At 64.7% G+C, this 172,983-nt stretch carries 135 protein-coding genes, 1 tRNA gene, 1 rRNA gene, 1 pseudogene and 2 riboswitches (1 of these 140 running past the window's edge); of the genes and pseudogenes, 66 read left to right on the forward strand and 72 right to left on the reverse strand.

From position 1 onward, the window contains the following. Positions 1-536 carry the 3' portion of a cobalt-precorrin-6A reductase gene (locus CH278_RS13975; protein ID WP_094622161.1) on the forward strand. It extends 211 nt beyond the left edge of the window, so only the last 536 of its 747 coding nucleotides appear in the window; its start codon lies beyond the left edge, outside the window; the stop codon is at positions 534-536. Here the strand turns inward: CH278_RS13975 and CH278_RS13980 are convergent. The 3 genes from CH278_RS13980 to cobG are packed head-to-tail and all read right to left on the reverse strand — an operon-like array spanning position 519 to position 3,820. Then, positions 519-2,012, reverse strand: coding sequence for a precorrin-2 C(20)-methyltransferase (locus tag CH278_RS13980; protein WP_094622162.1), 1,494 nt, complete (start codon positions 2,010-2,012; stop codon positions 519-521). The genes CH278_RS13975 and CH278_RS13980 overlap by 18 nt on opposite strands. After that, on the reverse strand, positions 2,009-2,635 hold the full coding sequence (locus tag CH278_RS13985; protein WP_027497104.1) for a precorrin-8X methylmutase: 627 nt from the start codon (positions 2,633-2,635) through the stop codon (positions 2,009-2,011). The genes CH278_RS13980 and CH278_RS13985 overlap by 4 nt, the downstream gene beginning before the upstream one ends. A gap of 54 nt (positions 2,636-2,689) precedes the next feature. Beyond that, entirely contained in the window at positions 2,690-3,820 is a 1,131-nt protein-coding gene (gene cobG, locus CH278_RS13990; protein ID WP_032365814.1) for a precorrin-3B synthase, read from the reverse strand. A gap of 281 nt (positions 3,821-4,101) precedes the next feature. On the opposite strand from cobG, the gene cobN reads away from it, so the two are divergent. The 3 genes from cobN (at position 4,102) to CH278_RS14005 (ending at position 8,620) form a co-directional block, all read left to right on the forward strand. Continuing rightward, complete coding sequence (gene cobN, locus CH278_RS13995) at positions 4,102-7,707, forward strand: cobaltochelatase subunit CobN (RefSeq protein WP_094622163.1); 3,606 nt, start codon at positions 4,102-4,104, stop codon at positions 7,705-7,707. A gap of 18 nt (positions 7,708-7,725) precedes the next feature. Further along, positions 7,726-8,106, forward strand: a complete 381-nt coding sequence (locus CH278_RS14000) for a PPOX class F420-dependent oxidoreductase (RefSeq protein WP_032365816.1) — start codon at positions 7,726-7,728, stop codon at positions 8,104-8,106. 88 nt (positions 8,107-8,194) lie between these two features. Further along, entirely contained in the window at positions 8,195-8,620 is a 426-nt protein-coding gene (locus tag CH278_RS14005) for a VOC family protein (protein WP_027497108.1), read from the forward strand. 39 nt (positions 8,621-8,659) lie between these two features. Here CH278_RS14005 and CH278_RS14010 read toward each other — a convergent pair whose 3' ends face one another. Genes CH278_RS14010 through CH278_RS14020 form a run of 3 tightly spaced genes read right to left on the reverse strand, consistent with a single transcriptional unit; the run spans position 8,660 to position 12,322 of the window. Further along, the gene (locus CH278_RS14010) at positions 8,660-10,021 is read right to left on the reverse strand and encodes a metallopeptidase TldD-related protein (RefSeq protein ID WP_027497109.1); all 1,362 of its coding nucleotides are present in this window, start codon (positions 10,019-10,021) and stop codon (positions 8,660-8,662) included. Continuing rightward, positions 10,018-11,544, reverse strand: coding sequence for a TldD/PmbA family protein (locus CH278_RS14015; RefSeq protein ID WP_032382028.1), 1,527 nt, complete (start codon positions 11,542-11,544; stop codon positions 10,018-10,020). Before CH278_RS14015 ends, CH278_RS14010 begins: the two co-directional genes overlap by 4 nt. 10 nt (positions 11,545-11,554) lie before the next feature. Continuing rightward, positions 11,555-12,322 carry a TSUP family transporter gene (locus CH278_RS14020; protein WP_032370548.1) on the reverse strand — a complete coding sequence of 256 codons (768 nt, stop codon included), beginning with the start codon at positions 12,320-12,322 and terminating at the stop codon, positions 11,555-11,557. 17 nt (positions 12,323-12,339) lie between these two features. Between CH278_RS14020 and CH278_RS14025 the strand changes: the two genes are divergently transcribed. The 7 genes from CH278_RS14025 (at position 12,340) to CH278_RS14055 (ending at position 46,057) form a co-directional block, all read left to right on the forward strand. Continuing rightward, positions 12,340-13,500 (forward strand): sensor histidine kinase, encoded by a 1,161-nt coding sequence (locus CH278_RS14025; RefSeq protein ID WP_032370549.1) that lies wholly within the window; start codon positions 12,340-12,342, stop codon positions 13,498-13,500. A 16-nt stretch (positions 13,501-13,516) separates the two neighbouring features. Continuing rightward, positions 13,517-14,173: a response regulator gene (locus CH278_RS14030; RefSeq protein WP_027497113.1), complete on the forward strand. Its 657-nt coding sequence runs from the start codon at positions 13,517-13,519 to the stop codon at positions 14,171-14,173. An 81-nt stretch (positions 14,174-14,254) separates the two neighbouring features. After that, positions 14,255-14,791 carry an FxsA family protein gene (locus CH278_RS14035; protein WP_094622164.1) on the forward strand — a complete coding sequence of 179 codons (537 nt, stop codon included), beginning with the start codon at positions 14,255-14,257 and terminating at the stop codon, positions 14,789-14,791. 17 nt (positions 14,792-14,808) lie between these two features. Next, on the forward strand, positions 14,809-16,404 hold the full coding sequence (locus tag CH278_RS14040) for an amidohydrolase (RefSeq protein WP_094622165.1): 1,596 nt from the start codon (positions 14,809-14,811) through the stop codon (positions 16,402-16,404). Next, positions 16,394-17,971, forward strand: coding sequence for an apolipoprotein N-acyltransferase (gene lnt / locus CH278_RS14045; protein WP_094622166.1), 1,578 nt, complete (start codon positions 16,394-16,396; stop codon positions 17,969-17,971). Before CH278_RS14040 ends, lnt begins: the two co-directional genes overlap by 11 nt. A 636-nt stretch (positions 17,972-18,607) precedes the next feature. After that, positions 18,608-45,361: a non-ribosomal peptide synthase/polyketide synthase gene (locus CH278_RS14050; protein ID WP_179274569.1), complete on the forward strand. Its 26,754-nt coding sequence runs from the start codon at positions 18,608-18,610 to the stop codon at positions 45,359-45,361. Between the two features lie 99 nt (positions 45,362-45,460). Beyond that, positions 45,461-46,057 carry a hypothetical protein gene (locus CH278_RS14055; protein WP_032365824.1) on the forward strand — a complete coding sequence of 199 codons (597 nt, stop codon included), beginning with the start codon at positions 45,461-45,463 and terminating at the stop codon, positions 46,055-46,057. 54 nt (positions 46,058-46,111) lie between these two features. On the opposite strand, the gene pabB is transcribed toward CH278_RS14055, so the two are convergent. The 3 genes from pabB to CH278_RS14070 form a co-directional block, all read right to left on the reverse strand. Beyond that, positions 46,112-48,187 carry an aminodeoxychorismate synthase component I gene (gene pabB, locus CH278_RS14060; RefSeq protein WP_032372412.1) on the reverse strand — a complete coding sequence of 692 codons (2,076 nt, stop codon included), beginning with the start codon at positions 48,185-48,187 and terminating at the stop codon, positions 46,112-46,114. Between the two features lie 10 nt (positions 48,188-48,197). Continuing rightward, complete coding sequence (locus CH278_RS14065; RefSeq protein WP_094622167.1) at positions 48,198-48,593, reverse strand: chorismate mutase family protein; 396 nt, start codon at positions 48,591-48,593, stop codon at positions 48,198-48,200. A gap of 275 nt (positions 48,594-48,868) precedes the next feature. After that, positions 48,869-49,207, reverse strand: a complete 339-nt coding sequence (locus tag CH278_RS14070; RefSeq protein ID WP_027497120.1) for an RNA polymerase-binding protein RbpA — start codon at positions 49,205-49,207, stop codon at positions 48,869-48,871. A 30-nt stretch (positions 49,208-49,237) separates the two neighbouring features. Between CH278_RS14070 and CH278_RS27595 the strand changes: the two genes are divergently transcribed. The 4 genes from CH278_RS27595 (at position 49,238) to CH278_RS14085 (ending at position 52,156) form a co-directional block, all read left to right on the forward strand. Continuing rightward, entirely contained in the window at positions 49,238-49,378 is a 141-nt protein-coding gene (locus CH278_RS27595; protein WP_155288453.1) for a hypothetical protein, read from the forward strand. Between the two features lie 6 nt (positions 49,379-49,384). Beyond that, entirely contained in the window at positions 49,385-49,717 is a 333-nt protein-coding gene (locus CH278_RS14075) for a hypothetical protein (RefSeq protein WP_027497121.1), read from the forward strand. Between the two features lie 142 nt (positions 49,718-49,859). After that, positions 49,860-50,315, forward strand: a complete 456-nt coding sequence (locus CH278_RS14080; protein WP_027497122.1) for a tellurite resistance TerB family protein — start codon at positions 49,860-49,862, stop codon at positions 50,313-50,315. A gap of 203 nt (positions 50,316-50,518) precedes the next feature. Then, positions 50,519-52,156 (forward strand): cation:proton antiporter family protein, encoded by a 1,638-nt coding sequence (locus CH278_RS14085; protein WP_032408252.1) that lies wholly within the window; start codon positions 50,519-50,521, stop codon positions 52,154-52,156. Positions 52,157-52,207: 51 nt separating this feature from the next. Here CH278_RS14085 and CH278_RS14090 read toward each other — a convergent pair whose 3' ends face one another. From CH278_RS14090 to CH278_RS28020, 7 genes are all read right to left on the reverse strand, one after another. Continuing rightward, a complete protein-coding gene (locus CH278_RS14090) occupies positions 52,208-53,806 on the reverse strand; it encodes a TPM domain-containing protein (protein WP_094622168.1) in 1,599 nt (532 codons plus the stop codon). Positions 53,807-54,249: 443 nt separating this feature from the next. Continuing rightward, positions 54,250-54,696 (reverse strand): VOC family protein, encoded by a 447-nt coding sequence (locus tag CH278_RS14095; RefSeq protein WP_032370557.1) that lies wholly within the window; start codon positions 54,694-54,696, stop codon positions 54,250-54,252. A 139-nt stretch (positions 54,697-54,835) separates the two neighbouring features. Next, positions 54,836-55,675 carry an SDR family NAD(P)-dependent oxidoreductase gene (locus CH278_RS14100; protein WP_094622169.1) on the reverse strand — a complete coding sequence of 280 codons (840 nt, stop codon included), beginning with the start codon at positions 55,673-55,675 and terminating at the stop codon, positions 54,836-54,838. Continuing rightward, positions 55,672-56,016: a nuclear transport factor 2 family protein gene (locus CH278_RS14105; RefSeq protein WP_032387419.1), complete on the reverse strand. Its 345-nt coding sequence runs from the start codon at positions 56,014-56,016 to the stop codon at positions 55,672-55,674. Before CH278_RS14105 ends, CH278_RS14100 begins: the two co-directional genes overlap by 4 nt. Positions 56,017-56,109: 93 nt before the next feature. Next, positions 56,110-57,348 carry a benzoate/H(+) symporter BenE family transporter gene (locus CH278_RS14110; protein WP_094622170.1) on the reverse strand — a complete coding sequence of 413 codons (1,239 nt, stop codon included), beginning with the start codon at positions 57,346-57,348 and terminating at the stop codon, positions 56,110-56,112. Positions 57,349-57,363: 15 nt separating this feature from the next. Further along, positions 57,364-57,451, reverse strand: a riboswitch (ZMP/ZTP riboswitch). A gap of 222 nt (positions 57,452-57,673) precedes the next feature. Further along, positions 57,674-58,771 (reverse strand): hypothetical protein, encoded by a 1,098-nt coding sequence (locus tag CH278_RS14115; protein ID WP_094622171.1) that lies wholly within the window; start codon positions 58,769-58,771, stop codon positions 57,674-57,676. A 384-nt stretch (positions 58,772-59,155) separates the two neighbouring features. Beyond that, positions 59,156-59,617, reverse strand: coding sequence for a hypothetical protein (locus CH278_RS28020; RefSeq protein WP_256991953.1), 462 nt, complete (start codon positions 59,615-59,617; stop codon positions 59,156-59,158). Positions 59,618-60,237: 620 nt separating this feature from the next. Between CH278_RS28020 and CH278_RS14125 the strand changes: the two genes are divergently transcribed. Continuing rightward, entirely contained in the window at positions 60,238-62,433 is a 2,196-nt protein-coding gene (locus CH278_RS14125; RefSeq protein ID WP_094622172.1) for a sensor domain-containing protein, read from the forward strand. A 217-nt stretch (positions 62,434-62,650) separates the two neighbouring features. Further along, the gene (locus tag CH278_RS14130; protein WP_032372764.1) at positions 62,651-63,058 is read left to right on the forward strand and encodes a hypothetical protein; all 408 of its coding nucleotides are present in this window, start codon (positions 62,651-62,653) and stop codon (positions 63,056-63,058) included. On the opposite strand, the gene CH278_RS14135 is transcribed toward CH278_RS14130, so the two are convergent. Beyond that, the gene (locus tag CH278_RS14135) at positions 63,031-63,540 is read right to left on the reverse strand and encodes a hypothetical protein (RefSeq protein ID WP_143536260.1); all 510 of its coding nucleotides are present in this window, start codon (positions 63,538-63,540) and stop codon (positions 63,031-63,033) included. The genes CH278_RS14130 and CH278_RS14135 overlap by 28 nt on opposite strands. Positions 63,541-63,634: 94 nt before the next feature. On the opposite strand from CH278_RS14135, the pseudogene helR reads away from it, so the two are divergent. Beyond that, positions 63,635-65,797 (forward strand): annotated as a pseudogene (helR, locus tag CH278_RS14140) (RNA polymerase recycling motor ATPase HelR). On the opposite strand, the gene CH278_RS14145 reads toward helR, so the two are convergent. Beyond that, positions 65,753-66,673 carry a LysR family transcriptional regulator gene (locus tag CH278_RS14145; RefSeq protein ID WP_094622174.1) on the reverse strand — a complete coding sequence of 307 codons (921 nt, stop codon included), beginning with the start codon at positions 66,671-66,673 and terminating at the stop codon, positions 65,753-65,755. The pseudogene helR and the gene CH278_RS14145 overlap by 45 nt on opposite strands. A 78-nt stretch (positions 66,674-66,751) precedes the next feature. On the opposite strand from CH278_RS14145, the gene dapA reads away from it, so the two are divergent. From dapA to CH278_RS14170, 5 genes are all read left to right on the forward strand, one after another. Further along, positions 66,752-67,690, forward strand: coding sequence for a 4-hydroxy-tetrahydrodipicolinate synthase (gene dapA, locus CH278_RS14150; protein ID WP_256993736.1), 939 nt, complete (start codon positions 66,752-66,754; stop codon positions 67,688-67,690). 71 nt (positions 67,691-67,761) lie between these two features. After that, on the forward strand, positions 67,762-70,143 hold the full coding sequence (locus CH278_RS14155; RefSeq protein WP_094622176.1) for an ATP-binding cassette domain-containing protein: 2,382 nt from the start codon (positions 67,762-67,764) through the stop codon (positions 70,141-70,143). A gap of 32 nt (positions 70,144-70,175) precedes the next feature. After that, entirely contained in the window at positions 70,176-70,736 is a 561-nt protein-coding gene (locus tag CH278_RS14160; protein WP_094622177.1) for an isochorismatase family protein, read from the forward strand. A gap of 99 nt (positions 70,737-70,835) precedes the next feature. Further along, the gene (locus CH278_RS14165; RefSeq protein ID WP_032366230.1) at positions 70,836-71,636 is read left to right on the forward strand and encodes a HugZ family pyridoxamine 5'-phosphate oxidase; all 801 of its coding nucleotides are present in this window, start codon (positions 70,836-70,838) and stop codon (positions 71,634-71,636) included. A 111-nt stretch (positions 71,637-71,747) separates the two neighbouring features. Further along, positions 71,748-73,151, forward strand: a complete 1,404-nt coding sequence (locus CH278_RS14170) for an NAD(P)/FAD-dependent oxidoreductase (RefSeq protein ID WP_032366182.1) — start codon at positions 71,748-71,750, stop codon at positions 73,149-73,151. Between the two features lie 91 nt (positions 73,152-73,242). On the opposite strand, the gene CH278_RS14175 is transcribed toward CH278_RS14170, so the two are convergent. The 8 genes from CH278_RS14175 to CH278_RS14210 form a co-directional block, all read right to left on the reverse strand. Next, positions 73,243-73,902: an urease accessory protein UreD gene (locus CH278_RS14175; protein WP_094622178.1), complete on the reverse strand. Its 660-nt coding sequence runs from the start codon at positions 73,900-73,902 to the stop codon at positions 73,243-73,245. 3 nt (positions 73,903-73,905) lie between these two features. Then, positions 73,906-74,610, reverse strand: coding sequence for an urease accessory protein UreG (gene ureG / locus CH278_RS14180; RefSeq protein WP_032370566.1), 705 nt, complete (start codon positions 74,608-74,610; stop codon positions 73,906-73,908). Between the two features lie 61 nt (positions 74,611-74,671). Next, complete coding sequence (locus tag CH278_RS14185; protein WP_052060889.1) at positions 74,672-75,361, reverse strand: urease accessory protein UreF; 690 nt, start codon at positions 75,359-75,361, stop codon at positions 74,672-74,674. Then, a complete protein-coding gene (locus tag CH278_RS14190; protein WP_027497140.1) occupies positions 75,361-77,082 on the reverse strand; it encodes an urease subunit alpha in 1,722 nt (573 codons plus the stop codon). The genes CH278_RS14185 and CH278_RS14190 overlap by 1 nt, the downstream gene beginning before the upstream one ends. Continuing rightward, entirely contained in the window at positions 77,082-77,714 is a 633-nt protein-coding gene (locus tag CH278_RS14195; protein WP_048320343.1) for an urease subunit gamma, read from the reverse strand. Before CH278_RS14195 ends, CH278_RS14190 begins: the two co-directional genes overlap by 1 nt. 50 nt (positions 77,715-77,764) lie before the next feature. After that, complete coding sequence (locus CH278_RS14200) at positions 77,765-79,036, reverse strand: DUF6986 family protein (protein WP_051365386.1); 1,272 nt, start codon at positions 79,034-79,036, stop codon at positions 77,765-77,767. Between the two features lie 5 nt (positions 79,037-79,041). Continuing rightward, positions 79,042-79,503, reverse strand: coding sequence for a PaaI family thioesterase (locus CH278_RS14205; protein ID WP_027497142.1), 462 nt, complete (start codon positions 79,501-79,503; stop codon positions 79,042-79,044). Between the two features lie 222 nt (positions 79,504-79,725). Continuing rightward, on the reverse strand, positions 79,726-80,448 hold the full coding sequence (locus CH278_RS14210; protein WP_228139410.1) for a hypothetical protein: 723 nt from the start codon (positions 80,446-80,448) through the stop codon (positions 79,726-79,728). 222 nt (positions 80,449-80,670) lie between these two features. Here CH278_RS14210 and CH278_RS14215 point away from each other — a divergent pair, with 222 nt between their 5' ends. The 3 genes from CH278_RS14215 to CH278_RS14225 are packed head-to-tail and all read left to right on the forward strand — an operon-like array spanning position 80,671 to position 84,112. Next, positions 80,671-82,146 (forward strand): iron chelate uptake ABC transporter family permease subunit, encoded by a 1,476-nt coding sequence (locus CH278_RS14215; protein WP_094622179.1) that lies wholly within the window; start codon positions 80,671-80,673, stop codon positions 82,144-82,146. Between the two features lie 47 nt (positions 82,147-82,193). Continuing rightward, positions 82,194-83,246, forward strand: coding sequence for a FecCD family ABC transporter permease (locus tag CH278_RS14220; RefSeq protein ID WP_179274571.1), 1,053 nt, complete (start codon positions 82,194-82,196; stop codon positions 83,244-83,246). After that, positions 83,243-84,112 carry an ABC transporter ATP-binding protein gene (locus tag CH278_RS14225; protein ID WP_027497146.1) on the forward strand — a complete coding sequence of 290 codons (870 nt, stop codon included), beginning with the start codon at positions 83,243-83,245 and terminating at the stop codon, positions 84,110-84,112. Before CH278_RS14220 ends, CH278_RS14225 begins: the two co-directional genes overlap by 4 nt. 9 nt (positions 84,113-84,121) lie before the next feature. On the opposite strand, the gene CH278_RS14230 is transcribed toward CH278_RS14225, so the two are convergent. Both CH278_RS14230 and CH278_RS14235 read right to left on the reverse strand, forming a co-directional pair. After that, the gene (locus tag CH278_RS14230) at positions 84,122-86,644 is read right to left on the reverse strand and encodes a bifunctional lysylphosphatidylglycerol flippase/synthetase MprF (RefSeq protein ID WP_094622228.1); all 2,523 of its coding nucleotides are present in this window, start codon (positions 86,642-86,644) and stop codon (positions 84,122-84,124) included. 101 nt (positions 86,645-86,745) lie between these two features. Next, a complete protein-coding gene (locus CH278_RS14235; protein WP_094622180.1) occupies positions 86,746-88,047 on the reverse strand; it encodes an alpha/beta hydrolase in 1,302 nt (433 codons plus the stop codon). A gap of 194 nt (positions 88,048-88,241) precedes the next feature. Here CH278_RS14235 and CH278_RS14240 point away from each other — a divergent pair, with 194 nt between their 5' ends. The 4 genes from CH278_RS14240 (at position 88,242) to gndA (ending at position 93,287) form a co-directional block, all read left to right on the forward strand. Beyond that, positions 88,242-88,658, forward strand: coding sequence for a BlaI/MecI/CopY family transcriptional regulator (locus CH278_RS14240; RefSeq protein ID WP_027497149.1), 417 nt, complete (start codon positions 88,242-88,244; stop codon positions 88,656-88,658). A 23-nt stretch (positions 88,659-88,681) separates the two neighbouring features. Next, positions 88,682-89,638 carry a M56 family metallopeptidase gene (locus CH278_RS14245; protein WP_027497150.1) on the forward strand — a complete coding sequence of 319 codons (957 nt, stop codon included), beginning with the start codon at positions 88,682-88,684 and terminating at the stop codon, positions 89,636-89,638. Positions 89,639-89,918: 280 nt separating this feature from the next. Beyond that, the gene (locus tag CH278_RS14250; protein WP_094622181.1) at positions 89,919-91,682 is read left to right on the forward strand and encodes a DEAD/DEAH box helicase; all 1,764 of its coding nucleotides are present in this window, start codon (positions 89,919-89,921) and stop codon (positions 91,680-91,682) included. A 153-nt stretch (positions 91,683-91,835) separates the two neighbouring features. Then, positions 91,836-93,287 carry an NADP-dependent phosphogluconate dehydrogenase gene (gndA, locus tag CH278_RS14255; RefSeq protein ID WP_094622182.1) on the forward strand — a complete coding sequence of 484 codons (1,452 nt, stop codon included), beginning with the start codon at positions 91,836-91,838 and terminating at the stop codon, positions 93,285-93,287. 71 nt (positions 93,288-93,358) lie between these two features. On the opposite strand, the gene CH278_RS14260 is transcribed toward gndA, so the two are convergent. After that, positions 93,359-93,886 carry a DUF4262 domain-containing protein gene (locus tag CH278_RS14260; protein WP_256993737.1) on the reverse strand — a complete coding sequence of 176 codons (528 nt, stop codon included), beginning with the start codon at positions 93,884-93,886 and terminating at the stop codon, positions 93,359-93,361. Positions 93,887-93,973: 87 nt separating this feature from the next. Between CH278_RS14260 and CH278_RS14265 the strand changes: the two genes are divergently transcribed. The 9 genes from CH278_RS14265 to CH278_RS14310 all read left to right on the forward strand — a co-directional run bounded on the left by CH278_RS14265 (position 93,974) and on the right by CH278_RS14310 (position 106,500). Further along, the gene (locus tag CH278_RS14265) at positions 93,974-95,302 is read left to right on the forward strand and encodes a DEAD/DEAH box helicase (RefSeq protein ID WP_094622183.1); all 1,329 of its coding nucleotides are present in this window, start codon (positions 93,974-93,976) and stop codon (positions 95,300-95,302) included. Next, positions 95,299-96,198: a DMT family transporter gene (locus CH278_RS14270; protein WP_094622184.1), complete on the forward strand. Its 900-nt coding sequence runs from the start codon at positions 95,299-95,301 to the stop codon at positions 96,196-96,198. The genes CH278_RS14265 and CH278_RS14270 overlap by 4 nt, the downstream gene beginning before the upstream one ends. Positions 96,199-96,209: 11 nt before the next feature. Continuing rightward, positions 96,210-97,646, forward strand: coding sequence for a GuaB1 family IMP dehydrogenase-related protein (locus CH278_RS14275; RefSeq protein WP_094622185.1), 1,437 nt, complete (start codon positions 96,210-96,212; stop codon positions 97,644-97,646). Between the two features lie 331 nt (positions 97,647-97,977). After that, complete coding sequence (locus tag CH278_RS14285) at positions 97,978-99,357, forward strand: hemolysin family protein (protein ID WP_027497158.1); 1,380 nt, start codon at positions 97,978-97,980, stop codon at positions 99,355-99,357. Further along, positions 99,350-100,471, forward strand: coding sequence for a hemolysin family protein (locus CH278_RS14290; protein ID WP_094622186.1), 1,122 nt, complete (start codon positions 99,350-99,352; stop codon positions 100,469-100,471). Before CH278_RS14285 ends, CH278_RS14290 begins: the two co-directional genes overlap by 8 nt. Further along, a complete protein-coding gene (locus CH278_RS14295; protein ID WP_094622187.1) occupies positions 100,472-101,386 on the forward strand; it encodes a 3-methyladenine DNA glycosylase in 915 nt (304 codons plus the stop codon). Positions 101,387-101,450: 64 nt separating this feature from the next. Then, on the forward strand, positions 101,451-103,625 hold the full coding sequence (locus CH278_RS14300) for a malate synthase G (protein WP_094622230.1): 2,175 nt from the start codon (positions 101,451-101,453) through the stop codon (positions 103,623-103,625). 67 nt (positions 103,626-103,692) lie between these two features. Beyond that, a complete protein-coding gene (locus CH278_RS14305) occupies positions 103,693-105,357 on the forward strand; it encodes a VWA domain-containing protein (protein ID WP_256991950.1) in 1,665 nt (554 codons plus the stop codon). 3 nt (positions 105,358-105,360) lie between these two features. Next, the gene (locus tag CH278_RS14310) at positions 105,361-106,500 is read left to right on the forward strand and encodes a metallophosphoesterase (protein WP_094622188.1); all 1,140 of its coding nucleotides are present in this window, start codon (positions 105,361-105,363) and stop codon (positions 106,498-106,500) included. 16 nt (positions 106,501-106,516) lie between these two features. Here the strand turns inward: CH278_RS14310 and gcvP are convergent, their stop codons facing one another. From gcvP to idi, 12 genes are all read right to left on the reverse strand, one after another. After that, positions 106,517-109,357: an aminomethyl-transferring glycine dehydrogenase gene (gcvP, locus tag CH278_RS14315; RefSeq protein ID WP_094622232.1), complete on the reverse strand. Its 2,841-nt coding sequence runs from the start codon at positions 109,355-109,357 to the stop codon at positions 106,517-106,519. 204 nt (positions 109,358-109,561) lie between these two features. Continuing rightward, positions 109,562-109,659: riboswitch (glycine riboswitch) on the reverse strand. 12 nt (positions 109,660-109,671) lie between these two features. Continuing rightward, entirely contained in the window at positions 109,672-110,211 is a 540-nt protein-coding gene (locus CH278_RS14320) for a MerR family transcriptional regulator (RefSeq protein ID WP_157226114.1), read from the reverse strand. A 413-nt stretch (positions 110,212-110,624) separates the two neighbouring features. Then, the gene (locus tag CH278_RS14325) at positions 110,625-111,098 is read right to left on the reverse strand and encodes a bifunctional nuclease family protein (RefSeq protein ID WP_027497166.1); all 474 of its coding nucleotides are present in this window, start codon (positions 111,096-111,098) and stop codon (positions 110,625-110,627) included. Between the two features lie 97 nt (positions 111,099-111,195). Beyond that, positions 111,196-111,933, reverse strand: a complete 738-nt coding sequence (ftsR, locus tag CH278_RS14330; protein ID WP_027497167.1) for a transcriptional regulator FtsR — start codon at positions 111,931-111,933, stop codon at positions 111,196-111,198. Further along, positions 111,930-112,427 carry a glycogen accumulation regulator GarA gene (gene garA, locus CH278_RS14335; RefSeq protein ID WP_027497168.1) on the reverse strand — a complete coding sequence of 166 codons (498 nt, stop codon included), beginning with the start codon at positions 112,425-112,427 and terminating at the stop codon, positions 111,930-111,932. The genes ftsR and garA overlap by 4 nt, the downstream gene beginning before the upstream one ends. Positions 112,428-112,656: 229 nt before the next feature. Beyond that, positions 112,657-113,061 carry a glycine cleavage system protein GcvH gene (gene gcvH / locus CH278_RS14340; RefSeq protein WP_094622233.1) on the reverse strand — a complete coding sequence of 135 codons (405 nt, stop codon included), beginning with the start codon at positions 113,059-113,061 and terminating at the stop codon, positions 112,657-112,659. Between the two features lie 41 nt (positions 113,062-113,102). Further along, positions 113,103-113,834 (reverse strand): DUF881 domain-containing protein, encoded by a 732-nt coding sequence (locus CH278_RS14345; RefSeq protein ID WP_027497170.1) that lies wholly within the window; start codon positions 113,832-113,834, stop codon positions 113,103-113,105. 3 nt (positions 113,835-113,837) lie between these two features. After that, entirely contained in the window at positions 113,838-114,161 is a 324-nt protein-coding gene (locus tag CH278_RS14350) for a DUF1290 domain-containing protein (protein ID WP_205912519.1), read from the reverse strand. Positions 114,162-114,274: 113 nt separating this feature from the next. Next, entirely contained in the window at positions 114,275-115,129 is an 855-nt protein-coding gene (locus tag CH278_RS14355; protein WP_032366220.1) for a DUF881 domain-containing protein, read from the reverse strand. A 2-nt stretch (positions 115,130-115,131) separates the two neighbouring features. Then, a complete protein-coding gene (locus CH278_RS14360) occupies positions 115,132-115,737 on the reverse strand; it encodes a CDP-alcohol phosphatidyltransferase family protein (protein ID WP_032366166.1) in 606 nt (201 codons plus the stop codon). Between the two features lie 67 nt (positions 115,738-115,804). Continuing rightward, positions 115,805-116,431, reverse strand: a complete 627-nt coding sequence (locus tag CH278_RS14365) for an NUDIX hydrolase (RefSeq protein ID WP_371831945.1) — start codon at positions 116,429-116,431, stop codon at positions 115,805-115,807. Between the two features lie 24 nt (positions 116,432-116,455). After that, a complete protein-coding gene (gene idi, locus CH278_RS14370) occupies positions 116,456-117,064 on the reverse strand; it encodes an isopentenyl-diphosphate Delta-isomerase (RefSeq protein ID WP_032366164.1) in 609 nt (202 codons plus the stop codon). A gap of 44 nt (positions 117,065-117,108) precedes the next feature. Between idi and CH278_RS27600 the strand changes: the two genes are divergently transcribed. The 3 genes from CH278_RS27600 (at position 117,109) to CH278_RS14380 (ending at position 118,888) form a co-directional block, all read left to right on the forward strand. Beyond that, positions 117,109-117,270, forward strand: a complete 162-nt coding sequence (locus CH278_RS27600; protein ID WP_167328012.1) for a hypothetical protein — start codon at positions 117,109-117,111, stop codon at positions 117,268-117,270. A gap of 104 nt (positions 117,271-117,374) precedes the next feature. Next, on the forward strand, positions 117,375-117,629 hold the full coding sequence (locus tag CH278_RS14375; protein WP_027497175.1) for a hypothetical protein: 255 nt from the start codon (positions 117,375-117,377) through the stop codon (positions 117,627-117,629). After that, a complete protein-coding gene (locus CH278_RS14380) occupies positions 117,626-118,888 on the forward strand; it encodes a cupin domain-containing protein (RefSeq protein WP_094622189.1) in 1,263 nt (420 codons plus the stop codon). Before CH278_RS14375 ends, CH278_RS14380 begins: the two co-directional genes overlap by 4 nt. 15 nt (positions 118,889-118,903) lie before the next feature. Here CH278_RS14380 and CH278_RS14385 read toward each other — a convergent pair whose 3' ends face one another. Both CH278_RS14385 and CH278_RS14390 read right to left on the reverse strand, forming a co-directional pair. Continuing rightward, positions 118,904-119,665, reverse strand: a complete 762-nt coding sequence (locus tag CH278_RS14385) for an SDR family NAD(P)-dependent oxidoreductase (protein WP_048320324.1) — start codon at positions 119,663-119,665, stop codon at positions 118,904-118,906. 34 nt (positions 119,666-119,699) lie between these two features. Continuing rightward, positions 119,700-121,496, reverse strand: coding sequence for an acyl-CoA dehydrogenase (locus CH278_RS14390; RefSeq protein ID WP_094622190.1), 1,797 nt, complete (start codon positions 121,494-121,496; stop codon positions 119,700-119,702). A gap of 332 nt (positions 121,497-121,828) precedes the next feature. Here CH278_RS14390 and car point away from each other — a divergent pair, with 332 nt between their 5' ends. Next, a complete protein-coding gene (gene car, locus CH278_RS14395; protein WP_179274568.1) occupies positions 121,829-125,374 on the forward strand; it encodes a carboxylic acid reductase in 3,546 nt (1,181 codons plus the stop codon). 72 nt (positions 125,375-125,446) lie between these two features. Beyond that, positions 125,447-125,743, forward strand: coding sequence for a DUF503 domain-containing protein (locus tag CH278_RS14400; RefSeq protein ID WP_032366161.1), 297 nt, complete (start codon positions 125,447-125,449; stop codon positions 125,741-125,743). 41 nt (positions 125,744-125,784) lie between these two features. Here CH278_RS14400 and CH278_RS14405 read toward each other — a convergent pair whose 3' ends face one another. Continuing rightward, on the reverse strand, positions 125,785-126,348 hold the full coding sequence (locus tag CH278_RS14405) for a dihydrofolate reductase family protein (protein ID WP_032366160.1): 564 nt from the start codon (positions 126,346-126,348) through the stop codon (positions 125,785-125,787). A gap of 103 nt (positions 126,349-126,451) precedes the next feature. Between CH278_RS14405 and CH278_RS14410 the strand changes: the two genes are divergently transcribed. From CH278_RS14410 to CH278_RS14425, 4 genes are all read left to right on the forward strand, one after another. Continuing rightward, positions 126,452-126,754 carry a hypothetical protein gene (locus tag CH278_RS14410; protein WP_032366159.1) on the forward strand — a complete coding sequence of 101 codons (303 nt, stop codon included), beginning with the start codon at positions 126,452-126,454 and terminating at the stop codon, positions 126,752-126,754. Positions 126,755-126,802: 48 nt separating this feature from the next. Continuing rightward, complete coding sequence (locus tag CH278_RS14415; RefSeq protein ID WP_094622192.1) at positions 126,803-127,231, forward strand: hypothetical protein; 429 nt, start codon at positions 126,803-126,805, stop codon at positions 127,229-127,231. Next, the gene (locus CH278_RS14420; protein ID WP_032366157.1) at positions 127,228-127,539 is read left to right on the forward strand and encodes a transcriptional regulator; all 312 of its coding nucleotides are present in this window, start codon (positions 127,228-127,230) and stop codon (positions 127,537-127,539) included. The genes CH278_RS14415 and CH278_RS14420 overlap by 4 nt, the downstream gene beginning before the upstream one ends. Before the next feature lie 87 nt (positions 127,540-127,626). After that, the gene (locus CH278_RS14425) at positions 127,627-128,046 is read left to right on the forward strand and encodes a VOC family protein (RefSeq protein ID WP_032366156.1); all 420 of its coding nucleotides are present in this window, start codon (positions 127,627-127,629) and stop codon (positions 128,044-128,046) included. A 24-nt stretch (positions 128,047-128,070) separates the two neighbouring features. On the opposite strand, the gene CH278_RS14430 is transcribed toward CH278_RS14425, so the two are convergent. From CH278_RS14430 to CH278_RS14440, 3 genes are all read right to left on the reverse strand, one after another. Beyond that, entirely contained in the window at positions 128,071-129,342 is a 1,272-nt protein-coding gene (locus tag CH278_RS14430; RefSeq protein WP_032366217.1) for an MFS transporter, read from the reverse strand. Positions 129,343-129,355: 13 nt separating this feature from the next. Continuing rightward, positions 129,356-129,988, reverse strand: a complete 633-nt coding sequence (locus tag CH278_RS14435; RefSeq protein WP_094622193.1) for a GyrI-like domain-containing protein — start codon at positions 129,986-129,988, stop codon at positions 129,356-129,358. 123 nt (positions 129,989-130,111) lie between these two features. Continuing rightward, the gene (locus CH278_RS14440) at positions 130,112-131,329 is read right to left on the reverse strand and encodes an EAL domain-containing protein (protein ID WP_256991949.1); all 1,218 of its coding nucleotides are present in this window, start codon (positions 131,327-131,329) and stop codon (positions 130,112-130,114) included. A 169-nt stretch (positions 131,330-131,498) separates the two neighbouring features. Between CH278_RS14440 and CH278_RS14445 the strand changes: the two genes are divergently transcribed. From CH278_RS14445 to CH278_RS14460, 4 genes are all read left to right on the forward strand, one after another. Then, positions 131,499-132,845 (forward strand): serine/threonine-protein kinase, encoded by a 1,347-nt coding sequence (locus CH278_RS14445; protein ID WP_094622195.1) that lies wholly within the window; start codon positions 131,499-131,501, stop codon positions 132,843-132,845. Further along, a complete protein-coding gene (locus CH278_RS14450; protein WP_373557328.1) occupies positions 132,835-134,220 on the forward strand; it encodes a flavin monoamine oxidase family protein in 1,386 nt (461 codons plus the stop codon). The genes CH278_RS14445 and CH278_RS14450 overlap by 11 nt, the downstream gene beginning before the upstream one ends. Before the next feature lie 157 nt (positions 134,221-134,377). Then, a complete protein-coding gene (locus CH278_RS14455; protein WP_032387390.1) occupies positions 134,378-136,441 on the forward strand; it encodes an AMP-binding protein in 2,064 nt (687 codons plus the stop codon). Positions 136,442-136,856: 415 nt separating this feature from the next. Next, positions 136,857-137,525 (forward strand): response regulator, encoded by a 669-nt coding sequence (locus tag CH278_RS14460; RefSeq protein ID WP_094622197.1) that lies wholly within the window; start codon positions 136,857-136,859, stop codon positions 137,523-137,525. A gap of 7 nt (positions 137,526-137,532) precedes the next feature. On the opposite strand, the gene CH278_RS14465 is transcribed toward CH278_RS14460, so the two are convergent. Next, a complete protein-coding gene (locus tag CH278_RS14465; protein WP_230073651.1) occupies positions 137,533-137,901 on the reverse strand; it encodes a LytR/AlgR family response regulator transcription factor in 369 nt (122 codons plus the stop codon). A 75-nt stretch (positions 137,902-137,976) separates the two neighbouring features. Between CH278_RS14465 and CH278_RS14470 the strand changes: the two genes are divergently transcribed. The 8 genes from CH278_RS14470 to CH278_RS14505 all read left to right on the forward strand — a co-directional run bounded on the left by CH278_RS14470 (position 137,977) and on the right by CH278_RS14505 (position 147,049). After that, positions 137,977-139,797, forward strand: a complete 1,821-nt coding sequence (locus tag CH278_RS14470; protein ID WP_094622198.1) for a sensor histidine kinase — start codon at positions 137,977-137,979, stop codon at positions 139,795-139,797. 117 nt (positions 139,798-139,914) lie between these two features. After that, complete coding sequence (locus tag CH278_RS14475; RefSeq protein WP_032366147.1) at positions 139,915-140,736, forward strand: alpha/beta fold hydrolase; 822 nt, start codon at positions 139,915-139,917, stop codon at positions 140,734-140,736. 40 nt (positions 140,737-140,776) lie between these two features. After that, entirely contained in the window at positions 140,777-141,610 is an 834-nt protein-coding gene (locus CH278_RS14480; protein ID WP_032408233.1) for an NmrA family NAD(P)-binding protein, read from the forward strand. Beyond that, positions 141,607-143,226, forward strand: a complete 1,620-nt coding sequence (locus CH278_RS14485; RefSeq protein WP_306436698.1) for an MFS transporter — start codon at positions 141,607-141,609, stop codon at positions 143,224-143,226. Before CH278_RS14480 ends, CH278_RS14485 begins: the two co-directional genes overlap by 4 nt. Further along, positions 143,226-143,606, forward strand: coding sequence for a VOC family protein (locus CH278_RS14490; protein WP_094622200.1), 381 nt, complete (start codon positions 143,226-143,228; stop codon positions 143,604-143,606). The genes CH278_RS14485 and CH278_RS14490 overlap by 1 nt, the downstream gene beginning before the upstream one ends. Positions 143,607-143,651: 45 nt before the next feature. Continuing rightward, entirely contained in the window at positions 143,652-144,470 is an 819-nt protein-coding gene (locus tag CH278_RS14495; protein ID WP_094622201.1) for an Fpg/Nei family DNA glycosylase, read from the forward strand. Positions 144,471-144,623: 153 nt separating this feature from the next. Beyond that, positions 144,624-146,477: a DEAD/DEAH box helicase gene (locus CH278_RS14500; RefSeq protein ID WP_179274567.1), complete on the forward strand. Its 1,854-nt coding sequence runs from the start codon at positions 144,624-144,626 to the stop codon at positions 146,475-146,477. Beyond that, positions 146,477-147,049 (forward strand): hypothetical protein, encoded by a 573-nt coding sequence (locus CH278_RS14505; protein WP_143536262.1) that lies wholly within the window; start codon positions 146,477-146,479, stop codon positions 147,047-147,049. The genes CH278_RS14500 and CH278_RS14505 overlap by 1 nt, the downstream gene beginning before the upstream one ends. 16 nt (positions 147,050-147,065) lie before the next feature. Here CH278_RS14505 and CH278_RS14510 read toward each other — a convergent pair whose 3' ends face one another. After that, positions 147,066-147,530, reverse strand: coding sequence for an SRPBCC family protein (locus tag CH278_RS14510; RefSeq protein ID WP_027497200.1), 465 nt, complete (start codon positions 147,528-147,530; stop codon positions 147,066-147,068). Between the two features lie 131 nt (positions 147,531-147,661). On the opposite strand from CH278_RS14510, the gene CH278_RS14515 reads away from it, so the two are divergent. Further along, on the forward strand, positions 147,662-147,892 hold the full coding sequence (locus CH278_RS14515; protein WP_143536263.1) for a hypothetical protein: 231 nt from the start codon (positions 147,662-147,664) through the stop codon (positions 147,890-147,892). Positions 147,893-148,176: 284 nt separating this feature from the next. On the opposite strand, the gene CH278_RS14520 is transcribed toward CH278_RS14515, so the two are convergent. Continuing rightward, positions 148,177-148,599: a phosphate acetyltransferase gene (locus CH278_RS14520; RefSeq protein ID WP_094622205.1), complete on the reverse strand. Its 423-nt coding sequence runs from the start codon at positions 148,597-148,599 to the stop codon at positions 148,177-148,179. Between the two features lie 700 nt (positions 148,600-149,299). Between CH278_RS14520 and CH278_RS14525 the strand changes: the two genes are divergently transcribed. From CH278_RS14525 to CH278_RS28025, 4 genes are all read left to right on the forward strand, one after another. Next, entirely contained in the window at positions 149,300-150,184 is an 885-nt protein-coding gene (locus CH278_RS14525; RefSeq protein ID WP_094622206.1) for a PD40 domain-containing protein, read from the forward strand. Positions 150,185-150,514: 330 nt separating this feature from the next. Then, positions 150,515-150,916 (forward strand): ester cyclase, encoded by a 402-nt coding sequence (locus tag CH278_RS14530; RefSeq protein WP_032387525.1) that lies wholly within the window; start codon positions 150,515-150,517, stop codon positions 150,914-150,916. A 251-nt stretch (positions 150,917-151,167) separates the two neighbouring features. After that, positions 151,168-151,563, forward strand: a complete 396-nt coding sequence (locus CH278_RS14535) for a hypothetical protein (protein WP_143536264.1) — start codon at positions 151,168-151,170, stop codon at positions 151,561-151,563. Between the two features lie 159 nt (positions 151,564-151,722). Further along, complete coding sequence (locus CH278_RS28025; protein ID WP_143536265.1) at positions 151,723-152,355, forward strand: hypothetical protein; 633 nt, start codon at positions 151,723-151,725, stop codon at positions 152,353-152,355. A gap of 43 nt (positions 152,356-152,398) precedes the next feature. On the opposite strand, the gene CH278_RS14545 is transcribed toward CH278_RS28025, so the two are convergent. The 3 genes from CH278_RS14545 to CH278_RS14555 all read right to left on the reverse strand — a co-directional run bounded on the left by CH278_RS14545 (position 152,399) and on the right by CH278_RS14555 (position 154,449). Next, positions 152,399-152,740, reverse strand: a complete 342-nt coding sequence (locus tag CH278_RS14545; protein ID WP_143536266.1) for a hypothetical protein — start codon at positions 152,738-152,740, stop codon at positions 152,399-152,401. A gap of 253 nt (positions 152,741-152,993) precedes the next feature. Beyond that, a complete protein-coding gene (locus tag CH278_RS14550) occupies positions 152,994-153,425 on the reverse strand; it encodes an ester cyclase (protein WP_094622209.1) in 432 nt (143 codons plus the stop codon). 43 nt (positions 153,426-153,468) lie between these two features. Then, the gene (locus tag CH278_RS14555; RefSeq protein ID WP_094622210.1) at positions 153,469-154,449 is read right to left on the reverse strand and encodes an NADPH:quinone reductase; all 981 of its coding nucleotides are present in this window, start codon (positions 154,447-154,449) and stop codon (positions 153,469-153,471) included. 185 nt (positions 154,450-154,634) lie between these two features. On the opposite strand from CH278_RS14555, the gene CH278_RS14560 reads away from it, so the two are divergent. After that, a complete protein-coding gene (locus CH278_RS14560) occupies positions 154,635-155,162 on the forward strand; it encodes a PadR family transcriptional regulator (protein WP_094622211.1) in 528 nt (175 codons plus the stop codon). 110 nt (positions 155,163-155,272) lie between these two features. Here the strand turns inward: CH278_RS14560 and CH278_RS14565 are convergent. From CH278_RS14565 to rrf, 19 genes are all read right to left on the reverse strand, one after another. Next, positions 155,273-155,346, reverse strand: a tRNA-Pro gene (locus CH278_RS14565). Positions 155,347-155,431: 85 nt separating this feature from the next. Further along, positions 155,432-156,880, reverse strand: coding sequence for a ribosome biogenesis GTPase Der (gene der / locus CH278_RS14570; protein ID WP_027497207.1), 1,449 nt, complete (start codon positions 156,878-156,880; stop codon positions 155,432-155,434). Beyond that, on the reverse strand, positions 156,877-157,560 hold the full coding sequence (cmk, locus tag CH278_RS14575; protein ID WP_032384284.1) for a (d)CMP kinase: 684 nt from the start codon (positions 157,558-157,560) through the stop codon (positions 156,877-156,879). The genes der and cmk overlap by 4 nt, the downstream gene beginning before the upstream one ends. Beyond that, positions 157,560-158,765 (reverse strand): pseudouridine synthase, encoded by a 1,206-nt coding sequence (locus tag CH278_RS14580; protein WP_094622212.1) that lies wholly within the window; start codon positions 158,763-158,765, stop codon positions 157,560-157,562. The genes cmk and CH278_RS14580 overlap by 1 nt, the downstream gene beginning before the upstream one ends. 12 nt (positions 158,766-158,777) lie before the next feature. Next, complete coding sequence (scpB, locus tag CH278_RS14585; RefSeq protein WP_057474926.1) at positions 158,778-159,461, reverse strand: SMC-Scp complex subunit ScpB; 684 nt, start codon at positions 159,459-159,461, stop codon at positions 158,778-158,780. Then, positions 159,458-160,288 carry a segregation and condensation protein A gene (locus tag CH278_RS14590; protein WP_162247570.1) on the reverse strand — a complete coding sequence of 277 codons (831 nt, stop codon included), beginning with the start codon at positions 160,286-160,288 and terminating at the stop codon, positions 159,458-159,460. Before CH278_RS14590 ends, scpB begins: the two co-directional genes overlap by 4 nt. Positions 160,289-160,290: 2 nt before the next feature. Continuing rightward, complete coding sequence (locus tag CH278_RS14595; protein ID WP_048320374.1) at positions 160,291-161,256, reverse strand: ParA family protein; 966 nt, start codon at positions 161,254-161,256, stop codon at positions 160,291-160,293. Positions 161,257-161,420: 164 nt separating this feature from the next. After that, positions 161,421-162,335: a site-specific tyrosine recombinase XerD gene (xerD, locus tag CH278_RS14600; protein WP_027497213.1), complete on the reverse strand. Its 915-nt coding sequence runs from the start codon at positions 162,333-162,335 to the stop codon at positions 161,421-161,423. Positions 162,336-162,340: 5 nt separating this feature from the next. Beyond that, a complete protein-coding gene (locus tag CH278_RS14605) occupies positions 162,341-162,976 on the reverse strand; it encodes an NUDIX domain-containing protein (RefSeq protein ID WP_057474924.1) in 636 nt (211 codons plus the stop codon). Beyond that, positions 162,973-164,706, reverse strand: coding sequence for a CTP synthase (locus CH278_RS14610; protein ID WP_027497215.1), 1,734 nt, complete (start codon positions 164,704-164,706; stop codon positions 162,973-162,975). Before CH278_RS14610 ends, CH278_RS14605 begins: the two co-directional genes overlap by 4 nt. 155 nt (positions 164,707-164,861) lie before the next feature. Further along, positions 164,862-165,809 carry a copper transporter gene (locus CH278_RS14615; protein ID WP_094622213.1) on the reverse strand — a complete coding sequence of 316 codons (948 nt, stop codon included), beginning with the start codon at positions 165,807-165,809 and terminating at the stop codon, positions 164,862-164,864. Continuing rightward, positions 165,806-166,990, reverse strand: a complete 1,185-nt coding sequence (steA, locus tag CH278_RS14620; protein ID WP_032366203.1) for a putative cytokinetic ring protein SteA — start codon at positions 166,988-166,990, stop codon at positions 165,806-165,808. The genes CH278_RS14615 and steA overlap by 4 nt, the downstream gene beginning before the upstream one ends. An 84-nt stretch (positions 166,991-167,074) precedes the next feature. After that, positions 167,075-168,844: a DNA repair protein RecN gene (gene recN / locus CH278_RS14625; protein ID WP_057474979.1), complete on the reverse strand. Its 1,770-nt coding sequence runs from the start codon at positions 168,842-168,844 to the stop codon at positions 167,075-167,077. A 2-nt stretch (positions 168,845-168,846) separates the two neighbouring features. Continuing rightward, on the reverse strand, positions 168,847-169,812 hold the full coding sequence (locus CH278_RS14630) for an NAD kinase (protein WP_027497219.1): 966 nt from the start codon (positions 169,810-169,812) through the stop codon (positions 168,847-168,849). After that, positions 169,809-170,636, reverse strand: coding sequence for a TlyA family RNA methyltransferase (locus CH278_RS14635; protein ID WP_032372367.1), 828 nt, complete (start codon positions 170,634-170,636; stop codon positions 169,809-169,811). Before CH278_RS14635 ends, CH278_RS14630 begins: the two co-directional genes overlap by 4 nt. A gap of 1 nt (position 170,637) precedes the next feature. Beyond that, complete coding sequence (locus CH278_RS14640; RefSeq protein WP_027497221.1) at positions 170,638-170,880, reverse strand: hypothetical protein; 243 nt, start codon at positions 170,878-170,880, stop codon at positions 170,638-170,640. Positions 170,881-170,944: 64 nt separating this feature from the next. Continuing rightward, positions 170,945-171,934, reverse strand: a complete 990-nt coding sequence (locus CH278_RS14645) for an HAD-IIA family hydrolase (RefSeq protein ID WP_094622214.1) — start codon at positions 171,932-171,934, stop codon at positions 170,945-170,947. Beyond that, entirely contained in the window at positions 171,931-172,812 is an 882-nt protein-coding gene (locus CH278_RS14650) for a tetratricopeptide repeat protein (RefSeq protein WP_080729252.1), read from the reverse strand. The genes CH278_RS14645 and CH278_RS14650 overlap by 4 nt, the downstream gene beginning before the upstream one ends. A 74-nt stretch (positions 172,813-172,886) precedes the next feature. Further along, positions 172,887-172,983 (reverse strand): 5S ribosomal RNA (rrf, locus tag CH278_RS14655); the annotation flags it as partial.

Genomic DNA, 172,983 nt, shown 5'->3' on the forward strand with positions numbered 1-172,983 from the left:
CGACGCATCCGTTTGCCGCCACCATCACCGCGCATGCCGACTACGCTGCTCGGACAACCGGTGTCGCTCATCTCGTGCTGACCCGGCCACCGTGGATCGCGTCGCCGGACGACCAGTGGACCACCGTGGCATCCCTACCCGAGGCGGCCGCATCGATAGAACCGGGTAGTCGGGTGTTCCTCACCATCGGCAGGCAAGGCGTTCACCATTTCGCCGGAGTCGCCGATGCGTGGTTCCTGATTCGTTCGATAGATCCACCGACCGGTGCCGTTCCCCCTCACGCCACCCTCGAGCTCGGCCGCGGGCCGTTCGACCTCGCGCACGAGTCGGCAATGCTCGCCGACAACCGAATAGACCTGCTGGTTACCAAGAACAGCGGCGGCACGATGACCCGCGCCAAGCTCGACGCGGCGCGATCGGCCTCGATTCCCGTTCTGATGATCTCGCGACCCACCGTCGACATCTCGGCATCGACGGTCGACGAGGTCGATGCCGCCGCTCGGTGGTTGATCGAACGCCTACGCGTCACTCACTGACGGGTAGCGCCGCGACGTGAACACTTTGGGACCGCTTCCGGTCTCCACCACCGTCGTCATCGAGGAGCCGATGATGAGCAGGCACCGCATGTCGATCGACTCGGGATCGAGTTCCCCGAGGGTCACGGTGCGCACCGATTCCTGCGCACTGCCTACCGCGCGCCCGATCACCACCGGCGTCGCCGGTGAACGATGTTCGAGCAGAACATCTTTCATGGCCGCGACCTGCCAGGTGCGAGTCTTGGACGCCGGGTTGTAGATCGCGATCGCCATGTCGGCTTCGGCCACTGCCGAGAGCCGTCGGGCCACCACGTCCCAGGGCTTGAGTCGATCGGAAAGGGAGATGACGGCGTAGTCGTGTCCGAGCGGCGCGCCGACGCGGCTGGCAACAGCATTGGCTGCCGTCATTCCCGGGACCACCCGTACCGGTACCGAATTCCACTGCTGTTCTGCTGCAACCTCGATGACCGCTGTCGCCATCGCGAACACGCCCGGATCACCCGAGGACACCACAGCGACGCGGCGACCCTGTTTGGCGAGGTCGAGGGCGAATGCCGCGCGCTCGGATTCGACCTTGTTGTCGCTCGCATGCCGAATCTGGCCGGGTCGCTGAGGAACTCGATCGATGTAGGTGATGTATCCGACCAGATCGGTCGCTGCTGCGAGTTCGGCTCGCACTTCGTCCGTCGTCCACACGTCGTCGCCCGGACCGAGACCGACCACGACCACTTCGCCCGTACTGGTGGGAAGTTCGGTTCGATTCGACGGACTCGGCACGACGATCATCGAGAAGTACGGCACGTTGTCCGCGTCGGCGGCATCGAGGACGCGTTGCTCGGCTGTACTGGCCCGCTCGACGTACCGCGCTTCGTCGAGCCTGCCGGATCGTTCCAGTGCATCGAGCACGGTCGGATAGGTTCGACCGAGTTTCATGATGACCGCGGCGTCGGTGCCGCGGAGTCGGCGAGTGAGTTCGTTCACCGGCAAGGTGCCGGGGAGGACGGTGAACACCTCGTCGCGCTCCACCAGTGGAGTCGCCAGCGCGGCCGATGCAGCACTCACCGAGGTCACGCCGGGAACCACCTCGACCTCGAACCGGTGTGCCAGGCGTTTGTGCATGTGCATGTACGAGCTGTAGAACAGTGGATCGCCCTCGGCCAGAAGCACAACCGATCGGCCGGCGTCGAGATGAGCGGCGAGCCGTGCGGCAGCGGACTCGTAGAACTCGTCGATGGCACCCTGATACCCACCGGGATGAGCCGTCGCCTCGGTGGTCACCGGATACACCAGGTGTTCCTCGATCTGCCCGTCGCGCATGTAACCGGCCGCGAGGGCACGCGAGATGCTGCGACCGTGCCGAGCACTGTGGAACGCGACGACATCGGCCTCGCCGATCACGCGAGCGGCCTTGACGGTCAACAACTCCGGGTCGCCCGGGCCGACGCCCACTCCCCACAACTTTCCGCTGGAGCTCATTCTTGTTCGCTCGCAATGGCATTGACCGCGGCGACGGTGATGGGGCTGCCACCGCGTCTGCCCCGGACGACCAGATATTCCACGCCGAGGTCGGCGGCTATCAGGTCTTCCTTCGACTCCGCAGCGCCGATGAATCCGACCGGGCCGCCGACGATGGCTGCGGGCTTCGGAGCTCCGGCCGCGAGCATTTCCATGAGGTGGAACAGGGCGGTCGGCGCGTTTCCGATCGCGACGACGGCACCGCCCAGCTTGTCACCCCACAACTCCAGCGCGGCAGCGGTTCTCGTGGTGCCCATACTCCGAGCCAAATCCGGCACCCGAGGATCGGACAGGGTGCACAGCACCTCGTTGTCGGCCGGCAGACGGCGACGAGTGATACCGGCGGCAACCATGTTGGCGTCGCACAACACGGGTGCCCCTGCGCGCAGGGCAGTTCGGGCGGACTCCACCACGTCGGGCGTGAAGCCGATCGTCTCGGTCAGGTCGATCTCACCGACAGCGTGAATCATGCGCACGACGACCTGGGCGACGTCCGGGGTGAACCGAGACAGATCCGCTTCGGCGCGGATGGTTGCGAAAGACTGGCGGTAGATCTCCGCGCCGTCACGGATGTAGTCGTGCATGCGTGTCACGATAGGGGAGAGGGACCCCTCAGCCGGAAGCCGGTCTCCAGGTGCTCAGGACACCTGGTAGCCGATTCCCGTCGCAATGACGTCGGTCACCTCGCCTTTGGGTCGGCCGCATCGACGCTCGCAACCGGACCAATGCTGCCGCTCGTCCCGTGGCGTCATCCGCGCATCGACCGCGGCCGCGAGGTCGGCTCGGACGTCGGCGAGGGACTTCTCGCAACCGGGCGATCCGGTGCAGGCACTGACTCGGATCCACGGTGACGCGGCGTCGAAGATCAGGCCCATGGGTGCGAGAACTCGAACGACCTGTTCGGCCGGTTCCTCGTCCAGATCACCCACGATCAGCGATCGCCACGGCGTCACGATCAGCGGACGATCGACGGCAGCGAGGAATTCGGCCAACCGCGCGCCGAGGACGCCGTTGGCCAGACCTGCGCCGAGCGCAACGTGGCCATCGTCCTGATCGAGCCAGCCGATCGGTGGCACCTCGACCGGCGCAGGCATGGCCAGTACCGGTCCGGCCTGCAACCCGAGCACGTCGACGATGCGCGCGGCACCGCCGTCCAGTTCCGCCAGTCGCCATTCCTTGTGGCGCAACCGGACGAAGGCATCCGCGCAGTCGAGCAGAGTCGAGACCACGTGCTCGCGGTCGACGCGTACACCGCTGTCGCGTCCTGCCAACAGCACTGCGAACGACCCGTCGGCCTGGGCGTACACCCCGAAGTCGGGTTCGAGTCCGCACAGATCCCCACGGCCGTCGTCCAGGGCGAACAATGTCCGGCCGGGCAGTCCGGCGAGCTCGGGGCGAGCGCACACGGCAGCGTCGAGCTCGCCGACGAGACTGCGGACGTCGTTGAGTCCGCCGACCCGGCCCGACAGCGGCGAGGCGAGAATGTTGCGCACGCGCTCGTGCGTCGGAGACGGCAGCAACCCGGCGGCGGCCAACCTGTTCGCGAGCTCGTCCGGGTCCGAGACCGCACGAACCTGAATGTTGCCCCTCGACGTGAGTTCGAGCGAGCCGTCGCCGAGCTCGGCCGCGGCCTCGGCCAGGACCTGCATCTGCTCCGGCAGCACGAGGCCGCCCGGGAGCCGGATTCTGGCCAACGGACCGTCCGCCGCGCGGTGCGTCGACAGAGCTCCGGGGCAGCCGTCGGGCACGGACCTACTGGGCGAACTCATGTTCACCAGGCTACAAGTGCGACGGGTGGCCCGATCTCGTCCCGGCACCGGTAGCATTCGATGTTCACGGCTCCGGCCGAGAGGAAACCGGTGAAATCCCGGTACGGTCGCGCCACCGTGACCGCCCTGTAGTTCGTCGAGAACAGCTCGTCGGGAATGGTTCTCGGGACCTGTTCTCGAGGATCGTGCCTTCGGGACGGGGCGGAAGTCGGACCCTCTCACCGACGAGCTAGGACGATTCACCGATCCAGGGGCGCGAAACCCCGAGGAGGGCGTTACCCGTGTTTCTGTTGCTGTCCACATCGGACACCGATCTGCTCAGTGCCCGCGCCAGTGGGGCCGATTTCACGTGGGGCAACCCGTCCCGCCTGCTGGCGGAAGACATCCCGTCGATGGCCGAATCGGCCGAGCTGATCATCGTCCGCATTCTCGGATCGCGTCGCTCGTGGGAGTCGGGAATCGAGGCCGTCCTGGCCACCGGTTTGCCCGTGGTCGTGCTGGGCGGCGAACAGGCCCCGGATGCGGATCTGATGGAAATCTCCACGGTGCCCGCCAACGTCGCCGCACAAGCGCACAACTATCTGGCCGAGGGCGGCTCGGGCAATTTGCGGCAGCTGTACAACTTTCTGTCCGACACGGTGCTCCTCACCGGTCACGGTTTCGATGCCCCTCGACACCTGCCGACGTGGGGCCACCTCGAGCGGAACTCCGACCAGCACTCCGACGGCCCGACGGTGGCGATTCTGTACTACCGCGCTCAGCATCTCGCCGGAAATACCACCTACATCGATGCCCTCGCCGCCGCAGTCGAGAACGCCGGGGCGAACGCACTGCCCATCTACTGTGCGTCACTGCGTACGGCGGAAGCCGACCTGCTGGAGACGCTGAAGTCGGCGGATGCCTTGATCGTGACCGTGCTGGCTGCGGGCGGCACCAAACCCGCCGGCGCTTCGGCAGGCGGCGACGACGAAGCCTGGGATGTCGCCGAGCTCGCCGCCCTCGACGTTCCGATCCTGCAGGGTCTGTGCCTGACGAGTTCCCGCGCGACGTGGTCCGAGAACGACGACGGACTCTCGCCCCTCGACGTGGCCACGCAGGTCGCTGTCCCGGAATTCGACGGCCGCCTCATCACGGTTCCGTTCTCGTTCAAGGAGATCGACGACGACGGCCTGACCACCTACGTTCCGGACCACGAGCGAGCAGCACGCGTTGCCGGCATCGCCGTCCGCCATGCGCGGCTCCGACACATCCCGGCCGCCGACCGCCGAATCGCCCTGATGTTCTCGGCGTATCCCACCAAACATGCCCGCATCGGCAATGCCGTCGGCCTCGACACTCCCGCCAGCGCGATCGCGTTGATGTCGGACATGCGTGAGGCCGGCTACGACCTCGGACCGCTCGAGGGCCCGGATTCGGTGCCCGGTCTGGCGGCCCGAGACGGCGACGCACTGATCCACGCCTTGATCGCCCGTGGCGGTCAGGACCCCAACTGGCTCACCGACGCCCAGCTCGAGGGCAATCCCATTCGCATTTCGGCGGCCCGGTACCGAACCTGGTTCGAGCAGCTTCCCGACGACCTTCGCGAGGGTGTGATCGAACATTGGGGACCGGCACCGGGTGATCTCTACGTCGATCGTTCCGCTGATCCCGACGGTGAGATCGTCATCGCAGCAATGCAATTCGGCAATGTGGTCATCATGGTTCAGCCGCCGCGCGGATTCGGTGAGAAGCCCGTTGCGATCTATCACGACCCGGATCTGCCGCCGAGTCATCACTATTTGGCCGCCTACCGGTGGATCTCCGCAGCCCGCGAGGACGGCGGCTTCGGGGCCGACGCGATGGTTCATCTCGGTAAGCACGGAAACCTGGAATGGCTCCCCGGCAAGACCCTCGGCATGTCCGCCTCCTGCGGCACCGACGCTGCACTGGGCGACTTGCCGCTGATCTACCCCTTCCTGGTCAACGATCCGGGGGAGGGCACACAGGCCAAGCGGCGAGCCCACGCCACGCTCGTCGATCACCTCATCCCGCCGATGGCGCGAGCGGAGAGCTACGGAGACATCTCTCGGCTCGAACAGCTGCTGGACGAACACGCGAACATTTCGGCTCTCGATCCGGCCAAGCTGCCGGCCATTCGCCAGCAGATCTGGACGCTGATGACCGCGGCACAGATGCACAAGGACCTCGGACTCGACGAGCGTCCCGACGAGGAAGTGTTCGACGACATGCTGCTGCACGTCGACGGATGGCTGTGCGAGATCAAGGACGTGCAGATCCGCGACGGGCTGCACATCCTGGGCCAGGAGCCCGTCGGCGATGCCGAGGTCGAGTTGGTGCTGGCGATGCTGCGCGCTCGGCAGATGTGGGGCGGCGAGCAGACGGTGCCCGGTCTACGCGAAGCTCTCGGGCTCAGCGAGGACGGCGACGAGGAACGCACGCGCGTGGACAGCATCGAGGCCGTCGCGCACGGACTGGTCGCGGCAATGCAAGCGACGCAGTGGAATCCGGCCGAGGCCGAGCGGGTTGCGGGCGAACACGGTGACGTGGTCGCAGAGATTCTGAGGTTCGCCGCCGCCGAGGTGGTACCGCGTCTACGCGGAACTTCCCGCGAGATCGAGCAGGTGTTGCACGCTCTCGACGGCGGGTTCATCGCGGCGGGTCCGAGCGGTTCACCGCTGCGCGGCCTGATCAACGTGCTTCCTACCGGCCGCAATTTCTACTCGGTCGACCCGAAGGCAGTGCCGTCGAAATTGGCGTGGGAGACCGGTCAGGCGATGGCAGAATCCCTGCTCGCTCGCTACCGCCAGGATCACGGAGAGTGGCCGAAGTCGGTCGGTCTCTCGGTGTGGGGCACCTCGGCCATGCGGACCTCGGGCGACGACATCGCCGAGGTGTTCGCTCTGCTCGGAGTCTCCCCGGTGTGGGACGAGGCCTCGCGCCGGGTGACGCGCCTCGAGGTGATCGACCTCGACGAGCTCGGCCGCCCCCGCATCGATGTGACGGTTCGGATCAGTGGATTTTTCCGTGACGCGTTTCCGCACGTGCTCGCCCTTCTCGACGACGCGGTTCGGATGGTGGCTGCGTTGGACGAGGAGCCCGAGCAGAACTACGTACGTGCACACGCGCAGGCCGATCTGGCCGAACACGGTGACGAACGACGTTCTACGACACGCATTTTCGGGTCGAAGCCAGGAACGTACGGTGCCGGGTTGCTTCAGCTGATCGACAGCAAGACGTGGCGCAGCGACGACGACCTTGCTCAGGTGTACACCACCTGGGGCGGCTTCGCCTACGGCCGCGGACTCGACGGAGTACCCGCGTCGGACGACATGCGCACTGCGTACAAGCGTATTGCCGTGGCCGCCAAGAACACCGATACACGTGAGCACGACATCGCCGATTCCGACGACTACTTCCAGTACCACGGCGGCATGGTCGCGACGGTGCGCGCGCTGACCGGAAAGTCGCCCGAGGCATACATCGGTGACAGCACGCGGCCGGAATCGGTTCGCACGCGCACACTCTCGGAAGAAACCGCCCGCGTCTTCCGCGCTCGGGTCGTCAACCCTCGGTGGCTCGAAGCCATGCGCAGGCACGGCTACAAGGGTGCGTTCGAGATGGCGGCGACCGTGGACTACCTGTTCGGTTACGACGCCACCACCGATGTGGTGCAGGACTGGATGTACGAGAAGTTGGCCGAGACCTATGTGCTCGACGAGCAGAACCAGAAGTTCATGCAACAGTCCAATCCCTGGGCACTGCACGGTATTGCCGAACGACTGCTCGAGGCCGCGGAGCGCAAGATGTGGGCCGAGCCGGACAAGCAGGTTCTCGACGGCTTGCGCCAGGTGTACCTGGAAACCGAAGGTGAGCTCGAGGGGGAGTAGCGACGTACCCTTCTCGGTATGACTGCCACCTTCGAGGACATTGCCAAGGGCAAGTACGTACTGCTGACGACGTTCAAGAAGGACGGCACCGCCGTACCGACCCCGCTCTGGGGTGCGCTCGACGGTGATCGTCTGCTCGTGTGGACGGTGTCGGATTCGTGGAAGGTCAAGCGCATTCGCCGTAACTCGAAGGTTCTGCTCGCACCGTGCGACATGCGCGGCAAACCCCAGGGCGACGCGGTCGACGCGACAGCCGAGATCCTCGATGCAGCCGGCACCGAGAAAGCGCGCGCGGCGATAGTGTCGAGGTACGGCATCCTGGGCTGGCTCACCGTGAAGGGCAGCGTTCTTCGAAGGGGCAAGAGCGGCTCGGTCGGGCTCGCGATCACTCCCGCGTAACCGGTCTGCACGACGACACCATCGTTGGTATGCGCAGTTCCGAATGCTTCATGAGGCGGCTTCCCCTGCTGCCGGAACGGAGCACCACGTGCCTATTGCAGTGACCGATTACAACCATGTCCGACTCACCGTCAGTGACATCGACCGATCCCGATCGTTCTACGACTCGGTGTTCGGCTTCGAGGTGGCCTACGCCTGGGATCCCGACGCGGACGAGGAGACCAAGAAAGCCCTGTGGTTCCTCTTCGGCGGCGTGATCTACAAGTTCGGCGGGGGTTTGCTCGGTCTGCGCCCGGTCGCGCCGAGCGACGACACCTTCGCCGAAGATCGTTGTGGGCTGGACCACCTCAGCTTCACCGTCGATACCCGTGCCGCGCTCGAGGATGCAGTCAAGACGCTCGATGAGCTCGGCATCGCGCACGAGGGCATCAAGGACGCAGGGCCCGGACTGTCCATCGTGGAGTTCCGCGACCCCGACAACATCGCTCTCGAGTTGTCCGGACCCGACAAGTAACGGTCGGACGCAGGGCCTGCGGGAACGACCCCGCAGACCCTATTGCGCGGCGCTGACCGAGGACATGTGAAAGTCCGGAATGCGCAGCGGCGGCATTGCCGTGCGAGTGAACCAGTCCTTCCACTCGCGCGGCAGTGTCGCCTCGGTCCGTCCGGCCTCGGTGACACGTCGCAACAGATCCAGAGGACTCTCGTTGAACCGGAAGTTGTTGACGGCTCCGATGATCCGGCCGTCCTCGATGGCGTAGACACCGTCGCGGGTGAGACCCGTGAGCAGCAACGAGGTCGGATCGACCTCTCGGATGTACCACAGTGTCGTCAGTAACAGCCCGCGCTCGGTCGACGCGACCATCGCGTCGATCCCGGTGTCGCTGCCGCCGGTGAGGATCAGATTCTCCCCGGGGACGGCAACGGGTACCTCGAACTTCCGGGCTCCGGCGCGTGTATAGGCCAGTGCTGCGATCGCGCCGTCCCGGATCCAATCGACCCGGTCGATGCCGAGACCGTTGTCGAACACCGACACCGCATCACTGGAGGAGCCCGCCGCGACGAACGGCGCGTACCCGAGACCGGGCTCGCGCGGGTCGGAGTGCAGCGTCAGCGGCAGCTCGGTGAGCTTCTCGCCGACTCGGGTGCCACCGGCCCGCGAGAGTGCGGTGCGCCCCTCCTGGGCCCCGCGCCCCTCCATGGTCCACATCAGGTAGATCATCAGATCGGCCACGGCGGAGGGCGGCAACACCGTGTCGTACCGACCGGCGGGACGCTCCACGGTGTTCTGCGCCCAGCCCAGCCTGGTGGACAATTCTCCGAGCATCGATGCCGCCGACACGTCGCGGAAATCGGCTGTACCTTTTCCCACCCAGGCACTCGCCCCGGACCGCTTTCCGTTGATCTCGATCGACCCGGTCGGCTGTGTGAACGTGCGTCGCACTCCGGTCGAGGTTCCGAGCCACACGTTGTCGACGCGATGCTCGGCGAATCCGTACAACGTGTCTCGGCCGTCGAATCCGACGTTCAGTTCCGTTGCCAGCGAACCGAACACGTCGATCGACGTGGCCTGCGCGTGTCGATCCCAGCCGTCCGGCTCGGAATCGGGGGTCAGCAGCGGCATCGCGTCGTCCGCAGGCTCGGCGGCGCGGGCCGCTGCTTCACTGGCACGCACGACGTCCGCGATCTCGCTCGGATCGACACTGGTGGACGACACCGAACCCACCCGCGCCACGTCCCCGTTCCGGACGATGGACACCACCACCCACTGCCTCGAAGTGGAGACGCCGTTCGTGGTCATCGAATTGCCCGCCCACCGAAGCGTCGCGTCGCTGGAGTCGGTGACGAGGACGACGGTGTCGTCGACGTTCGCACACGCCAACGCACGTTCGATCACCTGCTGCGGCTCGATCATCGACCTGCCTCCGATCGGGTGTTGAGGACGTTGACCCCGCGGAACAGTGCGACCGGGCAACCGTGACTGACCGCGGCGACCTGACCGGGTTGGGCCTTGCCGCAGTTGAATGCCCCACCGAGTTTCCAGGTGGAGCGACCTCCGAGCAGTTCCATCGAACCCCAGAAATCCGTCGTCGTCGCTTGATAGGCGACGTCGCGCACCTGGCCGTCGAGCACACCGTTTCGAATCCGGTAGAAGCGTTGTCCGGTGAACTGGAAGTTGTACCGCTGCATATCGATCGACCACGATTTGTCGCCGACCACGTAGATACCGTCCTCGACCGCGGCGATGACCTCCTCGGTCGACCGGTCGGTGTCGGGATCGGGCTGCAACGACACGTTCGCCATGCGTTGGATCGGAACGTGATGTGCGGAGTCGGCGTAGGAGCATCCGTTGGACCGTTCCAGTCCGAGCCTCGGGGCGAAGACCCGATCGAGTTGGTAGCCGACGAGTGTTCCGTCGCGAACCAGATCCCACTTCTGCGCGGCCACGCCGTCGTCGTCGTAGCCGATACTGGCGAGACCGTTCACCTCGGTCCGGTCTGCGGTGACGTGCATGATGGGTGAGCCGTAGCGCAAGGTTCCGAGCTGATCGGGTGTGGCGAAGGACGTCCCGGCGTAGGCGGCCTCGTACCCGATCGCTCGGTCGTATTCCGTTGCGTGTCCGATGGATTCGTGGATGGTGAGCCACAGGTTGGTGGGATCGATGACGAGATCCGTCGGACCTGCCACCACCGACGGGGCCTTGACCTTCTCGGCCAGCCACTCCGGGATGCGCGCGAGTTCGTCCGCCCAGTCCCACGTGCTGTGTTCACCGAGGTATTCCCAGCCGCGTCCGACGGGCGGTGCCAATGTCCGCATCGAATCGAACGCACCGGCCGCTCGGTCCACGGCAGTGGCCTCGAACTGAGGGTGTAGTCGTACCCGTTGCTGAGTGATCGAGCTGCCCGCCGAATCGGCATAGAACGACTGTTCCTTGACCTGCAGCACCGACGCCGTGACGTGGTCGACGCCGTCGGAGGCGGACAACCTGGCCGAGTACTCGGCCAGCAGCGCCACTTTGTCGGTGGTGGGAACGTCGAACGGGTCGATCTCGTACTGCGAGACCCAGACCGCGTCCGAGTACACCGGTTCGGGCGCGAGTTCGACCCGTTCGCGGTTGAGCACGCGTAACGCCGTCGCCACCTCGGCCGCACGCCGCGCCGTGGTGGCAGCCGCGTCGGTACTCAGCTCGGCGTGAGAGGCGAAACCCCAGGTGCCGTCGACGACCACGCGCACCGCCAACCCGATTTCCCCCGCGTCGACGGCGGATTGCACCGAGCCGTCGCGCAGTGAAATCGACTGGGTCGTCAGCCGCTGCACCCGGAAGTCCGCATGCGAGGCTCCGGCCGTGCGCGCCGCGCTCAGGGCCGCGTCGGCAAGTTCTCGCAGGGGGAGGGCGAGGAAATCGGCGTCGACCGACCGGTCCGATGGTGTCGTCACGACTGTGACGCTAGCCGAATTGTTGCCAGCCGAGGCGTAGGACCATGCCGATCACGACGACGAGCAACACGATCCTGACGAAGCCTGCGCCCCTGGCGACCGCCGTCCTCGAACCGAGTACCGCACCGACGACATTGCAGGCGGCCATCGCAGCACCGAGTTGCCAGTACACACTGCCGGTGAATGCGAAGTAGGTCAGCGCACCGACATTGGAGCCGACGTTGATCACCTTTGCCATCGCGGCGCTGCGGACGAATTCGGTGCCCAGCATCGTCGCGAAGACGATGATGAGGAAGGTGCCGGTGCCGGGTCCGAGAATGCCGTCGTAGAACCCGATGCCGGCTGCGGCGAGGCCGATCACGATCAGAACTTTGCGATGGGTCGGGGGCGACGGTGCCGCGGTACGACCGATGGTCGGTCGGCAGGTCACCAGTACCGCAACGCCGACCAGCACGACCATGATGATCGGCACGAAGAGGTCGCGGTCGATCAACGACACCGCGGCAGCGCCCGCCGCCGAGGTCGTCGCCGCGATCGCGCCGGCAGGAACGAGCACCTTCCAGTCGAGCGAGACCTTGCGGGCGAACGTGACGACGGCGGCGACTGTTCCGAAGACTGCGGTCGCCTTGTTGGTCGCGAGGGCTGCCTGCTGTGTCAGTTGCGGTGCCACGAGCAAGATCGCAGGCAACAGAATGAGACCACCGCCGCCGACCACGGCGTCGACCCATCCTGCTGCCGTCGCGGCGGCCATCAACAATCCCCAGTCCGCGACAGTCATACGGCAAACTCAATCACATGCGTCGATTCAGCCTGTGGCTCCGTGGCCAACCGTTCGTGGCCGACGCACTGCTCGCCGGTGGGCTTTTCGTCATCGAGATTCTCGTTTTCGTGAGTTCGGCCGACGGCCTGAACGGGCCGTTGTTTCTGGCCTTCTCGGTGGTCCTGACCGTTCCCGTCGCGTGGCGGCGTCGGTTCCCCAGGTCCGTGGCGGCCGTGGCGCTCGTGTCGACGTTCGTCGCCGACGTGTGGGGAGCCATGGTCGGGGATACCTCCAACGGCCATCCGGCCGCACTGGCGTTGCCGATCATGCTCTACACCCTGGTGGCCTACGTCGGCCGCGCACAGGGGGCCGTCTACGCCGCCGGTGTGGCCGCCTACTCGGTGTCGTCGTTGTTGCTCTTCCACCAGCCGTTGTTCACGACGCTGCTGTTCAGCGCTCTGCTGTACGCACTGTCGTGGGTCGCTGCCGAATTCCTCGGTGCCCGACGCGCATACGACGAGGCGATGGAGGCCCGACTGATCGTGGCCGAGTACGACCGGGATCGCCGCGCCGAGGAGGCCGTGCTCATGGAAAGAACACGCATCGCGCGCGAGCTGCACGATGTCGTCGCCCACGGGGTGAGCGTGATGGTGGTCCAGGCCGACGGGGCGTCGTATGCCATCCGGCGCAACCCCGAACGTGCCGAGCAGGCGGTGGCCAACATCTCGGCGACGGGCCGGCAGGCGCTGGCCGAACTGCGTAGAACGGTCGCACTGCTGCGAACGACCCCCGACGCGGACGACATGCCCGAGTACGGCACGGCCGGTCTCGCCCGCGTCGTGGAAATGATGAGTCGAGCGGGCCTGAACGTCGAGTTGGAACAGACGGGCAATCTCGACGACATCAGTCCGGCGATCAGTCTCGGCGTACACCGACTCGTCCAGGAATCGCTGACGAACGTTCTTCGGCACGCCGGCCATGCCCCACGAGCCGTCGTGCGGGTCGCACGCGAAGCAGACACCGTCACCGTCGAGATCTCCGACAACGGCACCGGCAGTGCGGCGCCACCGACCCGTGGCGGAGGACACGGACTGGTGGGGATGCGGGAGCGAGTCGCGGTGTTGCAGGGCACGTTGCAGGTCGGTCGAACACCCCAGGGCTCATGGCTCGTGCGGGCGAGACTGCCGATCGAGTAGGCGTTAGGTTGTGTCGGTGCCGATCACCGTTGTCGTCGTGGACGACCAGGAACTGATGCGAATGGGCCTGAACATGGTGCTCGAAGCCCAGGACGACATCGAAGTGATCGGTGAAGCGTCCGACGGCTCCGGTGCCATCGAAGCCGTGGCACGGCTGGCGCCCGCCGTGGTCTTGATGGACGTCCGCATGCCCGGGATCGACGGGGTCTCCGCCACTCGAGCGATCACCGAATCGGGATCGGACACCAGGGTTCTGGTCATGACGACGTTCGATCTCGACGAGCACGTACTCGGTGCGCTCAGGGCAGGAGCCAGTGGATTTCTGCTCAAGGACACACCGCCCGAGGATCTGGTATCCGCGATTCGGAGCGTGGCTGCGGGTGACGCCGTCGTATCACCGAAAGTCACGAAGAGGCTGTTGTCGCGGTTCGTCGAGCGCACCGAGCCGGCCGTCGACCCATCGGTACTGGACGGCCTAACCGGGCGTGAGCGAGAGGTCATGGCGCACCTGGCAACCGGGCTGTCCAATGCCGAGATCGCGACGGTGTTGCACCTGTCCGAGGCGACCATCAAGACCCACATCGGCCGAATACTGACCAAGCTGGGAGTACGTGACCGAGTGCAAGCCGTCGTACTCGCCTACGAATCCGGCCTCGTCAGACCTGGATCCTGAGAATCTCCCGGCAAACAGGACGCATCGGGAGAAAAACGACTGTGCCGGACGTTGTACGGACCAAGCGAAGAAAGGACCGTCATGCTCGCTCTGTTCGTGCTCTACGTCGTGGTCGAGGTCACAGCCCTGGTCGCTGTGGGCAGTGCACTCGGTGTGCTGTGGACCGTGGTGCTGCTCATCGCCGGATCGTTGGTCGGTTCGTTGCTGGTCCGTTCGCAAGGCCGGCGGGTACTGGACGGCCTGCGACGCGCATCGCAGGGTGAACGCTCGGCCGAGGGAACCGTGGCCGACGGCGCACTCTTCGCTGCAGGGTCGGTGGCCATGTTCGTGCCCGGCCTGGTGACCACGGTGGTAGGCCTGTTGCTGTTGATCCCACCGACTCGCTGGCTGCTCCGGCCTGCCGTGCTGTGGGCGGCCGCGCGGTGGCTGCCCCGAGTCGCGGCGTCCACTCGGCGCATGCGCCCCACGGTCATCGACGGTGAGGTACTCGACGACCGTACGGCCGGCGAGAATCGCGGACCACGAACCACCGGACCGTCGCTCGTTCTCGAGGGTGAGGTGATCGACCCGGGCCGCGTCGATCCCGCTGCCGGGGATTTCCCCAAGCCCCACCGGTAGGGGCAGACTGGTCGCTCGTGACCACCGAATTGTTCTGCGGCGGACGGATCTACAGTCCTTCGGCTCCCGATGCCACCGCCATGGCCGTGACCGACGGAATCATCAGCTGGATCGGTGAGGATCGCACCGGAAGAGCCTTGCACCCCGGCGTTCCCATCACCGATCTGGCCGGTTCTTTCGTCGCTCCGGCCTTCGTGGACACGCACGTTCACGTGACCGACCTCGGACTGTCGTTGATCGGCCTGGACCTGAGCCGGTCCACGTCGGTCGAGGACTGCGTACGCATGGTGCGAGAACATGCGGCATCCTCGGAAGACGACCTGATCTGGGGTCACGGTTGGGACGAGTCCACCTGGTCCGAACAACGTCCTCCCACCACCGCCGAACTCGATGCGGCTGCTCCCGGACGAGCGGTGTACCTCACCCGAGTCGACTCGCACTCGGCCGCCGTATCCACCCGCTTGCGGTTCGCCGCGTCCGCTGCCGACGCCACCTCCGGCTACTCCGAACAGTCTCCACTGACCGCAGACGCGCACCATCGTGCTCGGCAGACCGCTCGCTCGCTGCTCACCGCCGACACCCGACGCCGAGCAAGGGCTGCTGCGCTGGACGACGCCGCGGCGCACGGAATCGTCGCGGTCCACGAATGTGCAGGACCGGTGTTGTCGGGCATCGTCGATTTCCGCGAACTCATGAACACCGAGCACGGCGTCGAAGTACGCGGCTACTGGGGCGAGCTGGCAGATACCGCCGAACGCGCCCGCGAATTGCTCGAAGAGACCGGTGCCCACGGATTGGCAGGCGATATCTTCGTCGACGGATCCCTCGGGTCGCACACCGCATGGTTGAGCTCGCCGTACGCCGATGGTCCCGGAACCGGGGTGTCGTACGCAGATGTCGACGCGATAGCTGCACACATCGCCGCCTGCACGACGGCCGGAATTCAGGCCGGCTTCCACGTCATCGGCGACGCCGCGGTGTCGGCCGCCGTCACTGCATTCGGCCGGGTGGTCGCCGATCTGGGCACACCCGCCGTCGCGTCGTGCGGACACCGGCTCGAGCACGTGGCGATGGTGTCCGCGCAGCAAGCCGACCTGTTGGCGTCGTGGGGCGTCATCGCCAGCATGCAGCCGGCGTTCGACGCGGCGTGGGGCGGAGCCGACGGCCTCTACGCCGCGCGTCTGGGTGCCGAGCGCGCTGCCGAACTCCACCCGTTCGCACGCCTGGCGTCTGCGGGAGTCTCGCTGGCGTTCGGCTCCGATGCGCCGGTGACGTCCCTCGATCCGTGGGCGACGGTCCGGGCTGCGGCGAACCACCGCACTCCGGGGAGCTCGGTGTCGCCCCGTGCTGCGTTCTCGGCTGCGACGCGCGGTGCATGGCGGGCGGGGGGAGTGCGCGACGGTTTGGCCGGAACACTGGTGCCGGGCGCCCCCGCGTCCTTTGCGGTGTGGGACGTGGACGAGCTCGTCGTGCGAGCACCGAAGGACAGCGTTCAACGGTGGTCGACCGACCCCCGTGCGGGCGTGGCACCGCTGCCCAGCCTCGAGGCGTCGTCCGTCGGTCCCCGCTGCTCGATGACGGTGCACCGTGGACGGGTCGTTCATGAGCAGTGAGAACCCCTCGACCGCGCGACTGACCCGGCTGTACGGACCCGCGCTGTCGACCGTCCTGGCTGCCGTTGCCGGCGCGCTCGTCTTCGCCAGTTTTCCGCCGCGAACGCTTTGGTTTCTGGCACCCATCGGCGTCGCAGTACTGGCACTGGTTCTGACGGGGTTCGGCGGTCGCCGATCGGTGTCGCTGAAAGGCGGATTCGGATACGGCTACGTGGCCGGCCTCGCCTTCTTCGTTCCTCTGCTCCCGTGGATCGGCGTCTACGTCGGCCCGGTGCCGTGGCTCGCGCTGGCCGCAGCCGAATCGGTATTCCTCGGTCTGTTCGGTTTGACGGCCGTGCTGGTTGCGCGGAGCGCGTGGTGGCCGCTGTCGATGGCCCTGATGTGGAGCGCCGCCGAGTGGCTTCGGTCGAGCGTTCCTTTCGGAGGGTTTCCGTGGGGCCGGCTGGCGTTCGGACAACCCGAGGGCTGGTTGCTTCCGTTGGCGAGCATCGGAGGCGCACCGCTGCTCAGTTTCGGGGTCGCGCTCACCGGTACCGGACTGGCCGCGCTGGTGCTGACACTCACGCGTCGCGTCACCGCCCGATCGCTCGTCGGACCGGTCGTGACCACGGCGATCGCATCGATCACTGCGGTGTCGCTGATCCCGACTCTGCACACGAACGACACCGGGGACGGCGATCGCACGGCGACGATCGCTGCCATTCAGGGCAGTGTTCCTCGCCTGGGGCTGGACTTCAACGCGCAGCGACGCGCGGTACTGGACAACCATGTGCGCGAGACGATGGCGCTGGCCGCCGATGTCGACGCGGGCAGGCAACCCGCGCCGGATCTCGTCGTGTGGCCGGAGAACGCATCGGATATCGACCCGCTGCGCAACTCCGACGCTGCGACGCTCATCACGCAGGCGTCGGTTGCCGTCGGTGCCCCGATTCTTGTGGGCACCGTCCTGGTCAACGCGAACAACACGAACACCAATTCCGTCATCGCGTGGAACGGTGCCGACGGACCAGGGGAGCGGCACGACAAGAAGATCATTCAGCCCTTCGGTGAATACTTGCCGTACCGAAGTTTTTTTCGGCTGTTTTCGGAATACGCCGATCGAGCGGGCTATTTCGTTCCTGGAAATGGAAACGGTGTCGTACACGCTGCAGGAATAGCGGCCGGAATAGCCACGTGCTACGAAGTCGCATTCGATCGGGCCCTCGACGAGTCCGTTCGTTCGGGTGCGCAATTCATCGCGATCCCCACCAACAACGCCACGTTCGGCGATACGGAAATGACGTATCAACAGCTGGCGATGTCGCGGGTGCGAGCCGTCGAACACGGACGCACCGTCGTGGTTGCCGCGACGAGCGGCGTCAGTGCCGTAGTCGGACCCGAGGGGAACGTCCTGCAGCAAACCCCGCTGTTCGAGCCGGATGTACTGGTATCGACGGTCGAACTGCGGAGCTCGCTCACACCGGCAACACGCATCGGTTTCGGCGCGGAGCTGGCGCTGATTCTGGCCGCGGCAGTGGGGTTGATCGCGACGCTCGTCGGCGTCCGACGTCGACGGCTTCGGGAATGAAACAGTCGTCAAGTTCGTTCGGGTCGGTATTCGGCGCATCGACGGTCCGAATCACTATCATTCGTTCGATGTAAAAACGGCGGTCGGGTGGCGCACACAAGCGATCTTGTAACAAGCTTCCCCGAACAATCGATGCCCACTAGGACTACCGCACAAAAGAACTTCGCCGATGTTGTATCTTTGTAAGCCGCTGGAGGTGTTGGAGGTCCAGGATGCGGCCGCCGTCGTACCCCCGAACGCCGCCTCGGTCACGATGTCAGGGGAGCGAACAATCGGCATCGATGCCGCGTCCGGATCGAGCGCCTGACAGGGAGGGGGAACCGTGTTCCTGAGTTCACGGACACCGTCGATCGGCTCTACTTCGCGTGAGGTTCCCGCGATGCAGCCCGCCCGGTGAAAACGGGGTTCTTCCCTGTTTCAATCCGACAAGCTCCAGGCGACGAATCCAAACAGCCCCACAACCGCCATCGAGTGTGTGTGGACCGACACGAACGCAGACCAGAACGGACGCCAGAATTGCTCAATCGCGCGCAGACGCCGCCGCGGCCGGAGATCTCTCACCAGGCCGAAGGCTCCGATTCCACGGGTTCGACGTCGGCTTTTGCCGGTGCCTCCGTCCCGCCGAAAGGCAAGTGAATGCGCGCAGTGACCACCGGTGGCTCTCAGGTCCCGCCGACCGGAACAGGGTTCGACAATTCCTTCCCGCTGTCCTCGGCGCAGCGCGGAATGTGGTTTGCGCAACAACTCGCGCCTGACGTCGCTGTCTGTATCGCCCAATACGTCGATCTGCGCGGACCACTCGACATAGCGGTTCTCCAGGAGGCGTCGGCCCGCGCCGGCCACGAGTTCCAGTCTGCCTACCTGCGCCTGGCCCAGATCGACGGGGAGCCGGTTCAGACGGTCGACCACGGCATAGATCAGTCGGTGCACTACCTGGATCTTCGCGGCGAAGACGATCCGATGGCGTCGGCGCTGGCGTGGATAGACGAGAACTACGTCAAGCCGGTCGACATGGAGAACGATCCGCTCGTCGACAGCTGGATTCTTCAGGTCGAGGACGAACGCAACCTCTGGTACAGCAAGATCCACCACGTCGCCCTCGACGGCTACGGTGCCATGACACTGGTCCAGCGCACCGCTGCGCTCTACACCGCAGCGGTCGAGAATGTCGAACCCGAGCCGAACAAGGCAGCCGAACTTCGGCGACTGTACGACCTCGATCAGGAGTACCGGACGTCCACTCGTTTCGAGACGGACAAGGAGTACTGGACATCGAGGGCCGCGGGCATCCACGACGGTGCCACGCTGTCCAACACACCCGGTCGTACCATCGCGGCCAGCAAGCTGCGCAGTGTCGCACTGCCCGATGACGTCGTCACCGAACTCGAAGCGTCGGACTCGACGAAGGGCGGGACGGCCGCCGCGGTGTTCATCGCTGCATTCGGCTGTTACCTCTCGCGCATGACCGGGCGAGAAGACGTCCTGGTCAACATCCCCGTGTCCGCGCGCACCACGGCCCTCCTCCGTCGATCCGGCGGAATGTTGGTCAACGTCGCACCCATTCCGATGCGCGTCTCCGAGAAGGCCACCGTCGGTGAACTCGTACAGCAGGTACAGCTCGAGCTGATGGGTGCGTTGCGGCACCAGAGGTTCAGCATCGAAGACATCCGGCGCGAGTTGGCAGCCACGGGAAGCGACAAACAACTCGCCGGCCCGATGGTCAACATGATGCTGTTCCATCAGCAGATTCAGCTCGGCTCGATCGTCGGCGAATTCAACATCGTCACGTCCGGCCCGGTCGAGGACCTCCTCGTCAACGTTTACCAGAGTGGTACTCCTGCAAGAACGTTCGTCGATTTCCGGGCAAACCCCAACCGCTACGACGACAACGACCTGACGACGCATCACTCCAGTTTCGTCGACATGGTCACCGAATTCATCGCCTCCGGGCCGGACGTACCCGTCCTGCAAGTTCATCCGGACAGCGCCCTCGAAGGTCGCCGCCGCCGTCGCGCTGCGGCGCACGTAGCCCACTGGGTCGATCGACTGGCCGATGCACCGGACCTGCTCGCGCTGCCGACCGACCGCCCCCGGCCTTCGCGCATCGGGCATGTTCGCGCATCGCACGAGGTTGCCCTGGGGTCCGCAGCGTGGGATGCCGTGAGCCGACTCGCCGACGACAGCTCGACCACCCCGTTCGTCGTGCTCGAATCCGCTGTGGCCGTTCTTCTTTCGCGTCTCGCATCCACCGATGACGTCTCGATCGCAGTACCCTCCGGCCGCGGCGAGACGGTTGTTCTGCGCACTCGCCCCGACGGCCGCCAGTCGTTCTCGGACTTCGTCGGCACCACCGCGGCAGAGTTCGTCGATGCGTCCGCCCACGCCGATGCCACCTTCGCCGAGATAGCCCGAGCACTCGGCTCGGCCGAAACCGGCTCGCACAACCCCCTCGCCCAGGTCGCGCTCCGCTTCGGGGAGTCTCCGCTTCCGCGCGACGGAATAGATTTCGATCTCGTCGTCACGGTTCACGAGTCCGAATCTCCGCATGTCGTCATCGATTACGCCACAGAACTGTTCGATGCCGGCAGTGTTGCTCAGATCGGTCGTCGTCTGGTGCGCATCGTCGACGCACTGACGAATGACCCACAGCGTGCCGTCGGTGACGTGGAGTTGCTCTCTGCCGCCGAACGTGCGCGTCTCGCTCCGGTTCGTGGTCCGCGTTCTGTTGCGGGTGTGGTGTTGCCGGAGTTGTTGGCTGGTGCGGTCGGTGTTGCTGGTGTCGGTGGTGTTGCGGTGGTGTCGGGTTCGCGGGTGCTCTCGTATGGGGAGTTGGATGCGGCGTCGTCGCGTGTGGCGCGGGTGTTGATGTCGTGTGGTGTGGGTCCGGGGTCGTTCGTGGCGTTGGCGTTGTCGCGGTCGGTGGAGTCTGTGGTGGCGGTGTGGGCGGTGGCGAAGGCCGGTGGTGCGTTCTTGCCGGTGGATCCGAATTATCCGGTGGATCGGATCGAGCACATGTTGGTCGATTCCGGTGCTGTGGTGGGTGTGACGTTGGGTGCGCATCTGGATGCGGTTGCGGGTGTGGGTGGGGTGTCGTGGGTGGTGCTCGACGATGCCGATGTGGTGGCGGATCTGGCGTTCGCTTCGCCTGCTCCGGTGTTGGATGCCGAGCGTTCGGGTGTGTTGCGTCTCGATGATGCGGCGTATCTGATCTATACCTCGGGGTCCACTGGTGTGCCCAAGGGTGTGGTGGTCACTCATCGTGGTGTGGGGAACTTGGCTGCCGAGGAGCGGGTTCGGTTCGGTGTGGGGCCGTCGTCTCGGGTGTTGGCGTTCGCGTCGCCGAGTTTCGATGCGTCGATTCTCGAGTTCGTGTTGGCGTTCTCGGGTGGGGCGACGATGGTGATTGCGCCGGCGATGGTGTTCGGTGGGGTGGAGTTGGCGTCGTTGCTCGCCGAGGAGCGGGTCACGCATGCGTTCGTGACTCCTGCGGCGTTGGCGTCGGTGGATCCGGTGGGGTTGGATTCGGTGGAGGTCGTGGTCACCGGTGGTGATGTGTGTGCGCCGGAGTTGGTGGCGCGGTGGGCGCCGGGTCGGCGGATGTTCAATGCGTACGGTCCGACGGAGGCGACGATTTTCTCGTCGATTTCGTCGGCGTTGGTGGTGGGGGAGTCGGTCGATATCGGTTCGCCGACGATCGGTTTCGCGGAGGTGGTGTTGGATGCGCGGTTGAATCCGGTGCCCGTGGGTGTGGTGGGTGAGTTGTATCTGGCGGGTCCGGCGTTGGCTCGTGGGTATCACGCGCGGTCGGGGTTGTCGGCGGAGCGGTTCGTGGCCAATCCGTTCGGTGGTGCGGGTTCGCGGATGTATCGCACCGGTGATGTGGTGCGGTGGAATGCCTCGGGTGCGTTGGAGTATGTGGGGCGCAGCGATTTTCAGGTGAAGGTGCGTGGTTTCCGCATCGAGTTGGGTGAGATCGATTCGGTGTTGGCGTCGGTGTCGGGTGTCGATTTCGTGGTCACTGTCGGGCGTGAGTCCGCGGCGGGGTCGACGGTGTTGGTGTCGTATGTGTTGCCGGTGGCCGGTGCGTCGTTCGATGCCGGTGTGCTGCGGGATCATGCGGCGTCGGTGCTGCCTGCGCACATGGTGCCCTCGGCGTTCGTGATGTTGGAGTCGATCCCGTTGACTCCGGCCGGCAAACTCGACCGCAAAGCCCTCCCCGAACCCGAGCTCGGTTCGCAGAGCACCACGGAGTCGCCGGAAACCGAGTACGAGGCGGCTGTGGCTGCCGTGTTCTGCGACGTACTGGAGCTCGATCGTGTCGGCGTCACCGACAGCTTCTTCGATCTCGGCGGAAACTCCCTTGTCGCAACACGTTTGATCGCCCGCGTCAACGCAGCTCTGGGTACGGATCTGCGGGTCCTCGATCTGTTCGAGGCATCGACGGTTCGCACCCTCGCCGACCGTGCGGAGTCGACGGGCGCATCGCTGCACCGTCGCCCGGCACTGGTTCCCGCCGATCGGCCGGAGTCCGTTCCGCTGTCGCTGGCGCAGCAACGTATGTGGTTCATCAATCAGTTCGATGCATCCTCGCCTGCGTACAACATTCCTCTTCTCGTTCGCCTGTCGGGCCGGCTGGACGTCGATGCGATGTCCGCTGCCGTCGGCGACGTGCTGACTCGACACGAGTCGCTGCGCACGGTGTTCCCCACAGTGGGCGACCTGCCGAATCAGGTGATACTTCCGCCCGAGAACGTCACCGGACCGAACCTTCCGCTCCGCGTCGTCGACGTGGCTGCCGATGCCGTCGACGCGCTCGTACGTAGCTCCGCCACAACGGGATTCGACGTCACCGTCGATCTCCCTTTCCGGGCGGTTCTGTACCGCACCGGCCCGGAGAGCTTCGTGCTCTCGATCGTGGTCCATCACATCGCTGCCGACGGTGCCTCGATGGCACCGCTCGCCCGCGACGTCATGGTCGCCTACAGTGCTCGATCCGCGGGTTCGCAGCCGACGTGGCCGCCACTGCCGGTGCAGTACGCAGACTTCGCGCTGTGGCAGCACGACGTGCTCGGCGACGAGAACGACCCCACGTCCGTGGCAGCACGCCAGATCGAATTCTGGAAGTCCGCGCTGACCGACCTTCCCGACGTACTACCGATGCCGCTCGACCGACCGCGCCCCACCCGTCAGTCGATGCGCGGCAGCGTCACACCGTTCACCATTCCGGCCGATGTCGCAGCTCGCCTGTCTTCGGTTGCTGCCGAACACGAGTCGACTCTGTTCATGGTGGTGCACTCCGCTCTGGCCGTGCTCCTCGCGCGCCTGAGCGGCACCCAGGACATCGCCATCGGCACCCCGATCGCCGGCCGAGGGGACGCAGCACTCGACGATCTCGTCGGAATGTTCGTCGGAACCCTCGTTCTTCGCACGCAGGTCGAGCCACAGGCCAGCTTCGCCGAACTGCTCGCCGGCGCTCGTAGCTCCGACCTCGCGGCCTTCGACAACACCGACATTCCGTTCGAGCGGCTCGTGGACGTACTCGATCCCGCCAGGTCGACCGATCATTCACCCCTGTTCCAGGTGCTCCTCGAATTCCAGAACAACGCCACCGCAGTGCTCGAGCTACCCGAACTCGTCGTCGAGTTCGAGGAAATCGGTACCGACACTGCGAAATTCGACCTGCAGCTTCGCGTCGACCAGGAACCGGTCGACGAGTCCGGCGCCCTGTCGGCGTCGTTCACGTACGCAACGGATCTGTTCGATCCCGAGACCATCGACCGTTTCGTCGACCGGTTCCTGAGGATCGTCGCGACCATCGGCAGCTCGACGGACATTCGTACCGGCGACATCGACATTCTGTCCCCGGCCGAACGAGAACTCGTACTGTTCGAGTGGAACGACACCGCACGTCTCATCGAGGATCCGGTCCACCGGCAGCTCCACACCGGGGCCGTCGACATGACTCTGAGCAGTCTGTTCGACCGTCAGGTGCTGCGCAGTCCGTACTCGACCGCCCTCGTCTTCGAGGACGAGCACATCACCTACCTGGAGCTGGACGAGCGCGCCAATCAGCTTGCACGGCATCTCATTTCACTGGGTGTAGGGCCCGAGTCCCACGTCGGGCTCGCGATCCGACGTTCGATCGATCTGCTCGTGGGTATGTACGCGATCGTCAAGGCCGGCGGTGCCTATGTACCGATCGACCCCGATCACCCGGTCGAGCGATCGTCCTACGTGCTGTCGAGCGCTCAGCCGGTGTGCATTCTCACCACGAGCCGCGATTGGATCGACATCGCGGTCGCCACTCCTGTTCTCGCGGTGGATCTTCTCGACGTCTCCGATCGCGACCGCTCCGCGATCACCGACCAGGACCGCCTCGGAAGCCTGCACGGAGCCAACACCGCCTACGTGATCTACACCTCCGGCTCCACCGGCCGACCCAAGGGCGTCGCCGTCACGCACTCGGCCATCGTGAACCGACTGCTGTGGATGCAGGACGAGTACCACCTCGCGCCCGCCGACACGGTGTTGCAGAAGACCCCGGCCACGTTCGACGTATCGGTGTGGGAGTTCTTCTGGCCCCTACAGGTCGGTGCCAAGCTCGTCGTGGCGGAGCCCGACGGCCATCGCGACCCGGTGTACCTGTCGAAGATCATCGCGGCCGAACACATCACCACCGCGCACTTCGTGCCGTCGATGCTCGCGGTGTTCGCAGCCGGAGCTCGGGCTGCGGACTGTGTGTCACTACGGCTCGTCTTCTGCAGTGGCGAAGCACTTCCGCCCGCCACCGCCGCGCAGTTCGCGCAGTTCTCCCAGGCCGAGCTGCACAACCTCTACGGTCCTACCGAGGCCGCCGTCGACGTCAGCTACTACCACGTCACCGGCCACGACGGCGTGTCCATTCCCATCGGTTCGCCGGTCTGGAACACCCGTCTGTACGTGCTCGACGCGTCGCTTCGACCGGCCCCGATCGGTGCTCCCGGCGAGCTGTACCTGGCCGGAGTTCAGCTCGCTCGCGGCTATGTCGGCCGCGGCGATCTCACCGCCGATCGCTTCGTCGCCGATCCGTTCGGCGAGCCGGGTGAACGTCTCTACCGCACCGGCGACCTGGTTCGTTGGCGCGCCGACGGCGAACTCGAGTACATCGGCCGTACCGACTTCCAGGTGAAGCTGCGTGGTCTGCGTATCGAGCTTCCCGAGATCGAAGCGGTGCTGCTGCGCTCGGAGTCCGTCGCCCAGGCAATCGCTCTGGTGCACAAGGATCCGAACACCGGCGAGACGTTGGTGGCCTACGTGGTCTCCGCGTCCGGTCATGCGGTCGACTCGGCCGAGGTGATCGCCGAAGCCGGACGCCGGCTGCCGGGGTACATGGTGCCCTCGCATGTGGTCGTACTCGACTCACTTCCTCTCAATGCCAGCGGCAAGCTCGACCGAAAGGCACTGCCGGCCCCCGAGTTCACCGTTGCTGCGTCCGAATTCGTCGGACCGGAGAATCCGGTCGAAGAGATCGTCGCGGGCGTCTTCGCGGATCTGCTCGGCGTCGCACAGGTCAGCGCGACCTCGAGCTTCTTCGAGATCGGCGGCAACTCGCTGATCGCGATGCGCCTCGTCGCACGCGTCAATGCCGCCCTCGGAACCGACATCGGCATCCGAGATCTGTTCGATTCACCGACTGTTCGATCGCTGTCCGCGGGCATCGACGTCAGCACACAGGACTCCGCACCGACGCCTCGGTTGGTGCCTCAGGAACGACCCGCGGTGGTGCCGCTGTCGCTGGCACAGCAGCGGATGTGGTTCATCAATCAGTACGACACCGAGTCGGCTGCCTACAACGTCGCGTTCGCGATGCGCCTGAGCGGCCTCCTCGACGTCGACGCGATGCGCTCGGCCATAGCGGACGTGCTCACACGCCACGAGTCTCTTCGAACGATGTTCCCGCTCACCGACGACGGCCCTGTGCAGTCCGTCCTCGACGTGGCATCGGCCGTTCCGGACCTGACTCCGGTTCCCGCAGAGGACGACCGGCAGGTCGCCGAGCTCATCGGCGCCGTCGCCGGTGCCGGCTTCGACGTCGTGGCCGATGTTCCGTTGCGCGTCCGCCTGATCCGTCAGGACGAGAACGAACACGTACTCGTCATGGTGGTCCATCACATCTCGTCCGACGGCTTCTCCAGCGCGCCGCTCGCCCGCGACCTGATGGTGGCGTACAGCGCCCGCGCTGCAGGTCATGCGCCGAGCCAGGAACCGTTGCCGGTGCAGTACGCCGACTACGCGCTGTGGCAGCGCCGTTTCCTCGGCGAGGAATCCGATCCCGACTCCCTGATGGCGAAGCAGGTGACGTACTGGGTCGACGCGTTGGCGGGTAGCCCGGAAGTGCTGCCGTTGCCGACCGATCGTCCGCGTCCGGCAGTGGCGTCCTTGCGCGGCGACACCGTCTCGTTCGCGATCGATCCCGCCGTGCATGCTCGGCTCGTCGCCGTTGCCGCGCAGCACAATTCGAGCTCGTTCATGATCGTGCACGCCGCTCTGGCCGTGCTGCTGGCACGGCTGTCCGGTACCGAGGACATTTCGGTCGGCACACCGATCTCCGGTCGAGGCGATGCCGCACTCGACGAGCTCGTCGGCATGTTCGTCAACACGCTCGTCCTCCGCACCCAGGTGCCCGGGTCGACCCCGTTCGAGGATCTGTTGGCGGATGTGCGCACCGTCGACCTGGCGGCCTTCACCCACGCGGACGTGCCGTTCGAGCGGGTCGTCGACGCAGTCGACCCCGCCAGGTCCACCGCTCACGCCCCGTTGTTCCAGGTGATGCTCGAGTTCCAGCACACCGATCGACCGACGGTGACCTTGCCCGGGCTGTCGATCGAGGGCATCGAACTGCCCAACGACATCTCCAACTTCGACCTGCAGCTCACGGTCTCCGAGGAGTTCGACGCTTCCGGGAACCCGGTCGGCATCGAAGCCAGCTTCCGTTACGCCACAGAACTGTTCGATGCCGACACCGTGCGTGTCATGTCCGATCGTCTGGTGCGGATCCTCGACGCTGTGACGGCCACGCCGTCCGTTCGCGTCGGCGACATCGACATCCTCTCGAGCGACGAGTACTCAGCGTTGGCTCCGGTTCGTGGTCCGCGTTCTGTTGCGGGTGTGGTGTTGCCGGAGTTGTTGGCTGGTGCGGTCGGTGTTGCTGGTGTCGGTGGTGTTGCGGTGGTGTCGGGTTCGCGGGTGCTCTCGTATGGGGAGTTGGATGCGGCGTCGTCGCGTGTGGCGCGGGTGTTGATGTCGTGTGGTGTGGGTCCGGGGTCGTTCGTGGCGTTGGCGTTGTCGCGGTCGGTGGAGTCTGTGGTGGCGGTGTGGGCGGTGGCGAAGGCCGGTGGTGCGTTCTTGCCGGTGGATCCGAATTATCCGGTGGATCGGATCGAGCACATGTTGGTCGATTCCGGTGCTGTGGTGGGTGTGACGTTGGGTGCGCATCTGGATGCGGTTGCGGGTGTGGGTGGGGTGTCGTGGGTGGTGCTCGACGATGCCGATGTGGTGGCGGATCTGGCGTTCGCTTCGCCTGCTCCGGTGTTGGATGCCGAGCGTTCGGGTGTGTTGCGTCTCGATGATGCGGCGTATCTGATCTATACCTCGGGGTCCACTGGTGTGCCCAAGGGTGTGGTGGTCACTCATCGTGGTGTGGGGAACTTGGCTGCCGAGGAGCGGGTTCGGTTCGGTGTGGGGCCGTCGTCTCGGGTGTTGGCGTTCGCGTCGCCGAGTTTCGATGCGTCGATTCTCGAGTTCGTGTTGGCGTTCTCGGGTGGGGCGACGATGGTGATTGCGCCGGCGATGGTGTTCGGTGGGGTGGAGTTGGCGTCGTTGCTCGCCGAGGAGCGGGTCACGCATGCGTTCGTGACTCCTGCGGCGTTGGCGTCGGTGGATCCGGTGGGGTTGGATTCGGTGGAGGTCGTGGTCACCGGTGGTGATGTGTGTGCGCCGGAGTTGGTGGCGCGGTGGGCGCCGGGTCGGCGGATGTTCAATGCGTACGGTCCGACGGAGGCGACGATTTTCTCGTCGATTTCGTCGGCGTTGGTGGTGGGGGAGTCGGTCGATATCGGTTCGCCGACGATCGGTTTCGCGGAGGTGGTGTTGGATGCGCGGTTGAATCCGGTGCCCGTGGGTGTGGTGGGTGAGTTGTATCTGGCGGGTCCGGCGTTGGCTCGTGGGTATCACGCGCGGTCGGGGTTGTCGGCGGAGCGGTTCGTGGCCAATCCGTTCGGTGGTGCGGGTTCGCGGATGTATCGCACCGGTGATGTGGTGCGGTGGAATGCCTCGGGTGCGTTGGAGTATGTGGGGCGCAGCGATTTTCAGGTGAAGGTGCGTGGTTTCCGCATCGAGTTGGGTGAGATCGATTCGGTGTTGGCGTCGGTGTCGGGTGTCGATTTCGTGGTCACTGTCGGGCGTGAGTCCGCGGCGGGGTCGACGGTGTTGGTGTCGTATGTGTTGCCGGTGGCCGGTACGTCGTTCGATGCCGGTGTGCTGCGTGATCATGCGGCGTCGGTGCTGCCTGCGCACATGGTGCCCTCGGCGTTCGTGATGTTGGAGTCGATCCCGTTGACTCCGGCCGGCAAACTCGACCGCAAAGCCCTCCCCGAACCCGACTGGTCCGCTCAGGTCACCTCGGGACGCGACGCCGACAATGCCGTCGAGAAGACGCTCGCCGGTTTGTTCGCCGAGGTGCTCCGCCTCGATCGCGTCGGAGTCGACGACTCCTTCTTCGCGCTCGGCGGAGACAGCATCATGTCGATTCAGCTCGTCTCCCGCGCGAAAGCGGCAGGGCTGGCTCTGTCGCCGCGAGATGTGTTCGAGCACAAGACCGTTGCCGCACTGGCCGAGGTCGTCGCGGCCGGCGACGGGACCGTTCCGCTCGTGCTGGACGAGCTGCCCGGCGGCGGCGTCGGAGACGTCCCGCTCACCCCGATCGTGCACTGGATGCTCGACCGCACGTCGGTACTCGACAAGCACACACAGACTGCCGTGCTGACACTGCCGTCCGATATCGAGCTCGACGTTCTCGAAGCAACCGTTCAGACCGTCCTCGATCACCACGACATGCTCCGTGCAGTTCTGCACCGTACCGGAGAGCCGTCGATGGAGGTGCTCCCGATCGGTTCCGTCACGGCGCAGTCCGTCGTCCGCCGGGTGGAGTCGAACAGTGTTCGGGGACCGGAGTTCTCGGATCAGGCCAGGTCGGAAGCCGCTGCAGCAGTGGATCGTCTGGCACCCGATGCCGGTGTCATGATTCAGATGGTCTGGTTCGACGCCGGCTCCGAAGGCAGCCGACTGCTCGTCGTCGCGCACCACCTGGTGATCGACGGCGTCTCGTGGCGAATTCTCGTGCCCGACCTCGCGTCGGCGTGGGCTCAGATCATCGGCGGCAGCACACCGGAACTGGCCCCGGTCGGTACCTCGATGCGTCGCTGGGCGCACGGCCTGCGTGAGGTCACCGCAACGCGTTCGGACGAGCTCGCAATATGGCGCGACGCGCTCGCCGATCCCGATCCGCTCATCGGTTCACGCGCACTCGACCGCGAGATCGACGTCTATCGAACGGTGGACAAGGTCGAGGTCACTCTGTCGACCGATGTCACCGAGGGCCTGTTGACGGCTCTGCCCGAGGCGTTCCACGGCAGCGTCAACGACGGTCTACTGGCCGCTCTGGCCCTGGCGACCGCCGTGTGGCGAAGAAACCGCGGTGTCGTCGTGTCCGACGCACTCATCTCCCTGGAGGGCCACGGCCGTGAGGACCATGTGGTTCCGGGAGCCGATCTCAGCCGCACCATCGGTTGGTTCACCACCATCTACCCACTTCGACTGACCCTCGACGGGATCGACCTCGACGACGCTCTCGCCGGCGGGGACGCGGCAGCAGCGCTGGTCAAGTCCGTCAAGGAGCAGCTGCTCGCCGTTGCCGATCACGGCATCGGGTACGGCATGCTCCGCTACCTGGACGAGGAGGCCGGTGCGACACTGCGTGACTTCCCGGCACCCCAGGTCAGTTTCAACTACCTCGGTCGATACAGCACCGACGTTCCGGACGAGCTCCGCGGACACGGGTGGCTGCCGGTCGACGACTCCGGCGTCGGTGATTCCCAGGACGAGGACCTGCCGGTCGCCGCTGCACTCGACATCAACGCGGTCACCACGGCCACACCGACCGGACCGCGGTTGGAGGCGACCTTCGCATTCCCGACGGGCGTGCTCGACGCCGACGAGGTCACCGAACTCGCCCAGTTGTGGAAGCAGGCTCTCACCGCGCTGACGCAGCTCGCTCAGCGACCGGGCACCGGCGGGTTCACCCCGTCCGATCTCGATCTGGTGAGCCTCGACCAGAAGTCCATCGACGATCTCGAGCGGGTGTACCCGACTCTCGACGACATCTGGTCGATGACGCCTCTGCAGGCCGGTTTGCTCTTCCATGCCGAACTGTCGGATCAGTCCGTCGACGCCTACATCGTGCAGCTGGTGCTCGACCTCCGCGGGGACGTCGACGAGGCTCGCTTCCGCCGCGCTGCCCAGGCTCTACTGCGGCGCCACGCGAACCTGCGCACGGCGTTCGTGCACAACAACGACGGCGAATCCATCCAGATCGTGCATCACGACGTCGTTGTGCCGTGGACCTCGGTCGATCTGTCGTCGCTGAGCATCGACGATCGCGCAGCCGAGCTCGAGCGAATCGAACACGACGACCGCGCAACGCGATTCAACATGGCACAGGCGCCGTTGTTGCGCTTCATGCTCGTGACGCTGGCCCCGGGCGAGTGGCGTCTGGTGATGACCAACCACCACATCCTGCTCGACGGATGGTCGACGCCGCTGCTCCTGAAGGACCTGCTCACGCTCTACGTCGTGGACGGCGACGACGCCGTTCTTCCGCGCGTACCTGCGTACCGCGACTACCTGTCGTGGTTGTCGCGGCGTGATCACTCGGCAGCTCGTGCGGCATGGACGGAAGCCCTCGCGGGTCTCGCCGAACCCACCCTGCTGACGCCGGTCGAGAGCCGTCGCCAGGAGTCGACATTGGCCGGCCGCGCGTTGGTTTCCCTGGACACCGAGCAGACCGAACGCCTGCGCAGTCTCGCCCGGGCACGCGGCATCACGATGAACTCGATGGTGCAGGCTTCGTGGGCGATGGTGCTGGGCACGTTGACCGGTCGCACGGACGTCGTGTTCGGTGCCACCGTCTCGGGACGTCCGCCGGAGGTCTCGGATATCGAGTCCATGGTCGGTCTGTTCATCAACACGCTGCCGGTGCGCATCGTGCTGGATCCAGCCGAGACACTTGGCCAGTACCTCGATCGGGTGCAGGCCGAACAGGCTTCGCTGCTCGATCACCACTACCTGGGCCTGACCGATATCCAGCGTGCCGTCGGTCCCGCGGTCGCGTTCGACACGCTCACCGTGTTCGAGTCGTATCCGATGGACCGTGCGGGTCTGTCGGCCGAGACCGATCTCGCCGGCATGCGGGTGCACGACGTACACGACGGCAGCGACACCGCACAGTATCCGCTGACCCTGGTCGCGATGGTCGACGACCGATTGCACATCGAAGCCAAGTACCTGCCCGAGCTGTTCGAGCACAGTGTCGTCGTCGCCACCGTCGATCGAATCGTGCGTGTTCTCGAGGCGATCGCGACCGACACCGACCAACGGGTCGCATCGCTGTCGCTGCTGTCCTCGGAGGAATCGAACAGGCTGGCCCCGGTACGTGGTCCCGCTTCCACGACCGAACGACTCCTGCCGGACATCCTCACCGATGCTGCTGCCCGCAACCCCGGTGGTACGGCAGTGTGGAGCGCAGGTCGGACACTGACCTACACCGAATTGGACACTCGGTCGTCCGCGCTCGCGCGTGCGTTGATCGCCCGCGGAGCAGGTCCGGAAACCGTTGTGGCACTTGCTTTGCCGCGCTCCATCGAATCGGTTCTCGCAATCTGGGCCGTGGCCAAGACCGGTGCGGCCTTCCTGCCGATCGATCCGAGTTACCCCCGTGATCGAGTCGAGCACATGCTGGTCGACTCCGGCGCGTCCATCGGCGTCACGTCGACCGAGCACGTCGGTGCCGTCGAGGGTCTGGGCTCGGCTGCGTGGTCCGTCCTCGACCACGACGACACTCGCCGCGATCTCGCGAACCGTTCGACCGCACCGGTTCTCGACTCCGACCGCACTCGACCGGTACACATCGATCAGGTCGCGTACCTGATCTACACCTCCGGCTCCACCGGAGTTCCCAAGGGCGTCACCGTCACTCATCGCGGCCTGGCCAACCTGGCCGAGGAAGAACGGTCTCGTTTCGAGGTGACTCCGAACGCTCGGGTTCTCGCATTCGCGTCACCGAGCTTCGATGCATCCATTCTCGAGCTGGCCATGGTGATCTCGGGTGCCGCCACGATGGTGATCGCACCCACCTCCGTCTACGGCGGCGTGGAGCTCGGCGAGCTCCTGGCGCAGCAGCACGTCACGCATGCGTTCGTGACTCCCGCGGCCCTCGCATCGGTGGACCCCGATGGTCTGACCGAACTGAGCGTCGTTGCAACCGGCGGCGACGTGTGTCCGCCCGAGCTCGTCGCACGGTGGGCACCGGGCCGGCGCATGTTCAATGCGTACGGCCCCACGGAGGCCACCATCTTCTCCTCCGTCAGTGACCAGCTGCACGTGGGCTCGCCCATCGATATCGGCTCGCCGACAATCGGTTTCGGCGAAGTAGTGCTGGATTCGCGTCTGCATCCGGTACCGGTCGGTGTCGCAGGAGAGCTCTACCTCGCCGGCCCCGCCCTGGCGCGTGGCTACCATTCGCGATTCGGTCTGACGGCAGAGCGGTTCGTCGCGAACCCGTTCGGCGAGCCCGGCGAGCGTATGTACCGAACCGGCGACGTCGTGCGGTGGACCGAGTCGGGCACCCTCGAGTACGTCGGACGCAGCGACTTCCAGGTCAAGGTGCGCGGTTTCCGTATCGAGCTCGGCGAGATCGACGCGGTGCTGACCGATGATCCGACAGTCGAATTCGCTACGACGATCGGTGTCGACGGACCTGCCGGAAACACGATCCTGGTCGCCTACGTTCTTCCGCGGCCCGGCCACGAAATCGATGTGACGACGCTGCGCACTCGGGCGTCGAGTTCGCTTCCGACACACATGATTCCGACGGCGTTCGTTGCCCTGCAGTCGATCCCGCTCACGCCCGCGGGCAAGCTCGATCGACAGGCGCTGCCCGCCCCGGATCTGCACCTCGGCAGCGACTCGCGCGCTCCTCGCAACGAGACCGAGCGGATCATCGCCGAAATCTTCGGCGAGGTTCTCGGCGTGGGCAGCGTCGGCATCGACTCGAGCTTCTTCGATCTCGGTGGAGACTCGCTGAGCGCCACCCGCCTCACCGCTCGGGTGAATGCAGCCCTCGACACCGCTGTCAGCGTTCGTGCGTTGTTCGAGGCACCCACGGTCGAGTCGTTGGCGGTGCGAGTGCACAGCAACCCGGCCGGTGCCGCGCGCCGTCCGGCGCTCACTGCGAAGCCTCGCCCGAGCTCGATTCCATTGTCGATGGCTCAGCAGAGAATGTGGTTCATCAACCAGTTCGACGTCGACTCGGCCGCCTACAACATCCCGCTCGCGGTTCGATTGACAGGCCGTCTCGACATCGAGGCAATGAACGCTGCGATCGGTGACGTGCTGGCGCGGCACGAGTCGCTGCGCACCGTGTTCCCCTCGCACGGCGATCGCCCCGAGCAGCACATTCTCGGCACCGACGCGGCAACGACCGATCTGCACGTCGTCGACGTCGATGCCAACGAGATCGTCACCGCGATCTCGTCCGCTGCCGCCCGCGGATTCGACGTGTCGAAGGACCTGCCCTTCCGGGCCGTTCTGTACCGGACGGCACCCGAGGATTTCGTGCTGTCGATCATCGTGCATCACATTGCCGCCGACGGCGCGTCCATGGCACCGTTGGCTCGAGACGTCATGGTGGCGTACGGATCTCGCGTGTCGGGAGTAGCTCCGATGTGGGCACCGCTCGACGTTCAGTACGCCGATTTCGCGATGTGGCAACGCTCGGTTCTCGGCGACGAGTCCGACCCGAGCTCGGTGGCAGCACAGCAGCTCGAGTTCTGGAAGTCCACTCTCGCGGATCTACCCGAGCTGCTGCCGCTTCCGCTCGACCATCCTCGCCCGGCACGGCAGTCGATGCGCGGCAACAGTGTTCGGTTCGAGATCGAGCCAGACGTCCACGCCGGCCTGGTGGACCTCGCCCGCGCGAACGACGCGACCGTGTTCATGGCCATGCATGCAGCATGGTCGATCCTCATGGCTCGCCTCAGCGGGACCGAGGACATCGCAGTCGGCACGCCCATCGCCGGGCGTGGCGACGCGGCGCTCGACGATTTGGTCGGCATGTTCGTCGGGACTCTGGTTCTGCGCACCGAGGTAGCGCCCGATCTCTCGTTCACCGAGCTGCTCCGCCGGACCCGTACCGCGGACCTGGCGGCGTTCGACAACACCGACGTGCCGTTCGAGCGCCTCGTCGACGTCCTCGATCCGGCCCGGTCCACCGATCACTCGCCGTTGTTCCAGGTACTGCTCGAATTCCAGAACAACACCTCGGCGGCACTGGAGCTACCCGAACTCACCGTCGAGGCCGTCGACATCGACGCCCACGTCGCGAAGTTCGACCTCCAGCTGACCGTTGCGGAACGGTTCGACGACTCCGGTGCTCCGGCAGGTATGACCGCTGCGATCACCTATGCGGTCGACCTGTTCGACGAGATCTCCGTGGACGAGTTCTCGACTCGATTCGGTGCCGTCCTCGTCGGCGTGACCGCCGATCCCGATCGTGCTGTCGGCGACATCGACATCCTGTTGCCGGGTGAACTCGACGCCATGGCCCGGCAGTGGAACCACGACGGCCACACGGCGACCGATGCGACACTGGCCGACCGCTTCGCCGCTGCCGCTGCGCAGTTCCCCGAAGCACAGGCAGTCGTGTTCGGCGATCGCTCGCTGACCTACGCCGAGCTGGACGACCGCTCGAACCGACTTGCGCGAATCCTCGTGGCTCGGGGTGTGACGTCGGAGTCCCTGGTGGCGGTTGCGATGCCGCGCACCGAGGAGCTGATCGTTGCTCTGCTGGCGGTCGTCAAATCCGGCGGCGGCTACCTCCCGATCGACGTCGGCTATCCGGCCGACCGGCTCGCCTTCATGCTCGACGACGCGTCACCGGTCTGTGTGATCTCCACCGTCGCCGACAGTGCATCGGTGCCTGCTTCCGATGTCGAGATGCTGCTGCTCGATGCACCCGAAGCGGTCGCCGAGCTGGCAAGCGTGTCCGGAGCCCCGCTGACCGACGCCGACCGCATCGGCACCACCGATGCCGATTCGATCGCCTACGTCATCTACACCTCGGGTAGTACCGGACGTCCCAAGGGTGTGCAGATCGCGCACCGTAACGTGGCGACACTGTTCGCGAACACCACGGATCTGTTCCACTTCGACGACCGCGACGTGTGGACCATGTTCCACTCCTACGCGTTCGACTTCTCGGTGTGGGAACTGTGGGGACCACTGCTGCACGGCGGCACTCTCGTGGTCGTCGACTATTACACCGCACGCTCGCCGGAACTGTTCCGCGAGTTGCTGATTCGTGAGAAGGTCACGGTTCTCAACCAGACGCCGACGGCGTTCTACCAGTTCGCCGAAGCCGATCGTGTGGCAACCGCGGCCGGTGGATCCGCCGACGGATCGGACGCACTGTCGCTGCGGTACGTCATCTTCGGTGGAGAAGCACTCGATCTCGGGCAGCTCGGTCGCTGGTACGCACGGCACGAGGAGACCTCGCCGACCCTGGTCAACATGTACGGCATCACCGAGACGACGGTCCACGTGAGCCACCTGGCTCTGACCGAGCAGTTCGCGGCGTCCGCTTCGGCCAGCGTCATCGGCCAGGCGATCCCGGCGCTGCGTGTCGCCGTTCTCGACACCCGCCTCAATCCTGTTCCGCCCGGCGTCGTCGGGGAGATGTACGTGTCCGGGGCACAGCTCTCTCGCGGATACCTCGGCCGAGCAGGGCTGTCCGCAACGCGTTTCGTTGCCGACCCCTCCGGCGATGCGGGTGCGCGTATGTACCGCACCGGTGACACCGCCAGGTGGAATCGCGATGGGGCTCTCGAATACCTGGGTCGAAGCGACATGCAGGTCCAATTGCACGGCTTCCGTATCGAACTGGGCGAAATCGAAAGCGCGCTACTGGCATTCGATGGGGTAGCGGCTTCCGTGGTCGCCGTCCGCGACGACGGTTTCGGTGATCGGCTGATCGGCTACGTCGTGGCCGAGGCCGGTCGCGCGCTCGACCATGCGGCCGTTCTCGACTTCGTGGGCAACTCGTTGACCTCGTACATGGTGCCCGCAGCGTTGATCGTCCTGGACGAGCTGCCGCTGACCGCCAACGGCAAACTCGATCGCCGTGCACTCCCGGCACCGGACTTCTCGGCAAACGTCACCGAAAGCCGTTTGCCTGCAACCGAAGTCGAGTCGATCCTGGCCGGTCTCTTCGCGGACGTTCTCGGGCTCGATACCGTCGGCGTCGACGATTCGTTCTTCGCACTCGGCGGCGACAGCATCATGTCGATCCAGTTGGTCTCGCGCGCCAAGGCCGCCGGGCTGGTGCTGGCTCCCCGCGACATCTTCGAGCGCAAGACCGTGGCCGCTCTCGCCGAGGTCGCTGTTCTCGGCGGCGACGCCGTGGTGCTCGAAGAACTCGACGGTGGGGGAGTCGGCCCGATGCCGCTCACCCCGGTCGTGCGGTGGATGTTGGACCGCAGCACCGAATTCGGCCGTTACACACAAACAGCGCTGCTTCAGCTTCCGGTCGGCATCGAGCGCGAGACGCTCGAACGCACGGTGGCAGCGGTGCTCGATCGTCACGACATGCTGCGTGCGCGCCTCTACCAGGACGCGGACGGGGAGTGGCACGAGGAAGTGTCTCCGGTCGGAACAGTCTCGGCTGCGAGCGTCCTTCACGCGGTCTCGGTCGAATCCGTCGACGGCCCCGAATTCTCCGTCGTCGCCGCGGCCGAGCTCGACGCCGCTGCCGATCGTCTGGTTCCGGCCGACGGCGTCATGGTGCAGATGGTGTGGTTCCAGAGCCCCAGTGGCTCGGGTCGACTGCTCGTGGTCGCGCACCACCTCGTGATCGACGGCGTGTCCTGGCGCATTCTGGTTCCCGACCTCGCCACGGCATGGAGTCGGATCGTCTCCGGCCAGGAGTCTGAACTGGCTCCGATCGGTACGTCGATGCGTCGGTGGTCCACCGGACTCACCGAGGTCACGGCCGCCCGAACCGACGAGCTCGGACTGTGGCGTCGGATCCTCGACGGAGCCGACCCGACGATCGGTTCTCGCCCGCTCGACAAGAGAATCGACGTCGACGCCACCGTGCAGCGTGTCCGCACGTCCCTGCCGGTCGAGGTCACCGAGCGCCTGTTGACCACTGTCCCGGACGTGTTCCGCGGCAGCGTCAACGACGGCCTGCTGGCCGGTTTGGCTCTGGCCCTGACGGCGTGGCGTCGCGAACGCGGCGACGCGGTGCGGGACGCTCTCGTGACTCTCGAGGGCCACGGCCGCGAGGACGCGGTGGTGCCCGGTGCCGATCTCGGTCGGACCGTCGGCTGGTTCACCACCATCTTCCCCGTGCGTCTCGATCTCGGATCGCTCGACGTCGCCGACGCTCTGGCGGGCGGCGCGTCGGCCGGTGCCCTGGTCAAGACCATCAAGGAACAGCTGCTCGAGATCCCCGATCACGGCATCGGCTACGGCATGCTGCGGTACCTCGATTCCGCTGCAGCCGAGGCTCTGTCCGGCTTCGCCGCACCACAGGTCAGCTTCAACTACCTCGGCCGGTTCTCCACCGGATCCACCGAAGGCATGGACGACGTGGGTTGGATCCCGGTGGCCGACGCAGAGCTCGGCGACGCGCAGAATCCGGATATGCCGGTGCCTGCGGCGCTGGACATCAACGCTGTCACCACCTCGACCCCCGACGGCCCGCAGCTCGACGCGACGTTCGCCTTCCCCGCGGGCGTTCTCGACACCGACGAGGTCGGCAGGTTGATCGAACTGTGGACGCAGGCCCTCATCTCGATCACCGAGCACGCCTCGGCCGACGGTGCGGGCGGCTTCACGCCGTCGGATCTCGAGCTGGTCGACATCGATCAGACATCCATCGATGCTCTGGAAGAGCAGTTCCCGAATCTCGACGACGTGTGGTCGTTGTCGCCTCTGCAGGCCGGCTTGCTGTTCCACGCTCGCCTGGCCGGCGAGATCGGCAGTGCCGGTTCGGGTGTCGATGCGTACATGGTTCAGCTGGGGCTCGAGCTCCGGGGGACTGTCGATGCGACGCGGATGCATGCTGCCGTCGACAAACTGGTCTCTCGCCATCCCAACCTGCGAGCAGCGTTCGTACACAACAGCAACGGCGAGTCACTGCAGATCGTGCAGAGTTCGGTCACTGTTCCGTGGTCCGAGATCGACCTTCGGGGGGAGCCCGATGTCGAGGTGGCCCTCGAGGCAGTTCTCGAGGCCGACCGTGCGGTGCGCTTCGAGATGGACCGGGCACCGCTGCTGCGGTTCACGCTCATCACCCTGGCCGACGATCACTGGCGTCTGCTGCTGACCAACCACCACATCCTGTTGGACGGATGGTCGACGCCGCTGGTCGTCAAGGAACTCATCACGCTCTACGTCACCGAGTCCGACGACTCGATGCTGCCGCGTATTCCTGCCTACCGGGATTACCTGGCCTGGATGCGCCAACGCGACGTGGCGATCTCCACCGCGCAATGGGTCAGTGCGATGGCCGGCGTGGAAGAACCCACGCTGTTGGTCACCGACGATCGTGGCCGGCAACTGTCCACCGTGTCGCAGGAGACCGAGCGGTCGTTGTCGGTCGAGACCACCGCGGCACTGCGTGACTTCGCTGCTCGCCGTGGATCGACCCTCAACACCCTCGTCCAGACCGCATGGGGCGTCGTGCTGGCCACCCTCACCGGACGCGAGGACGTCGTGTTCGGTGCGACGGTGTCGGGTCGTCCGCCGGAGGTTCCGGGTATCGAGGGCATGATCGGGCTGTTCATCAACACCCTGCCCGTCCGGGTCACGCTCGACCGGAGCGAAACGCTGGGTGCACTGGTCGATCGGGTTCAGGCCGAGCAGGCATCGCTGTTGGATCACCACTACCTCGGCCTGACCGATATCCAACGCGCAGCGGGTGCAGGCGTGGCTTTCGACACCTTGACGGTGTTCGAGTCGTACCCCGTCGACCGGGCCGGCGCTTCTGCGGCAACCGATTTCGCCGGTATGCAGGTCACCGACATTCTCGGAACCGACGCAGCGCACTACCCGCTGACTCTGGTTTCGTCGGTCGACGAGCGCCTCAACCTGAAGGCGAAGTACCTGCCGGAACTGTTCGACGTCGATTCCGTGCACGCCATCGTCGATCGCGTCGAGCGTGTCCTCGACGCCGTGCTCGAGGACGAACAGCAGCCACTGGGACGGCTGCGACTCCTCGGTGACGCCGAGTTCGCCTCGCTGGCACCGGTGTTCGGACCCGATGGACGCTCGGCCCGGCTGCTGCCGGAGATCTTCTCCGACGCTGCCGCGGTGAACCCGGACGCTATCGCACTGCGCAGCACCGACGGCGAAATGACGTACCGGGAGTTGGACCGTCGGTCCAACCGACTCGCTCGAATTCTGCTGGGCCACGGCGTGCGCACCGAGACCTTCGTGGCACTCGGCATCGCACGATCGATCGAATCGGTGCTGACGGTCTGGGCCGTCGCAAAATCCGGCGCGGCATTCGTACCGGTGGATCCCAACTACCCGGCCGATCGCATCGAGCACATGTTGGCCGACTCCGGTGCCACGTTCGGCGTCACCACCCGCGCCCATCTCGACGACCTGCCGTCGACCGTGCCCTGGATCGTCCTCGACGATCTGGCGACGGACGGCCCGAACGCAGTGAGCGACGAGCCGATCGGCGCCACCGAGCGGAACGGACGCATCGCCTTCGACAGCGCGGCGTACACCATCTACACCTCGGGTTCGACGGGTGTGCCCAAGGGTGTCGTCGTCACGCACTCCGGTCTCGACAACTTCGCAACCGAGCAGCGCGAGCGATACCGAATCACCAAAGACTCACGCACACTGCACGTCTCGTCCCCGAGCTTCGATGCATCCGTGCTCGAGTACCTACTCGCCTTCGGCGTCGGCGCGACGATGATCATCGTGCCGCCCACCGTGTACGGCGGCAACGAACTCGCGGCACTGTTGGCAGCGGAGTCGGTCACCCACGGCTTCATCACCCCGTCGGCTCTGGCGTCGGTCGACCCGAGCGGGCTCGACACGTTCGCCGACGTCGTCGTCGGTGGCGAGGCCGTACCGGCCGAGTTGGTCGCGAAGTGGGCACCGGGCCGGAATCTCTACAACGGTTACGGTCCGACCGAGGCCACGATCATGTCCAACATCAGCACGCCGATGACTGCAGGTGACACCGTCTCGATCGGTGGTCCTGTTCGCGGCGTGTACGAGGTGGTGCTCGATTCACGGCTGCAGCCCGTTCCTGTCGGCGTGGCAGGTGAGCTCTATCTCGCGGGTGTCGGACTCGCCCGCGGTTACCACGATCGATTGGGCCTGACGGCGGAGCGATTCGTCGCCGACCCGTTCGGCGCACCCGGCGCGCGGATGTACCGCACCGGAGACGTGGTGCGGTGGTCGCCGGATCTGACGATCGAATACGTCGGTCGAAGTGATTCGCAGGTCAAGGTTCGCGGCTTCCGCATCGAACTCGGCGAGATCGACGCGGCGCTCGCATCGCATCCGTCCGTGGACTTCGCCGCGACCTTCGGCACTCCGGGCCCGTCGGGAGCGACCGTCCTGGTGTCGTACGTACGAACCACCGAGGGCGCGGCGGACGCGTTCGATACCGGTGTCCTGCGTGACCACCTGGCCGGCATGTTGCCGTCGCACATGGTTCCCGCAGCCATCGTCGTGCTCGACGCCATTCCGCTCACACCGGTCGGAAAACTCGATCGGTCCGCGTTGCCGGTGCCCGAGTTCGGGTCGGCGACGTCGTACCGCGAGCCGAGCACGCCGGCCGAGCTCACCGTGGCCGCCGTGTTCGCCGAGATTCTCGACGTCGATCGGGTCGGTGCCGACGACAGCTTCTTCGAGCTCGGTGGAGACTCGCTCAGCGCCACGCGCGTCATCGCCCGCGTCAACGCCGAACTCGGCACCACGATCGGCGTGCGCACGATCTTCGAGATGCCGACCGTCGCCGGATTGGCGAGCGCGGTCGGCGCAACGTCCACACGGGCGCAGCGTCCGAATCTCGTTGCGACACAGCGTCCTGATCACATCCCGCTGTCTCTCGCACAGCAACGCATGTGGTTCATCAACCAGTTCGACACCACCTCGGCGGCGTACAACGTGCCACTGGTCGTCAAGTTGACCGGGCAGCTCGATACTGCGGCCCTCGCCGCGGCAGTCGTCGACGTCCTCGAGCGGCACGAATCGCTGCGGACGACGTTCCCGGACGGACCGGACTTCCCGGTCCAGCTCGTACATCCGGCCGTCGAGGTGGCTCCGGTGGTCGAGCCGGAATCGATCGATGCCGGTGTGCTGACCGACCGGGTGGCGCACCTGGCGGGTCGTGGATTCGACGTGACCACCGAGATTCCGGTGCACGTCGAGCTGTTCCACGTCGTCGGTGCCGATACCGATGCCGAGCCCGTCTTCGTACTGGCGATGGTGGTGCATCACATCGCGGCCGACGGAGCCTCGATGGCACCGCTGGCACGAGACGTGGTGCTCGCGTACTCGGCGCGCACCACGGGAGCAGCGCCGGGCTGGGAGCCCTTGCCGGTGCAGTACGCCGACTACACGCTGTGGCAGCGTTCGTTGCTCGGCGACGAGAAGGACGAGTCGAGCGTGGCCGCGGCCCAGCTCGAGTACTGGTCGACGGCGCTCGCAGGTCTACCCGATCTGCTGCCGTTGCCCACCGATCGCCCGCGGCCCACCACGCAGGATTTCCGGGGTGGCCGGGTTCGCTTCACCGTCGACGCCGAGATCCATCGGGCACTCGTCGAGATCACCCGCGAGCAGAACGTCAGTATGTTCATGGTGTTGCACGCCGCGTTCGCGGTGGTGCTGGCGCGCCTGAGCGGTACCGACGACATCGCGATCACCACTCCGGTGGCAGGGCGCGGCGACGCGGCACTGGACGATCTCGTCGGCATGTTCGTCAACACCTTGGTGTTGCGCAGCCGGATCGACGACTCCGCCTCGTTCGTGGATCTGCTCACGCAGGTGAAAGCACACGACCTCGACGCCTTCGATCACACCGAGATGCCGTTCGAGCGCATCGTCGAGGTGCTCAATCCCACGCGATCGACGGCGTATGCACCGCTGTCGCAGGTGGCGTTGTCGTTCCAGAACAACGAGAAGGCGTCACTCGAGCTACCGGATCTGCGCGTGGAGGGCTTCGACTTCGACGTTCCCGTGGCCAAGCAGGATCTGCAACTCCTGGTGTCCGAGACCTTCGACGATGACGGGCGACCGACCGGATTCGAGGCAGCGTTCGATTACGCCACCTCGCTGTTCGACGCGTCCACCGTCGATGCGATCGCGGCGCGACTGGTTCGCGTACTCGACGCCGTCGGCAACGATCGACTCACCGCGGTGGGGGATATCGACATTCTCGGTGCCGACGAGAAGCAGGCTCTGGCACCGGCTCGCGGGTCCGCCGACGTCGCGTTGCGAACGTGGCCGGAAATGCTCGCCGCCTCGGTGGCGCTCGACCCGTACGCGGTCGCCGTCACGTATCGGGGCGTGAGCCTGTCCTACGCCGACCTCGACAGTTGGTCGAACCGAATCGCGCGAATGCTCATCGACTACGGCGTCGGACCGGAAACGTTCGTCGCCTTGGCCCTGCCTCGATCCATCGAGTCGGTTCTGTCGGTGTGGGCGGTCGCCAAGACCGGTGCGGCATTCCTGCCGGTCGACCCGAACTACCCGGCCGACCGCATTGCGCACATGCTCGAAGATTCGCGTGCGGCAATGGGATTGACCGACGTCGACAGTCGGCAGTCGCTGCCCGACACCGTGCCGTGGCTCGTCCTGGACGATCCCGAGACATCATCGGAGCTCTCTCGCTATCCCGTGGCCGCAGTCACCGATGCCGAGCGCACCGCGACGCTGCACCTCGACCACCCGGCGTACCTGATCTACACCTCGGGTTCGACCGGTCGCCCGAAGGGCGTCGCAGTGCGGCACCGGGGCCTGGCCAACCTGCAGGCCGAGGTGATCGATCGATTCCGTCCCACCCGGGATTCGCGGGTGTCGCACATCGCCTCGCCGAGTTTCGACGCCTCGGTGTACGAGCTCACGATGGCGTTCGGCGTCGGCGCCACCGTGGTGATCGTGCCGCCGGGAACGTTCGGTGGCAGCGAACTCGCCGACCTGCTCGAATCGGAACATGTCACACACGCGTTCCTGACTCCGGCGGCGTTGTCCTCGATCGACGAGACGCGTTTGGGCACGGTCCGCGTCCTCGCCGTCGGCGGCGAGGCCTGCACTCCGGAGCTGGTGGCGAAGTGGGCACCGGGCCGCAAGATGTTCAACGGCTACGGTCCGACCGAGACGACCATTCAGGCGAGTGTCGGCGGTCCGTTGATGCCAGGCGGCACGGTGGACGTAGGCCGGCCGGGTACCGGATTCCGGTTCCTCGTGCTCGACGCACGTCTGCGGCCGGTCCCGGCCGGGGTGTCGGGCGAGCTGTACATCGCAGGCCCCGGTACGGCACGCGGTTACCTGCGACGGTTCGGGCTCACGTCCGAACGCTTCGTCGCAGACCCGTTCGGTACCGCCGGTGAGCGGATGTACCGAACCGGTGACGTCGTGCGCTGGGGGAGTACCGGTGTGCTCGAGTTCGTCGGACGCAGCGACTTCCAGGTCAAGGTCCGCGGATTCCGTATCGAGCTCGGCGAGATCGACTCCGCGCTCACCGATCACGACGAGGTCGGCTTCGCGGCGACCATCGGTCACAATGCGGCGTCGGGAGATACGGTTCTCGTGTCCTACGTGCTGCCGGCCGAGGGTGCATCGGTGGACGTCGAGGCGTTGCGCGACAGTGTCGCGACCGTTCTTCCGCGCCACATGGTCCCGTCGACGATCATCGAACTCGCCGACATCCCACTCACTCCGGTGGGCAAGCTGGATCGACGCGCGCTCCCGGTGCCGGAACTGACGGTGTCGACGACGCCGTATCGGGCACCGAGTACCGATCTCGAAGCAGCCATCGCCGACGCGTTCGCCGAGGTATTGGGTGTCGAACGAGTCGGCATGGACGACAACTTCTTCGAGCTCGGTGGCACGTCGCTGGTGGCAACCAAGATCGGCCCGGCCATCGAGAACGCGGTCGGAGTTCGCGTCCCGCTGCAGGCATTGTTCGTCGATCCGACCCCGGCAGGGCTCGCGGCTCGGGTCGCGTCGGACGTCGATTCGTCCGGTGCACAACTGGATTCGGTGTTCGGAGTGGTCATCCCACTGCGCAGCACAGGTTCCAAGGAACCGCTGTTCTGCGTCCATCCCGGAATCGGGTTGTCGTGGGGATATGCGGGCCTGGTGTCCCAGATCGGTGACGACCGTCCCGTGTACGGCCTGCAGTTGCCCAGCATCGTGGAAGGCACGCCGTTCGGCTCGATTCGAGACCTCGCGCACCGGTACGCCGACGAGATTCGGGCTGTCCAGCCGGTCGGTCCGTACCACCTGCTCGGGTGGTCGCTCGGTGGTTCGCTCGCCCATGCGATCGCCGTGGAACTACGCAGCACCGGCAGCGAAGTGCAGACTCTCGCGTTGCTGGACAGCTACGTCGACGGCCATGACGAGACGGCCGACGGTGAGCTGAGCGTCGAGAACCTGCTCGCGGGTCTGGGGCTGGATCTGACTGCTCAGGCGTCGTCCGAGCCGTTGACCTACGAACGTGGTGTCGAACTGCTCGACGAATCCCTGGGGCAGACCACCGGTGTCACGGCGGATCATTTGCGCAGAATCAATGCAGGATTCGAGAACTCGACGCGAATCATGGCCGAGTTCATCCCGGACGTGTTCGACGGAAATGTTTTGTTCTTTTCTGCAACGAAAGGCGCGAGTGACGGAATTGTTCGGTCACCACAGGAATGGCGACCGTACGTGTCAGGAGATATCGTCATCCACGGTGTGGACGTTTTCCACAACGAAATGACCAATCCCGATGCTGTCTCGGTGATCGGTCCGGTTGTCGACGCACATCTGGGCAATACATATCCATAACGTTTGCGAGTGTTCTTCCGTGAAAGAGCACTCGCTCGAATACCATCGGCTTTCGATACTCGAGTGGTCGAATGCGAATCACTACTACCAGGGGACACAGTGAAACTGATCAGAACAGCAACGGTCGCGGTGGCGTTGACCGCAGCCGTAGCCACCGGCGCAGGCCAGGCCGTCGCGGATCCGACGTCGGAGTCGATGAACTACCAGACGTCGGTCAACCCGGATGGAACCGTCAAGACCATCCTCGACGCCGGTCTCTTCCGCGTCGATGCGACGAGCGAGACGGTGTCGATTGTCGACCAGGCCGGCTCCACGGTGGCGTCGATCCCGCTGGAGTACTCCATCAATGGAACCGTCTACTCCATTGCGCCCCTGATCGGTGCCGAAGGTCGGGAGCTCACTCTCACCCCGCAGACCGTTCCTGTCGCTGAGGTCGCAGGCGCGAAGACCAAGCAGCAGGCCTTCGACAACATGGTCAACCAGCTCGCCATCGGATGGAACAACGGCGGCGGCGTCGGCACGGCCATCGGTGCAGGCCTCGGCTTCGCCATCGGCTGCGTCTCGATCTTCCCGAACTTCATCTCGGGCTGCATCATCGGAACCGTGATCGGTACGGTCGCCGGCACGGTCATCGGAATCAACAACGCCAACCCCGAAGCTCAGCCTGCGGTGTTCGAGTACTTCACCACTGCGTAGAGCACGACGGCCACTGGCCGAGAGATGTGGAACAGCGGGTAGAGCGCGTGCGCTCTACCCGCTGTTCGCTGTCCGGCCCGTGAGGGCTCGACGCATCGACACCGCTTTGACCATCGTCTCCTCAAACTCCTCGTCGGGGTCCGAGAGCGCGACGATCGCGCCTCCAACGCCGTACGTGACCTCGTGCTCGGTCGCCACGATCGTGCGAATGACGATCGAGAAATCTGCCGTACCCGTGATCGAGAAGTAGCCGATGGCACCGGAATACACTCCGCGCGGCCCATCTTCGAGCTTGTCGATGATTGCCATCGTGCGAATCTTCGGAGCGCCGGTCATCGAGCCGCCGGGGAACGCCGCTCTGATGCAGTCGGCAGCCGACGCGTCGTCACGCAGCCGGCCACGAACCGTGGAGACCAATTGGTGCACGGGAGCATAGGTTTCGACGTCGAACAGCTTCGGCACGTGTACCGAACCAGGAACGCACACCTGAGCCAGGTCGTTACGCACCAAATCGACGATCATCAGATTCTCGGCCTTGTCCTTCTCGTTCGCGACGAGGTCGGCCTTGAGTGCGTTGTCCTCTTCGGGGGTGGCCCCGCGCGGCCGAGTTCCCTTGATGGGCTTGGACTCCACGATGCGGTCGGCGTCGATACGCAGGAATCGCTCGGGGGAGGCGCTCAGGACCGAGACGTCGGGAAAATTCAAGAAGGCACTGTACGGGGTGGGATTGATTTCCCGCATGTAGGAGTACGTCGCCGCGGGGTCGATGGAACCGGCCACGGTGGCAGTGTTCGTCAGGCAGACCTCGTAGGTTTCACCGGAACGGATTTCGGCGAGGCACTGAGAGATGAGGTCGAGGTAATGCGTGCGATCGTGCCTGAGCCGTGGCTCCAGGGACAGCTCTGCGCCGAGCAACGGAGCACCGGACGCAGGTATCCCACTGGGCGCGCTCACGGTCTGCGCCTTCTCGGACAGTCCACTCAGCGTTGCGGTGACCGAGTCGAACCACTGCGCGAGGACCGGATCCCCGGGGGTATCGGCCAACCCCATCAAGTACAGGGTGCCGGCCTCGTGGTCGAACACCAACGCCCGATCGGAGAACACCATCGAGGCGTCGGGGGTCGCCGAGGTGTGCACCAGCTGCCCGCCCGTATCGGCCTTGAGTTCGTACCCGAGGTAGCCGACGTAGCCCAGTCCGAATGCAAAGGGAAGATCGTGCCGCGGGGGAGTAGCTCGGCGACGTAGTTGGGCGTCGATGTAGTCGAAGAACGTCGAGTGGATGTGTTCTTTCGTGCCGTCGGAGCCCTCGACGGTCACCATCGTCTCGGCTACCGAGTACGTCACGTATTCGGCGTGCGGCCCGGAGCAATCGCCCATGACGGTGAATCGGCACTCGGGCTCGAGTGCGGCGCTTCCGTCCAGCCAGAAACTCTTGGTGTCGTGCGCGAACAGCGTCTGGAACACGCGCTCGGAGTCGAAATCGCTGTCGATAGTGCGGGTTTCGATGGTGAACATCGAATCGTGGGTCCCCGCTGCGTTCGCTGCGCTCGACCGCGCTAGCGTCAGATCGCGGAAATTCGCCAGCAGCTCACGCCCGTATTCGGTGCTGATCGACTCGGGGTGGAACTGCACTCCCCACAACGGCTTGCTGTGATGACGAACCGCCATCACCAGACCGTCCGGGGTCCAGGCGACTTCCTCGAAGTCGGCGGGAGTCCGGGTGACGACCAGAGAGTGGTAGCGCACCACGGAATACGGCGAGGGAATCCCCTCGAACAGATCCACCCCGGTGTGCGTGATGTCGGTGATGCGGCCGTGCATCGGTGCGGGGGCCAGATCGACCTCGCCCCCGAAGAGGTGGCACATCCCCTGATGGCCGAGGCAGACACCCAGAATCGGGAGACCGGATTCGCTTATCACTCGACCACTGATACCGAAGTCCTGCTCGACGTCCGGGCGGCCGGGACCGGGCGAGATCACGACGTTGTCGAACGCGGCGAAGTCGAGGGAAGACCACGCGACGTCGTTCTTGACCACGGTCGGTGGTCGGCCGTTGACCTCGGCGAGGAGGCTGTACAGGTTGTAGGTGAACGAGTCGTAATTGTCCACCAGGAGGGTTCTGATCGTCATCGACGTACCTCTATCGTTCGCCCTCGAGGCCAGATTCTGGCCCCGGAGAATCGATGATGAGATCCTCGACGCGACACGCCTCGGCAATCATCGACTTGTACAACTCTTCGAGAAAGTCGGGCGACAATCCGTTCGCGGACGCGAACTCACGAGCCCGTTCGGTCACCACGCCCACCCGGCCCGGCTGCATCATGGGAATACCGAATTCGCGTTTGACGTGGGCCACCCGTACACACACATCGATTCGGTCGCGTACGGCTGCGCGCAAGACCTCGTCGATACCGTCCAATTCGCGGCGCAATTCCGCCAACTTCTGTTCGCCGACCGCAACGCGTCCGTCCGATTCCGAGTCGGACGCCGCCGTCCGCGGATCGTCGTGCAGACACTGATCGGAACCCTGGCTCACGAGTTGATGCCCCCTGTTTTCGACGACTACGGTGCTGATGATTATCGGTCGCAGCCGACATTTGTTACCGCGATCATCACAGACTCGGTAACCGACTACATGCGATGTTCGATGGTGTCATCCCGAGCCGTTTTCGCGCCACTCAAACTCGAAGAAAACGGACGCTGAACGACAATAATCACACAAGTCACCCGAAAAAAATCTCCGAGTTTCCAACCCATCGAAAAAATGCACCGCCGGATTGTTTCCAATCGGGCGGCGCATCGCTCAGGGGATCAGGCTCCGCGTCGCTTGACCTTCAGTAGATCGAGGCGCTCCTTCAGCAACTCTTCCAGTTCATCCACCGAACGGCGCTCGAGGAGCATGTCCCAGTGGGTACGAGGAGGCTTGACCTTCTTCGCCTCGGGCGCGGTGCCCTCGATCAGAGAACCCTCGAGTCCGTTACGGCACGCCCACGTACCGGGAATCTCGGCGTCGTCGGCGAACGGGACGTCGAATTCCTCACCGTTGTCGCAGCGATAGCGAGCCACGCGGCGGGGTGCCAAATCGTGATCACGATCGGTCTCGTAGCTGACGGCTCCCAGTCGACTACCTCGAAGTACACGATCTGCCATAGTGAAGTCCTCTCCATCGATAGTAGGTATGTGCGCCGATTCCACCGGCCGGTTTCGGCGCGGCCGAGCTTCGTCGTCCACCCACTGATCTACAACGTCGTCGAGCGTCCGTTCGTTCCCGGCTCGCCCGCGCAGATCAAGGCATCTTACCTCGCCGGCAAAGTAGGCTGAGCGACCATGTCCGTGAAAACCCGTCGCAACCAGACGTGCGAGTGGTGCGGACGTCCCATCGACGATGTCGGCACCGGCCGCAAACGACGGTACTGCCGACAATCGTGCAGACAACGCGCGTACGAGCAGCGCAGTGCCGTCAAGGGGACGTCCATTCCCGTCGACGCCGTCGTGCTGACCGCCGAGGAGGCATCGGCCGTTGCAGATCGCGCATTCGAACTGCGCTGCGCGGCCGAGGATGTCAGCACCGCAGTGGCAGAAGGTGCCGCCGCCGACGAACTGCAGCGCCTGTGTATCGAGCTCGTGGCGAAAGCACACGATGCCGAGCGACTGCGCTGAGTATTTCCGAGGCTCCTCGCTGGTCGTCCTTCGTGCGGCGCGACGGTCGACGACATCGCTCCCGTCGTTGTTCACCGACTCCGTGGACAATGGGCGACGCACGCGCGTCTTGCGCGGACGCAAAGACACACAGAGGAGCTCCATGGCGTTCTGGGATCAACTCAAGTCCAAAGCACAGGAATTGAACGGGCAGCTGCAAACCAAGACCAGCCAGTTCAAGAACAAGGAGTTCGCCAACGGCAGCATGGCGATGTGCGCTCTCATCGCCGCCGCGGACGGCACGATCGATCCGGCCGAGCGGCAGAAGACGGCAGCGCTGATCGCCGGAAACGAAGCCCTCCGCGTCTTCGAGTCCGATGAGCTCCGCCAGAAGTTCGACTGGTACTGCGACAAGCTGCAGGGTGACTTCGACTTCGGAAAGGTCGAGGCCACCGCGACGATCGGCAAGTTGAAGTCCAAGCCGGACCAGGCCCGTGCCGTGATCCAGATCGGCATCATCATCGGCGGTGCCGACGGGCATTTCGACGACCACGAAAAGGCCGCCGTTCGCAACGCATGCTTCGCAGTGGGAATCGACCCGGCCGAGTTCGAGCTCTGACCCGCTCCGACGTGGGCATCGAGACCGTGTGAGGTCTGCGGCGACCGACGACGCTTCGACGTCGTCGGTCGCCGTTGTCGTCCCTGGATTCCATCTGTCCTGCAATTTCCTACTCCGCGGGTTACTTTGCTCGTTCCGGCTGGGTGCACAGACGTCGTCGACGCGGCAGCGGACCGATCGATCCGTGACCGAGGAGACCGAGCATGACTGTTGCCGCGATTTATCTCGTCATCGCATTCGGGCTCGGCGGACTCGCGATGGCGGTGCGACTTCCTCCGTTGGTCGGCTTTCTGGCGGCTGGGTTCGTCATCAACGCTCTCGATGTCGGTGAGGTGCCGCAGCTGGACCTGCTCGCCGACTTGGGGGTGACGCTGCTGTTGTTCGCCATCGGCCTCAAGCTCGATCTCCGCATTCTGTTGCGCCGCGAGGTCTGGCTCACCACGTCGGTCCATCTCGCGATCAGCGTCGCGCTCGGAACCACGGTGTTGTGGTTGGCCGCCGTGGCCGGCCTGGCCATGCTGTCCGGGCAAAGCCTGACGACCATCGCACTCCTGGCCTTCGCCATGTCGTTCTCGAGCACCGTGTTCGTCGTCAAGGTACTCGAGGAGCGGGGGGAGTCGCATGCGCTCTACGGCCGCGTCGCCATCGGCGTCCTCGTCATGCAGGACATCGTTGCCGTCGTCTTCCTGACGGTCACCAGCGGCACTCTGCCCAGCCCATGGGCCTTCACCCTCGTCCTGCTGTGGCCGCTCACGCGAATTCTTCGGAGAATCTGGAGCGGGCTGGGGCACGGCGAGATGCAGTCGCTGTTCGGCATCGTGATGGCTCTGGTTCCGGGGTACGCATTGTTCTCCACGCTGGGCCTCAAAGGTGACCTCGGTGCCTTGATCATCGGTGTCCTGTTGGCTTCGCATTCCGCGTCGTCCGAACTCGCACGGTCTCTGTTCCACCTCAAGGAACTTCTGTTGGTGGGCTTCTTCGTCTCGATAGGCCTGTCCGGACTACCCGATGTGCCCAGTCTCGTTGTCGCTCTGCTGATGATGCTCGTTCTGCCGCTCAAATCCGTGCTCTACGTAGCGCTGTTCGCCGCGATGAAACTTCGGTATCGAACGGCCCTGCTCGCAGGACTGAGTCTGATGAACTACTCGGAGTTCGGTCTGATCGTCGTCTCCGTCGGAGTGACGACCGGGCTGCTGGAACCCACGTGGCTGGTCGAGATGTCGATCGCGGTGGCTCTGAGTTTTGTGGTGTCCGCGCTGGTCAATGGCCGCGGCCACCTGATGGTCGAGAAGATGGCGAGCCGGCTGCCCGTCCAGGACGAGCAGAGCCTCCACCCCGAGGAACGCCCCGGTGATGCCGGCGACGCCGAAGTCGTCGTCATCGGCATGGGGCGTGTGGGGTTCGCGGCCTACCAGCGACTGAACGAGCACTACCGATTGGACGTCGTCGGAGTCGACTACGACGGCCCGCGCATCCGTCGACTGGCCGAGCAGGGACTGCGTGTCATCGAGGGTGATGCCACCGACCTCGACTTCTGGCACCGACTACGCAGATCGGATTCCGTCCGGATCGCGGTGCTCGCCATGCCGCGGCACGGTGCGAACGTCACTGCACTGGCGTGTCTGCGAGAGTCCGGCTTCGGCGGAACAGTGGCGGCGGTCGCACGGTACGACGACGAGGTGCAGTGGGCAAAAGACCAGGGCGTCGATATCGCCTTCAACGTCTACGCCGGCGCGGGATTGGAACTGGCCGACCAAGTGGGGCATTCGACCCCGGAATACATCGATGATCGCACCGACTCCGAGACCGACGAGCCGCGTACACCGGACAACACCGGATAGGTCGGCGGTGCGAGTGATGGAGGCGCTCGCCGGAAGCGAATGGGGGAGTCGTCAGGTACTGCCTGCCGCTCCGCCTCCTCCACCTGCACCTCCACCGGACGCAACGGATCCGCTACTGCTGGAGACGAACACACCGGAGAACGCAGACCAGGGGAGGACCACCGGAACACCCGCCGCATAGTCGGCATCCGCGGGTGATGTGAAGGCTCGTAGCGGCGTGTCACTCCCGGGGTCGGTTGCGGCCTCGAGTCGTTTCCGAAAGAACGGGGCCAAGCCGAACGCAACGATGTCCGGCAGAGCTACGTTCAGATCGACCGACTCGTCGTTGTCCTTGGCGGCCTGCTTCAGTCCGTCGCGGTACGCCTCCCAGGGGCGAGAGGCGTCCAGGCCCGCGACCGAGAAGCGTGAGTAGGCGATCGCCGTCCACAGTCCTGCAACGAAGAGAAGCCCTGACAACACCACCGCGAGCCACATCGTCGGTGCACCCGACGTCGCGACGGCAATTCCTCCGATCGCGAGAGCCCCGCCGAGTACGCCCAGACCGGCCAACGCTGTCCGGCGTCGACCTGAGCCGTCGGCAACGAATCCGCTGTCCCGCAGTGTGTTCTCCACGAGTTCTTTGGTTGCACCGGGGCCTCGAGCGATCTTCTTCAACTCGTCGCCGGGTACGACATCGTCCTCGGCTCGTTCGGCGAGCATCGACCAGACCGCCTGTTGAACCTCGCCGCGGGCACGGGTTCGGTCGACAAGCCTGATCTTGACTGTCCCTTTGTCGACCTTTCCCGGCTTCTTGTCCTGCTCGAAGGTGAGCGCATCGGCGGTGGCAAGCGCCAGTACGGTCCCCGGTACGCCGCTGGGCTGCGCGCTGCGGTGCACCAGGGCGGTCGCGTACGCTGCATCGGTGACCTGGTCCGGTCGAACCGTCGTCGGATATTGTTGGGAGACAGTCGGTTTCGCTCGTCCCCGAAACACCGTTCCCACCAGAAGCAGCCCGAGAAGCGCGAACACCGAACCGGCCCACGGCAGCCAGGTCGAGCCTGGACCGTCGGCGAATCTGTCCAGGGCAGTCACCGGCGGACCGTTGCGAATGTCGGACGCCAAGCGATCTATGCCCGCGGTCAGGCTTCCTGTGACGTCACCATCTCGCAGCGGCGGAATCAGTGCGTCCTCGATGATGGCCTCTTGTTCGTCCCGCGGAACGTTACCGTCGTCGTACGTGGAGCCGACGAAGATGCCCGCGCGAGCCTCGTCGACCTTTCCCGGCTCCCGGTTGATCAGTATTGCGCCTGCAGTGTCCTGGTCGACGCCCGTCAGGGACACCCATCTCTGCTGCAGGTCTTCTACTTGATCCAACGTGTCGTCGGGGTCCGCATCGAGCTCACGCACGTACGCGATCACGTCCGCACCGGTGTCGGACTTCAAGTTCTCCAACTGACGTTGGATGTCCGCGGTCTGCGCCGGATTCAGGGAAAAACCCGTTCGGTCGTAGACACGCTGACCCGAGGTCAAACCCTCGAAGCCGGCGTCTCCGCCGGACGAATCGTCGGAGCAGCCGACGAGGCCGAACGATGCAATGAGGGCCATCAGTACGGCTGCAGCAACTCGGCGGTGGAAGTTCCGGCGACGGGATGTCTCGAGAAAGGCGTCCATCGAACGAACTCTAACCAGAGTTCGTATACGGTAGCCAGCACATTCGGCCGACGCGGCAGTGGATATCCAGACTGGTCTTCCTCACCGTTGTTTCGTCACTGTGACGAAACAACGGTGAGGAAAGAGCAGAGAGGGAGAGGGTGCCGTCCGGTCCGCAGTGCGCCGATCTCATGACAGCGGGCAGTCAGCGGGCCGGCTGCGATAGCTGTCGACCGGAAGCCCGTCACATCTCCCGCAGGCATTTCGATACCACCGGGACGCGTCGCGTCTACGCAGACTTCGGACAACGAAGTGCTTCGGCCGAATCGACTGCGTCGAGGAAAGTTGTTGGGCAGCAGCGAACTACGAGTCGATCTCAGCGAATTGCAGGTCGACAGTTTGCCGATAATCAACATTATGTCAGGTAATGTTCTGAACGTTCGATCGACCTGGGTAATCGGTTGTCACTGCGGCGGCTCCATGAATTCGATCGTCTCTCCGTGTGGACCCACCGCGTACATCACGCGGGTGCCCACCTTTGCCCCGCCGGCAATAGGTTGAGGAGTTCCCTGCGCCGTCCACCCGAAGTTCGCGATTCGCGTCAGGACCGCGTCGATGTTGTCGACCTCGAAGGCAAGATGCGCGAAACCAGGATCGTGTGGTCGAGAGGATCCCTGCTCTCCCTGGACGTTGCGATATTCCAGCAGTTCGATCGTCTGACCCGCAACGGATACCACCGCCATCCGGACTGTAGCCCCGTGCGCTCCGGTGACCTCTCCCAGAAACTCTCCACCCATCTCACCGGTACGTTCGAGGACCGCGCCGAGACCATCGATCCAGAACCGAAGGGCGTCATCGAGGGAACCGACGGCGAAGCCGACGTGGTCGGAGCGAAGGATTCTGAACGACATGCCAGGAGCCTACGCCTGGCATGTTTCACGAATTGCGCTTCTGTTCGGCTCTCATCAGTCCGCCTCCGACGATCAACCGCTGGATCTCACCGGTCCCCTCGTGCAGCCGCGGCAGAATCAGCGAGCTCCACCAACTCGGTTACTCCGGAAAATCCGCGCTCCGAGACAGCCTTTCGTTCGACCGGATGTCGCCCAAGCTTTGTTCCAGCGCACCGATCACGGCGTCGTACCCGCTGTTGCCCAGGATCAGTCGGCGTGGCGGCGGGTCCTGAGCCATCGCTTCGATCACCGCACGGGCACCACGATACGGATCGCCCGGCTGCACCCCGTTCATGTCGACGAAATCGGCACGAACCTGTTCCAGCATGTCGTGGTAATCCGGAATCGCTTCCGCGACAGGCTCGTCGGCGAATCCAGCGTAGGCGTTGGTGCGGAAAGCCCCTGGTTCGACCGCCAACACGGAGATGCCGTGCTTGGCAACCTCCTGGCGCAGAGCGTCGGTGACGGCTTCGATCGCGTATTTCGTAGCGCTGTAGTAGCCGAATCCGACCGCCGCCAGAAGTCCGGCCACTGAGGATACGTTGACGATCCACCCACTTCTGCGGGTGCGCATTCCTGGTAGCACGGCTCGCGTAACGGATAGTACTGCAAAGAAATTCAGCTCGAACATTGCCCGGATCGAGGCTTCGTCCATTCCCTCGATCGATCCGAACCAGCCGCGACCGGCGTTGTTGACCAGCACGTCGATACCGCCGAAATGCTCTTCGGCCGTTCGTACCGCCTGCAGTACCTGTGCCGCGTCCGTGACATCCATGGGCACGACGAGAACGCGGTCACCGTACCGATCGGCCCACGACGCCAGTTCCCCTGGACGCCGCGCGGTGAGTACCACGCGGTCCCCCGCGCCCAAAGCCACCTCGGCGTACGCCATGCCGAAGCCGCCTGGTGTGCCACCGGTGATGAACCATCGCTTGCTCATGGCTCGATCACCAACCGGTTGATCAGCGCGCCGTCCAGAGTGAAACGGTAGTGCAGGTCGACGACTCCCCCGGGAAAATTGCCTTCCAGGTGCTGCGTGACGTCGGCGGTCGTGCCGGTCGCGGTCGCTCCCGTGAACTCCGATGTGTAGGTGTACTCACTCTCATTGACCGAGGCGGTCAGCCAGGCCTCGATCTCGTCGCGGCCAGAGTGGTCATGACCCTCATCGGTCACGACGGCATCTGCGGTGAACACGGTGATCGCGCGAGCGCCCTGTCGGGCGTCGAGGGCGGTCATGAACTTCTTCACGTTGTCCGGGAGTGCATCCCATTCTGTGGTCATGACACCACGGTGATGCCTCCCCCAGGGGGAAGGTCAATACCGGATCGGCACACCGGTGTTCATAACCGACACTCGCCCCGGCGCCCCGTCGACTCACGCTGTTACCGAGGACGTCAAGCGGCGGACCGGTGGCTTGCCCAGCAGCAAGCGTGCAGCCAGCCCGGCCAGGAGCGCCCAGAAGGCAGCGCTGACACCGACGATGACTGTGCCGGACGCGGCGGTCACAAAAGTGATGACGACGGGGATTCGCTCTACCGGGTCAGCGAACGCGGCGGTCAACGACGCGGCGAGTGTCCCGAGTAGGGCGAGTCCGGCGACCGCGGCAATGACACCGACGGGGGCAAGTGCAACGAGTGTGCCGAACGACGCTGACGCCACGCGGAGCAACATCAGGACGATTCCCGCAGTCAGACTTGCAATCCATCGGCGAGTGCGATCCACACCCGCGTCCGGCCCGGCAGCCAAGGCGGCGCTGATAGCCGCCAGGTTGATCGCATGCCCGCCGGCGGTCGCACCGAGCAGGGTGCCTGCGCCGGTCACAACCATCGATCGCCGCCACGGAACCTGGTAGCCGAGACCGGCCATGACCGCTACACCCGGGACGTTCTGAGAAGCCATGGTCACGAGGTACAGCGGAAGTGCAATCCCGACGAGAGCCGCGACAGTGAACGTCGGCGACGTGAAATGGACCCGAGGTAGCAGGTCCGCCGGGCCCACCGTGGTATCGCCGGCTGCCACCGTGATGCCGATGACGACTGCGGCAGCGAGAAAGGCGAGGGGCGCGGCCCAACGGGGCGAGAACCGAAGTGCAACAAGCCAAGTCAGGACAACCGGGGCGACAGCGATCGGGTTCACAGCCAACCCGGTGACCGGGCCGAGACAGAGCTGCAGGAGGACCCCGGCGAGCATGGCTTGGGCAAGCGAGGTGGGGATGCGGGTGACCAGCGCCGCGAGCTGGGGTACCAAACCGGTGAGGACGATCAGCACCCCCGTGACCAAAAACGCCCCCACCGCGGCGGGCCAACCGCCATCGACGGTGCCGGTGGTCGCGAGCAGGGCCGCGCCGGGGGTGGACCAGGCGGCGGTGATCGGCAGCCGAGTCTGCCAGGAAAGGACGATGCAGGCCAGACCCATGACGACGGTGACAGCGAGCAGGCCGCTGGCGGCCTGCTCGTGGTTCGCTCCTACCGCTGTCAGGCCGCTCAGGACTACCACGAACGAACTGGTGAACCCGACCAAGGCCGAGACCACGCCTGCCGTGATCGGTGGCGCCAGTCCACCCGTCTTACGTGCATCAGAATCGGCGGTATCACGCGGTGGGGTGTGGCTCATGGTTCTCCTCGGCTCGGTGGGAGCCCAGGCGCGCGGCAGACGTCAACAGACGAGGCCGCTTCCCGATGGTGATCCATCCACAGCGCCAGTCACGGCCCGACCACAGGGTAGACCGAAACTGCGGACCATCGGTACCGGAACAACCGTGACCGCTTCATCCCATGGAGCAACCCGACGCGCACCACCCGAACCATCTTGGGTGCCATTGATGCTTTCGCCCGGTATCGAAAAGACTGTGCGCGTTGCGAACCCGGGCAGTCCCCGATGGTCGGCCGACGAATCCGTGCCGCCGCCGAAGAGGGCCACGATTCTATCGGTCGCAGTGTCATTCCGGGTCGTTCGAGCGTGCCTGCGTCTCTTCGATCCGTTGCCTCTGCCGCACACCGTATGCGGCTTCGGTGACTGCGCGATCGTCTTCGAGGCCCGAACCGAGCGCCCCACCGATGGTCGCAATGGACGCGAGTAGCCAAGCGAGACTGAGGTAATCGGAAAAGCCGACCGCGTGTCCGAGGGTGCTGGACAGCAGTCCCGGAGGAAGTGTGAGACACGCGGTCCCCAGCAGCATGCAGAACAGGGCTATGTGGAGGACGACAACGCCGATCACCAACGTCACGGCTGTCGCTGCGTTGTACAGCACAGATCTGTCTCGCTCTTCGGGTGATTTCGGCCGCTCCCACAATTCGTGATCGAGAATCAGCCACAGAACCATCGCCGCAATGGAGAGAATCGTCGCCGCGCACATTCGCCATGGGCCCATTGTGTCGGCGAACAACCAAATCGTGCTGGTAGCCAGCGCGAACGCTCCGGTGGCAAAAGCTCCGACCAGCACTTTCGACAGCCCTGTCACGAGCCGCCACGGCCGGTTCGCCCGCACCATCCCCGACAACAGCCGCAACCGTCGAAGTCCCGAGGGTGCGAAGAAGCGTGTTCCGCCCTCGATGTTCTCGCTGGGAAACCGCGATGGTGCGCCGGGTGGGGCTAGTTCCGGTTCACCCACGGCACAGGCAATTGCCAGTTCGGTCACCGTGCGGACGCGGTCCTCGATACGCACACCACCCACCGCTGCAACGGAGATGAGTGCGAACAATCGTTCGGCGCTGACGTCGGCCACCACCGGCATGGTGACTTCTCGCCGTGGCAGATCGGTGAGGTACACGACGATCTCTGCGTCTTCCGAAGACGGATCGACAGCGTCGATAACGTCCGCCAAGTCCGCTTGCTCTCCAGAGAGGTACGGCTTACTGCGTACTCGCGACGTCCATCTGCGCTCGCGGTGGTCTCTGCTTCGTAAGTGTTGCGGTAGGTGCGCAGCCACCCGGTGTGCGAGCGCAGTGGGTTTGCCGGGATCAGCGATCAATAACACCGAAGCCGGTTCGCCTGCGGAACCCGCTCGATCCACCTGGTTGTGGTCGATCCCCGACACCGCTCTATTTTAACCAGTCAGGTCCGATCCGGGAACCCTCTGGCTCGAGAATTCCTGAGGCTCGGCGAATTCGGCATCGGTTCACCGAACCGATCTCCACACAGAGGTTTTCGCTGCTCGCTCGGTCGCCGGCTCACACGCGGATTGTCACGATGTCTCCACTCCGGACCATCTCATGATTCGCAGGGCGCGCAGGGTATTCCACCTATTCGGACGCCCATCGCCATTCTCGATCGGAAAGTGGACCGCACCGGCGTGAGTTCTGTCCAGCAGCCAAGTGCCGTCGTCACACTGTCTCGACCGGATGTGTTCGATTGCCGCCGTCAATCTCGGGTCGACGAAAGATCCAGCGGTTCGGAAGTAGTCGACTCCACGAAGCAGGTTTTAATGCCACCAGGTCGGAAAGGAGAAAAGCAACCAGTTCGGTTCGACGAGCTCCCCCGTGCTCACCCTCCTGGCCAGCCGGCGTTCCAGAAGGTACTCCTCGCCTCGGTGGCGTGCGGCACTCGACGCGGGAGTGCCGCCCGTGGCTCGTTCGTGCTCGAGCAACCCTTCGAGCACACAGATCGTCGAGTGAAAAGACCCGCGAGTCGATCCGTACTCCGCCTCGCAGTTCCAGCCACCGTCGGCGAGCTGATCTTTCACCAATCTGGTGACGATCGCGTCGACGTCGACTCCGGAGTATGCACCCACGGCGACAGTCCTCCCGTTGATGCAGGGCTCGACTTCACCGTCGAAGAACCGTTGGCCTGCGTGTTCCCACCGGCAATTCCGGCGCACCGCCTCGATGGCGGTCCGTACTTCACCGGCGTACGGGTCGACACCCATCTCGCGCATCAACGTCAACGAATGAAGCGTCGAAGTCCATGGCTGCCCTCCTGAGAAATCGCCGTCGAAACCCGATGGGAAGCAAGCACCTCCGGCCCACAGGCCGTTCGGGTCGCGCGCGGCAAGTAAACGCGCGCCCCAGCCTTCGTACACAATTCGATTGGCGCTCACTCGCCACATCAGCAGGGGGCGCGTCGTGCAGATCGCGCAGTACCTGCCATCGAATCGCTGGATCCGAATCGAGCAGCCACTCGTCCATGACCATGAAGGCGAGGCTAGCAATGAAACCGACCTTTTCGGCGCTGTGTGCGGACGGGTCATCGGGCATTCTCTACGTTCCGAATTTCTGCAAAATTGCCGAGACAATTGGTGAAGACATCCGACTCGCCTGCACGTGATTCTCGGGGAGGGTCCGAGTCGGAAAATGTATTGCTGGCCCAGTTGTTTTTCGGCCCCATCGAAGCTCGCGTTCTCCGTGGCGGAGAAGTCTCTGACCGCAACCGTTGTCGACTGTCCGAAGGCGGCGTGCTTCTGACAATTGGGTTACTGCCCGCTCGTGTTCGAACCCATCGAACTCGGTGGCCGAATAACATTGGCCCGAGCCGCTCGAACACCGAGCGACGCAGATCGGAGGGCCGATGTTCGATGCTGCCGACGATGTGATGTCGCTTCGGCATTTTCTGGAGCGATCGCCGGACTTCGTCGCACTCGCCGACCTGACGGGCACAGTTCTCCACATCAACCCAGCAGGCTTGGAACTCATCGGCGTGTCCGACTGGGCCGAGGCATCGACACTGCCGGCTTTGGATTTTCTCACTGCGGACGGCCGTGAGCGCGCCGAGGAGATCGGTACGGCGCTGCGTTCCGAGGGAAGGTGGGACGGCTACTGCGAACTACGCCATCACGGGACCGGTGCAGGTATTCCGGTCGTGGTCTCGGCATACGTCGTTCACACCCCGGACGGCCGACCTGACGTCGTCGCCTCGATCATCCGGCATCGGCATACCGTCGAACAACGTAGTGCCCGGATGGCGGCCGATGCCGTAACCGCCAGCCGACACGCACAGGAGCAAAAAGCCCTGGCCGACCTCAGTCGGTTCGCAGTCGTCGCCGAGCTGTCGGAACTGTTGACTGCAGCCACCGACACTGCCGCCACGTTGATGGGTGTGGGAAATTCCGCCATCGCGCACCTCGAGAATTCCACCGATCCTTACTTGACCATGGATGCCGCGAGCGGTTCGCTCGGTATTCGTCGGGACGTTCCTTCCGGCGACGGCTCCATGACCGGGTACGCACTCGCTCACGAACAGCCAGTGATTTGCAGCAACCGCGGCGACGAAAGCCGGTTTCGTACAGACACGATGGCGGAGCTCGGACTGCGCAGCGGTGTGGCAGTACCGATCATGACTGCGGTTGGAGACGCCTGGGGAGTCCTCTCGATCCACAGTGTGGAAGCACGGCTGTATCGCGAACAGGAAGTCTCGTTCCTCAGCTCCGTCGCGGGTATCGTCTCCGCGGCACTTCGACGAATGGAACTGGAAAGCCAACTCCGACGGCGCAGCACCCACGACGCACTCACCGGGTTGCCCAATCGCACTTTCGCCTACGACGTCCTCGACACCGCTCTGGCTCGGGCACGCTTTCAGTCCGATACTTTGGCCCTCCTTCTGCTGGATATCGACGACTTCAAAATCATCAACGACAGCCTGGGCCACGACGCCGGAGACAGGGCGCTGGTGAAATTCGTGGAGCGACTGGTGTCCGCAACGAGCGCGACCGACACCATTGCTCGTCTCGGCGGGGACGAATTCCTGATCATCTGCGAAGGGGTGCGCACTGTGGAACGAGCGGAGGAGATCGCGCGACACATCGCCCGCACCATCGCGAAACCATTCGCTGCCGAGGACGTCCCCATCCCCCTCAGTGCCAGCATCGGTGTCGCTGTCTCCGACTCGAATTCGACAAGGCATGAGCTGATTCACCGGGCAGATCTGGCAATGTACCGCGCCAAGGACAGCGGAACCGGTGGCCATGCAGTTTTCGACCCGGGAGACCTGTACGACGCCGACCGGATCAGATCGTTGTCGGTCGACCTGCGCGCGGCATTGAGCTCGAACGAACTCACCATGGCATACCAACCTCTGGTGGACATCTCGACGCGTGAGGTCGTTGCAGTCGAGGCGCTCGCCCGCTGGAATCATCATGATCTAGGGCCTGTCGAGCCGACCGAATTCGTCGCAGTCGCCGAAAGAACAGGTCTCGCAACACCATTGGGCGCATGGGCGCTCCGCGTCGCGTGCAGCGACGCAGTGCGGTGGCGCGCATTCTCCGACGTCGTGGTGCGCGTCAATGTCAGTGCGCTCCAACTGCGAGACCACGAGTTTCCGGCGCAGGTCGCCACTGTCCTGGCTGACACCGGCCTACCACCGAACGCATTGGGTCTGGAAGTGACCGAAACAGTATGGGTCGCAGACACCGAACGAGTGGCGAATACCGTTGCTGCGCTGCACGCAATGGGTGTGTCCTTGCTCCTCGACGATATGGGCAAAGGGCACAGTTCCATGTCGTATCTGGACCGGTACCCGATGTTCGAGAGCTTCAAGATCGACAAGTCATACGTGGCCCGGTTGCCCGCCGTCCGCGCCAGGGCAATAATCTCGGCGATCGTTGCACTCGCCCGCGCGTTCGACGTCACAGTCGTCGGCGAAGGCGTCGAAACCGAAGAACAACTCGAAGCACTCGCCGCAACAGGATGCGACGTAGCTCAGGGATTCCTGCTCGGACGTCCGATGAGCGCCGCAGCAATCACCGATCTGCTGCTCTCTTCTGAGTGAACCCCCGTCACTTCGCTTCGTGATAGCGTGCCGAATCAGAGCTACTCGCATAGCCACCCCAGCTGCAGAAGGCACCCGCGCCGCCTCCGACAGCGCTTCAGGGGCAAGGTCCGCCCGGATCTGCGATGAAGAACGTTCAGTTACGTCACGCCGTGTTCATGATTTCCGACCGGTGCAACGGCGCGCGGGGCTGGTGCACAATGCGATTGGAACTCTCATGACCAGGAACCACGTCGAAAAGCACGCAGCTCGGGCTTACGCCGCGGCTCACGGAGTCACGTATCGGCAGGGCCTTGCGGCGGTGCGCGCGAACTGCACCATCGTGCTGCCCTACGCGCAGCGACTGTTGATCGAAGCGATCGAGGGCTGCGGAATCCGCCACTGGTCCAACGTCCACGATTGGGACGGCTGCGGCCGAGCGAGCATCACCGACCTCGGTGGTGAGCGATTCGTGCTCACGCCCGATGTTGTCGTACCGGTCATTCGTGAACACCTCGACGCGCACCCCAATCTCGAACCCCTGCACATCGACAGCTACTTCGCCGACGAAGCAGTACAACGAAGCCTGTTCGGCGGCGTCATCTACCGACTCGAGCTTCACCGCGGTGGTGGGCTGACCGTCTGATCGTTTGTTACGCGTCGTGCACGCCGATCCGTGAGTACGAGAAGCAGACCGGGGATCCCGGCGACGGTCCATGGCACTACCGCCCCGACAGTCGGAACCACCTGAAGCACTCCCAGTCCGCAGAAGTCCGATGAGTGTCCGCACACGATCGCGTCGTAGGGCGTTGCCACGAAGGAAATGGTCAGCGCCGTGGTGAGGAACGCCAGGACCCCGGTCGAGATGGCCGCCGCGAGCGCCTTCCGGGACGCACACAATCCGGTCCAACCCCACGCGAGAAGCGCTGCGCAACATGTCAGGCCGATCAGAGCGACAGCAGCGCCGACCTCACCGCCGTGACCGTCGACCCGTACGCCGGTCACAAAACCGAGCTGAACGGCTCCGCCGGCCAATACGCCCGTGCCGATCAAGGGAAGTAATCCACGCAGAACACGCAACGGGCGTCTGCGGCGTGATGCGGAGAAGAAGATTCGCTCTCTTTCCACTTTCAATGTATAGCGCACCCGGGGTCTTGCGGCAAGACCCCGTCGAGGGTTCAGAATGGCTCGCTGCACACCCGCACCATCGGATCGGAGTCCCGTGAAATCAGTGCCGCCCCATGTCTTCGACCTCCCCGACAGGCTCGCACCGAAGCGCCAATCCACGCTCATCGGTCATGACCGACAGCACTTTTCGGCGATCACCGCCAGCATCGAGAAGTCACGTTCCGACACGATCGCTCGATTGAACGCCATCCAGAAGTCATCCGGGCGGATGGGACAGGAGGTGATGGAACGTGATTTCGAGATTCACCGATTGAACGGGCGGCTGCGCCAACTGCGTCGTTACGGTGCCGATCTGTGTCTGGGGAGGTTCGTCCCCATCGACTCGGACCAACCGGTGTACGTGGGGCGTACCGGCTTGCTCGGGGATGCGGGCGAGCAACTGCTCGTCGACTGGCGCTCCCCCGCCGCCGAGCCGTTCTTCGGTGCAACCCATGCCAACCCGATGGGGCTGAAAAGCCGTCGCCGCTATCGGTGGACGAACGGCAGCATCACCGACTACTGGGAAGAGGTGTTCGATCCCACGTCTCTGGACGACAACGCCGCGCTGGACGATCAGTCCGCATTCATCGCCAGTCTGGGTGCCGAGCGCTCACCTCGGATGCGTGACGTACTGGGCACGATCCAGGCGGATCAGGATGCGATCATTCGAGCCGACGCGCACGGGGCACTGGTGGTCGACGGCGGACCGGGAACCGGGAAAACTGTTGTTGCCCTTCACCGCACCGCGTACCTGCTGTACGCAGACTCACGAATAGGACACAACCGCGGCGGAGTACTGTTCATCGGTCCGCATCAGCCCTACCTCGCGTACGTCTCGGGCGTACTCCCCAGTCTCGGCGAGGAGGGAGTACAAACATGCACCCTGCGAGACCTCGTCGCAGAGTGAAAACATGCGCTCGACGACACCGATCCTGTTGCGGCGCGGCTCAAGGAAGACCTCGACGTCGACGCGGTCATCGAGGCGGCTGTTGCCTTCTACGAACAACCACCGAACCACGACGTCACAGTCGAAACAGACTGGGGCACTTTTATATTGCCGCCGAACGACTGGGTGGAGGCATTCGGTGCGCCAGATCCCGGTACGCCGCACAACGAGGCTCGCGACCAGATCTGGGATCTACTGACGACCATCGTGGCCGATCGCTGTGCCGCAACAGGATCGCACGAAGAGTTCCGGCAGTCGCTGCAGCTGAACGAGGATCTGCGTGACGTCCTGGAACGCTCGTGGACGATCGTCGATGCCGCAGACCTCGTGGCGGACCTGTGGAGCGTTCCGGCATACCTGCGCACATGCGCACCCTGGCTCGACGCGGACGACATTCGAGCACTTCGACGCGCTGATGCGACACGCTGGACTGTGGCCGACCTACCGCTGCTCGACGCGGCACGGGCGCGACTCGGCGATCCGAAACATGCTCTACGACAACGACGCCGATCACTGGCTGCTGCGATCGAACGCTCGCGAATGGACAGTGCCGTCGACGAGTTGATGGCGGTCGACGACGACGAGATGATGGCCGCGCAATTCCGTCAGGAGATAATTCGGGATGCACTCGTCGATTCGTCCGGCTTCGAGGACCATCCGACGGATCCGCTGGCGGGTCCCTTCGCGCACATCGTGATCGACGAGGCTCAGGAGTTGACCGATGCGCAGTGGCAGATGGTGATTCGGCGATGCCCTGCTGGGAGTTTCACCATCGTCGGAGACCGAGCGCAGTCTCGTCGGGGCTTTACCGAGACGTGGCCGGATCGGCTCGAACGAGTAGGTATCGACGAGGTGACCGTCGCCGCTCTCGGCGTGAATTACCGGACGCCGCAGGAAATTATGGACGTGGCCGAGCCGGTGATCCGGGCGGCGCTGCCCGACGCCAACGTTCCCACGTCGATACGCAGTACCGGCGTGCCGGTCGAATACGGTGACGTCGCATCGCTTTCGACGGTTCTCGCCGATTGGCTCGGTTCGACGACCGGCGGAACCGCATGCGTGATCGGTGATCCTACTTTTCCGCAGTCCGATCGAATCAGCTCGCTGACACCGCAGCTCGCCAAAGGTCTGGAATTCGATCTGGTCGTTCTGATCGACCCGGATTTGTTCGGCTCCGGCGTCGCAGGTGCTGTCGACACGTATGTGGCGATGACACGAGCCACAGGTCTACTCGTCATCTTGACCTCGTCGCAGCGCGAGCGAATCGAGTAGATCCAGCACGGCGTGGATCGCCGGACTCGCATCGGCGCTGCGCCTCCACGCGGCATGCACTTCTCGCTTGGGGGCGCGCGCCAGCGGGACCGCCACGAGCGCCGGGCCGAGAGGCGGTCTTGCGAGACGGGGAATCAGTGCCAGCACATCGTCTGCCTCCACCAGGGAAAGCTGAGTGGAGAAGTCGTCGACGAGGTGCCGAACGTCGATCTCGCTCGACGTGTCCGCGAACAGTCGACGAAACCACTGGTGGCACAACGTGCCCGCCGGGCTCGTCACCCACGGGTACGTCGCGAGGCCTGCCGGTGTCAGGGGCGACTTCCCTGCGGCGAGGGGGTGGGTTCGATTCATGACGACATCGCCGTGGTCGGTGTGAATGGATCGCCGAACGATCGAGCGAGGAGCCACTGCGGGAACTCCGTCGGCGTCGTGCACCAGCGCCAGGTCGGCTGCCCCCGAATGCACACTGTGCAGCGCCTTATCCGGGTCCTCCTCCCCGATCTGCACGGTGAGGTCGGGATGGCGAGCGCTCAGGGTCGCGAGTGCAGGGGCGAGCAGACCGCGGATCGCAGTGGAGAATCCGACCACTCGTACCACCCCGCGCGCGGCACCCTCGTCTGCCGATCTCGCCGACTCCAGACACCGCTCGAGAGCGTGGAACACCTCGTCCGTGGATTCGACCACTGCCCGTCCGGCCGGCGTGAGGACAACACCTCTGCCCGCCTGCGCAAGTACCGGCGTTCCGACCTGGCGTTCGAGCCGTTTGATCTGCTGGGAGACGGCCGACGCGGTGTAGCCGAGCTCGTCGGCCGCTTTCGTCAGCGTGCCCAGGGCGGCAACTGCACGCAGCGCGTGGAGTGCATTGACATCGATCATGAAGCAACGGTACGCAATACTGCCGAAATTACATCGCTGGACCGAGACGATCATGGGGCTCACACTCGGACAATGAACATGTCCACTTCTTCGGCCACGTCGACGTTCGGCACCAACCTGGTTGCCATGTGCACACCGATGAACGCCGATGGGCAGGTGAGCCGCACCGGCACCGACGCCTTGCTGGCCCACTTGCTCGCGACCGGTTGCGACGGCGTCGTTGTCGCCGGCACCACCGGGGAGGCACCGACTCTCACGCCGCGTGAGCAGGCCGATCTGATCACGGCGACGCGCGAATTCTCGGGCCACGCCCTGCGCGTGATCGCGGGTGTCGGCACCAACGACACCTCCGCCGGGATCGAGTCGGCGCGACGTGCCGCCGATGCAGGGGCCGACGCGTTGCTCGTCACCGCCCCCTACTATTCGCGCCCCACGCAGGCCGGCATCGCCGATCACATCGTTGCCATCGCCGACGCCGGAGCGCTCCCGGTCATGGTGTACGACGTCCCGGCTCGGACAGGTGTGCCGATCGACGCCTCGACGCTGATCGAACTCTCGCGGCACACCTCGATCACGGCGGTCAAGGACGCGAAAGGCGACCTGTACGAGGCGATGAACGTCATGGCTGAAACCGACCTGGCCTATTACTGCGGTATCGACGAATTGACACTGCCCTATCTGTGCTGCGGTACAACGGGTTCGGTGAGTGTGGTCGGCAATGTCGTCGCCAACCGCTACGCCGACCTCTTCGACGCGGTCCGTGCCGGAGATCTGACTCGCGCGAACGCGGTACAGCGATCGCTGCTACCTCTCGTCGAGGCCGTCATGCGCACCACGCAGGGAGCAATCATGGCCAAGGCGGCCTTGGTCGCCATCGGTGTGCTGGCCGACGCCACGGTGCGGCGCCCGTTGCTCGAATCGTCCGCCGCAGATCTGCAGCGTCTGACCCACGCATTGGCGGTGACAGGAATCGATCAGGAATCGAGAAGCATGCGCGTTCCGATACGACTACCGTGATCGCACACATACCTCGGTGCAATCGACCTTCTCGGTTTCGGTTGCCGTGACGATCAGGAGACACCGCGAGCATGGCGACGACCAAGGTCACGCAGAAATCGGCAGCGCACGCCGCCGACAGTCACGATCTGATTCGAGTACAGGGCGCGCGGCAGAACAATCTCGCCGACATCAGCGTCGAACTTCCCAAGCGACGCCTCACGGTGTTCACCGGTGTCTCCGGGTCCGGAAAGAGCTCCCTCGTCTTCAGCACCATCGCGGCCGAATCCCAGCGCATGATCAACGAGACCTACAGCGCCTTCGTTCAAGGCTTCATGCCGACTCTCGCGCGGCCCGACGTCGATGTGATGGACGGGCTCACGACGGCCATCATCGTCGATCAACAGCGAATGGGTGCCAATCCCCACTCCACCGTCGGAACCGCCACCGACGCCTATGCCATGCTTCGCATTCTATTCAGCAGAGTGGGGAAGCCGTATATCGGCTCTGCACAGGCTTTTTCGTTCAACGTGGCATCGGTCTCCGGTGTAGGTGCTTACAAGGTGGACAAGGGAGGTCGTCAGACCACCGAAAAGAAGTCCTTCTCCGTCACCGGTGGAATGTGCCCGCGCTGCGAGGGACGCGGCTCGATCAGCGACTTCGACTTGAATGCCCTGTACGACGCGAGCAAGTCCCTCAACGAGAGCGCCATCACGATTCCCGGCTACAGCATGGAAGGCTGGTACGGCAGAATCTTTCGCGGCTGCGGTTACTTCGACCCCGACAAACCCATCGCGAAATACACGAAGAAAGAGCTCGACGATTTGCTGTATCGAGAGCCCACGAAGATCAAGGTCGAGGGCATCAATCTGACCTATTCGGGCCTGATCCCTCAGATCCAGAAGTCGTTCCTCTCTAAGGACGTCGACGCGATGCAGCCGCATATCCGGGCGTTCGTGGAGCGTGCGATCACGTTCACCACGTGTCCCGAATGCGACGGAACGCGGCTCAACGAGGGTGCACGATCGTCGAAGATCAAGGGCATCAACATCGCCGACGCCTGCTCGATGCAGATCAGCGATCTGGCCACGTGGGTCGCAGGCCTGAAGGAACCGTCGGTCGCACCGCTGCTGACGACGCTGGGCGAGACCCTGGACTCGTTCGTGGAGATCGGCCTCGGCTACCTGAGCCTGAATCGGCCGTCGGGCACACTGTCGGGCGGAGAAGCGCAGCGCACGAAGATGATTCGACATCTCGGCTCTTCGTTGACCGACGTCACCTACGTGTTCGACGAGCCGACGACGGGTCTTCACCCCCACGACATCGAACGGATGAACAACCTTCTTCTGCAGTTGCGGGACAAGGGAAACACCGTTCTCGTCGTGGAGCACAAGCCGGAAACGATCGCCATCGCCGACCATGTCGTCGACCTGGGGCCCGGTGCCGGCAGTGCGGGTGGGCACGTCTGCTTCGAGGGCACCGTCGACCAACTGAGGCAGAGCGATACGGTCACCGGCCGCCATTTCGACGACCGCGCGAGTCTCAAGGATTCGGTTCGCGAGTTCTCGGAGGTGCTCGAGATTCGAGGGGCGGATTCGCACAATCTGCGAGACGTGGACGTCGACGTTCCACTCGGCGTGCTGGTCGTTGTCACCGGAGTGGCGGGCTCCGGTAAGAGCTCGCTGATTCACGGGTCGCTTTCGGGCACCGACGATGTGGTCTCGGTCGATCAAGGTGCCATCCGCGGATCGAGGCGAAGCAACCCCGCGACCTACACGGGTCTGCTCGAACCCATCCGCAAAGCCTTCGCGAAGGAGAATGCGGTCAAACCCGCTCTGTTCAGCTCCAATTCGGAGGGTGCCTGCCCGACGTGCAATGGGGCGGGAGTCATCTACAGCGACCTCGCCATGATGGCCGGCGTTGCTACGACGTGTGAGGTGTGCGAGGGCAAACGGTTTCAAGCTTCGGTACTCGAGTACCATTTCGGCGGCCGAAACATCGACGAGGTGCTGTCCATGTCGGTGGCCGAGGCCGAGGATTTCTTCTCCGACGGACAGGCGAAACTGCTTGCAGCACAAAAGATTCTGCAACGGCTGAATGACGTCGGACTCGGCTACCTGAAGATCGGCCAGCCGCTGACGACTCTCTCGGGCGGCGAACGGCAACGACTCAAGCTCGCGACACACATGGCCGAGAAGGGTGGGGTGTACGTACTCGACGAGCCGACCACCGGGCTACACCTCGCCGATGTGGACAAACTGCTCGGGTTGCTCGACCGCCTGGTCGATTCGGGTAAGTCGGTGATCGTCATCGAGCACCATCAGGCCGTCATGGCCCACGCCGACTGGATCATCGACCTCGGCCCAGGAGCCGGGCACGACGGCGGCCTCGTGGTCTTCGAGGGCACCCCCGCAGATCTGGTGGCGGACGGATCCACCCTGACCGCGAAGCACCTGGCCGCGTACGTCGGATAGCTGACCAGAACCGAATACTCGATGGAGACGACGTGACCACCCTGCCCGACCGCCCTGCAACTGCGCTGTTGATCGTCGACGTCCAGAACGACGTCATGGCCGCCGCCCACGATCGCACTCGCGTCGTCGACAACATGGTGCGACTGGTCTCACGAGCGCGAAAGACCGACACACCGGTGATCTGGGTGCAGCATTCCTCGGACCACGAGCTCGTGTCCGGCAGCCCGGGCTGGCAACTCGTGGAGGAACTTCCGATCGACGCCGGAGACGCATTGGTGCACAAGAAGCATGGAGACGCCTTCGAGGACACGTCCTTGGAGGAGGTGCTCGCCGGTGCCAGCGTCGGTCGTGTGGTGGTTGCCGGCGCGCAAACGGACTTCTGTGTGCGATCGACTCTGCACGGAGCTCTGATTCGTGGGTACGACGTGACCTTGGTCAGCGACGCCCACACGACGGAGAACCTGCCGGACCCCGCCCTGCCTACAGCGCAGCAGGTCATCGCGCACACGAACATGTACTGGGACAACCAGACCGCACCCGGTCGAACCGCATCGGCCGTCGCCACAGAGGACGTCACGTTCGTCGGCCGCTAGCCTGACGCTCCTATTGTTGCTCTGTTCGACTCGTGCTGATCGGCAACCCGGTCACGCACGCACACCATCTCGTTCCGGGACGAACGTAGACTGCCGCCCATGGCACTCGATCACGGCGATCCCGGCGACGCCCCGTCCGTTCCCCCTCCCCTGTCTCCGGTGGTCGCGGACCGTCGTCCCTCGGCGGCCGAGGAGGCGCGCACGATCGCTGCGTCCACCAATATCGCGACGCTGGCCAGTTTGACCGCCGACGGCGATCCATGGGCGTCGTTCGTGACATACGGCTTGCTCGACGGAGCACCCGTGCTGTGCGTGTCGCGGATGGCGGAGCATGGTCGAAATCTCGACGGTGATCCACGAGCGAGTCTGTCGATCGTTGCACCTCAGTCACAGACGGACCCGCTGGCCTCGGGCCGCATCACGCTGGCCGGGGTGGTCGAGCGACCGGCAGGAGCCGAGCTCACTGCCGCACGACAAGCGCATCTCGACGCGGTGCCGGCCGCCAAGTACTACGTGGATTACAGCGACTTCACGCTTTGGGTCATGCGAGTGCATCGGGTGCGATGGGTCGGCGGGTACGGCCGAATGGATTCGGCGACGGCCGACGCGTACTCCGAGGCGTCCCCGGATCCCGTGTCTCCGTCCTCGGCCTACGCCGTCGAGCACCTCAACGCGGACCATGCGACGTCACTGTTGGCGATGGCCCGTCAGCTGGGTGGATACCCGGACGCGACCTCGGCGACGTGTACGGCCGCAGATCGATACGGCCTCGATCTGAACGTCCACACACCGCGCGGTGTGGCCTACACCAGAGTCGGTTACTCCGAGCCCATCGATTCCGCGGACGAGCTGCGCGCTGCAACGGTGGAACTGGCCAGGAGGTCGGCGACCGCCCCGTAGTCCTCGTGACAGTGAGAGCTGCACCTCGACCGATAGCTGGGCCCTTGGCGAGACGCTCCGCCCCGGGGCGACTACCGTTGTGGCTACATCGCAACGTCTAGGGAGCAGGTAATGAGCATCCAACCGGTCGAATCGAAGCGTCACCGTGTCGTCGTCATCGGTTCCGGGTTCGGAGGTCTGTTCGGCGTCAAGGCGCTCAAGAAGGCCGACGTCGACATCACCCTCGTCGCAAAGACGACCCACCACCTATTCCAGCCGCTGCTCTACCAGGTGGCCACAGGCATTCTGTCCGTCGGTGAGATCGCTCCCACTACCCGCGTCATTCTGCGCAAGCAGAAGAACGCCGAGGTGTTGCTGGGCGACGTGCTGAACATCGACCTCGAGGCCAAGACGGTCACGTCCAAGTTGCTCGAGCGCGTCACCGTCACCCCGTTCGACAGCCTGATCGTGGCCGCCGGCGCCCAGCAGTCGTACTTCGGTAACGACCATTTCGCCGAGTTCGCGCCCGGCATGAAGACAATCGACGATGCACTCGAACTGCGCGGACGCATCCTTGGAGCCTTCGAGCAGGCGGAACTCTCCGACGACCAGGAGGAGAAGGACCGCCTGATGACGTTCGTCGTCGTCGGAGCAGGTCCGACGGGTGTCGAACTCGCAGGGCAGATCGCAGAACTCGCCGACCGCACCCTCGACGGAGCGTTCCGCAACATCGATCCCCGCGACGCGCGCGTCATCCTGCTGGACGCCGCACCGGCCGTCCTTCCCCCGATGGGCGAGAAACTCGGCCGCAAGGCAGCCGAACGGCTCGAGAAGCTCGGTGTCGAGATCCAGCTCAACGCGATGGTCACCGACGTCGACAACGACGGCCTGACCGTCAAGGAAAAAGACGGAACGACGCGTCGTATCGAGGCTCAGTGCAAGGTCTGGTCCGCGGGCGTGCAGGGCAGCCCGCTCGGCAAGCAGCTGGCCGACCAGTCGGGTTCGGAGACGGACCGCGCCGGCCGAGTTCTGGTGGAACCGGATCTGACTGTCAAGGGTCATCCGAACGTCTTCGTCATCGGCGACTTGATGTCGGTCAAGGACGTTCCCGGCATGGCACAGGGTGCGATCCAGGGTGCCACCTACGCAGCCAAGCTGATCAAGGCGTCGGTCAAGGGGCAGGACGACCCCACCCAGCGAGCACCCTTCAAGTACTTCGACAAGGGCTCCATGGCCACGGTGTCGCGTTTCAATGCGGTGGCGAAGGTCGGCAAGCTGGAGTTCGGTGGCTTCATCGCATGGCTCATGTGGCTCGCCCTGCACCTGTACTACCTGGTGGGGTACCGCAGCCGTATCACCACGGTCATTTCCTGGTTCGTCACGTTCCTCGGTAGAGGCCGTGCTCAGATGGCATCGACGGAGCAGCAGGTGTTCGCACGGCTTGCCATCGAACAACTGAACTCTCTCGAGAAAGCGGGCGACGTGAACAAGCGGACGGCCGAGGTCGAAGAGGAACGCGAAAAAGCAGCGGGTTGATCCACGCAGCACCCGCAAGGTAAGCGAAGCAGAATGGGCTCCGTCCGACGCACATCGTCGGACGGAGCCCTTTCTTTCTGCCCTGCCCGATCTATCGGGTCGGCTGAAGGCGATGACCGACGGAGGTACTCAGCGAGCCACCCCCGGCCAAGGCCAAGCGCACGGTGCCGCCCGCCAGATCGACCTCGGAATCCCGACTGTCCGGATAGCGAAGCGTGCTGGACATCGACATCGGTGCCGACAACCCGTCGTGCGCCACCGTCCCCTCCCCCAGTTCCACCCGGTGCCGCAACAGCGGCCGGCCTCCCACATCGCAGTGCATCGAACTCGCCCACTGTCCCGCCACCTCGTCGAGCCTGCCGATCTGTACGCGCTCACGCAGCCACAGATCCGAGTCTTGTTCCAGTTCGATGACATTGAGCACCGTATGAGAGGCATCGGAGACGACGACCATCGGCTCGGGGTCGAAGACGAGTGACGCCCCCGCTCCCAGCTCAACGTGCCAATGCGCCGACGAATGACGTTGTGCTGCACCGGGCATCGCCAACGACGCCGCCACACTGCGCACATCCAGACGAGCGCCGGCAGCCACCGAGATCTTGACGCTGATGGTGTCTCCGCCGAGAGGCGTGGCCGCAGTGCCGATCAAGTGGACGGTGTCGGGCCCCGTCTGCCTACCTGCGAGTCCGCCGACCGACGTGATGCGGGGACTGCGTCGACGACTCGCGTCGATGCGGAGCTCGGTGTGCATCGTTCAGTGCGCGTGGTCGTGTGCGTCGGCGTCGGCGATGACCTTCAATTGCTCACGCACCCAGCCGAGCACCGTCGTTGCGGCGGGATCGTCCGTGAGAGAGATCAGGGCCGTGGGACGACCCTCGCGCACCTGCGCGGCGTCGCGCTCCATGACACCCAGATCCGCACCGACGTACGGCGCGAGATCGGTCTTGTTGACGACGAGCAGGTCGGAGAACGTCACGCCGGGACCACCCTTACGAGGCACCTTGTCTCCTCCCGCGACGTCGACGACAAAAATCTGGACGTCGATCAAACCGGACGAAAACGTGGCGGTGAGATTGTCGCCACCGGACTCCACCAGAATCAGGTCGAGAGGGGGGTTGTTCTCGATCAGGTCGTCGATCGCGTCGAGATTGGCGGTGATGTCGTCGCGTATCGCGGTATGCGGACAGCCGCCGGTCTGCACGGCCGTGATGCGCTCGTCCGGCAACACTGCGTGCCGCCGCAGGAAGTCGGCATCCTCGGTGGTGTAGATATCGTTGGTGAGCACGGCCAGAGACAGCTCGTCGCGGAGCTGGCGGCACAAGGCGGCCACCAAGGCGGTCTTGCCCGACCCGACGGGTCCGCCGATTCCCACACGCAAAGCATCGCCTGCGACCCGTGTGCGCTTGGGTCGGTCCAACCCGTGGTCGTGGGGCTCACCATCGATCAGGTGCGGGGGCATGACATCTCCTTCGGTCGAGAAAACGGTACTGCGGTCGAGAACCGTGTCAGCGGTCGTGAGTTCAGGATACGAACAATGGGCGATCGCGGACGGCGTGGGCTTCGGCGAACATGTCCAGCAGCGGATCGGACAGCTCCATCAGAACCGGGAGCGATGCGCACGCGGCGTCGGCCACCTCGTCGCAGAAGTCCCCCAACCGAATGGTGCACGAGGCAACCTCGGCGGGGTCGAGCGCAAGCAGACGTTGCGCCGCGATCGCCGAGCCGGTCATGGTGATGTACACCTGCACAGCCGCGGTGTCGGCGACGGACAGGTCGGCTGCGAGTCCCACGTGCCCGGCCGCGACGGCCAGATGCGGCCGGCGGCCGATGGACTGCCAATCGTGATGCGGCCATGCTGATTTGGCCAATCTGAGCAGCCCCCGACCCTGAGCTCGCGACGCAGCTCGCACTGCCGGCGACGGCGTCCGGGCATCGCACTCGGCGTCCGCCGCATCCGTGTCCAACGAGCCGAGAACAACCGCACCCGCGATGGACGCCGCCGTGGCTCCCGACGTCCGAATTCGCCGACGCAGAAATGCTTCGAGGGTATCGATGTCGCGCACGAAACCTGATGCGATCGCTTCTTCGACTCCCCCGGAATGGACGTGCCCACCGGTGGGAAGTCGCGAATCTGCTAGCGAGAGAAGAGTTGTGACCTGTCGACGTGCAGCGTACGACGACGCAGTCGACGAGAGGGATCCAAGCGCCATCAGAAGAGGAAATACCGTTGCGCCATCGGCAATTCGGACGCCGGTTGTTCCTTCCACACCTCGCCGTCGATACGCACGGTGAAGGTGTCCGGATCGACTTCGATCTCCGGAAGCGAATCGTTGAGCGGCATATCGGCTTTCCTGATCCCGCGCACGTTCGCAACCGGAACGAGACGGCGATCGCACGCAAGGCGATCGGCCAGACCGTCCTCGATCGCTTGTGGCGCAACGAAATGCAGCGACGTCGCAGCGGCTGCCTTGGGTGACGCTCCGAACATCGGCCGCGGCAGCTCGGGTTGCGGCGTAGGAATGGATGCATTGGCGTCGCCCATCGCGGCCCACGCGATCATGCCGCCCTTGATGACCATGTGCGGACGCACACCGAAGAAGGCAGGATCCCACAACACCAGATCGGCGAGCTTGCCCGTTTCGATCGACCCGATCTCCGCATCGAGACCGTGGGCCACGGCCGGACAGATCGTGTACTTCGCGACGTATCGCCTGACGCGATTGTTGTCGGCACCGTTGTCCCCGGGCAGGTATCCGCGCCGCGCCTTCATGACATGAGCCGTCTGCCAGGTTCGCAGTACCACCTCACCGATACGTCCCATGGCCTGAGCGTCGCTGCCGATCATCGAGATCGCTCCCATGTCGTGCAGCAAGTCCTCGGCCGCGATGGTCGACGGCCGAATGCGGCTCTCGGCGAACGCCAGATCCTCCGGAATGCTCGGACTGAGGTGATGGCACACCATCAACATGTCGAGATGCTCGTCCAACGTGTTCACGGTGTGCGGACGCGTCGGATTGGTCGAGCTGGGCAGCACGTGTGCTTGCGCGGCAACGGTGATGATGTCGGGAGCGTGCCCGCCGCCTGCACCTTCGGTGTGATAAGCGTGTATTCCACGGCCGTTGATCGCAGCGAGGGTGGTCTCGACGAATCCAGCCTCGTTGAGGGTGTCGGAGTGAAGAGCCGCTTGAACCCCCGCCTCGTCGCACACTCGCAGGCACGCGTCGATCGCGGCGGGAGTCGACCCCCAATCCTCGTGCAACTTGAATCCCGAAGCGCCGCCGCGCAACTGCTCCCACATCGAATCGGGATTGACCGTATTGCCTTTGCCGAGCAGCACGATGTTCATCGGCCAGTCGTCGAGAGATTCGAGCATTCTGGACAGATGCCAGGCACCCGGGGTGACGGTGGTTGCCTTGCTTCCTTCGGCAGGCCCGGTACCACCTGCGATCACCGTGGTGATGCCGCCGCCGAGGGCTTCTTCCTTGATCTGCGGGCAGATGAGGTGCACATGGCAATCGATGCCGCCGGCCGTGACGATCTTTCCGTTGCCCGCGATGATCTCGGTCGATGGTCCGATCACGAGATCCGGATGAACGCCGGTCATGGTGTCGGGATTGCCGGCCTTTCCGAGCGCAACGATCCGACCGTCGCGAATACCGAGGTCTGCCTTGATGATTCCCCAGTAATCGACGACGACCACTCCGGTGATGACGGTATCCGGGGCACCGTCTGCCCGGGTGGCACGTGACTGGCCCATCGACTCACGGATCACTTTGCCGCCGCCGAACACCGCTTCCTCGCCGGCCTTGCCCGGACCACCACTTCTGTCCTCGGTGATCTCGATCAGAAGGTCGGTGTCGGCCAACCGAATCCGATCACCCGTCGTGGGGCCGAACAACTGGGCGTATCGACTGCGACTCATACGCGCCATCAGCTGTCCAACTTTCCTGGAGGTGTCATGCTCAAGCCGTATACCTCGCGGGTCCCACCGAGGGGCACGAGTTGCACCGTCTGCTCGATGCCCGGCTCGAAGCGCACGGCAGTGCCGGCCGGAATGTCGAGCCGACACCCGTAGGCGCGATCGCGATCGAACTGCAGGGCGGCGTTCGCTTGAGGAAGATGCACGTGACTTCCCACCTGCACCGGTCGATCGCCGCCGTTCACCACCGTCAAGGTGATCGATTCGGCGCCATCGTTGATCTCGATATCTCCTGCGACGGTGAAGATCTCACCCGGAACCAGATGGCCGTCTCCGCGCTCGGGCGAGATCGGCTCGTGCACAGTGATCAGCTTCGTTCCGTCGGGAAACGTCGCTTCCACCATCACCTCGGGAAGCAGTTCGGGCACACCACTCAGTACGTCGTCGGCCGTGAGCACTTCCCGGCCCGACGCCATCAGCTCGGCCACGGACTTTCCGTCACGAGCACCCTCGAGGAGGTGATCGGTGATGACCGCGATCGCCTCGGGGTGATTGAGTTTCAGGCCGCGAGCACGGCGCCGCCGCGCGAGTTCGGCGGCGTAGCTGACGAGCAGTCGATCCTGCTCGTGCGGAGACAACCGCATGTAGGTTCTCCGTCCGATCGGTGATGATGCTCGGCAATTCTGACACGCAGTCAGCCCAAGGGCACGGTGACCGACCGATCGAGCAGACCCCGCAGGACATTTCGGTCGACAGAAGGGGCCACGTCCTGCAGTTCGGTGACCCCGAACGCGCCCGCGTCCAGGCCGCGTACCAATACGCCCGCGAGAGCCTGCGCCGTCGCCGGCTCGTCCATCACATCTCCGCCGCGACGATCGAGGTAGTTGCCCAGCCGAGCTGCGGCGACGGGCATCGCGTGACGAAAGAACTCGAACGTGGCCAACCACCGCGTCACCAGATGACCGGGGTGCATGTCCCACCCCTGGTAGAAGCCCCGCTCGAGGGATCTGGTCACCAGATCGAAGTGGCGCCGCGCCGACGCTGCCACTTGTTCGGAGCTACCGGTCGGAACCACCTGGGTGGACCCGTCGCACACCCACACGCCTGTCTGCGCTGCCGCAACCAACATGACGTTCTTGGCATGGTCTGCCACCGGATGAGCCAGAGATTGCTGCGCCGACGTGATTCCACACGCCGCGCTGTAGTCGTAGGTGCCGTAGTGGAGCGACGTGCAGCGACCATCCGCGCGGGCTATCGCACGCGCCAACGTCGTCGTACCGTCGGCACCGATCACGGCCTGTGGGCTTTCGATCTGCAACTCGAAACGGAGTGCCCGATCGGGAAGACCGTGAGCCCGCTCGAGTTCTTCGCACAACGCGACCACGGCCGAAACCTGCTCGACCGCGCGGAGTTTGGGCACTGTGAACACGAACCCGTCGGGCACTCCCCCGGCCCCGTCCAGGACGAGTTCCAGGGTTCGAATGCCACGCCGACGCTCATGAGCGGCAAGGCCTTTCGCACGGATGCCCAGCCACGACGGGCCCGCCGTGTCGCGTGCCAGCGCAGCCAACGCTGCACCTGCTGCCGCGGCGTGACGATCCTCGACGGCGTCGGAGCGCCACCCGTAGCCGTCCTCGAAATCGAACCTGAGGTCCTGGATCGGTGCTGCGTTCAGCCGGTCCCGTACCACCGGTAGAGCATCGGTGGTGCCGAGGCCGGCGAAGACCTCGGGATGCGCATCGAGCAGGCCGAGGGCTGCGGTTCCCCATGCGGCCGGGATGTTCTCGGACGCCTCGGAGGCCGGGACGTAGACAGTGTGGGAGGGCTGCCCGCCTATTCGGTCTCCCGGATAGTGCTGCGCCAGATCGGCATCGATGGGCTCGAAGAGTGCTTCGATGCGGGCGAACGCGTCGTCGTTCAGCGCACCGCCGGCGGAAGGGGGAACGACATCGTCGTGTCCGGTCATGGGCTTCACTGTCCCAGACGTGCTGTGTTTTCGATATTCGCCAGCCGCACTTTGCCCTGTGCCACCAGGCGGCCGCCCTCGTCGGAGATGTCGACCTGCCAGAGTTGTTGGGTGCGGCCTCGATGGATCGGATGTCCGTGCGCGGCAAGAGAGCCCGAGCGCGTTGCTCGCAGGAAGTCCGTGCTGTTGTTCACCCCGACGACATGACCGCGCGAACCGAACCAGGCCGATCCACCGATGCTGGCAACCGATTCCACCACGGCGCACAGAACACCACCGTGCATGATCCCGGCCGGCTGGTGCAGTTGCGGGGTGACATCCCACTCTGCGCGAACGACGTCGCCGGTCACTTCTCGGTAGGTCAGTCCGACCACGCCGTCGAATCCGCGTCCGCAGAGTTCGGTCAACTGTTCCGGGGTGAGGGTCTCGAAGGGGCTCGCTTCGGTGGTGCCGTTCGAATCGGTCATTGCTCCGCTTCCGGTCGCGTACTGAGAATGTTCGCCGACTGCAGTCGACCCATGACCAGAAATACACGACACTCCGCCCGAGAAAATCGGTGGGCCTCTCGTTCGAGTCGAACGAGAGGCCCACCGTGGCAAGGACCGGGAGACACTGCAGCCCTCAGGTCTCCGGCGCGGTCCGTTGGTATGAAATTAGCATAGGCATACCTCAGTTCCGACGCAAGACCTTCATGACGCGCGTAGCCGCTGCCGGCCCGGGACTCCGACTCGCGATCGCACGGGCGCGCCGGCAGCGACCATCGCGTCGAGCAGTAACTGGCCGCGCCGCGTTCCGGCGGAGGGGCCGGTCCCGGCCAAGATCGGGACGTACGTCGACGCACCGAGGATCGCGTCACCCACCAGCGCCCAGAAAACGCGAGCATCCAGAGGAGCCCGCTCACTGATCGCGCGATAGACAGACCCGAGAGACGTCAGGCACCGATGCGCGGTCCAGACGAGAAGAGCCTGTTCGCAGGGCAACGTCACGGTTCCGGGCTCGCCCGCAGCCGGATCCTCCGGCAGCACTCGCAAGATGGGCGACGCAACACCCGCCCAATCGATTCCCCCGTCGCTGTCCATATGGATCCACAAGTTCTCGATGCCCGGATCCCAGGCACGCGCTTCGAGCACGAGCAGTGCTGCAACCCGCCCGACCACCGCATGAATCAGCGCAGTCGCCACCTGCACCGCCGCAGCGTGCGGTACTTCGAGATCCTCGAGCGAACGGCGGTACATCTGCTCGACGCGACCGTCGTCGAGGCCGACCGACAGCTGCCACCAACGCCGCTTGCCCTCGTCGGCCATGGCGGCCACCGCGTACATCCTCGGATAGTCGGGATTGAGCGCGCGCAGAGTGGAACACGACTCGGCCAACAGCGCGTGCCCACCGGATCGGTCCGAGAATCGGTGCACATCGGCCCAGCCCGTGAATGCCGCAGTTGCAACTGACACCTGAACGCTCCTTCTGTTCGTGATCGGTGAACTCGCCCCACCGTCGACCAATAGATGTAGGTTAGCCTAACCAGATACGGCTGCCGAGTCAGGCACCGCTACCCTTACCTCGTGTCGCACGGCGAGCAAGGGTTCCGTAACCTAAACCGTGTCCCTTCGATCCAGCGAGGAGTCACGACCCCAGTGACCACAGCTCCGCTACTCGGCCCTCACGGCTCGCGTCGCTCGTCCGACGAGCGATACGGGACCGAGGACGTGCCCACCGGGCCCGCACCGTGGAGTACACGCATCGCAGCCGCGGGGATCGACGCGCTGATCGTGCTCGTGCCGTTGTTCATCGGGTGGTCGATCGTCGACGCCCTTCGCGACGACAACGGCGGTGGCCAGGCCGACCGTGTCGTGTTCGGAGCCATTTCTCTCTCGGTGGCCGTCGCCTTGTTCGTCTGGAACCGCGGCTACCGCGATGGCAACGAGGGGCAGAGCACAGGTAGACGGTGGATGAGTCTGACGCTCCGCGACACCGACACCACCGGCCCGGTCGGTGTCCGTCGAGCTCTCCGTCGCCAGTTCGGTCTCGGCCGGTCCACTTCGGAGGTCGTGCGCGAGAAGACAGCTGCAGCGGATGATTTCGAGCCCATTCCCAAGGATGGTTCGGTTGCCGCCATTCGCCGACGCAGATTGCTCGGCCTGGCAGTGCTGGTCGTCGCTCTGGCCGCCGGCATCTTTGCGAGCATCGCCATCGGTGCCCGACCACTGACGTTCGCCGAGATCGCCCATGCATTGATCGATTCGAACGGCACGGACACCGACATCATCGTGCGGACCTTGCGGGTCCCCCGAACGGTGCTGGCGTTGGTGGTCGGCATCGCGCTCGGTATCGCAGGTGCCCTCATCCAGGGACATACGCGCAACCCGCTGGCCGATGCCAGCTTGCTCGGCCTCAATTCCGGGGCTGCGTTCTTCGTCGTCATGGCCATCTACCTGTTCCGGTTCACCTCTCCGAGCCAGTACCTGTGGTTCGCGTTCGCGGGTTCGGCAGTGGCGAGCGTCGTGGTGTTCGGTCTGTCGTCCATCGGGTCGGGCAGATCGAGTCCGATCAACCTCGCCCTGGCGGGCGCGGGTGTCGCGTTCTTCCTCTCCGCGATGACGAATGCCGTCGTGTTGCTCGACCAAACGAGCCTCGACGGCTACCGCTTCTGGGTGGTGGGATCGGTCGCCGGTCGGGGGCTCGACGTGCTGTGGCAGGTTCTCCCCTTCCTGATTCTCGGTGTGCTGATCGCACTCGCCAGCACCCCGGGCCTGAACGTCATGAGCCTGGGCGAGGACGTAGCGCGATCCCTCGGAACCAACATCGCGGTCACCCGAACCGTCGGAATCCTGGCCATCACTCTGCTGACCGGAGCGGCAACGGCCGCGTGCGGGCCCATTGCCTTCGTCGGCCTCGTCGTTCCGCACATCGCCCGAGCGGTGACCGGACCCGACTACCGCTGGCTCGTGCCCTACGCGGGCCTCATGGGCGGCGTGATGCTGATGATCGCCGACGTCATCGGACGCGTCGTGGTGCGCCCGGGCGAGTTGCAGGTGGGCATCGTCCTCGCACTCTTCGGCGCGCCGTTCTTCATCGCACTGGTACGCCGTAGAAAGTTGGCGAGCCTGTGACCGCCGAGATCCGGTCCCCCGAACCCTCCACGGCCGGTCCCGGCACCGTGCCCGCACGGCCCGCCGTTCGCCTGGGGCGGGTGTCCCTTGTCCGCCGTCCACTGATGGTCGTCACCACCGTCCTCGTGGCTGCCGCCTTGATTCTGGTCATGTGTGTCAACATCGGCCGCGGCGACTTTCCGCTGTCGATCCCCCAGGTGCTCGACGTCCTGCTCGGCGGCGGAACGCGGATCGAACGGTTCATCGTCATGGACCTGCGCCTGCCCCGGTCGTTGACGGGCTTGCTCGTCGGAGCGGCCCTGGGAATTTCCGGTGCGATCACGCAATCCATCTCTCGAAACGCACTCGCCAGTCCCGATATTCTCGGCATCACCGCCGGTGCCAGTGCTGCAGCCGTCGCGCTGATCGTCCTGGGCGGCGGCGGTACCTTCAGCGGTCTGCTCGCCACCCTCGGGCTGCCACTGGCAGCGCTGATCGGCGGAGTACTCACCGCAATAGCGATCTACTCACTCGCCTGGCGGAAAGGCGTCGACGGCTTTCGCTTCATTCTGGTGGGAATCGCCGTCAACGCCATGCTCACGGCCGTCATCGGGTGGTTGCTGATCAGCGCCGACATCAACGACGTGTCGCGCGCGCAGGTCTGGCTCAACGGTTCTCTCAACGGAGCCAACTGGTCGACGGTGTGGCCGGTCGCAGTCGCCGTCGTCATCGTCGGGGGCGCAACCATCGTGTCGACGTTCACGCTGGGAGCACTGCGTCTGGGTGACGACAATGCACGATCGCTCGGAGTGCGGTTGCAGCACAGCCAGGCCGTGATGTTGCTCGCCGCCGTCGCACTCGCTGCCGTTGCCACAGCTGCGGCCGGACCGATCGCGTTCGTCGCACTGGCAGCCCCGCAGATCGCGGTACGGCTCCTTCGAACCCCGGGACCGCCGATCATCGCCTCGGCATTGCTGGGCGGACTGCTGGTAGTGGCGAGTGATCTCATCGCGCGGACGATCCTGCCGGTGGAACTGCCGGTCGGCATCGTCACCTCGGCACTCGGTGGACCGTTCCTTCTGTACCTTCTCGTGCGCAGTAATCGAAAGGCTTCCCTATGACAATCAGCCACGCCTCGCGTTTGGTCGCAGACGATCTCAGCCTCGGTTACGGCGACCGGACCATCATCGAGCACCTCGACCTCGCGATTCACACCGGAGTGATCACCACCGTCATCGGCCCGAACGGCTGCGGCAAGTCGACCCTGTTGCGATCGCTCGGACGCCTGCTCAAGCCCAAGGCCGGAAGCGTGATGCTCGACGGCCGGGCGATCTCTTCGATGAAGACCAAAGAGGTTGCCCGGACCCTGGGCATGCTGCCGCAGGCACCTACTGCTCCGGAAGGACTGACCGTCGCCGATCTGGTCTCGCGCGGTCGTCACCCCCATCAGTCGTGGATCAGGCAGTGGAGCTCGGACGACGAGGCAGAAGTGGCCAACGCACTCGAACTCACCGGCGTCGGCGACCTCGCCGACCGTCCCGTCGACGAGCTGTCCGGTGGTCAACGGCAACGCGCCTGGATTTCGATGGCACTGGCGCAAGGCACCGACATCCTGCTGTTGGACGAGCCGACCACCTACCTCGACCTCGCCCACTCGATCGAGGTACTCGACCTCGTCGATCGCCTGCACGAGGAGCTCGGCCGCACCATCGTCATGGTGTTGCACGATCTCAACCTCGCACTGCGATACAGCGACCAGTTGATCGTCATGAAGCAAGGAACCATCGTCACGTCCGGTCGCCCTCAGGACGTCATCTCGGAGGAACTACTGCTCGACGTGTTCGGACTCGAGGCAGCCGTGATCGACGATCCCATGTCGGATCGCCCGCTCATCGTTCCGATCGGAACTCGCCACGTGTACGGGTCGGTCGGTGGTCCGGTGAAGTCGGACAGGCGTTCCGGGACACCGGACTCGCGGGCCGTCTAGCGCAGAGCGTCACCGCTCGATCATCGTTCGGACGAGCTTGAAGCCCTGACCGATGGACACGTCGGGCAGGTAGGCCCGGCCGATTGCGTTGCCGATACTGGGCAGGGCGGCCGGATCGGCGAACGTCATGTGCATCGGCTCGTAGCGCGGCTGGAATTTGGATTTGAATGCCAGCAGAGACCGGAACCCGTATACAGGTTCGAGGGTGCGCCCGAGTACATCGAGCAACCGTTCGAGCAAGCCGGACAGCGTCGACTGCTCGGCGCTGGACACGTGCTCGGGCTGCTTCTCGTCGACTTTGGCCAGAGGTGCACCGGACAGGCTCAGGAACCTGGCTCCCTCCTGCTCGAGGAGCAGGGCGGCAGAGGCGATGAGAAACTCCATTGTCGGCCGAAAACCTTCCGATCGTCTCCGCATGAAATCGAGCGTCCACCCGACGATGACGCCGTCCTCGTAGACGGGCATCCACGACGTGACCCCGTGCACGGTTCGATGTTCGTCGACGGCAATCAGGCATCGCACGTTCTCGTCGTCGACCTCCTCGAGACCGCCGAGGGTGAAGCCCATCTCCGGCATCCCCTTGTCTGCCACCCACTCCTCGGAGATCGCGGTGATCTGATCGGTGATGGCCAGAGGAGCGGTGGGAAACCGAATCCACTCCGCGACGACGCCTGCCTTCTTCGCTCGATTGAGCGCAGTACGAACATCCTGGAACCGCTTGCCGGTGAACGCGATCCCGTCCAGATCGAGCACGGTCTCCTCACCGACCTGGATACCGCCCCATCCCAGAGAATCGGTGATGCGCCGGACGGCCGGCGTGACAGAGTAGAAACACGGAATCCACCCGTTCTTCGACGCGAACTCGGCGAACTCGACCACGTTGTCTCGCAATGATTCTCGCGGCCCGACAGGGTCACCGGTGGTCAAAGCCACGCCGGAAATCACGCGATACGCCACGTAGCTGCGGCCGTCGGCGCTGAACCAGTACTTGTTCCCGCGCCAGGTCGTCATCCACGACAGCGCCGAGCCGCTGCTCGACATCAGCACGCTGCGAGCCCGTTCGGTGGCATCGGTCTCCGAGCCGTACACCGGTGTGAGGAAGGTGCTGATCGTGAGCACGCACACCACGACCCAGAACACGACGCCGGTCCACTCGAACAGCAAGGTGGTCGGGATGCTCTGGGGTAGAAGGGCGGGCTCGAGCCACTGCAGATAGACCGGCGGAACCAGCCTCTGCGGGAAATCGATCAGCAGTCCGCCGAAGGACGGCGAGTCGGCGAAACCGCCGCGACCGAGATAGCCGCCGATCGCGTAGATCAGGCCGAGTCCTACTACGGCGGCCACGACGGACGCGGCCCAGCGTCGGTACGTGCCAGCCGGTGCCGACACGTCGAAGAACTTCCGAGTGACGATCAGGACCAGCAGGACGATCAGGGGCAGAAGGAAGGGCACGGCAGTGCGGTAGGCAGTGGGAGATTCCAGCCCGTAGAACAACGATTCGTCGTCACCGGCTTCGAGGAATCGGATGGCGTAGTTCGCCACCGACAGCGCGAGCAGAACCACCTGCGAGATCACTGCCATCGCCCACGCGAACCGTCGACCGCGGCGCAAACCGTCACTGACCACCAACAGGAACAGCGACGGCATGATGCTCAGGATCGTCGGTCCGACTCCGCCCAGCCTGAGGTCGAGCAGCCCGCGGCGGCATTCCACCGGATCGGTCGTGGTATCGGCGCAGATCTCACGAACCTCGGCAGCTGTGTACGGCACACCGCGAACCACGTCGCGAAGCACCGCGAACGGCCCCACAGCATTGGGGCTCAAGGCCGCCAGCACCGGACCCAGGGCACTGGCGGCGACGATCAGCGCGACCAGGACACGTCCTTCACGCTGCGTTCCCGCCAATCTCGGACCGCGCGCCGACCGGCCGACGATCCACGGGCCCACGATCAGACCGATCACCGCTGCCGCCAACCGAACGACGTCCTGCAGATGACCGCCGAACAAGGCCAGGGTCACCAGAAGGGTCAGCAGTCCGACGCGAATCCGCCTGCGCCACAGCGTGTCCATCCGCGACGTGGCAACCAGCACAACGCCACAGACCCATGTCGTCGGGCCCACGGCCGTACCTACGTGGAGGCGGAAACCCCAATCCTCGTCGACGGTCTTCGCCAGCACGGCCAGGCCCAGCCCGAACAACGACCCCGCAACCTGCGTCACGAATGCGGCTACCGCGAACCGACGGGAACCGATACGACGTTCGATCGGGGCAGCAGCGAGGAGCACCGCAACGGTCGCCACCACGCAGCCCGCGATATTCGGCGCTGCCAGACCAGATGTCAGCGGCGTCCAGAGATGCCAGTGCTCGAACGGGACGATGCCGACCGCGAAGTACCTGTCGACCTGACCACGGCCGTCCGACACGACGGCATATATCCCCGAAAGCCAGACCACGGCGAGCAGGGTGAAGCTGACCGGGGCACCCACGGCACCGAACAGGATCAGCGACCACAATCGCCGCGACTGCCGCATCGTCGCCGAGGCGGCGGATCTCACGACGGCCACCTTCTCGGACATCCACGTCGGTGCCGCAGCATCGATCGCTTCCGTCGGACTCCCCGACTCGTCGGTGTTCACGCCGTCAGTCCTGTTCTCGTAGCCAGCCACGGCAGTTCTCGACGTAAGCCTTCGGACCACACCGCGAAGGTGTGTCCCCCTGGTACCTCCACGTACTGCACATCCATTCCAGCGGCCTTCGCCGCGTCGTACATCTCCTGCTGGCCCGGTTGGTAATCCTTGTCCTCGGACCCCACGACGAAAATACCGGCAGAGTCCGGGTATCGACGCGATTTGAGCAGGTCGAGAGGGTTGATCGCGGTGAACGCTGCGGCGTTGCCGCCGAACGCCTGCTGCACGGTTCGATCTCGATCGCCGAGGGTCGGCTCGCGCTGACCCGACAGGTCGAGAAACGTGGGATAGACCTCGGGATGATTGGTGGCCATCTGTATCGAGCACGTTCCGCCGTAGGACAATCCGCCGATCGCCCAATGAGCACGGTTGCGATCCACCTGCAGGGAGTTGTCGATCCAATCGGGAACGTCACGTGCGAGGTAGGTGGCCGCGTTGCCGAGTGTCGAATCCACGCAGAGCGGATTGGCGATCGACGAGCCGGTGCCGTCGGCCACGACCACCACCGGTGCCAGACCGGCATGATCACGCGCGAAGTTGTCCATGGTCTCGGCGAGCTTGCCCCCGTTGAACCAGTCTTCGGGTGCGCCGGGCTGGCCGGCGAGTAGTACGAGGACAGGAAGGAGCGGACGGGGATCGGCGAAGTAGGCCGGCGGTAGGTAGATCTGGGCGTCTCGCGCCGTGAAGTTCGACGCGGTGGCAGGAATGGTGGCGGAGGTGACGCGGCCGGCGGAAGGCAGGTCGGCAGGTGCGGACCAGGCAGATTCCAGGGGCGTGCCGGTGACGGTGTCGGAGACCGGAGGCGGCACGTCCGAGAACGCTATGCGCTCGGCCGACTCGACACCGAGCGCATTACCCACGGTCGGATACGCATCGAATTCGAGGTTGACGTGCAGAGCAGACGTTGCCACCACGAGGACCGCCGCCAGCACCGACACCACTGTGCCGACCACGCCGCGGGCTGCGATCGACCGTGGTACGAGTGCGAACAGGGCAGCCACACCCACCCCGATCCACACGTAGATCGAGATGTCGATCGGATCGGGGAACGGACGCCATACTTTTTCGACCAGTACGTAACCGATGGCCGTGACGACGATCGCCGCGGTGGCAGCGATCGGCAGCGCACGCCTGGCGTATCGACGCGACCTCGAGACCAGCAACCACAGTCCGCCGGCGGCGCCGAGCACGGACACGATCACCGGCAGTGGCCCATCGAGCAACGACAGTGAATCGAACCACTTCACGCGAGGTCTCCACTCATCTTTCCGACTCGGCCCAGCGGCACCAACTCTCGACAGAGTATGCCCACCGACCCGCTCACGGTCACGACCCGCCGACGCCACTCGACCGCGGCTATGACCGAGACCACAGCACTCGGACGGTAGTTACTACTACGAGTAGTACGCATCCGCGTCGGACTGGCCGTAGACTCGGAGGAATGGCTGGCCTTGGTGAATTGGAACGCGCAGTAATGGACCATCTGTGGGAAGCGACGGAGCCGCAGACCGTTCGTCAGGTACACGAGGCCCTTGCGACTCATCGTGAACTCGCGTACACGACCGTGATGACGGTCCTGCAGCGTCTGGCGAAGAAGAGTTTGGTCGTCCAGCAGCGCGACGACCGAGCTCACCGCTACGCCCCGGTCCATGGTCGCGACGAGTTGGTCGCGAGCCTGATGGTCGACGCGTTGTCCCAGGCCCCCGCCTCCGGCGGTCGTGCAGCTGCCCTCGTGCACTTCGTCGGGCAGGTCGGAGCAGATGAGGCCGCCGCCCTCCGTGAAGCACTCGCGGCGCTGGAAGTGGCACAATCGACGACAGAGTCACCTTCTGCTGCAGAAGGCCGTCCGACGGACTGAGGCTCCTCGTAGTAAGTGAGGACATGAACTCCACCACTGCGCTGGTATTCGCGATACTCGCGCTGATCCTGGCTGGACCTGTGCCGGCGATGCTCGCCCGTGCGAGCTGGCCGTACCGGTCGCCTCGCGCTGCTCTGGTGCTGTGGCAGGCCATCGCCCTCGCGGCCGTGTTGTCGGCCTTCAGTTCCGGCCTGGCAATCGGCGGATTGCTGCTCGTGCCGGGCCCCGACGGCCGTCCGACCACGGCTCCGACCGACGAGATCGACGCCTTGGGCCTGCCTCTGTGGACCTTGTACGTGGTGGTGCTCGCGATCACTCTGGGCATCGGAGCGAAACTGATGTTCTCGGTGGCTCAGGTGGCGGTGCGTACCCGCCGTCGCCGCTCCCGTCATCGCATGTTGGTCGATCTACTCGACCGGACCGACAAGAGCGACAATCCGTTCAGGAGCCTGCGTGATGCAGACATCCGGGTTCTGGACGCGGCGGAACCGATTGCGTATTGCCTGCCCGGACTACGGCAGCGGGTGGTGCTGAGCCGCGGAACGCTTGCCAGCCTCTCCGAAGCGGAGGTGACCGCGATCCTCAGTCACGAGCGATCACACCTACGATCCCGTCACGACCTCGTGCTGGAAGCGTTCACCGCGGTCAACGAGGCGTTCCCCAGAATCGTTCGTAGCAAGTCCGCCCTGAGCAGCGTTCAGTTGTTGGTCGAGCTGCTGGCCGATGACACGGCGGTCAAGGTCACCGGACCCACCCCTCTCGCGCGCGCACTCGTGACGTGTGCCGGATCCACCGCACCGCGGGGTGCCATGGCAGCCGGCGGACCGCACACACTCATTCGCGTCCAGCGGTTGAGCGGGCCGGGCAGCGACGTCCGGATCGCCGCTGTGGCATATCTGGCCGCCGTCGTCATACTCGTGCTGCCGACCATCTACGTCGCGATGCCGTGGCTCGAAGAACTGAGCAAACTCCTCGGCTGATCGAGCGCCGCCACACCGAGGGGTCACGCAGGTCACACCCATCCGGGTGAACAAATGGCGGTACGTCCCGTACAGTAGAACTCGGTCGCCATCGCGACCAAGCAATCGAAATGGCACAAACAGCCCCACTTTATGCAGGTTCGACCTGCGTACCGATGGCCAGGTGACAGTGCCCTGGCTCGTATCAATGTGTTCTGGCTGTTTTTCGTGTTTCCCTTCTCGTCGGGTCTCTCAGCTTCGGGCTTATTGGCGTGCCCGCAATCCGGAGAGGCTTTACTGCGTGACCAACGCTGTTTCCAATACCACCGTTTCCCCCGAGTCCGACTCGACGGCCGTACCGACGCCCGCAGCGGCACCGGCGTTCACCTTCGCCGAGCTCGGTCTGCCCGAGGCAGTCGTCGCGGCTCTCGCTCGTAACTCGATCACCGTGCCGTCCCCCATCCAGGAAAAGGCGCTTCCCGACGCCATCGCCGGCAAGAACGTCCTCGGTCGCGCGCAGACAGGTTCGGGCAAGACCCTCGCCTTCGGCCTGCCGATTCTGCAGCGCCTGTCGCTGCACACCGATCGACCGGCCGCCAAGCGCCCGCGTTCGCTCGTACTGGTTCCCACCCGCGAACTCGCGTTCCAGGTAGTCGAGTCGCTCGCTCCCTACGCCAACGCACAGGGCCTCCGGGTCATGCCTGCCGTCGGCGGCACCCCGTTCAACAAGCAGGTCGAGCAGCTTCGCCGCGGAGTCGACGTACTGGTCGCCACTCCGGGACGACTGGCAGATCACCTGCGTCAGGGCACCTGCATCCTCGACTCCATCGAGATCACCGCGCTCGACGAGGCCGATCAGATGGCCGATATGGGCTTCCTGCCCGAGGTGCGCGCCGTACTCGCCGATACACCCGCAGACGGACAGCGGATGCTGTTCTCGGCCACCCTCGACCGCGAGGTCCAGTCACTGGTTCGCCAGTTCCTGCCCGACCACGTCGAGCACTCCACCCAGGACGGCAAGGCCAGCGTCCGAACCATGGACCACTACGTCCTCATGGTCGACCGCGGCCAGAAGGATCTGGTGCTCTCGGAGATCGGTGCCCGTGAAGGCGGCCGCACCATCATGTTCGCGCGCACCAAGCTGGGCTGCGACGGCATCACCGATCGCCTGCGCGCCCTCGGCATCGCTGCAGAGTCGCTGCACGGCGGCAAGGCACAGAACCAGCGCACCCGAGTGCTCGAGCGATTCAAGAACGGTCGCACCCCTGTGCTCGTGGCCACCGACGTCGCGGCCCGCGGAATTCACGTCGACGGAATCGACCTGGTCGTACACGTCGATCCGCCCGCCGACCACAAGGACTACCTGCACCGCGCCGGCCGCACGGCACGCGCTGGAGAAAAGGGCACCGTCGTCGCGATCGTGCTCCCCAATCAGCGTCGTCAGGTTCTGCGTTTGACCGGGATGGCCGGCGTCAAGGCCACCGCGGTCAACGTCTCCCCCGGTTCGGCCGAACTCAACAGCATCACCGGAGCCAAGAAGCCGACCGGTGAGCCGTTGCGTGCCGAATCCACCCCGCGTGATCGCAACAGCCGCCCGCGCACCGGTGGCTACCAGGGGTCCAACCCCCGCAGCGGTGGCTACCAGGGTTCCAACCCGCGCAGCGAAGGCGGCTACCAGGGTGACCGTCCCCGCACGGGATACCAGGGATCGAGCCCTCGCACCGGCGGCTACCAGGGATCCAACCCGCGCAGCGAAGGCGGCTACCAGGGTGACCGTCCCCGCACGGGATACCAGGGATCGAGCCCTCGCACCGGCGGCTACCATGGATCCAACCCGCGCAGCGAAGGCGGCTACCAAGGTGACCGCCCGCGTCGCTCCGACTCGAGCTCGTACCGCGGCTCAGAGGGTCGCGGTTACGAAGGTCGCGGCTCGGACAACCGTGGCTCGGACAACCGTCGTCCCGCATCCGCCCCGCGCCAGGACGAGAACCGGTCGGGTGGGTTCCGTAGCCGCACCGAGCGTCGTTCGTACGACGGTTTCGACGGGCCTGCACGCAGCCACTGATCGATCGTTCGAGGCGAAGCCCTGATTCGACGGGCTTCGCCGCTCGAACCCCGAGGTGCCGCATTCTTCGCGAATGCGGCACCTTTTTCGTCGTGTCGGCCGGACCCAGGGGGTTGGCTCGCGCGAAATCGCGCGGCAAGGAAAGCTGTCTGTATGACCTCAGCAGCAAAAGAGACAGAACTGGCTCAGATCGGAGTCACCGGACTCGCCGTCATGGGCTCCAACATCGCGCGTAACTTCGCCCACCACGGGCACACTGTCGCGTTGCACAACCGCAGTATCGCGAAAACCGACGCGTTGATCGCCGAGCACGGTACCGAGGGCAACTTCCTCCGTACCGAGACCATCGAGGAGTTCGTGGCCGCGCTGGCGAAGCCGCGGCGCGTGCTCATCATGGTGAAGGCAGGCGACCCGACAGATGCGGTGATCGAGGAACTCGCCGGTGTGATGGAGGAAGGCGACATCATCATCGACGGCGGCAACGCGCTCTACACCGATACGATCCGCCGCGAGGCGGCCATGAAGGACCGCGGTCTGCTCTTCGTCGGTGCCGGTATTTCCGGCGGCGAAGAGGGCGCGCTCAACGGCCCGTCGATCATGCCGGGTGGCCCGGCCGAGTCCTACAAGGCATTGGGACCGTTGCTCGAGTCCATCGCTGCGCAGGTGGACGGCACGCCATGCTGCACGCATATCGGCCCAGACGGCTCCGGCCACTTCGTCAAGATGGTGCACAACGGCATCGAATACGCCGATATGCAGCTCATCGGCGAGGCGTACAACCTCTTTCGCGACGCGCTCGGGTACTCGCCTGCGCAGGTTGCAGACGTCTTCACCGAGTGGAACAAGGGCGATCTGGAGAGCTACCTCGTCGAGATCACTGCGGAGGTCCTTCGCCAGGTCGACGCGAAGACCGGGCAGCCACTGGTCGATGTGATCGTCGATGCTGCCGAGCAGAAGGGCACCGGTCGATGGACCGTCAAGGCGGCACTCGATCTCGGAGTGCCCGTGACCGGCATCGCCGAGGCAGTGTTCGCACGGGCTCTGTCGGGATCGCGGGCCCAGCGCAAGGCCGCTGTCGGCCTCGCATCGGGAACATTGGCCGACAAGCCGACCGATGCCGAGCAGTTCACCCACGACATCAGCCGGGCGCTGTACGCGTCGAAGATCGTCGCCTACGCACAGGGCTTCGATCAGATCGCGGCGGGTAGCGCCGAATACGATTGGAATCTGCATCCGGGCGATCTCGCCACGATCTGGCGTGGTGGCTGCATCATTCGGGCGCGATTCCTGAACCGCATCAAGGACGCGTACGACGACAACGCCGAACTACCGAGCCTCATCCTGGCGCCGTACTTCCGTGACGCCATCGAGAACGCGATCGACAGTTGGCGGCGCGTCGTCATCACGGCTGCGTCGCTCGGCATCCCGGTGCCTGCGTTCGCATCCTCGCTCTCGTACTACGACGCGCTGCGCGCCGAGCGTCTGCCTGCGGCCCTGACACAGGGACAGCGCGACTTCTTCGGTGCGCACACCTACGAGCGCACCGATTCCGAGGGCAAGTTCCACACTCTGTGGAGTGGAGATCGCTCCGAGATCGAAGCCTGACATCGGTCCCTCGCCGGTGGCACCGCGCGTACTTTCGTGCGGTGCCACCGGTGTGATCGGTCTTCGCTCGCTCAGAAGGGCACCGGCCCGAGTATCGGTTGCACCACCGTCGACGGAATTCCCTCCCACGGCAGTGCACCTTCGAGGTCCCTCCAGACGGCTTGTACGGCGCTGAAGCGTCCCGTGCCGTACACGTCGGAGGCGACGTACAGGATGTCCGCACAATCCGGTACGTCGATGGCCAGAAGATCGAACCCTGCTGCTGCACAACCGATTCCGGATTCGATCTCCAACATCCCCGACGCCACCGAAGTCCCCAGCGCGTTCAGGATCATCGAGGATTCACGTGGCCCGCGTCCCGTCACGACGATTTCGGGACTGCCCAGGTCGGTGAGACCGACCGTGTAGCAGAACGCGGGATGAATGCCGTCTCGATCGACCTCCGATTCCACATACTGCAGCGCCCACCCGAATGACTCGATCGTTGCCCTCACGTCATCGATGTAATTGTCGACACCGAACCCTCGGCACATCTTGCACATGACTCCCCCACCTTCGCCGTGCAACCGCCCCTGCGGAGATTGCGTCTCGAACGCCATTCGAACTCACGTTCTAGGACAAGTATTGCGTGCGGTACCGACAAGAACGGTCGAACGCGTCGTCGATCCGGCGGTAAGGTCAGCTCCATGCCGGGTCAATCCACTCGATCGTTCGCAGACCTCGGTCTCCCCGTCGTTCTGGTGCACTCCCTCAGGAATGCAGGTGCTCGCGACCCGTTTCCCATTCAGGTCGCGGCGATCCCCGATGCCCTTGCCGGACGGGACGTCCTCGGGCGCGCACCCACGGGCTCGGGTAAGACCCTGGCGTTCTCACTGCCGATTCTCGTCCACCTCGCCGGCAAGCGAAGCGCACCTGCGGCACCGCGCGGGTTGATCCTCGCCCCCACTCGGGAACTGGCACTGCAGATTCGTGAAGTACTCGACATCCACGGTGCCACCTTCGGACTTCGTACCGTCTGCGTCGTCGGAGGTGTTCCGCTCGAACGCAACGTCCGAGATATTCAGCGCGGAGTCGACATCGTGGTCGCGACTCCCGGCCGGCTCATCGATCTCCTCCAGCGACGCTCGATCACACTCGAGCATGTCGAGGTCACCGTCATCGACGAGGCAGATCGCATGGTGGACATGGGTTTCCTGCCTCAGGTCGAGTCACTGCTGGCCGCCACCCCGGCACACGGTCAGAGGATGCTGTTCTCCGCGACGCTGGACGGTGAGGTCGACGGGCTGGTCGAGAAGTTTCTGAAAGACCCCGCTGTGCACTCCACTGCGGCAGCCGTCAGCGAACCCGACATGACCCATTTCGTCTTCCGAATCGACGCGGCCCGAAAGACCGAAGTCGCTGCCGCACTTGCCAACCGCGACGGTAAGACACTTCTGTTCCTACGGACAACCCATGCCGTCGATCGACTCACCGACGAGTGCCTCGCACTGGGTGTGCCGGTATCGTCGTTGCACGGCAACAAGACTCAGGCGCACCGCACCCGATCGCTCGCGGCCTTCGGCGAGGGCACGTCCGTGGCTCTCATCGCAACCGACGTGGCAGCCCGCGGTGTTCATGTCGACGACGTGACTCTCGTCGTTCACGTCGATCCCCCCGTCGATTTCAAGGATTACCTGCACCGCGCCGGACGCACTGCACGTGCCGGTGCCCGCGGAACCGTCGTGACGCTGGCAACGGACGACCAGTTGGATCGCGTCCGATCGATGGCCGACGAGGCCGGCGTTGCCGCCACGGTCATCGATACCGATCTGGACCAGTCCGCGTGGCGTCGACCGACGGGCGCACGCACCCCGATCGGTCGACCGCTCCCTGCCCCGGTACCGACGACGAGCGGTGCTGGGGCCGACCCCCGAACTGCGCGTGGTGCGGGCCGGACGGGTACTCCGGGCAGGCGTGGGCGGAACGATGGCACCGGGAGTCGGCGGGGTGGCGGTAGCAGAGGACGACGCGGGTGACCGCGTCCTGGCCGGCGGTCGTACTCGCGCTGATTTCGGCGTTCCTGTTCGCCTGCGCGTCGGTCGCGCAACAGAGCGCGGCCGCGTCCGTCCCCGAAGGTGAATCCCTCGTTTCGGCACTGGTGCGCAGCCCGCGGTGGTGGGTAGGGGTACTCGGAGACGGCGGTGGCTATGCGGTGCAGATCGCCGCGCTGTGGGTCGGCTCGGTACTGATCGTCCAACCTCTGCTGGTGACAGCACTGCTGTTCGCTCTCCCGATGTCGGCAAAGCTGGTCGGGAGAACACTGCCTGCCACCACCTGGGCGCTCGCCGTGGCGATGGCCGCGGCACTCGCCGTCTTCATCGTGGTGGGCGACCCGAGCGAGGGCAATACCGACGCCCCTTTCGTGCAATGGCTCGTTCCACTGATCGCGGTGGCCGTCGTGGTCGGCTGCGCCGCCGCGGGCGGATTGCTGCTCACCTCGCCGGGAGTTCGGGCACTACTGCTCGGTGCGGCGGGAGGATTGCTGTTCGGCCTGGCGGCTGCGCTGACCAAGAACGTCACCGACCTCGTCGACGGTAACCCGGTCGAGGCGCTGACGGCCTGGCAGACCTACACGCTGATCGGATCCGGCGTCGTCGGCTTCTACCTGCAGCAGCGTGCATTCCAGGTGGGTCCGCTGTCGGCGTCGATGCCGGCCGTGACGATCTGTGAACCACTCGGCGCGGCGTTCGTCGGAGTCACTGTCCTGAACGAGCGAATCAGAACCGAGGGCGCAGCCCTGACGGTCATCGTCGTGGCCGTGGCCGTCATGGTCGTCACGACGGTCCTGCTGTCGCGTACGCAGGCTGCGAACGCGTCCGAACCGACCGCTCGGGACGGGGCGTCGAACCCAGGAAGTCCATCCGACCGGTAGTCTCGATCAACGTGCAGTTCCTCGATGGTCACCAGCCGCCCTACGATCTCACCTACGACGACGTCTTCCTCGTCCCGAACCGGACCGATGTCACTTCTCGTTTCGACGTGGACCTCAGCACGGTCGACGGGTCGGGAACGACCATTCCGATCGTGGTGTCGAACATGACCGCAGTATCGGGTCGGCGGATGGCCGAGACCGTCGCACGACGCGGTGCCATTGCCGTCATTCCGCAGGACCTGCCCACCGAGGCCGTCGCCGAAACGGTCGCATTCGTCAAGAGCAGAGATCTCGTTGCCGACACACCGGTCGTTCTCGGCCCCAACGCCTCGGTCTCCGATGCGCTCGCCCTGGTGCACAAGCGCGCTCATGGATCCGTCGTGATCGTCGAGCACGGCAAGCCCGTCGGTGTCGTCACCGAGAGCGCCTGCGCGGACGTCGATCGCTTCGCTCGGCTCAGCTCGGTGGCCGCGACCGACTTCGTGCGGGTGGCCCGCAACGACTCACCCAAAGAGGTCTTCGAGCTGATGGAGGCCGCCCACGCCCAGCTCGCGATCGTCGTCGAGGACGACGGTTCGTTGGCCGGTGTGGTGACGAACACCGGTGCCGTCCGCACCGGCATCTACGCCCCTGCCGTCGACGCGTCGGGACGGCTGCGGATCGCTGCCGCGGTCGGCATCAACGGCGACGTGGCGAAGAAGGCGACGGCACTGGTCGAGGCCGGTGCGGACGTCCTGGTGATGGATACCGCCCACGGGCACCAACAGAAGATGCTCGAAGCGTTGGCCGAAGTGCGTTCGCTCGATCTCGGCGTACCGCTCGCCGCCGGCAACGTCGTCTCCGCTCAGGGCACCCGTGACCTGGTGGCGGCGGGTGCGGACATCGTCAAGGTCGGTGTCGGCCCCGGGGCCATGTGCACCACTCGCATGATGACCGGCGTGGGTCGGCCGCAGTTCTCCGCCGTGGCCGACTGTTCGGCTGCCGCAGCCGAACTCGGTGCGTCGGTCTGGGCCGACGGCGGTGTTCGCCATCCTCGCGACGTCGCGCTCGCGCTCGCGGCCGGTGCCGCCAACGTCATGATCGGATCCTGGTTCGCGGGCACCTACGAATCTCCCGGAGACCTTCGCGTCGACGCGGCGGGCAACCGATACAAGGAAAGCTTCGGCATGGCGTCCAAGCGTGCCGTCGCGGCGCGCACTGCCACCGACGGGGCCTTCGACCGCGCCCGCAAGGCGTTGTTCGAGGAAGGGATCTCCAGTTCCCGGATGCGACTGGATCCGGATCGTCCCGGCGTCGAAGACCTCATCGATCACATCTGCGCAGGTGTGCGCAGCACATGCACTTATGCCGGGGCACGTTCCCTGCCCGAATTGGCCGAACGAGCCGTCCTCGGGGTCCAGTCGGCCGCAGGATTTGCCGAAGGGCGCCCCCTGCCGTCCGGGTGGTAACGCACCGAGACGGTTAGACTCACCCACTACGAGTTCGACGACGTTCGCTGTCGTTGCCCGCGCCGAGACGAGAACGTCGACTCGGCGCGGTGCGACGACGCGTCGGCCACCACCGGTGTGCCGCAACGCGAACCAGACAGAAGGGAATCAGGTGCCCGAGGCACCCACTATTTCGGTTGCCGGTTCGGCAACTGCGGAGCAGCACGACGACGGTTCCACATCGGAGGGATCCTCTATCGAGCCGGGAGAGAAACCCGGCGACACCGATTTCGACAGGTCCCCGCAGACGAGCGGAGCGGTACTGCTCTCTCAACTTCGGCGGCGTTGACCTGTGGCCACTCTCGTCACCATCGTCAGCCTGATCGGCTTCGTGGCGCTAACGGCAGGTACTGCCCTCTTCGTCGCGGCCGAGTTCTCCCTCACGGCTCTCGAACGCAGTGCGGTCGAGTCTCAGGCCGAGAACGGCGACCTACGCTCGCGCCAAGTTCTGCATGCTCACAAGACGCTGTCTTTTCAGTTGTCGGGCGCGCAGCTGGGCATCACGATCACCACCCTCATCACGGGTTATCTCGCGGAGCCGGTCCTGGCAGGATTCATCAGGCCGGTGACCACCGCGCTGGGTGCCTCGGACTCTCTTGCGTCGGGCATCTCCCTCGCGGTGGCTCTGATCTTGGCCACGTCGTTCTCGATGATTTTCGGTGAACTGGTCCCCAAGAACATCGCCATCGCGAAACCGATGTCGACCGCGCGGGTCACAGCCGGAGCGATGGCCGGGTTCTCCCTGATCTTCAAATGGGCGATCAACGGACTCAACGGCTCGGCCAACTGGCTCGTGCGACGGCTCGGCATCGAACCGGCCGAGGAACTGCGTTCGGCAAGATCACCGCAGGAGCTCGGTTCACTGGTCCGAACGTCGGCCCAGCAGGGCTCGATCGACGAGAACACCGCACGTCTGGTCGACCGGTCGTTGCAGTTCGGCGACCGCACCGCCGAGGAACTGATGACTCCGCGGGTCAAGATCGAGACTCTCGCCACCGACGCGACCGTCGCCGACCTGATCGAAACCGCTGCGCGAACGGGCTTCTCTCGGTTCCCGGTGGTCGACGGCGACCTGGACGACACCGTCGGTGTCGTACACATCAAGCATGCGTTCACGGTGGCCGGAGCGGACCGCCGGTCCACCACTGTCGAGTCCCTGGCGCGCGACGTTCCGGTCGTTCCGTCGAGCCTGGACGGCGACGCTGTGATGGAACGCGTGCGAGCCGACGGAATGCAGGTGGCCCTCGTGGTGGACGAGTACGGCGGCACCGCAGGCATGGTGACCATGGAAGATCTGATCGAGGAGATCGTCGGCGACGTGCGCGACGAACACGACGAGCCGGAACTGGACGTCGCTCGTTCGGGCGACGGCTGGGACTGCGCGGGGCTGCTTCGCATCGACGAGGTTGCGTCGGCGACGGGCTATTCGGCCCCGGAAGGCGAATACGAAACCATCGGGGGCCTGGTACTGATGCAACTCGGCCGAATTCCATCAGAGGGAGACGCGGTGCTTCTACCGTCCCCGGCGACGGAGGACGTCCCCGACGGCGACGGCGGGTGGATGGCGCGCGTGATCCGCATGGACGGCCGCCGTATCGATCGTGTGCTGATCCTGCCGGTCGACGCCGAAGCAGTGGCGCGTCTGCGATCGGACGGTGAGGTCGATGGGTGACTTTCTCGGGGTAGGTCTGGCAGTTCTGCTGCTGGCCGGAAACGCCTTCTTCGTCGGTGCCGAGTTCGCACTGATCTCAGCTCGCCGTGATCGTCTCGAAGCATTGCTGGCGCAGGGCAAGAAGCGCGCGCAGAGCGTCATCGAGGCCGGTCAGAATCTGTCGCAGATGCTCGCCGCGGCACAACTCGGCATCACGATCTGCTCGATTCTGCTCGGCCGCGTCGCCGAGCCCGCGGTCGCGCACTTGATCGAGGTGCCCCTGGAGCTGGTCGGCATCCCCGGCTCGTTCCTGCACCCGATCGCCTTCGCCATCGCGCTGACACTCGTCGTCGTCCTGCACATCCTCGTCGGCGAGATGGTCCCGAAGAACATCGCCATCGCCGGCCCGGAGAGCACCGCCATGGTGCTCGTGCCCATCCACCTGATGTTCATCAAGGTGGCGTTGCCCCTGATCTCGTTCTACAACCTGTGCGCCAACCTGACGCTGCGCATGCTTCGCATCGAGCCCAAGGACGAACTGAGTTCGTCCGTCTCGGCGGTAGAGCTGTCGCAGATGATCGGCGAATCGCGCTCGGAGGGACTGATCGACGCCGAGGAACACCGCAGATTGCGCCAGGCTCTCGAGACCTCGGGCCGAACCGTGGCCGAGGTTCTGATTCCCTCGCATCAGGTTCGGAGTATCGAGCTGTCCGGGCCGGACCACACTTTCGGTCCGACCCTCGGTTCGGTGGAACGCGCAGTCATTGAAACCGGGTTCTCTCGGTACCCGGTGCGTGATGCGAGCGGTTCCCTGGTGGGCTATCTGCACCTGAAGGACGTGCTCGACGACATGGCCGACGATTCCGCCGGCCCGGAGACCGTCATTCCCCGCAGCGACGTCAGGGCCCTGCCCGTGGTGTCCATAGACACCGTGCTCGACGACGCGCTGACGAAGCTGCGGCGCGCCAGCAGCCACCTCGGTGCCGTGCACGATGCGACCGGTGCCACGGTCGGCATCGTCGCGTTGGAGGATCTGGTGGAGGAGTTCGTGGGCACGGTTCGAGACGGGACTCACCGTGTCGCCGGTCCCCGACCGGGTCAGTCCGCACCTACCGGTAACCCGCGGAACGTCTGAATGGGCGGATCGGAAACGCTGACCGAGGCGGAGTGGACTGCTCGGCGAGACGCGCACTCGGCGCGGGTGGAGAGTCTCGTCGGCAGCTATCTGGTCGATCGCGGACACGGCAATGTGCATCCGGTGGTGGATTTCTTGTTCACCTACTACAGCCACCGCCCGGGTCAGTTGCGGCGATGGAACCCCGGCCACGGCAGGGTTCTGACGGGCGATCGGGCGCGTGACTTCGCCGAGTTCGCCTCGTACGAGCAGGTCGAGACTGCGGACGGTCCAGGATTCCGGGTGCGGTCGGATCTGCTCGAGCGACGCCGGCCCAGCATCGAGTTCGTTCTAGGTCTGCTGTCGGCGACGCGGGAGCGACCGCCCCTGCTCGGCTGCTTCGGTCTGCACGAATGGGCGATGGTCTACCGCGGCGGCGACTCGGCAGTCCGGCACAGCCAGGTCCCATTGCGACTCGGTCATGAGGGAACCGACGCCGTGGTCGACTCGATGACGTTACGGTGCACTCATTACGACGCCTACCGCTTCTTCACCGAGGACGCGGTACCGCGTAACGCCCTCGCGTTGTCCCCCGAGTCGCGCCTGGGGTCCGAGCAGCCCGGTTGCATCCACGCGTCGATGGATCTGTACAAGTGGTGCTACAAATTGGGTCCGTTGATCGACTCCGAGTTCGTGACCGACTGTTTCGAGTTGGCGTTGGAGGCTCGAACGATCGATATGCGCGCAAGTCCGTACGACCTGAGCGAGTACCATCTCGATCCCATCCGAATCGAAACTGCGGCTGGACGGGCAGAGTACGTTCGCGCACAGGGAGAGCTGTCGGAAAAGGCAGCTCCCCTACGCTCGGCACTGGTGGATCGGTGTCGAAATCTGCTCACCGGCGGCGGGTTCGGCGTCGGACCTACCGCCGAGTAACATCGACAGCGTTGTCGTGGGGACACCGTCACCGGTGTCCGTGACCGGAAAGAGTGAGGAATTCATGACCGATCGTGTGCAGGCTGGTGGACTTCAGGTCGCCAAGGTCCTATTCGATTTCGTCGAGAAGGAGGCGCTGCCGGGTACCGACGTAGATTCGCAGGCCTTCTGGGCCGGTGCCGCGTCGGTGATCGCCGATCTCGCTCCCAAGAACAAAGCGTTGCTTGCCGTCCGTGACGAGATCCAGGGCAAGGTCGACGCGTGGCACGGCGAACATGCCGGTGCCGATTACGACCGCGCAGCGTACAAGACCTTCCTGAAAGAGATCGGCTACCTGCTCGACGAGCCTGCCGACTTCCAGATCACCACCTCCGGCGTGGACACCGAGATCACCACCACGGCCGGGCCGCAGCTGGTGGTTCCTGTGCTCAATGCACGCTTTGCGATCAATGCCTCCAACGCACGATGGGGCTCGCTCTACGACGCCCTCTACGGAACGGACGCCATTCCCGAGACCGACGGAGCCGAGAAGGGCTCGAGCTACAACAAGGTCCGCGGAGACAAGGTCATCGCGTTCGCGCGTGACTTCCTCGACGAGGCATTGCCGCTGAGCTCCGGCTCGCACGTCGGGACCACCGGATACGTCGTCGACGCCGCGTCGCTGACAGTGACGTTGGCCGATGGCAGCACCGTGGGCCTGAAGGATCCGGCACAGCTGTTGGGATACCAGGGCACACCCGATGCGCCGACGGCCATCCTGTTCGTGCACAACGGTTTGCACTTCGAGATCCAGATCGACCCCGAGAGCCCGATCGGCAAGACCGACGGAGCAGGCGTCAAGGACGTGCTGCTCGAGTCGGCTGTCACCACGATCATGGACTTCGAGGATTCGGTCGCCGCAGTCGATGCCGACGACAAGGTTCTGGGCTACCGCAACTGGCTCGGCCTGATGAAGGGCGATCTCACCGAGGAGGTCTCCAAGGGCGGCAAGACGTTCACTCGTGCGATGAACAAGGACCGCACCTACACCTCGGTCGACGGTTCCGAGTTGACGCTGCACGGCCGTTCGCTGCTGTTCGTCCGCAACGTCGGCCACCTGATGACCTCCGACGCGATCCTCGACGCCGAGGGCAACGAGGTTCCCGAGGGCATCCTCGATGCACTGTTCACCTCGCTCGCCGGTCTGCACTCGCTGACTCCGGACAACGTGCTCTCGAACTCGCGCACGGGCTCGCTCTACATCGTCAAGCCGAAGATGCACGGACCGGACGAGGTCGCCTTCACCGCCGAACTGTTCGGCCGGGTCGAGCAGGTTCTCGGCCTGCCCACCAACACGCTCAAGGTCGGCATCATGGACGAGGAGCGCCGCACTACGGTCAACCTCAAGGCCTGCATCCAGGCCGCGTCCGAGCGGGTCGTCTTCATCAACACCGGCTTCCTCGACCGCACCGGCGACGAGATTCACACGTCGATGGAGGCAGGGCCCGTCGTTCGTAAGGGAGCGATGAAGGGCGAGAAGTGGATTGCCGCCTACGAGGACTTCAATGTCGACACCGGCCTGGCGGCCGGCCTGCAGGGCAAGGCGCAGATCGGCAAGGGCATGTGGGCCATGCCCGATCTGATGCACGACATGCTCGAGCAGAAGATCGGCCACCCCAAGGCCGGCGCGAACACTGCGTGGGTTCCCTCCCCCACCGCAGCGACCCTGCACGCCTTGCACTATCACAAGGTCGACGTGTTCGCCCGTCAACACGAGATCGCGAAAGCCAAGCGCGCCACCGTCGACGAGATCCTCGAGATCCCTCTCGCGCCGTCCACCGACTGGACCGACGAGGAGAAGCAGAACGAACTCGACAACAATTCGCAGTCCATCCTCGGATACGTCGTGCGCTGGATCGACCACGGCGTCGGATGCTCCAAGGTGCCCGACATCAACGACATCGCACTGATGGAAGACCGTGCGACGCTGCGCATTTCGAGCCAATTCATCGCGAACTGGTTGCGGCACGGCATCGTCACCGAGGAGCAGGTGCGCGAATCGCTGAAGCGAATGGCACCGGTGGTCGACCGGCAGAACGCGTCCGATCCGACGTACAAGCCGTTGGCACCCGATTTCGACACCAACATCGCCTTCCAGGCTGCGAGTGATCTGATCTTCCAGGGCACGAGCCAGCCCAACGGGTACACCGAGCCGATCCTGCATCGTCGCCGACGGGAGTACAAGGCCGTCAACGCCTGACGGACTTGTCGACCACGTGGGTGAACACCGGAACTCAGGGCGCGGACGTTCCATAGCCGCCGGGCCCGTGATCGTCGTACTGACGATCGCGGTCCTGGTGGCAGCCGTGTTCGGATGGTTTGCGCTGCGTGATCGAATTTCGGATCAGGGGATCGAGGCAGCCGACACCTGCGTGGAGGGACCGGCCGTCCTCACCGTGGCGGCCGACCCCGACATCTCCGCCGCGATCGAACAGCTGGCAACACGATTCGACGCGACCGCCCCGGTAATTCGCGATCACTGTGTGACAGTAGAGGTTCGAGCCATCGCGTCCGATGCGGTGCGGGCGGCACTGAACTCCGGCGCCGACAACTGGGATGTCGGTGCGCTCGGCGCTCGTCCGGGTCTGTGGATACCCCAGTCCTCGGCAGACGTCGAGGCCGTCGTCGACCGTGGAGCCATCGACGGTACGCCGCGGCCCGTCGCATCGAGTCCGATCGTCCTCGCTGCACCGAGCGCGGTGGCCGACGCCGTCGTCGCTGCAGGCTCTAGCTGGGCAGATCTGATACGACTGCAACGCAACCCGCAGGCTCTCGGACTCCCCGAGTGGGGTGGGCTTCGACTCGCCGTGCCGTCCGGCTCCGACACCGGCGCGAGCACTCTTGCGGTCACGGCCATCGCGGCAGGCGTACGCGGTGACCCGACCACCGCACTCACCGTCGATGAGGCCTCCTCGACGCCACTGGTGTCGGCGATGTCGGAGTTGGCGGTGACCGATACCGGCGCTGCCGCAACCTCGGCCTCCACCACGTACGACGCCCTCGCGGCGCTCGAGAATGCCGCAGGCCCCGACGCCGCCGTCCACGCGGTCCCGGTCACCGAACAGCAACTCGCGTCGACCGATTCCTCGACGCTGACCGCCGTTCGCCCACAGGGTGCAACGCCTGTCGCCGATCATCCGGCGGTCGTGCTCTCCGGTGACGAGACCTCCACCCGAGCAGCCGCGGCATTCGTGGATTTCGTTCGTCAGCCCGACGGTACGCAGACACTCCTGGACGCGGGATTCAGCGTGGACGAGCCCCAGGACGCGGGCATCGTCGCCCCACCATCGGGGCCGGTTGCCGACGCTCTGCTCGCTGTGCTTCGCAATCCGGTTCTGCCCCGCCGTGCCACTGTGCTGCTCGACGTGTCCGAGTCGATGCGCACCACCGAAGGCGGTGCGACGCGGCTGCAGAACACCGTTCGCGCACTGAGCGAGCAGTTCCGACGAGTCCCCGACGCCACCGAACTCGGTCTGTGGAGTTTCAGCGAAGACCTGAACAACTCGCTGCCCTTCCGGGTGGATGTCCCGACCGGACCGATGACAGTTCCCGTCGGGACCACTCCGAGGCGCTCCGCCCTCGATGCGACCGTTGAGGCGTTGACGCCGGCAACCGGCTCGTTCACGTACGCGTCCGTACTCGTCGCGTATCTCGACGCCGTGGCCGGTTACGTCCCCGGCCGCGTCAATTCGGTCGTGCTGATCACGGACGGCCCGGACGACTCACCCTTGTCGGCGGACGAGCTACTCACCGAACTGACATCGGCGTCCGATCCGGCGCGGCCGGTCGCGGTGAACGTCGTGCGCATCGGCGACGGCAGCCCTGCCCCCGTGTTCACCGACATCGCAGCTCGCACCGGCGGCACCGTGGACACGGTCCCGACATCGGATTCCCCAGACCTCCTCGATCGACTCGGAAAGTTGCTGTACTAGAACATGTCTCGTGTACTTTTTGTCGGCGTCTTCCTACTCCTCGTCACGCTCTTCCTGCACTGGCGGTTTCTCTCCGTAACGAGGGCACCGGCACGTGTCGGACGCCCGGCAGATCTGTTGCTGATACTTCTGTGGTTGTGCGCGGTGGTCGGCTTCGGCAGCGGCGTCGAGTTCGATCCGTCCTGGGCCCGTGGCCCGGCTTTCCTCGGCCTGACCTGGTTGGCGGTGGTGTTGTATCTGTTCCTCGGCACGGTCCTCGTTGCTCTTATCTGCACCGTCGTGCGGGTGATGTTCGCACTGTCGCATCGTGATTCGACTGCTGTTCGGCTGCGCATATCGCGGGTCGGCTCCGTCGTCGTGGCTCTCGTCAGCGTCGTCGCAGTGGGGTACGGCCTCGTCGAAGCCGCCTCGCCTCGTGTCACACGCACCCAGGTTGCGCTCGACCGGTTGCCGGCCGAATTCGACGGTCTGCGAGTGGCATTGGTGTCCGATATTCACGCCGGACCGTCTCGCGGTGCGGGCTTCCTGCGCACGGTCGTGGATTCGGTCAACGCGCAGCAGCCTGATGTCGTGCTGCTCGACGGCGATCTCATCGACGGGACAGTGGAGTTGGTCGGAGAAGACCTCGAGCCGCTGCGCGACCTCGAAGCCCCTCTCGGGGTCTTCGCTGTCAGCGGCAACCACGAGTTCTACGCGGGCGACGGCGGAGAGTGGCTCGACTTCTGGTCGACCCTCGACATCGACGTGTTGCGCAACGAGCGCAGGACGATCACCCGTGATGGCGCTGCCATCGATATCGCCGGCATCAACGACGCCACTGCCCCGGAACCGTACGAACCGAATCTCGGCGCTGCGCTCGACGGCATCGACCCGGATCGCTTCGTGCTGTTGATGGCTCATCAGCCCAAGCAGGCTGTGGAGGCCTCCGAGCTGGGCGTGGACATGCAGGTATCCGGACACACTCATGGCGGGCAGATCTGGCCGATCCGCTATCTGGTGCCGCTCCAGCAGCCCAGTGTCGAGGGGCTGGACACGATCGGTGACACCACGCTCTACACCACCCGCGGTGCAGGCGCGTGGGGTCCGCCGGTGCGCGTGGCAGCCCCGCCCGAGATCGCGATGCTCGAACTCACGCGGGGCTGACCATCTGCCCGTCCAGTCAGGCGAACGCCTCGATCGGCGGGCAGGAACACACCAGGTTGCGGTCGCCGTGCGCGCCGTCGATCCGCCGGACCGCGGGCCACACCTTCGGTCGGTCGTAGCCTGCGGGGTACGCCGCGAGTTCCCGCGAGTACGGGTGGTCCCAGTCGGCGACGAGGCATTGCGCCGTATGCGGAGCGCCGCGCAACGGGTTGTCCTCTACGGTCCACTCGCCGGAGCCGACGCGGTCGATTTCCCTGCGGATGGAGATCATCGCGTCGCAGAATGCGTCGATCTCCTCCAGATTCTCGCTCTCGGTCGGCTCGACCATCAGGGTCCCCGGCACCGGGAAGCTCATCGTCGGCGCATGGAAGCCGTAGTCCGCCAGTCTCTTCGCCACGTCGTCGACGGTGACGCCGGTGTCCTTGGTCAGACCTCGCAGATCGAGGATGCACTCGTGCGCCACCATGCCGTTGTCGCCGGTGTAGAGCACGGGGAAGTACTCGTCGAGGCGGCGCGCGATGTAGTTGGCCGACGCGATGGCGGTCAAGGTCGCCCGGCGCAGCCCCTGCGCACCCATCATCGCGATGTATGCCCACGTGATCGTCAGGATCGACGCGCTTCCGTACGGTGCGCCCGCAACGGTCGGACCGTCGCCCAGTTGCGGTGCCAGCGGGTGGCCGGGCAGGTACGGCTGCAGATGCGAACGGACGCCGATGGGTCCGACGCCGGGACCGCCACCGCCGTGCGGGATGCAGAAGGTCTTGTGCAGGTTCAGGTGACTGACATCTCCGCCGAAACGACCCGGCCGAGCCAACCCGACCAGAGCGTTGAGGTTGGCACCGTCGACGTACACCTGTCCACCCGCGTCGTGCACCGCGGCACAGATATCGGATATCTCGTGCTCGTACACACCGTGGGTGGAGGGGTAGGTGATCATGATGGCGGCGAGGGTGTCGGCGTGCTCGGCGATCTTGGCCCGCAGGTCGTCGACGTCGACGTCTCCGTTCGGTCGGCACGCCACCACGACGACGCGCATCCCGACCATCACCGCGGAGGCGGCGTTGGTGCCGTGCGCGCTCGACGGGATCAAGCAGACCGTGCGATCGGTGTCGCCGTTGGCCTGGTGGTATCGGCGGATCGCGAGCAGTCCCGCGTACTCGCCCTGGCTTCCCGCATTCGGCTGCAGGCTGACCGCGTCGTAGCCGGTGATGTCGACGAGCCATTGTTCGAGGTCGGCGATCACCCGGAGTAGTCCGGGGACGTCGGTCGACGGCGCGAACGGGTGTTGGCGCGCGAACTGAGGCCAGGTGATCGACTCCATTTCAGCGGTCGCGTTCAACTTCATCGTGCACGATCCCAGCGGGATCATGCTGCGGTCGAGGGCGATGTCCTTGTCCGACAGCGCCCGAAGGTAGCGCAGCATGGCTGTCTCGGTGCGGTAGCGCGTGAAGGCGGGATGCGTCAGGTACTCGGACGTGCGGGCACAATCGGCCGGGACGGACTCGGCTCCCGGGCCGGCGGGCTCGGCACCGAATGCAGCGAGCACATCGACGATGTGAGCCTCCGTGGTTGCCTCGTCACAGGCGATCGCGACGTGATCGTCGTCGACCGGTCGGAGGTTGATACCGCGTTGTTTGGCGGCATCGACGACGGTGTGGGCCGCGCCGGGGACCGCGGCGAGCACGGTATCGAAGAACTCGGCATGCACCACGTCGACGCCCGCAGCCTGCAACCCTGCTGCGACGGTTCGAGCACGGGTGTTGACGCGACGTGCGATCGCGCGCAGCCCATCCGCGCCGTGGTAGCTGGCGTACATCGCGGCCACGATGGCCAACAGCACCTGGGCGGTGCAGATGTTGGAGGTCGCCTTCTCACGGCGAATGTGCTGCTCGCGCGTCTGCAGGGCCAAGCGGTAGGCCCGATGTCCGTCTGCATCGACGGACACTCCCACCAACCGCCCTGGCAGCTGGCGCGAGTGACCGGAGCGCACTGCGAGATAACCGGCATGCGGACCGCCGTACCCCATCGGAACCCCGAAGCGCTGGGTGGTTCCGAAGCAGACGTCGGCACCGATTTCGCCGGGCGCGGTCACCAGGGTGGCGGCCAGCAGATCGACCCCGACTGCAACCAGCGCACCGCGCTCGTGTGCAGCCTCGATCGTGGCGGTGTGGTCCACCAGACGGCCTGATGCTCCCGGCAGCTGCGCCAGCACTCCGAAGAAGTCGCCTTCGGGCAGGCCGTCGGCGAGGTCGGCGTACACCAGCTCGATCCCGAGGGGTTCGGCGCGCGTAGCGAGGACGGCTTTGGTCTGCGGGAAAATATCCGAATCGACGACGAGGCGGGGTGACTTCGAGCCTCGGTTAGCGCGACGCATGAGCGTCATGGATTCGGCTGCGGCAGTGGACTCGTCGAGCATGGAGGCATTCGCGACATCCATACCGGTCAGGTCCGACACCATCGTCTGGAAATTGAGCAGTGCCTCGAGTCGGCCCTGACTGATCTCGGGCTGATAGGGGGTGTAGGCGGTGTACCAGGCCGGATTCTCCAGGATGCCGCGCGTGAGCACTGGAGGCGTCAGGGTGTCGTAGTAGCCCAGGCCGATCATCGAGGTGGCCACCGTGTTGCGGCCGGCGAGATCGGCCAGCGCGGCCAGCGCATCGTGCTCGCTCAGAGCAGGCGGCAATGTCGCCAGGCCATCGGGAACCCCGTCGACGACGGTATCGAGAATGGACTCGGGAACAGCCTTGCGGGCCAGCTCGTCGAGGCTGTCGACACCGATTGCATCGAGAATGCGGGCCAGTTCGGTGGTGTCGGGGCCGATGTGTCTGTCGACGAAAGCCGATGCGGTCGAAGTCATTCGGTCGGTCACGGTCTACTCCCAGGGGTCCCAAGACAAGGCGTCGGACGGCCGGGGCATACGCGCCGACCGCTCCTCCCCCTCTGTCGTGTGCTCGCTGACGCGTGCGCCTGAGAGATTCGGTAGAACACGCGCGCTGACGTGCGCGCACCGGCACCTTTCCCCTTGGGCGGGTGGGTGCTCCCACCACTTTCCAGAGTTGTCGAAGCCCACACGGTCCGTGTGCCTGAGAGATTGACGGGGAGGTATTGCTCCTTCGGCGTCCGAGACTGGATGCCTCGGAACTCTCCCGCGCAGGCGCGACGGTGAGAAGTCTAGCCGGTCTTACGACTCGCGCGATTCTTGCGGCGGGACGCCAGTTCGTCTTCGGGGCTCGGCTGGCTCTCTCCGCCGTCTGCTCGCTCGGCCGGGAAGTCGGCGATGGTGCCGGTGAGCTCGCGCATCGCGCCGTTGACGGCGATACCGAAGACGCCCTGCCCGCCCTGCAGCAGGTCGACTACTTCCTCGGCCGACGTGCACTCGTAGACGGTGGTGCCGTCGGAGAACAGGGTGATGTTGGCGAGGTCGCCGACACCACGCTGGCGCAGGTGATCCACCGCGACGCGGATGTTCTGCAACGAGATTCCGGTGTCGAGTAGGCGCTTGACGATCTTGAGGACCAGCATGTCCTTGAACGAGTACAGCCGCTGGCTGCCCGAACCTGCTGCGCCTCGGATGGACGGTACGACCAGGCCCGTACGCGCCCAGTAGTCGAGTTGCCGATAGGTGATGCCGGCAATCTGGCACGCGCTGGGTACGCGGTATCCGACGAGTTCGTCGGGCACCGAATCGTCGGGGAACAGGCCGGGTTGAATGTCCTGCGACTGTGCGACAGGGCGATTCGACGCCTCGTCGGGGGTCTCGACCCGAGCATCGGCTGCGGACGCGTCCTCTGTCCGGCTTGCGGCGTCGGATTCTCGACTGCCGTGATGCTGCTGCGGCTGATCTCCCACTGACTGCTCCCTCTCGGATGTCTCACTGCGTTCGGATCCAGTCAGTACTGGGATCCGTCCGAGGCGCGCCTGAACGCCTCGGTGTACTCGCGTGAAGTCATACCGTGTACCAGGGCCAGACTACGCCTCGGCGGCAACCGAAGAGGCGTGAACTGCGTCGGTCCGAACTGCGCCGGCGATGAACTTCACTGGCACGAACGTTATGGGGGCAATCGACCAGATTCAACGCAACGCGCCGTAAACCTGAACCTAAAGTTGAGGTTGAGACTATTCCGTTACCCGTCGGTGGCCTTGAAGTCGTCCGGCGACACCGATTCGAGGAATTCCTTGAACTTCTCCACCTCGTCCTCACGCTCGTCCGGCATCAGCAGGCCGGCCTCGGCGAGCACAGGCTCCTCCGCATAGATCGGGACTCCGGCGCGGAGCGCGATGGCAACCGAATCCGACGGCCTCGCCGACACGCGGATGTCCTTGTCGAATACGAGATCGGCGTAGAAGGTGCCTTCCTGGAGGTCCACGATGCGCACCTCCTTGAGCTCGTGCCCCAACGCAGAGATCAGGTTCTTCACCAGATCGTGCGTCAGCGGCCGAGCCGGCTGCACACCTTGCTGCTCCAAAGCTATTGCGGCAGCTTCGGTTTGGCCGATCCAAATCGGGAGGTACCTATCTCCGTCGGATTCACGCAGCAGCAACACGGGCTGGTTCTGCGGCTGTTCGACACGAATACCGACCACACGCATTTCACTCATCGTGTCCACCTCACACCTCGAGAAATCTTCGCTGGTCGTCGCTGGTCCAGCTCACCAGAACCGAGTCTATTGGAATCCGAACCGGCGCGAGCGATCCTCACCGGTCGAGCGCACCACGCACCGCTGCTTTGACCAGACACGTATGCAAGGTCAACGACAGAGCTGCCAATTCCCGGATCATCTCTTCGGCACGATCACGTGCACCGGCATCGCGCCCCTTGGCGACCGGCCCGGCGATCTGAGCGACCAGACCCGCTTCGCGGTCCGCCGCGAGCTTGAACGCACGGAGGTGACGAACCTCGAGCCCGAACTGCAACATCGCGTGCGCGGTACGAGCGAGCGTGACGGCACCGTCGTCGTAGAACCCGGCCTGCCCGGGAGTGATCAGACCGCTGCGTAGCAACTCGGTCAGGAAGGCGTCATCGATGCCGGCCTGGGCCAGTAGATCTGCCTTGCTGATGCGGACCTCGCGATCGGGTAGGAACTCCTCCGGCGAGACCTCACCGGCCGCGATCGTCAGCGAACGCGGGCGCTTGACCGAGGCGTCTGCTCTCTCGACGGTTGCAACGCCGTGGTCGATCGCTTCGAGTTGTTCCTTGATCACCTTCAGCGGCAGGTACTGATCACGCTGAGCGGTGAGCACGAACCGCAGCCGTTCGCAGTCCGCGATCGAGAAACGCCGATAGCCCGACGGAGTGCGCTCCGGAGAGATCAGACCCTCGGCTTCGAGGAATCTGATCTTCGAGATGGTCACGTCGGGAAAGTCGGGCCGGAGTCGATCGAGGACGGAGCCAATCGACATCCCCCCGCTGGACTGCTGCCCGACGGCGGTCACTGGCTTCCTGCACCCGCAGACGACTCGCCGACTGCAGATCCGTTGCCGCCACGCGGCCCGGTGAGGAAGACCAGACGGAACTTGCCGATCTGCACCTCGTCACCGTTGGCCAGCACGGCGGAGTCGACCGGCTCGCGGTTGACGTAGGTGCCGTTGAGGCTGCCCACGTCGACGACCTGGAAGTCGTCCTCGTCCTGGCGGAACTCTGCATGTCGACGGCTCACGGTGACGTCGTCGAGGAAGATGTCGCTGTCGGGGTGACGACCGGCCGACGTGGTCGGCTGGTCGAGCAGGAATCGGGATCCGGCGTTGGGACCACGCTTGACGACGAGCAGGGCAGCTCCGACAGGCAAGCCCTCGACACCCGATACCGGAGCTTCGGTGCTCTGGGCGGTAGCGGAGTTGTCCAGCTCCTGGAGGAAATCGGCGCGGAAGACCGAGGTGGTCTCGGCCGGCGACTCCCCGTAGTTGCTGTCGTTGTCGTTCTGGCTCACCGTTACTCCTTCTCAGTCCGTTGACCCGGGCAACGATCACCTCGGGTAACGCAGTACATGGTCTTCACTTCTGGTTCTGCTGGCGTTCGGTGGTGCGTTTCGGTTCCTCGGTGCGTGGCGGACCACTCACCATGCGCGACCTTCGCCCCGACAGGCTGTTCGCTCGGTGTCGACCGTACCCTGCGCGCCGAGGACCTGTGGTCGGTTGGCCGGTGTGTACGGCCCTTCGTCACTCAGCTGTGATGAGAGCATATCCGGCGGCATCGAGCATCGGTGCCAGCGCCGCGTCCAATGCCTCCGAGGATGCGACCTCGAGCTCGATCAGCCACCCGCCGGTGTACGGTCCGGAGTTCACCTTCTCGGGTTCGGAATCCAGATCTTCGTTCACGTCAACGACTTTGGCCGTGAGAGGACTGAACACGTCGGACACGCTCTTGGTCGATTCCACTTCACCGAGAGACTCGCCCGCGGTGACGCTGTCACCGATCGCCGGAAGCTGAACGAACACGACGTCGCCCAACTGAGTCTGGGCGTAGTCGGTGATACCGATTCGAACCGTCGCAGGCCCCGTCCGCTGCACCCACTCGTGCTCGGGGGTGTAAAGCAGATCAGCTGGTGTGTCGATGTCGCTCAACGCGGCATTCCCTTCCATCGTGGCCCGGGGCGAGCGGGCGATCAGTTTCCGGGCTGAGCGTATTGACGTGGGCGCGGATCTCGCAAGGCGGAGACCGTGACCTGGTCCGATCGCTCGACTCGCGAGCTCGCCCCGTTGCGGGCGACCGTGTCGATCACCCCTCCCGGAATGTTCAGTGCAGCTTCCAGAGTCGCCGGATCTCCGATGGCAGTGAAGGTGTAGGGAGCGCGTAGTTCTCGGCCGTCCACCACGACTCGGCCGGCCGGTCCGGCCATCCACGAATCCACACCGATGCGGACCGCGACCCCACCACCGTCGATCTGCAACGCCTCGGCACCGGCGGCCCGCAGCTCCTGCAACGCGTCGAGCAGAACCTCTGCTCCGACGCCGGCGTCGGTGTCGTCGATCGTCAACGTGACGCCGGGTCCTCGGGCCGCCACGGTGCCGATCTGAATGGACAACGCGGACAGTCGTTCCTGGGCTTCCGCCACCGCGGCGTCCGACCCGGAACCGGACTGCCGGAGGGTGGCGAGCGTGCCCTGAAGCGCGCTGATCTCGTCGCGGATCGACGCCTCGCGTCGCGTCAGGGAGTCCAACACCACCAACAGGTCCTCGGGCCGCGAATTCTCCAGATTGCCCGACGTGCTCGTTTCGCGCACCTGTGTCGCGATTCCGATTCCGAGGGCACACATCAACACGAGAGCGAGAATGCCGAACCACGTGCGCTGTCCACGTCGGGTGCGCCGACCGTGCCGTCCGGGGCCTGCGTTCATCGGTCAGGCACCGAAAAGCCGTCGGCGCAACGCAGCGGCGTTGCCGAAGATACGTATTCCGAGCACGACGACGATGGCGGTGGACAGTTGCGTTCCGACTCCGAGCTGATCGCCGAGCCACACGATGAGCGCCGCGACGAGGACGTTGAAGACGAAGGACACGACGAACACCTTGGCGTCGAAAATGCCGTCGAGAAAGGCGCGCACGCCGCCGAACACTGCATCGATAGCGGCCACGACGGCGATCGGCAGGTATGGGGCGACGACTGCTGGAACTCGAGGCCCGGCGACGAGACCGATCACGACTCCGACGACGAGCGCGACCAATGCTGCGAGCGCGAATCCGGCGCGGCCGGTCGCGGCGGGCTCGGTGCCGCCGGGCACCTCGGGACCGGGGCTGCCGGAGTCGGATGGCTCGACGTCCGGGACGTCACTCGCCGTCATCGTGGGGCCACCTCCTTCGCCTCGAACGACTCCCTGGCGACGGCCGGCCCGAACTCGAGATCGGTGGCCGGCCGTACCGAGAAACCGACACCGTAGAGCTGAGCGACCGTGCTCATGCGCAGGTACGCGTCGCTGACGGCGAACTGCACCTGAATGCGCTGCGGTGGACCGATCGCATCGATGTCGTAGGGCGAGGTGATCGGGCGATTGTCGAGCAGCATCGCGCCGCCTGCCTGTCTGATCGTCACGTTCGGCCCGACTCGATTGCCGTCGACGGACACCGCCTCGGCACCGCTGGCCCACAGGGAGTTGACGACGGCAGCGATGTCGCGGTCGAGAACGGTTGCGCCGGAACCGGTACGGACCGATCTGTTGGATGCACCGCCTGCGGCAGGTTCTGTCACGACGACCGACAAGCCGGGACCGGTCACCGAGTCGATACCGGCCGCCGACTCGACCGCATCGAGACGGTCCAGGAGCTCGCTCCCGGCAGCATCGGACTGGAGCGCGCGATCACGCTCGGTCGATACCTGGGCTGCGAGTTCGTCCCTCGTGACGTCCAGTTCGGCCTCACGCTCCTGGGCAGCACGCACTGCAGCAGAGGCGTCGGCACTGGCCCGGTCGATCTCCGCCGCGTCGGAGGCCAGCTGCGACATCGCGACCCCGAAGACCACTCCGACAGCGACGGCACCGGTGATCAGCCAGAGGACAGGCGGCACCCTAGGGGTACGCACGTGGTGCGCCGACCGTTCGACGGCAGCGGCTGCGTAACCCGGATCGAGGTGATCCGTCAACAGCGATGTGAGCAGTGACGGAGTCGGGTTCCTCTTCGGTCGTGCTGGTGGCTGCACCGTCACCTGCCCGGTGCGGAGGTGGGCGCGATCGCTCGCGCGACGGCCACTGCCTTGCCGAGGTACAACGCACCGGTCCACGTGTACAGCACCGTCCCCCAGATCAGGAGCGCGTAACCGAGGGGCCCAGCGGCGTCGGCCACGGAACCGGTGCCCACGGAGACCAACAGCACCGGCAGCGCGATCATGACCACGAACGTGGCTGCCTTCCCGAGATAGATCACGTCCGGAGGCGGGAGGGAGCGACGTCGGTAGACGAACATGGTCAGGCCGAGAACCGCGTCTCGCCCGATCAGGATGGCAGCGACCCACCACGGGATGATGCCGCGCACCACGAATGCGACCAGCGTGCTGACGACGTACAAGCGATCGACGAGCGGGTCGAGAATCGCCCCCAGCCGCGACGACTGCCCGAGCAAACGTGCGAGTTTTCCGTCGAGCCAGTCGGTGCCGCCGCTGACGAGCAGAATGACCAGCGCCCAGCCGTCTGCCTGGGGGCCGAGAAGAAGAAACAAGAACAGCGGAACGCCGGCGAGTCGCACGGCACTGAGCAGGTTGGGAACAGTTGCGATCCGATCCGTTACCTCGAGTTCGCTCTTGTCCGTCACCGCTCACCTCCTGTCGCCTCGGGCGTCGTGGCAGCCGGCGCGAGCACACCGGCGGTTCGAGGCCACGTTAGCGCCACGCGAACACCGGCTGCTCGAAGTCCGCGACCCGGGTGTGTCGACCGCGAAGGACCACTTCACGAAACTGGTGCACGATGGCACCCGTGGGAGCATGGATGGCACCGGTTCGGAACGGCCACCGAATCACGGGTCGGGGCGACTCGGGGATCGTGACGAATTCCGCATCGACATCGAGTTCGGCCTCGGTCACCTCGAACACTTCGGCCACCTCGTCGGCACTGGGCTGCAGCGACGACGAATACTCGCCCACCCACACCACGAACGGTGTGATGACGTAACCCGAACGGGTGACGTAATCGTCGAGGCGCCCGAGTACCTCCCCCGGGTCGGTACGAATGCCCAACTCTTCCTGGAGTTCACGCAGGCAGGCCTGTGCCGGGGTTTCGCCCGGATCGACTCCGCCACCAGGTAGCGCGTACTGACCCGGGTGAGCGCGCAATCGGCTCGGCCGTCTGGTCAACAGCAGGCGATGGTCTCCGCGCTCCCCGCCGACCGCCAGAGCCACACCTGCGTGGCGCAGACCGTCGGCATCTGCTGTCCGAAACTCGAAGTGGCCGAGTGCGCGCTCCATCGAGTCGCGGCCGAGGCAGTCGCTCGACTCGTCGCTACGCGCCATGAGTACCCACCGATTCGATTGCCGTCACGCGGAATCCGCGAGACGCGCGGCCGGAGGAAGGAGTTCGTCGGCGGACGCGGGCCAGGCCAGTGCGTGCTCGGCCAACCCGGCGAGTTGCTCCACTTGTGTTCGACACCAGGGCGATACATCGATTCGGTCTGCGAGCACGTCGGCCGAAAATTCGGACCAGGACACCCATCGCGTTTCGTCGACCTCGTCAGGATCCGGGTCGAGTGTTGCGTCGTCGCCGACCGTCACTCGGTAGACGGGGCAGATCTCGTTCTCGACTATCCCGTTGTCCATCACAGCGCGGTACCGAAAATGCGGCAGCACCAGTTCCGCGGACCGGGCCTGCAGACCCAGCTCCTCGCCGATGCGCCGGAGCACTGCCGACTCCAGGTCCTCGCCGGGTGCTGGATGTCCACAACAACTGTTCGTCAACACGCCGGGCCATGTCGTCTTGCTCGACGCCCGTCGCGTGAGCAACACGGCACCGTCCTCACGCACCACGTAGCTGGAGAACGCCAGGTGCAGCGGGGTCTGTTCGGTGTGCACCGTGGTCTTGTCCTGGGTGCCGACGGCGCGGCCTTCGTCGTCGAGCAGCACCACGTGCTGCGCAGGGGATCGATCCATCGTTCCATGCTCCCACGGACGGACGGCCGGTCTAGTGTCGAACCATGGGACAGGACGACAAGGACAAGACAGACGGCGGCACCTCGACCGAACACGACACGGCGGACTCCCCCAAGGGCGGCCGCCCCGGACCGGTGGACGGCGGAGGCGGCGGTGGGATGGCGACACGAGAGAACGCCCCGGAGATCGCCGACGATCAGGAGTGATATTTCCCGGTGCCGTCGCTGTTTGAATCACAGAGATTGCGTCAATACCCCCGATGTTCCCGCGCTGCGCGAGAGCACGAACCTCCATCAACGGAAGGACCTCGATGAGCATCAACGACGACGACATCACCACCTCAGGCGGATCTGCAGGCGAAGGACCCGCTGACGGCGGATCCAATCCCGGCGGACACGACGGCGGAGCCGACGGCCCGGCCGGAGCAGGCGAAGGACCCGCTGACGGCGGATCGAATCCTGACGGACACGACGGCGGAGCCGACGGCCCAGCGGGTGGAGAAGGCCCGGCCGACGGCGGATCCAACCCCGGCGGACACGACGGCGGTGCGGACGGTTCCGCTTGATCATCGAGTCGAACGACGAGCGCGGACCGGGCAACCGGTCCGCGCTTCGTCGTCTCACCGGAATCGACGCCGCCACTTTCGCGGAGCGTCACTGGGGCATAGCACCCAAGTTCACCCGATCTGCCGAACTGTCCGGATCGTTCGAGGATGTGATGACGGTCGACGCGGTCGACGAGTTGATCGCCGAGCGCGGCGTACGCACCCCGTTCGTGCGGATGGCCAAGGACGGCCGCCTGCTGGAGAAGAACAAGTTCACGGGGTCCGGAGGGTTCGGCGCCGAGATCACCGACCAGGTCGATTCCGCGGCGGTTCTGTCGGCCTTCGCGGCCGGCAACACTCTGGTGCTGCAGGGCCTGCATCGCCTGTGGCCGCCCTTGATTGCTTTCACCGGCGAGCTCGTTCGCGAACTCGGCCACCCGGTACAGGTCAATTCCTACGTCACTCCGGCTGCGTCCCAGGGCTTTTCGCCGCATTACGATGTTCACGACGTGTTCGTCGTGCAGATCGCCGGTAGTAAGCGGTGGACGATTCACTCGCCGGTGCATCGCCATCCACTGAACAATCAGCCGTGGTCGGACCGACGAGCAGCAGTGGAACGTCACGCCGACGACTCCCCGGAGTTGGACATGGTGCTCGAGCCCGGTGACGTTCTGTATCTCCCGCGCGGCTGGATCCATTCGGCGCAGGCCCTGGGCGAGACGACGGTGCATCTGACGATAGGCGTCGCGTCGTTCAACGATTACGACATCGCCCATCACACCCTCGGTGCTCTTCAGGACGTCGAGAGACTGCGCGCACCGTTGCCGGCCGGATGGGACCCGACCGACTCCGAGTCCGTTCTCCCCCACGTACGCCGCGTGCTCGGCGACATGCGCCGAGCACTCGACGAGTTGGATCGAGATCCCGAGGCGCTGCATCGGATCACCGAGCGTATTGCGAGTCGGTACGACGAGCTGGTTCGACCCGAACCGGTGCGCCCCGTTCGCAGTGTTGCCCAGATGGGCGCGCTGCGGGGTCAGGACTCGATTCGACTCAGGGCCGGGGTGATCGCGCGAGTGGTGCGAACCCCCGAGTCCGCGGCTGTCGTGCTGCGCGACAAAACCGTGTCGATGCCGCCTCAGTGCGCCGATGCCCTCGAATTGTTGCTCGAAGGAGCGCCGTGCCGGCTGGATTCTCTGCCCGGCCTCGACACCGACGATGCTGTCGTGGTCGGTCGCAGGCTCGTGCGCGAAGGCATCGCAGTCACCGCCATCGAGTGATGGTGACCCCGACCATCAGGTGATGGTCACGCCGCCGTCCACTGCGATGGTCTGGCCCGTCACGTATCCCCCTGCGTCGGACGCGAGCCAGACCGCGGTGGCGGCCAGTTCTTCGGGGTCGCCCTTGCGTCCGAGGATCATTCGGGGAGCCAATGCCTCGAGGTATCCCGGCTGGTAGGAATCGGTCATCTCGCTCTCGAAGAAACCAGGCGCAATAGCGTTGACGCGGATGCCTTTTCGAGCGCCCCACTGTTGCGCGAGGTCACGAGTGAGACCGACGATGGCCGCCTTGCTGGCACTGTAGGCAGCCTGAGGCAGACCGGCGGTGGTGAGCCCCAGAATGCTGGATATGTTCACGATCGAGCTTCCGGGCTGCATCACCCGTCCACACGCCTGAGCGGCCCAGTAGGAGCCGTTCAGGTTGATGTCGATGACGGAGCGGAACTGCTCGGGAGTCTCGCGGGTGGCGGGGTACGCCGTGCCGACGCCGGCGTTGTTGATCAGCACGTCCACCTTGCCGAACTCGGCGACGGCGGCCTCGACCATGGCCGTGCACTGGTCTGGATCGACCACATCGGTTGCCACGCTCAGCGAACGCCCACCGACGCTGTCGATCAGTGCGGCAGTCTGTGCCAACTTTTCGACGCGACGGGCGGCCAGCACCACGTCGGCTCCGGCCTCGGCCGCCGCTTTCGCGAAAGACACTCCCAAACCGGACGATGCGCCCGTGACGATGACGACGCGGCCGTCGAGGCGGAATTTGTCCAAGATCGACATGTTCTGAAATCTCCTTGTATCGGGTGTCTCGTGCTCAGAACCAGGCGGGTGACATATCGAGGGTCGTGCGATCGAGAAGCGCCAGCAGATCGAGCTGTGCATCGACCTTCGGTAGCTCGTAGACGAAGAAGTACCGTGCAGCAGAGCGCTTTCCGTCGTAGAAGTCTCCGATTCGGTCTCCCACGGCAAGCAGCTGCTCGAGCCACATCCATGCGATGACCGTGTGGCCCATTGCCTCGAGGTAGGCCGTGGAATTCGCCAACGCCACGGCGGCGTCACCGGTACCCCAGACTGCGGCGGTGACCTCGACGATCCTCGAGAACCTGTTGTTCAGCTCGGTGCCGTACTGCTCGGCCGCTCCCCCGTGAGTCGATGCTCGCGTCACGGTCTCGGCGATTCGCTCGGAGAGCAGCGCCAACCCGGCACCGTTCTGCATGACGACCTTGCGGCCGAGTAGGTCCAAGCCCTGAATGCCGTGTGTACCTTCGTGAATGGGGTTGAGCCGGTTGTCGCGGTAGTGCTGTTCCACGTCGTAGTCGCGGGTGTAGCCGTAACCCCCGTGCACCTGAATGGCAAGACTGTTGGCCTCGAGACACCACTGCGAGGGCCAACTCTTGGCGATCGGTGTCAGTACGTCGAGCAACAGTGTCGATCGAGCTGCGTCGGCGGCGTCCGATGCCGAATCCTGGTGGTCCACCAAACGCGAGCAGTAGAGCCCGAGGGCCAATGCCCCCTCGACATACGACTTCTGCGCCAACAACATTCGGCGCACGTCGGCGTGCTCGATCAATGCGACCGGAGGCGCGGCCGGATCCTTGGCTCCCAGTGGCCGTCCCTGGGTGCGCGTCTTCGCGTACTCGACGGACTTCAGGTAGCCGACGTAGCCGAGTGCGATCGCCAGGAATCCGACGCCGATCCGGGCCTCGTTCATCATGTGGAACATGTACGACAGACCACGGTTCTCCTCCGCGACGAGATAGCCGACTGCCCCGGCTTTCCCACCGGGAGAATGGGTTCCGTCGCCGAACGCGAGCAGGGTGTTGGTGGTACCGCGGTTGCCCATCTTGTGATTGAGCCCGGTCAGCACGATGTCGTTACGTTCGGCGATGCCGCCCTCACCGTTCGGCAGGAACTTGGGAACGATGAACAGCGAGATCCCTTTGACGCCGGGAGGTCCACCCGGCGTCTTCGCCAGAACCAGGTGCACGATGTTCTCGGTCAGTTCGTGATCTCCACCGGAGATCCACATCTTGGTTCCGGTGAGACGGTAGCTGCCGTCGTCCTGCGGCACAGCCTTCGTGGTGATGTCTGCCAGCGACGACCCGGCCTGCGGTTCGGACAAGCACATGGTGCCGAACCAACGCCCGTCGATCATGGGCCGCACGTAGTCGCGCACCTGCTCCGGAGTGCCGTAGGTGGCGATCAGATTGGCGTTGGCCATCGTCAGGAACGGATACGAGGACGTTCCAGCATTTGCAGCCTGGAAGAACGCCATCGCAGCACGAGAGACGGCGGCGGGCAACTGCATACCGCCGATCGATTCGTCGAACTGCCCGGCGATCAACCCCGCGGCGCGGTACACGTCGAGAGCGGCCTTGACCTCGGGGATCAGCTCCACCGAACCGTCCCTGTTCATGGTGGGCTCGTGTGCATCGGCCTTCTTGTTGTGCGGGGCGAAATGCTTGTGGGCGATGTCTGCGCTCAGGTCCAGTACCGCATCGAACGTTTCGCGCGAGTGTTCCGCAAAACGTGGCCGCTCCGTCAACGCAACCACATCGAGCCATTCGTACAACAGAAAATCCAGGTCGCGGCGTGAGAGAACGTCCGACATTTCGCTGCTCCGATCGAGAGGGGTGACGCGTGAGCCGACGGCGTGAGCTCTACGAGGGAGCGGCAACCGCGTCGCACGTGACGTGCAACTCACCATACAAGTCGAGTTCGGTCGTCCACATCGAGTACCTAGGCCGCCCGGATACGCGACGGTTGCCCGGCGTAGCAGTACGCGAGAAAGGTTGAAACACAGACATTTCCGGCCAACTGGACTATGAGCAGCGTCACGATTACCTACTCGGCCACGGGCATATACTTACCTTTGATAACGATATTCGACGTACGAGCACGATGATCCGGCGTCGTCCGGTGCATCGTGGAGGGGAGCGAAGCATGACCCGAACAATTGCCATGAAAAGCACAGGGGCCGTCGACAGCGAACACGATCGAGACATCCGCCAACGAGACCGTTTCCAGCATCTGCACGACAGCGATCCGGAGTTCCGGGCTGCCGAGCCGGATCGGTCGGTTGCCGACGCGGCTCGTGAACTGGCACCCAACCTCGCTCGCGTGGTTGCCGAGATCATGACCAGGTACGCCGACCGCCCCGCCCTGGGACGCCGCGCGCGCATGATCGAGGACACCGACGGCAGCACTACCGCTCGCTTGCTCCCCCGATTCGACACGGTGACCTACGGGCAGGCCTGGGCCGACGCGGGAGCCTTGGCGTCCGCCCTCGGTTACGACGACGGCGGCATCGCTGCAGGCGACTTCGTGGCCACGCTCGGTTTCGCCGGCATCGACTACGTGATCACCGAACTGGCCACCATCCGTGTGGGCGCAGTCGCAGTTCCACTGCAGGCCGGAGCCACCGCGGGTCAACTGAGGGCCATCGTCGACGAGGTCGAGCCGGTGGTCCTGGCCTCCGACGTGGACAACCTCGCCGTCGCGATGGAGGTCGCCGGTCACTGCCGGTCGATCCGCACAGTGGTCGTACTCGACTACGACGACCGAATCGATGCCGACACCCGCGCGCTGACATCCGCGCGCGAGGGTGTCCACGGGTCCGGCATTGCTGTTCGACCGCTCACCGAACTTCTTGACGAGGGTTCCCGACTCCCCCAGGTGCCGTTGTTCGACGTCGAGGATCCCGAGCGCCTCGCCGCACTGATCTACACCTCCGGCAGCACCGGTACTCCCAAAGGGGCGATGTATACCGAGCAGATCGTGTCCGGTGCGTGGACCGGGGCCTGGCATCGGACGGGTGCCTCGTCCGAGGGTGTCGACGAGCCGGCTTTTCCCGTCATCACTCTCGACTACCTACCGATGAGCCACCTTGCGGGCCGCGGGCTCGTTTTCTCGACTCTGGCGGCGGGCGGCACGGTTCATTTCGCCGGCTCCAGCGACCTGTCCACGTTGTTCGAGGACTTCGCTCTCGCGCGCCCTACGCTGGCGTTGTTGATTCCGCGGGTGTGCGAGATGATTCGCCACACCGTGCTCGCCGAAATCGATCGTGCGGTCGACGGTACCGATGCGGGCGAACACGAGCAGATTTCGCGAGGCGTGCTCGAGCGCGTGCGGTCCGAGCAGTTCGGTGGACGAATCCTGGCTGCAATGGTGGGCACCGCACCCATCGCCGCCGAGGTCAAGGATTTCGTGACCGACTTGCTCGACGTTCGGGTGCGCGACAATTACGGCTCGACCGAAGCCGGAATGGTACTTCTCGACGGGATCGTCGCCCGGCCACCGGTTCTCGAATACAAGTTGGACGACGTGCCCGAACTCGGCTATTTCTCCACCGACACTCCCCATCCACGTGGTGAGCTCCTGCTCAAGACGACGTCGATCATCCCCGGCTACTACAAGCGGCCCGATGTGACCGCAGACGTCTTCGATTCGGACGGGTTCTACCGCACCGGCGATGTCGTGGCCGAGCTGGAACCGGACCGGCTCGCATACGTGGATCGTCGCAAGAACGTACTGAAGTTGGCCCAGGGCGAATTCGTCGCGTTGGCGCGCCTGGAAGCGGTGTTCGGTACGAGCGAGCTGGTGGACCAGATCTTCCTGTACGGCAACAGCCAGCGGTCGTATCTGTTGGCGATCGTCGTTCCTGCCCACGCGAACTCGACTGCGGGCGCGATCATGGAGTCGTTACAGCGGATCGCTCGCACGGAGTCGTTGAATTCGTACGAGATACCTCGCGAGGTCGTGCTCGAACGCGAGCCCTTCACTCAGGACAACGGTCTGCTGTCGGGTGCCGGAAAGCAGTTGCGTCCCAAACTCGTCGAGCGGTACGGCGACGAACTCGAGCGTCGCTACGCAGAACTCGAATCGGGGCAGACCGATCGACTGCGTGAGCTCCGGCGTTCCGGTGCCCAGGCACCCGTGCTCGCCACGGTCGGGGACGCCGCCCAGGCTCTGCTCGGCTGTTCGGGCGCGGACATCCGGCCCGATGCCCACTTCACCGATCTCGGTGGTGACTCGTTGTCGGCGTTGACGTTTTCCACATTGCTGCGCGACATCTACGACGTCGACGTCCCGGTCGGGGTGATCACCGGACCCGCAATGGACTTGGCGGCTCTTGCCGACTACATCACGTCCGCAATCGACAACGATTCCGACACAGCGACATTCGCGTCGGTTCACGGACGCGACGCTTCCGTCGCGCACGCATCGGATCTGACCCTGTCGGTATTTCTGGACGCCTCACTGCTCGATGCCGCTCATCGAATTCCAGGCCCTCGGACGGTAACGAACACCGTGCTGCTGACGGGAGCGAATGGCTACCTGGGCAGGTTTCTGTGCCTCGAATGGCTCGAGAAGATGGCAGCCGCCGGCGGAAGAGTCATCTGCCTGGTGCGCGGACGCTCCGATGCCGATGCCCGCGCTCGGCTCGACGCCGCCTTCGACAGCGGGGACGCGACGTTGTCCGATCGATACCGCGCCTTGGCCGACGCCGCACTCGACGTGATTGCAGGCGATCTGGGCACTCCCCGGTTCGGGTTGACCGACGACGTCTGGGAAGAGCTTTCCCGCCGCGTGGACCGCGTCGTGCACCCGGCAGCACTGGTCAATCACGCGCTGCCGTACGAGCACCTCTTCGGACCGAACGTCGTCGGAACGGCCGAGGTGATTCGGTTGGCCTTGACCGACCACATCAAGCCGGTGACCTACCTGTCGACGGTCGCGGTTGCCGTCGGTGTCGACGACTTCCACGAGAACGGTGACATTCGGGTGGACAGTCCGCAACGAGTAGTAGACGAGTCGTACGCCAACGGTTACGGAAACTCCAAGTGGGCAGGCGAAGTGTTGTTGCGCAATGCTTTCGACGAGTACTCGCTTCCCGTCTCGGTCTTCCGGTCCGACATGATCCTCGCCCACAGCACCTGGTCCGGTCAGCTGAACGTCCCCGACGTATTCACGCGACTGATCCTGTCGGTGGTCGCAACCGGGCTGGCACCGAGAAGCTTCTATGCCACCGACACCGGAGCGCCCACCGACGAGCAGGGCAGGCCACTGGCTCATTACGACGGATTGCCTGCGGACTTCAGTGCAGCGGCCATCACCTCGATCGCGGGCGACGACGTGGCAGGCTACCGAACCTTCGACATCCTGAACCCCCACGACGACGACATATCGCTTGATACGTTCGTCGATTGGCTACGTGACGCGGGCTGCACCATCGAGATCGTCGACGACTACGACGAATGGTTCGAAAGGTTCAGCGCGGCAGTTCAGGAACTACCGGAGAAACAACGGTCACACTCGTTGTTGCCGCTGATCCACTCCTACGCGCATCCCCAGCACCCGTCGTCGGGAGCAATCCTGCCGGCAGACGAATTCGCGTCGGCTGTCGGCGATATCCCACACCTCGGGCGAGAACTGATCGAGAAGTATCTGGCCGATCTGGTAGCACTCGGCCTGGTGGCCAAGAGCTGACCGTTACCTGGTGCGGGCCCTTCGGCTCGCACCAGGTAGCCCCGCCCACTACCGCGGTACAGTCGAAAGCCTATGTGGATCGGATGGATAGAACTGGATTTTTTGTTGGGCGACGTGCACTCCCTGAAGGAGAAGCGCTCGGTGATTCGGCCCGTGATCTCGGAGCTGCATCGAAAATTCGCGGTGTCGGTCGCCGAAACCGACCATCGCGACCTGCACAGACGGGCCGAAATCGGAGCGTCGGTGGTAGCCGGCGACCTCGAGCACGTGACCGACATCCTCGACCGGGTCGAGCGGATGGCGGCGTCCCGACCCGAGCTTCATCTCGTAGCCGTTCGGCGGCGCACCCTGAAGAGCGACGACATCTGAATCGCGCGCTGTCGACGAATCCGGGTCTTCGACGATTACGGTTATCGACGGACGTCGAACACCTGCTTCTGGATGCCGTTGCCGTACACCTCGTGCTCCACCAGATCCAGGTGGGTCGTGGCCTTGTCACTGGAGCTGAACAGCCGCTTGCCCGCGCCGAGCAGCATCGGGAAGACCAACAGGTGGTAGCGGTCGACGAGACCGGCGTCGGCGAGGCTGCGACCCAGCGTCGCGCTGCCGTGCACCGAGATCGGCCCGCCTTCGGTCTCCCGGAGTTCGGCGACGTCGTCGATGCTGCGCAGTATGGTTGCCGGCCAACGGTCGTCGCTGCGCTCCAACGTCGTCGACACCACGTATCTGGGCATCGAGTTGTACCCGGAGAAGTCGTCCATTGTGGGCCAGATCGGGGCAAATGCCTCGTAGGAGGTTCGGCCCAGCAGCATGGCCGTGGCCTCGTCCTGCTCACGGCCCTTGATTTCGTACGCCGCAGGATCGAATTCGATGTCCTTGAACGTCCACCCTGCGTTGCGGTAGCCGACTTCCCCACCCGGTCCCTCCATGACGCCGTCGAGCGAAACGAACGCGGTCACGATCACGGTGCGCATGGGCAATCCTCAGTTCGGTTCAAGGAGAAAGCGGAGCAGGTGCCGGAATCGTAAACCACGCGTCGAACCGACCACAGACGTTGCTGGGTGGCAAGGTGGTCTCATGGCCGAGCAAGTGGAACGCACCGAAGACGGTCACTATGTCGTCATCAAGGGTCGACGGTGGCGCGCTACCGATCCCGATATTCCCGAGGATCGCAACGCCGAATTGCGCTCGATCCTCATGGCGTGGCGCAGAGACGTCAAACGCACCTCCGGTGCCACAGAGTCTCGCGCGGGCGTTCAAGCCGCCAAAGTCGCTCTGGGAGAACGAGGTACACCGTGGTGGGAACAGTCCCCGGACGAGCGACGGGCTCGATGGGAGGCCGATGTGCCACGGCCGACCGACACCGGTCCCGAGAACTGATCACACGAATCGTTGCCATATCGGAAACTATCCGATATGGTTTCCGATATGGAAAGCATCGATACGCCCACCTCGTCCGAAGCTCGAACGACTCTCGACGACATCGACCGAGTGCAACGCGCCGTGCGCGACACTCCGTGGCCGGTCTGGTTGTACGCCGTCAACGCAGTGCTCATCGGTGCGTTGGCACTCACGCCGCTGCTCACCGACTCCCACCACACTGTCGCCCTGCTGATTCTGGCCGCGGCCATTGTGGCAACGAACGTGATCACCGGGTACCGAATGGGCACACCGTGGGCGCTGCCTACCAGCCGTGGATTTTTGGCGTCGGTCGCACTGTCCGTTGCTTTCGTGGTGGTAGCACTCGCATTCGCACAGCCATCCCTGCCGAGCTGGGCGTTGGTGCTCCTCGCTGCAGCAGCGACGGCGACCTACTCGTTCGGTTCGATCGCTCACTACCGGAGCACACACCGATGACGGACGATCTGGATCCGATCATTCATCCGGCGAACCGGCTGCGGATCTGCGCGCTGCTGGCGGCCGGTACGACGCTCGAGCTCGCCGTCGTCAAGGAACACAGTGGATTGAGCGCATCCGCGCTGAGCAAGCAGGTGGCGGCTCTGGTCGACGCCGGCTACGTGGACCAGCAGAGATCACGCACCGACTCGCGGCGGATGTGGCTATCGCTGACGAGGGAGGGAAAAAACGCCTACCGCCGCCATGTGGCTGCCCTCCGCGCCATTCTCGCGGAGGCCGACGCGAGCCCATCCGAGCCCGGGCGGTGAGTTCTCCCCCAGCTCCGTGTCTATCTTTCGACGGATGCAGTCGATGCAGCCCGCACCGGTCGTTCGATTCGAGAAGGAGTCCCTGCCATGCCCACACTCAGTCCGTACCTGTCGTTCCGTGACAATGCGCGCAACGCTATGGAGTTCTACCGCACGGTCTTCGGTGGAGAACTCACCATGACAACGTTCGGCGAGGGCCAGGCCACCGACGATCCATCCGAGAAGGACCTGATCATGCACGGCCAGTTGACAACTCCCAGCGGATTCACACTGATGGGGGCCGACACCCCGCCGTCGATGGAACACACACCCGGAAACACGATGAGCGTCTCGCTCTTCGGTACCGAGCACGAGGAATTGACGGGCTACTGGAACGCGCTGGCCGTCGACGCACAATTCACGATGGGTCTCGACGCAGCACCGTGGGGTGACGTATTCGGCATGCTCACCGACAAGTTCGGTGTGCAGTGGATGGTGAACATCTCCGGCTCGGTCGTCGAAAGCTGAGCGACGGAGGAGCAGTGGGCACCTTCAGTGGGTGCGCGATTCGACAGAGATGACCTCGTGCAGCCCTGTCGGCCCCCAGCCCCTGTCGAGCGCCACGATCAGCACCGCGCAACCGACTGCGGACAGCACCAGTGCGGAACCGAACAATGCGGTGTAACCGAACACGTCGCCGATCACGCCCGCCGTCAGTCCGGACGCACCCTGCGCAAAGACGATTGCACAGGCCATCAGTGTGTAATCGCTTCCTGCATAACGTTTTTCCGATGCGTCCATCATCAGCGCGAAAACGGCAACGGTTGCCGCGCCGCCCAGCACGTGTTCGGTGACGTTGGCCGCGACCAGAAGCGGAAACCCGCCGATGCCGAACGATGCCGCTACATACAACGCAAGACTGAGGGTTTGGGCGATTCCGCCGACCAGCAGAGCCTGACGACGTCCGAAGCGAAAGGACAACCACGCGCCGAGCGCAGCACCTCCGAGTGCTGCCACCGACGACAGGCCGCCCTCGACCAGCGCGATCTGAGTCAAGGTCAGTCCGTTGTCCGAGAGGAACGGGCCGACCAGCGCCGAGCCCATCGAGTTTCCGAATTTGAAGCCGACGATGAGAAGAATGAACGCGACCATGCCAGGCCTGCGCAATCGGGACCACCAGGCCACAGCAAGTCGCGCCGGGCTCTCGGACTCGGGCTGCCGGTCGGTGTCCACGTCTGCCGCGGCCAGTTGCCTGTTCATGAACCAGACCGGGGCCGTCGCCAACAGGATCAGCAATGCCATCGCAACGAAGAGCACCTGCCATCCGGCAAAGGTGAACAGCCACAACAGCACTCCCCCGCCGCACACCATACCTATCCGGTACGCGCCCACCTGCAGACCGTTGCCCAGGCCGCGTTGCGACACCGTCAACGTGCGGACCGCTATCCCATCCGTTGCGATGTCCTGGGTGGCCGACAGCGCGTTGATGACGAAAATCCCGACGAAGAGCCAGCGCAGCGTCGAAGACAGATCGAGCAACGACAGTGCAAGCGCCACCAGCGCGGCGGACACCTGCAACGTCAGGAGCCACCGCCGCCTGGAACCGTAACGATCGACGTACGGTGCCCACAGAAATTTCAGCGCCCACGGCAGAAACAACACCCCGGTTGCACTGATCTTCACCAGCGAGAAACCCGACTCTCGAAGCACGACGGGCAGGGCCTGCGTGAAGAAGCCGAACGGCAGACCCTGTGCGAAGTACAGGGCCCCGAGCAACGTGAGGGTGCCGACGGTGAACGACGCCGGACGCACCGCATTGGTCATGCCGGTCATCGTGTCAGAGCGAGGCCTCGTCCGCCGAGTACCGCACCGGTTGCCGAAGAATGGTGCGCAGCTTCGCCGGTTCGACCCGTCGTGGGTCACTGAGGTAGATCTCGTGATGACGACCGGTCATCGTCAGCCCGGCCTGCGGGATGTAGTGGTCGTGCATCTCGTCGAGCACCGCGGCCTCGTCATCGTAGGAACCGATGTGCAGAGTTTGCACGCACAGGCCCTCGTCGAGAGTGTCGAAGCGCATTCGGGCACGTCGGTCCGAACGGTTCTCGGATGCGTCGACCCCTACGGCGTGCTCGAACATCGTGTGGTCGATCCAGTCGGGCACCATGATCATCACAGTCCAGAGCCAGTTCGACTTGTCCCGGCGCGTGGTGAAGGCCGCCATGTCCGGCGCCCACCACAAGGCTTCGAGCGGTGGGACGACGTAGTCGCGCTCCAGGTCGTTCTTACTGATGAATTTCAGCCGATTCGCAACGGGGAACAGCATGGATACGGCATCGGCATATTCCGGCGCGGTGTTCGGATCCCCGTGGCCGTCGATCATCAAATATCTCGTCGGTGGCACGGTCAGAACTCGAAACACGTTGCGCCGTGCCGAATACGAGTCGAGGGTCTTCTTGAAATCCGTCTTCATGCCCTCACCTCCTGCCGACTGCGGGTCAGTGTACCGAGTGCGCCGGGCTGGGGTCCCGTGGTCGGCGTAGCCCCGTTCGGACGCACCCGGCTCAACGGAGACCTCGTCCCGACTCGAACCGGCTCACGCATGGGTCCGAGCGGGCAATCGGCGGAGCAGAAGCGTCGCCGCATCGAGGACCATGTGTCGGTCGTAGGTCAGGCAGTAGTCGTACAACACGCTTCCGTCGTGGGCAGTTCCGCTCTCCACCGCGATGAGAGCAACGCTGGACATCGGTGCCACGATGACAACCGAGCGCTCCGACGCCAGTGGTTCGTCCTCACCGACCGCAACGGTCCGAAACCGATGCTCACCCGGCATCGGCCGCGAGTCGAAGACAGCCAGGAGAGCCGTGCGCACAGCGAGGTCGTCGAACAACGCGACACGCTCGGCGGTCGTCCCGGCCGACGCGTTCGTCGTCGCCAATACGACGGTCGACGCACCGGTGCCGTAGACACTGCGAAGCAGACCGTTCTCGATGTCGTCGAGAAGCCGTGCGTCAGCGCGTCGACGGGTTCCGAATCGATGGACCAGACCGTACGGCGTCACGGCAACAGGGGCCCGGACGGTTATTGCCGGCTCCAACTCGAGTGTGTTGGCCGTCCCGCCGGTGGCTCCGAAGGTGGGTAGACGAGTCGGAGCGCCGTACAGGTAGCCCTGGCCGAGAACCGCACCCATGTCGTGCGCAGTAGCTTCGTGCTGCTCCGTTTCGATTCCCTCGGCGAGCACCAGTGCACCGCTGCGTTCGGCCTCTGCGGCGACCGCGGACACCACGGACGCCGTGGCATAGCTCGAACGGCCCTGCACGAGCGACATATCCAGCTTGATGACGTCGGGCCGGAGGAGCGGAATCAGTGCCAGACTCGACGAGTCTGCACCCACATCGTCGAGCGCGACCCGCCATCCCAGGTCGCGGGCATGCTCTACCGCACGCAGCAGCCCGGCGGGGTCACCCATCAGATCTCGCTCGGTGATCTCGACGATGATCGACAACCGAGATGCCTCGGCCATCAATGGCAGGCACTCTCTCGGAGGTGGCGCGTCCAGGGCGGTGGGTTCCGCGTTGACGAACAACGCGAGTCCTTCGGGGAAACCGGCTTCGACAGCCCCGCTCAGGGCGCTGAGTCTGCACCGCCAGTCGAACTCGGCCGACTCGCCTCGATCGGCCGCCTCGCGCAGCAGCTGCGGCGGCGAGATGGCCTGCGCGTCGCCGCAGGTCCGCACCAGGGCTTCGTAACCCACGACAGCTCGGCCGTCCAACGCGACGATCGGCTGGTAAGTCGACGTGATATCGATCGTCATCGGCGAAAATTGCGCGTGCGAGGCGTCACGATGCACAGGCGGACCTCCCTCGGTACCCCTCGACGGTCCCCACCCGGGGAACCATCATGCCCGATGGTCGCCGGCCGCGCCCTCTTCCCTCGCCGACGGGCTATAGGGTGCTCGGAAGACTTCGGATCGGCGGTGAACAATGGTGGGTGCGAACTCCGACGATCACCTGTTCGCGGGCAGATATCGTCTGGGCAACGTCGTGGGGCGCGGCGGAATGGCAGATGTCGTTCGAGCCGACGACGACGTCCTCGGTAGGCCCGTTGCCGTGAAGATATTCCGTCAGGGTGAACCCGCACATACCGATGCACGGATCGATGCCGAGATCAGGACGCTCGCGTCGCTGTCGCATCCTGGCCTGGTGACGCTGTACGACGCGGGTACCGCCCCCGACACCGGCGGTATCCGAGTGCCGTTTCTGGTGATGGAGTTCGTCGACGGCCCCACTCTGAACGGCTACCGCGCAGGCCGCGCACTACCGGGCGATCTCGTCGCCCGGATGGGACACGAGATCGCTCGAGCCCTTGCCTATATCCACCACCGCGGCGTCATCCACCGCGACATCAAACCGGCCAACATCCTGGTCGCCCGAGAGCCGGCGTCGGGCACGGGACACTGCGTGAAGCTCACCGATTTCGGTATCGCTCGCATCGTCGACGCCGACCGCCTCACCGAGCACGGCACCACCGTCGGCACCGCTCACTATCTCAGCCCGGAACAGGCGACGGGCACCTCTGCGGGGCCTGCAACCGACATCTACAGCCTCGGATTGGTTCTCATCGAATGTCTGACCGGCGCAATGGTGTTCGACGGCAGCGCGGTAGCCGCAGCCGTGGCGCGCTTGCACCGCGACCCCGAGGTACCCGAGCAACTCGGGCCCCAGTGGCATTCGCTGCTGACGACGATGACGGCCAGACATCCCGAAAACAGGCCGACGGCGGACACCGTGGCCGACGCCTTACACAGTCTCTCCAGCGAACCACCACCACCGCCGGCCACTGCGGTCCTGCCCGTCGCGAATGCGACAACGTTTGTCGCCGAGCAGGATTCGGCCCCTCGGCCAACGGAGGGTTCACGACGTCGCGGTCTTGTCCCTCTGGCTGCGGCCGCACTGTTCGTCGCCGTCGCGTCGGTAATTGCCTGGATGGCAACCGGAACAGGCGACGCGCCGATCGAGACATCGCCGTCCACATCGGTCACCGCTCCGACCAGTCCGGCACCCGTGACGACTGCATCCGAGTCCTCGATGCCGGTTGTCTCGAACCTCCCCCAGGACGTGCCCGCCCCCGCCGTCGATCAGGTGCCCGCCGAGCCACCACAACCTGCGGCTCCACCGCGAAACGGGAACAACGGCAACGGTAATGCGGGCAACGGTAATGCGGGCAACGGCAACTCCGGCAACGGGAGTCCAGGCAACAGCAACAGCAACGGCAACGGCAATTCAGGCAACGGGAACTCCGGCAACGGCAACCCCGGCCGTGGGAACTGAGCATGTCGGCAACCAAGGGAACGGACAGAGCATGACGCACGTCGACACCGTGGTGGTGGGAGCCGGCATTTCCGGCCTCACCGCAGCACGCATTCTGCACCGTGCGGGTCACCGTGTGGTCGTTCTCGAAGCCCGCGACCGCATCGGCGGACGAGTGCACACCCTGCGGACGGACGGACAGATTCTCGATGTCGGTGCGTCCTGGGTTCATGGAATCGACAACAATCCGCTGGCCGACGCGGTACAGGCTTTCGGCATTCCGACCAGCGAGTTCACGGTGGGGAGTTTTCAGCCGGACGGACGGCCCATCGCGTACTACTCACCGAACGGACGGCGTCTGAGCGAGGACGAGGTTACGAGCTTCGCGTCGGACGTACACGTCGTCGATGAGCTACTGGCGGCGACCATAGCGACATCGACCCTGGGCACGTCGTACGGGGATGCCGTGAACAGCACCGTGAAACGGCTCGCATGGGATCCTGATCGAATCGAACGGGTCCGGGAGTTCCTGGGTCACCGGGCCGAGGAACAGCTGGGTGTCGACCAGGGGATGCTCGATGCGCACGGGTTGGACGACGACGCGATCGAGGGTGACGAGGTCGTCTTCCCCGAGGGGTACGACCGGCTCGCGGTCTGTCTGGCCGACGGGCTGGATGTACGACTCGGCCATGAAGTGACACGCATCGCGTGGGGATCGAACAGCTCCTCCGTCGAGACTCTCACCGAGACGTTCTCGGCCGACCACATCGTGGTGACGGTTCCGATCGGCGTCCTGAAGTCACCGACCTTGCTTATCGAACCGCCGTTTCCCCATCCGGTGTCGACTGCGCTGGACGGACTCGAGATGAACGCGTTCGAGAAGGTGTTCCTACAGTTCCCGCATGCATTCTGGGACGAGGACGTCTACGCGATTCGGCAGCAAGGGGAGGCCGGGCGTTGGTGGCACTCGTGGTATGACGTGACCGTGCCGCAGGGGTTGCCCACGCTGCTCACGTTTGCGGCGGGGCCGTGTGCGCAGACGATCCGGCAGTGGTCCGACGCACGTATTGCCGAGTCGGTGCTCGACGCGCTTCGTGGCCTCTACGGCAAACGCGTGATCTCTCCGCAGCGGGTGCATGTCACGCGATGGCAGGACGACCCGTTCTCCCGCGGTGCTTACTCTTACCCGGCGGTCGGCTCGCGACCGAGCGACCACGACGATCTGTCGACCCCGGTCGGCGGAGTTCTACACCTGGCCGGCGAGGCAACGTGGACGGACGATCCGTCGACGGTGACCGCGGCATTCCTGTCGGGACACCGAGCGGCGGAGCGAATCCTGGCCCGCACGGTTCCGTTCGACGAGATCTGGGGCGGCGGCGAACTTCGTCCCAATTAGACGGAGATTCGCGTTTCCTTCCCGAAACCGCGCACCGGGATTACTATGACGACTTCATCCAGGCGGATGACCCGTTACCGATGTGCGCTGCCATTCTTCTGGTCGGTGCCGATGTGGCAGCGGCGCTGTTCGACACGGCAAGGCACAGGGGTGGACCATGGTTTCCGACGTCATCGACTGCAGCACGGTCTTCGCACACGACGTCGAGCAAGTGTGCGGGGTGCTCAGTGCGGTCGAACTGTACCCGCGATATTTCCCCGGGCTCGGGTACTGCCTTCTCAGCGAGTCGGCGAACCGCTACACGTGCGGCGTCGGTGGGGTCGAACACGCACTCGAAGTCGTGGTGAACAGACGTAACCGGCCGATCATCACCGTCGAGCACGTCGAATCCGGCGGTTTCATCAGATTCACCCTCAGCGCGCGTTCACCGAGCGAGACCAAAATCGATGTGACGATCTTCAGAGCCGGCCTGGCCGGAACCTACTCGCCGCAACCCGAACACAATCGGGCAGTGGTCGACTGGGTCATGGGTGGCCTGAACAGGTTGGCCGAGTCCCTCTCCGGCGCAACGACATCGATCGTGTCCAACGCCGGCGATTCCCGGTCGCTACAGCTTGCGGTCCTCAAAACGATGATCGGTACCGGCGTCGTTCGTGCCGCGCGTCCTGATCGCGCATACCGGCAGCTGAACTCGCTGGCGAAATGGGGCTTCACCCTCGGCGGTGGCTTCGCGGCCGCCGCCGCCAAGTCACCGGACGAAATTGCCGTGATCGACGATCGCGGTACTCGCACGTTCGCAGAGATCCACCTGCGATCGCATCGGATAGCAGCAGGGTTCGCCGCATCCGGAATTCGCCCGGGAAGCACGGTAGGAGTTCTGGCCCGCAATCACACTGCCATGATCGAATGCGTCGTCGCCTGCGGCATGCTCGGTGTCGAGGTCGTACTTCTCAACACCGGCCTCGCGGCCCGCCAGATCGAGACCATCTCGAGTCGTCACCAGCTGCAAGCGCTGTTCGTCGACGACGAATTCGACAAGATGGTTCGCTACCTCCCCAACGACGTCCTCCGCGTCAGCTTGTCGGCTCATACCGTCGTCGCGGGCCGTCGCACTCTGGAGCATTTCGTCGCGGCTCCGTCCGCCACGTTCGACAGACCGCAACGGCCCGGATCCGTTGTCGTGCTGACCTCGGGCACCAGCGGGTCTCCCAAAGGTGCACTTCGCCCGACCCCACGCGGCTTCGGGACCGTCGCGGCCATGTTGTCCCGCATGCCACTTCGTATGAACGAGCGCATGCTGATCGCTGCGCCGATGTTCCACAGTTGGGGGCTGGCGGCGTTGCAGATCAGTACACCGCTGCGGGCAACAGTGGTTCTGCAGGATCGATTCGATCCGGAAGAGTGCTTGCGGGCAATCCAGACTCATCGGTGCACGTCGCTGATCGCCGTCCCGATCATGTTGCAGCGCATACTCGATCTACCCGAGTCCGTGCGATCACGCTACGACACGTCCAGCTTGAAAGTCGTCGCGTGCAGCGGTTCGGCGTTGACGGGGTCGACCGTCTCGCGGTTCATGGATGCGTTCGGAGATGTTCTGTACAACTTCTACGGTTCCACCGAGGTCTCGTGGGCGACCATCGCCACACCGCAGGATCTGCGTGCAGCTCCCACTACCGCGGGTCGGCCGCCGCTCGGCACGACGATCGCCGTACTCGACGCCGACGGCGCAGTGGTTCCGACCGGCACTCTGGGCCGGATATTCGTAGGTAACGACATGCTCTTCGACGGCTACACGAACGCCGAGCCTCCGTCGACTGCTTCGGCTCGCGGTGCAGCACTCATGGATACCGGCGACCTCGGGTACATCGATTGCAACGGGCGGCTCTTCGTGTGCGGGCGGGACGACGAGATGATCATCTCCGGCGGCGAGAACGTGTTTCCCGGGCCGGTGGAGGACGCCATCGCCAACCTTCCTCAGGTCGGCGAGGTAGCGGTGGTCGGCGTACCCGACAACGAATACGGTCAGCGCCTCGCGGCGTTCGTCGTCGGTCGGGGTGCTGCAGGCCTCGACGCAGATATGGTGCGGGCCTACATCCGAAATCGACTGAGCCGGTTCTCGGTGCCGCGAGACATCACGTTCCTCGAAGAACTCCCCCGAACCGCGACCGGCAAAGTGATCAAGAGGATGCTGATCGAACCTCCCACGGCCGCCGGTATGTAAGCCGGTACGTCGACTTCCTCACCACCCCGCCTCCCGGTTCCACCCTGAGAACTCTCAGTTGTTTGACTGTTCAGAATCTGAGACTATTTGGGGAGGAAGCGACACCCGTTCCGCGGGTGAGGGACGGAAGGGACGGAATGGCGATGTCGAGGTCATCGGATGAACCCCGTCAGGCTCGCGCCGCCCAGCCCGGGGATGCGTCGTCGTCCTTCCTGCAGTTGTTTTTCGAGGCAACCCGTGAGAACGACCTCTCCCCCGGGCCGACTCCGAACCGTGGAATCCACGACGACCGATCGAGCGACTGAAGAATCGCGAAACCGAGTCGACACTCGAAGCGCGCAATAGAGTCGAATGACTGATGACAGCTCACGACGCCGCAGCCGATACTTCGAACCCGACGGGTTCGAGGAGCGTGATGTCCCAGATACGAGTAGTCATCGCCGATGACGACGTGTTGCTGCGAGAAGGCCTGGCCAGTCTGCTCACCCAGGCGGGCCTCGATGTCGTGGGCCGGGCCAGTGACGCCGAGGAGTTACTGGCGTTGCTCGAGAAAGATCCACCGGACCTGGCGATCATCGACATCAGGATGCCGCCGACCTACACCGCCGAGGGGCTCGACGCGGCCGTGAAGATCCGCGACCGTTTCCCCGACGTCTCTCTGCTGCTCCTGTCTGCTCACGTCGAAGTCGATCACGCACTCGAACTGCTCGACAGCGCGAACAACACCGCCAAGGGTATGGGTTACCTGCTCAAGAGCCGTGTGACCGACATCGCCGACTTCGTCTCGACGATAGATCGGATCGCGGCAGGATCGTCGGTCATCGATCCTGCTCTTGTCTACGAACTGGTTGCGGCCAAGCGCCGAGGTGATCCCCTCGGCGCGTTGAGTTCTCGCGAACGGGACGTCTTGACCTTGATGGCCGAAGGGCTCTCCAACGCGGGCATAGGCAGACGCTTGTGGATCACCGAAGGAACCGTCGAGAAGCACGTCCGAAGCATCCTCACCAAATTGGACCTGTCGGAAACGGCCGACGATCACCGTCGTGTGCGAGCGGTGATCCTGTATCTGGACACCGTCGGGTGACCCGCCATCAGGTGCCCAGCAGGGCTTCGATCGCGTTCGCCGACAGCTCGAATTTCGACAGGAAACCCAGGGCAGAACTGTTGTTCACCAGGTCTGCAAAGTCCTCCTCGTCGTGTGTCGACACGAGAATGACGGCAGGCGGAGGCGTCAGATCCTGGGCGTCGATCGCTTCGACCACGTCGAACCCACTGTCAGCACCCAAGTCGATATCGACCAGCACGAGATCGGGGTGGGTGGACAGCACTGCATCGATCGCCGAGGCGAGTGAGGTCGCCGTGCCGACCACCGACATCCCTGCCGATTCCAACAGTCGGCGTGCAGCGACACAGAAAGCGTCGCTGTCGTCGACGATCAGGCACTGCAGGCGGGAGGGCATCACTCTGTCGAGAGTGTCAGAGACTGCTCGGGTCGGCATTACCGCTAGCGGTAAATCGAGCAGTCGGATGTGCCGATGACGTCGGACACCGCCCTCCGCGACCGGATCGTCACTTTGATACTCCGGCCGAGTGCGCCGCCGGTCGCCTGCGGAATCGCAGTGGCCGCAGCCGCCATCGCCGTCGAGATACTCGTTGTGCTGACGCTCAAACGGGTGTCACCCGAGAATGCTTTCGGTGCGATATTCCTGTTCGGAGTGCTGATCGTGTCTGCGGGGTGGGGCTTTCGTCTGTCGATCGCGACATCGGTCGCCAGTGCCGGCGCGTACGCCTACATCCATGTACTCGAAAGCAGTGAGAGCCTCGTCCCTGCACTGATCGTGTTTCTGGCACTGGCGCTTCTGACCAACGTACTGGTTGGCCAATCACGTTTGCGCGCAACCGAATCCGATCAACGTCGACGAGAAGCAGATATGCTGGCGGCGTTCGCCAAGACCATCTTGCGCTCGGACCACACCCCGACAATGCTCGATGTTGCCAGCACCCGCCTGGCTGCGGTCCTCGACCTGCCCTTCGCGGTGTTGAAGCAAGGGAATGCCGACGCGTCCGTGGGGCAGGAGAAAATCCTGCTTCGGGACGGGGACGTCGTCACCGCGTCGCTGCTGGTTCCCGCCGATCTCGATAGCGTCGATGCCCGCCGTATCCGCCGTGTCGCGCCTTCGTTGGAGGCTCTTCTTGCCGCCGCCCGCGACCGTCAGGACATGCACCTCCGTACCGTCGCGCTGGCACGCCAGCAAGCGTCACTGCGGAAGGTCGCAACATTGGTGGCGCTGCGGGCCGATCCGGATGACGTGTACCTCGCAGTCGCACACGAACTCACCGTCGGGTTGGACAACGAACATGTTTCGGTGATCCGCTACGGCGACGGGTATTACACGATTCTGGCGATCCGCGACGACTCCGCCGGTGAGCGCGTGCAAGCCGGTGATCGACTGCCGATCGGTGGGCAGAACGTGGCCACGATCGTCGCCGACACCGGCCGCGCCGCTGCCGTCGACTTCACCGAAGCGACCGGCGGTATCGCTGAGCGACTGGAGGGCAGGGGTATTCGCTGGGTCGAAGGTGTACCGATCACTGTCGACGGCAATACCTGGGGTGCCGTCATCATTGGCACGACAGCTACGCAGTATGCGGCCGGCGGTGAGACCCGAGATCGACTGGCCGACTTCGCCGACCTCGTTGCCACTGCGGTCTACAACCACGACACACGAGTTCAGCTGACGCGGTCCCGGTCCCGCGTGGTCGCCGCAGCCGACCAAGCCCGCCGAGGTATCGAGCGTGACCTGCACGACGGTGCCCAACAGCGAATCGTCTCTCTCGGAATGGAATTGCGCGGCGCCCAAGCCGCTGCCCCGGAGAATCTGACCGAGCTCCGCGCGATGTTGGACCGCAGCGTCGAGACGCTGTCGCAGGTGCACACCGACCTCCGCGAACTCAGTCGCGGCATCCATCCCGCAATCCTCTCGCGCGGAGGACTCGCACCGGCACTCAAGACGTTGGCCAGACGCAGTCCGATTCCCGTTGCCCTCACCGCCGACATTTCCTCCCGGATGGACGAATCGGTGGAAGTGGCTGCGTACTACGTGGTCGCCGAGGCGCTGACGAACACGGCCAAATATGCCGAGGCCACCGAAGTCGACATCACCGCGCACCTGACCGAGGACAGCTTGGAACTGACCGTGACCGACAACGGCCGCGGAGGTGCCGATCCGAGCACAGGGTCGGGTTTGATCGGATTACAGGATCGGGTGGCCGCAGTCGGCGGCGAACTGACCATCGCCAGCCCACCCGGGGGTGGCACGACACTGTCGGTCCACATCGGTCTGTCTACCGGCTAGCAGGTAGCGGCGCCACCGGAATCTCCTCCCCCGCGTTGGATGGCAGCGGCGACGCTTTCGACCCGGGAACGGACGAATGTTGTCGGTACCCAATCGAACCGAACCAAGGAGCAGGCCATGCCGTACATCACCACCACCGACGGAACCGAGATCTACTACACCGAGCAGGGCACCGGAAAGCCAGTTCTGCTCAGTCATGGCTGGCCACTGTCCTCGGATGCCTGGCAGCTCGAACTGAAGCTTCTCGCAGACGCCGGCTACCGCGCCATCGCACATGATCGCCGCGGCCACGGCCGGTCCTCGCAGACTGCCGTCGGCCACGACATGGACACCTACGCCAAGGATCTGGCCGAACTGGTCGAGGCCCTCGACTTGCAGGAACTCACCCTCATCGGACACTCGACCGGTGGCGGCGAGGTCGTGCGGTACGCCGCGCAGCACGGTGGCAGCCGCGTCGCTCGGGTGATCACTGCCGGTGCCGTTCCCCCGGTCATGCTGAAGTCCGAGGCCAACCCCGAGGGCACGCCGATCGAAGCACTCGACGACATCCGCAACGGCGTTCTCTACGATCGATCGCAGTTCTACAAGGACTTGTCCGAGCCGTTCTTCGGTGCCAACCGTGAGGGCTCCGCCATCTCCCAGGGCGCCAAGGACGACTTCTGGCGACAGGGGATGCTGGTCAATCTGACTGCTGCATACGACTGCGTGAAGGCGTTTTCCGAGACCGACTTCACCGAGGATCTCAAAGCGCTGACCGTCCCGATCTTCATCGCCCACGGTGACGACGACCAGATCGTGCCGATCGCCGCGGCGGCACTGAAAACCGCAGAACTCGTCCAGCACGGCACCCTCAAGGTCTACCCCGGTGCACCGCACGGAATCTACGGCGATTACCAGAAGGCCTTGGACGCAGACATTCTCGCCTTCATCGCCCAGTAGCAGCCCCGCTCTCGCCCTCCGGAACAAAGGTGACAACACGATGATCAGACCGTACGCAGTCGTCGGAGCAACCGGAGGGCAGGGCGGCGCGGTGGTGGATGCCCTGCTGGCGCGGGGGCTACCGGTGCGCGCAGTGGTGCGGCGTCATTCGGCCCGCGCGGATCGGCTACGTGAGCGAGGTGCCGAGATCGTCGTCGCGGACATCACCGATCGGGAATCGTCCGCGGCTGCACTGAGAGACAGTGCCGGTGCGTTCGTGATGACGACGCCGTTCGAGGACGGTCCCGCGGCCGAATTGGCTCAGGGCGCAGCCCTCGTCGATGCGGCGATCGCCGCGGAGGTTCCGCACGTGGTGTTCTCCTCGGTTGCGAGCGCTGACCGCCGCACCGGCATACCGCATTTCGAGACGAAGGCCGAAACCGAGGCACTGCTGCGTCGAGCTGGGCTGTCGTACACGATCGTCGGCCCCACCTACTTCTACGACAACCTTCTCGGCGGACTGGACGACGTCATGGCCGGCCGCCTCGATCTGCCCTTGCCGCTCCACACTCCATTACAGCAGCTGTCGCGGCGGGATCTGGGGCGGTTCGTCACCCTCGTGTTGACCGAACCCGCGCACTTTCGCGAGATGCGAATCGATCTCGCGTCGGACGATCCGAGCTTGGAGGCCATGGCGAACACTCTCGGCGACGTTCTCGGAACCTCGGTGCAGCCGTATTCGAGCCGGGCACGGGACATAGGTTCCGAGGACATGAGAGCGATGTTCCAATTCTTGACCGACGTCGGATACGACGCGGACATCGACGGCTTGCGCACCCGATATCCCGAGGTCGAATGGCAGACATTCGCGCAATGGTCGGCGGGACTGGCGTGAGCGCCACCGACACCACGCCGGCAGCACCGTCCGCGTGGTCACCGCTACGGAATACCGTCTACCGCAGCCTCTTCATCGCACAGCTGGTGTCGAACATCGGCGGCTGGATGCAGACCGTCGGTGCGCAGTGGTTCCTGGTCGAACGTGAGGCGTCGACCACCATCATCGCCGCCGTGCAGACAGCAAGTCTGTTACCCACCCTGTTGCTGGCCCTGCTGGCAGGCGCGCTCGCCGACGCGCTCGATCGCCGCGTTCTGCTCATCGCGGTCGGTGCCGGTTCGATGCTGACCGGAATTATGTTGACCGCACTGGCATGGACCGACACCTTGTCTCCGTGGGGATTGCTCGCCTGCACATTCGTATTGGGTTGCTGGACATCACTGTCCGCTCCCGCCTGGCAGGCCATTCAGCCCGAGCTGGTGAGCCGTGAAGAAATCCCGGCCGCCTCGGCGCTGGGCAGCGTGACCGTCAACGGGGCGCGGGCCGTCGGACCGGCGCTTGCCGGGGTACTGGTGGCGTTGGCCGGGCCGACCTTCGTGTTCGCCATCAACGCCGCCTCCTTTCTCGCAACGTTGAGCGTGCTGATTGCATGGAAACGCCCGAAACATCCACAAACGGATCGAGAAGGCCTTGCCGAGTCGATCCTGTCCGGGGTCCGCTACATCCGGTCCGGCCCGATCGTTCGACGAATCATTCTGCGCTCGGCGTTGTTCGCCTTCCCCGCCTCTGCATTGTGGGCGCTACTGCCATCGGCTTCGTCGTCGGTACTGAAATTGGGCTCGGTGGGATACGGCGTGTTGTTGGGCGTACTCGGGGTCGGAGCCGTGATCGGCGTTGCCGCCACACCGATGCTCCGAAAACATTGCGGCGCAAACACCTTGCTCGTCGGCTCTGCTGTCGGGTACGGCGTGGGAATGGCAGCGCTCGCGTGGCTTCCGCTGTGGGCGGTGGTCCCGGCGCTGTTGTTGTCCGGCATTGCCTGGATCACGACGTTGACCGCACTGAATGCGTCTATCCAGCTTTCGCTCGCCACCTGGGTTCGAGCGCGCGGGATGTCGGTCTACCTTCTGGTCTTCATGGGTTCTCAGGCCATCGGCTCGCTCGTGTGGGGATGGTTGGCGTCGAAGATCGGCATCGTCGACGCACTCGCGGTCGCGGTAGCCGCCTTGGCATTCGTCGCTGCGAGTGTCGCAGTCCTCCCCCTGCGACCCGAGACCGGCGTGCTCGACCGTGCGGTGTCCATGGCGTGGCCGACCCCGACCGTGATGTTCGAACCCGATCCGGACGACGGGCCGGTGCGGATCACCGTTACGTACCGAGTGGTCGACGACGCTCTGGAGCAGTTTCTGACGTCGATGGCTCCGGTCGGGATCGCGCGGAAGCGAACGGGGGCGTACGCCTGGAACCTGTACCGGAGTCTGGACGTCGAGGACACCGTGGTCGAGCAGTTCACTGTGCCGTCGTGGAGCCAGTATCGACGTCAGCGAGAAGAAAGGTGGACCGGCTCCGACCACGACGTGGTGCAGAAAGCCCTGACCCACACCGTCGACGGCACTACCCGAACCGAAACCCACGACATCGCGCTGTCTGCGCGAACGAACCCGAACGGACAATGATGGACAACGCACTCTCGGGCGTGGGGAACGTCTTCTACTTCGCAGACGACCTCGCCGCCGCCGTCGACTGGTACCGACCGCTCCTGGGCACCGACCCCGTCGACGTACACGAGCAACTCGCCGCGTTCGACGTCTCCGGTACGCGACTCACCGTCCACGTCACCGATTCGTACAACCGCCCCGCGGGAACCGCAGGGTCGGTCTCGTACTGGAACGTTGACGACGTGGACGCAGTGGTCGCCGGCTGCGTCGATCGCGGAGGCGTCGTGCATCGAGGTCCGAAATCGGTGTTCACCGGTGAACGTCTGTGCCAGATTCTCGATCCGTTCGGCAACCTGATCGGCTTCAGACAGTTCGACGCCGGTAGTACGCGCGCCTGACGACACAGACGCGCATAGAGCCGGCGAATTGGGTACACCCGCTCCATGCCCGAACTACCCGAAGTCGAAAACGCTCGACAGGTCGTCGAGAAAGCCCTCGGACGCGTCATCGTCGATATCGATGACACCGACTCGTTCGAGTGCCGCCCACACATGCCGGGCGATATCGCCCACGCCTTGAAGGGTGGCAAGCTCACCGAGGCATGTCGACGTGGCAAGGCGATGTGGTGCGAAACCGTCACCGCCGACGGGTCCAGTGGTCCGACGCTGGGAATCCATCTCGGTATGGGCGGTCGCGTCATCGTCACCGCTCCCGACGGCGATCGCACGTCGCAGTACGGAGGCGGCGATCCACACGTGGGCGAGCGCGACACCGACAAGCCCGAGTGGACACGCTTTGCCATGACATTCGAAGACGGGGGTCAGCTCCGACTTTTCGACAAACGCCGGCTCGGCCGAGTGCGGCTCGAACCCGATATCGATGCGTTGGGGCCGGATGCTGCGGAGATCACGCGCGACGACTTCCGGCACCGAATCGGTTCCAGCGGAGCACCTCTGAAGGCACGTTTGCTGGACCAAGCAGCAATCGCAGGCGTCGGCAATCTGTTGGCCGACGAGGTGCTGTGGCAGAGCGAGCAATCTCCATCCAGACGGGCAAAGACTCTCACCACCGAGGAACTCGACGAGATCCGCGTTGTTCTGCGTCGCGCCATCAGGTCGGCAATCAAGAAGGGTGGCGTGCACACCGGTGAGATCATCCCGTTCCGCAAGGCGGACGCGGCGTGCCCACGCTGCGGTGCTCCGATGACTCGCGGAACGGTGGGCGGCCGCACCACGTGGTGGTGTTCGCGCGAGCAATCCTGATCGGTTCCCACGCCGCTGCGTGCTGCTCGATAGCGCTGTAGGACAGCAATTTTCGGAATTGTCAAACGCTGTTGAATGCGGCGCAATTCGGTTCGGGCACGTACCGTGTGGGCAGCTTCGGGTCTACCGAGGCGCTCATCGGCTGGAGGTTGCATGCTCTCGACGACCGACACGGGCCTCGCTCCGCAGGTCACCTACCTGCCCCGTCGACACTGTTTCGCTGTCTGGCAACCTGATTCCACAAGGACGGCCACCGCAGCGACGACGCCGATCGACCTAGCGATACCCGATACGGGCGGCTCCGTGACCGTACGGACCGTCGAAGCACAGCTCGTCGATCCGCGTCGCGTCGAACTCGAAGCGGCACTGGCACCATCGGCAGGCCTCCCGGAAAGCGCGTCGGCCCGGGGGTGGCTGGCGGTTCTGGACCACCTGGAACATCGGCCCCACTACGCCGAGATTCCTGCATCGCTGCTGGAGTCACTCCCCCCGGCCGCGTACGCGGTACCCAACACGGGTGGGTCCAGCGTGTCGACCGCGCACGGTGCCGTCGACGCCCTACGCACCAGCCTGCACATGCAGGCCAATCTGGGCGACAGTGCGTCCACCTTCACCCCGCGGCCGTATCAGGTGCACGGTGCGTCCTGGATTCCGACCGTCGGAGAAGCCGGGGGTGGAGGAATTCTGGCCGACGAGATGGGGTTGGGCAAGACTCTGCAAGCCATCTCGCACATGATTGTGGGAGCCTCGCGGGGTGAAGGCAATTTTCTGGTGGTGTGCCCGACATCCCTGATCAGCAATTGGCGACGCGAGATCGAGAAGTTCTCCGCCGGCGACCTGACGGTCAATGTCTACCGGGGACCGAACCGCTCGCTCGGTGGATGTGGCGAGGTCGGCTGCGTGACCGTGACCGGATATCCGACATTGCGCTCCGACACCGACCGTCTGGCCGAGATCAGTTGGAACACGGTCTTCTTCGACGAAGCGCACGTCATGAAGAACTCGCGCACGCAGGTTTCCCGTGCCGCGCGACGACTGAGCTCGACAACTCGCATCGCACTGACCGGCACCCCGGTCGAGAACCGCATGGACGAACTGTGGGCCCTGATCGACCTCACCAACCCGGGTCTGCTCGGGACCAGAGCACGCTTCACTCGGCGATTTTCCGCACCCATCGAGAACGCAGGTTCGGCGGCTGCGCTTGCGCACTTGTCCCATTCCATAGCTCCGGTCTTCCTCCGACGGACGAAAGACGAAGTGGCGACCGACCTTCCACCCAAACAGCAGATAGACGTACTGTGCCCGATCACGAACGAGCAAGCGATGCTGTACAACTCGACGGTCGAGGCTGCATTCGACACCGGTTTCGGTTCTACACAACGCCGAGGGACTGCGGTGCTCGCTTTGCTGACCTCTCTGAAACTGATCTGCAACCACCCGGGTCTCGTGAACGGCAACATGTCTTCGTCGCCCGACCGTTCCGGGAAACTGGACAGGCTCACCGACATCATCGAGGAGCTCGCCGAATCGTCGCAGACCGCATTGGTTTTCACCCAGTACCGCAAGACCGGCGAGTTTCTCGCCGACCATCTCGCGCGTGTCACTGGAGCCGCCATACCCTTCTTCCACGGCGGACTCGACGTGGACCAGCGCGAGAAAATGGTGGACGAGTTTCAGGGCGGTAGCTGTCCCGTGATGGTGCTGAGCCTCAAAGCAGCCGGCTATGGGTTGAACCTCACCCGTGCGAGCACCGTCATCCATTACGACCGGTGGTGGAATCCGGCGGTGGAATCGCAGGCAACCGACCGGGTACATCGAATCGGACAGACCTCACCTGTGACAGTCATGGCGCTCACCACCGAAGGAACATTGGAGGAGTACATTGCGTCGCTGCACGCCCGGAAGAAAGCAATTGCAGGGTTGACCGAGGGGAACAACGAGACAGCGCTTGCCGCACTGGATGATTCGACACTCAGACAGACGTTGTCGCTGTCGGTGGCACGGTGATGGCATCCACTCCCCAGCCCCCGCCGTTCGGTGCGACTCCATGGGGCAAGGAATGGTTGCGTCGAGTCGAGCCGATCACCGCTACCCGACCCAATCCCATGCTTCCTCGAGCGCGGAGCCTGGCTCGTAGCGAGTCGGCCATCGTGGATACCAACACGATCGGTTCTATTCGCTGCGTGGTCTCAGCAGGAAAGAAAATGGAGACCGCGACATTCACGGTGCCGCGCTATTCGGCGGCTCACAAAAGGGCGGCTCTGCGCATCGTCGCCAGTCATCCGACTCACGGCAGAGGGAGCGGGGATCTGCCCGACGCGCTTCACGCGGAGCTGGTATCGGGGGGTCTGGCACCGGTTCCCATGGACGTCGACACGGCATGCACCTGTTCCAGCAGAACTGATCCTTGCGTTCACGTCACCGCAGCAACGTACGCGATCAGTCTGATCGTGGACCAGTCACCCACGACGGCGTTGGCTATACGTGGCCTGGACCTCGCCGAAGCCGCTGCGTCGAAGGACTTTCCAGCTCGATGGATGCACATCGAGAGCGTCGACGCAGCGGCGTTCTACGGCTGAACGTATGCCCGAAAGATCAGGACGTTGCCTCGACAGCGAGGCGTGCAAGTGTGTCGTTCAGCTGATCCTCGGTGACCAGGGGAAACCCGATCTGCTGGAGAAGCTTCTTGTCCGTGACCTTCGACCAGTCGTAGGTGTGCCGCACCAATGTCTCGTTGGGTCCCTGAGACTCCAGTTCCCACAACCATTCCCATCCGGGAGGCTCGTTGCCGGCCGGCGCGGTCTTCCATGCCAGTAGCTTGTCCTTGGCGTACCCGGTGACGACATTGTCGGTCTGGTATTCCCCACCCATGTGATCGCCCTGCATGTTCATCGTGAACTTCTCGCCGACCTTCTGAATTCGGTCTGCGTGGTCAACGCCGCGTACGAATCCCGAGCCGTCGAGTGCCTGATGCCGCTCGGGGTTGGACAGGACGTCGAAAATTGCGTCCACGGGCGCTTCGATGGTGCGTTCCACTGTCAGCTTTGCGTTCTCTGTCATATCTGCACGATGCCCAATACGCCGGATCCTCAATCATGGATACAGCCGAAAACAGGTGGACCGCGAAGGCTGCCTGGTGAGATGCTCGGCCGACACCGGGATTGCGGCACCCAGCGCAGCGGGACGGAGGCATGACGAGAATGTCCACCGATCTTGCTTCTTCCACTGCCACCTGGGTTCTCGAACACCTCGAACCCGGCGAACGTGTGACGGCCGTGGACTCGATGACCGGAGGCATCACGGCCGAGGTGCGTCGGCTCACTGTGGCAGATGATCAGCACGCCGTTCGCGTGCTCGTGTTGAAGAGCTACACAGCCGTGTCCGTCTCGGCTAACTGTCGTTGCCGAAGAACCACCAAGTGAGGACAATCGCTACGACTGCGGCAACAGTAAAAAGGACGGCGTTGAGCCAATGTGGGTTGCCAGTATCGAGATCTGCCAGTGCCATGAGTACTCGCCCATCCGTCCGCCCTAGTGGACAAAACCGACTTCTGCAGTCGAGCCTATACACAATGGAACGGATAAGCCCTCATCGTTCGACATCTATCCGATTAGTCAATCGCGCGCCATCTTGGTCATTGGAATCGAGCAGATTTCGGGAATCCTTATTCCAAGGCTGGGCCGACTCGCCGTACCAATGCGTGGGTCTACTTTTCGGCCAGACCTGTTGCCGTCGCCAAGTATTCGCGTGAGTCTCGAAGCGTCTGCGCTACACCGCGTCCTGCGATCGCGTGATACCGACTGATTTGGTCGTCATCGAGAGCATCGAGAACAGTGCTGGAATCTGCGTGCATCCAACCACCATCTTGGACCAGTTCATGGGCGCGTTTGCCGTGCAGGGCAGAAATTCCCTCGACTCTGATCCCCTGGGGATCGGTCGACGCCGCAAGGTAGTAGGCCTTCTTGCCGGGGTAACCGGACTTGACCTTCTCACGCAACCGGAAGACGGCGGCGGCTGCGTCGTCGATGGCCGACGCCTGCTCGTCGGACCCGGATTCGGAGGCCGAAACTCGCGCGATCTCCGCATCCAGCGCAGCGAGCAAGGTGGCGAGGTACTCGAGATCACTCATAGGCCCATGATGCCCTAGTGCAGTGTGCTCTCGAACCAGCACCTGACGGAAAGAAATCGAAGATGCCCCCGTCTCGGGGTCCGCGACGCGACGTACTGACACGCCGACCGTCTACAACTCCGTGACAGCGCCGGGGTTTGTCCCTCGCAGTTCGGGGGTCAAAAGGGTCCTGTCGGAAGTCCCGATACCCGACGATAGGGTCATGAGCCGCCGACGACGCGGAGCTGTCCGGACGGTTCGTTGCACCACCTGCAGCTCCCGTCGATGTAGTCGTGGCCGTCTTCACGTTCGCACTCATCCACCGCGCATCCGCTGCCGCAAGACAGCATCTGTCCACGTTTGCACCGCTCGCCGTCGCACCCTGGGTGGTGAAGCGTTCGCGGCGGGGCACCGCAGTCGTGGCATTTGCTCCTGCCGTTGGGTATTCGACTGGGCCGCCACGTGCAACCCACTGAATCGAGCATTTCCAGATCACACGCCATGCAGATCGCCATGCCGTGCAGAGTCGCACAGAGCACCGACAGAAAATCTTCGGTCGAACTCCATGACGCAACACCCCTGTCCGCGGGCACCGCCGTGGATAGGCACAGCCCTGAGAATCGACAAACGAGGCAAGTCGAACGACAGTTTCACGACCTCGACAAGAGGCCACGCCGCGTAGAAGGGTTCTGCACGTTGGCAGTTCTGAGATGATTTCCCGATGCACCGGATCCGGCTGATCTCCGCACTCGTCGTGCTGACACTGCTCGCCACAGGATGCGCCGACGAGCCCGCACCCGAGCCGACACCGGTGGTCGTGGCATTCGACGACGGATGGGGCCAACTGTTCGCCATGAACCTCGACGGTTCCGGCTTGCGTCAGGTCACCCCGACCGTGGGCGAAGACAGCCGCGACCCGAACTATGGGAACGGCGCTGCCCTCTCCCCCGATGGCGAGCATCTCGCGTACGCCCGAGGCCGATTCATCGAGATCCTCGACCTCGAGTCGGGTGAATCGAAATCGGTATTCGAAGGTGGCTACCAACCGGCTTTCTCACCCGACGGATCCAAGATCGCGTTCACCGCGAACGGCGGCATCAACATCATGAACGTCGACGGGTCCGACGCACACGTCATCGCGCAAGAAGAGTCGGCGTTCGGAGCGACATTCTCGCCCGACAGCTCACGGGTTGTCTACGGCACCGGCGGCTACCTGAACGAAGTACCTGCCGACGGCGGTGAATCGACAGTGCTTCTGCGCGACCAGTTCTGGAACTCCGACCCGGCCTTTTCGCCTGACGGGTCGACGCTCGTCTTCTCCAGTAACCGAGGCGGCAACAACGGCTCGGAGATCTACACAATGCCCTCCGCCGGAGGGGAGATCACGCCTCTCACCGATACCTACTCGGCACATCCGAAGTTCACGCCCGACGGCTCGCGCATCCTCTACGACCGAGCGGTCACACAGACGGGTGAACTGGTGACCGATGTCGCTACCGGCTCTCAGGCCGAGATTGCGTCGATGAACCCCGACGGGTCCGACCAGAAGCGGCTGACTCCACGCTCTCTGAGCGGTCAGATGCCGACCGTAGGCGGGGGACGTTGACCCGCCAGCTATTTGGCATATTCGGGGTTCGCTCCGCCTCGCCCCGCGTTCAATCTGCAAGATCGACTACGCTCAAGGGCCGAGAACCGGGTCAGTCCATGCACCGAGTTTTCCGCTACTGGCTATGTAGACCGCCGCAGGCGACAATTGCTCGTGAGCACAGTCCGGTCAAGACGTAACCGATACAGGCATGGGGTGTCCGCCGTAACGGTGACTCGAACGGGCTCGTTGACAACAGCCATTAGGCAGTGACGACGGTGAAATGCTGTTCGTGCAGCTGATCCGCTGTCGTCCTGGCCAGGACTACGCGGGGCCTTTACCGTGGATGGTATGGCGATTTTCGCAGACGATCCGCGCGGTACCTACGCTCGTTACATCACCGCCTGCAACGAACGGCGTTTCGGCGACCTCGACGAATTCATCACCACCGATGTCGAAGGTGTCCGCAGCGGCATCGACGGCTACCGCGACGGCCTTCGAGACATCACAGTCGCGTTCCCCGACTTCAGCTGGTGCATGGAGGACTTGGTCGTCGAGGGCCGGTTGATGGCGGCTCGCCTGACGGATACCGGCACCCACCACGGTGAGTTCGATGGGATCGCGGCGACCGGCCGGTATGTGCAGATCCAAGAACTAGCGATGTACCGGCTCGATGACGACGGCAAGATCGCGCGCTGCTGGGGAGATCTCGAGGCTTCATTGCGCTGTGAACTGCTGGGCCGCGGAGAATAGCTGGCTGCGATCAGCGAAGAGACATACGAGGAGTTAGCGAGCGCGGTTGAGCGGCAGTAGCGCAAGTCGTCAGATCTACGCTTTTGCAGCGTCACGTCCGGCGTCAACGGGTCCACGTGTAAACGTGAGCGGTCAGACAGCGGCTTCGAGACCGAAGCGCATTTCCGCCGTGTTCTAGTGGAACAGTGGACTGGGTCGAGAAAGAACTAAGGGTCGCTGGTCTTACCGGTACCTGCACAGCGGTGGGTGTCATGCTCCCCTGGGCCCTCGAAGGGACCTTGCTCCGGTTGGCGCTGCTGGTGTTTCCTGCGTTCTGCGGTGCCGTCGCCGGACTGTTGGTCGGTGTGATCGCAGTCGGTGGTGGACGCTTCGCCTTGTGGTCGAACCGGATGTGGGCCGCACGATCTCACCGCGCCTGGCGACACCGATTCGCCGCGTGCACCGCAGCAGCCGTCACGCTGACGACCTCTCTTGCATTGAGCTGGCTGGTCGTCGCTGGCAGTGAAATCCTTACTAACACAGATGTATTCCCGTCCTGGTGGATCGCACTGGCAGCGATAACGGCGGCGAGTTACCTATTCGCCTACCTTCTCGCTCCCACGACAGACTGCGCCGCCCGAACACAGGACGGCTTCGGAGAGGTCTAGGTTCCAGCCCCGGTCCTTGCTCGGCCTCATCCTGGCGTGCGTGAGCCGCTGAGCACCGTCGATCTGTTGCGAACAGACGAGATGAGGCGGGGTAATACTGCCGGACAGTCCGTGCTCGACAACACTATTCCACTTTGCGGTATCGGCCATACTGAACACATGGCAAGTCGTGGAGTGGTCCGCACCTGGAATCTGCGCGAGATGCACGGTGTGATCGATTCGGACGACACTCCAGGGGGATGCTGGACATTCGGGGCGACGGTCGCGATTGCGGGATTCCCCAGCCTGGACGAAGGCCAAGTTGTCGAATTCGAGTGGCGACCAACCGACGAGCTCGACGAGAGCTACAACTTCATCACACTTCGCGCGTGGCCGGCAGGTGTCGAGCCGGTGGATCGCCCGTCCGGCTCATCAGCGTGGAACATCGACGCCGATGGCACCGTCACCGAAGAGACGGACTTGGATTTCCTCGAAGAGCCGCGGATCGGGACCGCGGCGAGTGGCATCGTGTCCGCCTGGCACGGCGACGAAGGCTGGGGCGTAATCGATTCCGCGGGTACCCCTGGCGGATGTTGGACTTACTGGAGTGCCCTGCACCCTGACGAGGTGATCGATTCGCAGGGCATGGGTCAGTTCAACATACGAGGAGGCATCCACGACCTCATCGTTGGCGAGAAGGTCGACTTCGAGTGGGAGTCCGTCACAGATCAGGATGGGTACAAGTTTCGCGCGATCAAAGTGCGACCGCGGAGGAAGATTCCGCCGTGGCAGATCGAGTGGATCCCGTCGTAACAGGGACCTGGAGGTTGCCGTGCGTCCGACGACCGTGGCTGCGTCAGGTCACGGTGAAGCGCACAGTGTTGCCGGCCGGATCGAGCAAAGTCGTATTCAGCGGTGCGTCAGTTGTCACCGTCAAACCCGCTCTACCGGAACCGATATCGATCGCTATCTGCTTGCTCCATTCGCCGCCTTCCGGGGGCACGGATCCGATTGCGGCGGAGTTCAGGGGCACCATCCACGAGCCCCCGGTCGGTTTGGCATCGCTATACGGATCGGCCCAGGGTGCATCGAAGTTGTTCATGTTCACGAACACGGTGAGTGGACAGTCGCTGGTGAAGAATGTCCGCCAGGTCAGCGTGACCACCGCGATGCCCGGCCGATCGTGCGGTGTGTACACGTCGCCGCCCACCTCGCCTGCGCACGGTAAAGACATCTCTCTGCCGAGCGAAATGTTGCATGGGAATGGGGTGAACTCCTGATGGTGGGCTGACGCCACCCCCGGCATGCCAAGCAGCGCAACCCCGAGGGCAGCGCCGACAACTGTGGTTCGCACGGTCCAAGTTCGAGTCACGAAATGGACATTACGGTAAGGGCCCTTCGTTGGTGCCGGGTATCAGTCTCGTCCAGTTTTCTGACCGGCAACCCCTCATCTACGGGCAAGCAGGTGATGGGTTGACGGTGTCGGTATCCCAGGCGAGTCTATGTGTGACAGCTACGGCCAGCGCCTCGAGCTCGACGTTCGTGAGTATTGCGTCGATGCACGAGGTCGACGCACCGACGTAGGTCGTCATCAGGTCGATGTCTGTTGCCGTACACCACGCCTTATCATCCGGCCACCACAGGTGGGCGCTCATTCCAAAGGGAAACTGAGCGCTGGCACTGGTCCACTGGATGTCGGAAAAGCCGCTGCGCAACATCGCGAGTAATTCAAGGTAGCCCGAGGGGCCACGCAGTGGTTCGGGATGGGTCGGGGCATGAAAGAGGGCCTCCGGCGCGATCACTTCGTCGGCGAGCTGCTCGTCGGCGGTGTTGATGAACTCGACGAATCGCGTCATCACCTCTTCGGGGGATTTCATGATCATGTTGTTCCTTTCTGTTTTCCGAGGCGAGGCGTCTGTGTGCCGATCACTCAGGTATCTGGAGGAGGACTCGCGTCCGAGTCCCTGCGTCGACGCGATCGTGGCCGTCCGCTATTCGATCCAGGGGCAGCGGATCACCGACGGCGATGGACAGCGCACCTGTGGAAGCAGCCTCGGTCAAGTCCACCGCGGCAGCCGACTTTGCCCCTCGCGAGAAATCGTCGCTGCCCAGTAGGCGAATGGTGATGTTGTCGAACAGCATCGGCCAGAACGGCAGACTCGGACGATCCTCGCGGGTGCCGTAGGCGGCAATCACTGTGTTGTTCTTGGCAATTGCGGCGTCGAATTCGACGTTGTCCGAGAACGACACTTCGACAATGCGGTCGACGCCATCTACCGCAAGATCCTGCACGTGGGTCTCCGCGTCGTCGTCGCTCAGCACCACGACGTGGTCGGCACCGTGGGCACGCGCGAGATCCGCGTCCGCTTCGGTGCGAACAGTTCCGATCACCGTCGCCCCGTTCCACCGAGCCAACTGCGCAGCCAGTGATCCCACGCCGCCCAACACGCCGTGCACCAGGACCGTCTGCCCGGCGACCTCGCCGTCACCGAACACTGCCCGGTGTGCCGTGATGCCTGGAATACCCAGGCAAGCCGCGAGTTTCGACTCCACAGAATCCGGCAGCTCGACTGCCTGCCAGTCGGGTACGACGGTGTATTGCGCCGCGGTACCGAATGCACGATTGGACTGCGCACCGAAAACCCACACTCGCTCGCCCACTCGTGTTCGCTCGACGCCCTCCCCCACCGCGTCGATGTACCCTGCTCCGTCGCTGTGCGGGACGACCCGCGGGTACGGCATCGACGAGCCGAGCCATCCTCGTCGTTTCTTGGTGTCGCCCGGGTTGACCGAGGACAGCGACAGTCGCACTCGAACATCGCCTGGCCCTGGGTCGGGTGTCGGAATCTCTCCGATTCGGAGAACGTCCCGGGCGTTCCCCTGCGAGTCGTACCAGGCGGCGATCATTGCGTTGCGACCACAGCAACGCGGGCCCTCAGCGCGTACTCGGACAGAAGGAGCATGGTGCGTTCGAGGTGGAAGGTTGTCATGTACTCCCTTTCGGAGAGGAGGGCACCGTTCGTCGACCTTCTATCGTACTACCTCGATTCGATGTACACATCGAAGCGAGGTACACCTGGCACACTTAACACATGTTGGAACTGGCAATTCTCGGGTTTCTCTCCGACGGCCCCTTGCACGGATACGAACTCAAACGACGAGTAACTCAGCTCACCGGCTACGCCAAGCCGGTGAGTGACGGAACCTTGTATCCCGCAATCAAACGCCTGGACCGAAGCGGTCTACTGATGCGGCGCTCCGAACCCGGTGCGGGACCGGCTCGCTACGTGCTCACCATTACCGACGAAGGACGCGACGAGCTGACGGCTCGTCTGCGAGATCCCCAGCACAACGACGTCTCGGACTTCTCGCGATTCGTTGTGGTGCTGACCTTCCTGTCCCTCGTACCTTCGGTGGAAGAGCAGCACGCAGTACTGCGTCGTAGGCTTCAGTTCTTGGAGCAACCAGCCAGCTTCTTCTACGACGGCGACCGGGCTGTGAAAGCGGAAGAGGTCACCGACATCTACAGGCGGGGACTACTGCTCGTCGCGCGTGAAACGAGTCGCGCAGAACGGGCTTGGCTCACATCGGTACTCGAGGGTTCTGCCCCACGTCGGTGATCTGTCGGAGTTCGACCGTGTAAGCATTGAGTAGTGACACTCCCGCGGCACGCACACAAAAAAGACGGCTTCGGATTTCTCCGAAACCGCCTCTGAACTGCATCTACGTGTCGGGCTGACAGGATTTGAACCTGCGACCACTTGACCCCCAGTCAAGTGCGCTACCAAGCTGCGCCACAGCCCGCCGCACCTCGAAAGGCGCTTGCTGAGATTACCCCAGCCCTACCCCTGAGAGGAAATCGCCTGCTCAGGGGCCGGGTCGGACTAGGTCAGCGGTTGTTGCCCTTGCCTGGCCGTTCCCGCTTCTCGCGGATACGTACCGAGACGCGAACGGGGCTGCCGTCGAAGTTGAACTCTTCACGCAGACGCCGCTCAATGAATCGGCGGTAGCCGGCCTCGAGGAAGCCGGTGGTGAACAGCACGAACGTCGGCGGGCGTGTGCTGGCCTGCGTCGCGAACATGATGCGCGGCAGGCGTCCGCCACGCATCGGCGGCGGAGTGGCTGCCACGACCTCTTTGAGCCACGTGTTGAGGCGTCCGGTGGGGACACGCTTGTCCCACGACTCCAGAGCCGTCTCCAGTGCGGGAACCAGCTTCTGCACGGCGCGGCCGGTGTGCGCCGAAATGTTCACCCGCTGGGCCCACGGCACGCGCGCGAGATCGCGGTCGATTTCCTTCTCGAGCTGCTGACGACGATCGTCGTCCACCAGATCCCACTTGTTGAATGCCAACACCAGCGCACGGCCGGCATCGGAGACCATGCTCAGCACGCGCAGATCCTGCTCCGAGATCACCTGTGAGGCATCGAGAAGCAGAATCGCGACCTCGGCTGCCTCGATCGCGGACTTGGTGCGCAGCGACGCATAGAACTCGGCACCGCTGGCATGACTGACGCGCTTGCGCAGTCCTGCGGTATCGACGAATCGCCATGTCTTGCCGCCCAATTCGACCAACGAGTCGACCGGGTCGACGGTGGTGCCGGCAACATCGTGCACCACCGAACGCTCGTCACCCGAGAGCTTGTTGATCAGCGACGACTTGCCGACGTTCGGCTTACCGACCAGAGCGACACGCCTCGGTCCCCCACCGGGGATACCTTCGCGCGGAGTCTCCGGCAGGGCCTCGAGCACACGGTCGAGCAGATCACCGGTACCGCGGCCGTGGGTGGCGGACACCGACAACGGCTCCCCCAGACCCAGAGACCACAGTGCAGCGACCTCGGACTCGGTGCGACCGTCGTCGACCTTGTTGGCCACCAACAGAACCGGAGTCTTCGACCGACGCAACACTCGTGCCACTGCCTCGTCCGTCGTCGTCGAACCAACGCGGGCATCGACGACCAGCAGGATCGCGTCGGCGGTGTTCATAGCCAACTCGGCCTGGCGCGCAACGGACTGTTGCAGCCCCTTGGCGTCGGGCTCCCAACCGCCGGTGTCCTGCACCAGGAAGCGTCGACCACTCCAGTTCGCCTCGTACGACACACGATCGCGAGTGACGCCCGGGACGTCCTCGACCACTGCTTCGCGGCGGCCGATGATGCGGTTGACGAGCGTCGACTTGCCGACGTTCGGTCGGCCCACCACGGCGAGAGTAGGTACGGCAACGGCATCTTCACCGTCTTCACCCTCGTTGAGGTCGACGTACTCCCACTCGCCCTCGTCGCTCCACGTTCCGTCGCCCGCGGTTTCCGCTGCGCCGGAGAAGAATTCTTCACTCACTGGACTGCTCCACTTCTGTCGTTCACCACGAGCAGCAAACGCTCGATCACGCCGTCGAGATCCAGCTCGCTGGTATCGACGATCACCGAATCCTCAGCGGGACGAAGCGGTGACACTGCCCTCGTCGAATCTGCATGATCGCGGCGTTGTACATCCGCGAGCACGGATTCGTAGTCGTCGCCGCGACCTTGTTCGATGTTCTGTTTGTTGCGTCGTTCCGCACGCGCCTCCGGTGACGCCGTCAGGAACACCTTCACGTCGGCGTCGGGAAGCACGACGGTGCCGATGTCGCGACCCTCCACCACAATTCGCGTCGACGAGCTGGCGAGGTCGCGCTGCATCTGCACCAAGAGCTCACGCACCGCAGGCACCGCGGACACAGCCGAGACGGCTTTGGTCACTGCGTCGCCGCGGATTTCGCCGCTGACGTCCTCTCCGTCGAGCAAGACGGTCTCCGACAGTGGATCCTTCCCGATCTCGAGGGGAAGGGCTGCAACAACTTTCGCGACTGCGTCTGCATCGGTGGGCTCGACGCCCGAACGCAGCACCCATACCGTTGCGACGCGGTACATCGCACCGGTGTCGAGGTAGCTTGCTTCGAGTGCCGATGCGAGCCGACGCGATACCGACGACTTACCGGTGCCCGAAGGCCCGTCCATCGCCACGACGAGCGCACTCATCACAGGCCTACGGATTCGTAGAGCTTGCCGATCTCGCCGCGGCCGAGAACACGCAGTGTTCCGGGACGCTGATCGCCGAGCACGATGTTGCCGACGTCGGTACGCACGAGGCGTCCCACCGGGAATCCGACCTTGTCGAACAACCGACGCACGATGTGCTTGCGGCCCTCGTGCAACGTCACCTTGACGAGCGATTTGCCGTCCGAGATATCGAGCAGCTGGAAGCCGTCGACCTTCACCGGGCCGTCGTCGAGAGTGACGCCTTCGCGCAACTGCTTGCCGAGCGTGCGGGGAATCGTGCCGAACAGCGTCGCGAGATATGTCTTGGACACCTCGTACGACGGGTGCATCAGCCGGTGAGCAAGGTCACCGTCGTTGGTGAACAACAACAGTCCCTCGGTGTCGGCATCGAGCCGACCGACGTGGAACAGACGCTGGCCCGCCTGCACGCGCTCGGCGACGATGTCGCCGACGCACGGACGACCCAGATCGTCCGACATGGTGCACTGCCATCCGCGCGGCTTGTTCATCGCGAGATGAACCAGTTCTTCCTTCACGACGACACGAGTGCCGTCGACGCGAACGACGGCGATGTTCGGATCGATGCGGATGCCCTGCTCGGTGACGATGCGTCCGTCCACCTCGACGCGACCGTCGGCGATCAGCTCTTCCGCGGCCCGACGCGACGCGACACCGGCCTGCGCGAGCACCTTCTGCAACCGAACACCCTCACCGGCAGGCACGTGCTTGCGCGGGGACGAATCGGTGTACTGATGCTTCGCCGGCTTGGCGTTGCTGATGGTGGTTGCCGGAGCCTGCTTCTTCTGCGGCTTCTGCGGCTTCGGCGGCTTGGGGCGCGACGGCTTCTTGCGGGGCACCGCGTCGTTGCTGCGATCGTTGATGCCCGTCTCGACGGGCTTGTTCTCGAACGATTCCCCCTGCTCGACGCCTCTGCGCGGGGCCGGTCGGCCACCGGTGCGAGGAGCTCCGGTACGGGGTGCGCCTGCGCGAGGTCCCCCGGTGCGCGGGGCCCCAGCGCGAGGTGCTCCGGTACGGGGAGCCCCGTCACGGGGTGCAGCGTCGCGGGTGCGATCTCCGCGGCGCGCGTCACGCGGAGTGTCCGACCTACCTGCGGTCGGCTTCCTGCGTGGGTCTTGTCTCTTGTTACGGTCCGGTGTGCCATCACGGCGAGCGGGCTTGTTCACTTGTGTTACCTATCAGTCGTCCGAGTCGAGCTCGGCTGCCGGATCGGGTTTCGATCCGCGGTTCTTGGTGGAGCGGGTCGTTCTCGGGTCGGTGTCCATGCTGTCACTGATCTCGTCGATCAGGTCCACACCCGGTAACAGCGGTGCCAGTTCGGGTAGATCACCGAGCGATGCGAGCCCGAGCCGTTCGAGGAACAGCTCGGTGGTGCAGTACATCGTGCCGTTGGTCTCCGGGTCCGTTCCTGCTTCGGAGATCAGTCCACGGGCGAGCAACGTACGCATCACTCCATCGACATTGACTCCACGTACGGCGCTGACTCGTGCGCGGGTCAACGGTTGACGATAGGCGATCACGGCCAGGGTTTCCAATGCTGCACGTGTGAGCTTGGACCGAGCGCCGTCGAGAAGCAGCCGTTCGACGTACGGCGCATAGGCGGTTCGGGTGTAGAAACGCCACCCGTCGCCGGCGTAGCGGAGGTCGATTCCGCTGCGGCGTTCTGTCAGTTCCGCGGCCATCCGGTTCAGTGCGGCACGTACGCGGGCCACCGAAGATCCGACGGCCGATGCCAGTTGTTCGTCGGAGGCGGGAGTATCGACGATGAGCAGAACCGCCTCGAGTGCCGACGCGAGCGTGTTGTCGTCGAGTTCGCCTGACTCGTCGACATCCTCGAGCTCGAGTTCCGGGTCGGCATTCATGCGTAGTCCTCTTCCGTGACCACGATGGGTCCTTCGTCCTTGCCGGTCCAGCTCACTCGAAGATCGCCGAGCGGTTCGGGTTGCTCGAAGGCGATCACTTGTTGCCGGAACAGTTCCAGCAACGCGAGGAAGCGCGCGATTATTTCGACCTGCACTTCGCAGTCCTGCACCAGCTCCGAGAACGATGCCCACTCGTTGAGTCCCCGGCCCTGCAGGTTCTCGAGCAACCACTCTGCCTGCTCGGGGATCGAGACCGCATGCTGATGAATGTGGTCGAGGCCCACTTGCGGGATCGGCTTGGGCCGAAACGCTGCGGCTGCGATGTCTGCGAACCTGGCTGGATCGACCCCCAGCAACACCTCGGGAATCAGATCGGCGAATCGATCTTCCACCGACACCGAGCGCGGATAACGCCGCAGCGCAGCGGCTTCCAGCTCACCGAACAGCAGCGCGACCTGCTTGTAGGCGCGGTACTGAAGCAACCGGGCGAACAGGAGATCGCGCACCTCGAGCAACGCGAGATCCTCGGCGTCCTCCACATCACCCGACGGCAGCAGACGAGCCGCCTTCAGATCGAGCAACGTCGCCGCGACGACGAGGAACTCCGTTGTCTGATCGAGTCCGACATCGGCACCGAGCGATTTGGTGAACGAGATGAAATCGTCGGTGACGGTGTGCAGCGCCACCTCGGTGACATCCATGCGGTGCTGACTGATCAGCGACAGCAGCAGATCGAACGGGCCCTCGAAGTTGAGCAACCGAACCCGAAATTTCGACGTGTCCGCGTCGGCGGGAACCTCGATCGGGGCCCCGTCGGCAGCGTCGATCGTCACGGACCCGACCGGTAGATCACCTCGCGCGCAAGAGCGCGGTACGCCTGCGCGCCGCCGGATTTGGGAGCCCATGTAGTGATCGGCTCACCGGCAACGCTGGTCTCGGGGAACCGGACCGTGCGAGTGATCACGGTGTCGTAGACGACGTCGCCGAACACCTCGACCACCCGCGTCATCACCTCGCGCGAGTGCAGCGTCCGGGCGTCGAACATCGTGACCACGATGCCCGCCAGCTTCAGTCGCGGGTTCAGCCGATCGCGCACCTTCTCGACGGTGTCGTTGAGGAGAGCCAGGCCGCGAAGACTGAAGTACTCGCACTCCATCGGAATGAGGACCTCGTCGGCACAGGTCAGCGCATTGACCGTCAACAGGCCGAGCGAGGGCTGGCAGTCGATGAGCACGTAGTCGTAGCGGTCGAGAATGGGGTGCAGTACCCGTCCGAGCGTTTGCTCACGCCCCACCTCGGTGACCAGCTGGATCTCGGCGGCAGAAAGATCGATGTTGCTCGGCATCAGATCGAGATTGTCGACGCGAGTCCGCATGATGATGTCGTCGGCCGACACCTTCGCCTCTACGAGGAGGTTGTAGACCGTCAGATCGAGTTCGTGATGTGCGACGCCCAAGCCCGCGGACAGTGCGCCCTGCGGGTCGAGGTCGACAAGCAGCACGCGACGGCCGTAACCGGCCAGCGAGGCACCGAGATTGATGGTCGACGTCGTCTTGCCGACGCCGCCCTTCTGGTTGCACATCGCGATGATCTTGGCCGGGCCGTGACTGGCCAGCGGCTGCGGATCGGGAACCGGCCTCGTCTTGCGACCGGTGGGTCCGAGCTCGTTCGGAGCAGGAATGATGTCGCGTGTCTCCCGACTGGATTCCGGTTGACGTGTATGGAAAAGAGCGCCATCGCTGTGCGGATGAGACGGATGCGTTTCGCCGGTATCGGGGGTGACGGCGGGCTGCACGCCCCACGACGGTTCCGAGGCTGACTCCGCCGCTGGCGGCTGCGGTGTCGACACGTTCCAGCGCTCCCCTGTCCCGTTCGTCTTCGAGTAGTTCACGCAAACGCTACCGCTTGACGCCACGGCATTGTCATCGGACACGCTGACACACGATTGCCGACCGCGTGCTAGCGCGCTCGCGGGTGCGCACCCGCCCACACTTCACGCAACGTCGTGACGGTGACGAGGGTGTAGATCTGTGTCGTGGTCACCGACGCATGGCCGAGCAATTCCTGCACGACACGGACGTCGGCACCGCCGTCGAGCAGGTGCGTCGCAAACGAGTGCCGGAGCACGTGCGGCGATACCCCGGCCGTGATTCCGGCCCGCTGCGCGGAGTCCTGCAGCACTTGCCAGGCGCTCTGCCGCGACAGTCGACCACCGCGCACATTGAGAAACAGCGCCGGATTCGAGCGGGCGACGAGCCCTGGCCGCCCGCGCACCAGGTACGCGTCGACCGCCTCGATGGCCGGCCGCCCCACCGGGACGACTCGGTGTTTCCCGCCCTTACCGCGCAGGAGCACCGAGCGAGCCTCGGTGTCGATGTCGTCCACATCCAGACCGACGGCCTCGGAGATGCGCGCACCGGTGGAGTACAGCAGTTCGAGCAGTGCGCGATCTCGCAGACCACGCGGTGCGTCGGGACCGGCAATGGAAGCCGATTCGAGCAGCGCCACGACCTGGTCGACGGGCAGCGACTTCGGTAGTCGTTTGGCCGGCTGCGGCGGCTTCACCTCGCTCGCGACGTTGCGCTCCACCATGCCCTCGGCCAGGGCGAAGCGGTGCAGACCACGCACGGCGATCAGCGTTCGAGCCGCCGAACTGGCTGCGAGAGCCGGGAATTCGTCGTCGCCGCGCCGGAGGTAGAGCACGAACTCGGTGATGTCGTTCTCGGTCACCTTGGCCAGATCGGAAATTCCGTACCCACTTAGAAACCGCTCGTACCGCACCAGATCGCGACGGTACGACGACACCGTGTTCGGTGCCGACCCGCGCTCGACCACCAGATGATCGAGATACGTCGCAATCTGATCGCCGATCACGGTGGCTACTTTCGTGAACTCTTCCGAGACTCGAATGCCGTGGGTCGATCCGCCCACGGGGCGTCGGCCGGACGCAACTCGGTGCCGGTGGCACGAGCTGCCGCCAACGCGAGCACTCCCGACACGGCCGAGGCGTTGACGATCTCCCCTGCCAACGCACGACGCACGGCCTCGTCCATCGGCACGAAGGACAGCTCGATGTCTGCCTCCTCGTCGTGTGCCTCCGGGCGATCGACCTCACTCAGATCCTCGGCGAGAAAGATGCGTACCGCTTCGTCGGTGAATCCGGGCGAGGCCAACACGTCCACCAACACCGACCACTTCCCGGCCGCGAGACCAGTCTCCTCGGCCAGTTCGCGCTGCGCCGCCAGCACGGGCTCCTCCCCCGGCTCGTCGAGCAGGCCCGCGGGCAGCTCCCAGAGACGACGCCCGATGGGGTGCCGGTACTGCTCGATCATCGCAACGCGGTCCTGATCATCGACGGCAAGAATGCCGACTGCGCCGTGATGCTCGATCACTTCTCGCTCGGCGCGACGCCCGTTCGGCATCGCCACCTGATCGAGCCGCAGCGCGAGGATTGCGCCGGAGTACGGAACCGTCGAACCGAGCGTCGTGAATTCGTGTCTGGAGTTCTCGCTCATCCGACGGTCTCGGCCTCGGCGTCCGACTTCTCAGCCGCAGCGGTGTCACCGTGAATGTCGACCGGCAGCCGCTCGGCAGCCTTGTACTTCAGTGCCGCGTTGATCAGCGATGCGAACAGCGGATGCGGACGGGTCGGCCGGCTCTTGAGCTCGGGATGCGCCTGGGTAGCAACGAAGAACGGGTGCACCGATGCCGGCAACTCCACGAACTCCACCAGATGACCGTCCGGGGACGTACCGCTGAAGACCAAGCCACTCTTCGCAATTCGATCACGGTAGACATTGTTGACCTCGTAACGGTGACGATGCCGCTCCGAGACGTTCTCGGTGCCGTACGACGCAGCGACGACCGAACCCTTCTGCAGTGTCGCGGGATAGGCACCGAGGCGCATCGTGCCCCCGAGGTCGGCGTCACCGGCGACGGCGTCTTCCTGATCGGCCATGGTGGAGATCACCGGATCCTTAGTGTCCGGATCGAACTCGGCGGAATTGGCATCGGTCAGGCCGACCGAACGAGCCGCCTCGATGACGACGCACTGCAAACCGAGGCACAACCCCAACAGTGGAATCTTGCGGGTACGAGCGAACTCGATGGCACCGAGCTTGCCCTCGATACCGCGAATGCCGAATCCGCCGGGAATGAGCACGGCATCGACATCACCCAACGCAGCCTGAGCCCCCGCAGGCGTCGAGCACTCGTCGGACGGAACCCACTTGATCTCGACCTTGGCGCGATGAGCGAATCCACCGGCACGCAACGCCTCGGTGACCGAGAGGTAGGCGTCGGGCAGGTCGACGTACTTGCCGACGAGGCCGACGCGCACGGTTTCGCGGGGCTGGTGGACGCGCTCGAGCAGTCCGCCCCAGATGGTCCAGTCGACGTCACGGAACGGCAGACCGAGCTGCCGGACGACGTAGGCGTCGAGGCCTTCCTTGTGCAGCACCTTGGGGATGTCGTAGATCGACGGGGCGTCGGGTGTGGAGATGCAGCCGTCGACGTCGACGTCGCACATCAGCGCAATCTTGTTCTTGAGCCCCGGCGGCACGTCGCGGTCGCACCGCAGGATCAACGCGTCGGGCTGAATGCCGATGCTGCGCAGTGCTGCGACGGAGTGCTGGGTGGGCTTGGTCTTGAGTTCACCGGACGGTGCCAGGAACGGGACCAGGGACACATGCAGGAAGAACACGTTGTTGCGGCCGACGTCGTGACGGACCTGCCGCGCCGCTTCGAGGAACGGCTGCGATTCGATATCGCCGACGGTGCCGCCGATTTCGGTGATGACGACGTCCGGCTGATGGCCCTGGAGGTCGGGACCGTTCATGGCCAGGATGCGACGTTTGATCTCGTCGGTGATGTGCGGAATGACCTGAACGGTGTCGCCGAGGTATTCGCCGCGACGCTCCTTGGCGATGACCGTCGAATAGACCTGGCCGGTGGTCACATTGGCGAATCCGGACAGATCACGGTCGAGGAAGCGCTCGTAATGGCCGACGTCGAGGTCCGTCTCCGAGCCGTCCTCGGTGACGAAGACTTCACCGTGTTGGAACGGGTTCATCGTGCCGGGATCGACGTTGAGATACGGATCGAGCTTCTGCATGGTCACGCGCAAGCCGCGTGCGGTCAGTAGCTGGCCGAGGCTGGACGCCGTCAGACCTTTTCCGAGCGAAGACGCGACGCCTCCGCTGACGAAGATGTGCTTGGTGTCGGAACGCGACTGAAGGCGTGACAATGAGGCTCCCGTGACGAGTCTGCAGGGCTTGCTCCTATCAGGGGGCTGATAAGAGAGGTAAGGCGTGAAAATTGGGCCTGCTACCCACGGGACTTCACGGTAACACCAGTACGTACCTCACCGCCAACGACACGCGGATTCGACGCGAGCGCCGATCAACTCACCGGCGCTCCCACGGTGACGGCGTTCGCATTCGCTCCGGTGCCGTAGCGGCCCGAAGCACCGTCCAGTTGCTCCGCCAGGGCGAGAACTGTGGTGATTCGGCCTGCTTCACGATCCGCGTTGTCCACCGTGCTGAGCGCAGACGACAAAGCCGAGTCGGCTCGCACTACCGCGATCGAGCCGTTGCCCTCGGCCGCACCGGAACGACCTGCCAGTACCGCACCTGCTCCGCGTGAATCGAGAGCTCCTGCGAAGCGAGCGACGATGGCACCGCGGTTGCCGTCCTCGACATCCGAGGCACCAGAACCGGTGACCACCACGGCCAGCTGCGCAGGTGCGACCGCACCGTTGTCGTAAGCGATGAACCCGCCGCTACGCAACGTCTCGAGAGCGAGAGACAGCTCCTCGGGGGTCGATTGCGGCTGCGCCGTCTGCGCATTGAGCAGCAACACCGAACCCAGCAGGTCGCCCGCCAGACTTCCCTGGTCGACCGCCCCGGTACGCAACTGCACACCGGCCGGAATGACGTTGGTCAGTCGGGTGCGCAGATCGTCGCCGTTCGCCGCGGACACGAACGAATCCGTCAGCGACACCCGGCCCGTGACCGTGGCACCGGACGCCCCGATCGAACGCGTGACGCCGTCGACATCGCCGGGATCTGCATCGGGCGTGGTGATGACCACAACGCTGCGATCGGCGAGGGAGTCTCGGAGTACTCGACCCGAGACCGCCGCATCGAAACCGTCGGCCGAGTTCAGCTGCTCGCCGAGCTGATTGTTGGTCGACTGCAGATCGTCGACCTGATTCTCGAGACCCGTCTTGTCGTCTCGCAGACCCGAGACCAGTCCGCTGGACAGCAGACCCGAGCCGAGGACGATGCCGATGGCCAACGCAACGAACACGGCAGCCAGCGAAATGGCATGTTGGCGAAGCGAAATCACGAAAGCAACCCCTGGAACCACAGTGCGAATCGGTTCCACAGATCGATCGCCCAATCCAAGGATTCGCCGCCGATGTTGGAGACGGCCAACGCCACGATCACCGCAACGAGCGCAGCGAGAATGAGCAGGGCAATTGCGCCGCCCGACACGCGGCTTCGGTACAGCGTGGCCACCGCCTTGGCGTCGACCAGCTTGGCACCGACCTTCAGACGCGTCATGAACGCGGCCGGGTTGGTGTTGCGTCGTCCGCGATCGAAGAATTCGTCCAGGCTGGCCGGGCTACCGACCGACACGATCAGCGACGCACCGTGGTGGTCGGCCAACAGCAGTGCGAGGTCCGCAGCAGCACCGGTCGCCGGGAAGGTCATGGCACCGATACCGAGATCCTGGATGCGTTCGAGACCTTGCGCGTGTCCGTCCGAATCGGCCGGAAGTACCACTTCTGCACCACATTTGAGTGTCTGCGCAGTGACGTCCTCAGGATCGCCGACGATCAGATCCGGGCGGTGTCCCGCTTTCATCGCGGTGTCCGCGCCCGCACCGACGCCGATGATGACGGGCGAGTACTCCTTGATGAACGGCTTCAGATTCTTCAGGTCCTCCGCGTGCCCCGGCCCGTCGGCAACGATCACGACGTGACGACCCTTGAGGTCGATGTCGATGTCCGGAACCCCGACGCCGTCAATCAGCAACGGACTCTCGGTCCGAATGAACTCGATCGTGTTGCCCGAGAACGCTTCCAGATGGTCGACCAGCCCGGTCTTGGCCTCGATCATCTTGTCCGAGATCTCGGCTTCGCTCTGCTCCTCACCCTTGGCGAGGCGGCGATCGCCGGTGTAGACGCCACCGTCGTTGAGCCGGATCTTGGTGCCGTCCTTGATCTTCTTGAAGATCTCGGTGCCGGCCGAGTCGATCAAGGTGATCCCGTTGGCGACGATGACCTCGGGGCCGAGGTTGGGATAGCGGCCGGAGATCGACGGCGACGCGTTGACGACCGCGAGCACCCCGGCCTCGACGAGCGCATCTGCGGTCAACCGGTCCAGATCGAGCTCGTCCAGAACGACGATGTCGCCGGGGCCGACCCGCTTGAGCAGCTTGGCCGTGTTGCGATCGACTCGCGCGATCCCGGTGATTCCGGGCAGCGAATCCTGACTACGTGACAGCAGTGCCGGCATCTTCATGCCCACCATGATGACCCGATCGACACGCCCGGCCATGGAGGCGCGCCGAAACAACTACCACACTGATCACATCAGCACCAAAAGTTACAGGGCAGCTCGATCCGCGTTTGCGGTGGCCAACAGCTCCTCTGCGTGTGCGCGACCGGTCTCGGTGTCGTCGAGCCCGGCGAGCATCCGGGCGAGTTCGACGACGCGTTCCGAGGACGACAGCGTCCGGACTCCGCTGTTCGCCGCCCCCTTCTTGGCGTCGGTCTTGTCCACCACCAGATGCGTGTCCGCGAACGCAGCCACCTGCGGCAGGTGGGTGACGACGATGACCTGATGAGTACGAGCCAGCCGACCGAGCCGACGACCGACCTCGACCGCCGCCCGACCACCGACTCCGGCGTCGACCTCGTCGAACACCATCGTCGCGCCCTTGTCGGAGCCCGCCAGCACCACCTCGAGCGCCAACATCACCCGCGAGAGCTCACCGCCCGACGCGCTCTTGCTGATCGGCAACGCCTGGGCGCCGTCGTGCGCGGACAACCGGAACTCGACCTCGTCGACGCCGGTACTACCCGCATGCAACTCGGTACCGTCGACGACGATCGGTGCCGTGTCCGACGGTCCGGCCGGCAGCGATCGAACATCTATCTGCAGCTTGGCTTTTCCCATCGCCAGTCCGGCCAGCTCGACGCTGACGGCTTTGGACAGCTTCGTCGCCGCTCTCGACCGGGCAGCGCTCAGCTTGGACGCGGCCGCCGCGACATCGACCGCAGCCGACTCGACACGCGCACTCAGCTCCGCGAGCGCGTCGGCAGAGGTATCGATCCGAGACAAACGTTCGCGAGCGTCCTCGGCCCACGCGATGACACCGTCGACGTCGGCGGCGTACTTGCGCGTCAGAGACTTCAGCTCGGCCTGCCGGTTCAGGATCGTGTCGAGAGCTCCTGGATCCGACGGGAGATCCGACAGATACGTGGTCAGGTCGGCACCGACGTCGCCGACGACGGCCATCGCGTCGTTCAACCGGGGCAGCAGTTCTGTGAGAGCAGCATCGTCGGCGTGTTCGAGACGCGATCGTGCCTCGCCCAACAGATACAGCGCAGACGTGGTGTCCGACGCCTCCTCGGTACTCCCGACGAGAGCCGCGGCGGCACCCTCGGCGGTTTCTCGCAGCGAATCGAGGTCGCCGAGCCTGCGCACATCCTCGGCCACGGAGCGATCCTCACCCGGCTCCGGTGCCAGGGAGTCGATCTCCTGCAGGCCGAACTGCAGCCGGTCCGCTTCCTGAGCCAATTCACGGCTGCGTTCGGTGCGGTCGATCAATTCGTTGCGTGCGTCGAGCCACGTCTTACGGGCGGCGCGATACTTCGCCACCAGAGAGGCAACCGAATCACCGGCGAATCTGTCGAGTGCACCGAGTTGCTGATCGGGGCGCAGCAGCCGCAACTGATCGTTCTGGCCGTGCACTGTCAGCAGCGAATCGGTGAAGTTCGACAGCACCGATGCGGGGACGCTTCGTCCACCCAGATGTGCACGTGAGCGGCCGTCCGAATTGACCGTTCGCACGGCGATGATCGAATTGTCTTCGTCGCGTTGACCTCCCGAGGATTCGAGCACCTTCTCGACATCCTCGATCACCTGTTCCGAGGCGGTGTCGGTGCTGAATCGACCCTCGACCACGGCCCTTTGGGCACCGAGCCGCACCCGGCCTGCATCGGCGCGTGCACCCGACAGCAGATGCAAGCTGGTGACCACCATCGTCTTGCCGGCCCCGGTCTCGCCGGTGAGAACCGTCAACCCCTCGTGAAATTGTGCGCTCGCACCGGAGATGACTCCGAGGCTGTCGATCCGAATCTCTTCGAGCATCCCTACCTCGCTCTCCCCCGCCACCCGGTCACGGGCAGTTCGAATTTCTTGACCATGCGATCGGCGAACGGTGCCGAATCCAGGCGAACCCACTTGATGGGCGATGCTCCCCGTACGACCTCGACGCGTGCTCCCGCCGGCAACCCCAATGTGCGGCGGCCGTCGCAGAACACGAAACCATCGTGTCCGCCGGCATCGATCTCGACGGCGATGATCGACTCGGGGCTGGTGACGAGCGGACGCGCGAAGAGGGCATGGGCGTTGCTCGGAATGACCAGTATGGCTTCGAGTTCCGGCCACACCACCGGCCCGCCTGCAGAGAACGCATACGCCGTCGACCCCGTGGGTGTCGACACGAGCACTCCGTCGCAGCCGAACGCGGAGACCGGACGCCCGTCCACTTCGAGAACGACCTCGAGGACCCCGAGCCTGGAACCGTTCTCGATGCTCGCCTCGTTCAGGGCCCACCCACGCTCGACGACCTGGTCGCCTACCCGGATGGCAATGTCCAACGTCATCCGCTGTTCGATGCGATAGTCGCCGGCCATGACCCGCGCCAGCGCGTCCTCGAGATGGTCGGCCTCGGCCTCGGCGAGAAACCCCACGTGGCCGAGGTTGATACCGAGAACCGGGATGTCGGCCGCCTGCGCGAGCTCGGCCGCTCGCAGGAACGTTCCGTCACCGCCGAGAACCAGAACCATCTCGCACCCGGCGGCCGCATCGGGACCGAACTCGACGACGTTGAGCCTCATGTCCGCCACGAACACATGGTCGTGTTCCTCGGTGTCCGATGCCTCGATCTTGGACGGTTCCACTTCGTCGACGAGAACCCGCAGACAGATACCCGCTTCGTCGAACACTTTGCCCACTCGGCGCGCCGTCTCGGCGATGTCCGGCCGGCCGGGGTGTGCGACGAGAAGAATCTCCCGAACGGACTCCTGTGTCGGTGCTGCATGGGACGGAGTCACTGTGGTCCTTCCTCGATCGCGTGACGGACCAACTCGGTGACGTCCACGTCGGTACGCGGCGAACCGTCACCTGCGCCCGCCTTCAGCCACAAAAAGTACTCGACGTTGCCCGAAGGTCCCGGCAGTGGGCTTGCGGCGACCGCCTCGACTCGCAGGTTCGACGCAAGCGCGGCATTCGCGACGTCCTCGACGGCCTCCGCCCGCAGCGCCGGGTCTCGCACGACGCCGCCGGAACCGACACGATCCTTGCCGACCTCGAATTGAGGCTTGACCATCAACACCATGTCCGTACCCGACGTGGAGCACGCGACGAAAGCGGGAAGAACGAGTTTCAGAGAGATGAACGACAGGTCTGCCACGATGACGTCGACCGGGCCCCCGATCGTGTCGGCATCTATCGAACGCACATTGGTGCGATCGATGACGTGCACGCGTTCGTCGGATTGCAGCCGCCACACGAGCTGGCCGTAACCCACGTCGACCGCAACGACCTCGCGCACACCGCGACTGAGCAGAACGTCGGTGAAACCTCCCGTGGAGGCACCGGCGTCGAGACACCGCGCGTTCTCGACGGTCAGACCCAGTGGCTCGAACGCGTCGAGGGCACCGAGCAGTTTGTGCGCGCCGCGAGACGCCCAGCTGATTTCGTTGTCTTCCTCGGCCACCAACAGCGGAGTGCCCGGCTCGACGGCGGTAGCGGGCTTCGAAGCCACGGTTCCGGCAATCTTCACCCGGCCTGCTTCGATGAGTTCGGAGGCGTGTTCACGAGATCTGGCCAATCCACGACGGACCAGTTCTGCGTCGACACGTGCGCGACGGGCCACGTCAGGTCTTGTCGACGGTCGTCAAGGCCCGAACCAGCACTTCGTGGGCCCGGTCCAGCACACTCGCATCACGCGCCAGGGCGTCGGAATCGACGGCCTCCGAGTCGAGGCCTGCCTCCGACCCGATGGTGAGCTGCGCGAGCAGCGACGACACCTCGGCCCTGATGCTGTCCGGATCTGCGGACGACTGTTCGCCGGCCGCGTTCGGCCGGTGTTGTCCTGGAAGTGGAATCGACGCGCTCATCACCTCTCACGCTATCGGATGGGTCCGACCAACGCCCGCTCGCGGCCGACTGCACGAACCCGTGTCAACAACCCAACAACGAGCGCAGATCGGCGAGTCCATCCCCGTCGAAGCGAACGTCCGAGAATTCCGAACCCGACCACGCAATATCGAGGACGGCGAGCAGACCCTCGAAGGCATCCATCTCGGCAGCACCCTCGAACCGCACGGACAGGACCTCGTCGTCGATGCCGACCGTCCAGCCATCCTTACCGGCTACCCTCGACGCCGACTCGTCCTTGTTCAGAACCCCGAGATCACTACCGATGTGAGTGGGACGCAGGTGCTTCGGAGCACGAAGCAACTCTGCAGCGGTACTGACACCCGTCAGGACCAACAGCGACGGGAGGGCAGCTTCGTTCGCGCCTGCTATATCGGTATCGAGCCGGTCCCCGACCACGAGCGCCGACTTGGCACCACTTCGCTCGACGGCGTCACGCATGATGGGAGCCGCGGGCTTGCCTGCAACGATGGGCTCGACGTCGGTGGCATTGCGCACTGCTGCCACCATCGAACCGTTGCCGAGAACGAGGCCGCGCTCGGTCGGAAGAGTCGCATCGACGTTGGTCGCGACCCACAGCGCGCCCGCACGCACAGCCAGTACCGCCTCGGCCAACATGGGCCACCCTGTATCGACCGAATGTCCCTGAACCACCGCAACCGGCTGGTCGTCAGCAGAGCGCACCGGCGTCAATCCCACCTTCTCGATCTCGGTCGCCAAGGCGTCGGTACCGACGACGAGGACGCGTGAGCCAGGATCGAGTCTGTCCGCGAGTACTCGGGCTGCTGCTTCGGAACTGGTGACGACAAATTCCGCTGTGGTGTCGAAACCGAGTTCGCGGAGGTGTTCGGCGACATCGCTCGGTGCGCGACTGGCATTGTTGGTGACGAAGAACTGCTTCTCGGAACCACCCGAAAGCGCCTCCACTGCACCCGGAATGGGTTCCTTGCCGGCGTAGACGGTGCCGTCGAGGTCGAGCAGCAGAACGTCGTGGGCGTCGCGCAGTAATGTCACCGACTGCCCCCGGACAACTCCTCGACCCGCTCTTCTGCGTCGGTTTCTCCATCGACATCCGCCGCGGCAGCGTTGAGGAACCACTTCACACCTTCGTCGACGCGACCGGCAGCAACGAGCGCATCGGCGTAGACGTAGAACAGACGAGCCGCAGCCGTACCCGACCGGGACGCGTCGAGATCGGGAGTCTGGAGGGTGACGACGGCCTGGTCGTACTGATTGAGATCCATACGAGCGCCGGCGACGACGATCCGGAGTTCCGACGCCTCTTCACCGGTCAGTTCCCGCGCTTCGTCGCTGCGACCGAGTTCGATGGCCCGCTCGGGGCGCCCGAGTCCGCGTTCGCAGTCGGCCATGACCGCGATGAGGCCGGGGCCGCCGGCCATTCGACGTGCCGCCCGCAGTTCCGACAGAGCCTCCGCCCATTCACCCGCGTGATATGCCGCGATACCGGCCGTCTCGCGTACGACGGCAATGCGGCCGGCCCGCTGACGAGCAGCGCGCGCGTGCAGCAGCGCCAACTGCGGGTCGTCGTCGAGCAGGCGGCTGGTCATCACGAGGTGACGCGCCACAGCAGTGGCATTGTTCTTGTCCAAGCTCAGCAGATCCCGGCGCACTGCCGGCTCGAGCTGGCCGGCTTCGACCTCGTCGGGCAGATCCGGCTCGTCTGGCCGCGGGGGTCGACGGTCGGACGATGCGCTGTTTCCGCGGCGATCGCCGGAGAACCCACCTTCCCCACCACGCCTGCGGGGAGGACCGTCCGAACGACGCGGGTCGGCGCGACGGTCCTGAGCGCGGGGGTTGCGATCTCGGGACTCGTTGGGGCGATTGCCACCGTCTGCTCGGGAGGGGCGACGATCGTTGTTGTCTTCCGACACGGGCGTCCTTTCGGATTTTCGGGTACAAACGCAAAAAGGGGACCCACCAAGTGGGTCCCCTTCTTACAACGGGTGTTCGGCGGTGTCCTACTCTCCCACACCCTGTCGAGTGCAGTACCATCGGCGCTGGAGGGCTTAGCTTCCGGGTTCGGAATGGGACCGGGCGTTTCC

This window comes from Rhodococcus sp. 05-2254-5 (assembly GCF_002258575.1).
Lineage (GTDB): Bacteria > Actinomycetota > Actinomycetes > Mycobacteriales > Mycobacteriaceae > Rhodococcoides > Rhodococcoides fascians.

Coding starts and splice junctions, on each gene's coding strand:
- CH278_RS13980 (WP_094622162.1), bottom strand. CDS start 2,012: ATGAGCTCCAGCGGAAAGTTGTGGGGAGTGGGCGTCGGCCCGGGCGAC.
- CH278_RS13985 (WP_027497104.1), bottom strand. CDS start 2,635: ATGCACGACTACATCCGTGACGGCGCGGAGATCTACCGCCAGTCTTTC.
- cobG (WP_032365814.1), bottom strand. CDS start 3,820: ATGAGTTCGCCCAGTAGGTCCGTGCCCGACGGCTGCCCCGGAGCTCTG.
- CH278_RS14000 (WP_032365816.1), top strand. CDS start 7,726: ATGACTGCCACCTTCGAGGACATTGCCAAGGGCAAGTACGTACTGCTG.
- CH278_RS14010 (WP_027497109.1), bottom strand. CDS start 10,021: ATGATCGAGCCGCAGCAGGTGATCGAACGTGCGTTGGCGTGTGCGAAC.
- CH278_RS14020 (WP_032370548.1), bottom strand. CDS start 12,322: ATGACTGTCGCGGACTGGGGATTGTTGATGGCCGCCGCGACGGCAGCA.
- CH278_RS14025 (WP_032370549.1), top strand. CDS start 12,340: ATGCGTCGATTCAGCCTGTGGCTCCGTGGCCAACCGTTCGTGGCCGAC.
- CH278_RS14035 (WP_094622164.1), top strand. CDS start 14,255: ATGCTCGCTCTGTTCGTGCTCTACGTCGTGGTCGAGGTCACAGCCCTG.
- lnt (WP_094622166.1), top strand. CDS start 16,394: ATGAGCAGTGAGAACCCCTCGACCGCGCGACTGACCCGGCTGTACGGA.
- CH278_RS14050 (WP_179274569.1), top strand. CDS start 18,608: ATGCGCGCAGTGACCACCGGTGGCTCTCAGGTCCCGCCGACCGGAACA.
- pabB (WP_032372412.1), bottom strand. CDS start 48,187: ATGACGATCAGAACCCTCCTGGTGGACAATTACGACTCGTTCACCTAC.
- CH278_RS14070 (WP_027497120.1), bottom strand. CDS start 49,207: ATGGCAGATCGTGTACTTCGAGGTAGTCGACTGGGAGCCGTCAGCTAC.
- CH278_RS14075 (WP_027497121.1), top strand. CDS start 49,385: ATGTCCGTGAAAACCCGTCGCAACCAGACGTGCGAGTGGTGCGGACGT.
- CH278_RS14080 (WP_027497122.1), top strand. CDS start 49,860: ATGGCGTTCTGGGATCAACTCAAGTCCAAAGCACAGGAATTGAACGGG.
- CH278_RS14085 (WP_032408252.1), top strand. CDS start 50,519: ATGACTGTTGCCGCGATTTATCTCGTCATCGCATTCGGGCTCGGCGGA.
- CH278_RS14090 (WP_094622168.1), bottom strand. CDS start 53,806: ATGGACGCCTTTCTCGAGACATCCCGTCGCCGGAACTTCCACCGCCGA.
- CH278_RS14095 (WP_032370557.1), bottom strand. CDS start 54,696: ATGTCGTTCAGAATCCTTCGCTCCGACCACGTCGGCTTCGCCGTCGGT.
- CH278_RS14100 (WP_094622169.1), bottom strand. CDS start 55,675: ATGAGCAAGCGATGGTTCATCACCGGTGGCACACCAGGCGGCTTCGGC.
- CH278_RS14105 (WP_032387419.1), bottom strand. CDS start 56,016: ATGACCACAGAATGGGATGCACTCCCGGACAACGTGAAGAAGTTCATG.
- CH278_RS14110 (WP_094622170.1), bottom strand. CDS start 57,348: ATGAGCCACACCCCACCGCGTGATACCGCCGATTCTGATGCACGTAAG.
- CH278_RS14125 (WP_094622172.1), top strand. CDS start 60,238: ATGTTCGATGCTGCCGACGATGTGATGTCGCTTCGGCATTTTCTGGAG.
- CH278_RS14130 (WP_032372764.1), top strand. CDS start 62,651: ATGACCAGGAACCACGTCGAAAAGCACGCAGCTCGGGCTTACGCCGCG.
- CH278_RS14145 (WP_094622174.1), bottom strand. CDS start 66,673: ATGATCGATGTCAATGCACTCCACGCGCTGCGTGCAGTTGCCGCCCTG.
- dapA (WP_256993736.1), top strand. CDS start 66,752: ATGTCCACTTCTTCGGCCACGTCGACGTTCGGCACCAACCTGGTTGCC.
- CH278_RS14155 (WP_094622176.1), top strand. CDS start 67,762: ATGGCGACGACCAAGGTCACGCAGAAATCGGCAGCGCACGCCGCCGAC.
- CH278_RS14165 (WP_032366230.1), top strand. CDS start 70,836: ATGGCACTCGATCACGGCGATCCCGGCGACGCCCCGTCCGTTCCCCCT.
- CH278_RS14170 (WP_032366182.1), top strand. CDS start 71,748: ATGAGCATCCAACCGGTCGAATCGAAGCGTCACCGTGTCGTCGTCATC.
- CH278_RS14175 (WP_094622178.1), bottom strand. CDS start 73,902: ATGCACACCGAGCTCCGCATCGACGCGAGTCGTCGACGCAGTCCCCGC.
- ureG (WP_032370566.1), bottom strand. CDS start 74,610: ATGCCCCCGCACCTGATCGATGGTGAGCCCCACGACCACGGGTTGGAC.
- CH278_RS14185 (WP_052060889.1), bottom strand. CDS start 75,361: ATGGCGCTTGGATCCCTCTCGTCGACTGCGTCGTCGTACGCTGCACGT.
- CH278_RS14190 (WP_027497140.1), bottom strand. CDS start 77,082: ATGGCGCGTATGAGTCGCAGTCGATACGCCCAGTTGTTCGGCCCCACG.
- CH278_RS14195 (WP_048320343.1), bottom strand. CDS start 77,714: ATGCGGTTGTCTCCGCACGAGCAGGATCGACTGCTCGTCAGCTACGCC.
- CH278_RS14200 (WP_051365386.1), bottom strand. CDS start 79,036: ATGACCGGACACGACGATGTCGTTCCCCCTTCCGCCGGCGGTGCGCTG.
- CH278_RS14205 (WP_027497142.1), bottom strand. CDS start 79,503: ATGACCGATTCGAACGGCACCACCGAAGCGAGCCCCTTCGAGACCCTC.
- CH278_RS14225 (WP_027497146.1), top strand. CDS start 83,243: ATGACAATCAGCCACGCCTCGCGTTTGGTCGCAGACGATCTCAGCCTC.
- CH278_RS14230 (WP_094622228.1), bottom strand. CDS start 86,644: ATGCGGCAGTCGCGGCGATTGTGGTCGCTGATCCTGTTCGGTGCCGTG.
- CH278_RS14240 (WP_027497149.1), top strand. CDS start 88,242: ATGGCTGGCCTTGGTGAATTGGAACGCGCAGTAATGGACCATCTGTGG.
- CH278_RS14245 (WP_027497150.1), top strand. CDS start 88,682: ATGAACTCCACCACTGCGCTGGTATTCGCGATACTCGCGCTGATCCTG.
- gndA (WP_094622182.1), top strand. CDS start 91,836: ATGACCTCAGCAGCAAAAGAGACAGAACTGGCTCAGATCGGAGTCACC.
- CH278_RS14260 (WP_256993737.1), bottom strand. CDS start 93,886: ATGGCGTTCGAGACGCAATCTCCGCAGGGGCGGTTGCACGGCGAAGGT.
- CH278_RS14265 (WP_094622183.1), top strand. CDS start 93,974: ATGCCGGGTCAATCCACTCGATCGTTCGCAGACCTCGGTCTCCCCGTC.
- CH278_RS14290 (WP_094622186.1), top strand. CDS start 99,350: ATGGGTGACTTTCTCGGGGTAGGTCTGGCAGTTCTGCTGCTGGCCGGA.
- CH278_RS14295 (WP_094622187.1), top strand. CDS start 100,472: ATGGGCGGATCGGAAACGCTGACCGAGGCGGAGTGGACTGCTCGGCGA.
- CH278_RS14300 (WP_094622230.1), top strand. CDS start 101,451: ATGACCGATCGTGTGCAGGCTGGTGGACTTCAGGTCGCCAAGGTCCTA.
- CH278_RS14310 (WP_094622188.1), top strand. CDS start 105,361: ATGTCTCGTGTACTTTTTGTCGGCGTCTTCCTACTCCTCGTCACGCTC.
- gcvP (WP_094622232.1), bottom strand. CDS start 109,357: ATGACTTCGACCGCATCGGCTTTCGTCGACAGACACATCGGCCCCGAC.
- CH278_RS14325 (WP_027497166.1), bottom strand. CDS start 111,098: ATGAGTGAAATGCGTGTGGTCGGTATTCGTGTCGAACAGCCGCAGAAC.
- CH278_RS14345 (WP_027497170.1), bottom strand. CDS start 113,834: ATGAACGCAGGCCCCGGACGGCACGGTCGGCGCACCCGACGTGGACAG.
- CH278_RS14365 (WP_371831945.1), bottom strand. CDS start 116,431: ATGGCGCGTAGCGACGAGTCGAGCGACTGCCTCGGCCGCGACTCGATG.
- idi (WP_032366164.1), bottom strand. CDS start 117,064: ATGGATCGATCCCCTGCGCAGCACGTGGTGCTGCTCGACGACGAAGGC.
- CH278_RS27600 (WP_167328012.1), top strand. CDS start 117,109: ATGGGACAGGACGACAAGGACAAGACAGACGGCGGCACCTCGACCGAA.
- CH278_RS14375 (WP_027497175.1), top strand. CDS start 117,375: ATGAGCATCAACGACGACGACATCACCACCTCAGGCGGATCTGCAGGC.
- CH278_RS14385 (WP_048320324.1), bottom strand. CDS start 119,665: ATGTCGATCTTGGACAAATTCCGCCTCGACGGCCGCGTCGTCATCGTC.
- CH278_RS14390 (WP_094622190.1), bottom strand. CDS start 121,496: ATGTCGGACGTTCTCTCACGCCGCGACCTGGATTTTCTGTTGTACGAA.
- car (WP_179274568.1), top strand. CDS start 121,829: ATGACCCGAACAATTGCCATGAAAAGCACAGGGGCCGTCGACAGCGAA.
- CH278_RS14400 (WP_032366161.1), top strand. CDS start 125,447: ATGTGGATCGGATGGATAGAACTGGATTTTTTGTTGGGCGACGTGCAC.
- CH278_RS14405 (WP_032366160.1), bottom strand. CDS start 126,348: ATGCGCACCGTGATCGTGACCGCGTTCGTTTCGCTCGACGGCGTCATG.
- CH278_RS14410 (WP_032366159.1), top strand. CDS start 126,452: ATGGCCGAGCAAGTGGAACGCACCGAAGACGGTCACTATGTCGTCATC.
- CH278_RS14415 (WP_094622192.1), top strand. CDS start 126,803: ATGGAAAGCATCGATACGCCCACCTCGTCCGAAGCTCGAACGACTCTC.
- CH278_RS14420 (WP_032366157.1), top strand. CDS start 127,228: ATGACGGACGATCTGGATCCGATCATTCATCCGGCGAACCGGCTGCGG.
- CH278_RS14425 (WP_032366156.1), top strand. CDS start 127,627: ATGCCCACACTCAGTCCGTACCTGTCGTTCCGTGACAATGCGCGCAAC.
- CH278_RS14430 (WP_032366217.1), bottom strand. CDS start 129,342: ATGACCAATGCGGTGCGTCCGGCGTCGTTCACCGTCGGCACCCTCACG.
- CH278_RS14435 (WP_094622193.1), bottom strand. CDS start 129,988: ATGAAGACGGATTTCAAGAAGACCCTCGACTCGTATTCGGCACGGCGC.
- CH278_RS14440 (WP_256991949.1), bottom strand. CDS start 131,329: ATGACGATCGATATCACGTCGACTTACCAGCCGATCGTCGCGTTGGAC.
- CH278_RS14445 (WP_094622195.1), top strand. CDS start 131,499: ATGGTGGGTGCGAACTCCGACGATCACCTGTTCGCGGGCAGATATCGT.
- CH278_RS14455 (WP_032387390.1), top strand. CDS start 134,378: ATGGTTTCCGACGTCATCGACTGCAGCACGGTCTTCGCACACGACGTC.
- CH278_RS14460 (WP_094622197.1), top strand. CDS start 136,857: ATGTCCCAGATACGAGTAGTCATCGCCGATGACGACGTGTTGCTGCGA.
- CH278_RS14465 (WP_230073651.1), bottom strand. CDS start 137,901: ATGCCCTCCCGCCTGCAGTGCCTGATCGTCGACGACAGCGACGCTTTC.
- CH278_RS14470 (WP_094622198.1), top strand. CDS start 137,977: ATGACGTCGGACACCGCCCTCCGCGACCGGATCGTCACTTTGATACTC.
- CH278_RS14475 (WP_032366147.1), top strand. CDS start 139,915: ATGCCGTACATCACCACCACCGACGGAACCGAGATCTACTACACCGAG.
- CH278_RS14480 (WP_032408233.1), top strand. CDS start 140,777: ATGATCAGACCGTACGCAGTCGTCGGAGCAACCGGAGGGCAGGGCGGC.
- CH278_RS14490 (WP_094622200.1), top strand. CDS start 143,226: ATGGACAACGCACTCTCGGGCGTGGGGAACGTCTTCTACTTCGCAGAC.
- CH278_RS14495 (WP_094622201.1), top strand. CDS start 143,652: ATGCCCGAACTACCCGAAGTCGAAAACGCTCGACAGGTCGTCGAGAAA.
- CH278_RS14500 (WP_179274567.1), top strand. CDS start 144,624: ATGCTCTCGACGACCGACACGGGCCTCGCTCCGCAGGTCACCTACCTG.
- CH278_RS14505 (WP_143536262.1), top strand. CDS start 146,477: ATGGCATCCACTCCCCAGCCCCCGCCGTTCGGTGCGACTCCATGGGGC.
- CH278_RS14510 (WP_027497200.1), bottom strand. CDS start 147,530: ATGACAGAGAACGCAAAGCTGACAGTGGAACGCACCATCGAAGCGCCC.
- CH278_RS14515 (WP_143536263.1), top strand. CDS start 147,662: ATGACGAGAATGTCCACCGATCTTGCTTCTTCCACTGCCACCTGGGTT.
- CH278_RS14520 (WP_094622205.1), bottom strand. CDS start 148,599: ATGAGTGATCTCGAGTACCTCGCCACCTTGCTCGCTGCGCTGGATGCG.
- CH278_RS14525 (WP_094622206.1), top strand. CDS start 149,300: ATGCACCGGATCCGGCTGATCTCCGCACTCGTCGTGCTGACACTGCTC.
- CH278_RS14530 (WP_032387525.1), top strand. CDS start 150,515: ATGGCGATTTTCGCAGACGATCCGCGCGGTACCTACGCTCGTTACATC.
- CH278_RS14535 (WP_143536264.1), top strand. CDS start 151,168: ATGCTCCCCTGGGCCCTCGAAGGGACCTTGCTCCGGTTGGCGCTGCTG.
- CH278_RS28025 (WP_143536265.1), top strand. CDS start 151,723: ATGGCAAGTCGTGGAGTGGTCCGCACCTGGAATCTGCGCGAGATGCAC.
- CH278_RS14550 (WP_094622209.1), bottom strand. CDS start 153,425: ATGATCATGAAATCCCCCGAAGAGGTGATGACGCGATTCGTCGAGTTC.
- CH278_RS14555 (WP_094622210.1), bottom strand. CDS start 154,449: ATGATCGCCGCCTGGTACGACTCGCAGGGGAACGCCCGGGACGTTCTC.
- CH278_RS14560 (WP_094622211.1), top strand. CDS start 154,635: ATGTTGGAACTGGCAATTCTCGGGTTTCTCTCCGACGGCCCCTTGCAC.
- cmk (WP_032384284.1), bottom strand. CDS start 157,560: ATGAGTGCGCTCGTCGTGGCGATGGACGGGCCTTCGGGCACCGGTAAG.
- scpB (WP_057474926.1), bottom strand. CDS start 159,461: ATGAATGCCGACCCGGAACTCGAGCTCGAGGATGTCGACGAGTCAGGC.
- CH278_RS14605 (WP_057474924.1), bottom strand. CDS start 162,976: ATGAGCGAGAACTCCAGACACGAATTCACGACGCTCGGTTCGACGGTT.
- steA (WP_032366203.1), bottom strand. CDS start 166,990: ATGAAGATGCCGGCACTGCTGTCACGTAGTCAGGATTCGCTGCCCGGA.
- recN (WP_057474979.1), bottom strand. CDS start 168,844: ATGCTCGAAGAGATTCGGATCGACAGCCTCGGAGTCATCTCCGGTGCG.
- CH278_RS14640 (WP_027497221.1), bottom strand. CDS start 170,880: ATGAGCGCGTCGATTCCACTTCCAGGACAACACCGGCCGAACGCGGCC.